Annotated in this window: 215 protein-coding genes, 1 tRNA gene, 1 other RNA gene and 1 riboswitch (1 of these 218 running past the window's edge); of the genes, 114 read left to right on the plus strand and 103 right to left on the minus strand. The window is 59.4% G+C overall.

All coding sequences use genetic code 11. The features are described from left to right. Nucleotides 1-127 carry the 5' end (the start) of a flagellar basal body rod protein FlgB gene (gene flgB / locus Q666_RS50410; protein WP_023000722.1) on the minus strand. Its footprint begins 278 nt before the window's first position, so 127 of the gene's 405 nt are visible here — the first part of the coding sequence; its start codon is at nt 125-127; its stop codon lies beyond the left edge, outside the window. A 423-nt stretch (nt 128-550) separates the two neighbouring features. Between flgB and Q666_RS64930 the strand changes: the two genes are divergently transcribed. From Q666_RS64930 to Q666_RS50425, 3 genes are all read left to right on the plus strand, one after another. After that, nucleotides 551-2,410 (plus strand): flagellar biosynthetic protein FliO, encoded by a 1,860-nt coding sequence (locus Q666_RS64930; RefSeq protein ID WP_023000720.1) that lies wholly within the window; start codon nt 551-553, stop codon nt 2,408-2,410. Between the two features lie 44 nt (nt 2,411-2,454). After that, the gene (gene fliP, locus Q666_RS50420) at nt 2,455-3,177 is read left to right on the plus strand and encodes a flagellar type III secretion system pore protein FliP (protein WP_031269188.1); all 723 of its coding nucleotides are present in this window, start codon (nt 2,455-2,457) and stop codon (nt 3,175-3,177) included. A gap of 105 nt (nt 3,178-3,282) precedes the next feature. Then, nucleotides 3,283-4,359, plus strand: coding sequence for a DUF2336 domain-containing protein (locus Q666_RS50425; RefSeq protein ID WP_031269187.1), 1,077 nt, complete (start codon nt 3,283-3,285; stop codon nt 4,357-4,359). A gap of 36 nt (nt 4,360-4,395) precedes the next feature. Here the strand turns inward: Q666_RS50425 and Q666_RS50430 are convergent, their stop codons facing one another. The 6 genes from Q666_RS50430 to Q666_RS50455 form a co-directional block, all read right to left on the minus strand. Continuing rightward, nucleotides 4,396-5,160, minus strand: a complete 765-nt coding sequence (locus tag Q666_RS50430; RefSeq protein WP_023000717.1) for an alpha/beta hydrolase — start codon at nt 5,158-5,160, stop codon at nt 4,396-4,398. A gap of 219 nt (nt 5,161-5,379) precedes the next feature. Continuing rightward, a complete protein-coding gene (locus Q666_RS50435) occupies nt 5,380-9,669 on the minus strand; it encodes a tetratricopeptide repeat protein (protein ID WP_208993900.1) in 4,290 nt (1,429 codons plus the stop codon). 93 nt (nt 9,670-9,762) lie between these two features. After that, nucleotides 9,763-10,494 (minus strand): hypothetical protein, encoded by a 732-nt coding sequence (locus Q666_RS50440; RefSeq protein ID WP_023000714.1) that lies wholly within the window; start codon nt 10,492-10,494, stop codon nt 9,763-9,765. Then, on the minus strand, nt 10,491-11,048 hold the full coding sequence (locus Q666_RS50445) for a DUF6468 domain-containing protein (protein ID WP_031269186.1): 558 nt from the start codon (nt 11,046-11,048) through the stop codon (nt 10,491-10,493). Before Q666_RS50445 ends, Q666_RS50440 begins: the two co-directional genes overlap by 4 nt. Continuing rightward, nucleotides 11,045-12,241, minus strand: a complete 1,197-nt coding sequence (fliM, locus tag Q666_RS50450; RefSeq protein ID WP_228872743.1) for a flagellar motor switch protein FliM — start codon at nt 12,239-12,241, stop codon at nt 11,045-11,047. The genes Q666_RS50445 and fliM overlap by 4 nt, the downstream gene beginning before the upstream one ends. A gap of 50 nt (nt 12,242-12,291) precedes the next feature. Continuing rightward, entirely contained in the window at nt 12,292-12,804 is a 513-nt protein-coding gene (locus Q666_RS50455) for a flagellar basal body-associated FliL family protein (protein ID WP_023000711.1), read from the minus strand. Between the two features lie 282 nt (nt 12,805-13,086). Between Q666_RS50455 and flgF the strand changes: the two genes are divergently transcribed. The 7 genes from flgF to Q666_RS50490 all read left to right on the plus strand — a co-directional run bounded on the left by flgF (nt 13,087) and on the right by Q666_RS50490 (nt 20,459). Beyond that, entirely contained in the window at nt 13,087-13,827 is a 741-nt protein-coding gene (flgF, locus tag Q666_RS50460; protein ID WP_031269185.1) for a flagellar basal-body rod protein FlgF, read from the plus strand. Nucleotides 13,828-13,849: 22 nt separating this feature from the next. Next, the gene (gene flgG, locus Q666_RS50465) at nt 13,850-14,632 is read left to right on the plus strand and encodes a flagellar basal-body rod protein FlgG (protein ID WP_023000709.1); all 783 of its coding nucleotides are present in this window, start codon (nt 13,850-13,852) and stop codon (nt 14,630-14,632) included. A 17-nt stretch (nt 14,633-14,649) separates the two neighbouring features. Continuing rightward, nucleotides 14,650-15,627, plus strand: coding sequence for a flagellar basal body P-ring formation chaperone FlgA (flgA, locus tag Q666_RS50470; protein ID WP_023000708.1), 978 nt, complete (start codon nt 14,650-14,652; stop codon nt 15,625-15,627). After that, nucleotides 15,628-16,377 (plus strand): flagellar basal body L-ring protein FlgH, encoded by a 750-nt coding sequence (flgH, locus tag Q666_RS50475; protein WP_023000707.1) that lies wholly within the window; start codon nt 15,628-15,630, stop codon nt 16,375-16,377. It abuts the gene before it with no gap. A gap of 189 nt (nt 16,378-16,566) precedes the next feature. Continuing rightward, nucleotides 16,567-17,331, plus strand: a complete 765-nt coding sequence (locus Q666_RS50480; RefSeq protein WP_023000706.1) for an NAD(P)H-dependent oxidoreductase — start codon at nt 16,567-16,569, stop codon at nt 17,329-17,331. Nucleotides 17,332-17,463: 132 nt separating this feature from the next. Next, complete coding sequence (locus tag Q666_RS50485; protein ID WP_023000705.1) at nt 17,464-18,270, plus strand: lytic murein transglycosylase; 807 nt, start codon at nt 17,464-17,466, stop codon at nt 18,268-18,270. Nucleotides 18,271-18,476: 206 nt separating this feature from the next. Then, complete coding sequence (locus Q666_RS50490; protein WP_023000704.1) at nt 18,477-20,459, plus strand: bifunctional 2',3'-cyclic-nucleotide 2'-phosphodiesterase/3'-nucleotidase; 1,983 nt, start codon at nt 18,477-18,479, stop codon at nt 20,457-20,459. 277 nt (nt 20,460-20,736) lie between these two features. On the opposite strand, the gene dksA is transcribed toward Q666_RS50490, so the two are convergent. From dksA to Q666_RS66225, 3 genes are all read right to left on the minus strand, one after another. After that, a complete protein-coding gene (dksA, locus tag Q666_RS50495) occupies nt 20,737-21,153 on the minus strand; it encodes an RNA polymerase-binding protein DksA (RefSeq protein ID WP_006932683.1) in 417 nt (138 codons plus the stop codon). Nucleotides 21,154-21,318: 165 nt separating this feature from the next. Next, nucleotides 21,319-21,738 (minus strand): flagellar assembly protein FliX, encoded by a 420-nt coding sequence (locus Q666_RS50500; RefSeq protein WP_023000703.1) that lies wholly within the window; start codon nt 21,736-21,738, stop codon nt 21,319-21,321. A 56-nt stretch (nt 21,739-21,794) separates the two neighbouring features. After that, nucleotides 21,795-22,091, minus strand: coding sequence for a hypothetical protein (locus Q666_RS66225; protein ID WP_161633296.1), 297 nt, complete (start codon nt 22,089-22,091; stop codon nt 21,795-21,797). Here Q666_RS66225 and Q666_RS50510 point away from each other — a divergent pair. The 9 genes from Q666_RS50510 (at nt 22,072) to flaF (ending at nt 31,585) form a co-directional block, all read left to right on the plus strand. Continuing rightward, entirely contained in the window at nt 22,072-23,196 is a 1,125-nt protein-coding gene (locus Q666_RS50510; RefSeq protein ID WP_023000701.1) for a flagellar basal body P-ring protein FlgI, read from the plus strand. The genes Q666_RS66225 and Q666_RS50510 overlap by 20 nt on opposite strands. Beyond that, nucleotides 23,196-23,507 (plus strand): rod-binding protein, encoded by a 312-nt coding sequence (locus Q666_RS50515; RefSeq protein WP_023000700.1) that lies wholly within the window; start codon nt 23,196-23,198, stop codon nt 23,505-23,507. Before Q666_RS50510 ends, Q666_RS50515 begins: the two co-directional genes overlap by 1 nt. Next, nucleotides 23,504-23,998, plus strand: coding sequence for a hypothetical protein (locus Q666_RS50520; RefSeq protein WP_023000699.1), 495 nt, complete (start codon nt 23,504-23,506; stop codon nt 23,996-23,998). Before Q666_RS50515 ends, Q666_RS50520 begins: the two co-directional genes overlap by 4 nt. A 274-nt stretch (nt 23,999-24,272) precedes the next feature. After that, on the plus strand, nt 24,273-24,668 hold the full coding sequence (locus tag Q666_RS50525; protein ID WP_023000698.1) for a hypothetical protein: 396 nt from the start codon (nt 24,273-24,275) through the stop codon (nt 24,666-24,668). A 630-nt stretch (nt 24,669-25,298) separates the two neighbouring features. Further along, nucleotides 25,299-26,795, plus strand: a complete 1,497-nt coding sequence (locus Q666_RS50535; RefSeq protein WP_023000696.1) for a flagellin — start codon at nt 25,299-25,301, stop codon at nt 26,793-26,795. A gap of 676 nt (nt 26,796-27,471) precedes the next feature. Continuing rightward, nucleotides 27,472-28,968 carry a flagellin gene (locus Q666_RS50540; protein ID WP_023000695.1) on the plus strand — a complete coding sequence of 499 codons (1,497 nt, stop codon included), beginning with the start codon at nt 27,472-27,474 and terminating at the stop codon, nt 28,966-28,968. 289 nt (nt 28,969-29,257) lie between these two features. Beyond that, complete coding sequence (locus Q666_RS50545; RefSeq protein ID WP_023000694.1) at nt 29,258-30,751, plus strand: flagellin; 1,494 nt, start codon at nt 29,258-29,260, stop codon at nt 30,749-30,751. A 92-nt stretch (nt 30,752-30,843) separates the two neighbouring features. Further along, the gene (gene flbT / locus Q666_RS50550) at nt 30,844-31,338 is read left to right on the plus strand and encodes a flagellar biosynthesis repressor FlbT (RefSeq protein ID WP_006932693.1); all 495 of its coding nucleotides are present in this window, start codon (nt 30,844-30,846) and stop codon (nt 31,336-31,338) included. Next, nucleotides 31,268-31,585 carry a flagellar biosynthesis regulator FlaF gene (gene flaF / locus Q666_RS65545; protein ID WP_077292437.1) on the plus strand — a complete coding sequence of 106 codons (318 nt, stop codon included), beginning with the start codon at nt 31,268-31,270 and terminating at the stop codon, nt 31,583-31,585. The genes flbT and flaF overlap by 71 nt, the downstream gene beginning before the upstream one ends. Nucleotides 31,586-31,874: 289 nt before the next feature. Here flaF and Q666_RS50560 read toward each other — a convergent pair whose 3' ends face one another. The 7 genes from Q666_RS50560 to Q666_RS50590 form a co-directional block, all read right to left on the minus strand. Further along, a complete protein-coding gene (locus Q666_RS50560; RefSeq protein WP_023000692.1) occupies nt 31,875-33,446 on the minus strand; it encodes a GMC family oxidoreductase in 1,572 nt (523 codons plus the stop codon). Between the two features lie 17 nt (nt 33,447-33,463). Further along, the gene (locus Q666_RS50565; protein WP_023000691.1) at nt 33,464-33,988 is read right to left on the minus strand and encodes a twin-arginine translocation pathway signal; all 525 of its coding nucleotides are present in this window, start codon (nt 33,986-33,988) and stop codon (nt 33,464-33,466) included. A 23-nt stretch (nt 33,989-34,011) separates the two neighbouring features. After that, nucleotides 34,012-34,407 (minus strand): VOC family protein, encoded by a 396-nt coding sequence (locus Q666_RS50570; protein ID WP_031269183.1) that lies wholly within the window; start codon nt 34,405-34,407, stop codon nt 34,012-34,014. Nucleotides 34,408-34,520: 113 nt separating this feature from the next. Continuing rightward, nucleotides 34,521-34,814: a ribbon-helix-helix domain-containing protein gene (locus Q666_RS50575; protein ID WP_006932702.1), complete on the minus strand. Its 294-nt coding sequence runs from the start codon at nt 34,812-34,814 to the stop codon at nt 34,521-34,523. Nucleotides 34,815-35,084: 270 nt separating this feature from the next. Further along, on the minus strand, nt 35,085-36,620 hold the full coding sequence (locus tag Q666_RS50580) for a hypothetical protein (protein WP_023000689.1): 1,536 nt from the start codon (nt 36,618-36,620) through the stop codon (nt 35,085-35,087). A gap of 13 nt (nt 36,621-36,633) precedes the next feature. Next, nucleotides 36,634-38,487 carry a flagellar hook-associated protein FlgK gene (flgK, locus tag Q666_RS50585; RefSeq protein WP_023000688.1) on the minus strand — a complete coding sequence of 618 codons (1,854 nt, stop codon included), beginning with the start codon at nt 38,485-38,487 and terminating at the stop codon, nt 36,634-36,636. Between the two features lie 73 nt (nt 38,488-38,560). Then, a complete protein-coding gene (locus Q666_RS50590) occupies nt 38,561-39,952 on the minus strand; it encodes a flagellar hook-basal body complex protein (RefSeq protein ID WP_023000687.1) in 1,392 nt (463 codons plus the stop codon). A 310-nt stretch (nt 39,953-40,262) separates the two neighbouring features. On the opposite strand from Q666_RS50590, the gene Q666_RS50595 reads away from it, so the two are divergent. The 11 genes from Q666_RS50595 (at nt 40,263) to Q666_RS50635 (ending at nt 52,279) form a co-directional block, all read left to right on the plus strand. Next, on the plus strand, nt 40,263-41,108 hold the full coding sequence (locus Q666_RS50595) for a MoxR family ATPase (protein WP_031269182.1): 846 nt from the start codon (nt 40,263-40,265) through the stop codon (nt 41,106-41,108). Nucleotides 41,109-41,213: 105 nt separating this feature from the next. After that, complete coding sequence (locus Q666_RS50600; protein ID WP_208993897.1) at nt 41,214-41,750, plus strand: hypothetical protein; 537 nt, start codon at nt 41,214-41,216, stop codon at nt 41,748-41,750. A 61-nt stretch (nt 41,751-41,811) separates the two neighbouring features. Next, on the plus strand, nt 41,812-42,336 hold the full coding sequence (locus Q666_RS50605; protein WP_023000684.1) for a histidine phosphatase family protein: 525 nt from the start codon (nt 41,812-41,814) through the stop codon (nt 42,334-42,336). A gap of 46 nt (nt 42,337-42,382) precedes the next feature. Then, nucleotides 42,383-43,897 (plus strand): YcjX family protein, encoded by a 1,515-nt coding sequence (locus tag Q666_RS50610; RefSeq protein WP_023000683.1) that lies wholly within the window; start codon nt 42,383-42,385, stop codon nt 43,895-43,897. Next, on the plus strand, nt 43,894-44,940 hold the full coding sequence (locus Q666_RS50615; protein WP_023000682.1) for a TIGR01620 family protein: 1,047 nt from the start codon (nt 43,894-43,896) through the stop codon (nt 44,938-44,940). The genes Q666_RS50610 and Q666_RS50615 overlap by 4 nt, the downstream gene beginning before the upstream one ends. Nucleotides 44,941-45,105: 165 nt before the next feature. Continuing rightward, the gene (locus Q666_RS50620; protein WP_152533353.1) at nt 45,106-47,304 is read left to right on the plus strand and encodes an autotransporter outer membrane beta-barrel domain-containing protein; all 2,199 of its coding nucleotides are present in this window, start codon (nt 45,106-45,108) and stop codon (nt 47,302-47,304) included. Nucleotides 47,305-47,445: 141 nt separating this feature from the next. Further along, nucleotides 47,446-47,982 carry a dTDP-4-dehydrorhamnose 3,5-epimerase family protein gene (locus Q666_RS64935; RefSeq protein ID WP_023000680.1) on the plus strand — a complete coding sequence of 179 codons (537 nt, stop codon included), beginning with the start codon at nt 47,446-47,448 and terminating at the stop codon, nt 47,980-47,982. A gap of 47 nt (nt 47,983-48,029) precedes the next feature. Next, complete coding sequence (locus tag Q666_RS50625) at nt 48,030-48,935, plus strand: Gfo/Idh/MocA family oxidoreductase (protein ID WP_023000679.1); 906 nt, start codon at nt 48,030-48,032, stop codon at nt 48,933-48,935. Continuing rightward, complete coding sequence (locus tag Q666_RS64940; protein WP_023000678.1) at nt 48,932-49,903, plus strand: glycosyltransferase family 2 protein; 972 nt, start codon at nt 48,932-48,934, stop codon at nt 49,901-49,903. The genes Q666_RS50625 and Q666_RS64940 overlap by 4 nt, the downstream gene beginning before the upstream one ends. Nucleotides 49,904-49,942: 39 nt before the next feature. Further along, the gene (locus Q666_RS50630; RefSeq protein ID WP_023000677.1) at nt 49,943-51,118 is read left to right on the plus strand and encodes a VWA domain-containing protein; all 1,176 of its coding nucleotides are present in this window, start codon (nt 49,943-49,945) and stop codon (nt 51,116-51,118) included. A 33-nt stretch (nt 51,119-51,151) separates the two neighbouring features. Next, a complete protein-coding gene (locus Q666_RS50635) occupies nt 51,152-52,279 on the plus strand; it encodes a hypothetical protein (RefSeq protein ID WP_023000676.1) in 1,128 nt (375 codons plus the stop codon). Between the two features lie 70 nt (nt 52,280-52,349). Here Q666_RS50635 and Q666_RS50640 read toward each other — a convergent pair whose 3' ends face one another. Next, complete coding sequence (locus tag Q666_RS50640) at nt 52,350-52,775, minus strand: universal stress protein (protein ID WP_023000675.1); 426 nt, start codon at nt 52,773-52,775, stop codon at nt 52,350-52,352. A 69-nt stretch (nt 52,776-52,844) separates the two neighbouring features. Next, nucleotides 52,845-53,633, minus strand: coding sequence for a helix-turn-helix transcriptional regulator (locus tag Q666_RS50645; protein WP_023000674.1), 789 nt, complete (start codon nt 53,631-53,633; stop codon nt 52,845-52,847). Nucleotides 53,634-53,939: 306 nt separating this feature from the next. Here Q666_RS50645 and Q666_RS50650 point away from each other — a divergent pair, with 306 nt between their 5' ends. Beyond that, nucleotides 53,940-55,166 carry an MFS transporter gene (locus Q666_RS50650; RefSeq protein WP_023000673.1) on the plus strand — a complete coding sequence of 409 codons (1,227 nt, stop codon included), beginning with the start codon at nt 53,940-53,942 and terminating at the stop codon, nt 55,164-55,166. Between the two features lie 82 nt (nt 55,167-55,248). Here the strand turns inward: Q666_RS50650 and Q666_RS50655 are convergent, their stop codons facing one another. The 3 genes from Q666_RS50655 to Q666_RS50665 form a co-directional block, all read right to left on the minus strand. Continuing rightward, on the minus strand, nt 55,249-55,569 hold the full coding sequence (locus Q666_RS50655) for a 2Fe-2S iron-sulfur cluster-binding protein (RefSeq protein ID WP_023000672.1): 321 nt from the start codon (nt 55,567-55,569) through the stop codon (nt 55,249-55,251). Between the two features lie 127 nt (nt 55,570-55,696). Further along, on the minus strand, nt 55,697-56,059 hold the full coding sequence (locus Q666_RS50660) for an Hpt domain-containing protein (RefSeq protein WP_208984210.1): 363 nt from the start codon (nt 56,057-56,059) through the stop codon (nt 55,697-55,699). Nucleotides 56,060-56,309: 250 nt separating this feature from the next. Beyond that, on the minus strand, nt 56,310-56,624 hold the full coding sequence (locus Q666_RS50665) for a hypothetical protein (RefSeq protein ID WP_023000670.1): 315 nt from the start codon (nt 56,622-56,624) through the stop codon (nt 56,310-56,312). 282 nt (nt 56,625-56,906) lie between these two features. On the opposite strand from Q666_RS50665, the gene Q666_RS50670 reads away from it, so the two are divergent. Both Q666_RS50670 and Q666_RS50675 read left to right on the plus strand, forming a co-directional pair. Next, nucleotides 56,907-62,681: an antitoxin gene (locus Q666_RS50670; protein WP_023000669.1), complete on the plus strand. Its 5,775-nt coding sequence runs from the start codon at nt 56,907-56,909 to the stop codon at nt 62,679-62,681. Nucleotides 62,682-63,074: 393 nt separating this feature from the next. Then, complete coding sequence (locus Q666_RS50675; protein ID WP_023000668.1) at nt 63,075-63,416, plus strand: GIY-YIG nuclease family protein; 342 nt, start codon at nt 63,075-63,077, stop codon at nt 63,414-63,416. Nucleotides 63,417-63,520: 104 nt separating this feature from the next. Here Q666_RS50675 and Q666_RS50680 read toward each other — a convergent pair whose 3' ends face one another. Then, nucleotides 63,521-64,054: a MarR family transcriptional regulator gene (locus tag Q666_RS50680; protein WP_023000667.1), complete on the minus strand. Its 534-nt coding sequence runs from the start codon at nt 64,052-64,054 to the stop codon at nt 63,521-63,523. Nucleotides 64,055-64,218: 164 nt separating this feature from the next. On the opposite strand from Q666_RS50680, the gene Q666_RS50685 reads away from it, so the two are divergent. From Q666_RS50685 to Q666_RS50695, 3 genes are read left to right on the plus strand one after another with little or no spacing between them, the layout of a single operon-like run. Beyond that, a complete protein-coding gene (locus Q666_RS50685) occupies nt 64,219-65,247 on the plus strand; it encodes a TRAP transporter substrate-binding protein (protein ID WP_286133789.1) in 1,029 nt (342 codons plus the stop codon). A 2-nt stretch (nt 65,248-65,249) separates the two neighbouring features. Beyond that, nucleotides 65,250-65,759 carry a TRAP transporter small permease gene (locus tag Q666_RS50690; protein ID WP_023000665.1) on the plus strand — a complete coding sequence of 170 codons (510 nt, stop codon included), beginning with the start codon at nt 65,250-65,252 and terminating at the stop codon, nt 65,757-65,759. Nucleotides 65,760-65,777: 18 nt separating this feature from the next. After that, on the plus strand, nt 65,778-67,085 hold the full coding sequence (locus Q666_RS50695; RefSeq protein ID WP_023000664.1) for a TRAP transporter large permease: 1,308 nt from the start codon (nt 65,778-65,780) through the stop codon (nt 67,083-67,085). Between the two features lie 84 nt (nt 67,086-67,169). Here the strand turns inward: Q666_RS50695 and Q666_RS50700 are convergent, their stop codons facing one another. Then, complete coding sequence (locus Q666_RS50700) at nt 67,170-67,919, minus strand: SDR family oxidoreductase (RefSeq protein WP_023000663.1); 750 nt, start codon at nt 67,917-67,919, stop codon at nt 67,170-67,172. Between the two features lie 95 nt (nt 67,920-68,014). Between Q666_RS50700 and Q666_RS50705 the strand changes: the two genes are divergently transcribed. Next, nucleotides 68,015-68,929, plus strand: coding sequence for an AraC family transcriptional regulator (locus Q666_RS50705; protein WP_031269175.1), 915 nt, complete (start codon nt 68,015-68,017; stop codon nt 68,927-68,929). A gap of 7 nt (nt 68,930-68,936) precedes the next feature. Here the strand turns inward: Q666_RS50705 and Q666_RS50710 are convergent, their stop codons facing one another. The 5 genes from Q666_RS50710 to Q666_RS50730 form a co-directional block, all read right to left on the minus strand. Continuing rightward, nucleotides 68,937-70,460, minus strand: coding sequence for an SH3 domain-containing protein (locus tag Q666_RS50710; protein ID WP_023000661.1), 1,524 nt, complete (start codon nt 70,458-70,460; stop codon nt 68,937-68,939). A 226-nt stretch (nt 70,461-70,686) separates the two neighbouring features. Next, entirely contained in the window at nt 70,687-71,292 is a 606-nt protein-coding gene (locus Q666_RS50715; protein WP_023014540.1) for an ABC-type transport auxiliary lipoprotein family protein, read from the minus strand. A gap of 26 nt (nt 71,293-71,318) precedes the next feature. Further along, on the minus strand, nt 71,319-73,325 hold the full coding sequence (locus Q666_RS50720) for an MlaD family protein (RefSeq protein WP_023000658.1): 2,007 nt from the start codon (nt 73,323-73,325) through the stop codon (nt 71,319-71,321). A 10-nt stretch (nt 73,326-73,335) separates the two neighbouring features. After that, entirely contained in the window at nt 73,336-74,145 is an 810-nt protein-coding gene (locus tag Q666_RS50725) for an ABC transporter ATP-binding protein (protein ID WP_023000657.1), read from the minus strand. Nucleotides 74,146-74,152: 7 nt separating this feature from the next. Further along, entirely contained in the window at nt 74,153-75,301 is a 1,149-nt protein-coding gene (locus Q666_RS50730; protein ID WP_023000656.1) for an ABC transporter permease, read from the minus strand. 125 nt (nt 75,302-75,426) lie between these two features. On the opposite strand from Q666_RS50730, the gene dgcN reads away from it, so the two are divergent. Together dgcN and dgcA are read left to right on the plus strand one after the other, a co-directional pair. After that, nucleotides 75,427-76,440 (plus strand): N-acetyltransferase DgcN, encoded by a 1,014-nt coding sequence (gene dgcN, locus Q666_RS50735; protein WP_023000655.1) that lies wholly within the window; start codon nt 75,427-75,429, stop codon nt 76,438-76,440. Further along, on the plus strand, nt 76,437-77,420 hold the full coding sequence (gene dgcA, locus Q666_RS50740; protein WP_023000654.1) for an N-acetyl-D-Glu racemase DgcA: 984 nt from the start codon (nt 76,437-76,439) through the stop codon (nt 77,418-77,420). The genes dgcN and dgcA overlap by 4 nt, the downstream gene beginning before the upstream one ends. 134 nt (nt 77,421-77,554) lie before the next feature. Here dgcA and Q666_RS50745 read toward each other — a convergent pair whose 3' ends face one another. After that, nucleotides 77,555-78,733: an MFS transporter gene (locus tag Q666_RS50745; protein ID WP_023000653.1), complete on the minus strand. Its 1,179-nt coding sequence runs from the start codon at nt 78,731-78,733 to the stop codon at nt 77,555-77,557. A 120-nt stretch (nt 78,734-78,853) separates the two neighbouring features. Between Q666_RS50745 and Q666_RS64945 the strand changes: the two genes are divergently transcribed. Beyond that, entirely contained in the window at nt 78,854-79,993 is a 1,140-nt protein-coding gene (locus Q666_RS64945) for a protein phosphatase CheZ (protein ID WP_023000652.1), read from the plus strand. Nucleotides 79,994-80,173: 180 nt separating this feature from the next. Here the strand turns inward: Q666_RS64945 and Q666_RS50755 are convergent, their stop codons facing one another. The 4 genes from Q666_RS50755 to Q666_RS50770 all read right to left on the minus strand — a co-directional run bounded on the left by Q666_RS50755 (nt 80,174) and on the right by Q666_RS50770 (nt 84,987). Continuing rightward, nucleotides 80,174-81,508 (minus strand): globin-coupled sensor protein, encoded by a 1,335-nt coding sequence (locus tag Q666_RS50755; protein WP_023000651.1) that lies wholly within the window; start codon nt 81,506-81,508, stop codon nt 80,174-80,176. Nucleotides 81,509-81,913: 405 nt separating this feature from the next. Next, nucleotides 81,914-82,939, minus strand: a complete 1,026-nt coding sequence (locus Q666_RS50760; RefSeq protein WP_023000650.1) for a threonine/serine dehydratase — start codon at nt 82,937-82,939, stop codon at nt 81,914-81,916. Between the two features lie 198 nt (nt 82,940-83,137). Next, nucleotides 83,138-84,187, minus strand: coding sequence for a glycosyltransferase family 1 protein (locus Q666_RS50765; RefSeq protein ID WP_023000649.1), 1,050 nt, complete (start codon nt 84,185-84,187; stop codon nt 83,138-83,140). Then, nucleotides 84,184-84,987: a UDP-2,3-diacylglucosamine diphosphatase gene (locus Q666_RS50770; protein ID WP_023000648.1), complete on the minus strand. Its 804-nt coding sequence runs from the start codon at nt 84,985-84,987 to the stop codon at nt 84,184-84,186. The genes Q666_RS50765 and Q666_RS50770 overlap by 4 nt, the downstream gene beginning before the upstream one ends. Before the next feature lie 269 nt (nt 84,988-85,256). Here Q666_RS50770 and Q666_RS50775 point away from each other — a divergent pair, with 269 nt between their 5' ends. Then, on the plus strand, nt 85,257-86,036 hold the full coding sequence (locus Q666_RS50775) for an SDR family oxidoreductase (RefSeq protein ID WP_023000647.1): 780 nt from the start codon (nt 85,257-85,259) through the stop codon (nt 86,034-86,036). Nucleotides 86,037-86,106: 70 nt separating this feature from the next. Here Q666_RS50775 and Q666_RS50780 read toward each other — a convergent pair whose 3' ends face one another. The 5 genes from Q666_RS50780 to Q666_RS50795 all read right to left on the minus strand — a co-directional run bounded on the left by Q666_RS50780 (nt 86,107) and on the right by Q666_RS50795 (nt 90,774). Next, nucleotides 86,107-87,453, minus strand: coding sequence for an OmpP1/FadL family transporter (locus Q666_RS50780; protein WP_353608255.1), 1,347 nt, complete (start codon nt 87,451-87,453; stop codon nt 86,107-86,109). A 224-nt stretch (nt 87,454-87,677) separates the two neighbouring features. Beyond that, nucleotides 87,678-88,016: a hypothetical protein gene (locus Q666_RS65940; RefSeq protein WP_152533354.1), complete on the minus strand. Its 339-nt coding sequence runs from the start codon at nt 88,014-88,016 to the stop codon at nt 87,678-87,680. A 33-nt stretch (nt 88,017-88,049) separates the two neighbouring features. Then, the gene (locus Q666_RS50785) at nt 88,050-89,156 is read right to left on the minus strand and encodes a TRAP transporter substrate-binding protein (protein WP_023000645.1); all 1,107 of its coding nucleotides are present in this window, start codon (nt 89,154-89,156) and stop codon (nt 88,050-88,052) included. A 1-nt stretch (nt 89,157) separates the two neighbouring features. Next, the gene (gene thiD / locus Q666_RS50790; protein ID WP_023000644.1) at nt 89,158-89,964 is read right to left on the minus strand and encodes a bifunctional hydroxymethylpyrimidine kinase/phosphomethylpyrimidine kinase; all 807 of its coding nucleotides are present in this window, start codon (nt 89,962-89,964) and stop codon (nt 89,158-89,160) included. Nucleotides 89,965-90,000: 36 nt separating this feature from the next. Further along, the gene (locus Q666_RS50795) at nt 90,001-90,774 is read right to left on the minus strand and encodes a hydroxyethylthiazole kinase (RefSeq protein WP_023000643.1); all 774 of its coding nucleotides are present in this window, start codon (nt 90,772-90,774) and stop codon (nt 90,001-90,003) included. A 68-nt stretch (nt 90,775-90,842) separates the two neighbouring features. Beyond that, a riboswitch (TPP riboswitch) is annotated at nt 90,843-90,953 on the minus strand. Between the two features lie 207 nt (nt 90,954-91,160). Between Q666_RS50795 and Q666_RS50800 the strand changes: the two genes are divergently transcribed. Continuing rightward, a complete protein-coding gene (locus tag Q666_RS50800; protein WP_023000641.1) occupies nt 91,161-91,397 on the plus strand; it encodes an Lrp/AsnC ligand binding domain-containing protein in 237 nt (78 codons plus the stop codon). Between the two features lie 20 nt (nt 91,398-91,417). After that, nucleotides 91,418-91,825 carry a hypothetical protein gene (locus Q666_RS50805; RefSeq protein WP_023000640.1) on the plus strand — a complete coding sequence of 136 codons (408 nt, stop codon included), beginning with the start codon at nt 91,418-91,420 and terminating at the stop codon, nt 91,823-91,825. Nucleotides 91,826-92,056: 231 nt separating this feature from the next. Here the strand turns inward: Q666_RS50805 and Q666_RS50810 are convergent, their stop codons facing one another. From Q666_RS50810 to Q666_RS50840, 7 genes are all read right to left on the minus strand, one after another. Beyond that, entirely contained in the window at nt 92,057-93,058 is a 1,002-nt protein-coding gene (locus Q666_RS50810) for a DMT family transporter (RefSeq protein ID WP_051990128.1), read from the minus strand. 105 nt (nt 93,059-93,163) lie between these two features. Continuing rightward, entirely contained in the window at nt 93,164-94,420 is a 1,257-nt protein-coding gene (gene sbmA / locus Q666_RS50815; protein WP_023000637.1) for a peptide antibiotic transporter SbmA, read from the minus strand. Nucleotides 94,421-94,618: 198 nt separating this feature from the next. Then, nucleotides 94,619-96,916 (minus strand): xanthine dehydrogenase family protein molybdopterin-binding subunit, encoded by a 2,298-nt coding sequence (locus Q666_RS50820; RefSeq protein WP_023000636.1) that lies wholly within the window; start codon nt 96,914-96,916, stop codon nt 94,619-94,621. 282 nt (nt 96,917-97,198) lie between these two features. Beyond that, the gene (locus tag Q666_RS50825) at nt 97,199-98,260 is read right to left on the minus strand and encodes a succinylglutamate desuccinylase/aspartoacylase family protein (protein WP_023000635.1); all 1,062 of its coding nucleotides are present in this window, start codon (nt 98,258-98,260) and stop codon (nt 97,199-97,201) included. Further along, on the minus strand, nt 98,257-99,162 hold the full coding sequence (rimK, locus tag Q666_RS50830; protein ID WP_006932769.1) for a 30S ribosomal protein S6--L-glutamate ligase: 906 nt from the start codon (nt 99,160-99,162) through the stop codon (nt 98,257-98,259). Before rimK ends, Q666_RS50825 begins: the two co-directional genes overlap by 4 nt. Nucleotides 99,163-99,517: 355 nt before the next feature. Then, entirely contained in the window at nt 99,518-99,991 is a 474-nt protein-coding gene (locus tag Q666_RS50835; protein WP_208984212.1) for a RimK/LysX family protein, read from the minus strand. Nucleotides 99,992-100,206: 215 nt separating this feature from the next. Continuing rightward, nucleotides 100,207-100,794, minus strand: coding sequence for a VOC family protein (locus Q666_RS50840; RefSeq protein ID WP_023000632.1), 588 nt, complete (start codon nt 100,792-100,794; stop codon nt 100,207-100,209). Between the two features lie 192 nt (nt 100,795-100,986). On the opposite strand from Q666_RS50840, the gene Q666_RS50845 reads away from it, so the two are divergent. Further along, the gene (locus Q666_RS50845; protein ID WP_208993892.1) at nt 100,987-101,961 is read left to right on the plus strand and encodes a DMT family transporter; all 975 of its coding nucleotides are present in this window, start codon (nt 100,987-100,989) and stop codon (nt 101,959-101,961) included. A gap of 54 nt (nt 101,962-102,015) precedes the next feature. Here Q666_RS50845 and Q666_RS50850 read toward each other — a convergent pair whose 3' ends face one another. Continuing rightward, nucleotides 102,016-102,654: a hypothetical protein gene (locus Q666_RS50850; protein ID WP_023000630.1), complete on the minus strand. Its 639-nt coding sequence runs from the start codon at nt 102,652-102,654 to the stop codon at nt 102,016-102,018. A gap of 137 nt (nt 102,655-102,791) precedes the next feature. On the opposite strand from Q666_RS50850, the gene Q666_RS50855 reads away from it, so the two are divergent. Next, complete coding sequence (locus Q666_RS50855) at nt 102,792-103,457, plus strand: YafY family protein (protein ID WP_023000629.1); 666 nt, start codon at nt 102,792-102,794, stop codon at nt 103,455-103,457. Nucleotides 103,458-103,623: 166 nt separating this feature from the next. On the opposite strand, the gene Q666_RS50860 is transcribed toward Q666_RS50855, so the two are convergent. The 3 genes from Q666_RS50860 to Q666_RS66765 all read right to left on the minus strand — a co-directional run bounded on the left by Q666_RS50860 (nt 103,624) and on the right by Q666_RS66765 (nt 106,905). After that, the gene (locus Q666_RS50860; RefSeq protein ID WP_031269170.1) at nt 103,624-105,294 is read right to left on the minus strand and encodes a long-chain fatty acid--CoA ligase; all 1,671 of its coding nucleotides are present in this window, start codon (nt 105,292-105,294) and stop codon (nt 103,624-103,626) included. Between the two features lie 305 nt (nt 105,295-105,599). Beyond that, nucleotides 105,600-106,757: an AAA family ATPase gene (locus Q666_RS50865; RefSeq protein ID WP_023000627.1), complete on the minus strand. Its 1,158-nt coding sequence runs from the start codon at nt 106,755-106,757 to the stop codon at nt 105,600-105,602. A 13-nt stretch (nt 106,758-106,770) separates the two neighbouring features. Next, nucleotides 106,771-106,905 (minus strand): hypothetical protein, encoded by a 135-nt coding sequence (locus tag Q666_RS66765; protein ID WP_023000626.1) that lies wholly within the window; start codon nt 106,903-106,905, stop codon nt 106,771-106,773. Between the two features lie 81 nt (nt 106,906-106,986). Here Q666_RS66765 and Q666_RS50870 point away from each other — a divergent pair, with 81 nt between their 5' ends. Further along, complete coding sequence (locus Q666_RS50870; protein WP_023000625.1) at nt 106,987-107,529, plus strand: hypothetical protein; 543 nt, start codon at nt 106,987-106,989, stop codon at nt 107,527-107,529. Nucleotides 107,530-107,538: 9 nt separating this feature from the next. Here the strand turns inward: Q666_RS50870 and ade are convergent, their stop codons facing one another. Continuing rightward, nucleotides 107,539-109,260: an adenine deaminase gene (gene ade / locus Q666_RS50875; RefSeq protein ID WP_023000624.1), complete on the minus strand. Its 1,722-nt coding sequence runs from the start codon at nt 109,258-109,260 to the stop codon at nt 107,539-107,541. 363 nt (nt 109,261-109,623) lie between these two features. On the opposite strand from ade, the gene Q666_RS50880 reads away from it, so the two are divergent. The 8 genes from Q666_RS50880 (at nt 109,624) to eda (ending at nt 119,602) form a co-directional block, all read left to right on the plus strand. Further along, nucleotides 109,624-110,946 carry an ROK family transcriptional regulator gene (locus Q666_RS50880; protein WP_023000623.1) on the plus strand — a complete coding sequence of 441 codons (1,323 nt, stop codon included), beginning with the start codon at nt 109,624-109,626 and terminating at the stop codon, nt 110,944-110,946. A 24-nt stretch (nt 110,947-110,970) separates the two neighbouring features. Beyond that, entirely contained in the window at nt 110,971-111,987 is a 1,017-nt protein-coding gene (locus Q666_RS50885; RefSeq protein WP_023000622.1) for a sugar ABC transporter substrate-binding protein, read from the plus strand. 81 nt (nt 111,988-112,068) lie between these two features. Further along, the gene (locus Q666_RS50890; RefSeq protein ID WP_023000621.1) at nt 112,069-113,151 is read left to right on the plus strand and encodes an ABC transporter permease; all 1,083 of its coding nucleotides are present in this window, start codon (nt 112,069-112,071) and stop codon (nt 113,149-113,151) included. Next, nucleotides 113,127-113,924 (plus strand): ATP-binding cassette domain-containing protein, encoded by a 798-nt coding sequence (locus Q666_RS50895; RefSeq protein WP_208984213.1) that lies wholly within the window; start codon nt 113,127-113,129, stop codon nt 113,922-113,924. The genes Q666_RS50890 and Q666_RS50895 overlap by 25 nt, the downstream gene beginning before the upstream one ends. Nucleotides 113,925-114,379: 455 nt before the next feature. After that, complete coding sequence (locus tag Q666_RS50900) at nt 114,380-115,327, plus strand: carbohydrate kinase (protein ID WP_023000619.1); 948 nt, start codon at nt 114,380-114,382, stop codon at nt 115,325-115,327. A gap of 97 nt (nt 115,328-115,424) precedes the next feature. Continuing rightward, nucleotides 115,425-116,900: a glucose-6-phosphate dehydrogenase gene (gene zwf / locus Q666_RS50905; protein ID WP_023000618.1), complete on the plus strand. Its 1,476-nt coding sequence runs from the start codon at nt 115,425-115,427 to the stop codon at nt 116,898-116,900. 138 nt (nt 116,901-117,038) lie between these two features. Continuing rightward, on the plus strand, nt 117,039-118,859 hold the full coding sequence (edd, locus tag Q666_RS50910; protein ID WP_023000617.1) for a phosphogluconate dehydratase: 1,821 nt from the start codon (nt 117,039-117,041) through the stop codon (nt 118,857-118,859). 104 nt (nt 118,860-118,963) lie between these two features. Beyond that, a complete protein-coding gene (gene eda / locus Q666_RS50915) occupies nt 118,964-119,602 on the plus strand; it encodes a bifunctional 4-hydroxy-2-oxoglutarate aldolase/2-dehydro-3-deoxy-phosphogluconate aldolase (protein ID WP_023000616.1) in 639 nt (212 codons plus the stop codon). Between the two features lie 80 nt (nt 119,603-119,682). Here the strand turns inward: eda and Q666_RS50920 are convergent, their stop codons facing one another. The 3 genes from Q666_RS50920 to Q666_RS50930 all read right to left on the minus strand — a co-directional run bounded on the left by Q666_RS50920 (nt 119,683) and on the right by Q666_RS50930 (nt 121,962). After that, entirely contained in the window at nt 119,683-119,880 is a 198-nt protein-coding gene (locus Q666_RS50920; RefSeq protein WP_031269168.1) for a CsbD family protein, read from the minus strand. 207 nt (nt 119,881-120,087) lie between these two features. Then, nucleotides 120,088-121,047 carry a PRC-barrel domain-containing protein gene (locus Q666_RS50925; RefSeq protein WP_023014544.1) on the minus strand — a complete coding sequence of 320 codons (960 nt, stop codon included), beginning with the start codon at nt 121,045-121,047 and terminating at the stop codon, nt 120,088-120,090. 291 nt (nt 121,048-121,338) lie between these two features. Then, nucleotides 121,339-121,962, minus strand: coding sequence for a PilZ domain-containing protein (locus Q666_RS50930; RefSeq protein ID WP_023000613.1), 624 nt, complete (start codon nt 121,960-121,962; stop codon nt 121,339-121,341). Nucleotides 121,963-122,199: 237 nt separating this feature from the next. On the opposite strand from Q666_RS50930, the gene Q666_RS50935 reads away from it, so the two are divergent. The 6 genes from Q666_RS50935 (at nt 122,200) to Q666_RS50960 (ending at nt 126,364) form a co-directional block, all read left to right on the plus strand. Then, on the plus strand, nt 122,200-122,991 hold the full coding sequence (locus tag Q666_RS50935; RefSeq protein WP_023000612.1) for a delta-class carbonic anhydrase: 792 nt from the start codon (nt 122,200-122,202) through the stop codon (nt 122,989-122,991). Nucleotides 122,992-123,140: 149 nt separating this feature from the next. Further along, nucleotides 123,141-124,763: a glucose-6-phosphate isomerase gene (gene pgi, locus Q666_RS50940; protein ID WP_023000611.1), complete on the plus strand. Its 1,623-nt coding sequence runs from the start codon at nt 123,141-123,143 to the stop codon at nt 124,761-124,763. 232 nt (nt 124,764-124,995) lie between these two features. Next, entirely contained in the window at nt 124,996-125,265 is a 270-nt protein-coding gene (locus Q666_RS50945; RefSeq protein ID WP_023000610.1) for a glycine zipper domain-containing protein, read from the plus strand. A 50-nt stretch (nt 125,266-125,315) separates the two neighbouring features. Further along, nucleotides 125,316-125,585 carry a glycine zipper domain-containing protein gene (locus tag Q666_RS50950; protein ID WP_023000609.1) on the plus strand — a complete coding sequence of 90 codons (270 nt, stop codon included), beginning with the start codon at nt 125,316-125,318 and terminating at the stop codon, nt 125,583-125,585. 43 nt (nt 125,586-125,628) lie between these two features. Then, on the plus strand, nt 125,629-125,898 hold the full coding sequence (locus Q666_RS50955) for a lipoprotein (RefSeq protein ID WP_023000608.1): 270 nt from the start codon (nt 125,629-125,631) through the stop codon (nt 125,896-125,898). A 193-nt stretch (nt 125,899-126,091) separates the two neighbouring features. Next, a complete protein-coding gene (locus Q666_RS50960) occupies nt 126,092-126,364 on the plus strand; it encodes a hypothetical protein (protein WP_006932815.1) in 273 nt (90 codons plus the stop codon). Between the two features lie 208 nt (nt 126,365-126,572). On the opposite strand, the gene ald is transcribed toward Q666_RS50960, so the two are convergent. Further along, entirely contained in the window at nt 126,573-127,712 is a 1,140-nt protein-coding gene (ald, locus tag Q666_RS50965) for an alanine dehydrogenase (protein WP_023000606.1), read from the minus strand. Between the two features lie 182 nt (nt 127,713-127,894). Here ald and Q666_RS50970 point away from each other — a divergent pair, with 182 nt between their 5' ends. Both Q666_RS50970 and Q666_RS50975 read left to right on the plus strand, forming a co-directional pair. Continuing rightward, nucleotides 127,895-128,365, plus strand: a complete 471-nt coding sequence (locus tag Q666_RS50970; RefSeq protein ID WP_023000605.1) for an Lrp/AsnC family transcriptional regulator — start codon at nt 127,895-127,897, stop codon at nt 128,363-128,365. 133 nt (nt 128,366-128,498) lie between these two features. After that, a complete protein-coding gene (locus Q666_RS50975) occupies nt 128,499-129,389 on the plus strand; it encodes an SMP-30/gluconolactonase/LRE family protein (protein ID WP_023000604.1) in 891 nt (296 codons plus the stop codon). Nucleotides 129,390-129,705: 316 nt separating this feature from the next. Here the strand turns inward: Q666_RS50975 and Q666_RS50980 are convergent, their stop codons facing one another. The 3 genes from Q666_RS50980 to Q666_RS50990 form a co-directional block, all read right to left on the minus strand. Further along, the gene (locus tag Q666_RS50980; RefSeq protein ID WP_023000603.1) at nt 129,706-129,936 is read right to left on the minus strand and encodes a hypothetical protein; all 231 of its coding nucleotides are present in this window, start codon (nt 129,934-129,936) and stop codon (nt 129,706-129,708) included. Nucleotides 129,937-130,018: 82 nt separating this feature from the next. Beyond that, nucleotides 130,019-130,606, minus strand: coding sequence for a hypothetical protein (locus Q666_RS50985; protein ID WP_023000602.1), 588 nt, complete (start codon nt 130,604-130,606; stop codon nt 130,019-130,021). A gap of 91 nt (nt 130,607-130,697) precedes the next feature. Continuing rightward, nucleotides 130,698-131,540 carry a rhodanese-related sulfurtransferase gene (locus Q666_RS50990; protein WP_023000601.1) on the minus strand — a complete coding sequence of 281 codons (843 nt, stop codon included), beginning with the start codon at nt 131,538-131,540 and terminating at the stop codon, nt 130,698-130,700. A gap of 451 nt (nt 131,541-131,991) precedes the next feature. Here Q666_RS50990 and Q666_RS50995 point away from each other — a divergent pair, with 451 nt between their 5' ends. The 4 genes from Q666_RS50995 (at nt 131,992) to Q666_RS51010 (ending at nt 136,055) form a co-directional block, all read left to right on the plus strand. Beyond that, nucleotides 131,992-132,519 (plus strand): PAS domain-containing protein, encoded by a 528-nt coding sequence (locus tag Q666_RS50995; RefSeq protein WP_023000600.1) that lies wholly within the window; start codon nt 131,992-131,994, stop codon nt 132,517-132,519. Beyond that, nucleotides 132,494-133,825 (plus strand): methyl-accepting chemotaxis protein, encoded by a 1,332-nt coding sequence (locus Q666_RS51000; RefSeq protein WP_208993891.1) that lies wholly within the window; start codon nt 132,494-132,496, stop codon nt 133,823-133,825. The genes Q666_RS50995 and Q666_RS51000 overlap by 26 nt, the downstream gene beginning before the upstream one ends. Nucleotides 133,826-133,958: 133 nt before the next feature. Further along, the gene (locus Q666_RS51005) at nt 133,959-135,233 is read left to right on the plus strand and encodes a malonyl-CoA decarboxylase (protein WP_023000598.1); all 1,275 of its coding nucleotides are present in this window, start codon (nt 133,959-133,961) and stop codon (nt 135,231-135,233) included. Between the two features lie 558 nt (nt 135,234-135,791). Continuing rightward, nucleotides 135,792-136,055 carry a hypothetical protein gene (locus Q666_RS51010; protein WP_023000596.1) on the plus strand — a complete coding sequence of 88 codons (264 nt, stop codon included), beginning with the start codon at nt 135,792-135,794 and terminating at the stop codon, nt 136,053-136,055. 265 nt (nt 136,056-136,320) lie between these two features. On the opposite strand, the gene Q666_RS51015 is transcribed toward Q666_RS51010, so the two are convergent. Together Q666_RS51015 and Q666_RS51020 are read right to left on the minus strand one after the other, a co-directional pair. Further along, complete coding sequence (locus Q666_RS51015) at nt 136,321-136,515, minus strand: hypothetical protein (RefSeq protein ID WP_023000595.1); 195 nt, start codon at nt 136,513-136,515, stop codon at nt 136,321-136,323. Then, nucleotides 136,493-137,209, minus strand: coding sequence for a hypothetical protein (locus Q666_RS51020; RefSeq protein WP_023000594.1), 717 nt, complete (start codon nt 137,207-137,209; stop codon nt 136,493-136,495). The genes Q666_RS51015 and Q666_RS51020 overlap by 23 nt, the downstream gene beginning before the upstream one ends. A gap of 432 nt (nt 137,210-137,641) precedes the next feature. On the opposite strand from Q666_RS51020, the gene Q666_RS51025 reads away from it, so the two are divergent. Beyond that, a complete protein-coding gene (locus Q666_RS51025; RefSeq protein ID WP_023000593.1) occupies nt 137,642-138,049 on the plus strand; it encodes a hypothetical protein in 408 nt (135 codons plus the stop codon). A 129-nt stretch (nt 138,050-138,178) separates the two neighbouring features. Here Q666_RS51025 and Q666_RS51030 read toward each other — a convergent pair. Then, a tRNA-Lys gene (locus Q666_RS51030) sits at nt 138,179-138,254 on the minus strand. Between the two features lie 80 nt (nt 138,255-138,334). Then, nucleotides 138,335-138,691: a hypothetical protein gene (locus Q666_RS51035; protein ID WP_023000592.1), complete on the minus strand. Its 357-nt coding sequence runs from the start codon at nt 138,689-138,691 to the stop codon at nt 138,335-138,337. Nucleotides 138,692-138,961: 270 nt separating this feature from the next. On the opposite strand from Q666_RS51035, the gene Q666_RS51040 reads away from it, so the two are divergent. The 3 genes from Q666_RS51040 (at nt 138,962) to Q666_RS51050 (ending at nt 142,333) form a co-directional block, all read left to right on the plus strand. Continuing rightward, nucleotides 138,962-140,737, plus strand: a complete 1,776-nt coding sequence (locus Q666_RS51040) for an acetolactate synthase 3 large subunit (protein ID WP_023000591.1) — start codon at nt 138,962-138,964, stop codon at nt 140,735-140,737. A 29-nt stretch (nt 140,738-140,766) separates the two neighbouring features. Further along, nucleotides 140,767-141,339 (plus strand): acetolactate synthase small subunit, encoded by a 573-nt coding sequence (gene ilvN, locus Q666_RS51045; RefSeq protein WP_023000590.1) that lies wholly within the window; start codon nt 140,767-140,769, stop codon nt 141,337-141,339. Nucleotides 141,340-141,520: 181 nt separating this feature from the next. Further along, entirely contained in the window at nt 141,521-142,333 is an 813-nt protein-coding gene (locus tag Q666_RS51050) for an arylamine N-acetyltransferase (protein ID WP_031269163.1), read from the plus strand. 62 nt (nt 142,334-142,395) lie between these two features. On the opposite strand, the gene Q666_RS51055 is transcribed toward Q666_RS51050, so the two are convergent. Then, nucleotides 142,396-143,139: a hypothetical protein gene (locus tag Q666_RS51055; RefSeq protein WP_152533356.1), complete on the minus strand. Its 744-nt coding sequence runs from the start codon at nt 143,137-143,139 to the stop codon at nt 142,396-142,398. A gap of 273 nt (nt 143,140-143,412) precedes the next feature. Here Q666_RS51055 and serA point away from each other — a divergent pair, with 273 nt between their 5' ends. After that, the gene (gene serA / locus Q666_RS51060; protein WP_023000587.1) at nt 143,413-144,657 is read left to right on the plus strand and encodes a phosphoglycerate dehydrogenase; all 1,245 of its coding nucleotides are present in this window, start codon (nt 143,413-143,415) and stop codon (nt 144,655-144,657) included. Between the two features lie 85 nt (nt 144,658-144,742). Here the strand turns inward: serA and Q666_RS51065 are convergent, their stop codons facing one another. After that, nucleotides 144,743-146,002 (minus strand): GGDEF domain-containing protein, encoded by a 1,260-nt coding sequence (locus tag Q666_RS51065; protein ID WP_023000586.1) that lies wholly within the window; start codon nt 146,000-146,002, stop codon nt 144,743-144,745. Nucleotides 146,003-146,257: 255 nt separating this feature from the next. Here Q666_RS51065 and Q666_RS51070 point away from each other — a divergent pair, with 255 nt between their 5' ends. The 6 genes from Q666_RS51070 (at nt 146,258) to Q666_RS0133390 (ending at nt 151,129) form a co-directional block, all read left to right on the plus strand. After that, entirely contained in the window at nt 146,258-146,698 is a 441-nt protein-coding gene (locus Q666_RS51070; RefSeq protein WP_023000585.1) for a DCC1-like thiol-disulfide oxidoreductase family protein, read from the plus strand. Beyond that, complete coding sequence (locus Q666_RS51075; RefSeq protein ID WP_023000584.1) at nt 146,691-148,376, plus strand: SDR family oxidoreductase; 1,686 nt, start codon at nt 146,691-146,693, stop codon at nt 148,374-148,376. The genes Q666_RS51070 and Q666_RS51075 overlap by 8 nt, the downstream gene beginning before the upstream one ends. 118 nt (nt 148,377-148,494) lie before the next feature. After that, the gene (locus Q666_RS51080; protein ID WP_023000583.1) at nt 148,495-149,244 is read left to right on the plus strand and encodes a pyridoxine 5'-phosphate synthase; all 750 of its coding nucleotides are present in this window, start codon (nt 148,495-148,497) and stop codon (nt 149,242-149,244) included. After that, nucleotides 149,244-149,828 carry an HD domain-containing protein gene (locus Q666_RS51085; protein ID WP_023000582.1) on the plus strand — a complete coding sequence of 195 codons (585 nt, stop codon included), beginning with the start codon at nt 149,244-149,246 and terminating at the stop codon, nt 149,826-149,828. The genes Q666_RS51080 and Q666_RS51085 overlap by 1 nt, the downstream gene beginning before the upstream one ends. Nucleotides 149,829-149,873: 45 nt before the next feature. After that, a complete protein-coding gene (locus Q666_RS51090; protein ID WP_023000581.1) occupies nt 149,874-150,497 on the plus strand; it encodes a LysE family translocator in 624 nt (207 codons plus the stop codon). An 89-nt stretch (nt 150,498-150,586) separates the two neighbouring features. Continuing rightward, nucleotides 150,587-151,129, plus strand: a complete 543-nt coding sequence (locus Q666_RS0133390; protein WP_023000580.1) for an NADPH-dependent FMN reductase — start codon at nt 150,587-150,589, stop codon at nt 151,127-151,129. A 24-nt stretch (nt 151,130-151,153) separates the two neighbouring features. Here Q666_RS0133390 and Q666_RS51095 read toward each other — a convergent pair whose 3' ends face one another. The 3 genes from Q666_RS51095 to Q666_RS51105 form a co-directional block, all read right to left on the minus strand. After that, nucleotides 151,154-151,786, minus strand: coding sequence for a DUF1826 domain-containing protein (locus Q666_RS51095; protein WP_023000579.1), 633 nt, complete (start codon nt 151,784-151,786; stop codon nt 151,154-151,156). Continuing rightward, nucleotides 151,783-152,997 (minus strand): GTP-binding protein, encoded by a 1,215-nt coding sequence (locus Q666_RS51100; RefSeq protein WP_023000578.1) that lies wholly within the window; start codon nt 152,995-152,997, stop codon nt 151,783-151,785. Before Q666_RS51100 ends, Q666_RS51095 begins: the two co-directional genes overlap by 4 nt. Nucleotides 152,998-153,209: 212 nt before the next feature. Further along, complete coding sequence (locus Q666_RS51105) at nt 153,210-153,674, minus strand: Lrp/AsnC family transcriptional regulator (RefSeq protein WP_023000577.1); 465 nt, start codon at nt 153,672-153,674, stop codon at nt 153,210-153,212. Between the two features lie 157 nt (nt 153,675-153,831). Here Q666_RS51105 and Q666_RS51110 point away from each other — a divergent pair, with 157 nt between their 5' ends. Continuing rightward, nucleotides 153,832-154,848 (plus strand): 1-aminocyclopropane-1-carboxylate deaminase, encoded by a 1,017-nt coding sequence (locus tag Q666_RS51110; RefSeq protein ID WP_023000576.1) that lies wholly within the window; start codon nt 153,832-153,834, stop codon nt 154,846-154,848. A gap of 75 nt (nt 154,849-154,923) precedes the next feature. Here Q666_RS51110 and Q666_RS51115 read toward each other — a convergent pair whose 3' ends face one another. The 5 genes from Q666_RS51115 to Q666_RS51130 all read right to left on the minus strand — a co-directional run bounded on the left by Q666_RS51115 (nt 154,924) and on the right by Q666_RS51130 (nt 158,368). Then, nucleotides 154,924-155,538, minus strand: coding sequence for an MliC family protein (locus tag Q666_RS51115; RefSeq protein ID WP_023000575.1), 615 nt, complete (start codon nt 155,536-155,538; stop codon nt 154,924-154,926). 168 nt (nt 155,539-155,706) lie between these two features. Beyond that, nucleotides 155,707-156,504 (minus strand): siderophore-interacting protein, encoded by a 798-nt coding sequence (locus Q666_RS51120; RefSeq protein ID WP_035908823.1) that lies wholly within the window; start codon nt 156,502-156,504, stop codon nt 155,707-155,709. 233 nt (nt 156,505-156,737) lie between these two features. Continuing rightward, complete coding sequence (locus Q666_RS51125) at nt 156,738-157,232, minus strand: YHS domain-containing (seleno)protein (protein WP_031269160.1); 495 nt, start codon at nt 157,230-157,232, stop codon at nt 156,738-156,740. Nucleotides 157,233-157,383: 151 nt separating this feature from the next. Next, complete coding sequence (locus tag Q666_RS64950) at nt 157,384-157,992, minus strand: TetR/AcrR family transcriptional regulator (RefSeq protein ID WP_023000572.1); 609 nt, start codon at nt 157,990-157,992, stop codon at nt 157,384-157,386. Beyond that, a complete protein-coding gene (locus Q666_RS51130) occupies nt 157,985-158,368 on the minus strand; it encodes a darcynin family protein (RefSeq protein ID WP_062488192.1) in 384 nt (127 codons plus the stop codon). Before Q666_RS51130 ends, Q666_RS64950 begins: the two co-directional genes overlap by 8 nt. Before the next feature lie 156 nt (nt 158,369-158,524). On the opposite strand from Q666_RS51130, the gene gatC reads away from it, so the two are divergent. The 7 genes from gatC (at nt 158,525) to mdoH (ending at nt 166,264) form a co-directional block, all read left to right on the plus strand. Further along, on the plus strand, nt 158,525-158,812 hold the full coding sequence (gatC, locus tag Q666_RS51135; RefSeq protein ID WP_023000570.1) for an Asp-tRNA(Asn)/Glu-tRNA(Gln) amidotransferase subunit GatC: 288 nt from the start codon (nt 158,525-158,527) through the stop codon (nt 158,810-158,812). A gap of 14 nt (nt 158,813-158,826) precedes the next feature. Further along, complete coding sequence (locus Q666_RS51140) at nt 158,827-159,300, plus strand: GNAT family N-acetyltransferase (protein ID WP_023000569.1); 474 nt, start codon at nt 158,827-158,829, stop codon at nt 159,298-159,300. Between the two features lie 12 nt (nt 159,301-159,312). Continuing rightward, a complete protein-coding gene (gene gatA, locus Q666_RS51145) occupies nt 159,313-160,797 on the plus strand; it encodes an Asp-tRNA(Asn)/Glu-tRNA(Gln) amidotransferase subunit GatA (protein ID WP_023000568.1) in 1,485 nt (494 codons plus the stop codon). A 444-nt stretch (nt 160,798-161,241) separates the two neighbouring features. Continuing rightward, a complete protein-coding gene (locus tag Q666_RS51150) occupies nt 161,242-162,351 on the plus strand; it encodes an NAD(P)/FAD-dependent oxidoreductase (RefSeq protein WP_023000567.1) in 1,110 nt (369 codons plus the stop codon). Between the two features lie 199 nt (nt 162,352-162,550). Further along, nucleotides 162,551-164,143: a glucan biosynthesis protein gene (locus tag Q666_RS51155; RefSeq protein ID WP_023000566.1), complete on the plus strand. Its 1,593-nt coding sequence runs from the start codon at nt 162,551-162,553 to the stop codon at nt 164,141-164,143. After that, nucleotides 164,140-164,508, plus strand: coding sequence for a hypothetical protein (locus tag Q666_RS51160; protein WP_023000565.1), 369 nt, complete (start codon nt 164,140-164,142; stop codon nt 164,506-164,508). Before Q666_RS51155 ends, Q666_RS51160 begins: the two co-directional genes overlap by 4 nt. Nucleotide 164,509: 1 nt before the next feature. Next, nucleotides 164,510-166,264, plus strand: coding sequence for a glucans biosynthesis glucosyltransferase MdoH (mdoH, locus tag Q666_RS51165; RefSeq protein WP_023000564.1), 1,755 nt, complete (start codon nt 164,510-164,512; stop codon nt 166,262-166,264). Nucleotides 166,265-166,375: 111 nt separating this feature from the next. On the opposite strand, the gene Q666_RS51170 is transcribed toward mdoH, so the two are convergent. From Q666_RS51170 to Q666_RS51185, 4 genes are all read right to left on the minus strand, one after another. Next, complete coding sequence (locus tag Q666_RS51170; protein ID WP_023000563.1) at nt 166,376-166,726, minus strand: ribbon-helix-helix domain-containing protein; 351 nt, start codon at nt 166,724-166,726, stop codon at nt 166,376-166,378. Nucleotides 166,727-166,964: 238 nt separating this feature from the next. Then, on the minus strand, nt 166,965-167,558 hold the full coding sequence (locus Q666_RS51175) for a DJ-1/PfpI family protein (RefSeq protein WP_023000562.1): 594 nt from the start codon (nt 167,556-167,558) through the stop codon (nt 166,965-166,967). A 425-nt stretch (nt 167,559-167,983) separates the two neighbouring features. Further along, nucleotides 167,984-168,754, minus strand: a complete 771-nt coding sequence (locus Q666_RS51180; protein WP_023000561.1) for a class II aldolase/adducin family protein — start codon at nt 168,752-168,754, stop codon at nt 167,984-167,986. Continuing rightward, entirely contained in the window at nt 168,751-169,881 is a 1,131-nt protein-coding gene (locus Q666_RS51185; RefSeq protein ID WP_023000560.1) for a TauD/TfdA family dioxygenase, read from the minus strand. The genes Q666_RS51180 and Q666_RS51185 overlap by 4 nt, the downstream gene beginning before the upstream one ends. A 167-nt stretch (nt 169,882-170,048) precedes the next feature. Between Q666_RS51185 and Q666_RS51190 the strand changes: the two genes are divergently transcribed. Further along, nucleotides 170,049-170,948, plus strand: coding sequence for a LysR substrate-binding domain-containing protein (locus Q666_RS51190; protein WP_023000559.1), 900 nt, complete (start codon nt 170,049-170,051; stop codon nt 170,946-170,948). A gap of 10 nt (nt 170,949-170,958) precedes the next feature. On the opposite strand, the gene Q666_RS51195 is transcribed toward Q666_RS51190, so the two are convergent. Further along, nucleotides 170,959-172,086, minus strand: coding sequence for a transporter substrate-binding domain-containing protein (locus Q666_RS51195; protein ID WP_208993890.1), 1,128 nt, complete (start codon nt 172,084-172,086; stop codon nt 170,959-170,961). Nucleotides 172,087-172,228: 142 nt separating this feature from the next. Continuing rightward, nucleotides 172,229-172,669 carry a L,D-transpeptidase gene (locus Q666_RS51200; RefSeq protein ID WP_031269153.1) on the minus strand — a complete coding sequence of 147 codons (441 nt, stop codon included), beginning with the start codon at nt 172,667-172,669 and terminating at the stop codon, nt 172,229-172,231. A 270-nt stretch (nt 172,670-172,939) separates the two neighbouring features. Here Q666_RS51200 and Q666_RS51205 point away from each other — a divergent pair, with 270 nt between their 5' ends. From Q666_RS51205 to Q666_RS51215, 3 genes are all read left to right on the plus strand, one after another. Further along, complete coding sequence (locus tag Q666_RS51205; protein WP_023000556.1) at nt 172,940-173,590, plus strand: TetR/AcrR family transcriptional regulator; 651 nt, start codon at nt 172,940-172,942, stop codon at nt 173,588-173,590. A 98-nt stretch (nt 173,591-173,688) separates the two neighbouring features. Beyond that, the gene (gene ilvC / locus Q666_RS51210; RefSeq protein WP_006935853.1) at nt 173,689-174,708 is read left to right on the plus strand and encodes a ketol-acid reductoisomerase; all 1,020 of its coding nucleotides are present in this window, start codon (nt 173,689-173,691) and stop codon (nt 174,706-174,708) included. A 319-nt stretch (nt 174,709-175,027) separates the two neighbouring features. Beyond that, nucleotides 175,028-176,215 (plus strand): GGDEF domain-containing protein, encoded by a 1,188-nt coding sequence (locus Q666_RS51215; protein ID WP_023000555.1) that lies wholly within the window; start codon nt 175,028-175,030, stop codon nt 176,213-176,215. On the opposite strand, the gene Q666_RS51220 is transcribed toward Q666_RS51215, so the two are convergent. From Q666_RS51220 to Q666_RS51235, 4 genes are read right to left on the minus strand one after another with little or no spacing between them, the layout of a single operon-like run. After that, nucleotides 176,206-177,093, minus strand: coding sequence for a D-alanyl-D-alanine carboxypeptidase family protein (locus tag Q666_RS51220; RefSeq protein ID WP_023000554.1), 888 nt, complete (start codon nt 177,091-177,093; stop codon nt 176,206-176,208). The two genes, Q666_RS51215 and Q666_RS51220, sit on opposite strands and share 10 nt — an antisense overlap. Before the next feature lie 36 nt (nt 177,094-177,129). After that, on the minus strand, nt 177,130-177,891 hold the full coding sequence (locus Q666_RS51225) for an ABC transporter permease (RefSeq protein ID WP_023000553.1): 762 nt from the start codon (nt 177,889-177,891) through the stop codon (nt 177,130-177,132). Then, the gene (locus Q666_RS51230; protein ID WP_023000552.1) at nt 177,888-178,379 is read right to left on the minus strand and encodes a GNAT family N-acetyltransferase; all 492 of its coding nucleotides are present in this window, start codon (nt 178,377-178,379) and stop codon (nt 177,888-177,890) included. Before Q666_RS51230 ends, Q666_RS51225 begins: the two co-directional genes overlap by 4 nt. Before the next feature lie 7 nt (nt 178,380-178,386). After that, nucleotides 178,387-179,310, minus strand: coding sequence for an ABC transporter ATP-binding protein (locus Q666_RS51235; protein ID WP_023000551.1), 924 nt, complete (start codon nt 179,308-179,310; stop codon nt 178,387-178,389). Between the two features lie 245 nt (nt 179,311-179,555). Between Q666_RS51235 and Q666_RS51240 the strand changes: the two genes are divergently transcribed. The 3 genes from Q666_RS51240 to Q666_RS51250 all read left to right on the plus strand — a co-directional run bounded on the left by Q666_RS51240 (nt 179,556) and on the right by Q666_RS51250 (nt 182,829). Further along, nucleotides 179,556-180,458, plus strand: a complete 903-nt coding sequence (locus Q666_RS51240) for a pirin family protein (RefSeq protein ID WP_023000550.1) — start codon at nt 179,556-179,558, stop codon at nt 180,456-180,458. Between the two features lie 80 nt (nt 180,459-180,538). Then, nucleotides 180,539-181,690, plus strand: coding sequence for a GNAT family N-acetyltransferase (locus Q666_RS51245; RefSeq protein ID WP_023000549.1), 1,152 nt, complete (start codon nt 180,539-180,541; stop codon nt 181,688-181,690). Nucleotides 181,691-181,917: 227 nt separating this feature from the next. Beyond that, complete coding sequence (locus Q666_RS51250; RefSeq protein WP_023000548.1) at nt 181,918-182,829, plus strand: PhzF family phenazine biosynthesis protein; 912 nt, start codon at nt 181,918-181,920, stop codon at nt 182,827-182,829. A 24-nt stretch (nt 182,830-182,853) separates the two neighbouring features. Here the strand turns inward: Q666_RS51250 and Q666_RS51255 are convergent, their stop codons facing one another. Beyond that, on the minus strand, nt 182,854-183,750 hold the full coding sequence (locus Q666_RS51255; protein ID WP_023000547.1) for an AraC family transcriptional regulator: 897 nt from the start codon (nt 183,748-183,750) through the stop codon (nt 182,854-182,856). Between the two features lie 175 nt (nt 183,751-183,925). Between Q666_RS51255 and Q666_RS51260 the strand changes: the two genes are divergently transcribed. Beyond that, a complete protein-coding gene (locus tag Q666_RS51260) occupies nt 183,926-184,690 on the plus strand; it encodes an SDR family oxidoreductase (protein ID WP_031269150.1) in 765 nt (254 codons plus the stop codon). A 57-nt stretch (nt 184,691-184,747) separates the two neighbouring features. Here the strand turns inward: Q666_RS51260 and Q666_RS51265 are convergent, their stop codons facing one another. Further along, entirely contained in the window at nt 184,748-185,398 is a 651-nt protein-coding gene (locus tag Q666_RS51265; protein ID WP_023000545.1) for a glutathione S-transferase family protein, read from the minus strand. A 167-nt stretch (nt 185,399-185,565) separates the two neighbouring features. Between Q666_RS51265 and Q666_RS51270 the strand changes: the two genes are divergently transcribed. The 7 genes from Q666_RS51270 (at nt 185,566) to Q666_RS51295 (ending at nt 193,593) form a co-directional block, all read left to right on the plus strand. After that, nucleotides 185,566-185,901 (plus strand): metalloregulator ArsR/SmtB family transcription factor, encoded by a 336-nt coding sequence (locus tag Q666_RS51270; protein ID WP_023000544.1) that lies wholly within the window; start codon nt 185,566-185,568, stop codon nt 185,899-185,901. Next, a complete protein-coding gene (locus Q666_RS64955) occupies nt 185,898-186,398 on the plus strand; it encodes an SRPBCC domain-containing protein (protein ID WP_023000543.1) in 501 nt (166 codons plus the stop codon). Before Q666_RS51270 ends, Q666_RS64955 begins: the two co-directional genes overlap by 4 nt. A 483-nt stretch (nt 186,399-186,881) precedes the next feature. Beyond that, on the plus strand, nt 186,882-187,385 hold the full coding sequence (locus Q666_RS51275) for a molybdopterin-dependent oxidoreductase (protein ID WP_023000542.1): 504 nt from the start codon (nt 186,882-186,884) through the stop codon (nt 187,383-187,385). After that, nucleotides 187,382-189,703: an ATP-binding protein gene (locus tag Q666_RS51280; protein ID WP_023000541.1), complete on the plus strand. Its 2,322-nt coding sequence runs from the start codon at nt 187,382-187,384 to the stop codon at nt 189,701-189,703. The genes Q666_RS51275 and Q666_RS51280 overlap by 4 nt, the downstream gene beginning before the upstream one ends. After that, complete coding sequence (locus Q666_RS51285) at nt 189,700-190,788, plus strand: HD domain-containing phosphohydrolase (protein WP_023000540.1); 1,089 nt, start codon at nt 189,700-189,702, stop codon at nt 190,786-190,788. Before Q666_RS51280 ends, Q666_RS51285 begins: the two co-directional genes overlap by 4 nt. Before the next feature lie 566 nt (nt 190,789-191,354). Then, nucleotides 191,355-192,911 carry a 2-isopropylmalate synthase gene (locus tag Q666_RS51290; RefSeq protein ID WP_023000539.1) on the plus strand — a complete coding sequence of 519 codons (1,557 nt, stop codon included), beginning with the start codon at nt 191,355-191,357 and terminating at the stop codon, nt 192,909-192,911. A 136-nt stretch (nt 192,912-193,047) separates the two neighbouring features. Next, complete coding sequence (locus Q666_RS51295; RefSeq protein WP_023000538.1) at nt 193,048-193,593, plus strand: hypothetical protein; 546 nt, start codon at nt 193,048-193,050, stop codon at nt 193,591-193,593. An 85-nt stretch (nt 193,594-193,678) separates the two neighbouring features. On the opposite strand, the gene Q666_RS51300 is transcribed toward Q666_RS51295, so the two are convergent. After that, on the minus strand, nt 193,679-194,095 hold the full coding sequence (locus Q666_RS51300) for a hypothetical protein (protein ID WP_023000537.1): 417 nt from the start codon (nt 194,093-194,095) through the stop codon (nt 193,679-193,681). 119 nt (nt 194,096-194,214) lie between these two features. Between Q666_RS51300 and Q666_RS51305 the strand changes: the two genes are divergently transcribed. After that, complete coding sequence (locus Q666_RS51305) at nt 194,215-194,793, plus strand: TetR/AcrR family transcriptional regulator (RefSeq protein WP_023000536.1); 579 nt, start codon at nt 194,215-194,217, stop codon at nt 194,791-194,793. A gap of 22 nt (nt 194,794-194,815) precedes the next feature. Here Q666_RS51305 and Q666_RS51310 read toward each other — a convergent pair whose 3' ends face one another. The 3 genes from Q666_RS51310 to miaA form a co-directional block, all read right to left on the minus strand. Then, nucleotides 194,816-195,361, minus strand: a complete 546-nt coding sequence (locus tag Q666_RS51310; protein WP_023000535.1) for a GNAT family N-acetyltransferase — start codon at nt 195,359-195,361, stop codon at nt 194,816-194,818. Nucleotides 195,362-195,441: 80 nt separating this feature from the next. After that, nucleotides 195,442-195,981: a GNAT family N-acetyltransferase gene (locus tag Q666_RS51315; RefSeq protein WP_023000534.1), complete on the minus strand. Its 540-nt coding sequence runs from the start codon at nt 195,979-195,981 to the stop codon at nt 195,442-195,444. A gap of 210 nt (nt 195,982-196,191) precedes the next feature. After that, nucleotides 196,192-197,145 (minus strand): tRNA (adenosine(37)-N6)-dimethylallyltransferase MiaA, encoded by a 954-nt coding sequence (miaA, locus tag Q666_RS51320; protein ID WP_023000533.1) that lies wholly within the window; start codon nt 197,143-197,145, stop codon nt 196,192-196,194. Here miaA and serB point away from each other — a divergent pair. Then, entirely contained in the window at nt 197,144-198,034 is an 891-nt protein-coding gene (gene serB, locus Q666_RS51325) for a phosphoserine phosphatase SerB (RefSeq protein ID WP_023000532.1), read from the plus strand. The two genes, miaA and serB, sit on opposite strands and share 2 nt — an antisense overlap. Before the next feature lie 463 nt (nt 198,035-198,497). Here serB and Q666_RS51330 read toward each other — a convergent pair whose 3' ends face one another. The 6 genes from Q666_RS51330 to Q666_RS51355 form a co-directional block, all read right to left on the minus strand. Beyond that, entirely contained in the window at nt 198,498-199,985 is a 1,488-nt protein-coding gene (locus tag Q666_RS51330; protein ID WP_031269138.1) for a DegQ family serine endoprotease, read from the minus strand. Nucleotides 199,986-200,116: 131 nt separating this feature from the next. Then, nucleotides 200,117-200,302 carry a DUF2065 domain-containing protein gene (locus tag Q666_RS51335; protein ID WP_023000530.1) on the minus strand — a complete coding sequence of 62 codons (186 nt, stop codon included), beginning with the start codon at nt 200,300-200,302 and terminating at the stop codon, nt 200,117-200,119. Then, a complete protein-coding gene (locus Q666_RS51340) occupies nt 200,299-201,234 on the minus strand; it encodes a protease modulator HflC (RefSeq protein ID WP_023000529.1) in 936 nt (311 codons plus the stop codon). The genes Q666_RS51335 and Q666_RS51340 overlap by 4 nt, the downstream gene beginning before the upstream one ends. 2 nt (nt 201,235-201,236) lie before the next feature. Then, nucleotides 201,237-202,430, minus strand: coding sequence for an FtsH protease activity modulator HflK (gene hflK, locus Q666_RS51345; protein ID WP_023000528.1), 1,194 nt, complete (start codon nt 202,428-202,430; stop codon nt 201,237-201,239). Nucleotides 202,431-202,662: 232 nt separating this feature from the next. Beyond that, nucleotides 202,663-203,136, minus strand: coding sequence for a GNAT family N-acetyltransferase (locus tag Q666_RS51350; RefSeq protein WP_023000527.1), 474 nt, complete (start codon nt 203,134-203,136; stop codon nt 202,663-202,665). 21 nt (nt 203,137-203,157) lie between these two features. Next, nucleotides 203,158-203,676 carry a dihydrofolate reductase gene (locus Q666_RS51355; protein WP_023000526.1) on the minus strand — a complete coding sequence of 173 codons (519 nt, stop codon included), beginning with the start codon at nt 203,674-203,676 and terminating at the stop codon, nt 203,158-203,160. 150 nt (nt 203,677-203,826) lie between these two features. Between Q666_RS51355 and Q666_RS51360 the strand changes: the two genes are divergently transcribed. From Q666_RS51360 to Q666_RS51370, 3 genes are all read left to right on the plus strand, one after another. Beyond that, nucleotides 203,827-204,201, plus strand: a complete 375-nt coding sequence (locus tag Q666_RS51360) for a TfoX/Sxy family protein (protein WP_023014550.1) — start codon at nt 203,827-203,829, stop codon at nt 204,199-204,201. Beyond that, nucleotides 204,198-204,881, plus strand: coding sequence for a DUF2461 domain-containing protein (locus Q666_RS64960; protein ID WP_023000524.1), 684 nt, complete (start codon nt 204,198-204,200; stop codon nt 204,879-204,881). The genes Q666_RS51360 and Q666_RS64960 overlap by 4 nt, the downstream gene beginning before the upstream one ends. Nucleotides 204,882-204,988: 107 nt before the next feature. Then, nucleotides 204,989-206,347 carry a GH1 family beta-glucosidase gene (locus Q666_RS51370; RefSeq protein ID WP_023000523.1) on the plus strand — a complete coding sequence of 453 codons (1,359 nt, stop codon included), beginning with the start codon at nt 204,989-204,991 and terminating at the stop codon, nt 206,345-206,347. Nucleotides 206,348-206,568: 221 nt separating this feature from the next. Here the strand turns inward: Q666_RS51370 and Q666_RS51375 are convergent, their stop codons facing one another. Then, entirely contained in the window at nt 206,569-207,639 is a 1,071-nt protein-coding gene (locus tag Q666_RS51375; RefSeq protein WP_023000522.1) for a serine hydrolase, read from the minus strand. Between the two features lie 162 nt (nt 207,640-207,801). Between Q666_RS51375 and Q666_RS51380 the strand changes: the two genes are divergently transcribed. Then, the gene (locus tag Q666_RS51380; protein WP_023000521.1) at nt 207,802-209,187 is read left to right on the plus strand and encodes a multicopper oxidase family protein; all 1,386 of its coding nucleotides are present in this window, start codon (nt 207,802-207,804) and stop codon (nt 209,185-209,187) included. Between the two features lie 12 nt (nt 209,188-209,199). Here the strand turns inward: Q666_RS51380 and Q666_RS51385 are convergent, their stop codons facing one another. Next, nucleotides 209,200-209,994: a thymidylate synthase gene (locus Q666_RS51385; protein ID WP_023000520.1), complete on the minus strand. Its 795-nt coding sequence runs from the start codon at nt 209,992-209,994 to the stop codon at nt 209,200-209,202. Nucleotides 209,995-210,150: 156 nt separating this feature from the next. Between Q666_RS51385 and ssrA the strand changes: the two genes are divergently transcribed. From ssrA to Q666_RS51395, 4 genes are all read left to right on the plus strand, one after another. Continuing rightward, nucleotides 210,151-210,520, plus strand: a transfer-messenger RNA (tmRNA) gene (ssrA, locus tag Q666_RS65550). 174 nt (nt 210,521-210,694) lie between these two features. Then, nucleotides 210,695-211,270, plus strand: a complete 576-nt coding sequence (locus Q666_RS51390) for an SspB family protein (RefSeq protein ID WP_023000519.1) — start codon at nt 210,695-210,697, stop codon at nt 211,268-211,270. A 17-nt stretch (nt 211,271-211,287) separates the two neighbouring features. Next, nucleotides 211,288-211,566: a DUF4169 family protein gene (locus Q666_RS0133405; protein WP_023000518.1), complete on the plus strand. Its 279-nt coding sequence runs from the start codon at nt 211,288-211,290 to the stop codon at nt 211,564-211,566. A 6-nt stretch (nt 211,567-211,572) separates the two neighbouring features. Beyond that, complete coding sequence (locus Q666_RS51395) at nt 211,573-211,806, plus strand: ribbon-helix-helix domain-containing protein (protein WP_023000517.1); 234 nt, start codon at nt 211,573-211,575, stop codon at nt 211,804-211,806. 340 nt (nt 211,807-212,146) lie between these two features. Here the strand turns inward: Q666_RS51395 and Q666_RS51400 are convergent, their stop codons facing one another. Both Q666_RS51400 and Q666_RS51405 read right to left on the minus strand, forming a co-directional pair. Continuing rightward, entirely contained in the window at nt 212,147-215,995 is a 3,849-nt protein-coding gene (locus Q666_RS51400; protein WP_023014551.1) for an AsmA-like C-terminal region-containing protein, read from the minus strand. A gap of 181 nt (nt 215,996-216,176) precedes the next feature. Next, nucleotides 216,177-217,601, minus strand: a complete 1,425-nt coding sequence (locus tag Q666_RS51405) for an FAD-linked oxidase C-terminal domain-containing protein (protein WP_023000515.1) — start codon at nt 217,599-217,601, stop codon at nt 216,177-216,179. A gap of 169 nt (nt 217,602-217,770) precedes the next feature. Between Q666_RS51405 and Q666_RS51410 the strand changes: the two genes are divergently transcribed. Then, nucleotides 217,771-218,223, plus strand: coding sequence for a thioesterase family protein (locus Q666_RS51410; RefSeq protein ID WP_197923246.1), 453 nt, complete (start codon nt 217,771-217,773; stop codon nt 218,221-218,223). Nucleotides 218,224-218,298: 75 nt separating this feature from the next. On the opposite strand, the gene Q666_RS51415 is transcribed toward Q666_RS51410, so the two are convergent. Further along, the gene (locus tag Q666_RS51415; protein ID WP_023014552.1) at nt 218,299-220,113 is read right to left on the minus strand and encodes a chloride channel protein; all 1,815 of its coding nucleotides are present in this window, start codon (nt 220,111-220,113) and stop codon (nt 218,299-218,301) included. Nucleotides 220,114-220,363: 250 nt separating this feature from the next. On the opposite strand from Q666_RS51415, the gene Q666_RS51420 reads away from it, so the two are divergent. Further along, on the plus strand, nt 220,364-222,028 hold the full coding sequence (locus Q666_RS51420; RefSeq protein ID WP_023000512.1) for a chloride channel protein: 1,665 nt from the start codon (nt 220,364-220,366) through the stop codon (nt 222,026-222,028). A 42-nt stretch (nt 222,029-222,070) separates the two neighbouring features. Here the strand turns inward: Q666_RS51420 and Q666_RS51425 are convergent, their stop codons facing one another. Further along, nucleotides 222,071-223,105 carry a phytanoyl-CoA dioxygenase family protein gene (locus tag Q666_RS51425; protein ID WP_023000511.1) on the minus strand — a complete coding sequence of 345 codons (1,035 nt, stop codon included), beginning with the start codon at nt 223,103-223,105 and terminating at the stop codon, nt 222,071-222,073. A 69-nt stretch (nt 223,106-223,174) separates the two neighbouring features. Further along, nucleotides 223,175-224,989: an aminopeptidase P family protein gene (locus Q666_RS51430; RefSeq protein ID WP_031269127.1), complete on the minus strand. Its 1,815-nt coding sequence runs from the start codon at nt 224,987-224,989 to the stop codon at nt 223,175-223,177. A gap of 246 nt (nt 224,990-225,235) precedes the next feature. Here Q666_RS51430 and Q666_RS51435 point away from each other — a divergent pair, with 246 nt between their 5' ends. Beyond that, entirely contained in the window at nt 225,236-225,439 is a 204-nt protein-coding gene (locus Q666_RS51435) for a hypothetical protein (RefSeq protein ID WP_051990144.1), read from the plus strand. A 214-nt stretch (nt 225,440-225,653) separates the two neighbouring features. On the opposite strand, the gene Q666_RS51440 is transcribed toward Q666_RS51435, so the two are convergent. Next, nucleotides 225,654-226,544, minus strand: coding sequence for a 50S ribosomal protein L11 methyltransferase (locus Q666_RS51440; RefSeq protein ID WP_023000508.1), 891 nt, complete (start codon nt 226,542-226,544; stop codon nt 225,654-225,656). Nucleotides 226,545-226,683: 139 nt separating this feature from the next. Here Q666_RS51440 and Q666_RS51445 point away from each other — a divergent pair, with 139 nt between their 5' ends. Then, nucleotides 226,684-227,250, plus strand: a complete 567-nt coding sequence (locus tag Q666_RS51445; RefSeq protein ID WP_081713283.1) for a tetratricopeptide repeat protein — start codon at nt 226,684-226,686, stop codon at nt 227,248-227,250. A 135-nt stretch (nt 227,251-227,385) separates the two neighbouring features. Here Q666_RS51445 and Q666_RS51450 read toward each other — a convergent pair whose 3' ends face one another. Further along, nucleotides 227,386-229,824 carry a UvrD-helicase domain-containing protein gene (locus Q666_RS51450; protein ID WP_023000506.1) on the minus strand — a complete coding sequence of 813 codons (2,439 nt, stop codon included), beginning with the start codon at nt 229,822-229,824 and terminating at the stop codon, nt 227,386-227,388. Nucleotides 229,825-229,968 lie beyond the last annotated feature (144 nt).

Genomic DNA, 229,968 nt, shown 5'->3' on the forward strand with positions numbered 1-229,968 from the left:
CGTCCCGCGCCATGTATCCGGGCGTATCCGCGTTGGCGATGTTCTGCGCCAGCACGCTCTGTCTCGTCTGGTGCCACTGCATCTTGGATTTCAATGCCTGGAAAAGCGGCAGATCCGTTATGGCCATTCCGATTCACCATTCGTTAACCAACCCGGCAATGATTGCCGCTCAAATGGTTAATGAAAAGTTAACAGCCATTTACCTCTTCCGGCCCAAACCCTTCAAAAACCAGTGGAGGAGGCAACTTTCCTTTGCATTTCGCAAAAAGAGAGGCGCCGCCAACAGGCAAAATTTGCCTGCCTCTGTTAACTTTAAGTCCTAGAGAGATTCGAAGCAGATCAGCAAGCGGCTGAACCGGTACCGACGGGGCAAAACATTCCCGCCGCTACGGGGAAAAACAAAAAAGCCGAGAGGTTTGCGAGACAGGAGCCTGCACAGGCTCAACCGCCGGAATTACTGGGGATAAAGGCAAACCTCCCCAATTGAGGCAAAAAACCGGAGTAACCGGCACACGCGATCAAACCGCAAGCGGGGCGGCACGAGGGTAAGATGTATAACTGGATTGAGACCACATTCAACGTGAGCGGGGGCATCACGCAGGCTATTGCAGTCATCCTGGCTTTGGCCGTCGTGCTGCTGCTGTTCGGACTGTTTATTTTCATTCTGAAGCGCCTGATGGGGGCAAGTGCTCCACAAAGCCGCAACCGGCAGCCCCGGATTGCCATCATGGACAGCGCTTCTGTCGACGCTCGCCGCCGGCTGCTGCTCATTCGCCGGGACAATATCGAGCATCTCATACTGGTCGGTGGCCCGAGCGACGTTGTGGTGGAACAGAATATCGTTCGCAACACCCCGCTGGCCCAGGCCCGGCCTGGACAACCGTCTCCCTCGAACCTGCCGATGCCGGTCAAGGCCGCGGTCGCCCCCGGACCGGAGATCCCGGCCCGGCCCGACGACTTCCTTGAAGAACAGGAAGTTGCAGCACCCGCAGTCCAGGCACGTACGCCAGTTCCGTCTGCCGCGCCGTTAGCGCAGCCGTCTTCACCGGCACCACAACAGGCCGCCCCGGCACCGCAACCTGCCGCTCCGGCGGCCCAGCCATCCGCACCGGCCGCGCCTTCGTATCAGGCACCAGCTGCCCCGGCTGCCACGCCGGCAGCCCCCAGTGTGAGTTCGGCTGCACCGCAACGCAATTATTCGGAACCCGCTCCCTCCCGACTTACCGCCACGCGTGCGGCCGAGAGTGCTCCGGCAACTGTACAAGCCCCGACGCCCCCGGCCCAACAGGCAACGCCACCCAAGACCACCCCTGACAAGCCGGAAAGCGGTGGAGGACTGGGCCGCGCGAGCGATCTGCTACGTGCCGCCACTCAGAACGGATTCAACCGGGCCGCTTCGAAACCAGCCGCTCCCGCGCCTGCTTCGCCGGAAGTTTCGCCTCCGCGTAGCACCGACGAAGGCAAGGTCGACATTGCTGCTGCCCTGGAAGCTGAGATACAGGCGAGTGAACCTGCAACAGCATCCGTAAAAGCGCCGGAAGTGCGCCCTGCCGTTCCGGCTCCCTCTGCCCCGCAGGAAAGCAAGACGGCTTCCACATTGAAGTCCCTGGCACGCCCCTTCACGGCACGTGACCGGCCTTCCTATGGCGGAACGATCTCCCCGCCCGCTTCCGGACCGGCGGCACGTGCCAAAACCGCTCTCTTGAAGCCGGTTGAGCAGGTTCTGCCGGAGCACAAGGTGGAGCCGGTGCTCGCTGCCGCAACCTTGACCGCAGCATCCACACCTCAACAGGCCCCGGCGCAGGAAGTACCGGCGGAAGAAAGCATGCCGAAACCGGACCAGCCCGCCGACCTCGGCCAGGCGATGGCGGACACGGCGGACGAAAGCGTCCAGATGGCCGATGCACAACACTCTTCAAGCGATGTTTCAGAGCCCGAAGCGACGGAAGCAATCGAACCTGCCGACGTCACGGCGGATGATGAAGCCCGGACAGCGGCTTCCTTGGAAGAAGAAGGCTCCACAGCCGAAACGCAGTCGGTCGCAGAAGCCGCTCCTTCCAGGGAGCTCTCGCTGGATATCGGCGATCTCCTGGAAGACGTGCCGGAAGCGTCCACCCCGGCTCAGGACAAACCCGAAGCGTCTTCCGCTGCGGAAATGCCAACTGACGAGGCATCTGCCGACGAGGCTGAAGAGACGCAGGAAGAAACCACAAGCGCTACCGCGACGGTCGCGCCGTCTGCCGCGGCATCGGTAGCAGCTCCTGCCCCTGCAACCGGCGGTCCCGTGACGAGCTCTGCGCCACCGGTCAAGGCGCCTGTCAGGCCTTCCGCCGGTTTGGGCGACAGAAATCCCATCGAGGAAGAAATGGCGAAGATCCTGGACGAACTGGGTGGACAGTCAAACGGATGATGCGCTTGCAATCGCTCCTGCGGCCTGGCGGTCTGATCCGCCTGATGCTTTTGCTGACCGCACTGCTCGCGGTTCTGGCCGGACCGGCTGCGGCGCAGGAAATCTCGGTCGGTTTTGGCGATGACACCACCTTGACGGAACGCGCCGTCCAGATGGTTGTCCTTCTGACCATCCTGTCGCTGGCGCCTTCCATTCTCGTCATGGTGACAAGCTTCACCCGTATTGTGGTGGTACTGTCGCTCTTGCGGTCTGCTATTGGCCTGCAGACGGCCCCGCCCAACATGGTGATGGTCAGCCTTGCACTGTTCCTGTCGGCCTTCATCATGATGCCTACCTTGCAGGCTTCCTATGATGCAGGCGTTCAACCGCTCATCGACGGGGACATAGAATTCGAGCAGGCCTACGAGCGCGCCTCCGATCCGTTCCGGACGTTCATGCTGTCCCAGGTCCGTGAAAAGGACCTCGCCCTGTTCGAGGAACTCTCCGGCAGAGAAGAAGCACCGGAAGGCCCGGAAGACCTTTCCATGGCCACGCTCATTCCCGCTTTCATGATCTCCGAACTGCGACGTGCTTTCGAGATCGGCTTCCTGCTCTACCTGCCGTTTCTCATCATCGATCTCGTGATCGCATCCGTCTTGATGTCCATGGGTATGATGATGCTGCCGCCGGTGGTAATCTCTCTTCCGTTCAAGCTGATCTTCTTCGTGCTTGTCGATGGCTGGAACCTGGTGGCCGGCTCCCTGGTCAAGAGCTTCGGTGGCGGCTGAAGCACCCGGCCAAGTCGTTAAAAGTAGAAGAAAATTAAGATAGGACTGTAATAGTTACAGCCGTGCGGGCCCGAATTGTGCCCCTTCGTTAATAGCGGCAGGACAGTGTTAAGAGAACAATTAGAACAGCTCGCCCGGATCAAAGAACCAGAGGCGAGATCAAAACTCATCCGCACGCTCGTCGGCGAATATGCGCGGTCGGAAGACCACGAGCCGACGGAGATGGAGCGGGAACTGTTTTCGCGAATTGTTCTCTCGGTTTTTGACCAGCTGGACCGCGCTGCACGCTACGAACTTGTCGTACGCCTTGCAAAAACCGACCGCATCATCCCCGACCTTGCGGACCGGCTCGCCCAGGAAGATTACGAACTGTCGGAACCGGTGATCGAATGCTCGCCGATGATCAGCCAGAACGGTCTCATGCAGATCGCCAAAAACGGCGGCAACGACAAGCGCAAGTCAACGGCAAAGAGACCTGATCTTTCCGAAGAGATGACCGACACGATGATTGCGCGGGCCAGTCGGGATGTGGTCCACGAGCTCCTCCATAATATGGCAGCGCCCTTTTCCGTCCGAGGCACACTCGCCCTGCTGATCTTTGCAAACACGGAAGCAGACGTGCTCGCCGGCATTGCAAGGCGTGCACTGGAAGACGAAGAATTTCTCCAAACCCAGATGGACATTCTGGAGACCAACTGTCCGCTGATCCCGCCTCCCCTCAAGAAGGCACTGGAAACCGGCGAACTGCAGCGCCTTGCGAAGACCATCGAAGAGCGACACGACGGCAGCATCGACCTCGATGGCATCACCTATTCGCGCCACGAAGCCAGCATCCAGATTGCCAACGGCGAGTTGTCCTTCGATGCAATTCTGCGAACTCTGTTCGAAGAAGGCCGCCTTGATGCGGCCATCTGGCTGATCAGCCGCAAGATCAACCTCGCCGACGAGGTTGTTTCCGACACGCTGAAATCCGATGCGGATGGTGCGATCATGCGCCTGATGCTGCAGACCGGCATCCATGAAAAGACCTATCGCGACTTCCTGAAAGCACGCTGCGAGTGGCTGGACCGAAGCACTCGGTCCATTCCCGAACTCGTCATGCGCTACAAGTCCGAACTCAAGAAACCGCATCAGAACCCTGGTCAGCCGCCGTCACAGTCGCTTCTGAAGGCAGTCACCTGACACGAGTGCATGGTCAGCCCGCCGCCCTCGGCAAAGTCATGATGCCAGAAGATTTCTGTCCAGAAATGTCAGCAGGTTCTCGTGATGCAGGTTTTCTGCGGCACTGGTCGGGATATGGTCCTGGCCTTCGTAGATATGAACCTCCGGCTTCCGGCCATGGGCAAGAAGCCGCCCTTCCAGACGCTTTGTCATGTCCACTGACCAGACCCGGTCGGCCGACCCGTGGCTCAGGAAAACCGGTCCGTCATAGCGTTCTATTTCGATCTGTTTCGTAGGAAGAAGGTTCTCGGAAGACCCGCGCCAGGACCATGCCCGCTCACCGGGGTCCCATGGCTGCCAGCCTGGATCTCCAGCGTCGCGGTAAGCCTTGCTGTCGAACGCCCCGCACACAACGTCTGGCGGACTGTGCACAGCCACCGCGTCAGGCAGGCCGTCAAGACCCTCCTCCGCCATCAGGGCTGTCAGCAAAAGGGCATGTTCAGCCCCCCGCGACACGCCGTAGAATGCCGCCTTTTCACCAACGGCCTCAAATGCACGCAGCGCCCGGAAGGCTTCCAGACTTCTGTCCAGTGACACGTTTTCAATGCTGCCGGCATTCCAGGCATTGCCCCCCTTCGAATAGCCGAAAGGAAAGGCAAGATAACCATGTGCTGCCAGGAGAACCGCATTTCGATGGCTCCAGCCTGACCATGCCCCCTCTGAGCCATGAAACACCATGACGGCAGGAAAGGGTCCCTCGCCTGCAGGACCATAGGTCGTGCCCCATTCCGGGATAAGACGCCGGACGATTTTCAAGGACATGAAGGAGTTCCTTTTTCCGGTGTTCCAAAGCCAACGAACCGACACATCCACCGCTGCAAAGCGGAAAGGTGGGGCCATGAGGCCGGATAATCAGGTTCTTTGTGAGAACGTGCTGCGGATCGCGACACGTGTGGAAGGGTGAACGACCGCAACTGAACAGGAGTTGGCACCGGTGCGCAAGTCCCCCTGCAACCGGACAACTTTCAAACAGCGTCAGCTTCAGCCGGCGTTTTCTTCCGTGACGGGCGCCGCGGCAGACTGATCCGGGCTGCGATCGGGAGACATGTACTGACGCCGGTATTCTTTCAGGAAGGTTTCCAGTGAATCGACATCGGCAAGCCTGTTGGCGACTTCAAGGAACTCGACGCCCTGCGCCTCGATCGGCCGGGTCACGACCTCAAAGGACATTGCCTCGGGGCTGTCGGACATCTTGGACATGTACTTTGTCTGCAGGCGCTCCAGGCTCAGCTGGTCGCCCGCCAGTGAATAGGCGATGGCCGCCCGCAGGATGTCGCGGCGTTCAAGATCATCTAGCGGAATATTGTCGGACCAGCGTGAGCCATGCATCGCTTCCAGCTGCTCACCCGCATCCCGCCAGCTTTCGGCTGCCCAGAATGTATCTGCCCGCAACCGATCGACATCCGAACCGCGCATGTTGCGAACCAGTTCCAGCGCAAGATCCGGGCGCCCGCTTTCGGTCAGGGCACGGGCTTCAACGATGTTGCGCTGACGCTCCAGGGTCGACGGAAGGCTCGCCTGCCGTGTCCGGTTAAGCACCCGCAGTGCTTCTTCAGCCTTGCGATCCATCAGGTAGATCGCCGCAAGATCCGCTGCTATCTGTGCCCGCGCTGCACCTTTCAAGCGGTTGTCAACCTGATGGCGCAGCAACTCGGTTGCCTGGTCCAGCAAGTCGACTTCCACCAGTCTCTTGGCCAGAAGGCGGACCATCTCGTCTCCCTGACGACCGATCGGCACAAGTTCGCGGAAATCATAAAAGAGTGCCAGCGCCTTCACCGGCTGCATCTCGTCCGCCTTGCCGTCCAGGAACAACGCGTTGAAGAGGCCGTTCATCTCTTCCTGCAGCAGCCGCGTGGTATCCGCATCGGGTTCAGCCTGAACGGCCGATTTCATGGCTTCGAACGCTTCGCGGTACTGACCCTGCTCTGCATAGAGCTGTGCCAGGAACCTCAATGTCTTCAATTCGATTTCATCACCACGCCAGGACGTTGCCAGCCCGGCAAGCTGATCGATGGCCTGCTCCATGTTGAGTTCGCCATCCCGGTAACGGATCCGGAGCGCGCGGTATTCCGCTTCGGCCGCCCGCGGCCGGTCGTCGGACCTGGTCACGAGATCGAACACGGTCAAGGCTTCCTGCGACCGGCCGGAGGCATCGGCAACGCGGCCACGCAGGATATCGTAACGGGCAGCCTGCGTCCGCGTCACTTCGGCGGGCTCGATCTCGGCCAGCACGCTGTTGGCAACACCGAAATCATTGACCTCGACCATGGCCTGTGCGGCGGCGAGCTTGAATTCTGTCTGGATGGCTTCCGGGTAGTTGCCGACCACGGCACGTCCGCGCGGCATGGCAATACGGGCGGACGTCCAGTTACCCAGCTTCACATCAACAATCGTCTGCCAGACAGCAGCATCGGGGCTGTTCTTCAGGTCTGGTCGGTTCAGATGCGCATAGGCCGCGTCGGGCCGGTTGGCCAGGGTTTGGGCCGCCCCCATCATCAGATTAAAGGAACTGTCTTCGGCAAGTGCCGGCTCTTCTTCCAGCGCAAGCTTCATCAGCCCCAGCGCTTCCTGCGCAAACTGATGCGCCAGATAGAACCGCGACAAAGCCATCAAGGGCTTGCGACGCTTGCCTGTCGGCGACTTAGCCAGCTTGTCCTGCAGCTCCAGCAGGCGGGTGCGGTAAGCCCCCGGACCTTCGGTGCTCAGGGATACGAACTCGATGAAGTTGCTGTCTTCCGGATCGACGATTGTCTGGCTCGATCCGGATCCGCCTCGCAGATGCTGGCTGGAAAGCGCAAGACCGCCTTCCTTTTCGATGATCACGTCATCTCCAAGGATCTTCATCTTCAAGCCGTCAGACTTCGGCACGACGGCAATGCCCTGCGCGGAACTCAGGGCGTCCAGGTCGACAAACGTCTGAGGCTTCAACAGACCGCGTGGCGGACCGAAGCCGGTGACAAGAGATATCGTGTCGCCAACGAACGGGTCGGTAATCTGACGAATGTTCTGCGGATCCTGATAGAGCACACGCAGCACGGAGCCGCCATCGCCTCGCACAGTCCGTTCCAGCTGCAGCGGAATGGAGGGTTCCAGGATCAGGTCGCCGATAACGAGCGACCAGGCATTGCCGTCAACACCCACCGTCGCCAGTACAGGATCGGTCATGTCCATCCGCAGGATCTGGTAATCGTCGAACTGCTGAACCTCGATAGTTTCCGCCGTTTCAGCCAGTGCCGAGACCATCCCCCTGGTGTCGATCGTGGCATCGGTATCGAAGATCAGCCAGATGCTGTCATTGCGCCGGAACACCGCGCTGGAAACCGGTTCGGAGAACGGAAACACAACGCGGACCGTGTTCCCGATGCGCCGGGCTTCAGCAGAAACGAAATTGCGCACTTCCTCAGCGAAGTTTTCCGGCGGCTGCTCCGGTGAGGGACGCCCCTGGTTCAAATCCTGACCGCCGTTCGCGCGCCAGGTCTCCGGTGCTGATTGCTGCGTGCCGGGAAGCTGGATCCCGGCTGGAACGTCGCCGCTACCAAGCGTCGGCGTGTTCAGGATCTGCACTGGCGTTGCGCCATACGGCGCATTCGGCTGGCTACCTCGGTTGATTGTGTCGACCTGCTGCAGTGTCGGAATGCCGTTGTTTTCGGGCGCGGCTTCCTGCTGCTGGTCGCCGATCTGCTGCGTGGACAAGTCCAGCATCGGCGCTTCCCGGACGATTTCCTCATCCTCCGGCAGCACTTCGTTCAACGGCAAAGCACCGGGCTCAGCCTGGGCAACGGTTACCAGACCAGCGTTGGACGGAGCAACGGCGTCGTTCCCGCTGGTTACTTCGGCCGCGGGAATGGCCGCTGTCGTCAGCAATTCAGCTGCGCCATCAACCGAAATCGGCAGGACAGCGGCAGCAAGCTCTGGTGCAGGAAGCGTTTCGACCGCCAAGGCGGTCGGAGTGACGTCAACACCAGCGGCAGCGATCTCGGTTCCGCTACCTGGCCCTGGCAGCGCTTCTTCCCCGACCAACGGTTTGATGCGCGGGACCATGGCAAGCTGAGTTTCGGCCGGAGCGTTCGCACGTCCGGCTTCCGGATCGGGCTCGGCCGACAGTGCGGCGGACTGATCAGAGTTTTCAACGGCTGACGGCTGGGGCACTTGCGGTGCCTCGGCCCCTTCATCCGTCTTGCCGCCTCCCAGCGGAACAATCGTATAGGCCGGCGATTCATCGGCCTTGGATTCCTTCAGGACCCCGCCTCCGCTCGCAGTGCTGCCGCCGGACGTCGGATTCCCGCGCGGGTTCTTGACCTCACGCGTGTCGCGCAGGCCCGGCGCGGTAATCATGTCCTTGCGGTTTTCGTTGTCCTCGACGGACAGTTCCTTGTTGATCAGCGCATTTGCCGGATCATTCACTTCCATGTTTTCCGGCGTCACGTCGATAACGTAGGTCTGTTCCTCCCGGAACGCCCGAATGTCGACCGACGGCTCGACGCGCATAAGGAATTTCAGCTTGCCCTGATCCAGGAAGGAGGTCGCATCGATCACCCCTTGGGGCAGATGCGCGCGCAAGTGGGCAATGTCCAGCTGTGCCGGATGGTTGAACGTCACCTTGATGATGTCGTTTTCGCGCACGAAAGCGGTGTCGAACTTGATCGACCAGTCGAACACCAGACGGGTGAATGTCGGATGTTCACCTACATGCAGCGTCACCTCCGGCCCTTCCTGAGCCTTGAGTCGCGCCTGTTCGAGGGCACGAACCTTGCGCATCGCCTCTTCGGCACGCTTTGCAAGATCACGCACGACATCGTCGGGAAGTCCTGGTGGCAAGCCCTGCCAGTCCATCGGCAGGATATCGACAAACAGCTTTTCGCCGGCTTCCAGAGTATTGATCTGGAACTGGTTCTTCAGTGCAAAGCGGATGGCACTTCCGTCCGGATCTCGCCGGGCGATGGTCACGTAGTCGCCCAGGTCCAGCGGAACATCGTCAACGTTGATGTCGATCGGATCTTCAAATGAAATCCGCAGGACCCCGCCTGTGATGACCGCATCATAGATCGGAAGCAGCGTGCGGTCCTTGAACGTCAGGACAATACGGCCATAACCCTCCCCCGGAGAAACGGTCAGATCAACCGGTTCCAGATTGTCGGATTGAGCCAGGGCGGCACCCGTGACGCAGGCCAGAACAAGCCAGAACGAAAACAGCAGGCGCGCGAAAACTCGCACCCTGTCCGAAAACGCGGGAGTTCCGCCGGTCTGGGATGTCAGGAACGGTCCTGGCAAGATGTTCTGTCCTCGGATGACGCCAACACACTATTGTTAGTCAGGTCTTGTTAACGTGCCCTTACGCGATACGCCGAAATCCGGTCTTCTCGGTCAGTTTGACGGAATTTTCGGCAAGGCCTCCGGCGCTTGCGCCTGTGCCTGCACCGGTTTTGTGTCCGCTGAGGGCAACGGAGAGGCGTTCGCGATTGCCACTGTCATGCGCTCGGCCGCTTCGGGATCCATTTTCCCGAGGATATCTGCCATCTTTCGAGGTTTCATCTGGCGCACCACCTTCAAAAGGACCGGCAGGCTCAAGCGATCGAAGATCCGGGCGGCATCTTTCGGCTTCATGCTTTCGTACATGGTCACGAGGCCGGCAATTTCGTTTTCTTCCTGCTCCTGCTTCTGTCCGACAGCTGCCTCGATGCGCTCTTCGAGCTTCTTCAGTTCATCAACGCGCTTTTGAATGCGCTCTTCGGTGGCCTGCAGAAGCTTTTCACGCAGGTCCAGCTGGCCTTCATGCTCCTGCAGCGACTCGCGCCGTCTGCCAAGACTTTCCAGAACGGCGCGCTCGGCGGCCGAACCACCGATTTCAAGACTGTCCGGCAGGGCCGGTTGATCGGGCAGCCCGCCCCCCGGCGGCGGTGGCGGCGGCGGACCATCCGCGGCCATTTCAGCCGTTGGATCAGCCATGTCACCGCCGTCAGCCCCCGGCGTTTCCTGTGCGACTGCGCCATTGATGGGCAGGTTGCCGCTTTGCGGGCCCAGCGCGAAGCCAAGCAGCTTCAGGGCCAGCAGAGCGCTTGCCGAAACACCCAACAAAGGCAGCAGTCTCAAGTTCATGCAGCAGCACCGTTCCGTTTACGGAATTGTTCCAGCCGCGCAGTTGCTTCCGCCGCAGCACTGCGAATGTCGGAAGCCCGGCTGCTCCTGCGGCGCTCCGGCTCCACGGCCGGAGCTGCCTGGCCATAGCCTGCAGCCTGTTGCGCGTATTGTTGCGGTTCCGGTTGCGGCTGAGCCGCATAAGGATCGCTCCTCGTCACCGCCTCGCGCTGCGGCGCAGCCGAACGGGCCGCCTCCGCAATCTGCGAAATCCGCGTGAATACTATCTCACCTTCGCCGACTTGTTCGGCAAGAGTGTGAGACATGGTTTCCGCTTGCTTAAGACGGCTGCCAAGTGTCTTGTCAGCCTCCGCTGCGGTCGTCTTCAGACCGAGGATGGCACGCTCGGCAATTTCCGTGGCCGTCATGAGCTCCGAAATGGTCGCACGCAGCACTTCTTCGTCGGCCCGCAAGCGCTGCAGACGGCGGTTCAGCGTGAAGCAGTAGCCGATGGTAATCACCAGAAGAACCGCGACCAGTCCTTCAATGATCATTCCGAGTGGCAAAGTGCTCATTGGTCCCCCATTTCGCTTTGCATGGCGCGCTCGAAGGCGGCCAACGTCATTTTTGGCTTGCGCAAATTCTTTGCGACACGGATGGCAATGGAATCCTCCACCTTGCCGAGCGTTCCCTCGGTCAGTGGAATGTTGCCGCATTTGATCGTCACCGGGTCGGTCGGTTCCTTGTCGAAGACAAGCGTCTGGCCGACATCGAGACTGAGCACCCGTCCGAGCGGCAGATAGGTCTCGTAAAGAACCGCATCGACCTCGACTTCCGCGGCATGAATTTCGGTCGCCAAATGGCCTTCCCAGATCGGATCCCGGCCGAATTTTTCCCCCATGAACATCTGCAGAAGCAGATCGCGGATCGGCTCCAGCGTTGCATAGGGCATCATGATTTCGACGGACCCGCCCCGGTCTTCCATGTCGATTCTGAGCTCGACGAGAATGGCGGCGTTTGCGGGCCGGGAAATCGCGGCAAAGCGCGGGTTCGTCTCAAGACGTTCCAGGTTGAAATGGACCGGAGAAAGCGGCGCGAAGGCGTGCTCGGCATCCTGAAGGATCAGCGCCACCATCTGCTGGACCAGACCGGTCTCGATCGTGGTGTAGGGCCGGCCCTCGACGCGCACGGCCGATGTCCCCCGACCTCCACCAAGAAGCACGTCGATAATCGAATAGATCAGGCTGGATTCAACGGTGATCAGACCAAACCCGTCCCATTCCTCGGCCTTGAAGACACCGAGAATGGCCGGCAGCGGGATGGAATTCAGGTAGTCGCCGAAACGAACCGAGCTGATGGAATCGAGCGACACTTCCACGTTGTCGGACGTGAAGTTGCGCAAGGACGTGGTCGTCAGACGCACAAGACGGTCGAACACGATTTCGAGCATCGGCAGACGCTCGTAGGATACCATTGCCGAGTTGATCAGCGCGCGGATGCCGCTCTGGTCGCCAGCAATCGTGTCCTCGATGTTGAAGCCGAGGAGGTTGTCGATTTCTTCCTGGTTCAGGACACGGTCAGCACCGCGCGTGGCATTTTCAAGGTCCGGTTCGCTGTCGTCGATCATGGCTGCCCATTGGGCCGCCATGTCGTCGGAACTGCCGGCGCCCTGCTCCTCTAGAGCAGCACCCCACGCCGCGGCGAGATCTTCGTCGTCGTCGCTGCCGGCACCCTGCTCTGCAAGAGCGGCGCCCCAGGCATCGGCCATGTCCTCTTCGGACAGGTCGTCATCGTCGTCGATATCAGCCATTCACAAAGTCACTGGACAAGGATTTCCTTGAACAGCACCCCTTCAACTTTCGCCGGATAAACCGACAGATTGATCCGTCTGAGCAATTCTTCCTTCAGGCGGAACAAACCGGCAGACCCTTCCAGGTCCGCAGGGCGAAGCTCGCGCAGATAGATCTGAAACGCATCCAGGATGCGCGGCAGATACGGCTGGATCTGGTCGATCATCGCACGGTTCTCGACTTCCAGGGCAATCCTGACCTTCAGATAGGTCGTGCGCCCTTCCGTCGCCAAATTCACCGTCATTTCCGGAAGGTCATAGAAGACCACCGGTTTTTGCACTTCCTGCGGCGCTTCCGTCTCTCCGGGAACCGGTGCCGGTGCACTCGATCCCATCAGGAAATAATAGGCCGCCCCACCTGCGGCGAGCAGAACCACCAGACCGATGCCGCCAAACAGGATAAGCTTCTTCTTGCGGCCACCGCCACCAGCTTCAGCTCCATCCTCGCCGTCTTCTCCGGCTGCGGCGTTTTCGTCTGTCATTCCGCACTCCGATCTGCAGGCGCTCGCGCGCGCTTATTTATTACTAAAGAGTTAATGGTTAACGAATGGTTACCGAGCCATTAACGCGAGTCACCGGGCAAAAATTGCCAAGTGGTTAACTTCTGCCGGAATCTCTTGCCGCGCGCACCCGCCCCTTTTGATTTTTACCCAGATTTCCCAAGGATTTAAAAACTGGCACGCCTCGTGCATTAACCTTAACGAGCCAGCGGATCTGGGGAGATCGGCCGGCTTACTCGGGGAGCACGAAGGGAACCGTTCACTATGGAGAACGCTCAACTAGTTGCCTTATCAAGGCAATCGATCCTGCGGAACCATCTGGATGTGATCGCCAACAACATGGCGAACATCAATACGTCCGGGTTCAAGTCGCAGAATCTGCATTTTTCGGAATACGTCATGCCGGTGGCAGACGGCTCGGCTTTTGAGCCGCAGGACCGCGCCATTTCCTATGTCGACATGTTCACGACACGGACCGACTTCACGCACGGGCCGATCAAGCTGACGGACAACGAGTTCGATCTTGCGCTGAACAGCGACGGCTTTTTCGCCGTGCAGATGCCCGATGGAACAGAAGCCTATACGCGCAGCGGCGCGTTCCGGCTCGATTCCACCGGCCAGATGATCTCGGCAGACGGCAGCCCTGTCATGACCGACCAGGGTCCGATCTCCTTCAACGAACAAGATGGTCGCGTCGAGATTGCCCAGGACGGCACGATCTCCACCCGACTTGGCATTCGCGGCCGCATCAAGGTCGTCGACTTCGAAGACGTTCGGACGATGGAGAAGATCGGCAACACGATGTTCAAGGCTGATAACCCGATACCGGCCCAGGAAGTCCGCATGGTGCAGGGCGCCGTCGAAGGCTCCAACGTCTACGGCATCACGGAAGTCACGCGCCTCATCGAAGTGACGCGCGCTTACGACTCCACTTCCAAGATCGTGAAAGACCTGGATGAGTTGCGCCGGCAGGCGATCTCCACTCTCGGCAAGATTCAGGCCTAAGCGCCTTTAAGGGATCACTACCATGAAAGCACTTCATATCGCCGCAACTGGCATGAAGGCCCAGGAACTGAACGTCGAAGTCATTTCGAACAACGTCGCCAACATGCGCACGACAGGCTTCAAGAAGCAGCGGGCCGACTTTCAGGACCTGCTCTACCAGAACCTGCGTCGCATGGGCACGGAAACATCGGATTCCGGCACCATCGTCCCGACCGGTATCCAGATCGGTTCCGGCGTAAAGATCGCAGCCACCGGCCGCATCATGTCCCAGGGCTCTCTTGAGCAAACCGGCAAGGAACTGGATCTGGCCATCCGCGGCGAAGGCTTCTTCCAGATCGACATGCCGGACGGAACGACGGCCTATACCCGTGACGGTTCCTTCGAGCGCGATGCCAACGGGCAGCTGGTGACCATCGACGGCTATTCCGTCAATCCGGGCATCACCATTCCGCAAACGGTCAAGGACGTCACCATTTCCAACACCGGTGTCGTTCAGGGTGTCGACCAGGGCGGCAATACTGTTCAGCTCGGCCAGATCCAGCTTGCCCGTTTCGTCAACAAGGCTGGTCTCGAAGCCATTGGCGACAACCTCTACCTGGAAACAGACGCCAGCGGCGCACCCGATACCAGCAATCCGGGCGACGAGAGCTACGGCACGGTGCAGCAGTATTTTCTTGAAATGGCCAACGTGGATGCAGTCACGGAAATCGCCGACCTGATTTCCGCACAGCGCGCCTATGAGATGAACTCACAGATCATCCAGGCAGCCGACGAGATGTATTCCACCACCACGAACCTCCGCTAAGACCGAGGCTTGAGACGATGATGAGACATCTGCTGAAAGTCGGGTTGCTGCTGGCGGGCTTGCTGTCCCTGCCTGCCCTGGCGGACGAAAAACCCGTGCTCCGGTCGCAGGTCATGACCCTGTCGGACATCGTGACGGTTGGCGACTTCTATTCCAATGCCGGGCTGCTGGCGTCCAAGCCGCTGTTCCGTTCACCGGATATGGGAACCTCCGGCAATGTGCCCGCGGATGTCGTCGCCGAACGCGCTCGCGCGGCCGGCCTCGAGACGGCCGGCACCGATGGCCTGCGAACCGTCGTCGTCTTTCGCGGGGCAACAAGGCTGAACCGGGACCAGCTTGCCGGCCTTGCCCGCAAGGCTCTGGCAGACCGCAACGCCGGCATCGATGCCGAGCGCCTGGATATCCGCTTGCTGCAGGCGCCGGATCAGGTTCTCGCCGATCCCAAGGTACACGATCCGATCCGCATCGACCGGGTTGAATGGTCCCAGTCGAACGGCCGCTTCACCATCCACGCAGCTGTCGCAGTCGAGTTCGGAACCGAGCCTCTGACCCTGACCGGCGTTGCGACGGAGATGGTCGATGTGCTGGTTCTGGTGCAGCCCGTGCGCCGGGGCGACATTGTTCGTGAAGAAGACCTGAACATCATTCGCGAAGCCCGCACCAAGGTACCGGCAGGTGCCCTCACCGAAATGGAAGACATTGTCGGCAAGCAGGCCCGCACCACCTTGCGTGCGAATTCGCCCCTGTCCCGCAATGACGTCCAGCGCCCGATCCTGATCGAACGCGGTGAGAAGATCACTGTCACCTATGTCATGCCGGGCATGAAGCTGACTTCACGGGCCCAGGCCATGGATACCGGCGCCAAGGGCGACGTGATCGACGTCATGAACCTGCAGTCGCGGCGCATCGTGCCGGCGACGATTACCTCCCGCGGCCAAGTACGCGTTCACGCCGCCAATCCGATTGTTGCAAGCTTGAACAGCGAGAAAAATTAAATGCTGAGCACCTTTCCCAGACACCTGCTGGCAAGCATCGCCCTTTCCGCCCTCGCCGCGGGGTGCGGCACTGCCGACAAACTCGCAAATGTTGGCCAGCAGCCAGCCCTGAACGCCATTCAGGATCCGACCACCACTCCGGGTTACCGGCCCGTGCAGATGCCCATGCCGGAACCGCAGCAGGCCCATTACAATCCGAATTCGCTGTGGCAGTCCGGCAGCCGCGCCTTCTTCAAGGACCAGCGCGCCAGCCAGGTTGGCGACATCCTGACGGTCGTCGTCACCATCGACGACCAGGCCGAGATCGACAACAAGACCGAGCGGAGCCGGTCTGAGTCCAGCGGTGCCGATGTTGGTGGCGCACTCGGAACGGCAATCGACACCATCTTCCTGCCGGCAAGTTCTGCCGCCAGCGACCTTGCCAACGTCAACAGCAACTCCAGCTTCTCGGGCGACGGCAGCGTTGACCGCAACGAAGTCCTGCAGACCACCGTCGCCGCCGTGGTGACCCAGGTTCTGCCGAACGGCAACATGGTGATCGAAGGCCGTCAGGAAGTTCGTGTGAACTTCGAAGTCCGCGAGCTGATCGTCGCCGGCATCGTCAGACCTGAAGACATTACGTCGGATAACCGCATCGCCAGCGAGCAGATCGCCGAAGCGCGGATCGGATATGGTGGCCGCGGCCAGATTACCGACGTCCAGCAGCCACGGGTCGGCAACCAGGTGCTGGATATCCTGCTCCCCTTCTGATCCCAAACCTTTCACAGTCCCCCGGCCGAATCCGGCGACGCGTTCTAGAAGCGCCGCCGGCCCGGCTGATGACGGGCACGATGTCTCGCTCCCCGAGCATCGTGCCCGTTCTCATTTCCAGGCCGGAAAAGACCGTTTAGGGTGTGGCCCGTTACCTGATTTGTCGCTCATTCCGGAAGACCCTACCGCGTGACCACCACCCTCATCGTTCTCGCCCACCCTGCTCAGACTTCCTTCAACGCTGCCTGGGCGCGCGCAACCGAAGCCGCGTGCCGAGCTGAAGGCGATGAGGTGCTTTGGTCAGACCTCTACCAGCTTGGCTTTGATCCGGCGGAGCGCGCAGCGCACTACGCAGAGGAGATCGTCACCGAACCTTACGACGTTCTGAAAACACAGGAAGCGGCCTCGAAAACCGGAAACCTTCCGTCGGTCATTACGGAAGAAGTCGAGAAGCTGCGCCAGGCGGACCGGATCGTGTTTCATTTTCCGGTGTGGTGGTTCGCCCCACCTGCCATCCTGAAGGGCTGGTGCGAGCGCGTGCTGGCCAACGGCGGCCTGCACGACACTTCCAACCGTTTCGATACCGGCCATTTCAGGAACAAGCCCGTTCTCTTCTGTGTCACGACCGGATCCAAGGCGAGCGAAAGTGCCCACAACGGCAAGGAAGGCGACATTCAGATGCTGCTTTGGCCGCTCGCCTACACACTGCGCTATCTGGGTTTCGATGTTCTGGTTCCCAGGATCGTCCACGGTGTTCACGGTTATCACAAGGGGGCGGCACGGGACGACCTGGAAACGCGACTTCAAAACGAGATCGAAGGCCACCGGGAGACGATCGCAAGGTTCGCAACGCTGCCGAAGATCAGCTTCAATGCCGACAGCGAATTCGACCGCGCCGGCACCCTTAGCCCGGGCGCGCCATCTCACAGCCACTTCATCCGGCACGACCCCTGATTTTGCGGCAACCGGAAAAGACGAGACCGGATTTGTCCGCCTCCACTCCTCTTTTTCCTCTATCTGCCGGATGACGCTACCGCTTTTTCGGATAGAATGCCGGTAATCTTACATTGGCCCAGCGGGGATTCGATGCGCCTCCTTTCTGCATTCGTCTTTGGTTTTGTTCTTCTGTCCGCACCTTCTGCCTGGAGTGCAAGCTGCGGCAATGGCCCGGGTGGTTTTGAAGCCTGGAAACAGTCGTTCATTGCAAATTCCCAAAGCTACGGCCTTAAGAAAAGGGTCGTTGAATCGTCCCTCAAGAACGTGAAATACAACAAGAAGGTGGTCTCGCTCGACCGGAACCAGAAATCCTTCAAGCTCAGCTTCAACCAGTTCTATGCCAAGCGGGTCAACAACGCGATGATCCGGCGGGGCAAGCAGCTCGGCAAGACCTACGCCCGCATCTTCCGTGGCATCGAAAAGAAATACGGGGTCCCGGCGCCTGTACTGCTGGCGATCTGGGGGCTTGAAACCAACTACGGCAGCTTCTCCGGCAACATGCCGGTCCTGCAATCCCTTGCCACGCTGGCCTATGATTGCCGCCGGTCCGATTTCTTCACCGCCGAACTGGTCGCCGCGCTCAAGATCGTGCAGGGCCGTGACATGCAGCCGGCCGAAATGAAAGGGGCCTGGGCCGGCGAACTCGGCCAGACCCAGTTTCTCGCCACCAGCTATGTCCGTTATGCGGTCGATTATGACCGCGACGGCCGCAAGGACCTGATCCGCTCCATTCCCGATGTGCTGGCTTCCACCGCAAATTATCTTGCCCAGAAAGGCTGGCGCCGCGGCCAGGGCTGGGGCCCGGGCACTGCCAATTACAACGTTCTCAAGCAATGGAACAAGGCCAGTGTCTACGTGGAAACGATCTCGGTCATGGCAGGCCAGATCAGCGAGTAGACCCCGCTCGACGACCCATAAACCTGCTTGACAAAACTGACGATCCGGGCAGCAATTTGCGTCATACGGTTGTAATCCTCGCGGACCAAAACCGTGTGCCGCGGAAACATGCCGCCCGGCGGGCACCGGCAGCTGTCGGTCCGGCTCGCGCTGTTCCGCAAGGCTAAACAACACCAATCGCCGAGCGACCGAACAGGAGCCATTCCATGTCCAGTATCAAAGACTTTTCGATTTCACGGCGCACCCTTTTGATGGGCGCGGCGGCAACTGGCTTCACGGCAGCTCTGCACCCCTATTCGGTTCTGGCCAAGGAAGGTACGGCTCACCTTCGCCTGATGGAGACCACTGACCTCCATGTCCATGTTTTCCCTTACGACTATTACAGCGACAAACCTGTCGACACCGCCGGCCTCGCCCGAACAGCCACACTGATCCGCGATATCCGGAACGAGGCGACAAACTCGGTTCTGGTCGACAATGGCGACTTTCTGCAAGGCAACCCGATGGGGGACTATGTCGCCTATGAACGCGGCATGAGCGAAGGCGACCTGCACCCAGTCATCAAGGGCATGAACGTCCTTGAATTCGACGCGGCAACACTCGGCAACCACGAATTCAACTACGGCCTGGACTTCCTGATGAAGGTGCTGGCCGGTGCCAATTTCCCCGTCGTCTGCGCCAATCTTGTCAAGGGCAGCGCGCTGGCCGGCAACCCGCGAGACGACGCCCTTTTCCTGAAGCCCTATGTGATCGTTGAAAAACAAGTCACCGACGGTGCCGGCAAGTCCTATCCGATCAAGATCGGCTTCATCGGCTTCGTGCCACCGCAGATCATGAACTGGGACCGCCGCCACCTGGAAGGCAACGCCAATGCGCGTGACATTATCGAAACCGCCAAGGCCTTCGTCCCGGAAATGCGCGAACAGGGCTGCGACCTTGTAATCGCCCTCTCCCACTCGGGGATTGATGCCAACGATTATTCCGAAGGCATGGAAAACGCCTCCCTGCACCTTGCCGGCGTGGACGGGATCGACGCCGTCTTTACCGGTCACCAGCATCTGGTCTTCCCCGGTCCCCAGTATGAGGGACTGCCAGGTATCGACAGCGAGAAAGGCACGTTGTTCGGCAAGCCTGCCGCGATGGGCGGTTTCTGGGGATCGCATCTGGGCGTCATCGACCTGATGATCGAGCGCGACGGCAACGGCTGGCGTGTCGCCAATTTCATGACCGAAGCACGCCCGATCTACGAAAAAGAAGGTCGAACGGTGACACCTCTGGTTGAAAGCCAGCAAGATGTACTCGATGCGGTGAAGGAAGATCACGAGGCAACCCTTGCCTATGTCCGCCGCCCCGTCGGCAAGACGTCGGCTCCCTTGCATTCCTATTTCGCCCTCGTGGCCGACGACCCGAGCGTCCAGATCGTTTCAAAGGCGCAGATCTGGTACATCGAACAGATGCTGAAGGGTACGGAATGGGAAGGCCTGCCGGTACTTTCCGCAGCAGCGCCTTTCAAGGCCGGCGGTCGTGGCGGCCCGGACTACTACACCGACGTTCCGGTCGGCGATGTCGCCATCAAGAACGTGGCCGATCTCTACCTGTATCCGAACACCATTCGCGCGGTCGCCATCAAGGGCAGCACGGTGAAGGAATGGCTGGAACGTTCAGCCGGAATTTTCCAGGAAATCGAGCCCGGCAAGGCCGACCAGACACTGATCAACCCGGAGTTTCCAAGCTATAATTTCGATGTGATCGACGGTGTCACCTACCAGATAGACCTGAGCCAGCCATCGAAATACGACGCGAAAGGCGAAGTCCTCAATCCGGACGCCAGCCGCATCGTGAACCTGGAATTCAACGGCGCACCGCTTGATCCTGAAGCAACCTTCGTGGTCGCGACCAACAATTACCGTGCAGGTGGCGGTGGCAATTTCCCCGGCATCAGCGACGACGTTGTCGTTTTCATCGGCCCGGACACCAATCGCGACGTCCTGGTGCGCTACATTGTCGAACAGGGCACGATCAACCCTTCGGCAGATGCCAACTGGTCGTTCAAACCGATGCCGGATACCAGCGTCCTGTTCGAAACCGGCCCGGGTGGCACGGAACACGCCGCCTCCGTGGAAGGTGTCCGGATCGAACCGGCAGGCGACGGTGCAGATGGTTTTGCCCGTTACCGGATCACGCTTTGAACGGTCACGACTTTCGTAAGCCTGCTTGAACGAGCAGGTCCCCCAAAAACTTATCCTGAGGAAGCGCATAGCGCTGTCTCGAAGGATGGGCCGCATGCTTGTGAGTGTGCTGCCAATCCTCCGAGGCGGACCTGACGGTCCTCCTCAGGGTGAGGCGTGCGGGCGGTCGGCATGGGAATGCTGGCCACAGACATAAAAAAACCTTCCCACGAGGGGAAGGTCTTGAAAGTCGTTACGGATCTGCCGTCTGTGCGGCAAACCGGCCGTTTTCTGGAAATCAGTCGTCGCGATACACTTTTTCCCGACGCTCGTGGGCCTCCTGAGCCTCGATCGACAAAGTCGCGATCGGGCGCGCCTCGAGGCGCCGAAGAGAGATCGGCTCGCCGGTCTCTTCGCAATAGCCATAGCTTCCGTCTGTAATGCGTTCCAAGGCATCATCGATCTTCGAGATCAGTTTCCGCTGACGGTCCCTGGCGCGAAGTTCAATGGACCGATCCGTTTCGGACGACGCACGGTCGGCAAAGTCAGGATGGTTCTGGCTTTCCTCCTGAAGATTGGCGAGGGTTTCCTTGCTTTCCTTCAGGATCTCTTCTTTCCACACAAGCAGCTTGTTCCGAAAGTACTCGCGCTGCCTGTCATTCATGAACGGCTCGTCTTCCGAGGGTCGATATTCAGACTCAATTTCAACCGTCATCGATAGCTCCGGATTACCGTTATGCCGGGCGCAATATATAGGCGGTTCCGCCAGCGGACAACGGTTCATTTGCTAAAAATGGCGTCAAGGAAAGTTTATACCTTTCAAGACGTTGCGTAAATTTTGAACACTAAGCCGACAAATTTTATCGATTTGTGTGCACGCTCAATCCTGGAATCGGCCGAGCTTTGCAAGCTCGACTTTGACCCGCAATTCGATCTCCTCGAGCACCGAATCAACCTCAGGATCACCACTCGACTGGCGTTTGGAAACCTGCCTGGCGAGCAGCTCCAGCCGGTCCTCCGACACGTGTCCGGCAAGCAGATCCGCCCGCACCGACTCCAGTGTGTCCAGCAGATTGTGCCCGTGCTTGGTGGCGCGGGATCGGCGCTCGGCGCGGTCGTCAACCTCCTGCAGGGCCAGCAAGGCATCCATGCCCTGAATGGACGCACCGCCCGCGGTCTGGGAAGACTGTGAAACCTCACCCCCAAGGTCCGGTGCGAACTGGTCGCCGTTTGAAGAAACGCTCTTCTTGGCGCCTCGTCCCTGAACGCCGGAAATGGGTTTATTGCCTGTAATACGCATGATCGATCTTCCAGTCGGACTGACGGCAATTCTGGCGCATGGAGTGGCTCTGCCCGTCAGATTCTGCCGAGAAGGGTAAATGAGTCCTTGGGGGTGAGGCAATATTTGCCGACCAACAGGTACATTTCTTTAACCTCAAGCGACAGTTTTGCGTGGATATGCTCGTGATTATACCAGCAAAGAGCCCGGATTTCCGCCACTTTTATGGAAAGAACCAACGCCTTTGTAAAAAGTGGCACGGCTCTCGCATTGCGCATTTCGAATATATGTATCCCGGCAGCAAAGCCGGAAACACGATGGCGGGCCAGATCGGTAATGCGAAAAATTGGTGAAATGATCTGCGGAGGGTTCAAGCGGCTGGCACTTCTGGGTGCTGCCGCCGCCGTTGCTGCAACAACCTTGCTGGCACCGGTACACGCCGCCTCCCGTATCAAGGATATTGCCGATTTCGAAGGCATTCGCGAAAACCAGCTCATCGGCTACGGCCTCGTGGTCGGCCTGAATGGCACCGGCGACTCGCTCAACAATTCGCCTTTCACGCAGCAGAGCCTGCAGGCCATGCTCGAACGTCTCGGCGTCAACACCCGCAACATCGACCTGAACACCAACACCGTCGCGGCCGTCATGGTGACTGCCAACCTGCCGCCCTTCTCCACACAAGGTACCCGGATCGACGTCAACGTCAGCGCCCTCGGCGATTCAGAATCGCTTCAGGGCGGCACGCTTCTGGTCACACCGCTGGTCGGTGCCGATGGTGAAGTCTACGCAATCGCCCAAGGTTCGATCGCGATCGGCGGCTTTTCCGCACAAGCGGATGCCGCGTCGGTTGTTCGCGGTGTTCCCACCGCCGGACGGATCGCCAATGGCGGCCTTGTTGAACGCGAACTGGAATTCAAGCTGGCTTCGCTGACCACGCTTCGTCTCGCCCTGCGCAATCCGGATCTGACCACCGCGCGGCGCATCGCGCTCTCCGTCAACGAATTGATCGGCATGCCGACTGCCGAGCCCCTTGATCCGGCAACCGTACGCATCGATCTGCCGCAGCAATATGATGGCAACATCGTCGATCTTCTGACGGACATCGAGCAGTTGATCGTCGAACCCGATCTGGCAGCCCGCATCGTCATCGACGAGAACTCCGGCATCATCGTCATGGGACAGGACGTGAAGGTTTCCATGGTCGCCGTTGCCCAGGGCAACCTGACCGTGACGATTGCCGAATCTCCGCAGGTCTCGCAGCCGCTGCCTTTCGCAAACGGCCAGACCGCCGTGGTGCCGCGTTCTGACGTCACCGTGGATGAGGAAGGCTCCAAACTCGCCATCGTTCCGCAAACCGTCACGCTGAAGCAGCTTGTTGATGGTCTGAACGCTCTCGGGATCGGTCCACGCGACATGATCTCGATCCTGCAGGCCATCAAGGCCGCAGGTGCCCTCCAGGCCGATATCGAGGTGCTGTGATGGCCGAGCTTGTTTCACCGACATCCTTTCAACAAAGCCCGCTGGACACGCTGCGCGGCGTCGACCGGACCAACAAGACGCGCGTTCGCGAGGCCGCCGAAGAGTTTGAGGCGGTTTTCCTGAACACCATGCTCCAGAACATGTTCACCGGCCTTGAAAACGGTGGCACCTGGGGCAAAGGCCACGGGGCGGATGCCTGGCAGAGCCTTCTGGTCGACGAATATGCACGCAACATCGCCCAAACAGGCGGCATCGGCCTTGCCGACAGCGTGGAACGTGAACTGCTCGCATTGCAGGAGGGGTCAAGATGACCGCACAACCCAACGCATCCACCTTTCCGTTTTCCCTTGAGCGGCCGACCAGCCAGCAGGAAGCCGAGCAGTTCTGCTCTGCCTTGTCCGGCACCATGGAAGCCCTCCTGTCCGTGATCGAAATGGAAACCGATCTGGTCAGGGCCGGTAAACTCCGGGAAGCCGGCGAACTGCAGCCCGACAAGGCCCGGCTGATCCACGAATACACCCGCGGCATGATGACAGCGAAGGAACACGCGGTCGCCCTGGGCAATCTTTCCCCGGCATCCACCCAGTCGCTGCGTCGCCAGCACAGCGAATTCCAGCCGGTTCTGCGCATCAACCTGGCGGTGCTTTCAACGGCAAGAGACGTTGCCAATAACATCGTTGCAACCGTCGCGAAGGTCGCCGGTGCCAAGAATGCCAATGCACCGACCACCTACGGACGAAACGGTTCTGCGCCAACCGGACCGCAATCCGCTCGGGGCATCGCTGTTAATCAGTCGCTCTGAGGATTGCTGACAGCTAGCAAGAACCACGCCGGGTATCCTGTAACGATGAAAAGCTCCCCGCCGGGAGCTTTTCGTGTATTTATCCCCCTCGCGAAACCTGCCCAGAGGTTTCCCCAAACGGCAGGACGGGACTGCGAGAGCGAATCAGAAACAGCCGCAACCGGATAGATCGCAATCCTTAAAAGTCTAATCATTCCGTTAACAGACGATTCATTCCCTTACGTTATCTTTCCAGATTGATCGGGTAAAAGTTGTTAGTCACCCGGAGGAAAAGATGTTGGACACGGGATTGGCCCGGCCGCCATCGCCGACATATACGGCGATTACGCCGGTAGCGCGGGCTCCGGAGCGCAATGCTCCTTCAGTTGAGACGGACCTTCCGGTCGAAGAGACCGTAAGACCATCCACCGAGACGCAAAACGCACAGCGCAGTGCGAACAACGAGCGCGACCAGCGTTCGTTTGGCGAACGGTTTTCTTCCACGGTCGAACGTCAGAACATCATCGACCCGGAATACGACGCCCTGGTCTATGTCGCGACCAACACCGAAACCGGTCAGGTCGTCCGGCAGATACCTGCAGAGACATTGCTTCGTCTGCGGGCGTACAACGAGTCGATAGAAACCCGGCAGACCCAGCCCCAGGCAGAATCGGTTCAGCGCGTTATCTGATCAGGCGCAGCCATCCATATATCCTGCCCGTTTCCTAACGGCGCCCGGCTTTGCTGTGACCTTGGCAATCCCCTGTCTGCTCGACTTTCCCCAATCGTCTCCCGCAGGGTTGCTGCCCTCCTCAAGCGACGGCTTCAGCCTCAAACCCACACGGCCTTTCAACTGATCGCTTGCAGCCTCCTCACGCGCGTTCCCTGACGCTTGCTCTATAAAGCTTGCTGGCAAACCCCACGTGCAATCGGCCTGGCGCGCCTTGCCGGCGCATCTGTCTATCGTCCTCGATTTCGGCACCTTCACCGGTCTCGTTCCGCACACGAGTTAACAAATCCGTCAGGTTACAGACAAGTCGACCGCCTTTAGGGGAAATTTGCGCTAACCGAGCACTTGGCGATAGGCATCCCCTAAGCATTCGCTGCGCCTTGTTAAGATCTTTACTCAGCTAAAATTTGTCTTTCAAAACAATATACTCAACTTTTTCTGGCAATGATTTTATGTGCTCGGCTTAGGGGGCTGTTAAGGTTAATTTACGCTAACCATCTTTGTTTAGAACTTCTTACAAGAAAGCGCCGATAGATGTCCCTCGGACCCAGGAAGGGTCCTCGTATCTTGTACTCCTAGAAAGGACACAAAATGGCCGACATTACTCTGTCGAGCGCGGTTCGCGCGAACCTCAACACCCTTCAGTCCACCGCACAGTTCATGTCGGACGTCCAGAACAAACTGGCGACCGGTAAAAAGGTGAACTCCGCTCTGGACAATCCGAACAGCTTCTTCACGGCTTCCGGCCTGACCTCCCGTGCAAACGACCTGTCCACTCTTCTGGACGACATGGGCCAGTCCACGCAGACCCTGAAGGCAGCCGACCAGGGTATTTCGAGCATCACCAAGCTCGTTGAATCTGCAAAAGCAAAGGCCAACCAGGCCCTGCAGACCCAGAGCCAGTACGAGCGCAAGCAGTTTGCTGCTCAGTACAACGACCTGCTGACGCAGATCGAAGATCTGGCGAAGGACTCCGGTTATAAAGGCAAGAACCTGCTCGCAGGTGAAGGCAACGACCTGAGAACCATCTTCAACGAAGACTCCACTTCGAAGCTCGACATTGAAGCTGTTGACTACACCGACACCGCACTGTCCACCGGTCTGAACCTTTCCGACCTCGCAGAAGGCGAAGGCGCTTCCGCATCCCTGCAGCTGCAGGGCGGCAAGACCGTCATCACCCTGCAGGATTCTGGCGGTTCTGCCCTGAACACTTCCTCCACCCTGTCGGACTCCACTCTGATCTCCACGACCCAGAGCCTGTCCTTCGTCAACGACACTGCCACCAACCCGGCAGTGCTCTCCGGTGGTGTTTCCTCGACGGCTTCCGTTCAGGATCTGGTTGATGGCCTCAACGCCATTGCCGGTGTTCGTGCAGAATTCGACAACGGCACGGGCGAACTGACCATCTACTCCGATGAAGACTTTTACATCGGTGGTAACGGTTCTGCGACCACGAGCTTTGCAGGCACCCTCGTCGACGCGACTGCGTTCTCTTCGACCACGGATGCTCTGATCAACTCCGGTTCCTTCTCTGTTGGCGACACTCTGACGCTGACGGACGGCAACGGCTACGAGCTCGGCTCCTTCGAAGTTGAAGAAGACAGCACGGTTGATGATCTGGAAAACTTCATCAACGACTTCAACGGCGTCTCCGCTGACTTCGACACTGGCTCTGGCCGCATCACCATCACTTCGGAAACCGACTTGTCGCTGACCAGTGACAACGACGACTTTGCAAGCTCCGGCTTCACCGCAAACTCCACCGGTATCGGCATCTCGGCGATCTCCGACAGTGGCTTTGCGACGGATACGGACATCAACCGTACTGTTGACCGGTTGAATACTGCACTGTCGAACCTGAGAACGCAGGCTTCCTCCTTCGGTACCAACCTCTCCATCGTTGAAAACCGTCAGGACTTCACCAAGAACCTGATCAACACGCTGGAAGAAGGTGCAGGCAAGCTGACGCTGGCCGATACCAACGAAGAAGGTGCAAACCTGCTGGCCCTGCAGACTCGCCAGAGCCTGGCGTCTACCTCGCTGTCCTTCGCAGCACAGGCAGACCAGAACGTTCTGCGTCTCTTCTAAGCCAGACATTTCGGTTAGAACGACATTGGAAAGCGGGCCACGGCCCGCTTTTCTTGTTTCCGGATCCTCAAGCGCGTTTCCCGATCCAGCCGTTCGCCCCGCGGAAACCTTTAAGCGCATCTATATTTTGCCCCACTCCCCAAGCTCACTCCCAAGACACGCCCCCAACCCGAAACCTCCCCTCTTCCCGAACATCGGTTTCAAAGCCTTGCCTGATCCCAATCGTTAAGATTCTGGTTCCGGTGGATATAAACGCGGCTCGCAGCCCACGCCCATTCCTTCAAATTGCCATGGCTGCTCGGGCCTCCTCCGGATGCCAGCGCGAACATGCAAGGCCGGCGCCGCCGCCCGTGACACCTCGCATTGATTTTTTTGAGATCGCTTGTCCCGCCAGAACCCGACGAGGACAAAACCCGCTGAACTCCGGGCTTTGCATGCCTGTCGCGGTAACCTGGCACCCTGCCCTCGCAGTAAAGACACTGGCACTTTTTGGAACTCTGCCTCGGCACTAGAAGGCAATCCCCCTGACAGTTCAGACAGGTCGCAAAACGGCGTTAACCTCCTGATAACCCTATTTTTCAAGCGCTTAACCATTGATTAAGGTTAACGCTCGATGATCGGTCCCAACCTGCTCAGGAAGAGCAGTTGAAATTTGACCCAGGAAAGGGATAACCCGATGCGTGACATTACGCTGTCAGCCGCCGTGCGGCAAAACCTCCTCACACTTCAATCCACTGCAGACCTGATGTCGGGCGTCCAGAACAAGCTGGCAACCGGCATGAAGGTGAACTCCGCGCTGGACAATCCGAACAGCTTCTTCACGGCATCCGGACTGAACTCCCGCGCAGGCGATCTCAGCACCCTGCTGGACGATATGGGCCAGTCCCTGCAGACCATCAAAGCCGCGGACAAAGGCATTCAGACCATCACGGATCTGGTTGAAACCGCGAAGGCAAAAGCCAACCAGGCCCTGCAGACCCAGAGCCAGTACGAGCGTAAAACCTACGCAGCACAGTACAACGCCCTGCTGGAACAGATCGAAGACGTCGCCAAGGACAGCTCGTACAAAGGCAAGAACCTGCTTGCAGGTGACGGCAACGACCTGACCACCATCTTCAACGAAGATGCGACCTCAAAGCTGACAATTGAAGCGGTCGACTACACCGACACCGCACTGTCCACCGGTCTGAACCTTTCCGACCTCGCAGAAGGCGAAGGTGCAACCTCTTCCCTGCAGCTGCAGGGCGGCAAGACCGTCATCACCCTGCAGGATGCAGGCGGTTCTGCCCTGAACACTTCCTCCACCCTGTCGGACTCCACTCTGATCTCCACGACCCAGAGCCTGTCCTTCGTCAACGACACTGCCACCAACCCGGCCGTGCTCTCCGGTGGTGTTTCCTCGACGGCTTCCGTTCAGGATCTGGTTGATGGCCTCAACGCCATTGCCGGTGTTCGTGCAGAATTCGACAACGGCACGGGCGAACTGACCATCTACTCCGATGAAGACTTCTACATCGGTGGTAACGGTTCTGCGACCACGAGCTTTGCAGGCACCCTCGTCGACGCAACCGCGTTCTCCTCGACCACGGATGCCCTGATCGACTCCGGTTCCTTCGCTGTTGGCGATACTCTGACGCTGACGGACGGTAACGGCTACGAGCTCGGCACCTTCGAAGTTGAAGCAGACAGCACCGTTGATGACCTGGAAAACTTCATCAACGACTTCAACGGCGTCTCGGCCAAGTTCGATGACGGCTCCGGTCGTATCACCATCACGTCGGAAACCGACCTGTCGCTGACCAGTGACAACACGGACTTCAACAGCTCCGGCTTTACCGCGGACACGGATGGCATCGTGATCGAAGCGATCTCAGACAGTGGGTTCGCAACGGATACGAACATCAACCGCGTCATAGACCGGTTGAACACCAGTCTGTCAAACCTGCGGTCCCAGGCTTCCGAATTCGGTACCAACCTCTCGACTGTTGAGATCCGGCAAGACTTCACGAAGACCTTGATCAATACTCTGCAGGAAGGTGCAGGTCTTTTGACCCTGGCCGACACCAACGAGGAAGGTGCAAACCTGCTGGCCCTTCAGACCCGTCAGCAGCTTGCTTCCACCTCTCTGTCCTTCGCCTCCCAGGCGGACCAGACCGTGCTATCCCTCTTCTAATTCAAAGAGAATCAGTCGGACGCACGACTCACAGACAAGCATCAGAAACGGCGGGCCACTGGTCCGCCGTTTTCGTTTACGCCGTGAATTACTGTCTGAACCCGAAATTTTTTATCATTGAGAATCAACATCTTAAAAGAAACCTTTTGGTAACTTTTATTTACGGGACGTTAATACGTGCATCAGTGATTAACTTTCCATTTAGATTTACGGCAAAGGTGCATGCTCGACTTGGATTACCCGCATGTTGCCTTTGGCGAGACCTGAATAGGGAAAGCGGTGAAGTCTGATGCCTGATATTGTTCTCTCCAGTGCTGTCCGGGACAATCTCCTGTCGCTGAAACAGACGGCGGATTTGCAGTCGATCACGCAAACGCGCCTGGCAACGGGCCTGAAGGTCAACACGGCGCTCGACAATCCAAACTCCTATTTCACGGCACAATCCCTGAACGACCGCGCGAGTGATCTGTCCAACCTCTTGGACAACATGGGCCAGGCGGTTCAGACGATCAGGGCAGCGGACAAGGGCATCACGTCGATCACCAAACTGGTGGAGTCGGCCAAGGCAATCGCGAACCAGGCCTTGCAGACCTCCAGTGAATACGAACGCAAGCTGTTCACCAGCCAGTACAACGATCTGCTCGAGCAGATCGAGGATATGGCACGGGACTCCAGCTACAAGGGCAAGAACCTTCTTGCCGGTGCCGGCAACGAACTGGAAGTTATCTTCAACGAGGACAGCACCTCGAATCTGACCGTTAATCCGGTAGATTTTACAGACACTTCACTCGATGACGGTCTCAATCTGGATGACCTGGATGCCGGAGGCACCGGCACCTCGTCCTTCAACCTCTTCAGCGGCACCACCTCCATTTCCCTGTCAGGCCTGCAGGCGTCCTCGAATCTGACGGACCTCGCCGACTGGGCAACCGGCAACGTTGTCAGCATCACGGATTCCTCCGGCACCACCAACCTGACGGTCGGTACCGACATCACCACGGTGCAGGACTACGTGGACGCATTGAACGATCTGAACGGCGTGCACGCCACTTTTGACGAAGCCACGGACTCCATCACCATCACGTCCGGTCTCGACAACCCTCTCTATATTTCCAAGGACAACACCGGTGGTGGCGCAGCGACGGACGGTGGCGACACCGGCGGCACAACGACCACGATGACGGTGTCTCCTCTCAGTTCCACGGCAACGCTGGTCTCCTCCGGCGGCTTCCAGGCCGGCGACACGATCACGATCACCGACGGCAACGGCTTCGAACCGGCCTCTCTTGAGATAGACGAAGAAACCACGGTCAGCGATCTCGTGACCTTCATCAACAACGTAAAGGGCCTGGATGCCACCTTCTCGGGCGGCAGCATCAGCCTTATCGGCGAAGTCTCTTTCGACATTTCCAGCAGCAACAGCGACTTCAACCGAACGACGCTCGGATCGACGACAGGAATCGTGTCACTGACGGCAGCGCCGTCCGAATTCAAGTCGGATACGGATATCGATCGAACGCTTCAGGCCATCAACGCGGCGCTCGACGAGCTTCGCAATGCGGCCCGTTCGATGGGTACGGCTCTTTCGACTGTGGAAATCCGGACCGATTTCACCCAAAATCTGATCAACACGCTGGAGGTTGGCGCTGGCCACCTAACTATTGCGGACATGAACGAAGAAGGTGCTAACATGCTGGCGCTGCAAACCCGTCAGCAGCTTTCTTCGACTGCTCTGTCTCTGGCCAACCAGGCAGATCAGAGCGTCTTGAGCCTGTTCGGTTAACACCGGCGGCAGTTATCATTAAGGTATCGGGGGCAAATCGTTAACGATTTCGTTAACGTTTCACAGCGATACTTCTGCGTGGAGGTCACGGAATGGCGCTCAAGGTCGAGCTGAAACCGGGCGAGCGAATTATCATTGGGGAAAGCGTTATCACCAATGACAATCAACGCACTCGCCTCTTTATCGAAGGCCAGGCTCCCATTCTGCGAGAAAAGGATATTCTCACGCCGGCCACTGCGGATACACCAGCCAAACGGGTCTACCTAGCCGTTCAGCTGATGTATCTGTCAACTGACTTGGAGAAGATACAGGAGAGTTACTTCAGCCTCGTCAATGACATAGTGAAAGCCGCGCCGAGTACGATCCCTTTTGTCACCAGGATTAGTAACGCCATACTAACCGGCGCCTTCTATAAAGCACTGAAAGAAGCACGTAAGCTCATCGAGTACGAAGGGACGCTGATCAGTCATGTACAAACAGGCAGCGCAGGCTTACCAGAAAACAAGCCAGGTGGCGATGTCACCGAGGGAGCTGGAAGCGAATCTGCTGATGAAGGCCGCAGCCCGGCTTCAGTTGATCAAGGATGAATGGGCAAATTCCTCGCTTGCGGAAAAAGATGACGCCCTGGTGTACAACCGCAAGCTCTGGACAATTCTCGTGACGTCCGCGACCAGTCCTGAAAGCGAACTGCCTCAGGACATCAAGAACAACATCGCCTCGCTGGGCGTGTTCGTGTTCAAGCAGACCATGACAGTCATGACGACTGACGACGAAAACAAGCTCGATACCCTCATCAGCATCAATCGTTCGATTGCCGAGGGTCTGAGGTCCTGATCCCGGCGCGGCCGGTTCAAGAACAGCCTCGGAAAACACGATAGAAGATCAAGAAAGGCCGCCAGGGTAACCTCGGCGGCCTTTCTCTTGACTGCAACGTTCACCTGCCCTCCTCCGGCAGAAACGGAGGAAGCCTCCACCGGAGATCAGCGGGTCCTCAAGCTGCGGGCAGGATTTGCAGCCATGAGATATTCAGCACCGGCCCCGTGCGCTCCCGGCAATCCAATCAGAACCTCCGCGTTGGCCGGGCTTTGAAAGCCCAGCCTTCCGGAAGCCGGCCCTCACGGGACTACAGATTGCCGGCACTCATTTCCCGGGCGATATGATCGGCCTGACGGATGGCTAGTGCCACGATCGTCAGGGTCGGGTTTTCGGCAGCGCCCGTGGTGAACTGGGACCCGTCCGACACGAACAGATTGGCAATGTCGTGGGTTTGCCCCCAGCGGTTGACCACCCCGTCCCGCGGATTTTCCGACATCCGGTTGGTGCCCAGATTGTGGGTAGACGGGTAAGGCGGCGTCGGGAAGGTCCGGGTCGCCCCGACGGCATCGTAGATGGCCATCCCCTGCTTGTAGGCATGATTGCGCATTGCGACGTCGTTGGGATGATCATCGAAATGGACGTTCGCCACCGGCAGGCCAAAGCTGTCCTTCACATCATGATTGAGCGTGACGCGGTTGGTTTCCTGGGGCATGTCCTCACCGACGATCCACATGCCCGCCATGTTCTCGTAACCGTCGAGCGCACTTGTGAATTCCCGGCCCCACGCCCCCGGATCAAGAAACGCCGCCATGAACGGCAGTCCAAGAGCCAGGGTTTCAAGTTCATATCCGCCGACAAAGCCGCGGGACGGGTCGTGACGGGCTTCGTCCTGAATGATCCCCGCCATCGTTGTTCCACGCCACATCTTCACCGGCTGGTCGAAAATGGCATAGACCGAGCCTGTGGTATGGCGCATGTAATTGCGACCGACCTGGCCGGAGCTGTTGGCAAGACCGTCCGGGAACATGGAAGACGCTGAATTCAGCAACAGCCTCGGGCTTTCGAAGGAATTGCCGGCAACGCAGACGACACGGGCTTTCTGAAGCTGCAGATTGCCGTCCTTGTCGAAATATTCGACCCCGGTCACCTTGCCTGCATCGTCGTGCAGGATTCGTGCGACATGGGCCTGGTCGCGAACTTCCAGATTTCCGGTTGCCTCGCCCCGCGGAATATCCGTGTAGGCGGCGGACCACTTCGCTCCCCATTTGCAGCCCTGAAAACAGAAACCGGTCTGCTGGCAGGCAATACGCTCGTCATAGTCGGCCGAGTTGATGGCCATCCGGCCTGTATGGACTTCCTTGTAGCCGAGCGCCTTGGCGCCCTTCTCGAACACCAGGTAGTTGTTGTTGCCCGGCAGTCCTGCCCGCCCCCCTGTGCGCGTCACGCCCAGTTTTGTTTCGGCAAGCGTGTACCAGGGGTCCATTTCCTCCGCATCCAGCGGCCAATCGAGCAGATTGGCTCCCTGGACATTGCCGTAGGACGTTTTCGCCTTCCACTCATGTGGCTGAAAGCGGATCGACGCCCCGGCCCAGTGAACGGTGGTCCCCCCGACGGCCTTGACGATCCAGGCCGGCAGGCCGGAAAAGTCCTTTGCAACCCGCCAGTCGCCAGACGTGGTTCTGGGGTCGACCCAGGCAAGCTGCCCGAAGCTTTCCCACTCGTCGTTGACATAATCATCCGGAAGATAGCGTCCGCCCGCCTCCAGAGCCACGACACTTACGCCCTTCTGCGCCAGCTCGTTGGCAAGCACACCGCCACCGGCGCCCGTTCCGATCACGACGACAACCGTGTCGTCATTCAGGTCAAATGGTGCAGCCATGGTTTCCTCCCTAAGGCTCAAAGCCAGTTGATGTCGTTGAAGCCCCGGTCGATGTAGCCGCCCAGTTCGTAGGAAGCTCCCTCGTAGCCAAACAGCGGCCAGACTGCTTTCTGATTGTAGAGACCCGTTACCAGTCCGCCCCTGACCCTTTGAAAGAACGGGCTGTCCTCCATGGACCGCAGCAGGTCCGCCCTGTCACGTTCCCAGCCGATCGCAAGATAGGAAGCATGCCCTCTCCCCTGGGCTGCTCCGTTCAGGGCCTCGATACCGGCCTCGATATCCTCGGCGTGGTCGGGCGTGTCATATCCCTTGACGGCAATGACATAGTATTCGTCGCCGACATGGTCGTGCGGGTAGATGTCCCGCGCCATCTGCACCAGCGTCGCGAAACTGTCCGGCTTGAGTGCCGTCAGCTCCGTCGCCCAGGCGCCGTCCCTTGCTGCCAGAAATCCGGTCCCGGTGACGAAGGCAGCGCCTGCCGCCGTCGCCCGGGCCAGAAGCTGTCGTCTGGTCAGACCTCTCGGACTGTTTTCGGTTTTCATGCTCTCCTCCCGTTCAATTCAATTCATTCGTATCGACCGCCGCGCTGAAGCACCTCGATCTGATAGCCATCGGGATCCGCAACGAAGAAGAAGCGCGCTATGACGTCTCCCGCCGGTGCGAAATCGACCAGTTTTCTTGGATTGAGACCTGCTGCTTCGAAGCGTGCGTGTTCGCTGTCGAGGTCATCGACACTGAACGCAAGATGCCCATAGCCGTCGCCCAGGTCATAGGGCTCTGTCCGCCCCTTGTTGACGGTCAGCTCCAGCTCGAAGCCGGAGTCGCTGTTGCGCAGGTAGATCAGGGTAAAATCGGGAAAATCCAGACGATCCGCTACGGTCAGCCCGAATGCTTTTTCATAAAAGGAAAGAGACCTGTGCTCTTCCAGAACACGGATCATAGAATGTATTGCTTTCGCCACGCGTTACTCCGCTCTGCTTGTATTTGCATGACGGAAGCGTAGCGCGTGGCAACTATCGCCCGGGTAGTATGCTTATACTGCGAGCGGTAAAACTTGCGCTGCAGCGCAAAATGTCATTCAGCGGCAATCGAAGCCGCGTGCTGGTTCGACGAAATCTCGAGGAACTTCAGACAGGCGCAACGCAACAGCGATGTGAAATTCTTCGGTTCACCGCGCAGTTCGATCACTTCTGAATGCAGCGTCGAGATGAAATGCGGTGTCGTCACCCCTTCCGATGCAGCAATCTGATCCAGAATTGCCCAGAAGGAATTTTCCAGTCGGATGCTCGTGCTCTGTCCGTTGAGCCGCAACCGCCGGGTCTGGCTGGCATAGCGTTCCGGATCCTGTCCGGCAAATACGTGACACATCGGCTCTCCCTCCCATGGTGTCGATCTTTACGCGGTATGCCGCGATCTGTTTTTTGAAAAGGGATAATGAAAAGAACGCGCCGTTGCCAAAGGCCCCGGCGGCAAACCGGTTGGAACTGGACACCAGAAGATATCCGTCGGGAAGAAAGGCAACCAGAAGAGTGTTTCCCCAAAGGGGGAATATTTCAAGGCCTTTCCCGGCCCTGACCGGCAGTCCAGGCAGCCGTGAGCGAAGACCGCCCGGGGAAAAGCCGGAAGTTCCGGGCGATCCTAGAGGTAATCGGACAGGGTCAGATTGAACACGATCGACGAGGCCCTGTAGGAAACCTCGATATTGGTCTGCAATTGCAGGATCTCGGCGGCGACCTGATCCTGGTCGATTCCCTCGATATCCGCGATCGTGCCTTCGTAGCTGCTCTTCATTTGCACGTGCCGGTCATCGGTCAGCGACACTGTCCGATGCGTGATGGCAATGTCCGTGGCAATATCGGTGATCCCGGACTGATCGACACCTGGCGGCTGCAAGGTCGTGCGCAGGTTGGTCGACAGGGTATTGTAATACTCTTCGTCGATCGTCGAGCCGCCCGAAAAATCCGCGGCAATGAAAGCCGCAAGCGACTGGACCAGTTCCTGCAGCGGTGTTTCATTGGCCCGAACGCCGTAGCTGACCGTGAGATTGCTGTCGATCACCGCGTTCTTGTCCGTGCGAGGATCGTCAGTGGCCGTGTTGCGGCCCGTATACCAGGCGACAGTCGTCGAGCCGCCACCGATCAGCGCGGTTGCGCTGTCGAAGGGAGGTCCGTCGACCCGCTGCGGCTCTTCCCCGCCGAACGTCCTGAAGAACTCTTCTGCAGCCCATTCGTCCGACACGGCGCGAAGGGTTGTCTGAGCCTGGTGCTCGATCTCCGCTTCCAGGGCATCGCGCAGGTTCTGCGCCGTTTCCTCAAGATCGGCGCCGATCGCGAAGGTTCCGTCTTCAGCCGTGCTGTTTGCTGCCGTCAGCTCGATGGAAATCGTCTCGCTGTGATCTGGCGGCAGGGAGAATTCCACAGTGATGGTCTCGCCAAGTTCCGGCTGACCGGTGAACTGAACGTCGAAGCTGTCCGGATCAGTGCCCGAAGGCCCGGTGATCGCGACGTTGGTCAGGGTCGAGGCAACCGATGCGATGTCGAAACCGAAATCATGTGCACCATCTTCGGCAATGGTGAAGGTGGAATCCGTTGGCACGGGGCCGGCGTAGTTGGTTGTCAGCGCGGAGGTCGATGTGCGGCCATTGTTGCCGGCACCCAGATTTGCCTGGGAATACTCGCTCATGACGGTTTTCAGCCCGTCCCGGCCGTTCGCCCCCTCCAGAATGGCATCGATCTTGGCAACCGGGTCCTGAACGGCATCCGTGCCGCCAAAGACGTAAAATCCGGCGACTTCCGTGTTCAGGATGTTGAGCGCTTCGTTCAACAGCAGTTTGGCGCGGGACTGGGTCTGCGTCTGCCCATCGTCCTGCAGCACGAAATCGTTGGTATCGAGCGCGGATTTCGCGTCCTGCCGGATATCCTCCAGACGCTCCAGCGACATGGTCGACGTCTGCAGGTGCAAATTGGCGATGGTGATGGTGTCCTGGTAGCTCTCGATCATGCTGACTTTCTGGGTCAGCTGAATGTCCAGAAGCCGGCGGTCGCCTACTTCGCCGTATGTGGTACCGACCTTGCCTCTGGCGAGCTGGGTTGTCTTGCTTGCCAGCAGATCGTTGAGCTCGCCGAGCTGGCGGGTCAGGTAAGTCCGGGAGGTAGTGATATTCGAAACTGCCATAACGCACCCAACCTTAAACGATGTTCAGGAGCTCTTCGAAGAGTTCCTTGATGGTCTGCATGACGCGGGCATTGGCCGCATAGGCGTTTTCCAGCTGAACCATGAAGGCCAGTTCGGCGTCGAGATCGACCGAGTAGCTCTGCTCGTAACGAATGGCGAGGTTCATGGTCAGCGCTTCCTTGGAATCCGCATATGTGGCTGCGTCTTCCGCCTGGTTGCCCTGAAACGCGACGGTCTGGTTGACAAAACCCAGCAGCGTTCCCTGGAACGGTGTCGACGCGCTGCCGATACCCGAGCCCGGGTCATAGTGTTTCGTGCCGACGCTGAGAGCATCCGACAGGAACTGCGCACGCGCAGGATCGTTGGTCGTATTCGGTGTCGGCGTGGTCTGATAGTTCACCAGAAGCGCGCTATCGGCCAGAAGATCCGGATTAACGCTGATTCCGGAGGCATAGCCGAGCCGCTGGCCACTGCCTTCAAGCGCATCGGTGAAGAGGTCCGTCCCAGCCCGCTGGTCAACGAAGATCGCAAGTCCCAACCCCTGATCGGAATTCGCCGTCACGGTGACATTCGCACTCAGGCTTTCAACGCTGGTCGGCGCCGTGTTGTCGCCGAGAACCCGAAGGTTGTCCGACCCGTCATTGCTGACCAGAAGACCTGTACCGGCAAGCGCTGCGGTGATGTTGGTGATATAGGTTGCCGGAACACCGCTGGAAATGTCGATACCGAAGACCGTGTCGCCCGGATTTGCCGTAGCGGAGTTGTCCAGCGGCAGCAGTGCGGGATCGTCCACGGCCACGAGAGTGACTGTCTGCGGATTGCCGCTGCTGTCGGTGTAATCCAGCGTGATCGTGTTGCCCGGTTGAAGCGCGGACACATCGAGATCGAAACCGCTGTCCAGACCGACGGTCGCAGCTGTGCTTTCAACATTCACATTGGAAAAGGCAAGTGACAGTTCGGCAGCAATCGTGTCGAGCTGCGTCTGCGCCTCGACCAGGATATCATCGCGCAGTTCAGCAGTTGCCTGCATCGAACCAGATTTCGACGACGCGATGAGATCGAACTGGGTGCCGCCTGGCGTTCTCACCATCACCGAGTTGCCTGCCTGGCCCGGCTGCAGCAGATGCGTGGCATCGAAGGTCAGCGTCGATGCCTGGCCGTCTGCGTAAAGCTGGTCCCCGCTTGCGGTACGGATGGAAATGGAATTGTTGTCGTTCTTGGTGACGTCGATGTCGATATAACCGGACAACTGCTCAATCAGCCGGTCGCGCTCGTCTTCCATGTCGGCGGTCGAAACACCGGACTGGGTCGCGTTCTGGATCGCCTCGTCAATGTCTTCGATGCTTGAGAGCAGGCCATTCACGCTATCTGTCTGGGAAGCAAGTGCGTTGTCCGCTTCCTGGCGCAGGTCCGCGATCTGCTCATAGGACGAGTTGATTTCGCGCGCAAAAGCTTCGGCGGCCGATACCACATCCTTCTGAACGGCATAGTTGCCCGGATCGTTTACCAGGCCGGCAAGTGCAGCTGAAAGATTGCCTGCAAGGGACGACAACGAACTCTTGTCGTCGATCGTGCCGAAGATATCGTCCAGACGGTCGGTAAAATCCGCAATCTGCCGGGAGTAGCTGGTGTCGGCGAGAGAGTTGAAATAGTCGGACTGGATCTGCTCGTTGACAATCCGGCGCACTTCCGTCGCATTCATTCCGGCGACGTTGCCGTTGCCGTCGAAGTAGACATTCGCCGAAATTATTTTTTTCGAATAGCCGGCCGTATCCGCGTTCGCAATGTTGGACGCGGTGACGTCCAGCTGACGCTGATTGTAGGTGATTCCGAAAACCGCGGTATTCAGGGCACTTGTAAGACCCATGGCGGCTTCTCCTTCCTTATACGCGACCAGGCCAGGTGGCCGGCGGGTCAGTGCCCCGCCGGCCTAGGCGGTGTTACCGGACCATATTCAGGGCATCGTCGAGCATTTCGTCTGCTGAGGTGACGATCCTCGAGTTTGCCGAATAGGCCTGCTGGGTGATGATCAGTTTGGAAAACTCGTCCGCGATATCGGCGTTGGAGAGTTCCAGCTTCTTGGCCAGGATCTGCCCGCCTCCGGAAAGATCCGCGTCTCCCGATCCGGCCGTTGCCGCAAACGCGGCACCGTCAACGCGCTGCAGGTCCTGCTCGGCCTCGAACGTCGCAAGCGGGATCTGGTAAACCGGACGCTGCTGATTGTTGGAATAGCTGGCAATGACTCGGCCGGAAGCGTCTACAGCCACCCCGATCAGCTCACCTGCAGGATAGCCATCCGGATCCAGCGACACGGAGCTGGCCCTGCCGTCCTTGTCGGAATACTGGGTCAGGGAGCCGTCGGCAAAGGAGAACTCGACGTCTGTTGCCGTCGTGCCGCCGATGGTCAGCGAGGAGATTGTAAAGCCGTCGCCCGTACCGTTCACTGCGGAACCGGCCATGGCACCGGCGGTCAGGGTCGTCATCTCGCCGGTATCGTCGAACTGGACGGTACCAACATCATACCAGGCATCGGTCGCATCGCCGCCAGTACCGATATACATCGACCAGGCGTCCTCAACGATGGGCGGGCCAGCATCGTAGTTCGCGGTCTTGGCATAACGGATTTCGACGTTCATCGCCGTACCGTTCTGATTATAGATCGTTGTGGATCCGCCGGAAATGGAGCTGTTCAGGAAGTCGGTTTCGTCTGCAACGGCAACGTTGCCGGCACCAACCGAAGCGTTCAGGAGGGCAGTGGTTTCATCCGTGCCATCATAGTCGGCAGTCGCGGGAACCCGTGGCAGGTTGGCCTGGTAGTCCACAGTCGTGGTGGCGGATGCTGCCAGTGGCTGGTTCTCGATCTGGATTACGGCCGGGTTGTCGCCGATCGCATTTCCGGTATTCGGGTCCAGCGGGAAGCCCTGCAGGTAATAGCCGGAACTGTTGATCAGATAACCTTCCTTGTCGCGCTCGAAGTCACCGGCGCGGGTGTAGTAGGTCTCATCTGCGAAGGTGGTCGAGCCGTCGACCACGTCGGACGCTTTGGTCACGACGAAATAGCCAGCGCCGTTGATGGCCATGTAGGTATCGACGTCGACCGACGTGATATCACCCTGCACGGTGTTGGTGGCGCGGGATGTGGCGAAGGTGGTTCCGGAAACCTGCTGGGCCTGCTTGGACCCACCCCCGGAAACCAGATCCGAAAAGGTCGTGTCGAGCCGTTTGTAACCGGTCGTCTGCGAGTTTGCGACGTTACCGGAAATATTCTCCAGAGCCGTAGCCTGCGCAGCCAGTCCGGAGACAGCCGAGTTGATAGCCCCATAAATACCCATTTGCGGTCCTCTTTATAGATCGGGCACTGCGACGCGGGCTTACGCCCATAATCGGCCTTCCTCCGCAAAGGCCGTGCCAGTTTGACGAGAACATAATTTATCGTTTTATTTCATAATCTTAGGAAATTTTCCTTTTCCAGATGCGGAAAAAAGAACCCGGCAGGTCACGACCCGACAGGCAAAAACTTCCGCTCTGGCCAGTGGCAGATGTTCAAAATTGCCGTGCGCCGGCACTCCTGCCTTTTACGGGCTTGCACAGCTGCGCGCGGCCTGCCACCTTGCGGCCAACCTAGGAAAAACGGACGGCCAAATGCGCTTTGAAGGAACTGAAAGCTATATTGCCACGGAAGACCTGAGGGTCGCGGTCAACGCCGCAGTCGCCCTGGAGAGGCCGTTGCTGATCAAGGGTGAACCCGGCACCGGCAAGACCGTGCTCGCCGAACAGGTTGCGGTCGCCCTGAAAGCCCCGCTGATCGAATGGCATGTCAAATCCACCACCAAGGCTCAGCAGGGCCTTTATGAATATGACGCCGTATCGCGCTTGCGCGACAGCCAGCTCGGTGACGAGCGCGTCAAGGACATCAACAACTACATCCGGAAGGGCAAGCTCTGGGAAGCATTCGACGCTGAAGAGCGGCCGGTTCTGCTGATTGACGAAGTCGACAAGGCCGATATCGAGTTTCCGAACGATCTTCTCCTGGAACTCGACCGCATGGAGTTTCACGTCTACGAGACCGGTGAAACCGTCCGTGCAAAGCAGCGCCCGGTGGTCATCATCACATCAAACAACGAGAAGGACCTGCCCGACGCCTTCCTGCGCCGGTGCTTCTTCCATTTCATCAAGTTCCCCGATGCCGATACCATGTCGGAAATCGTTGAAGTGCATTTTCCCGGCATCAAGCAACGGCTCCTGTCGGAGGCACTGCGCCTCTTCTATGACGTACGCGACGTCCCCGGACTGAAGAAGAAGCCCTCGACCTCGGAGCTGATCGACTGGATCAAACTGCTGCTGAACGAAGACATCGATCCTGAAACCCTTCGTCAACAAGATAGCTCCAAACTGATACCGCCGCTGCATGGCGCGCTGTTGAAGAACGAACAGGACGTGCACCTGTTCGAACGCCTGGCATTCATGGCGCGGCGGGAACGGTCCTGAAGATCCGGACCTGCCTCAACGTGAAAGCTGGTCGAGGCTGAGCGCCCGGGCGGCGGACCGGGCAAAACGCGATCTTCGGGTCGGGGTGACAAGGAGACTGACTTGGTGAAACAGGCCACCGCTCTTCTGGTGCTGGCGATGCTCACGCTGCCGATAGCGGCGAGCGGGCCTGTTCTTGCACAAGTGCCTCCCGAAAAGGACGCAGGCTGGCAAAGCGATGTCGGCGGATTGCGCCATTTCACCGGCCTGCGCTGCCCCGACATGATCGGCGATTACTACCGCATCAAGGTGATGGAGGGTGATGCCGTCAGCCAGGCGGGATGCATCTACACCGGCCGCGACGGCATTACCGCTGTCCTGCGCAAGCACCTGCAGGGCACCGGCCGCCGCGAAGCGCTGACATTTTCCCGCAATTACAAGGCAGCCGGATTCGAACCGATCAAGCTGACGGGCGCAGCCGCCTCCGGCATCTCCTTCCGGACCCGCAACTGGACGCCGACAAGCCTGTGCGAAACGATGTGGTACTTTTCCGGTACCACATCGGACTATACATTGTGGCTGTCCTACACGCTGCCGACTCAGGAAGTGGAGATCGGACCGGCAGTAACCGCCTTCACCATGGCGCTTGCCAACCAGAACTGACCGGCAGTCCGGCTTTTGACCCGCCGGCACACTTTCCACTTTCAAGGAACCAGGAAAGACAATGCGGCTCCTTTTGTTCAGACACGCTAAATCAGACTGGGGCGACGCGAACCTGGCCGACATCGACCGGCCTCTGAACAGCCGCGGCAAGACCGCCTCCGTCAAGATGGCCCGTTACATGAAGGAACAGGGCCTGCAGCCCAACCAGATCCTGTGCTCTACTGCACAGAGGACCCGGGAAACCTTGGCCCGCCTTCTGCCGACCCTCACACAGGAAACACAGATCCACCTGGTGTCCGACCTCTACCAGCAAAGCGAAGACGACTATGTCGGGCTGATCCGCCGCTATGGTGGCCGGGCCCAGAACCTCATGGTCATTGGCCATAACCCGGCAACCGAGGATACGGCGTTGAGCCTCAGCGGCACGGCATCCAGCGACGCGATTGCCGATATTCAGGAAAAGTTTCCGACTGGCGCTCTTGCCGTGATCGATTTCGACATTGCCGACTGGTCGGAGCTGCAGCCGAAGACCGGCCATCTGGAACGTTTCGTCAAACCACGGGACCTGAAGGAAGACCTCGACTAGAGCATCAGCCGAGTCCCGGATTGTACTTGTTCCCGCCTGCGCCTACATGAACGCGCTGGAGGCCCTTGTGAACCCATTGACGACACTTGCAGAAGAAACCCGGCTGACACTGGCCAATCTTGCCGATGCGGCAACCGACCTGGCAGTGCCGAGCGTCCGGCTGGGCGTGACCGGACTTGCGCGCGCAGGCAAGACCGTCTTTCTGACCGCGCTGGTGCACAACCTCGTTCATGGTGGCCGCCTGCCGCTCTTCAGCGCCGCTTCCGGGCACAGAATGACCGGCGCAAGGCTTCAGCCGCAACCTGACGACGCCGTGCCGCGCTTCGACTATGAAGCGCACGTGCGTGCCCTGGTGAGTGAGCGTATCTGGCCGGAATCGACCCGTCAGGTCTCCGAGCTGCGCCTGACCATCGACTATGAGAGCGCCTCCTACTTCCACCGCAAGCTTGGTCCCGGCCGCCTTCATCTCGACCTGATCGATTATCCCGGCGAGTGGTTGCTGGATCTGCCGCTTCTCGGCAAGGACTATGCCACCTTTTCCGCCGAGGCAATGCGGCGCGCCCGGGCGGAAAACCGGGCGGAGATCGCCGCGCCGTTTCTGAAAATCCTGGTCGCCACGGATGCGAACGCGGAGGAAAGCGAACCGGCGGCACAAGAGCTGGCGGCAAATTTCAAAACTTATCTGGCTGCCTGCAGAGCCGACGCCCACGCCCTGTCCATGCTTCCCCCGGGACGCTTCCTGATGCCCGGGGATCTCGACGGCTCCCCGGCCCTGACCTTCGCACCGCTGGACATTCCGGCAGACGCCGCCCCGGCAAGGACAGGCACATTGCGGGCGATGATGGAGCGGCGATACGAGGCCTACAAGACACACGTTGTACGTCCGTTCTTCCGTAATCACTTCGCGCGCCTCGACCGCCAGATCGTGCTGGTCGATGTCCTTCATGCCCTGAACGCAGGGCCGCATGCGATTGCCGATCTGGAGACCGCCCTCACCGAAGTTCTCGGAGCTTTCCGTCCGGGCAAACGCAGCTGGCTGTCCTCCATCCTTTCGCGACGGATCGACCGCATCCTGTTCGCGGCGACCAAGGCAGACCACCTGCACAGATCGGATCACGACCGACTGGAGCTGATCCTGAAGAGACTGGTTGCCCGAGCAGAAGAGAAGGCAACATTCAAGGGTGCGGAGGTCGAAGTGCTGGCCATGGCTGCGGTCCGTGCGACGCGTGAGGCAACGGTCAAACATCGCGGCGAAGCTCTGCCTGCGATCCTTGGAACACCGTTGCCGGGCGAACGGCTGAACGGTGACACCTACGACGGAAAAACCGAAATCGCCATGTTTCCCGGTGACTTGCCGGACGACCCTGAATCACTTTTTGGACAAGCTGACTCAGTTTCTGAAGCACTTCGAGCAAGCTTTCAAACCGCTCAGGCAGACCTTCAGTTCCTGAGGTTCCGGCCGCCGGAACTCGACAAGACCGCAGAAGGCCTGACTTTGTCTCTGCCGCATATCCGGCTTGACCGCGCCCTCGAATTCCTGATCGGAGATCGCCTGGCATGACCGGTTCCCAGCCCCCGTCCAATCGCAAACCGACCGCCTTCCGTCTCGATGATTCCAAGGTGCGGATGACCGATGACGAAACAAGGATGCCCTCGGCCGGCGAAGCCCTGGTCACCCAGGCCTTCATTGACGACGAGGAACCTCGCCTTCCCCGCGCCGCCAGCACTCCCAGATCCGGATTTCGGTTCGGCAAGTGGCTGATGATCGGCCTGTCCGGCCTCGTCTCGCTGGCTGTCGGCCTTGCGGTCGACAGCCTGATACGGGATCTCTTTGCCCGGACCGACTGGCTGGGATGGCTGGGTGTGGCTCTTGCCGTTCTGGCGGCACTTGGCCTGCTCGGCCTGGTCATTCGCGAGATCGCGGGCCTCATGCGCCTCGGCCGAATAGACCACCTGCGAGACCGGCTGCAGAGCGCGGCCGAAGCAGATGACGCGAAGGCGGCATCAGTCGGCCTGAAGGAACTGCTCACACTCTACAAGGACCGTCCCGAAACGGCCCAGGGCCGCAAGGCGCTGGCAGGGCATATGCGGGAAGTCATCGACGGCCGGGATCTGGTGAAACTGGCCGAACGCGATCTGCTCAGCCCGCTCGACCTGGAAGCCCGGCGTATCGTGATGAACAGTGCAAAGCGCGTTTCCATCGTCACGGCCGTCAGCCCACGGGCACTGGTCGATCTGCTGGCGGTCCTTTTCGAGAACCTGCGCACGATCCGGCGCCTGTCCGCCCTTTACGGCGGGAGACCCGGCACACTTGGCTTCCTGCGCCTCGCAAAACACGTCATGGCACACCTGGCAGTGACCGGCGGCATGGCAGCAGGCGACAGCCTTGCCTCGCAGGTGCTGGGTCACGGTCTGGCGGCTCGACTTTCCGCCCGCCTGGGCGAAGGCGTGGTCAATGGACTGCTCACGGCCCGCATCGGCATTGCAGCAATTGCAGTCTGCAGGCCGGCACCGTTCGTGACCGGCACAGGACCGACCATCTCGGACTTCATGGGTGAGCTTGTCTCGTTTGCCAAAAAAGAAGATCCGGCCGACAAGTCTTAAAGTTTAGATTTCAATTAATACACGGCATGGTTACACGCACAACGTAACCAAATCGATTGCTATTTCTACCGATGACACATAAACGTTTCATTCGTTAAGGTTTCTGCGGACGAGCAGTGGCGTCTTTCTCGGAATACAACAATAATAGCCAGGTGAGACGTTAACTTGTGTAGCGACAGGCCGTTGCCAATCCAGACGAAATCCGCCCTTCAGCATCGCCGCCAACTCAAGGCTTTTCTGCTTTGCAGTTGCGCCCTGGTTTTGCTTGGTCCGGAAAAAGGCCTTGCCGGTGATATTACCATCGGCTCAGGCACCACGGTCACCACAACACAGACACTGACGGACGTTGGCGACACCGGAACAGTCGAGAACGGCGGCACCATCGAGGTTACCGATCAGGATGGCCTCGTTCTGGACAACGACAATCAGACAGCAACCAACAACGGCACCATTACAGTCACCAAGACAACCATTGGCACACCTAATTTTGCCGGTATTGGGTCGAACGAAGACGAAGCCACCGTTCACAACAACGGGTCCATAACCACTACCGGCAGCCGTGCCTTCGGCATTGCCGGTGACGGGGACGACTTCACGGTCACCAACGCGGGTACCATCACCACAACGGGCAAGGAATCCGATGCAATCTTGTCGCTTGGTGCGGACACGGACATCACCAACTCCGGCACGATTTCCACCACTGGTGAAGCTGCCTATGGCATCAATGCCGAGGGCGACCGTCCGACCGTCTTGAACTCAGGCACGATCACCACGACAGGTGACGACGCCTATGCGATCGACACCGATGAAGACGACGCGAAGATAACCAACACCGGAACGATTACAACGACTGGCGAGGACGCGGACGGCTTTGACAGCGACGGCGACGATGTCATCCTGATCAATACCGGTGTGATAACCATGTCCGGTACGCTGGCAGACGGCATCGACAATGATGGTGACCGCGCCGCTATCACCAACTCGGGCACGATTAATGTTTCTGGGGAAGACGCCAACCCGATCGAATCCAATGGCGATGACGTCACCATCTCCAACAGCGGCACGCTACGTAACACTGGCACGATTTCCGGAGATCATGACGATGTCGGACATGGCATTGCCGTTGACGGTGACAATGTCACGATCACCAACTCCGGCGAGATCTACAGCAGCAACGGGTCCTCGATCTATGTCGATGGTTCTGTTGCAACCGTTACCCTGAACAATGGCACCATACTTCAGGGTGTTCTGACCTTTACCGATCCGACCACAGCAACCCTGAACTACGCGGCCGGGCGAACGGCGATCCTGACCTTCAGCAGCATCCCGGGAACGCTAACGACGGCAGGCCTCACTTCAGCGACCAACGGCAACACGATCACCATCCTTAATCCGGACGACTTCCGGCTGGACACGGTTGCCCAGACCTTCAACACCATGACGCGCGCTGTCACCGGCAGCCTTGAACAGCAGATGGACCTCAATCGACTGGGCGGCACGTCCTTCGTCGCAACCAACGGTCCGGCTCCGGAAGAGCAAAACGCCACCGCGCTTTGGGTCACGCCTCTTGGCGGTGTTCTTTCCAGGCAAGGCAGCGACGGGTTCGACCATACATTCGGCGGCATCACTGCCGGGGCTGAGAAGACATTCGCCGAAGGGCTTGCCGCCGGTGTTGCCGGTGGTTTCACCATCGGCAGGACGACCAGCGACGGCGACATTCACTCGGCCTTCAGCTACAGCATCCACGCCGGTGGCTATCTCAGCCGCTCCTGGCAGGCGACCTTTGCTCAATTCAGCCTTCTCGGCGGCTACCTGAAGAGCGATGAAGAGGTCACCGTCCTCAACAACATGGTTGTCGGTGGCCTGCAGGACCTTTCCATCGACTACGACTATGTCTACGTCACGCCCTCTGCGCGCCTCGGCCATGCCTTCGCCCTGAGTGAGGGTACGCTGACACCCAGCGCTCGTGTGCGCTACTCGGGTCTCTGGCAAACGGGCGACGCCGATGAAAGCGCAACCGGCCTTTCGGTTTCCGGCCGGTCGCTGCACGTTCTGGAACTGCGCGCGCAGGCGACCTACGATCATGCCCCCATCGTCCAGAATGGCGGCACGCTCTATCTCAGTGCGAATGCGGGTATCGACGGCATCTTCACGCTAAACGACAGTGTCGACGGCACCCTGCAGGGAGCTGCCTTGAACCTGTCCGTCGACGACGACGATGCGGTGCTCCGCGGTTTTGCGGCAGCCGATGCCGTGTGGCAGGTCAATGAGGGCACGAAATTTCTCGCCGGAATAGAAGGCGGTTACGACAGCGCCGATACACTATCCGCATCGGTTCGCCTGGGCGCCAAGATCAGTTTCTGAGGACTTGGGAAAGCCCCCTTCCCTCAAACGCTGTTCCGATGCTGGCCTCCACATCGTCGTGAAACCTGTTAGTCTGTCCCTGGGTCCGGATGGGCCGCGAAGCTTGCGCGAGAAAAACGATCGTTGGGGTCTGGCAATTCGATGAAAACCGAAGAAACGTCAATTGAAGGCGTGATTGTCCATGACCTGGTTTCGCACATCGATGACCGCGGCAGTTTCACCGAAATCTACCGGGAGACTTGGCTCACCGGTTTCAAGTCGATCCAGTGGAACATCGTCACCTCGAAAGAAGACACATTGCGCGGTGTTCACGTGCACAAGGATCACTACGATTATCTGATGGTCCTGTCCGGAAAGATGCTGCTTGGTCTGCATGACATACGCCGCGACAGCCCGACCATTGGAACATCGCAGTTTCTCGATCTTTCAGCGGAAAACAGACGAGCTGTTTCAATTCCGCCGGGTGTTTGCCACGGATTTTATTTTCCGCAAGCCGCGACGCATCTTTATTCCGTTTCCACCTACTTTGACCCGACGGACGAATTGGGCTGCAAGTTCGATTGTCCGGAACTGAACCTGTCTTGGCCAACGAAGGACCCTGTCCTTTCCGATAGAGACAGAACAGCCGACAACTATTCGCAGATGCTTGATAAATTCTATGCGGACGCCAATGCCTGATTACGCAGTCACCTGCAATTTCACATCGCCGGCTGTTGGACACAGCCATGACTGATATCGGTCTGGTTGGCTTTGGCCGGTGGGGAAAGCTCATCTTTCGCGATCTGCGCAGCTTGGGTGTAAACGTGCACGTGGCGGTGCCCGGTTCGGACAGCCAGCACGCCGCCCGGGAGGCCGGAGCCGCTTCGGTGTGCGATAGCGCTGCCAAGCTTCCTGACTGCGCGGGATATGTCGTTGCGCCACCAACAGTGCTTCACGCGGCCTGCATCGACGCACTTGCACCGCGGAACCGGCCGATCTTCTGCGAGAAACCGGTCACCAACGACGCACAGGCGGCGCAAAGACTTGCCGATACGCTGCAGGAACGTCTCTTCGTCATGGACAAGTGGCGCTATCATCCCGGCATTTTGAAACTTGCGGAACTGGCAAAATCCGGCGCTCTGGGCCAGATCGAAGCGGTGCGCACCTATCGGCTCGGCTGGGGCAATCCTCACAAGGATGTCGACAGCCTCTGGATCCTGATGCCGCATGATCTTTCGATCGCACTCGAAATCCTGGGAACATTGCCCAAGGCTCATTCGGCGATCGCCCAGATCCCGGGCCTGGGTGGTGAGGACCTGATTGCCCGTCTCCAAAACGATGGGGAACCGCTCACCGTCACCATGGAGATCTCTTCCCTCCATCCGGCCCCAAAACGCTCCGCCGTCGTAATCGGCAGCAAGGCGGTGGCCCAACTGGCCTCATCCTATGACGATCGCATTCTCCTTGCTCCGAGAGATCACGGCCAGAAGCCTCAGCAAATCGAGGTTGGCACGAAAATGCCTCTTCTGGCCGAACTGGAAGCATTCGTCGCGCATCTGGAAGGGGGAGCTGCTCCAAAGTCCTCGGCTGCAGAAGGCGCATTGATCGTCAGGCGCATTGCCGAACTCAGAGCGCTCGCAGGATTGCCGTGACCCATCCGCGCTTCACCGTCCTGCTGCCGGTCAACAGACCTCCCGCGCTTCTGCCATTCGCCGTCGAGAGTGTTCTGGGCCAGTCCCTGCAAGATTTCGAACTGTTCATCGTATGTGACGGCGCCCCCCAAGAGACCGTGCAGGAAGCGGAGAAGCTGGCAGGGCGTGACGAGAGGATCCGTGTTTTTTCCTTCCCCAAGGGAGAACGGCACGGCGAAGCTCATCGGGACACGGCTCTCAATCAGGCAAACGGCAAATTTGTTGCCCAGATCGGTGATGACGACATCTGGTTTCCCGAACATCTGTCGGAACTGGGCCGCCTGCTCCAAACCTGCGACTTCGGTAATCTGCTTCAGGCTGAAATTCTGCCTGACGGGGCGTTCAAGGTTCATATCGGAGATCTGTCGGACGCGGACACGCGCCGCAAGATGCTGGAGACGCGTTGGAACTTCTTCGGCCCGTCGACGGTTGGCTATTCCCTTGAGGCCTATCAGTCTCTGGATGTTGGCTGGAGCCCGGCACCACCTGACTTCTGGACCGACCTCTTCATGTGGCGGAAGTTTCTGGCACGCCCGGACTTCACCTTTGCAACACGGCCCACGGTTCAATGCATCAAGCCTTCCGCCGTGCACCGTCAGGACATGTCGCTTGCCGAGAGGCAGGGTGAAATGATGGCGCTGATGCAAAGGTTTGCCGATCCGGCGGAAAGGCAGGATTTCCAGACCAGCTGCAATGAAATGCTGATCAGCCACCTCAGGTCCGAAAGCCGGCAGCATGCGGACAACGCGGCCCGGCAGACGCAAACGGTTTCCGCCCAGCAGGGGAAGATCCGAGAATTGCAGGCCGAACTCGACCTGCAGAAACGCCGTTACGACGCAATCCTCGCCTCGTCTTCCTGGAAGATGACGGCGCCCTTTCGCAAAAGTGGCAAGCTGCTTCGTAAACTCCTGTCGAAGCGACCTTTTTGACCCCTCGACAGGCAACTGCCGGGAACTTACCTTTCGCACATGTTCATTACCTTCTTCACCGAACTGAAATCGGCCGGCATCCCGGTCTCGCTCCGCGAATATCTGACGCTGATGGAAGCGTTGGATAAGGATCTGGCGGAAAAGAGCGTCGAGGATTTCTACTATCTCGCCCGGCTCACGCTGGTGAAGGACGAGAGCAACCTGGACAAGTTCGACCGCGTCTTCGGCCACGTCTTCAAGGGGCTCGACCTCATGAGCGAGGTTGCCACCACCGAAATACCGGAGGAATGGCTGCGCCGCCTGGCGGAAAAGCACCTCAGTGAAGAGGAAAAGGCCCAGATCGAGGCACTCGGCGGCTTTGAAAAGCTGATGGAGACCCTGCGCGAACGCCTCAAGGAGCAGCAAAAGCGCCACCAGGGCGGCAACAAATGGATCGGGACAGCCGGCACGTCGCCGTTCGGTGCCTATGGCTACAATCCGGAAGGTGTACGCATCGGCCAGCACGAAAGCCGGCACCGTCGTGCGGTCAAGGTCTGGGACAAGCGCGAATTCAAGGATCTCGACGACACCCAGTTGCTAGGCACCCGCAACATCCAGGTTGCCCTGAAGCGACTGCGCAACTTCGCACGAACGGGTGCTGCTGAAGAACTGGACCTCGACGACACCATCCGCGCAACAGCCCACAAGGGCCTTCTGGACATCAAGATGCGGCCGGAACGCCACAACGCGGTCAAGGTGTTGTTGTTTTTCGATATCGGCGGGTCGATGGACGATCATATCCGGGTCTGTGAGGAGCTGTTTTCAGCCGCACGTTCCGAATTCAAGGTGATGGAACACTTCTACTTCCACAACTGCCTTTACGAGTATGTCTGGAAGGAAAACCGCCGCCGCCACACAGAGCGCATGCCGACGATGGACGTGCTGCACAAGTACCCAGCCGACTACAAGATCATCTTTGTCGGCGATGCGTCCATGAGCCCCTACGAGATTGCCTATCCCGGTGGCTCGGTTGAGCACTGGAACGAGGAAGCCGGAGCCGACTGGATGCAGCGGATCACCGGGCTTTACAAGAGCGCGGTCTGGCTGAACCCGGTTCGGCAGGAACACTGGCACTACACGCATTCCATCCAGATGTTGAACGAACTCATGGAAGGCCGCATGTTTCCCATGACCGTCGAAGGTCTGACGGACGCCATGAAGGAACTGGCCAGGTAGATTTTCCGCACAAAAGGCGCAGAAAGGGAACACATGGAACCGACCCCAAAACCCGTTCACCCTTTCGCGCAACCTGTTTCCCACGCAACCACGACCGGCATGTCCGGCGGAGGATTTTACAACGCCAACTCGGCTGCCCAATGGTCTGCCATCGAAAAGATATTGCCACTGCTTGAAGAGGCGATTGCGAGCCTGCCGGTTGAGGGTAGCGGTCCCGTTGGCATTGCCGACTACGGCTGCTCGGAAGGCCGCAATTCTGTTGCCGTCATGAAACACGCCCTCCCGGCATTGCTTGCACGCACCGAACGGCCGATCCAGACCATCCATTCAGACCTTCCCACAAACGACTTTTCTGAACTTTTCCGCAGCCTCAGACCGGATGGCGGCTCGGTCTTCGGGTCTGAGAGGGTTTACTCGGCCGCGATCGGTGGCTCGATGTACGATCAGCTCTGCCCGTCGCAGAGCTTGCACCTTGCCACCACCTTCAACGCCATCGGCTTTCTCTCCTGCCGCCCTGTCGACACGTTGCCCGGCTATATCCTGCCCAACGGCCCAAGTGTGGCACGGGCAAATGGTTATGTTTCCGAAGAAGACCGGCATGCCTTTGCCGAACAGGCGAAGAACGATATCGCCCGTTTCCTCACCGTCCGCGCAAAGGAACTGGTTCCAGGTGGCAAGCTGCTGGTTCAGGTGTTTGGCTCCAAGGGCCCGGCTCGAACCTGTGATGGCCTTTATGATCTTCTGAACGACGCGGTTCTGGACTTCGTCGAGGCCGGAGACATCAGCAGGGAGGTCTACGACCGCTATTACCAGCCGGTGTACATGCGGGACCTGCAAGAACTTGCAGACCCGGTCACCAACGATACGTATGGAGCTGCCGGCCTCTATTCACTCGACCGGTCAATGGAGTACGAAATTGCGGTCCCGTTCGTCGACCGCTTCAAGCAGGACGGCGATCTTGACCGCTATGCCCGCGACTATGTCAATTTCTTCCGCGCCTTCACCGAAGCGGTGTTGCGCGCCGCCCTGCCTGAAAGCCCATCACGGAAGGATCTGATCAACCGGATCTTTGCAAGGGCCGAAGACCGCCTGAAGGCTGACACCAGCCTCTACCCCTTCCGTTATGCAGCCGTCGCCATGCTGCTGACGCGCAATGGCTGACGGCTGGGGTTCACGAGCCGATCGACCTTTCAAGGCCCGGCATCGAACGGCCTGATCGCTGCTTGTCGCTCTAGCTGCGCAGCACCATGACCGAGCACGGTGCATGGCGGACAATGTGGGCGGCATTCGAGCCGATGAAGTAGGTCGACAGGCCTGGCTTGTGCGATGTCATCAGCACCAGGTCACAATTCGCCTTTTCGGCTTCCTCGATCACTTCATGATACACCGACCCCATACGCACGGTCACATCGACAGTGCCTTCGGGAACGTCCAGATCAGATGCGATCTTGTCGAGGATTTTCGCGGTTTCCTCGAATTCCCGCTTTTGCCAGCCTTCCGGAAGCTGACTCGCCACGAAGCTTTGAACTTCCGGGCAAACCGCCATCAGGTGGATCTTGGAGCCATAGTCGCGGGCAAACTGCGAGGCTTTGGCAAGCGCCTCCGTGGCAAAGCCGCTTTCGGCCGGGTCAACGGGAACGAGGATTTTCTTGAACATGTGTTGTCTCCCCAAAAAATCAGGTCGACTTTTTGTGCGCCCGGAAAACATGCACCGCCATGACAAGGATCAATCGGCTTCGACACCGTCAAAGTATCGGCCGGGTGTCACGCCGAAGGCCTTCTTGAAGGTTGAGACGAAGGCACTCGGCCCCTCGTAACCGAGCTTGTGGGAGACGTCGGAAACGCTTCGCCCGGACGCCAGCAACTCCAGAGCCCGGAACAGTTTCACCTGGCGGCACCAGGTACGGTAGCTGAGCCCCGTCTCCGCTTTTATGCGCCGCTCGAAAGAACGCACGGAAGTCGCACACCGGTCAGCGGCCTCGCTGAGCGAGGGAATATGTGCCGGACAGCGGACGACGCCTTCGCACAGGTCGCGCAGCCGGGCATCCTGCGGCATCGGCAGCTGCAGGGGGGCAACCGGCAGCATCTTCAACTGATCCAGGATAACCGCAGCGATCCGTGCCGCCGGCCCCTTGTCCGTCTCGGAGCGCGGATAGGACATGAACTCGAGAATGAGTGCCCTGAGCAGGGTCGTCACCTGCATCACCTGCGGTGTTTGCGGCAGATCCCTTGTGTAATCATACTGGACATAGATGTAACGCAGCTCCGTGTCGGTCAGATACCGGGTCTGGTGACTGACCCTGGGCGGTAGCCAGACCGCCCGCTCGGGTGGCACGAAATAGGTGCCCATCTCCGTGTCGATGGCAATCGATCCCCTGATCACATGGAAGAGCTGCGCTGCATCATGCGAATGCCAGCCATTGTTCCGGCCCTGCAACTGGGTCCGCGCGTATCCGATAATCGGTGCGGCGACAGCCTCTTTCGGAAACTCGGCAAGTTCGGGATGAATGCTCATGCGCCGGATCGTATACCTTCACCCCGATATTGCACAGAGGGCCAATAGCACCGGAGGACTCGGCAACGCAGCATAATCGCGGCAACTATGCCCAGGTCCTGCCGGCAAGGTGAAATGCTTTCCTTGCGCCAAGCCATGATTAACAAGGATCAATTCGCGTTTTTGCCGGATGCCTAGCGCTGCACCAGCCAGAATTTGGCGTGTCGGAAACATCTCATGACAAAACAGCGCTAACACGCAAACCGCAATTGGCGTTAGAAACGGCTCGCAACACTGCCGAACGTTTTCTTTTTCCACGGCCACACAATGTCTTACTTCACCCAGAATGCGCACCCGAACGAGGCGACCGGCTGGCGGTCTCCTGTGGTTCTCCTGATGATCATGGCAGGTGCCATGCAGCTCTCCTTTGCTGCCTGGTGGAACCTGATGAACAACTTTGCTGTCCAGGAGCTGGATTTCACCGGCCGGGAGATCGGCATTCAGCAATCGATCCGGGAAATCCCGGGCTTCCTGAGCTTCCTTGCGGTCTATCTCTTGTTGATGATGCGCGAGCAGACGCTCGCCTATGTGTCGCTGCTGCTCCTGGGCGTCGGCGTTGCCGTCACAGGCTATTTTCCGACCGCGATCGGCTTTTATGTAACGACGCTGATCATGTCGATCGGCTTCCATTACTACGAGACGATGGCGCAGTCGCTGTCGCTGCAATGGCTGCCCAAGGCAACGGCCGCTGCAAGCATGGGCAAGATCCTGGCCGTTGGCGCCTTCGCCCAGTTGATCGCCTATGGTGTCATCTTCCTGGCGTGGAAGATGTTCGAGCTGTCCTTCACGGTGGTTTTCGCCATTGCCGGTGGCCTGACGCTGGTTGTTCTTGTTTTCCTGATCTTCGCCTATCCGCATTTCCGTGAAGGCGTGCCGCAGCACAAGAAGCTGATCCTGAGAAAACGCTACTGGCTCTATTATGCCCTTACCTTCATGGCTGGTGCGCGGCGGCAGATCTTTACGGTTTTCGCCGGCTTCCTGATGGTCGAACGCTTCGGCTATGACGTTCACGAAGTCGCAGGTCTGTTCCTCCTGAACGGCGCCTTCAACATGGTGCTGGCACCCAAGATCGGAAAACTGATTGTTCGCTTCGGCGAGCGCAAGGCGCTGGTTCTGGAGTATGTCGGCCTGGTTCTGGTGTTCATCTGCTATGCCTTCGTCACCAACGCGACACTGGCAGCCAGCCTTTATGTGATCGATCACGCTTTCTTCGCGATCGCCATCGCCATCAAGACCTACTTCCAGAAGATCGCCGACCCTGCCGACATCGCCCCCACCGCCGGCGTCGCCTTTACGATCAACCACATCGCTGCGGTGTTCATTCCGGTGGTATTCGGCTTCATCTGGCTGGTGTCCCCGGCTGCGGTCTTCCTGGCTGGCGCTGCCATGGCCCTGGTCAGCCTTGTGCTGGCAACCCTGATCCCGAGCAATCCGGAAGAAGGCCACGAAGTCGACTTCTGGTACCGCAAGCCTTCTGCCCAACCTGCAGAGTAAACTCTGTACCTGGACAAACCAAAACGCCCGCCGGAGTGATCCGGCGGGCGTTTTGTTTGAAATCTTGTCTGAACTGACCTGATCAGGCCTGCCGCTCAGGCACATGCACCACAAGGCCGTCGAGATCGGACGTCACCTTGATCTGGCAGGATAGGCGCGAGGTCGGCTTCACGTCGTAGGCAAAGTCGAGCATGTCCTCTTCCATCGGCTCCGGAGATCCGGTCTTGCCGCTCCAGGCATCATCTACGTAAACGTGGCAGGTAGCGCAGGCGCAAGCACCGCCGCATTCCGCTTCGATACCCTGGACCATGTTCTTGATGGCGTTTTCCATCACCGTAGAGCCTTCAGCGGCGTCAACGTCGGTCCGGGTTCCATCGGCGGTTACAAATGTGATTTTCGGCATATGTCGCGTCCAAGCCTGAATTTGCGGGTCTTCGAAGCACGACATAAAGATTTACGGCAAAAGGTCAAGGACCGTGCCATTTCTACGCGGCAATCTGCCTCTCCCCGTTCTGGGCGGGGTCTGACCTTCAACCTTCCAGAAGGTCCCGGATGTATCGGTTCGCCTCATCGACCGCCGCAATCAGGCCTTCGGTGGCCGTATCGGTGCTCGAGCGCATCTTGCCTTCCAGATTTTCGCAAACGATCGCGACCCGCTCCGCGCCGATGGCCCGGGCAGACCCTTTCAGGGTATGCACGAGGTCGAGGCGAACGGAATTGTCGGTTTCCTGCTTCAACCGCTCAAGCGTCGAGATGGACTGTGACTTGAACAGATGCAGGACCTGCACTTCTAGATCCCGGTTACCCAGCGTATTGGTTGCCAGTTGCACCAGATCGATCGGTGCCTCCGGACCGGCGCGTCCGGCGACGCGGGCCATGGAAGAAGGGGCCATAAGGGTGCTCCACATTACTCGATACCTGCCTGACGGCACCCCGCCGCAAGCTGTAGAGCCACAACAATGCGCCCCAAGCCCAAACACCCGGTTAAACCGGTTGCTCAAACCGTCCCTTTCGGCCCATGTCCCCAAAAAATTGATTTCATGGTTAATGCGTTTTAACGCAGGTTACGAAACAGGATTAAAAAAGTCCTTGCGTTTCTGCCGATTTCCTGAATCGCTAAAATTTTAATGATCTGATTCGCCGTTAACTTTTTTTGACTTTTTGACTTGCAGAAAGTGCTTCGATGGCGGCGGGCGTGAGCTTGCAGACCAGCCAGTCGGGCTTGATTGGGTTGGAAAACCAAGGCTCTGCCCAACCTGCATCGATACAGGCGCGGATTGTGCGCGCCGGAATTTCCCGGCCGTTGTCATCGAACAGAGGCAGCTTGCCCCCCGCCTGCCCGAGCCCTTTTTGCAACCACCGCTTTTGCGCAGCCGTCAACTTTCCCGCTTTGAGAGTAACTTCCAGAACCGTATTTTCAGCATCTGCCGATGCGTCAACCTGCTTTGAATCCGGCATCCAATCCGCCCCCTAAGTGACTCACGCTATTGCCGTTTCTTGTTCGTTAGGAGAGATTGTGCCATTACAGTTACTGATGCGGCAAGGTGGGGAGTGTACCGTCGAACGGAAAGTTCACGGTCGGTCAGCGGCGGCCCTCTCGCACGAACAGGTTTTGCGGCGTTGCCACAGCTGGGCAACGCTCGCAACGAGGACGCATCCGGTAGATAACTGTAAGGAGCTGCGCCAGCGGCTCTGCACGATTACCGGTGTGTAATGAGTACGGATGTGAGGCGACCCTAAATGGCAAATCCGACAAAGGCGAAAGATCCGGCAGAAGCGGCTCTCTCAGCAGTTGAAGAAGCCCTGAAACTTGATTTCGGCGGCCCGGATACCACAGAAACAACCTCCGCGGCAGAGGCTAGCCCTGCCCAGGCGGAACCGGCACGCCGGTCCCAGGGGGAAACGCGAGGCCAGTCCCAGCGCGAAGAGCAGCGTCAGTCAAGACGCCGTGGCCGCGGCGGACGCCCGCCGGCAGCCAACGACGATCGCCGGAACATCGGCAACCTGATCTACTCCTTGCAGCGCCGTCCGTCTTCAGCGCCGTTCTGGGGCGCCCTCGCCCTCAGCGCCCTTTGGGCCGCGCTTGGCAGCAGCCTCTTCATGACAGCGTTCCCCGACAAGGTCGGATCGCTGACCGATCCCCAGACGCTGCTCAGCTCTCCTGAAATGATCCTGGCCGTCGTCGGCATCGTCGTTCCGATCATCTTCTTCTTCGTCATGGCCATGATGATCTGGCGCGCGCAGGAAATGCGCATTGTCGCCCGTGGCATGACCGAAGTGGCCCTGCGTCTTGCCGAACCGGAAGACATGGCCAAGGAAAGCATCCTCAGCGTTGGCCAGGCCATCCGCCGCGAAGTCGCCGCCATGGGCGACGGCATCGAACGCGCGATCGCGCGCGCCAGCGAGCTGGAAGTCCTTGTCCATAATGAAGTGTCTTCGCTGGAACGCTCCTATAACGACAACGAACTGAAGATCCGCGCCCTGATCGACGAACTGATCAGCCAGCGCGAGTCCATCGTCATGAACGCCGAGCGCGTGCGCGAAACCATCGCCGGTGCCCATGAGAGCTTCGCCTCACAGCTCTCCAGCACCTCCGGTGAACTCGGCAGCACCGTGGACCATGCAACCCAGCGCATGATCGATGCGGTCAACAGCCGTGTTGAAGAACTCACATCCACCGTCGACAGCCGCATCGAGTCTCTCGGCGCAACGCTGAACGCCTCCGGCAATGAACTGGTCGACAGCCTCACGGTCCGCGCGGAAGACTATGTCGCCCGCCTCTCGTCTACCGGCAACGACCTGGTCGACAGCCTGGCGGAGACCGGTTCCACCATGTGGGAAACGCTCACGGCACGTGGCAACGAGGTCAACGAACGCTTCGCGGACACCGCGAACACGTTCGTGGAAACCCTGTCCGCCCGCAGCACGACGATCAACGAGACCCTGGCAACCTCCAGCAACTCGGTGATCAACACCTTGAGCGAAAAGGCGGACGAGTTCCGGCTCACCCTGGAAACGACCGGCAACAACGTTGGCGAAGTGATCACGGCGCGCGGCGAGGAAATCAACGCCAACCTGTCGCTCACCTCCGGCCGTCTCATCGACACCATCACCTCGCGCACCGAGGAACTGGTGGCAACCGTCGACAACCGCGTCACCACGCTGGACGAGTCCCTTGCCGAAACCGGCAACCGTGTGGTCGAGAGCATTTCCGAAAAAGGCCAGGCAGTTACCGACACCATCTCGATCCGGGGTGCGGAAATCGTCGAGACCCTGTCCAGCCGGTCTACGGAAGTTGCGGAAATCCTGCGCGGCACCGGCGAGAGCATCGTGGTCGATCTGTCGCTGCGCGGCGGTGAAATCGCCTCCAAGCTCGACGAAACCGCAGGGTCCCTCACCCAGACCATCTCCGTTCGCGGTGGTGAGCTGGCCGAGAAACTCGACAACATCTCCGAACGTATCTACACCGCCATCTCCATCAACGGCAGCGAACTGGACGAACGTCTGGCTGCCCGTAGCAACGAGATGGCCACCATCCTGGAACAGCAGACCATTGGCTTCCGGGAGACCCTGGAAAGCGTCTCCGGCGAATTCTCCGCGAGCCTCGGCGACCAGACCGGTGCACTTACCCAGAAACTGGCGGAAACCGGAACCCAACTTGCCGAACTCATCGGCAGCCGCGGCGACCGTGTCGCCGGCGACATCAACCAGATCAGCGGCAAGATCGCCGAAACTCTGGAAGTACGCGGCCAGGCGCTGCAGGACGGCCTGTCGAGCCGCCTCACCGAGCTGGAAACCATCGTCACCGATCGCGGCGGCCAGCTGATCGACGCTTTCGACACCAAGACCCTGCTGTTGTCCGAAGCGCTGGATTCACGCCTGTCCACGCTGGACACGACGTTCGCCACCCGTATCGACTCCATGGACGCCTCTCTGGGCGATCGCATCGCGACAATGGATGCATCGCTCGACCAGCGCTATTCGGCAATCGATGCAACCCTGACCGACCGTATCGCGGCCATGGATGCGACCCTCGAGCAGCGTTACACCGCCATCGACACGACCCTGACCGATCGTATCGCCACCATGGATGCGACCCTCGAACAGCGTTACACCGCCATCGACACGACCTTGACCGACCGTATCGCCACCATGGACAGCTCTCTGGAGCACCGCTTCACCACCATGGATGCGGGCCTTGGCGAGCGGATCGGCACCATGGACGCTTCGCTGGAACAGCGCTACGCCCTGATGGACGCCACCCTCACCGATCGCATCAGCACGCTGGACAATTCGCTTGAGCATCGCCTCTCGTCGATGGACAGCTCGCTCAGCGAGCGGATCTCCACGATGGACTCCTCTCTCGGCAGTCACATCAACACCCTGGACCTGACGCTCGATCAGCGGACCGCGGCCTTCGAGGCAACCCTGGAAGCCCGTACGCAGATCCTGTCCGATGCCATCGAGAACCGCACCACCGGTATCAGCGATGCGCTGGAGGAAAAGACCCGCAACATCACCGATGTACTTGCGGACCGTTCCGACGCCATCACGCTGCAGCTTGGTCAGCGCATCGAAGCGGCCGGCAATACCCTTGCGGAACGCGCCGAGGAAATCGGCCAGTCCCTGTCGCAGCGCGTTGATACAGCAACGTCTGCAATGGCTGACAAGGCCGAGCTGATCTCCGCCTCCATGACCAGCGGTACCGACCGGATCGACGAGACCCTCGATGCGCGTGCCCGCCAGATCTCCGAAACCCTGATTTCCCGCACAAAGGAAATCGCCAAGGCCTTTGTCGACGGTCAGGACGAGATGACCTCTGCCCTCGACAACCGTCTGGCGGAAGCCGGCAGCGTGCTGGGCAAGCAGAGCGAGCAGCTGACGGAATCCCTGTCCGAGCGGATCGCCGAGATCAACGTCTCCCTGGGTGCCAAGGTGTTCGAGGTTGCCGAAACCCTCGACAGCCGCGCCACCCAGCTGGAAACACTGCTGAATGAGCGTCTGGAAAGCATTTCCGGCACCCTCACCGGCGAGAGCGAGCGTGCCCGTGACATTCTCACGGCCGTTATCTCCGAAGCCGGAGCAACGCTCTCCACCGAAAGCACGCGTCTGCGTGATGTGGTTCAGGAAGCGGTCACCGCCGCTGTCCAGACCCTCTCCGACGAACGCAATCGTACGGTCGAAATCGTCGACAGTGCTCTCAGCCAGGCGACGGAGAAGCTCTCCGGTGAAGGCGATCGCATGCGCCAGATCGTCCTGGGCTCCGTCGGCGAAGCTCGCGGCGTCCTGGTTGGCGAAAGCCAGAAGGCAGCCGATGCGGTTACCTCTGCAATGAGCCAGGCTACCGGCGCAATGTCCGGTGAAAGCGGCAAGATCCGCGAGCTGGTGCTCAGCGCGGTTGGCGATGCCGCCCGCGCCATGGCAGCCGAAAGCGAAAAGGCCCGTACACTCTACGCTGGCACCCTGGCCGAGTTCTCCGGGTCTCTGACCGGCGAAAGCGACAAGGTCCGCAACGAACTGTCCGGCCTGATTGCCGAAATCTCCGGCAACCTGTCCGCCGAAAGCGAGCAGGCCCGCATGACACTGGCGAAAACGCTGGAGGAAATCCGCGGCCAGATGTCGAGCGAAGCCGGCATGGTTCGTGCCCGCGTCAACAGCGCCGTTACCGAAGCAGCAGATCTTCTGGTCGGCCGCGGCAACGAGGTCGCCAACGAACTGCTGGACAAGGCAACCGCGCTCAACGAAGCCTTCGGCGCCCGTTCCGGCGAGCTGGCGAAGATCGTCGGCACCGACGGCAACGAACTCATCAGCGCCATCGAACTGCGTGCCAACGACCTTACCGGACGCCTGTCCGAGGTCCACACGGCGATCCTGGAAGCCATCACGGTCAAGGGCCGCGATGTCACCGATACATTCGCCCATACCGGCCTCGACGCGACCCGCTCGCTGGTGGAAGCCGGCGACCGTATCGTCGCCAGCATCAACGAGCGCAGCGAACAGGCAACCACCCTGCTCACCGACACCAAGCGTCGGCTGGAAGCGGACGTTACCGAGATCCTCAACAAGATCGAGACGTCCAACAGCAACCTGCAGGGTATCGTCGCGACTGCGGGCGAGAACCTCAACGAGGTGGAGGGCAACCTGGCCCGCCGCGCCGGCGAGTTCCGCTCTGCCGTCGACCGGGCGGTTTCGGAAACCAACTCCACCACGGCCCTCATCACCGAACAGGTTGCAAACCTGCGCGATGTGACGGACACCACGCTGGCGGACATCAAGAACCTCACCGGCCGCTTCGGCGACCAGTCGGAGGAACTGACCAAGGCAGCCCGTCACCTGGAAGACACCAACCGCTCCGTCGAGAGCCGTGTCTCCGAGCGCCGGACCGCAATCGAGGACGTTGCGGACACGCTTCTGGCGAAGACCGAAGCCGTCGACACGCTCATGCGCTCCTTCACCAAGACCCTGTCCGAAACGCTGGAAACGGCAGACGACAAGGCACGCGATGCAGCCAACATGCTGTCCGCGGCGGCTGAAGCAGCGTCCAAGCAGGTGTCCGAGCAGTTCGAATCCATGCGCCTCACGGCAGGCATGGAGGGCCAGAAGGCCCGCGAAGCTATCCGCTCCGCACAGGACGACATCATCGCCGAGATGACCCGCACCGTTACCGAAGCGTCCGATCGCTTCAACGATGCGGCCGCCCGGATGCGCGATGTTGCCCGCGACGTTCACCGCGAGCTGGAAGCAACCCGCAGCGAACTGAAACAGGGTGTCCTGAACCTGCCGGAAGAAGCGGAAGAATCTTCCGCAGCGCTGCGCAAGGTGGTCAACGAGCAGATCCGCGCTCTGACGGAACTCTCCGAGATTGTCGCCAAGCAGTCCAACGCGCTCGACATCTCCCGGCCGCAGGCTCAGGCAGCAGTGGCAAGCGCCGCTCCTGCTCCTGCCCCGCAGCAGCAGGCTCCGGTGAACTATGCTCCGGCAGCCCCTGCCCGTCAGCAGAGCGCTCCGGCAAGCGAACCGCGTCCGGCACCGGTCACCACTCGTCGGCAGCAGCCGGCCCCTGCCGAAACCACCAGTTCCGGTGGCAAGGGTTGGGTTGCCGACTTGCTGCGCCGCGCCTCGCGCGACGACGATGCCGGGTCGGACACGGACATGAGCCGCACGCCGCTGCACACGGTTGAAAGCCTCAACTCGCTGTCGGTCGACATTGCCCGCGCCATCGATCACGAAACCTTCGTCGATCTGTGGAACCGCTACCGCAATGGCGAACGCCACGTGTTCACCCGCCGCCTCTACACACTGCAGGGTCAGCAGACCTTCGACGAAATCCGTCAGAAGTACTCTCGCGATCCGGAATTCCGCACTGCCGTCGAACGGTATGTGGCAGACTTCGAGCAGCTCCTGGCCCAGGTATCGCGCAACGACCGCGACAACATGCTCGGCCAGACGTACCTGACGTCGGACACCGGGAAGGTCTACACCATGCTGGCCCACGCCAGCGGCCGGCTCGACTAAGAGACGGACAGTCAGACACGAAAAAGGCGGCCACTGGCCGCCTTTTTTGTTTGCAGGGGCAAAAAACGGCCGCCGACTTCATCGCTGGACGCAAGCAACCCGTTCAAGGCCAATTACCTGCATGAGCTCAAAACGGTATCAAAATCCTCCCAAGCGAAGCAGAGCGTCGGGGGACACCCGCATTTCCGCTTGGATGGGACTGCGGGCATTCCAAAGTAACGCCCGCACCGACCCACCAACGCTCTGCAAACGAGTAGGCCCCGGGTCTCACTTCGTTCGCCCGGGGTGACGCCCTGCCTGGATTGATCCAGGGACGCAAAGCGACCGACGCCGCTTGACTTGAAGATGCAAAACGGTTGTACCGTCAAATGCAATTCACTTCAGAGGTGAAGCTTGACCTATTACGTTTACATCCTGGCAAGCCGGATCAACGGCACGCTCTACATCGGGGTGACAAACGATCTTGCCCGGCGCGTTGAGGAGCATCGCGGTGAGGCAGGCGGCGATTTCACCCGCAAGCACGGCATCGGCAATTTGGTATTTGCAGAAGCGTTCGACGATGTGAGCGAAGCCATCGCCATGGAGAAACGCCTTAAGAAATGGCGCAGATCCTGGAAAGTTCAACTAATCGAGAAGTCCAATCCCGAGTGGCATGATTTAATGGCACCCGAACCCCGGTGTCACCCCGGGCGAGCAGCGCGAGACCCGGGGCCTACTCGTTTGCAGAGCGTATGAGAGTTGGATGAGGCGATGCCTCTTTCAAGTCGGACGCAAGATCCGGCACGCAATGCCGTCTTAGGGCATCGCCCGGCCGCGGGAAGTCGAATGACCACCGCCTCTCAATCACTCACCCCGTCCAACTCGTCCGAGAGGTTCTCCCGGATCCGCCGGGTAACCGCGAGAAACCCATCGATTTCCGCAGGTGAGAGGCCGCTGAGCATTTTCTGTTCGACGGCTTTCAGCTTGGGAGCAAGATCCTCGAAAGCCGCGCGTCCTTCCTCTGAAAGCTGCAATAGAAAACTGCGGCCGTCGGCCTCGTTGCTTTCGCGGGTCAGAAAGCCACGCTCCTCCATACGTTTCACGGCCCGGCTCACGACCACCTTGTCCATGCTGGAGCGGGCAACGATCTCGCTTGCCTGCAGTCCGCCAGAGGCCGAGCCGAGAATGGCCATGGTGCGCCATTCGGCAGGCATCATGCCGTAATCACGCTGGTAAACCGCTGAAAGAGCCCGTGTGACGTCGGAATAAAAGACACGCACCCGGTAGGGAAAAAATGTTTCCAGCTCGAAGTCGGGCAATCGCGTCTCTGGCGTTTCGCTCGCAATCCCAATGGCTTCTTGGGTCTCGGTCTCCGGATTGGTCAGCTTGGTCATCGGCGCTCAACAGTATTGGTTAGGTCGTCTGCACGATTTTACGATTGACTTGGTTTCATGTGTAACTATTTTGTTGCATATGTAACTATGTTTGGCATCACGTTTCAAGTCCGGGATCATACCGGCAAGAACGGCCTTCATGAAATGAAGGGGAGGAGAAAATCGTGAAACAGTTGAAGTGTTTTTCCATTCTCGCAGGTGTGGCAGCGTCCGCATTGACCGGTTTCATCGCCAGCGCATCCGCCGACGAACTGGTTCTGTCGTCCTGGCTGCCACCGAAACACCCGCTTGTTACCGACGTGATGGAGCCCTGGGCAGCAGAAGTTGCCAAGGCTACCGATGGCCGCGTAACCGTGCGCATTCTGCCCAAGCCGGTCGGTTCGCCGCCCGAGCATTTCGACCTTGCCGCCGAAGGCATCGTCGACATCACCTACGGCCTGCACTCCTTCACGCGCGACGACCGTTTCCTGCGTTCGCGCATTGGCCAGTTCTCCTTCATCGCAAACACTGCAACCGAAGGCTCCAAGGCCTATTGGGACGTCTATGGCGGCACCCTCGACGCGCAAGGCGAACACAAGGGCACCAAGCTGCTCGGCCTTTGGGTGCACGGCCCCGGCATGTTCCACAACAACCAGCGCAAGATCGAAAAGTCTGAAGATTTTGCCGGTCTGAAGATCCGCACTCCGGGCGGCTATGTTGCGGACCTGTCTCAGGAACTTGACATCATCACCCAGTTCATGGGCCCGGGCGAAGTTTACGAGAAGCTGTCCCGCGGTGTCATCGATGGTGTCACCTTCCCCATGGAAGCGTTGCAGGCCTTCAATCTGACCGACTACACCAAATACTCCATGAGCCTGCCGGGTGGCTTCTACAACACCTCCTGGTTCATGGTCATGAATGAAGATGTGTGGGACGGCCTGTCGGAAGAAGACCAGGCGGCCATCGACAAGATTTCCGGTGAAGCCCTTGCCGAAATGGCCGGCGGCGTCTGGGATGGCGCGGATGCCCGTGCGGCTTCCTACATTGCCGACAAGGACATTGAGATCTACGACGCACCGGCCCCGGTTCTGGAGGCGGTCAAGGAACTTGCAGCCAAGCATGAAGCTACCTGGGCCGCTGCCGTTGCCGAAACCGGCTTTGACGGCACCGCCGCTCTGGCCGAGTTCCGCGACAAGACCGGCATCAAGCACTAAGCATGTCTGCCGAATCCAACGGCCAGGCCCCTCGCCGGATCGATACGATCCGGCGAGGGGCCGGTTTCCTGCTCGGGCTGGCCTGTTTATGTGTGCTGGCCGCCCTGATCGGGCTAACCTGTGTCGACGTCGTCGCACGCTATGCCTTCAACAGCCCCGTGAACGGTGCCTATGAGCTGACGGAGCTGCTGCTGGCCACGCTGATCTTCCTGGCCCTGCCACTGACGACCGCTGCCGGCGAACATATCGAGGTGGAGCTGCTCGACGGGCTCAAGAGCGCCCTTATCAAACGGCTCGGCACCTTGGTTGCCGCTGTTTGCACGGTCGGTGTCCTGGCCCTGATCGCGTTCAAGCTGTTCGAGCATGCCGAGAAGATGGACCGTCGCGGACAGGTGACGGATTCCCTTCAGATCCCGCTTTCGCTGATCGGTTGGCTGGGAGCTGCCTCCTTCGCGCTCTCCGCCGTCGCCGCCATAGTCTTCGCGGCCAGGCGGTTCCGCGAAAAAGCTTGATACCAGTGAGTATTGAATATGCTTGAAGCTCTGATCGGTTTCGTTGCGCTCTTCGCGCTCGTGCTTCTGCGCGTGCCCATTGCAATTGCAATGATCATCGTCGGCACTGCCGGGTTCGCGGCCCTGCGCAACTGGAATGCCGCGCTGAACCTGCTCGGAAATGCGGCCTTCGAAACCGGCCTTTCGTTCACCCTTTCGGTGATCCCGTTGTTCATTCTGATGGGCAACCTCCTGACCATTTCCGGTGTCAGCCAGTCACTGTTCTCGACCGCCCACCACATGCTTCACCGCATGCGTGGTGGCCTTGCCATGGCGGCCATTGTCGCCTGTGGCGGCTTTTCGGCAGTTTGCGGCTCGTCTCTGGCAACGGCTGCCACCATGTCCAAGGTGGCCATGCCTTCCATGCGCAAGGCAGGCTATGCCGACAGTCTGGCAACCGGCTCCATCGCTGCCGGTGGCACGCTTGGCATCCTGATCCCGCCATCCGTCATCCTGATCATCTACGGCCTGCTGACCGAGGCCGACATCGGCAAGTTGTTCATTGCCGGCATCATCCCGGGCCTGCTGGGCGTATTGTTCTATCTCGGCGCCATTTACGTCACGGTTCTGCAGAAACCCGAGCTTGCGCCAACCGCGTCCGAAGACATGAAGCTCGAAAAGCGTGACGTCTGGGGTGTTCTGGCAGTTGTCGGGCTATTTGCCGTGATCATGATCGGCATCTACGGCGGCTTCTTCACGCCGACAGAAGCAGCCGGCATCGGTGCTGCCGCCGCCTTCGTGATCGCGCTCGTGTCCGGTGGTCTGACGTTTGAAAAGCTCTACACCGCAGCGCTCAACTGCGCGCGCACCACGGCGATGATCTTCGCGATCATCATTGGTGCGGAAGTCTTTTCCAACTTCATCAGCTATGCCGGTGTGCCTGACGCACTGTTGACCTTCGTTCAGTCGCTCGACGTCAACGCCTATGTCGTCATTCTGGTTCTGGTACTGATCTACGTGGTGCTGGGGGCAGTGCTGGAAAGCCTGTCGATGATCCTGCTGACGGTCCCGGTCTTCTTCCCGCTGGTCAGTTCGCTCGATTTCGGTGGCGGTTTGCTGGCAGATCCGGAGATGGTGCTGATCTGGTTCGGCATCATCGTGGTGGTGGTCACCGAAATCAGCCTCATCTCGCCGCCGATAGGCCTCAACGTCTTCGTGCTTCGCTCTGTGCTGACGGACGTGCCGTTGAGGACGATGTTTGCCGGAATTCTGCCGTTCTGGCTGGCCGACATCCTGCGACTGGCGCTGTTGATTGCTGTTCCGCTGCTGTCACTGGCGCTCATCTGAGGCTTTACCGGCCGGTGCATGGCCAGGAAAACCGAACTCCAAAAAATTGCCGGGCGGTGGCCACACCGCCCGGCATACCTTTCATCAGGCCGCCAGCGCCTCTGCGTCGCTGCCGGCAGGAAGGTGGGCGGGACACGACGGATCGGTTACCGCCTGCCAGATGGCTTTGACCACATCTTCCGACCGGGTCGGTTCCTTGTCGGCATCTGCCATGAAGGCCCCCATCACTTCCTCGACAAAGGGCTTGTAGGCCGCAGGCGCCTCCATCGCGCCCGCCATCAACGCTCGTGCATTCGTGCCAAAGCTGGTCGAAGGTGCGCGGCCCGGCAAAACCAGCTGGACGCGGATGCCAAGCGGCGCAAGCTCCAGAGCCAGGCAATCGGTATAGGCATTCACGGCCGCCTTGCTGGCGGTATAGACCGGTAGCAGCGGCAAGGACTTCAGCGTGACACTGGACGACACGTTGACGATAACGCCCTCGCCCTTCTCCCGCATCTGCGGCAGCACCGCGCGGATCATCTCGAACGTCCCGAAGGTGTTGGTGTCGAATATCCTGCGCACCACGTCTTCCGACGTTGCCTCGAAGGGCGACAACCAGCCAACACCAGCATTGTTGACCAGCACGTCAACCGGACCGGCGGCAGCCACGGCCTCGGCAATGCTGGTGTGATCTGTCACGTCCAGCGGCAGTATGCGCAAATGTTCGGAGGCCGGCAGCAAGGTGGCGTCGGGTTTGCGCATGGTCGCAACCACCCGCCAGCCCTCGTTCAGAAAATGCCGCGCCGTTTCCAGCCCGAAGCCGGAGGAACATCCAGTAATCATGATGGTCTTCATGACAAAGTCTCCTGTTGTTGGATGCTCCCCATATCGACACGACGGACAAAACTTTCTATCATGAGAAGTCTCAGTCTTTTTATCGAAAGTCCGAAATGGCAGATCCCCTGTCCGAAGTGATCACACTTCTGCGGCCCAGAGCCCCCTTCTCGAAAATCGGGGAAGCCTCCGGCCCCTTCCGGGTGCGACGGGACGATGTCAACGAAGCGTTCTATTGCCTGGTGCTGATGGGGCGGCTCAACCTGGAAGTGGACGGAAGAACACCGGTGATATTGTCAGCGGGCGATTTTGCGCTGCTGCCCGCCGTTGGCGGGCTGACTGTCACCAGTCTCGATCCGCCACCACCTCCAGGCTATTTCAGCCAGCCTGTTTACGGGGAAGATGGTGTTGTGCGCGTCGGCATGCTGGACCCACGTGAAACCCCGCCCCAGGTTCAGCAGTTGGTTGGCCATTGCAGCTTCGGAAGCCCGGATGCCGAACTGCTGGTCTCTCTTCTGCCGGAGATGGTGGTTGTGCGCGGCGAAGATCGTCTGGCGTCGCTGGCAGCCCTGGTACGCGACGAGGCACGGGCCGATCGCCCTGCAAGGGATGTGGTGCTGGAAAACCTTCTGCAGGTCCTCCTGATCGAGGCTTTCCGTTCAAGCGTCCAATCCACCGCTTCTACCGGGCTTCTCAGCGGCCTTGCGGATGCTCGGGTGGCCCCTGCCCTGCGTGCCATGCACGGCGCACCGCAACAGGCCTGGTCGATCCGGGCGCTGGCCGGCGAGGCTGGCCTCTCCCGCTCCGCGTTCTTTACCCGTTTCAACCGCATTGTCGGCCTGCCGCCAATGAGTTACCTGCTCAACTGGCGCATGACGCTAGCCAAGCACATGCTGCGCTCAGGTCTCCACAGCATCGGCGAGATTTCCAGCCGGACCGGCTATGGCTCCACCAGCGCCTTCAGCACAGCCTTTACCCGGCACGTTGGCTGCCCGCCCGTCAGATACGGCAAGGCAAGTGCAACGACCTGAACACCGTCTATTGTTCCGAGGACCCCTCCCAGGATGGCTTCACCCGGCGCGTAATCGGCAGAAACTGACCGGCTTCGTAGTAAAGGTTCGGCGATATGTATCGGGCGCTGACCCAACCTGTCTGCCCTTCGAACTGACCCTGGTACCAGATGCCGACCTTGTCTCCGCGGATCATGCAACCGGTCAAGGAGAGCGTGGCGCCGGCAGGCAACATACCCAGTACCTGCCCCCCCACATCAGGGCTGGAGCGGAAATTCACATTGCTTTTCACCCGGCCGGACGGGCCACCGTTTTCGCCAGCCCAGCTGTTTTTGGAAACAAGCCTGTTGTCCGAGCACCCAAGGACGTTCCCCATCAGTCCCAGCGTTACAGGGGCTGAAAAGACTTTCCTGGAAGCACACCAGCCCTGCAAGCCACCGTTGACCTCCTCGTTTCCGGGGCCCTGTTGCAGACAAAGAGGTTTGCCGCGCCAGAGTGCAACGGATAGAGCCCCTTCTGGCGTCATCGACAGCTGGCAGGAAAACGTATCGGTATAGAGGGTTGCCGTTCTGCCTTTCAAAGCTTTCAAGTCCGAAAGCGAGAACTCCGAGTTCATGAACTGAAACAGGTCGGCGACCTCGTAGTAGGCCTTGAAGGATCGCCCTGCCACGTTGACGGTGTTGCAGATTTCGTTGGCATCGTATTCGACACCATCTCCCACATGGACAAGGTTTGCTTCAGCTTCGTTGGAAACGGGAGAAAAGCCGAGGTTCCAGGTGTTAATTCCGCCGCGCAGATAGAAGAAGCTGTCTGCCGTCGAATGCTTCAGGGCTTCCATCATCAGTTCAGGCGGATTGATGTTGAAGCCAATCAGCTTGCTGTATTGTTCGGTCACCTGGTAGCCAAAGGCCAGGATCTTGTCGATACGCTCGACCTGCGCGCCCTGATTTCCGGCTAGATATGCCATGTGAAAGCCAAGCTCCGCACCTTTTTCAACGTAGCGGGCATCGCTGGCAAAGGGGTGCACCATGTCCACGGACAGGGAGAATGCCAGAGCACAGGCAGACACACAGCTGGTGTTCTTCAGCACGAAGACGCCACCGATGTCCGGGTCCTGACTTTCAAGATTGTACCGGATGCTGTCAGCGATCTTGAACCCTTCGAGGAAATCGCCACCAGGACTGTTGAAAACGAGGTAGCGCATCGACGGGCCACTTATGCTGTCCAGAAAGGCAGACAACTTGCCGGCATCGCCCTTCACGATCGGGCCTGAAAGCTCGATCACATGCGTTCCCATTTCCGGTTCCGCAGGATAAAGCGCAAACTGATCGATCTGCCCAACCTCCCCGTCTTCCAAGTTCGGAAGCTGTGCCAGAACGCTGTGCGGTCCTTCAGGGGGATAGATAAGCTTGAGGCTTCTCAGGTGCGGCTCGAGATCCGGCCGCAGCCTGAAGTCGGCTGCATTTGCAAAGGGCATGGAAAACGCCCCCAGCAGAATAATGAAAAGCACGGCACCAGCCTTGCACCAGAGATCACCCGCAACTCTCGTCATGTCTCGTCTCACGTTGAACATTGGCCACCTGACTAGCAGGCAGCCGCCTTGTTCACTGCCCCCAGATAGGGAAGACGGCAACGATTATTTTTTCAGGACGCTGGATTTCAGACTGCATCAAGCAGACAAGCGCACACCGGAGAACGAGGATCATTCTCCGCCGCATGAGAGCCGGAGGCAACATGCGGATAAGGTTTCCCAATTGCGGCTGTTAAGGGTACCCGCCTCAGACGTTCTGCAGCGTCCAGGCAGCCATTTCTGCAAACACCCGGTCCGCTGAAGCGTTCATGGCCTCGACCGCCTTGTCGACGGTCGTGCTGCCGGAAGACGTTTCCGCCCGGAAGACCTTGTTGGCAACTGTGCGACCGTTGCGGTCGTTGACGATGCGGGCCGAAATTTCGACGACACCTCGATTGGCACCCGCCACCTGCAGTTCGAAGGCACGGATTTCCGTCTGGAGCTGATAATCGATCAGCAGGCCGTCGCCCGGCAGGCCAACCCCGCGCAGGCGGTTGGTGTTTTGCAGGGTTTCGACCAGTTTCAGCTGCACCACGTTGGGCAGCGTGTCGGCCCAGGCAGAATCCGGGAAGTAGCTGTAGACCGGCCCCTTGTCGACAACCGCGATGTAACTGGTGTCGAGCGCTTTCAGCGCCCGGGGTGCGGAAACGAGAACCTGAACGCGGCTGGACCGGCCCTGTAGGCCACCGACGTCGGCCGCACCGATGCTGTAGTAGGCCGACGGCGCGGAACTGGCGCATCCGGACACAAGCACGCCGAGCCCGAGAGCGGTCAGGACGCCCCGGCGGGTCATGTCAGTGGTTGCCTTCGTCATACGCCCCTGCCTCTGCACATTCAGTCTCACCGGCGCCGCCCGCCGGAATATGTCGGCACATCTTCACCGCCGAAGATCACCCGGTTCGGACTGCGTTCAAAGCTTTCCGCCGCCCGCTGGATCGAGATCAGTGTCCGGTTAACCTGCGCCAGCGCCGCAGCGAAATCCGCAGAGCCCTGGGTCGCAAACTTGGAGAGCCCGCCGGCAATCGAATCTGCCCGGCTTTCAAACGCAACCGCAACCTTGCGGATTGCCTGCGCGGCCAAAGTCGCTTCCTTGATCAAGCCTTCACCATCGCCGTCCACCATGGTGGAAACCTTCTCGACCAGGCTTTCGACGCGCACCGAGGTGGAATTCAGCGTCGCGGTCATCTGCTTGGCATCGGTGATGATCTGGTCGACGTCAGGTGTCCGCTTCGAAAGATCGTCCGTCATCTGCTGAACGTTGTCCGCAGCCTTGCGGGCACTTTCCAGGATGGCCGGAATGCCGTCTTCCGGATTTGCAAGACCTGCTGTCGCCGTTTCGACGGAACCGACGATATTCGCAACCTTTTCCGGATCCACGGCCTTCATCAGGTCATTCGCGGTCTGAAGCGTCGTCGCAAAACGTTCGGCCGCCGCCTGAACATCCGTTATCAGCGCCGCAATCCGGTCATCCTGGCCACGAACCGTCGCTGAAACCGCCTCGAAGTTCTGAACGGTGGACTTGGTCGAAGCGATGATCTCGTTGATCTGTGTCTGCTGATTGTTGAAGTTGTCGATGATGCTGGAAACATTGTCGACGGCCTTGCTGACCTTCTCCGGATCGACACTCGCCACAAGCTCGTCGACCTTACCCAGCGATGCATTGAGGCTGTCGGTGAAGGTGCTGACATTGGCAACCACTTCCTCGACCTTGAGCGGATCAATGGCAGCGGCAATTTCCACGCCGCGCGTCATGATGGCATCCACCTTGACCACGACATCACGCCCGCCTTGCACGATATCCTTGATCGCGCCTTCCTGGTTCCGGATGTTTTCCACCACCGCATTGACGTTCTGCATGGTTTCGCTGGTGGAACTGATCAGCTTGTCGATGTCCCCGGTGCGCTTCTGCAGCACCTCGCCAAGGGCTGCGGCCCCTTGCACCACCTTCTGCACATCTTCAGGATCAACCGCGCCAACAATCTTGTGAACGCGATCCAGCCCTTCATTCAGGTTCACCGTGAAGGTCTGCAGTTCCTTGGCCGCGCTCTGGGCATCGGCCATCAGGAGATCGATGTCGCTGCTGGCCTTGCCGAGACTTGCGGAAAACTTGGAAAGGTCATCGACAATGGCGGTGACCTTGTCGGAAGGCACGGCAGCCAGCAGGCGTTCACCTTCCTGCACCAGCGTCTCAAGCCGGCCGGACAGGCTGGAAAACGCATCGGAAGCCTTGCCGATGCTGGCCATGAAATCCTTCACGCCATCGGAATTGGCGGCCAGCGCGGCGGAAAAGGTCTCGGCGTTGTTGACGATCTCGGTTATTGCGGGGCCGTTGTCCTTCAGCAGGTCGTCGACCGTCTTCATGGTCGAATCCGCACGCTTGAGAACATCGCGGGCACCATCCACGATGTCATCGAAGAAGGACCGTTCGGCGTAGATGACCGGAACTTTGTCCTCGTCCTGGTCGTCGGCCATGCTCAGCAGAAGCGGCGATTCAGATGATCCGCCACTGAGGTCGACATAGGCGACGCCTGTCAGGCCGGTGAAATTCAGTGTTGCCTTGGTATCTTCGCGCAAGGGCGTCGAGGGCTTGATGCCAACGGTGGCCACAACCTTGGTCGGATCCCCCGGTGCAAAGTCCAGCGATTTCACATCGCCGACCTTGATGCCGTTGAAAAGCACCTGCCCCCCGACCGGAAGCCCCGTCACAGGTCCGGGATAGACGATTTTCAGTTCAACATTCTGCCTGGATTCCGCGGTGACGGCGAGCCAATACACAAAGCCGAACGCACCGATCAGGATTGCGACCATGAAGGCGCCGATCAGAATATAGTTCGCGCGGGTTTCCATTCAGTCCAACCTATACTCGGCGCAGGGCCCGTTCACCCCTGAAGTAAGATTTAATCCAGGGATCATCATTTTTCATCATATCGTCCATCGTGCCGATGGCCAGAACCCGCTTTTTCCCAAGAACAGCAATCCGATCACAGATAGAATGCAAACTATCAAGATCATGGGTGACCATATAAACCGTCAGTCCGAGGGTCGAACTGAGATTTGCAATAAGCGAATCAAAGGCCGCCGCCCCGATCGGATCGAGTCCGGACGTCGGTTCGTCCAGAAACACCAAATCCGGGTCGAGTGCAAGGGCGCGAGCCAGGCTGGCCCTTTTGATCATTCCCCCTGAAAGTTCAGACGGCAGCTTGTCGGCGGCATCTTGCGGCAGCCCGACCAGTTCCAGTTTCAGGGTCGCCAGTTCGTCCATCAATTGCGGCGAAAGTTTCAGGTGCTCCCGCATCGGCACCTGAATGTTCTGCTTGACCGAAAGCGAGGAAAACAGCGCGCCCTGCTGAAAAAGCACCCCCCAGCGGCGTTCGATTGCCGTGCGTTCCTTCGGGCTCGCGGTCGACAGGTCGTGTCCGAAAACCGAAATCTGCCCGGTTCGCTTGGGAGTCAGGCCCAGGATGGTGCGCATAAGCACCGACTTGCCGGTTCCCGATCCACCGACGAAACCAAGCACCTCGCCCCGGCGCACATCCAGGTCGAGATCCTGCAGAATGATCTTGGAACCGAATCCAACGGTGATGTCGCGCACGGACAGGACATTGTCCGACTTTTCGCCCGTCGCGGCGGTCTCTTTTGCAGGCGTCACGCTTTGGCTTGGCGTCATCGGTCGGTCAAACTCCAATCGCGGCAAAGAATATGGCGAAGAAACCATCCACCACGATGACTAGAAAAATCGCTTTCACCACCGACATGGTGGTGTGACGGCCAAGAGATTCGGAGGAGCCTTCGACTTTCAGCCCTTCCACACAGGCAATCAGGCCGACGATCAGTGCCATGAAAGGCGCCTTCACCAGACCCACGACCAGCGTATTGATCGTGATTGCCGCCTGCAACTGGGTCAAGAAGGCGGCCGGTGGTATATCCAGATAGGCCCATGTCACGATGCCGGACCCCAGCAGCGCCGCGAGATCCGAAATGAACGTCAGGATCGGCAGAGCAATCATTAGCGCCAGAATTCGTGGCAAAACAAGGACTTCAGTCACGCTAAGGCCAATCACATGCAGTGCGTCGACTTCCTCCTGCATCCGCATCGCCCCAAGTTCCGCCGTGAAGGCGGATCCCGAGCGCCCTGCCACCATGATGGCGGTCAGGATCACGCCGATTTCCCTGAGGACCAGGATGCCTGCAAGGTCGACCACGAAGATATCTGCACCGAATTGCCTGAGGTAGAAGCCGCCCTGCTGCGAGATGATGGCGCCTATGAGAAAACTCATCAGCGCGACGATCGGCACGGCTCCAATGCAGCTCCGGTCGAACTGAACCGCGATCGATATGCTGCGCAGGCGTTTGGGCTGCAGCAGAACTGTCGACAGAACCAGGCCGAGTGAGCCGAGAATATGCAGCATCGCCAGGGCGTCGTGATAGACGTCCACCATCTGGCGGCCCGTGGCTTCCAGGAAGCCGGCAATCGAAAATCCGTTCCTGTCAGGCTTGTATCTCGGAGGATGATGGCTCTCGATTTCCTCGAACAGGGTCTGGCGGACAGGAGAGACACCGGTCAGGCCAACCTTGCGTCCCTCGAATTCCAGTCGGCCGCGCGTGCGGTGGATCAGCCAGGCGCCGCTCGTATCCAGATGCTCGATCTGGGACACATCGATGCAGGTCAGGCTTTTTTTGTCGATCGTGAGGCTGTTCAGCTCTTTTTCTGCGTCGGCGATTGTGCTGACAGTCCAGTCGCCGGAAAGGGCAAGGTATTGATGATCCGGCCCGTCTGCTTCCAGAACCATCTCCGGTGCGATGTTTTTTTCCAAGAATGCCATTCCGGCTGGCTGCCCTCTTGCCGCTGGTTCACCATCCCTCGTATACCTGATGGAGAAGTTCAATACCAACCGTCATTCACCATGAAGTTGGTAAACCCTCCAGCAGCCACTTGAAAGCTTAATCCATGGAAATTGCACGTCCTTACCTGTTGTTTCTCGGTGATGTTCCCGATGCCCTCGCCGCCAAGACCGCGATCGGCATCGTCGATTGGCGCAAGGACTGGTGCCTGGGCCAGGTCCGCATGCCCGGATGCGCCGCCGACACAGGCCTTGCCGACATGTCGATTGCAGAGGGGGCGGAAGCTGGCGCCAAGACGTTCATCATCGGAGCTGTGAATGCCGGTGGTCGCCTGCCGGAGCACTGGGTCGAATCTGTCGTCGAAGCACTCGATGCCGGCATGGACGTCGCTTCCGGCCTCCATGTGCGCCTTGCCAGCGTGCCGGCAATCAAGGAAGCCGCAGAACGGAACGGTCGACTGCTCCATGACGTGCGCCACAGCAGCATGGCTTTTGCCACCGGCAAGGGCACCAAACGCGCCGGCAAACGAATCCTGGCCGTGGGTACCGATTGTTCCGTCGGCAAGAAATACACCGCCCTTGCCATGGACAAGGCAATGAACGACCGGGGCTATTCCAGCACCTTCTGCGCCACCGGCCAGACCGGCGTGTTCATTTCCGGCCGCGGTGTCGCACTCGACGCGGTAATTGCCGACTTCATTTCCGGAGCTGCCGAGTGGATCTCTCCGGAGACCGATCCCGATAACTGGCAGATCATCGAAGGCCAGGGTTCGCTGTTCCATCCGTCCTTCGCCGGCGTCACCCTTGGTCTTCTGCACGGCTCCCAGCCGGACGGTTTCATCGTCTGCCATGAACCGACACGCACCAAGATGCGCGGCGTTGAGGCGGCACTGCCGACGATCCAGCAGGTCATCGACATGACCATTGCCTGCGGCAAACTCACCAATCCGGACATCCGCTGCGTCGGTATTGCGGTGAACACCACCGCACTCGATGACGATGAGGCCCTCGCTTACCTGGCAAAGGTCGGCGAAAAGCACGGCCTGCCGGCAACCGATCCGGTCCGCTACGGCATGGAAGCCATCGTTGACAAGGTTTCGGCGGAATTCGGTGCGCCATGAGCCTTGAGGTCAGCATCGAAGCGCAACGCTTCGAAATCGCGGGAGGTTTCAGGATCTCCCGCGAGACCCGAACCCATGCCCAGGTCGTGGTCGTCACCCTGAGTGACGGCAAGGCAACCGGCCATGGCGAAAGCGTGCCCTATCCGCGTTACGGCGAATCGCTCGAAACCGTTCAGACGCAGATCGAGGAAATCGCGCCCCTTTTGAAAAACGGCCTCAGCCGGGAACAGCTTCTGGAGGCGATGCCCGCCGGAGCAGCCCGCAATGCCGTCGACTGCGCTCTTTGGGACCTGGAAGCAAAACGATCCGGAACACCGGCAACGGACATTGCCGGTGTCGGTCCGCTAAAGCCGGTCACGACAGCCTTCACCATCAGCGTCGACACGCCGGAAAAGATGGCTGAAAAGACCCGCGCAGCAGCTCACCGCCCGCTTTTGAAGATCAAGCTTGCCGGCCCCGGTGATGACGAGCGGATTGCCGCCGTACGCCTTGCCGCGCCTGACAGCACCCTGATCGTCGATGCCAACGAAGCCTGGGACGAAAGCTGCTTTGAGATCAACATGGCCGCCTGCGAAGCTGCGGGCGTTGCCCTGATCGAACAACCATTGCCGTCAAAGAACGATGGCTTGTTGGCTGGGCTCGAGCGGCGTGTGGTGATCTGCGCGGACGAAAGCCTTCATCCAGGCAAGAGCATCGATGGGCTGCGCGCAAAATATGACGCGGTCAACATCAAGCTCGACAAGGCAGGTGGTCTGACGGCTGCGCTGAAGCTCTGCGATGAAGCGCGCGCCCAGGATCTCAAGGTCATGGTCGGATGCATGCTCGGCACGTCTCTCGCGATGGCGCCTGCCGTCCTGATCGCCCAGAAGGCGGATTTTGTCGACCTCGACGGACCTCTGCTCCTGGCCGAAGACCGCTCACCGGGACTGAAGTTCGAAGGCAGCACGCTCTATCCGCCTCAGCCGGAGCTGTGGGGGTAAGAACTTCAGCCCTGAACAAAAGAAAAGCGCCGGTTCCTTGTCATTGGGCCGGCGTTTTTGTGGGCATGCGTATCTGGACTATCGAAGGGCGCTGAAATCCCTCTTCAGCAGGAGAATACGGACATTCCCCAACCTCACTCCGCCGCCATGCGATTTCGCAGCATTGGCGTCATCGCCAGTGTCAACAGCGTGCCGATTGCCGCAACCACGGACATCACGAAAAAGGGCCAGTCCGGATTGATCTCGTAAATGGCGCCGGAAATGCTGAGGCCGATCGCCATCTGGATGCCCACGGAAGTCGCTAGCAGCCCCTGCCCCGTTCCCGCCCAACGGCTCGGCACGACCCGTGCAAGGATCGCGACGGCCCCCAGATGGGCCGCGCCAAAAGATAGGCCGTGCAAAGTCTGCAAGGCAGCCATGGCGGGGAGCGTGTCGGCGAAGGGGAACATCAGCCAACGCAAGGTTGCCGCCACCCCGGCAGCCAGCAGAAAGATTGGCGGATCAAACCGTTGCGCCAGTTTTCCGGCAACCGTGAACAGGGCGATTTCAGCCGCAACACCCGTCGCCCACAAGAGACCGATCGCAAAGTCAGGCACATCCATCGCCTGCCAGTAGAGCGTCCCGAAGCCGTAAAAGGCTGAATGGCTCGCCTGGTACAATCCAAGCACCATCAACAACGGCCAGAACCAGACGCTTTTGAACGGCGTGTCCTTGTGGTCGTCCGAAGTCCCGTCAGCCGCTTCGGAAGGCGTTTCACCACGTTTTTGCCGGGGAAGCGACATGGCAACAGCACCCGTTGCCAGGGACGCAAGGCCGACGGCAACCACGATGAGCCAGGACGTACCTTCCGCAGCCAACGAACCTCCGAAGATGCTGGCAAACACGAAACCGGCTGAACCCCATAGCCGCATGCGGGCGTAATCCGCTCCCGTATTGCGCTGGACATCCAGCGCATAGGCATCGCTGAGCGGCACCACCGGCGCATTCATGACCATGTAGCCGATCACCGCGACGGACAGGAACACCAGCCCTAACGGCAGAAAGTAGAGCCCGATGAAAAACGCGGCGGCCAGCGAATAGATCAGGATCGACAGACGGCGCTGCCCGGTGCGGTCGGAGAGATTCGACAGAAGCGGACTTGCCGCGATCCGGGCAATCGTGCCTATCCCCAGAACAAATCCGATTTCAGCCGCTGTCAGCCCGCGAAACCCGAGCACGACCGGAATAAACGGCAGAAACAGGCCAACGCCGAAGAAATGGCTGGCGAACAGGGCCGAGACACGGCTGCTGATACTGGAACGGTCGAGCGACATGGGATACCGGGCGAAGTAGCGCCCTAAAAGGATGTTAACGTTTTCCGCCTTACCTTGGGGGCGAAGTTGTCCGTGTTACGGCAATAAACGACCCTTAGGCAAGTTGAGATTCGCGTCCACATGAAAGCGGAAGCAGCACAGGAACAGCCGGAGCTGATCGGCGAAGCCGAATACCAGACTCTCGAACAGACCCTGATGGAGTCCGATCGCGGGCGCAGGTTTCTGAAAGAGTTTCTCAATCGCAACAAGACCCCGGAAACCACCGAGATCCTGACCGCGATTGGCCGGCTAGAGAAAATGATGACCCGGCAGCGCAAGGTGCCGGATCTCGACAAGATCCGTCTCGACATTGCCGACATGCACGAGGCTATCGAGCGTACCAAGGCCGAGATTGCCAACATCAAGGCGGAAGGCGAGGAAAGCAACCGCTTTGTCGACGCCTCTCACGAACTCGATGCCATCGTCACCCAGACCGAAGGCGCGACCCAATCCATTCTGGAAGCTGCAGAGCAGATTCAGGAGAAGGCCTGGGTCCTGCGCGAGAATGGTGCGGACGATGCCGTGTGCGACGACATCGATGCCAAGGCGACCGAAATCTTCATGGCCTGTTCCTTCCAGGATCTGACCGGCCAGCGGACCAACAAGGTTGTTCAGGTACTGCGCTATCTTGAAAGCCGCATCAACCTGATGATCAACATCTGGGGCATCCAGGAGCTGGAAGCCGAAGCAACGGCTGGCCCGGTCGACACTCGTCCGGATGCACATCTCCTGAACGGCCCGCAGCTTGCGGGCGGCGTTTCCCAGAACAACGTCGATGAGCTGATGTCCGTCAGCGACGACGTGTTTGACGCCGCACTGAAGGAAACCGGCGCAGAAGCAGCCCCGGCAGAAGCTCCGAAGCATGCCAGCGAAGCTGATGTTGATGCCATCATGGCAAGCGAAGCCGACGTCGATGCCATCATGGCCGGCGGTGACGAGCCGATGGACGCAGCCGCTATCGACGACATGTTCGCCTCCGCTCCTGCTGCCGACGACGAGGAAGAAGACGACGAATTCGCCGGTGCCGACCCGGACGCCACTCTGGATGAAGCTGCCATCGAACGCCTGTTCGACAGCGAAGTGGGTGGTGGCACTCATGAAGCGGCAGACGAAGCCGAGGCCGACGCCGAATGGGAGCTGACCGAGGAAGTCAGTGAAGAAGATGGCGAAGATCCGCTGAAGCAGCTGTCCGAAGCCGAGCGCCAGGCACTCTTCAACTAAGTCTGCATCCGGCAGGATTTTCGAAAAAGGCGCCCGTTACGGCGCCTTTTTTGTTGCCTCTCCTATCGATTCTTGCGGATGGAACGCTACGGATTTCCGGGTTCGCAGAGCCGGGGCGCGCGAGCGGAAGACCCTTTGCCTCCGAGGTCCCGGCGCAAGGCCGGGACAGCAAGGTGGCGGTCAGCGGCCGAAATTGATCTTGGCGAAGAACTGTTCCGCCTGAAGGCCAAGCTGGCCGGCCTGGTCTTTCAGCGCCGTCGACATGTCCTGAATGGTGCCGACAGCCCCCTCGACATTCTCGACCGACCCACGCACAGCGGTAATCTCGTCGGTAAAGGCTTGGGTGCCCTGTGCAGCGATCTGGACGTTGGCCGAGATTTCTGCCGTTGCCGACGCCTGTTGCTCCACCGCGGAGGCAATGCCGGTCGCGATTTCGGACAGGGCACCGATTATCGAGGTGATGCCTTCGATATCCTGCACAGACTGTCTGGTCGCCTGCTGAATGCTGGCGACCTGTTCGGTGATTTCTTCCGTCGCCTTGGTCGTCTGGCTGGCGAGTTCCTTCACTTCGGCTGCGACAACCGCAAACCCGCGGCCCATGTCCCCGGCACGCGCCGCTTCGATGGTGGCGTTCAGTGCCAGCAGGTTGGTCTGTTCGGCAATTTCAGAGATCAGCCCGATCACTGATCCGACCTGATCCGCGAAGCCGGCAAGTTTCGTTACGGAAGCGTTTGTGCTGCGTGCACCTTCCACGGCCTTCAGCGCCATCTCGCGGGACTGGCCTGCCTGGCGACCGATCTCGGTGATGGAAGCGGACATTTCCTCCGTTGCCGTCGCGCTTGACTGGACACCGCTTGCGGTTTCGGCAGACGTATTGTCCATCTTGACCATCCGCTCTCCGATGGAGCCCGTCTCGCGGCGCAGACTGCCCGAAGACACTTCAAGTTGTTCGGATGCCGCGCCAAGCGTGCCGACCGTACCGCCCAGAACGCCCTGGAATTCCTGGATAGCAGCCTTCAGTTCGGTCTCGCGTCCGACGGCGTCTGCCACCATTTTCTCGTGATAGGTGGAGATCGCGACATCCATGTCCAGCATGACCAGCTTCGTCATCACCTGCATGGCCCGAATGCGCTTGCCCGTCGACATGAAGCGCTTCTTCAGGACCGTCTCCGTCAGTTGCGTGAGGGCGAAGGAATAACCACCGATGTACCAGCTGGGATCGAGGCCGATCCGCACATGTGTGAGGCCGATCTGCACAGCGCGCTCGTGGTAGGCTTCATCCGGGCCCGTTGCAAACAGCCCTTCCCAGTGGCTCATCTGTGCCTTCACCAGGCGCGACTGCTGGTTGCCGACCAGTGCCGCCAGATGCGGCACGGTTTTAACGTGTGCGTAGAACCAGTCCAGAACGCTCGGCAAGGCTTCCTTGATTGCCGGCCACATGGACTGGGCCACAGCCCGATCCTCGTCCGTGAAACGGAAAAACTTCAGCCGATCTTTCAAGGTGTTTGTCTGCATGAATGCCTCTTGGATCAGCCGATGGAGGTCCGGTTTGACGGGCCCGTGAGCTGATCGCTCTTCAGTTGCCGGACCTCCGAGCCTCACAGTGAAGAGGCAGGAGATCCTGATTCAATAAAGCACGTGTCACCTGTTCCCTCGCGAACCCAAGTGGGCTGTTGAAAGGCACAACAAGGCGTTCCGCGCCATGCTCGATGCATCGGTACGCTGGCAATGTTCAGGTGATGAAAGGAGAAGACGCGGCGCCGTTGCCTGGCAATCCACGCTGGAATTCAATTTTCAGCAGCCCTGTTCGCGCCGTCCCGACGAAAAGGCAAACAGGACTGCCTGGTCCGGTCTCCTCCACCCGACTTCGGCAAGTCATGCTTGTGGAACCGCTCTAGCGGGTAGCCCCCTAAAGGCGCGTTAACGGGAAAGCGCAGTCTTTAGCATTTGTGGATCGATGTTTCCGCCCGTCAAAACGATACCGACGGTTTTGCCCTTGAAAGGCAGCTTTCCGGCCAAAAGTGCTGCAAGTGCAACGGCTCCGCCGGGCTCAACGACGAGCTTCAGTTCGGTGAACGCAAAGGCGACGGCAGCCAGAGCTTCCTCGTCCGTGACAGTCACGCCTTCGCCCGCTACGCGGCTTAGAATTGAAAAGCCGATATCACCCGGCGAATCGGACAGGAGCGCATCGCAGACAGAGCCGGTCTTTACGGCATTGGAAAGCCGCTCACCGGCGTCAAGCGAGCGCTTGTAGTCGTCGAACAGCTCCGGTTCAGCAGTATGGAAGACCGTACCGGGCGACTTGGCTTCCAGCGCCAGGGCAATGCCGCTGGACAATCCGCCACCGCCGGTGCAGGCGAGCACATCGTCCAGATGCAGGCCCAGCGCAGCTGCCTGGGCTGCCATCTCCAGTCCGACTGTACCCTGCCCTGCGATGACACCGACATCGTTGTAGGGGTGGACAAACGTCGCTCCTGACTTGGAACACAGGTCTCCTGCAATCGCGTCCCGGTCTTCGGTCTCACGATCGTAAGTGATGACGGTCGCCCCGTAGCCGCGTGTGCGCTCCAGCTTGATCCTTGGAGCGTCGGACGGCATGACGATGGTTGCGGGCATGCCGAGCAGCTGCGCGCTTGCAGCAACGCCCTGCGCGTGGTTTCCGGACGAACAGGCCACAACGCCTCTGGGTCGGTCTGCCGGCGGGATGAGGCTGAGGCGGTTGAAGGCCCCGCGAAACTTGAACGAGCCGCTGCGTTGCAGGTTTTCCGGTTTCACGACGACGGTTGCCCCGGTTACCTCATCCAGCAACGGATGCCTCAGAAGCGGTGTCACCAGCGCCTCGCTTCGGATCCTCTCCGCTGCGGCTTCAACATCCTCTATGGAAACGGTTTTACCAGCCAACTTCGAACCTGCTTCAGACACAGGCAGCGATTGCATATTCGTCATCGGAACTCGCTCTAAACGTCAAACAACTGCTCGGAGGCCTGCCGCAGAAGCGTACAAGGCAATGCCTCGGCCCCTTTCAGGGCCGGGTCTCGATGCAAGTGTTTTCACAGGAAAGCGGGCAGTTCCAGCGGGAACTTGTCTTGGTGTCAATTTCGTTTGCCGCACTGCGCGACGTCATCGCACATCAGGGCAGCCGCCTTATTCGGCAGCTTTTCCCTGCGTCGAACGGGCGTTGTGTATGTCCTGGGCTTCAATGCAATTGTCCAGGAACTGACGTGCACTGGCCGCCCAGGTGTAGTTCATCGCAATCGTCCGGCAATGTTCGCGTGGGATATCCAGCGCGGCTTCAGCCGCTTCGCGCAGATCTTCCGACAAGACACCCGCCCCCGTATCGCTGATGACGTCGAGCGGGCCCATTACCGGGAAAGCGGCAACCGGCACGCCGCAGGCCAGGGCCTCAAGCATAACGTTGCCGAAGGTGTCGGTGAGTGAGGGAAACACGAAGACATCCGCGTCGGAATAATGCCTTGCGAGATCTTCGCCCACCTTGGAACCGGTAAAATGCACCCCCGGGTACTCCCGGCGCAGACTGTCGAGCTGCGGGCCACCACCGACCACCACTTTCGATCCCGGCAGGTCGAGATCCAGAAACGCCTTGATGTTCTTTTCGATTGCAACCCGGCCGACATACATGAACACCGGGCGAGGCAGGTCGGCTGGCAGAACGGAACCCTCGTAAGGCTTGAACTGCTGCTCATCCACGCCGCGCGACCAGCGCATCAGATTGGTAAAACCACGGTCACGCAGATCCTGCTCCAGTGACCGTGTTGCGACCATGCAGCCGCAGCCGGAATTGTGAAACCGGCGCAGCCAGCTGTAGGACCAGGTCAGCGGAACCGGCAGCCGGGCTGAAACATATTCGGGAAACCGGGTGTGGTAACTCGTGGTGAACGGACGCCCAGCCTTCTTGGCGACGCTTGCCGCCAGAAGCCCGAGCGGGCCTTCCGTTGCAATGTGCAGATGCTCGCAGCCGTAATCCTCGATCTTCCGGCGCACGATGCCGCGATGGGTCAACGACAGGCGAATTTCCGGATAGGTCGGACACGGCAGTGTCGTGAATTCCTGAGGGGTCAGGAATTCCACCCGCACACCGATCTTCTCCAGTTCTTCGGCCGTGCGCTCCAGCGAGCGAACCACACCGTTTATCTGGGGATGCCAGGCATCCGTCACAATCAGAATGGAACTCATGCGGCGACCGGTGCTTCCTTGGCTTTCGCCGGCACGGCCTCCTCCTGGGTACGGTCCACCCATCGGATCACCTCAAATGTTCCATCGTGGTGCTCGGCAACCGCAGTGCAGCTTTCCACCCAGTCACCCGTGTTGATGTAGTGAATGCCGTTCATATCACGGTCCGCGGCGTGGTGAATATGACCACAAATGACGCCATCGACGCCCTGCCGGCGCGCCTCGTCGGACAGGGCTTCTTCGAAACGTCCGATAAAGCTGACCGCGTTCTTGACCTTCAACTTGGCCCAGGCGGACAGTGACCAGTAGGTCAGGCCGAGTCGGCGCCGGACCACATTGAGCCAGGTGTTGACGCCGAGCGCGGTCACATAGGCCTTGTCGCCAAAGAAGGCCAGCCACTTGGCATGGCGGATCACCACGTCGAACTGGTCACCATGAATGACCAGGTAGCGTTTGCCGTTGGCAGCTTCGTGAATAATGCTGTCGGTCACTTCCACACCGCCGAAATGCGTACCGAGGAAGCTGCGCAGAAACTCGTCGTGATTTCCCGGAATATAGATGACCCGGGCTCCCTTGCGCCCCTTGCGCAGGATCTTCTGCACCACGTCGTTGTGAAGCTGTGGCCAGTACCAGGACCGCCGCAGACGCCAGCCATCGGCAATGTCGCCGACCAGATAGATGGTCTCGGCTTCATTGTCCTTCAGAAAGTCCAGCAGCATCTCCGCCTGACAACCGCGCGTGCCAAGATGGACGTCGGAAATAAACAAGGCCCGGTAATGCCGCGATGCCTCAGCGGTAGACATAGCACTTCTCCAAATTCCCTTTGGAGCGCTATAGACGCGATTCAAGTATCACTATTATGACAAACGGCGTGACTTCCCCGGGCCTGTTTGTTTTCCAGCTTAATGATTAACACCGGCACGGATCGGGTATTGGCCTCCCTCACTTCATTCCGTTGCTTCACGAACATCTTGCCGGATGCTGACCGGCTCCATATGTCCCTGACGGCATTTGACAGCATCGGGTTTTGCCAGCCACAAAGCATGTCCAACCTGCATCAAGGAGAACGTTCATGGACCTCGGCCTCAAGGGCAAAAAGGCAATCATCTGTGCGTCAAGCCGCGGCCTCGGCAAGGGCTGCGCCGAAGCACTGGCGGAAGCAGGCTGCGACATAGTCCTGAACGGACGTAACGAAACGGTTCTGGAAGAAACCCGCACCCTGCTGCAGAACCGCTTCGGCGTGAGCGTTGCCGCCATCGCAGCGGATGTTTCCACACGGGAGGGACAAGAAGCGCTTCTGGCGGCCTGCCCGGATCCGGACATCCTGGTCAACAACAATGGTGGCCCGCCCCGGCGCGACTATTCCGAGCTGGACCGTGCGGCGCTGATGGAAGGTGTGGTGCAGAATTTCGTCACCCCCATCGAGCTGATCCAGGCGGTTGTTCCCGGCATGAAGGAGCGCGGTTTCGGCCGCATCGTCAACATCACTTCGCTTTCGGTAAAGATGCCGATCGAAGGTCTCGATCTGTCCAGCGGTGCTCGGGCGGGGCTCACGGCATTCCTGGCCGGCGTCTGCCGCCAGCTTGCCCCCCACGGCGTGACGGTCAACAACTTGCTGCCCGGCAAGATGGACACCGACCGTCTGAGAGGCGGCTTCGAGCGCACCGCGCAGCAGTCAGGCAAAAGCATCGAGGATGTCCGGGCGGCACAGGCAGCGGAAATCCCGGCAAGACGTTTTGGTTCAGCCGAGGAGTTCGGCCAGACCTGCGCTTTCCTGTGCTCTCGCCACGCCGGTTACATCACCGGCCAGAACATCCTGATGGATGGCGGGCTCTATCCGGCGGCGTTCTAAGGGCCTGCCGAAACAAATAAGGCCGGAGTGATTCCCCCGGCCTTGTTTGTTTTTATCAGCGGATTTCCGCTCAGTAGGTGTATCTGAGCGCGGCCGAGATGATGTTCACCTGGCTGTCGACCTTGCCTGTGTATGTACCGATATTGGAATTGTAGTCCTGGTGGTTACCCGAGATATCGATCTTGGTGTCGGCTGGTATCAGGTGTGAGTAGCCGATGTCGAAAGCGAGATTGTCCGACGGAGACCATGTCATACCGGCCGACAACCACAGCCGGTCGTTGTCCGGCAAACGCGTGGAACGAATGGCCTCGTCGATCGGCGAAAGCTCGTAGCCGACACCTGCACGCAGGGTAACCTGCTGGTTCCAGTTGTACTCGCCACCCACCGAGAAGAACCAACCGTCGTCGTAGTTGAATTCCAGGTTTGGCAAACCCGTCGGATTGGTGGTTGCCGTGCCGCCATCACTGCTCGGATGAACTGTCTTCAGGCGGGACCAATTGGTCCATTCAACCGTACCGGCGATCTTGAAGGTATCGTTGATGCGGTGACTTGCCGACAGAGTAACGGTTTCCGGCGTGACGACTGTCGCCTCGATGCCTGCACGATTGCCCGCGAAGGAAACCGGGGTCATGCCGGCAAAAAAGCGCCCGCCCGGGTTGATGTAGGACCCGTCGAGATTGTTGGCGACCGCGGACCGGTAGCCAAGACCGATCTCGGTCCCCTCCCAAGGCCGCACAGTCAGGCCCGCGGTGACGCCAATGCCGTAGCCTTCCCCCTTGAACTCGGTCGTCGCCGCAGAGGTGGAGAACGGATAGGCCGATTTCAGCCGGACTTGCAGATATTGCGCCTGGACCCCGACACCGACAGCGAACATGTCGTTGATCTGATAGGCGATGGCCGGATTAACGTTGACCGAGAACACTTCGGATGACCGGGAATAATACTGGCCTGCCCAGTTCTGCTCCGGTTTGGTGCTAAGCCCGAACGGCGCATTGACGGCAAGGCCGAACACCACTTGATCATTGAAGCGGTAAGCTGTGTAGGTGGACGGTACCCAGGCATCCGATGCAATGTCGCCGCTGCCCGCTGTGCTGCTGGTCGCACCATTGACGGTTGTCAGTGCTCCGGGCGTAAAGGTTCCGTCGATATCGGACTCAGGCATGATGAAAGAACTGTGCGATTCAATCGTAAGCCCTTTGCCCGCACCAATCAGCGTTGCCGGGTTCCAGAACATCGAGGAGATGGACTCACCCGTCGTTCCGTTCCCCGCGAAAGACATTCCTTGATAATAGGCACTCTGCTCTCTAAGTGCGAACCCACCTGCGAACGCAGAACCTGCAACCATTGATAGAGCTACAGCTGTAGAAGCAAGTAGAACTGATTTCTTGTTTACCCACGGCATTGAGTTTCCTCCCATCCCCTAGCCACCGGATGCTTGATGACAACCTGAGACAGGGTTTTAGGAGAATGCCGTCCGTTTCAACTGAATATTTACGTCAGTTATGCGGTCGTTTTTTCATGCTGCAATGCGAAATGCGCGGCTTTTCTGGTAGGTATTGCTGCGTAGACATTCAAAACACTTCAAAAACGACAGGTTCAGAGTCTCTTCGTCATCGCACCGACACACTTTCAGACATTTGCCTAAAAAACAGGCACCCGAAATGTCAGTTTCCGATAACGTAATTTAACGGTGAATCGTTGCGGCTTTGCCACAGGTTTCGTGACGGAATGTGGATCTTTTGTAGGACAAGTTCCTTGATATTCCTTGGTAAAAACGCCAATCACCTTTCCTAACGGAAATCGCGTCGGCACACCGTTGCGCGGTAGCCTTTCCTTTCGAAATTGAATTTTTGTCAGGAAGTTTGTCAGCAGGCGACGCGCCACTGTCCGGCCAATTACAGCTTTTCCGGCAAGGCAGGTTGCAAGCTGCGAACCGGTCGGTTGCACCGGCTCGCAGAAAGAGATGGTCCAGGACCGCACTCCATTCCTTGTTTGCAGCCTCAAGCGGCAAGCCTAGCTGTCGCGAGCTTCGAGGAAGCGGCGCATGGCAACGTCACTCCAGGGGGCAAGGCGTGCCCGCGCAGCCATATGACTGTCGTAGATCCTCTGGCTAAGCGCATCCTTGCTCGCGAACTCGGACAGCACGACTGCCGAAGTCTCCCGCAAAGCATCCAGAACGTCGTCCGGATAAGGACGGACGGTAACGCCGTCCTCTTCCTGCAGGAGCTTCAGTGCGCCTGCATTCTCCCAATCGCTTTCTGCAAGCGAGCGGCCGTTTTCTGCCTTGCAGGCCTCCAGAACGATGGCGCCAAGGTCTTCCGGCAGACCTTCCAGCGCCACCTTGTTGAACAGCGCTTCACCGGTGCCGTTGGGTTCATGGAACCCCGGCGTGTAGTAGGACTTGGCTGCTTTCTGGAACCCCATTGCCCTGTCCGACCAGGGACCCAGGAATTCCGTCGCATCCAGCACGCCGCTGTCCAACGCCTGGAACAACTCTGCAGGTGGCAGGCTGACAGGCGTCGCCCCAAGCCGATGCATCACTTCGCCGCCAAGGCCCGGCATGCGGATCTTCAGTCCCTTGAGATCGTCAAGAGTGTTGATTTCGCGCTTGAACCAGCCCCCCATCTGGACGCCGGTGTTGCCGGCCATTACGGGCCTTAGTCCGAACGGGGCATAAAGTTCGTCCCAAAGCGCCTGGCCGCCCCCCTGCTCAATCCAGGTGATATGCTCATGCGGCAGCAAACCGAAAGGGATCGCGGTGAAATAGACCGAAGCCGGGATCTTGCCCTGCCAGAAAAACGAGGCCGTGTGCGCCATCTGCGCCGTCCCCGCCGAGACCGCCTCGAACACGCCCAGAGCCGGCACCAGTTCCCCTGCAGCATAAAGCCGAACGCGCAGGCGACCACCGGACATCAGCTCGATCCTGTCGGCAATGCGCTGCGCCGTGACCCCGGGCCCCGGCAGGTTCTTTGGCCAGGACGTGACCATCTTCCATTCCAGCGTCGCCTGCTCCTGCGCCACCGCCGGGGCGGCCAACGCGCTTGCACCGGCGGCGGCGGAAGCCCCCAGAAGTCCGCGACGGCTGATCCGTCCGGTTTCTGTCTTTGGCTGATCGGTCATCTCACTTGCTCCAGAACGCGTGGAAATGATGGACTGGCCCGTGACCACTGCCAATGTGAAGCGTGTCGGCAGCGGCGATGGCGGCCTGAATATAGGACTTGGCGGACCTGACGGCCGCTTCCATCTCCTGCCCCTTGGCAAGACCCGAGGCAATCGCGGATGACAGGGTGCAACCGGTGCCATGCGTGTTGTCGGTGTTGATCCGCTCTGACCTGAGCCAGACCGCATTGCCGTTGCGATCCAGAAGCAGATCAGCGCTATTCGCGCCAGACCCGTGCCCGCCCTTGAGCAGAACCGCATTGGCTCCAAGACCGAGCAGACGTTCTGCCTGCGCCTGCATTTGCGTTTCGTCCGCGGCAACGTCGCCCTGCAACATGCGGGCAGCTTCATGCAGGTTCGGGGTAACAATATCGGCCAGCGGCAGCAGCAAGGCAATCAGCGTGTCGACCGCACTGTCGGCAAGCAACGGGTCACCGGAGGCAGCCACCATCACCGGGTCAAGCACAACCGGGCCTGTCTCATGTGTCCGAAGCCCTTCAGCTACCACCTCGATCGTATCGACACGCGACAGCATGCCGATCTTTGTCGCCTTGACGGCAAGGTCCGAAAAGACGGCCGTCATCTGGGCCCGCACGAACTCCGGCGGCACATCATGGATGGCGCTGACACCAAGCGTATTCTGCGCCGTCAGGGCTGCAATAACACTGGCACCAAAGACGCCGTTTGCGGAAAAGGTCTTGAGATCAGCCTGAATGCCGGCTCCGCCGCCGGAATCCGATCCTGCAATGGTTACCGCAATTGCGGTCATGGGAACCTCCTGGGAGTAGATGCCGAAAAGCCTGCGTCAGCCGGTCTTGAGACGGGCTTCAATGTCGCGGTCAGTCAGGCAATAGAGTGCGTCGAGCAACTCCGGCACCAAACTGCCTGGCCCGCCTGACCGGCTGGCCGCGATTTCGCCGGCAATGTTGAAGACGGACAGTCCGCAAGCAGCTGCAAGCGCCCTGTCCTTTTCGATGCTCAGGAACGCCGCCAGAACAGCACCGCCGGCACAGCCGGTGGCCGTCACGCGTGACATCAGTGGATCGCCGTTGCGCAGCAGGAAATCCTCGCCACGGCTCTCGACCCTGTCTTCCGGGCCAGTGACCGCAAAAACCGTTCCGGCCTCGATCAATGCATCGGCATCTGCCCGCTCCGGCAGGAGAGCGTTGAGTTCTTCCGGATTGAGCCGCACCAGATCCGGCTTGAGGCCCAGCAGATCGCGCGCATAGGCGCAGCGCACGGGAGACCGGTTCACGAAAACCGGATCGACACAAACCGGACGTCCGGCAGTCCTGGCAGCTTCGATTGCTAGCGGAATGGCCGCACGGCGTTCCTCGTCAAGGGTGCCGAGGTTCACCAGCAGTGCATCAGCCCCGCCGGCAAAGGCCGCAACTTCCTCCCGCGCGATGGTCATGGAAGGAACCGCGCCGAGCGCAAGCAACACATTGGCGGTGAAACTCTGGGCGACCGCGTTTGTGATGGCGTGAACGCGCGGCGTTTTCTGCCGCACCCTTTCCAGAAGGGTGAAGACCTGTTCGGCGCTCAGGGCCTGCGTGGAAGCAGCAACGGAAAGGCTCATGACGGCTCTCCTGCGACAGAAAGCCCGTTGCCGGTATTCCGGAAAGGACGTGTTGAAGGGAGTGGTGTGTGCATCATGATCTCAAATCCCTCCGCCGGTATCAGCCGGATCAGGTTCAAGGAGTTGGCAGGCCGCCTCTCAGCCCGGTCCAGGATGGCCGGGCACCCCCATGAGATGATTGCACTGCTAACAAGCCGGCCGTGCGATTGCAAGACCCGGCTTGTGCAGAGCGGCTACTCGGCAATTGACTGGCGGGAGGAGATAGGCGATGTCCTAGTCTGCTTTCGTGAATCTGTTGCCCGGCATGTTTGGCTGACCGAACAGCCCGGCTGATGGTTCAGGTGACACGTTCACCCCCTTCAAACACCAACTGCCCGGAGCGCCCCATGGTACCGTTTTTCGTGATGATCAAATGCCAGTTGGGCAAGACCTACCAGGTCGCCAATGCGATCGCCGATGCGGAAATTGCGTCCGAAGTCTACTCCACCTCCGGCGACTACGATCTTCTGGTGAAATTCTATGTCGACGACGGTTCGGACATTGGCCACTTCGTGAACGAGAAGGTCCACCCGATCGACGGCATTCAGGACACCAAAACCATCATTACCTTCAAGGCCTTCTGAACTCAGACCCGGAAATTTCCATGAAACTCATTAAAATCGCCGCCCTTTGCCTGCCCCTCGCTCTTGCTCCGATCGGCTCGACCGCGTCCGCGCAAGGCATGCCGCCGGAGCAGATCAAGCAGATCCTGGACCTGACCAAGGCCAACTGGGTGTCATTCCGCGACTGGCAGGGCCAGGAGCTGATCTATTTCACGCACCTGGAATCCTGGAAGTGCGGCATCGACTATGTCTTCTACGGATTAAACGACGACCCGATTGAGCAGGAATGGCAACTGGAAGCCTGTGACCCGGACAACCAGAATGTCGTTCTGAAGGACAAGCCCTATCTGGAGCTGCCCCTGGGGTCGGCCCAGTCGATCAGCGTGCAGCTGATCTTCAAGGACGGCACCAAGAGCGCTGTTGAGCGGTTCGAATACAAGTCGCAGTAGGGCCGATTTCGGAAGCCACCCGCATTCGCCGTCATTCCGGACAAGCGCAGTAAAGCTGCGCGCCGATCCGGGATCCAGCGCATCAGCGTGAGCAAAGCGAACTCTTCTCTCTTTGTCTAATGCCGCGCCTAAGGCGCGAAATAAGTGCTGGATTCCGGATCTGCGCACAGCACTGCAGTGCTAGTCCGGAATGACGGGGGAAGACAGCGGGACCTGCCCTCTTGTCTCCCCCTACGAACGCGAGGGCGATGACGCCCGGCGTGCCTTTGTCCGGTCCAGCCCGAGCTTGTGCTCGCGGTAGATGACGAAAATACCGGCGGCAATCACGATCAGCGCCCCCAGCACCACTGCTGGCAATGGCGTTTCGCTGAACACCACCCAACCGACAATGATCGCCCACAGCATGTTGACATAGTCGAACGGGGCAATGGTGGAGGCATCCGCGAACCGGTAGCTCTGCGTCAACAGGATCTGGCCGACACCACCCGCAAGGCCGATCAGCAGAAGCAGACCTGCCGTGGGCAGGTCCGGAATGATCCAGGCCTGACCCGGCAGCAGAAAGCCCAGCGGCAGCGTGAGCAGCGACAATACGGACGACATGCCCGCAAACCAGGTAACGATCGTGGACGTGCGCTCCGTCTCGCACAATTTGCGCACGGTGATCATGGCGAGCGCGGCAAAGCCGGCTCCTGTCAGGCCGATCAAGGCCCCGATCATCGAGTTGCTATCCAACTCCGCGTCACCCAGATGCGGTGACAGCACAACCAGAATGCCGACAAAGCCGACACCGACTGCGCTCCAGCGATAGACCCGCACCTTTTCGCCAAGGAGCAGAAACGCCAGCACCACCACGAAGAGCGGCGATGCAAATCCGATCGCCGTCGCATCCGGCAAGGGCAGCAGAGACAACGCGGTAAAGCCGCAAACCATCGCCGTCAGGCCGACGGACGCCCGGGTAAGATGTCCCAGCGGGTTGGCCGTTCTAAAGGCGAGCCCCAGCTCCCGGCGCATCGCCACCATGATCAGCACCGGAAACAGCCCGAAGAAATTCCGTGCGAACACAAGCTCACCGATCGGCACCGTCTCGGCGGCGATCTTGAGGGCCGTTGCCATGACGAAGAACACCATGGTGGAGGCCACTTTCAGCGATATTCCGATAAGAGGTGCCTGCCGGGTCATCCCGGTGGGCGCCGGAGGTCCGGAGAAACGGGACTTCTGGCTCAAGAACGCCATGACAACTTCCAGGCCCGGCGCTCTTCATGAAGCCACGGGCGGTGCGTCGGACCGCGGAACCGCCGGGACAGAAAACTGGCTTGAACGTCTTGCGCAGACCTGACCTTAAGCTTGCGCCCCCGGTTCAGGAGTGGTGCCGCCGGCAACCGCGAGCTCCCGCTCGGCAATGGAGACCTCAAAGCCTTTCAGACGTTTGTAGATGGACAGGAGCTCGATGATCGTCGTCCAGGAATTCACCAGGAACTGGAAGGACGAGGACACCTGGCTGAAGGCCGTCAGGATTTGCTGCACGATACCAAAGGTGATCTTGCCCACCACAATCGTCGGAATGAGGATGAAATAGGAGAAGATGTTGTCCGACTGAAGGTAAATGCCGCGGGCCAGGTTAAAATAGAGATAGTGGAAGTAGAGCCGGAAATAGTTTTGACGGACAAAACCGAACAGCTCGCGCAAGGTCGCCGGATTGGCGCGATCTTCATGATCTTCCCCGTACACAAGTTCCTTACGGTAGGCTGCCTCAACGCGCTGGTTGTGGAACTCCAGTCCGGGCAGCTTGATTCCGACAAGGCCGAGCAAAACCGTCCCAAACAGCGACCAGATGATTGCCGCGGTGAACAATGGCGCCGGAATTTCGCCTACGATCGGCAGGGACGAGACATGACTTGAAAGCGCAAACAGCACCGGCAAGAAGGCAATCAGTGTCATGATCGAGTCGATGAATGCAACGCCAAGCCCTTCCATGATGGAAGCAAAGCGCATCGTGTCTTCCTGAATACGCTGCGAGGCACCTTCGATGTGGCGCACATTCGACCACTTTTCGACGTAGTAGTCGTTCATCGCCGTGCGCCAGCGGAAGACGTAGTGGCTGACGAAGAAGCGCGTGAAGATATAGAGAATGACCCAGACCGATGTAATCTGCGCGAAGATCAGCATCAGGTTGTAGAAGTCTGCTGCGGTGACACCGCTTTCCTCTCCATTGAGCGCGTTTTGCAGCGTATCGAAGAACGGTCTGCGCCAGTTGTTGATCGCGACTGACACCTGAACGCTGTAGTAGGTCATGAAAATGATCAGGGACGAGCCCCAGATCGACCAGATCTGCCAGCGGTGGTCGCGAGAGAACATCCACCAGAAACCGCCGAAGAGCAGCGTGCAGATGCCGTAATAGATATAGAACCAAAGAAAATCAGGTGTGACGAAATAGGGCAGCCCGATGGGTGGTTGCTCACCCTGTGGCGGCGTGCCGAAGCCCAGTGTTTCTGTCAGTCCTTCAGCAAACCCGTACCAGGCAAGGATTGCGGCGAGTGACCAGAGGAAGGCAGACAGGAAGAAAAGTTTGGGCTTGGGAAAGAAGGACTGAAACAACGGGAGGATCCTATTTCTTGAAGCGGAAGGATTCGCGCCACGCACCGATGAACCGCAAGATTGCGGCAAGAACCGGATAATTCATACGTTTATTTAAAAGAAACCACAGACACAATCTTGAGAACCGGGCTTTACCGGTGTCAACTTGCTGCCTGAAAGATAAAAGGCGCCTCGAAAGGGCGCCTTTTTCAGTTTCCGTTATTTTGCTGCCTGGATGGCTTCCCACACGCGAAGCGGGGTTGCCGGCATGTCGATCAGCTCGCTGACCCCTGCTCCGTCCTTCAGCGCTTTCTGCACTGCATTCATGACTGATGCACAGCCGCCGATGGTTCCGGCTTCACCCGCGCCCTTGATGCCCATGGCATTGGTGGTCGATGGAACGTTGCGGGTCTCGAAGTGAATGTCCGGCAGGTCTGCTGCACGGATCATGCGGTAGTCGAGCAGCGAAGCCGTCAGAAGCTGGCCGTCTTCGTCGTAGATCGTCTGTTCGCACAGGGCCTGGCTGAGTGCGGAGGCCGCACCGCCATGCACCTGACCGGCCAGAAGAAGCGGGTTCACCGTGACACCGAAATCATCGACGATCACGTAGTTGACGATGGCAACGTCACCGGTATCCGGATCGATTTCCACCTCGCAAACATGGGTGCCGTTCGGATAGGTCGCCTCGGTCTGATTGACCTCTTCGCGGGCGGTCAGGGTTTCCCCGGCGCCTGCTGCAATCTCGGCTAGTGTCACCTGCTGGTCGGTTCCGACCACACGAACCATGCCACCGTCGAGTTCAAGATCCTCGATCCCGGCCTCAAGCCGATCAGCGGCAAGTTCCTTCACCTTCTTGACCAGCGCAATGCCCGCATCGCGGACAGACGGCAGGCCGATGGGGATGGAGCGCGACCCACCCGTGCCGCCCCCCTTGCGCACCCGGTCGGTGTCGCCCTGGATAACGTCGATGTCCTCGATGGAGATGCCGAACTGTTCCGCAATCACCTGGCTGTAGGCCGTTGCATGGCCCTGGCCGTTGGTCTGCGTACCGATCAGCAACGTCAACGTACCCTTGTCGTTGAGCTCAAGGGTGGCTTCCTCGCTGCCAGGGAAGGCACAGGCCTCGATATAGGAACAGATGCCGATGCCGCGGTACTTGCCGTGCTTCGCGCTGTCGTCCTGCCGGGCCTTGAAGCCGTCCCAGTCGGCAACATCCAGCGCCTTTTGCAGATGGCCGGAAAAATCGCCGGTGTCGTACATTCGCCCGGTCTGGGTCGTGTAAGGCAGTTGCTCCGGCTTGATGAAATTGCGCTTGCGGATCTCTACCGATCCGACACCGGTTTCCTCTCCCGCCTTCTCGATCAGGCGCTCGATCAGATAGGCAGCTTCCGGACGGCCTGCGCCGCGGAAGGCATCCGTCGGCACCGTGTGCATGTAGACGCCCTCGACCTTCGCAAAGACGGCCGGAATGTCGTAGAGACCGGAGGTCATCGATGTGCCGACGAAGGGAATGAACGGGCCGAACTGGTGCAGATAAGCACCCATGGCAGCCTTGACGTGTACCTTGAGCCCCAGGATCCGGCAGTCGGCGTCCAGCGCCAGTTCCGCGTGGGTGACGTTGTCCCGACCATGCGCATCCGTCACGAAGTGGTCCATGCGCTCACCCGTCCAGCGCACTGGCCGTCCAAGTTCGCGAGCCGCGACCATGCTCAGTGGGTATTCGCGGTAGCAGAACATCTTGGTACCGAAGCCACCACCGACTTCCGGCGTGATCACCTGCAGTTTATCAGCTTCCAGATCCAGAATGCTGCAGATGATGTCACGCAGACCGTGACCGCCCTGGGTGCCGACCGTCAGCTTGAACCGATCACTCGCAGCGTCGAATTCGGCAACACAGCCGCGCAGCTCCATGTAGTTGGCGACGATCCGGTTGTTGACGACGTCGATGGAAACGACCTTGTCAGCCTTTTCGAAGGCAGCGTCGGTCTTGGACTGATCACCCTGACCGTATGTGAAGGCGACGTTGGTCCCGAACTCCGGCCAGACCTTCACGGCGTCCGGTGCAAGGGCCTGCTCGATCCCGACGACAACGTCCAGCGGTTCGTAGTCGATTTCCAGCATCTCGGCGGCATTCCGGGCTGCGTTGACATCGTCCGCGACGATGAAGGCAATCGCATCGCCCACATAGCGCACTTCACCGGAGCAAAGGACAGGCTGATCGGGCGCTGCGAAATTGGAGCCGTCGATCTGCTTCGGACGCGCCCGGCAAGGCATCGTCCGGCCTTCCAGCTCGGCTCCGGTGAGCACCAGCCGGACACCGTCCATCTCACGGATCTCGTCTACATTTCCAAGGCTGATGCGCGCATGTGCCATGGCGGACCGAACGACGACCCCGTGCAGGCAGCCTTCCGGCGTGTAATCGCCCGTATAGATGCCCTTGCCCGTTATGAGCGGCTCATCTTCCTTGCGGCGCAATGGGGCGCCAACACCGAACTTCGGAGTGACCATCTGGTTCATGAATCTGGACCTGCTTTTTTTGGGAAGACTTTCCCTTGGGAAATATCCACGCGCCGGGAGCGCCGGTTTTGTTCAACATAGTGCCCGAAAGCCGACGTGGCCAGAGGTTTGGACAATTCTGCTTCGCACATTTGTTTTTCCGGGCAAGCTGTGGGGGCTGAGACGGCTTGCTCATTCGGTGCCAGAGGCCCATCCATCAACACGAGCCAGCCCCTCCCCTGAAGCAGGCGATAGGTGGGTGAGCTGCTGTACAATTGGAGAAACGCTGAAACCAAGCCGCCTCTAGATGATTTCGTCTTCATCGAACAGCGGATCGGCCTCAAGCTGGGAAGCCAAGCTGTCGAGGGTCGTTTCAGCGTCGTATCGTTCGTTGAACTCGGCGATATGAAACAGCCCGTCCCCTTCGTTGACCACCGGAAGGTTCGTTCTGCCCACAATGAGCCCGCCCAGTTCGGCCAGCACGTTCCGTTCCTTCTCGCCGAACGGATCAGAGGTGATGCCAAGCAGCATACCGGGTTCGACAACATCGCCGACCGATTTGAACGGTCGCAACAATCCACCGGCCGGCGAGCGGACCCAGTAGCTCGTCTTGCTGAGGATCGAGCGGGCCTTTGGCCGCGTGATGCCCTTGGCCCCCAACATCTTCAAGGACCGCATCACGCGCAAGACGCCGGAAACGCCGGCCCTGATCGCCATTTCGTCAAACCGCAGGCCTTCGCCCGCCTCGAACACCAGAACGTCGGTTCCCTTCAGCTGTGCGGCCTGTCGCAAAGACCCATCACGCACCTTGGAAGTCAGGATGACCGGAGCACCGAAAGCTTTCGCGAGCGACAGCGTGTCTGCCCGTGAAGGCGAAACGCGGATCTGCGGCAGGTTGGTCCGGTGAATGGCCGCCGAATGCAGGTCGATGCCATAATCGGACCGGTTGACGATCTCGCTCATGAAAAGATGCGCCAGCCGCCCGGCCAGCGAGCCGCGCAGGCTACCGGGGAACGAGCGGTTCAGGTCACGTCGGTCGGGCAGATAGCGCGAATGGTTCAGAAAACCGAACGCGTTGACGATCGGGATGACCATCAGCGTACCCTTCAGCTTGTCCAGTTCCTGGATTTCGAGCTGTGGCGCTTTCAGGACACGGCGTGCGATCTCCACACCGATGACCTCGTCACCATGCACGGCCGCACTGACGAACATGACCGGCCCGGGTTTGCTTCCATGCAGGACATGCACGGACATCGTCACGGGCGTGTGGTCCGATAGCACGCTGACCGGCAGATCGATCGTACGCCGGGTTCCCGGTGCGATCTTGTGGTCGCCGATCTCGAAGGCTTTCACTTTTGTGGTCAACCGCGTCCCTTGGTCTTGGTTTTGCCAACCTGGGCATTCTTGGCAATAAAGTCGATGATCTTGCCGGCAACATCAATACCCGTTGCCTTTTCAACGCCCTCCAGCCCGGGCGAGGAGTTGACCTCCATCACCACCGGGCCATGGTTGGACCGCAGCATATCGACACCGCACACGTTCAGCCCCATGGTCTTTGCCGCGCGAATGGCGGTCGAACGTTCCTCGGGAGAAATCTTGATGGCGGCCGCGCTGCCGCCGCGGTGCAGGTTGGAACGGAATTCGCCCTCCGCACCCGTCCGCTTCATGGCCGCAATCACCTTGCCGCCAACCACCAGCGCGCGGATGTCGGTGCCGCCGGCTTCCTTGATGAATTCCTGCACCAGGATGTTCACATTGGCACCGCGAAACGCCTCGATCACCGACTTGGCAGACCGCTCCGTATCGGCAAGAACCACACCGATGCCCTGCGTGCCCTCCAGCAGCTTGATCACAACCGGCGCACCGCCAGCGGTCGCCAGCACTTCCTCGGTCATCTTCGGATCGTGGGCGAAGGTCGTTACCGGCAGGCCGATCCCGTCGCGGGCAAGCAGCTGCATCGACCGAAGCTTGTCGCGCGACCGTCCGATGGCAACGGATTCGTTCAGCGGGTAGACGCCCATCATCTCGAACTGGCGCAACACGGCCAGACCGTAAAAAGTGACCGATGCGCCGATCCTCGGAATAACCGCGTCGAAGCCGGTCAGCTTGCTGCCGTTGTAATAGATTTCCGGCCGCCGCGAGGCGATGTTCATGTAGCAGCGCAGGGTGTTGATGATTTCCAGTTCGTGACCGCGCTCCTCGGCAGCGTCCTTCAGGCGCTTGTGCGAATAGAGCTCGGGATTCCGTGCCATCATAGCAATTTTCATTGGTTCAAGTCCCTCGGTCTCAGCCTCGTTCCGACCGGTGTTGCGACACCGAATTTTCAGTGATTGTTTCCTGCCGCTTAAACGCGCAGCTTAGGGTGTGGACCCATAAATGAAGACGAAATGGCATGAAAAATGGCAAAATCGCGTTAGGAAGTGTGCGCGGAGCGGGCTTTCTGCCCGGTCAAGCACGCTGACGACGCGCGGTGAAGCCATTTTCATGTCCTTCGGATTTGACTGGATTGGTCCTCCTCAGCGTTGCGAAAGCTTGAAAATGAGCCACATTTCCTGCGCTTCCGCGCCTTGAGGAAGACCAATCCACCTCAAACCATTTCTTCTTCATTTATGGGTCCACACCCTAGTGTTTTGTTGCCAGCGCGGGCTTTCCCGCCAGGAAAGACCGGCCGGCATGCACCAGCACGTTGTGCCGCCTGATCGCCGTCCGGCCGAGGATCATGTCGAACCCCATGTTCGACCTGTCCGCCAGCGACACATCCACATGCCAGTGATGTTTTCCAAGATGAAGTAACGTCCGGATGACAATGCGCCGCTCGGGAACACCGCTGGTGTTCTTGATGTTGCGCTCGTCCAGAACCGGAACCTCCGCCCGGAAATCGCTGTGATGACGCGAGGCAGGCACCCGGAAACGTACCCAGGTCCGGCCGTCGCGTTCGAACACTTCCTGTTCTTCGGCATGGAGCGCCGAGGTGCGTGCGCCTGTGTCGATCTTGGCACGCATATCGAAAACGCCCAGTTCGGGAAGGCTCACGATTTCACGCCAGCCGATGATATCGGCAGCGGCCAAGGGACGCCCCTTCTTAGCCATTGTCATTCAAAAAAACCCTGGAGCCCCCTTGCTGGGGCCTTTCCCAAACGACCTTGTTAACCGAGCATTGCATGGCCCGCCGGAGAGCGCAACACAGGTTGCGGTCCGGTCTGAAAACAAGATTTCGGACGCAGCTCATCATCATGATTCACATCGGCGCGCAAGCGAATTTGCGAGCGAGTGCAAAGAACGTCCGGCAGGTGCAACACCCGGATGACGCCCTACCGCTTGTACGGGTTCTTCGGGCTCCGGTCGTCAGACAGGCTGCGTCTCGTCTCGCGCGTCAACTGCTCGATGGCATCGGCAAGATGGACTTCCTGAATGTTGTAGTCACCCCGCGCCACCCGGATCTTGTGTGCTTCCAGCATGACCTCGCCCATGGCCACGCCTTCCGGTGGCACGAAGCGATAGCTGGCCAGTTCGATCAGCAGCCCGAGCGGGTCACGGAAATAGATGGAATCCATGAAGCCGCGATCCTTCGGACCGCTGTGCGATATGCCGCGTGCATCAAGCCGCTCGGCAATCTGCCGAAAGGTTGCCTGCGATACGGCAAGTGCCAGGTGGTGAACGCAGCCGATTGTCTGGGGAGCCGGCTCCGGGTCCGGTTTGCGGTCTTCGTTGGTGAAAATCGTGATGAGACGGCCGTCGCCCGGATCGAAATAGAGATGGCTCTGGTTTTCATCGTCCAGATTGGGCTGCTCGAACACGAAAGGCATTCCCAGCAGCCCTTCCCAGAAATCGATGGAAGTCTGCCTGTCGGCCCCGACAAGAGTGATGTGATGCACGCCCTGCGTCTGGATTTTTTCCATGGATGTCCTCCCCGTTCGGCGCAGTTTAAATTGCATCTGCTGGCGATGGCAAACAGCCGCCCTCTTTCCTTCTCAGCGAAAAGCGCTAAGCTTGTTTCAACTGCAACAAACAGCCTTATCCGAGTCTTGCCTGTGCTCCGGCCCCTTGCGCCGCCGCATCCGCATACCCTCCGGCAAGGATTCACGATGGACATGCCCACCCAACAGCCGGAGCCTTCCGAGGCAACCGGCAACCGTCTTCGGCGCAAGGTGACCAGCCTGACGGAGAACCTGCCGTCTAACACCATCGGCGCGCTCTGGATCCTTCTGGCCGCCTTTCTGTTCTCGATCATGGTCACCCTGATCAAGCTGCTCGGCAAGGACCTGACGGTGTTCCAGATCCTGGTGATCCGCCAGGGCATCATGCTTGCCATCGTTGCCCCGAAGATCCTCAGCGGATTGCCGACCTCCCTGGCAACAAAACGTCCCGGACTTCAGCTGACCCGTATCGTGGTTGCCGCGACCGCCATGCTCTGCGGCTTCACGGCCGTCATCGAACTGCCGTTGGCCGATGCCACGGCAATCAGCTTCTCCAAGACGTTCTTCCTTACGATCTTCGCCATCTGGTTGCTGGGAGAAACGGTCGGCGTGCACCGCTGGGGTGCCACCATCGTCGGCTTTCTGGGGGTTGTTCTGATGCTCCGCCCGCAAGGCGACGGGCTGATCGATCCCTTTGCGCTACTCGCCATTGCCGGAGCGGCCTGCGCCGGCCTGGTGATGATTGTCGTCCGCCTGCTGACGCGCACCGATCCCCCGGTCACCATCCTGACCTACCAGGCTTTTGGCGTCGGGCTGATCATGATCATCCCCGCCATCTTGACCTGGCAGACACCGACCCTGGCACAATGGGGAATTCTTCTTGGGATAGGCATCGTGTCCTGGGCAGCCCAGATGGCCAATATCCAGGCATTCCGCGCCGGCGAAGCCACCGCAATTGCCTCGCTGGACTACACCAGGCTGCTCTATGCCACCGTTTTCGGTGCGCTGGTGTTCCACCAGTGGCCGCGCGTGGAAACACTGGTGGGCGCTGCCGTCATCATCGCCGCGTCGATCTACACGGTCCGCCGCGAGGCCAAACGCGGCCAGAAACTGGCAAGGGCCTCGGACGGACGCGGGTACAATAGCTAGAGCAGCAGGCGATAAGGTTGCCTGCCGGCTCAGGCAAAAAGGTCGCCTGCCGGCTCAGGCAAGCACATGCCAGAAATCCAGATCGACGCTGGCGGGATCAAAAAGGTTCAATAGCGGCGCACAGGCCGCGTTCGACACATAGCCTCCGCAGATCTCCCTGGCAGCACCTTCCGTTTCCACAAAGCAGATCTCCGAATAGGTATCCTCCCCTGCCCGCGCCATCAGATGCGCCCTGGTTTCCGGCAAGGGGGCAAGATACTCCCTCTCGATCCGTCCGGACGCAGCCATCAGCGCCTCTTCTGAAAAGCTGCCGTCGTTCCTGGGACGAAAGGTACCGAATTCGATGGCGGAAAATCCGTCCGGCACCGCCTCGAGGTCTTTCATCAGACGGTTGAGACACAGGCGAATGCTGCCGGGCTCCAGCAGTTCCATGAATGCCCTTGAGCACGCAGCCTGCATATGCGCCTCGGACATGGCTGCGAAACTGGCCTCGTCCCTTGCCAGAATTGCATCGGCATAACCGCCTGTTGCATTGCCTAAGAAGCAGTGAAAGGCGATGCCCGGCTGGTTGCTCAGGAACTCCTTCTGCCACAGGTGGGCGGCCGTTATCAGTTCCGGCGCACCAACGCCTGCTTTCGCCTCGTAGCGAGCAAACCCCATCACTTTCATCGGTCCCAGTTCTTTTCGCAGCATGAGATGTCCTTCCGTGTTTCTGCTGCCAGCTCTATAGAAGAGGTCAGAGACAGTTTCTGTCAGGGGGATGCGTTTATGGTCGCCGGAAACTGGACCGCAGCGAGCACCTTGCAGAAACCTGCTGGAGACCGAACCCCATGCGAACCATCAGGCTGTTTTCCATCCTGGATACCCTGCGCAGCCGCAGAGGCGCCGTTCCGGCCGCCATGCTTGCGGAGCTGCTGGGCGTGACGGAATGCACCATTTATCGGGACATGGCCACGCTTAAGGCGATGGGCGCGCCCATTCGCGGTGAAGGCGGTGTCGGCTACGTTCTTGAACGCGGCTATTTTCTGCCGCCAATGCAGTTCGATCCGGACGAGCTGGATGTCATCCTTCTCGGCATTCGCATGGTCAAGGCACGTGGCGACAAAACCATGAGCGAAACGGCCGAGCGGGTGCTCGGCAAGCTTGGAGCTGTTCTGTCCGAAGGCGAACGCTCGCTGAACCGTCCGTTGCTCGCGGTCGGCAAGGCCTCCTCGGCACAAGGACTTGACGTCCTGTCTCCGCTGCGCGATGCCATCCGCAAACGGCGCAAGGTGCAACTCGGCTACAGCGACCTGCAGGACCGCGTCAGTGAACGCCTCACCCGCCCGCTGGGACTGACTGCCTTCGAAAGTGTCTGGGTGCTGACTGCGTGGTGCGAAGTACGGAATGGCTTCCGGAATTTTCGGCTCGACCGCATCAGGTCATTTGCGATCACCGACACACGGTTTCCGAAGGAGCCCGGCAAGGAATTTCAGGACTATTTAAAGACACTGTGAGGCAATCACGCCGCTCCGTTGCAACGGGTATATGCGACAGCAGTGTGACTGCTTGTCAGGTGGAAACCCGCTCTGCGTGACATGAAAATTGTGTCGGTTTAGACAGAAAGCATTGCGCGGAAGCGCTCGATTGAGAGCGCTCCCAGTGTTTTCAGGAACGGAGCGCTCAGGCGCTCCGGGCTTCCGCCGCTGCCCGCTTCTGGGCTTCTTCCTCGACCAGTTCCTTCTTCGACAATTTGCCGACCATGGTTTTCGGCAACTCGTCACGGAACTCATAGTCTCTTGGCAGTTCGATCGTCGACAAATGGTCCTTCAGGAAGGCCTTCATGTCATCGGCGGTGAGCGAATGGCCTTCCTTCAGCTTGATGAAGGCCTTCGGGCTCTGGCCGCGATAGGCATCCGGCACGGCAATGACGATGGTCTCGTCCACGGCCTCGTGCTGGTAGATCGCTTCCTCGATGACACGCGGATAGACGTTGTATCCAGAGCACAGGATCAGGTCCTTGATCCTGTCGACCAGATAGATGAAGCCGCCATCATCCTGATAACCGACATCACCCGTATGCAGATAGCCGTCATGGGTGATGGTCTCGGCGGTCGCGTCCTCGCGCTTCCAGTAGCCCTTCATCACCTGGGGCCCATGCAGCAGCAACTCGCCCTTCTCGCCTGCCGGAACCACGGTTTCACGGTCCTCGATGCTCACGAAGCGGGCACTGGTCCCCGGCACCAGCCTTCCGATGGAACCCGCCCGGCGGCTGTCGTCCAGCGGGTTGACCGCGGCAACTGGCGACGTTTCGGTGAGGCCGTACCCTTCCACCAGAATGCAGCCCGTGATCTTTTCAAAGCTTTCCTTGACCTCCACCGGCAACGGCGCGCCGCCCGACAAGCAGATCCTGATGCTGGTGAGATCGTAATTCGCCGTCATGGGCGAGTTGTTGATGGCCGTGTAGATCGTCGGCACCCCCGGAAAGAGGGTCACTTTCTTGCGCTTGACCGCTTCGAGCAGTGACTTCAGCTCAAAGCGCGGCTGCAGCACCATTTCAGCGCCCAGAATGATTGACAGGTTCTGCCCCACCGTCATTGCGAAGACGTGGAAGAACGGCAGAACGCACAGCATCTTTTCTTGGCCCGGCCGCGCCTTTTCGAAGACGCAGCGCATCTGCTCGATATTGGCCGACAGGTTTCTGTGCGTCAGCATCGCGCCCTTGGGAACGCCGGTGGTACCCCCGGTATACTGCAGCACCGCGATATCGTTTGCCGGATCGATTGCGACCGGCTTGGGCTTGTCGCCCCTCGTCTGCAGGTCTTCGAAACGAATGTGGGCGTCATCACGGGGAATGTCCGCCAGTTCCTTTCGCTTGAACAGACTGAACAGCACCTTCTTGATCGTCGGCAGGCACCAGGCCATCGGGCAGACGATGATCTTGTCGAGCGCCCGTTCCCTGCGAACCTCCTCGACCTTGTCGTAGATCACCTTCAGATCCATGGTCACCATGATGCGCACATCGGCATCTCGCGCCTGGAACGACAGTTCGCGCTCGACGTAGAGCGGATTGAAGTTGGCGACCGTGGCGCCGATCTTCAGAACCGCGAAATAGAAGATCGTGTAGAAAGGCGTGTTTGGCAGGCACAGGCCGACGTGAACACCCGGGCCGACGCCCATCGCCTGCAGTCCGGCAGCCGTCCTGTCGACCAGCGCGCCGAACTCGGCATAGGTCCACACCTTGCCCATGAAATCACAGGCAGGACGGGTCCCGTATTGGGCAACGGTCGTCTCGAGATACTCGTGTACTGGACGGGGCTTGAACGCCGCGCTCCACTCCTCCGCAGTCGTCATTACGTTCTCCAACGCGTTTTATCGCTTCACTGCGCGGACGGGCCATTATCCTGAAATTTCGTGATCCGGACAAAATCCGTACCGCGAAATGGTCCTCCTCAAGGGCCCGGCCACCAATGAGGCGTCACCTCTTTGGGTCTCTTCTGACATGACGCAACCTTCCGTTCACGTCAACTCGCGACGTAACGACACCTCGTCGTTTTTTTGCGCGTGAAGAACCATCCGCTTAAGATAAGCCGGCTGAGCCGGTTGGCAATAGAGACGTCAAATCAAAAACTTATAGACAACTCCGCAAAACAGGCGGTTTATCTCTTTGGCCAGTTCCAGCGAGGTGTGTCAGCGCTATCCACAACCGTCTCGCCAAGTTCCTTGCGCAGATCGTAGCGCATGCAGCCTCTTTCCGACGACAGCACGGACACCAGTTCTTCCGCATGGGAAACGACGATCACCTGCGTCTTTTCCGCGGCCCGTGCAATCAGACGGGCGAGAGGCTCCAGCAATGCCGGGTGGAGGCTCGTCTCGGGCTCGTTCAGCACCACCAAGGGTGCCGGGCGCGGTGATAAAAGCGCCGCCGTCAACAGGAGATACCGAAGCGTTCCGTCAGACAGTTCACTGGCCCGTAGCTCGCGCAGCAGCCCCTTCTGCTGCATCAGCAGTTCAAAATAGCCGTCGTTGACTGAAATCCTGACGGATGCTCCGGGGAATGCGTCATCTACAGCCTCTTCCAGAGCCCGCTCGTCACCAATTTCCTGGATGGTCTGAAGAGCGGCTGCCAGATCCCCGCCATCTCCGCTCAGCACAGGTGTCCGTGTTCCTATCTTGGGAAACCGCGCGGGAGCGTCCCTGTCGGTGCGCAGGTGATCATAAAAACGCCAGGCGCGCATGCGTTCGCGCATGACCAGAAGTTCCAGACCGTCTTTCGGATCGGCGGCGTGGGTCATCATGCTGTCGAAGCGTGCAAGGTTCTGGAAAACCGGTATGCGCTGCCCGTGGGCATTGAGAACCCTTACCGTCGGGCCGTTTCTGGCCGCGATCTCGTTCGAACGGGACAAGGCTTCGCCAGCCCAAAGGGCCTCGGCCTTGATTTCCGGATCCATGGAAAACAGCGAACGCCCGGCGTCCGCCGGCAAACCGAGATCTATCGCATAGCCGTAGTCCTCATCGGCAAAGCCAAGCTTCAGACTGACCACACCCTTGCGCACGGTTCCCTGAACCGGCACTTCGCCCTGTTTCATTGCCCTGGAAAAAGCTTCAGGCCCCGCCCAGAGCGTTGAATTGAGGCCACCTTCCGCAGCCAGCGAGGCAATCGCCTGGCCTTGCGAGACTTCCGCCAGCAAACGGATCGACCGGTAAAGGCTCGACTTGCCGCTGCCGTTCGCACCCGTCACCAGGGTGATGCGGTCGAGCGGTAGGACGATGTCGCGTAGCGAGCGGTATCCGGAAACGGCAAGAGTGAGGATCATCGAAAGACCTGTTTCAGCTCCCCTGATCCACCAGTTCGAGCTTGTTGACATCGAAGAAACCGAATTCGGTGATCTTCAGATGCGAAATGCCCGGCAAAGGCAGGAAGGTGTCGCGCGCATTCCGAACGCTGGAGCGAACCAGACCCATAGATTTTTGTCTTGAGGAATTGCGTCACTGCTACTTTTAGGTGCATATCTTGGTGCAATACTCGAACGAAAGGTGTTGCCTTTGTATAACCCGAAAGAAGCGGCAGAAGACAGCCACGCGCTTCACCTGGCCATCCTGTTTTTTGTAGCTAGCGCTGTCGCGATCTCAATTTATTTCCACCACGACAGCGGTTTGAAGTACTGGCTTCTGAAGGGCTTTGGCGAAACCACCCCCGGCAAGGTTCTGGTCATTATCAACGACACGCCCGATGGGGACAAGGCTTGGGCGCATTATCGTTCCAATTACCGGAACACTTTCAAGAACTTCAAAAGCTGGCACGACGAAAGGATCGTCGTTGAAATCAACCCAACGAACGCACCGGCCCAAACTCTGGATTTCAGGATAAAGCCTGGGGAGATCATCCGAGAGACAGACGGCGCTCTGAACGTCACTTATTTGCCACTCAATCCGAAGATTGCCTATCCCACCCGCAGTTTGGACAGGTTTTCTCTCGACAGCCAGATCCTGTTCTGGTCCCTTGTTGCCGGAGCTGTCCTCCTGTTTCTGGCGTTGCGATCCGCGCGGAAATGGGCACGTTTTCGAGCACGATTGCGCCAGTACTGAAGGCGCGCATCAACTCCCCTGATCGATCAGTTCGAATTTGTTGACATCGAAGACGCCAAAATCGGTGATCTTCAGATGCGGAATGACCGGCAAAGGCAGGAAGGCGACCTGCAGAAACGGTTCGGCCAGCGTACAGCCGAGATCCTTGGCGGCGGCGCGCAGGTGCTCCAGTTCCTCCTTCACCGTTTCGAACGGCTCCAGGCTCATCAGTCCCGCCAGCGGCAGGGCAAGTTCGGCTTTCACACCATCCTTGTCGGCAACCGCAAATCCACCCTTCATGGCGATCACCCGGTTGACCGCGTGGGCCATGGCTTCCTCATCCGCGCCGACCACGCAGATGTTGTGGCTGTCATGGCCGACGGACGAAGCAATTGCGCCCTGTTTCATGCCGAAACCATTGACGAAACCGAGGCCGATGTTGCCAGTGCCCTTGTGCCGCTCCACGACGGCGACCTTCAGCACATCCTGATCAAGATCGGCCAGCGTCTTGCCGCCGGTCACCGGCAAGGTGCGCTTCAGGTGTTCGGTGATGATCCTGCCCGGCACCACACCGATAACGTCGGCCTCGCTGTTGCGCGCCGGTATATCGAACTTTGACGCGGTGACCTGGCCGACATGCACGCTGTCAAGGCCAACCGGCGGGACGATGGTTCTTTTTGCAAATGCTTCGTCCGTCGCCTGAACACCGCCGCAGATCACTTGCGCCACACGGCAATCGGCAAGGTCGCTCAACAGCGCAATGTCTGCGCGCTTGCCCGGTGCAATCACGCCCCTGTCTTTCAGGCCAAAGGCATTGGCCGCCGACCAGCTTGCGGCCCGATAGGCGTCCAGCGGGCGGATGCCCTTGGCGATCAGGCGGCGGATCATGCTGTCGAGGTGGCCTTCCTCGGCAATATCGAGCGGATTGCGGTCGTCCGTGCACAGCGCGACGAAAGCCGAAACATCCGGTGTCAGGATCGGAGCCAGCGCTTCCAGGTCCTTGGAAACGGAGCCTTCCCGCATCAGGATCGTCATGCCTTTGGCGAGCTTTTCCAGCGCCTCCTCGGCGGAGGTTGCCTCGTGGTCGGTGCGGATGCCTGCGGCCAGATAACCGTTGAGGCCGATACCCTGAAGCAGAGGCGCATGGCCGTCGATATGACCGTCCTGAAAGGCGGCAAGCTTCGCCAGCACCTTGGGATCGCGCGCAAGCACACCTGGAAAATTCATGAATTCGGCAAGGCCGATCACGCTTGGATGATCGCGGAACGGCAGCAGGTCCTCGATCTCCAGGCAGGCCCCGGCTGTTTCAAAAGCCGTTGCAGGAACGCAGGACGAGAGATTGACCTTGAGGTCCATCACTGTTTCCAGAGAACTGTCGAGGAAATAACGGATCCCTTCGGCACCCAGAACGTTGGCAATCTCATGCGGATCGCAAATGGCTGTGGTCACTCCGTGCGGCAGCACGCAGCGGTCAAATTCGAACGGCGTGACCAGAGACGATTCCACATGAAGATGCGTGTCGATGAATCCGGGTACGGCTGTCAGTCCCGAACCGTCGATCGTTTCGGCTGCTTCATACTGCCCGTGTGTGCCGACGATCCTGTCACCGACGATCGCAATATCCGTTTCGATCGTGGATCCATCGACAACGCTGAACAGGCTGACGTTCCTGATCACCAGATCGGCAGGACGCTCCCCTGCCCCGGCAGCAATCGCCCGCTCCAGAAACGCTTCATCATGTGTGGCCGGCATTTTTTGTCTCCGATTCTCGTCCCTCCCCGACAATACGGATGTTGAAAGCTCCGGCAACGATTTCGCGAAGGTGTGTTAGGGTGTCCTGCACGAAAGAGCTGAAACACGGATCGCCCGTCAATCCCGCGCGCACCCAGGCTGCGCGGATGTGCCAGACCGGCCCCTGCCGGAAAAATGTTACCGAGGCAGGCGAGAATTTTTCGTGTTGTTGCGCAGAGACTTACCGCGCCACAATATCGAAAACGTGCGTTGCAAAACAGATTGCGATTGACAGCCGGGCCACTTGGGCGAATAATTTTATCAAACTTATTTATTCTGATGCCGCCGACGAGAGCAGGCAGTTCCTGGGGAGGAGCAAGACCGGTGGAGGACACGCCAAAAAGCGGCCGTGGTTCGAATTCCGCGCAATTGCGCCGGTACAACGAACGCATCGTACTTCAGATCCTTCGGCGTGCCGGTGAGGCCTCCAAGGCGGAACTCGCCCGGGCGGTACAGCTGACCAACGCGGCCATCGGTGCCATCATCCAGAACCTCATCGAGGAAGGGCTGATCGTGGAAGCCGGCAAGCGTCACGACGGCAGTCGCGGGCAACCGGCAACCATTCTCCGGCTTGCCCCGCGCGGCGCCTATTCCTTCGGGGTGCGGCTGGACCGGACCAACATGGAAACCGTGTTGATGGATTTTTCCGGCCAGCTGATTGCCCGCCGGCTTCATGACATGATCCTGCCCGCGCCCGAAGAGGCCATGGAAATCCTCAAGGACGATCTGGAATTCCTGCGCCAGCATCTGAGCAAGGAAGATCAGTCCCGCATCACCGGCATTGGCCTGGCGCAACCGTTCAACCTCGGTGCCTGGCTGCATGAACTGGGCCTGCCCCAGGCCGATTTCATGAAGTGGGAAGACTTCGACCTGACCGACGCCCTGGAAAAGGCTACCGGCCTGCCGGTGTTCAGCGAGAACGACGGCACGGCCGCCGCTGTGGCCGAACTCTTCTACGGGCTGGGCCGGCAGAACGACAATTTCGTCTATCTTTTCCTTGGACCTGCCATCGGCGGCGGCCTGATCCTGAAGGGCGATGTCGTGCGCGGCGTATCCGGGAACGCCGGCGACGTTGCCATGATCCCCGTCCCGCCAAGCACGCTGACCACCGCACCAAAGGCCCGTAATTCCTGGGACCTGCTGCTGACCCGCGCCTCACTGGTGGCACTCGCCCGGCACATGTCGCCGGAAGATTTTCCAAAGCTCAACCGTTCCGATTTGCAGCACGCGGTTGAAACCGGCGATCCGAAATACACCGAATGGCTGGAAGACTGCGCCGAAGCGCTCGCACTTGCCCTGCGCTCGGCCTATGCGCTTCTCGATGTTCCGCTGGTTGTCCTCGACGGCGACCTTGGCGGCCCGTTCCCGGAAACCTTCCGGGCCGCCCTGAAAAAGGCCGTGGAAAAGGCCGCGCCTGAGAAACGCCAATCACCCGACATCGAAATCGGCAGCTTTGGCCACGACGCAGGCGCCATCGGCGCAGCCAGCCTGCCGCAATTCTTCAATTTCTCGCCCAGGGCAGCAATCCTGACGGGCGGGAAAGACACCGGACCCGCCGGGGCTGGCAGCTCGGAGGATAGAGCCAGCTTTCCGGCACGGGCAGCACGGTTGGGGTCACATCTGGCCACACCCAACCGTTCAACCTGAATTGGCCAGGGAGGAAAAACGCAAATGATCCGCAAACTACTCGCGACCGGTTCCGTTCTCGCCGCCATGGCTGCCACTCCGGCAGTCGCAGCAGACATCTCCGCCTGCCTGATCACCAAGACGGACACCAACCCGTTCTTCGTGAAAATGAAGGAAGGCGCCACCGCAAAGGCTGAAGAACTCGGCATCGAACTGAAATCCTTCGCAGGCAAGATCGACGGCGACCATGAAACCCAGGTGGCAGCGATCGAAACCTGCATTGCTGACGGTGCCAAGGGCATCCTGCTGACCGCATCCGACACGTCGTCCATCGTGCCGGCTGTCCAGCAGGCGCGCGACGCCGGCCTTCTGGTGATTGCACTCGACACGCCGCTCGATCCCATTGATGCAGCCGACGCAACCTTCGCCACCGACAATTTCAAGGCGGGTGAGCTGATCGGCCAGTGGGCCGCGGCCAGCCTGGGCGACGAGGCAGCCAATGCCAAGATCGCCATGCTTGATCTCGGCATCAGCCAGCCAACCGTCGGCGTGCTGCGTGACCAGGGCTTCCTGCAGGGCTTCGGCATCGAGCTTGGCGACCCGAACAAGTGGGGTGACGAAACCGATCCGCGCATCGTCGGCAACGACGTGACCGCAGGTAACGAGGAAGGTGGCCGCAAGGCGATGGAAAACCTGCTTGCCAAGGATCCGATGGTCAACGTGGTCTACACGATCAACGAACCCGCTGCTGCCGGCGCCTATGAAGCACTGAAGGCCATCGGCCGCGAAAACGACGTGCTGATCGTTTCTGTCGACGGCGGTTGCCCGGGTGTTCAGAACGTCAAGGACGGTGTTATCGGCGCCACCTCGCAGCAGTATCCGCTGCTGATGGCATCGCTCGGCATCGAGGCCATCAAGGCCTGGGCCGACAATGGCACCAAGCCGGAGCCGACCGAAGGCAAGGACTTCTTCGATACCGGTGTTGCCCTTGTGACCGACAAGCCGGTTGAAGGCGTCGAATCCATCGACACCGCCAAGGGAACGGATCTCTGCTGGGGCTAAGACACCCCTGAACGAGATCAAAAGGGGCATGGGCGACCTTGCCCCTTTTTTCAAAACCGGCGCAAAGAAGGTTAAACGGGCATGACCTTAGAAAGCAAAACGGCCAAGGGGCCGGCGGACTACGAATCCGCTGCCACCTCCGGACCGCAAGCTGTCGCCTCATTCGATGACGAACGTCATGGGATCGGGCATAAAATCCAGCACACGCTGCACCAGACCCCATCACTGGTTCCGCTGATCGTCCTGGTACTCTCCCTTGTCGTTTTCGGGCTGCTGCTCGGATCGAAACTGTTCTCCCCCTTCGCACTGACGCTGATCCTGCAGCAGGTCCAGATCGTCGGCATCGTGGCGGCAGCACAGAGCATCGTCATCCTGACCGCTGGCATCGATCTGTCGGTCGGCGCGATCATGGTGCTGTCCTCCGTCGTCATGGGGCAGTTCACCTTCCGCTATGGTTTGCCGGTGGAGGTCTCCATCGTCTGCGGCCTTATTTGCGGTACCTTTTGCGGGTATCTCAACGGCTTCCTTGTCGCCATCGTCAAACTGCCCCCCTTCATCGTGACGCTCGGCATGTGGCAGATCGTGCTTGCCACCAACTTCCTTTATTCGGCCAATGAGACCATTCGGTCGCAGGAAATCGCCGAAGTGGCACCGCTGCTTCAGTTCTTCGGCAACAAGGTCAATGTCGGCGGCGCAGTCTTCACCTATGGCGTCATCTTCATGGTGCTTCTGGTGCTGGTGCTGGCCTACGCCCTGCGTCAGACAGCCTGGGGCAGGCATGTCTACGCCGTTGGCGACGATCCGGAAGCCGCGCAGCTTTCGGGCGTGCAGGTGAAGAAGGTTCTGATATCGGTCTACATGCTGTCCGGGCTTATCTGCGCCTTCGCCGGCTGGGCGATGATCGGCCGCATCGGCTCGGTCTCCCCGACCACGGGTCAGCTTGCCAACATCGAATCCATCACGGCCGTGGTGATCGGCGGCATCTCGCTCTTCGGCGGACGTGGATCCGTGCTCGGCACCCTGTTCGGCGCACTCATCGTCGGTGTGTTCACGCTCAGCCTGCGCCTGCTCGGCGCCGATGCGCAGTGGACCTACCTGCTGATCGGCATCCTCATCATCGGCGCGGTTGCGATCGACCAATGGATCAGAAAGGTATCTGTGTGATGGAACCTGTCCTGCAAGCGCGTAAACTGGTCAAGCGCTACGGCCGTGTCGTGGCCATGGACCGAGCCGACTTCGAACTCTATCCCGGCGAGATCCTCGCCGTGATCGGCGACAACGGGGCCGGCAAATCCACCTTGATCAAGGCTCTCAGCGGAGCCGTGCAGCCTGATGGCGGAGAGATCCTGCTCGATGGCAAGCCCGTCCACTTCACCTCGCCCATCGATGCCCGCGAAGCCGGGATCGAGACGGTGTACCAGACCCTGGCCATGTCCCCTGCCCTGTCGATCACCGACAACATGTTCATGGGCCGTGAGTTGAAGAAACCTGGCTTCCGCGGCACCTGGCTGCGCCAGCTGGACCGAAAGAAGATGGAAGAGATCGCCCGCGAAAAGCTGAACGAACTTGGGCTGCTCACCATTCAGAACATCAACCAGGCCGTTGAAACGCTTTCCGGCGGTCAGCGCCAGGGTGTGGCGGTGGCACGGGCGGCCGCTTTCGGCTCCAAGGTCGTGATCATGGACGAGCCGACCGCCGCTCTCGGCGTCAAGGAAAGCCGGCGCGTGCTGGAGCTGATCAAGGATGTCAGGGCCAGGGGCTTGCCCATCGTACTGATCAGTCACAACATGCCCCATGTCTTCGAGGTTGCCGACCGTATCCACATTCATCGGCTGGGCAGTCGGGCTTGTGTCATCAAACCGTCGGACTTTTCCATGTCCGATGCGGTGGCGATCATGACCGGAGCCATGGATCCGCCGGACAGCATGGCGGCCTAGGCCAGGGAAGAAAAACGGGAGGTGCCTTTCATCCGGCGCCTCCTACCCGGGACCTCATCCCGAAGAGAACCGAAAGGCTCGTCCCGAAAGATGGGCAGCAAATTCAGTGCTTGTCGCCCATCCTTCGAGACGGGCCTATGGCCCTCCTCAGGATGAGGTGGTGGATTGATGAGCCGCTGTAGGGTCAGAGAAGACACATGCAACGAGCGCCATTGGCGCGCCTCGTTGAAACCAATAAGGTGGCAGGAGACACCGGGTTCAGCCCACTCCTCCCCACACCCTCATCCTGAGGAGAACCGAAAGGTTCGTCTCGAAGGATGGGCGGCGAGTTCGGCACCTTGCGGGCCTCCTTCGGATGAGGCGGTGGTCTGAAAGGCCGCTGCCGCGAAATGACACAAAGCCATGAATCCGCCGTCGATGCGGTTCCTGACAAACGACGAAAGACCAGAACGTATATGTTTTTGATTTGCGGCGAAGCACTGTTCGATCTCTTTGGAGAAGCCGGTTCCGGCGACAGTGTTTCTTTCGACGCCCGTATCGGCGGATCCCCCTTCAACGTGGCCATGGGGCTGGCGCGCCTTGAAGAGGACGCCGGGTTTTTCGGCGGCATTTCACGCGATGCCCTTGGCGAACGTCTGGCCCAGAAGTTCCGCAGTGAAGGCGTTTCGGAACGCTATATCCTGAGGACTGATTACCTGACGACGCTCAGCCTCGTCCAGAAGGATGAGCACGGCTCACCTGCCTATACGTTCTACGGCGAGAACGCGGCTGACCGCATGGTGACCGTCGATGACCTGCCGCAGTTCGACGAACCGCCATTGTTTCTGCACATCGGGTCCTACACGGCACTGGTCGAGCCGGTTTCGGCCGCCTTCAGGGCTCTGATCGAACGCGAGCGAGACCATACGCTGGTCTCCTTCGACCCGAACATACGCCCGACCGTGGTGCCGGACATGGCGCTCTGGCGCCGCAATACGGAAAGCCTTGTTCCGTTGACGGATGTCGTCAAAGTGTCGGACGAAGACCTTGCCCTGATCGCTCCCGGTGAACCCGTCGAAACCATTGCCCGCGCCTGGCTCGGCACGGGGGCTTCGCTGGTCATCGTCACACGGGGCGGCGACGGTGCAACCGCATTTGCCGAAGGCATCGAAGTCAGCCGCCCGGGCATCAAGGTAACCGTTGAAGACACCGTTGGCGCGGGCGACACCTTCCAGGCAGCCCTGCTTGCAGGGCTGAAACATCTAGGTGCAACCGACCGTGATGCGCTTGCAGCCCTTGACGCCGGTCAGCTAAATCGTCTTCTTGACTTCGCTGTCGGGGCAGCTGCCATCACTTGCTCCCGGCGGGGAGCGGATCTGCCGCGCAGGAGCGAACTGGAAAAAGAGTGGTCGGCCCTGAAATGAGGGGCTGACAAGAGAATTAAATCGATTTAAAAGGCAGTCGAAAACGGTCCAGGCCGGAGCGGCCCATCGGACTGGCAGCTGTGAGAAGGGATGTTTTATGGCGGTACGCGTCATTGAAGTTGAAGAATTCGACCTCGTCGTTTTCGGAGCCTCCGGAGACCTCGCCCACCGCAAGCTTCTGCCTGCCCTTTACCACCGCGACGCGGACGGCCAGATGCCGGAAAACGCCCGCATCATCTGCAGTGCCCGCCGGGACTATTCCGACGACGACTATCGCGATTATGCCAAGGCCGCGCTTGAAGAACACGTCAAGGATCTGGACGACGAGCATCTTCAGCAGTTCCTGAAGCGCCTGCGCTACGTCAAGATCGACATCGCCACAGGCGACGGCTTTGAAGATCTGAGAACCATCCTGGACGAACGTCCTGACGTCATCCGCGCCTTCTATCTTGCGGTCGGCCCGGATCTCTTCGGCACGATCTGCGAGAACCTCGGCCGGATCGGCGTCGTCAACGACCATTCCCGCGTTGTCATGGAAAAACCCATCGGCAAGGACGGCAAGTCCGCCAGGGCGCTCAACGACACGGTCGGCGCTGTGTTCAACGAACACCAGATCTTCCGTATCGACCACTATCTCGGCAAGGAAACGGTGCAGAACCTGATGGCCCTGCGCTTTGCCAATGCCCTGTTCGAGCCGTTGTGGAACGCGGCCCATATCGACCACGTCCAGATCACCGTGGCCGAGTCGCTCGGCACCGGTGGCCGTGCCGGCTACTACGACACTGCGGGTGCTCTGCGCGACATGGTGCAGAACCACATCCTGCAGCTGCTCTGCCTTGTTGCGATGGAGCCGCCGGAAAGCATGAACGCCGACAGCGTGCGCGACGAGAAGCTGAAGGTTCTGAAAGCTCTTGCCCCGATCGACGAGCAGAGCATCGACAAGCTGACCGTGCGCGGCCAGTACCGCGCAGGGGCTTCGGCCGGAGGTGCGGTTCCCGGTTACCTGGAAGAGCTCGGCAACAACGAAAGCCGGACGGAAACCTTCGTCGCCCTGAAGGCGGAAATCGCAAACTGGCGTTGGGCCGGCGTGCCCTTCTACCTGCGCACCGGCAAGCGTCTGGCGCAGCGCGTATCGGAAATCGTCGTCCAGTTCCGCCCGATCCCGCATTCGATCTTCGACGCGGAAGCCGGGGCGATCACCGCCAACCGCCTCATCATCCGTCTGCAGCCGGATGAAGGCGTCCAGATGCAGATCATGATCAAGGACCCCGGCCCCGGCGGCATGCGCCTGCGTCAGGTTCCGCTCGACATGAGTTTTGCCGAAGCCTTCAAGGTGCGTAACCCGGATGCCTACGAACGCCTGATCATGGACGTGATCCGCGGCAACCAGACCCTGTTCATGCGCCGTGACGAAGTTGACGCCGCCTGGGCGTGGATCGACCCGATCCAGGCTGCATGGGCAGCCTCCAAGGAAACGCCGAAAGGCTACACCGCCGGCACCTGGGGTCCGTCCGCCTCCATCGCTCTGGTCGAGCGTGACGGCCGCACCTGGGCCGAAGACGACAGCAACTGATATCACTCGCGCAAGGCCCGGCCTTGCGCGTTTCCGGCCTCTTAAATCGATTAGAGAGCGGCAAGCTCGCCGCAACGCCCTATGTGCCGGACATAGGACCAGCCAGGCCGCGGCGCGGCTAGCAAAGGATTTGAAGCAATGACCATCCAGGATCGCATTGGCGACGTCACCGAACGGATCGTCAAACGCAGTCACGACAGCCGCTCAAGATATCTGGACCGCATCGGCAAGGCCGCCGACAAGGGCCCGCAGCGTTCGCGCCTGTCCTGTGGCAACCTCGCACACGGGTTCGCCGCCTGTGGCCTCTCCGACAAGCAGGCCCTTTCCGGCGACGTGGTACCGAACCTCGGCATCATCACCTCCTATAACGACATGCTGTCGGCCCACCAGCCCTACGAGACCTATCCGGCCCTGATCCGCGAAGCCGCACACGAAATCGGCGCGGTTGCCCAGGTTGCCGGCGGCGTTCCGGCCATGTGCGACGGTGTCACCCAGGGGCAGGACGGCATGGAACTGTCGCTGTTTTCCCGCGATGTGATCGCCATGGCTGCTGCCGTCGGCCTGTCGCATCAGATGTTCGATGCAGCGGTCTTTCTCGGCATCTGCGACAAGATCGTGCCCGGTCTTGCCATCGCGGCCCTCTCCTTCGGCCATCTGCCGGCCGTGTTCGTTCCCGCTGGTCCGATGCCGACAGGCATTTCCAACGACGAAAAGGCCAAGATCCGCCAGCTCTATGCCGAAGGCAAAGTCGGCCGTGACGCCCTGCTGGAAAGCGAGTCCCGCGCCTATCATTCGCCGGGCACCTGCACCTTCTACGGCACGGCCAACTCCAACCAGATGCTGATGGAGATCATGGGCCTGCATATGCCGGGTGCCTCCTTCGTCAATCCGGGCACGCCCCTGCGCGACGCCCTGACCAGGGAAGCGGCCAAGCGCGCCATCGCGATTTCCGCTCTCGGCAACGAGTTCACCCCCGCCGGTGAAGTCATCAGCGAAAAGGCGATCGTCAACGGCGTTGTCGGCCTGCACGCCACGGGTGGGTCGACCAACCACACCATGCATCTGGTGGCAATTGCTGCTGCTGCAGGCATCAGGCTGACCTGGGACGACATCTCCGATCTCTCCGATGTCGTGCCGCTTCTGGCCCGCGTCTATCCGAACGGCAAGGCTGATGTGAACCACTTCCAGGCCGCCGGTGGCCTTGCCTTCCTGATCCGCGAACTGCTGGGTGACGGTTACCTGCACCAGGACGTGAAGACCGTCTACGGCACCGACCTTTCCGGTTACACCGTGGAAGCGAAACTCGACGCTGACGGCAACGTGCAACGCGAAGAGGTTCCTGAGACCTCCGGTGACGAAACGGTGCTGGCTCCCGTTGCCAAGGCCTTCCAGCCGACGGGCGGCCTGAAAATGCTCACCGGCAACATGGGCAAGGCCGTCATCAAGATCTCGGCCGTTGCCAGGGAACGCCACATCATCGAGGCACCTGCCCGCGTCTTCCACGACCAGAACGATTTCCTGACCGCCTTCAACAACAAGGAACTGACCGGCGACGTTGCCGCCGTGGTCCGGTTCCAGGGCCCGAAGGCAATCGGCATGCCCGAACTGCACAAGCTGACGCCCTGCCTCGGCATCCTTCAGGACCGCGGCCACAAGGTCGCCCTGATTACCGACGGCCGCATGTCGGGCGCTTCCGGCAAGGTTCCGGCCGCAATCCATGTGACCCCGGAAGCAGCCGCTGGCGGCCCGATCGCCAAAATCCGTGACGGTGACATGATCCGCGTCGATGCGGTGACTGGTAAATTGGAAGTGCTGGTCGACGAAGCCGAATTCAACGCCCGCCCGCTGGCGGAAGCTGACCTGAGCCAGAGCCAGTTCGGCACCGGCCGGGACCTTTTCGCCGCCTTCCGCGGTGCAGTTGGTTCGGCCGATACTGGCGCGCATGTGTTTGGTGAGTAAGGATCAGGTCCCGAACGGCCAGGTGAATTCGGACGATAGTGTCTGCGATCTGCTCCGGCCGCGGTCGGCGCAGGGACGACAAAAAAAGAGATTTTGGAGGCGATATGGCCCAGGACATTGAAAAGATCGAGAAGGTAATGTGCGCGGCACCGGTGATCCCGGTGCTGATCGTGGAAGATCCCAGGAAGGCCGTCCCCATGGCAGAAGCGCTTGTGCGCGGCGGCCTGCCTGCAATCGAGATCACCTTGCGCACCGCCCATGCCCTGGAAGCGATCAACGCGGTCAACGAACACGTGGAAGGTGCGATTGTGGGTGCCGGCACGGTGCTGGACGGCAAGCAATATGATGCCGCCGTTTCTGCAGGTGCCCGTTTCATCGTCTCCCCTGGCGCAACCGCCAACCTGCTGGACGCAGCCGACCAGCACAGCGTGCCACTGCTTCCCGGTGCAGCCACTGCATCGGAAGTCATGTTCCTGCTGGAGCGTGGCTATGAGCGGCTGAAGTTCTTTCCCGCCGAGCAGGCAGGCGGAGCGTCCTACCTCAAGTCTCTCTCCTCCCCGCTAGCGGCGGCCAAATTCTGCCCCACAGGCGGCGTCAGCCTCGACAAGGCTCCGGACTATCTGAAACTGCCGAACGTCCTGTGCGTTGGCGGTTCCTGGATTGCAGACGCAAAGGCGATTGCGGAGGACGACTGGTCCGGCATTGAAACCCGCGCAAAAGCGGCAGCCGCCCTTAAAATCTGATCAGAAAATAGCAGATCAGCAATTTCGAACGAAAAGAGCCGGGCGACGGATCGCCCGGCTCTTTTTCATCTATTCGACGATCAGTGGCGGCTTGCCCACTCATCGACCTCGCGCTCTGCTTCGTCGCGCGACTTGCCGTAGAGCTCCTGGATCTTGCCGGCAAGCTGGTCGCGATTGCCTTCGATCCGGTCCAGATCGTCATTGGTCAGCTTGCCCCACTGTTCCTGGGCCTTGCCTTTAACCTGTTTCCAATTTCCTTCGATAATGTCCCAGTTCATTTTCATCACTCCAGTCAGGGTGCAGTCAGCTTCTCGACCGGAGGCTTCCGGTCAACTGCTGCAGGTGTTGAGGTTTGAGAAAGTGACAGATGCCTGTTGAAGCCATCTGTCTCGGGATAGGCGTCCGGATATCGGGAAGGATCTCGATGGAACCGGACGCTGTGTCAGGCTGCCCCGGGTGATAACACCCGGAGCAGTCCACTACTCTTACTCAGCGACGTAGTCCGGCTGAGCTTCCAGTTCTTCCTTGGTGGCGCCAACATAGACACGCAGGTCGGAACCGTCTTCGTTGCGAATGATCTGCAGCTCGTCAAAGGTGACGGCAACTTCACGCTCGCCAATACCCAGGAAGCCGCCAACATCAAGGATCACCTTTTCGATGGTACCGTCCTGGCTCACGATGAGTGAATCGATTTCACCGATATCTTCATCGTTGGCGTCGTAGATGTTGGCACCTTCAAGATCGTCGGCCGTCAGTTCGGCAACAACCGCGTCGGTATAGCCTTCACGCTCGACTTCGGCACGCGGCAGAAGCGGACGACCGTCGGCATCGGTCTGGGGCGCCATCGCAGTTTCCGGAGCAGCCGTCACGCCGGCGTCGCTATCCTGGCTCATCGCGGTTTCGGTCGACGTATCGGTTTCCGTCGTCATTGCCGTTTCGGCAGGCTTCTCCATGCCTTCAGAAGTCTGTGTGGCAGCCGTTTCCGCTTCGTCAGCGTACGGGTTTTCATACGCCGCTGCATTGGTCAGCACGTCCTTGTTGGCGTTGACCACCAGGAAGTAGCTATCGGCGTCATCCTGTTCGCGGACGACCTTCAGCTGTTCCATCGGAAGGGCGATGTCTTTTTCGCCGACACCAAGGAAGCCGCCGACACCCAGGATAACGGCCTTGACCGAGCCGTCGAAGCCAAGGATCACATCGTTGACTTCACCGATGTCGTCCCAGTCTTTTTCTTCGTCAGCCTGAGCCTGATAGTCTTCGTTGAACCGGTCATAGTTTTCTTCGACCGAGTAGATCCGCATGCCAATCAGATCAGACGCAAGAACATCACTCATGTTTGCAGACTCATTGAATTCATAAGTCTGGAGCGGTTTTACTTCATTTGCCGCGTAAAGTGATGTTGTCAGCATCAAGGACATCGCGGTAGCGGTGATAATCCGTTTCATAATATTATATCCTCTCACAGTGATTTCCCAAGCCGGCAACATCAGTATTGCTATTGATGAGGCGGTTACTGTGAGAACAACCGAGAGAGAAAGAAGTTCCGGATTAAAAACTAATTTTTTGAAAAAGTGACAATCACCTATTCGAAGACAGGCGGAAAACTCGCCCAGTCCCCAGGGTACGGATGGAGCGTCAAACCACCGCTCGCCGCGTTTTCACGTCCGCGCGAGAAGTTCAGTCAATTGCGGGGAGTTGATTGGGACACACGCCGACCGCAGCATGAGCAGGCCATCTCAGACGCTCTGGGCTTCTTCACTATCCGCTTCGGAAGTGCCGTCGCTCTCTTGTTCTTCGTCGTCTCCGTGATCGTCGTCCTGCTCAAGCGTACGATCCCACAAGAGACGCATACCGGCGGAGGTGTCATTTCGCCAGGCGAATTCGGCAACGACCGGCCTTTCGAATTTTTTCATCGTCAGCAGAACTTCCTCTGGAAGCGCTGTCAGACCTTTGGCAGTTATGCGGCAACCGTTCTTGCCGGCATCAACGATCGTGCCACTGATTTCCGTAATTCCGTCCAGGTCTGCGATCTTTACCGGAATGCTGACGTTGTTCCGTTTTTCGCGACGCTTGTCCGAAACGGATTTCTCGCTCTTGGCGAAGACCACCGCGGCATCGTTGCCCTTCACGGAAGTGACGTGAGCCTTCACCAGTTTGCTTGCATCCCTGGGCCGAACCCCGATGTTCTTGTAAAGCTCGCCGATATCCGGAGAGGTCAACCGGAAGCCCCACTCGCTGACGTTGGATGCAACCGCGTTGATGACCGAGAGATTGTCGAAATCAACCACGAGGACTTCTTCCTCGGCATCAGGTTGATCGAGCAGATGGGTCAGGCCGTGTGATTTGTTTTCGGAATTCATAGATTTAGTTTACCTTGAGCAAACTTTCATTTCACTTAAAATACAGTCTGACAATTCAATTTATCGTTGTTTTCCGCCAACTTCGGAGCTTTTTGCCCTGAACGGTCATTTACCCTGAGCAATTTTTGCAATTGGCGTTCCTTTCAAATGCGCGTTCAAATCATCCTCGCCTCTTCGGCTATCTTTTCTTGAAATGCGCCCAACAGCCTGCCTCAACCACATCTGCAGGAGATTCCCATGGCGAAATACATCGGACTTACATTTGCAGCCCTCGCAGGCCTCGGTTTTCTCTCCCAGGCTCAGGCGGAAGAGCTCTGTCAGGGTTTCGGCCCGCAAACTCCACGCGATATCTCGCAGACTGCAGGATTGAACATGTCTTCTGTCTCGATAGCGCCGTCTGCCGACAAGCTGAACCTGTGCAACATCCACACGCACACCAACGCGGAACACAAGGGGCCAGGCTTCACCGTCTTTGCCGGCGATGGAGATCATGGCGGTTACAAGTGCAACGAGACCGCCGACCTGACCGAGGCTGAACTGGCAGAACCCGCCGGGGCAGCTTTTCATGGCGTCAAGCCCGGCGACACGATCGAAGTCCACTGGGTGCATACATCCTGCAACATTACCCCCGGTGAAGGACTTGGCTCTTGCCTGAGCGATGCCTGCGCCAATCCGCAACTTCGTGTCGAGGCCCAGGTTTTCCTTGTCGTGAATGATCCCAAGGCACTGAGCTTTCTCGACTTCGATTATGACGGCAACATCGTGAATGGCCTGCATCAGGCCAAGTCATTGCCGGAAGGCACGGGTACACCGGTCACCTTCATCGGGTCGACAACAGGGCCCAGCTTCACCCAGTCGACATGCTCCCCGCTTCAGGTGACCTGGAGCGTGCATCCGCAATGCGCCAAGCTGGACATAAACTCGCTCAACGCCTGGGCGGAAAAAGGCAACGTCTTCAAGGAAGATCATTCCCACGGCATTCGCCAACTTGTGACAGCCCCTGAATTGCTGGCCCCGATTTCCAACTGATCGGCCTTCAGCCGCCGGAATCCACCTGCCTGTTTCCGGCGGCATTCTCCTTGAATTTCCTCTCCCCCTCGCCGGGCGGGTATGCTAATGGATGCCCCGCGCGCGTCGGCGCGAAAACAAGCTGTTAAATCGATTTAAGAGGATTGTTCATGGCGCTAGAAGCAGCATTTGAGGCTCTCAACCGGCAGGCGGAACAATTGAAGGGCACCTCCCTGCGGCAACTGTTTGCGGCCGCCCCCGACCGGTTCGACACATTCTCCGCCAGCACAGACGACCTGTTGCTCGATTATTCCAAATCCCGGATCGACGACAAGGCGTTCAACCTGCTGCTCGACCTTGCCCGCGCTGCGGACGTGGAAGGCAAACGTGCGGCCATGTTTGCCGGCGAGAAGATCAACGGCACCGAAAAGCGCGCCGTCCTGCACACAGCACTTCGCAACCAGTCGGACCAGCCGGTTCTGGTCGACGGTGCGGATGTGATGCCCGATGTACGTGCGGTCCTGGATGCGATGGCGGATTTTGCCGAAGCCGTTCGCTCCGGCGAACTGACATCTTCCACCGGCGACGCCTTTACCGACGTGGTCAACATCGGCATCGGCGGCTCGGACCTCGGGCCGGTCATGACGACAATCGCGCTCAGCCCCTATCATGATGGTCCGGAGCTGCACTATGTTTCGAACGTGGATGGCGCTCACATTGCCGATACGCTGGAAAAACTCGACCCTGCCACGACGCTGATCATCGTCGCTTCGAAAACATTCACCACCATCGAGACCATGACCAACGCGCAGACCGCGCGCAAATGGATTGCCGGCACTCTTGGCGAAGAGGCTGTCGGCGACCACTTCGCAGCCGTTTCCACCGCCCTCGACAAGGTAGCCGCCTTCGGCATCGACGAAAGCCGCGTCTTCGGTTTCTGGGACTGGGTCGGCGGCCGGTATTCCGTCTGGTCGGCCATCGGCCTGCCCCTCATGATCGCCATCGGACCGGACGCCTTCAGTGACTTTCTGTCCGGCGCCCATGCGATGGACACCCATTTCGCTGAAGCACCGCTTGAAAAAAACCTGCCGGTTCTGATGGCTCTGATCGGCGTCTGGAACCGGGACGCGCTTGGCCTTTCCGCCCGCGCCGTCCTGCCCTACGACCAGCGCCTGTCTCGCCTGCCCGCGTACCTGCAGCAGCTCGACATGGAATCAAATGGCAAGCGCGTGAAGCTGGACGGCAGTCCCGTGACCGAGGAAACCGGTCCACTGGTCTGGGGCGAACCAGGCACGAATGGACAGCACGCGTTCTATCAGCTCCTGCACCAGGGCACGACTGTCATCCCGTGTGAATTCCTGATTGCCGCCAACGGCCATGAAGAAGACCTGAAACATCATCACGACCTTCTGGTCGCGAACTGCCTGGCCCAGTCCGAAGCCCTGATGCTCGGCCGGACGCTTGACGAGGCAAAGGCACTCCTCAGCGCTTCCGGAATGGCTGCAGACGAAGTCGATCGTCTGGCACCCCACAAGGTGTTCCCGGGTGACAGGCCCTCCATGACCCTTGTCTATGACCAGCTGACACCTTTCGCACTCGGCCGCCTGATCGCCCTTTACGAGCACCGGGTTTTCGTTGAAGGCGTGATCTGGGGAATCAACTCCTTCGACCAGTGGGGCGTGGAACTGGGCAAGGAACTGGCCACTGCCCTGCTGCCTATGGTCAAGGGCGAAGTCTCTGCAGATTCCAAGGACGCCTCGACCAAAGGCTTGCTTGCCGCCCTGAAAAGTTGACGCGGGAACCACACCTTTGTTTACGCGTTAATACGTGAGGCGATCTCGTCATAATTTTGCCCAACCGGCCCTATCTGGTTCACATCGTTGAAGAACTCTTATTGGTATTCACGATGAACACGGGCCGGCTGCGGCAAACAGAGATTGCCCCAACGTGCAAAGCAGCTTAGGCTTGGAATGATTTTATACATTCGACCCGCCGAGGTTGCGGTCCGACAGGGAGACTGATTTCATGAAAAAACTAGTTCTGCTCGCAGCAGTAGGCCTTGCCCTGGCGGGCTGCCAGTCCGATAGCCAGCGCGACCGCGCCCTCGTAGGCGGTGGTCTTGGCGCGGCAACCGGTGCAGCAATCGGCGCTGCGGCAACCGGCGATGTCGGCGGCGCCCTGGTTGGTGGTGCAATCGGTGCGGCCGGTGGTGCAATTGTCGGCAGCGCAACGACTCCGAAGAACTGCGTCGCCTATGACCGCTACGGCAATCCTTACCGGGTCGCTTGCCCGTAATCGGGGGCAATCCTTTTTCGTTTCGGTAATAGACCGTTGGGAAGAAAACTATGAAGAAACTCCTTCTGATTGCCGCTTCGGCCGCATTTCTGGCAGGCTGCCAGTCTGACAGTCAAAGAGACCGCGCGCTTGTTGGCGGCGGTCTTGGTGCGGCAACCGGTGCCGTGATCGGTGCCGCCGCCGGTAACGGCGTTGGCCCGGCACTCGCCGGCGCGGCAATCGGTGCTGCAGGCGGTGCCATCATCGGCTCTGCAACGACACCCAAGAACTGTGTCGCCTACGACCGGTATGGCAACCCGTACCGCGTCGCCTGCCCCTGATCTCAACTGACCTGAGCCAATCGGGTCTTCACAGGTTTACGAAATGAAAAAGATCCTGCTGGTGGCCCTTGCGGCCATCGCCCTCGCCGGCTGTCAGTCAAGCAGCCAGAGAGACCGCGCGCTTGTCGGTGGTGGCCTTGGTGCCGCGACCGGCGCCATTGTCGGTGCCGCTGCCGGTGCCGGTGCAGCTCCGGTTCTCGCCGGTGCCGCTATCGGTGCTGCGGGTGGTGCTGTCATCGGTGCAGCGACCACGCCGAAAAACTGCGTGGCGCATGACCGGTATGGCAACCCTTACCGAGTCGCCTGCCCGTAAGGCCAGGCTCTCTGTCGTCCTGACCATCGTCAGAGCGGACGAATTTAACGACAATACCGGGCATGGCCATGGATTCATGGGCATGCCCGTTTTGCTTTCAGGATCTGCCTTGGATAAATCCGCCTTGGTAAGAAACTGTTAACCATAGATCTCCACCCTTGGCTCACACATGTTTTTCGCCAAGGGGTTCTGGATGAGATCCGTCCTTGCAGCCGCAAGTCTCGCCATTGTGCTGACAGGCTGCGCCAACACCGAAAGTCAAAGGGACAGGATGCTGATCGGGGCAGGTCTCGGTGCGGCAACCGGTGCCACGATCGGCGCCGTTGCCGGTTCCACGGTGAACGCGACCCTTGCAGGCGCCGCTCTCGGCGCCGTCGGTGGTGGCCTGATCGGTGTCGTCACCACCCCGCGCAACTGCATTGCCACGGATGAACAGGGCACACCTTACAAGGTCCGCTGCCCGTAACCCCTTTCGCACGACAATAAGGTTTGTTTGCCCCCTGCGAAATCAGAAGTGCAACAACCTGCGAAACAGACCGACATTTTCAACGCGAGTTGCGCCGAACAGCAGGTCACGGGCTCACCGCTGTCACGTCAGTCCAAAATCCCGTTGAGAAAGCAAAAAGCCGGCCCAACGGACCGGCTTTTCTCATCTTTGAAGCGAAGTCCCCTTATCAGGCAGCAGCGCTTTCCTTGGCCTGCTCAAGAGCAACCTTCGGATCGACGTAGGCATAGCCGAGAGCGGTTGCGACCGCCTCACAGGTCACCTGACCGCCGATCACGTTAAGGCCCGGCAGGAAGTGCGGATCATCGAGCAGCGCCTTCTTGGCACCCTTGTCCGCCAGTGCGAGAGCAAACGGCAGGGTGGCGTTGTTCAGCGCGTAGGTGGAGGTCTTCGGCACGGCGCCCGGCATGTTGGCGACGCAGTAGTGAACGACTTCATCGATGATGTAGGTCGGCTCGGAATGCGTCGTTGCCTTGGAGGTTTCGAAGCAGCCGCCCTGGTCGATGGCGACATCAACGAGAACCGAGCCCGGCTTCATGCGGCTGACCAGCTCGCGCGAGACCAGCTTCGGAGCCGCCGCACCGGCAACCAGCACCGCACCGACGACCATGTCGGCTTCCAGCACATGTTTCTCCAGGGCAGCCTTGGTCGAGTAGACGGTTTTCAGTGCCGGACCGAACGTCTGTGAGAGATTGCCCAGAACGGCGGTAGACCGGTCGAGAACGGTGACATCGGCTCCGAGGCCCAGCGCCATGGTAATGGCATGCGAGCCGACCACGCCGCCGCCGATGACAACGACCTTGGCCGGTTCGACGCCGGGAACACCGCCCACGAGCGTGCCGGAGCCACCCTGGGCCTTTTCCAGCGCCTTGGCGCCGGCAATCACCGACAGGCGGCCGGCAACCTGGGACATCGGCACCAGAAGCGGCAGACCGCCACGAGCATCGACAACGGTTTCATAGGCAATGCAGGTCGCACCGGACTTTACCAGGTCCGCGGTCTGCTCCGCGTCTGGCGCCAGGTGCAGATAGGTGAAGAGAATGTGGTCGGGGCGCAGCATGGCGCGTTCGACGGCCTGCGGTTCCTTGACCTTCACGATCATGTTCGCGGCATCGAAGACTTCCTTGGCTGTTGCCAGGATCTTCGCGCCTGCTGCTTCGTAGTCGGCATCGCTGGCGCCGATGCCGACACCGGCGTTGGTTTCAACGACAACTTCGTGGCCATGAGCCACCATTTCAAGAACACTGTTCGGGGTCAGACCAACCCGGTACTCGTGGTTTTTGATTTCTTTCGGCACACCAATGCGCATAACTCGACTCCTCTGGAAGCATTATTGATTGCCGACGATTTTACGCCTGTTTTCGTCGAATGTGCTTGCGTTCCCGGGGGCCCCCATTCAAATACGCGCAATTTTATTGTGTCGAATTGATATTTCTTCAAATTATCTGCTATGTATTATCTTGAACTCGGCATTATGTGCGGTGCAGCAAAATGAAACTCGATCGCCTCGACCAGAAGATCCTGAACGTTCTGCAAAGCGACGGCCGCATCGCCAACGCGGACCTGGCGGAGAAGGTGGGGCTTTCCCCTTCCGCCTGTTTGCGGCGCATGCGTGCGCTGGAGGAGGCCGGCATCATCGAAAAATACGTCGCGCTTCTGGACCAGAAGAAACTCGGCCGGCACATGGACGTTTTCGTGGAAATCTCGCTGACCGGCCAGTCCAAGGAAACGCTTGAGAATTTCGAACGCGCCGTGGCCCGGTCCGGCGAAATCATGGAGTGTTTCCTGATGGCGGGTGATGCCGATTACATCCTGCGCCTCTCGGCCCGGGACCCGATCGACTTCGAACGCATCCACCGCGACCACCTTGCCCAGCTTCCTGGCGTTCTCAGAATGAAATCGTCCTTCGCCATCCGGCCGATCGTCAGACGCACAGCGATTCCCCTGAACGGCGAAACATGAGTTCCTTTCAGGACCGGTCCACAACCAAACCGCCTGCAATTCCGCCACTAAATCCAGCGTCTCGACGCAGCCAGCACTGGCAGGTATAGTCCGCATCCATTCAACTGCCCGGCTTTTCAAGGAACCCGCTCCGGTGACCCATACGATCACCCGTTTCATCGATACGACTTACCAGCTTGCAGAATGTCCGACCTGGGACGACAGATTGAACCGCTTGCTCTGGGCCGACATCCAGGGCCGCTCCATCCAGTCCATGGATTGGGCCAGCCGCAAGATCACCACATGGCAATTCGACAATGAGGTCGGTTCCTTTGGCCTGACGGATGACGATCGCCTGATTGTCAGCGTGTGGGACAAGATCGTTCTGTTCGATCCCGAAAGCGGCGCCAGCGAGGTTCTGGCGGAAGTTCAGGCTGATGAGCCGCGCACACGGCTGAACGACGGCAAGGTCGGTCCGGATGGGGCCTTCTGGGTCGGCACCATGGACACCAGCTCACCGCGTGAACCGATTGCCGGTCTTTACCGGGTTGACGGCAGCGGCGACGTTGCCGAGATCCGTGACGAACTGCAATGCTCCAACGGGCTCGCGTGGACGCCGGACGGCACCTACATGTACCACTCCGACACCTCCCCCGGCTGGATCGAATATTACGGCTTCGACCCGGAGACCGGTGCACTTGGCTCCAAGATGCTGTACGCCCAGCAGACCAACGACACCGGACGGCCGGATGGCGCAGCGGTCGACACCGAAGGCAACTATTGGAGCGCAGGGGTATCCGCCGGCGTTCTCAACTGCTTTGCCCCGGACGGCAACCTGCTTGCCGCCATAAAACTTCCGGTCGACAAGCCCACCATGCCCTGCTTCTGCGGCCCGGATCTGGACCATTTGATCGTCACCAGCATCAAGCAGCCCGCTGACCCGACCGCGGTCGAACCCGACACATTGTCCGGCGGCCTGTTCCTGGTGGAAGGTCACGGCAAGACCGGCTTGAAGACCTACCGGTTCAAGACAGCAAAAAGCTGATCAAAAGCAGCGCCTTGGGCAAGTCGGTTTCTGCTGTAACCGGCTTCTGCCGCACATTTGGCCTGCCATCCGTTCCGCCGACCCGGGCACAACATCAGGGTGAAGACAAACATCCCTCTTCCTCATCCTGAGGAAGCGCTTCAGCGCTGTCTCGAAGGATGGGCTGCTCGCTCCGAGAGTGCCGCCCATCCTTCGAGACGGACCTTTGGGTCCTCCTCAGGATGAGGGAGAGCCTTTGGCTCAGAGGCCATGCCGGGACGAATTTTTGAGCGGCCCGCCTGACGACTGTCTGTCGACGTCAGTTGTTTAGGGTCGGTTATTCAGCATCTTTCGGAGGCTGGCAGTCCCTGAGAGCCTCGATGATCTGCTCCGCTTTCACACCTGGCACCTGGATTTTCGTTTCCCCGTAAAGGTGAACGACGGCCCCCTCCCCCTTCACCGATTGCTCGTTGAAAATGCGGACCGACTGGTTTTCGGGAATGAGCACGGCCATGGAACCGTCCTCCATGCTGAGCAGGATGGAAGACGCAATCAATGTGCAAATCATGTTTCAGCCCCACAACTGGTCAGGTAACCGGCTTTCAGCCTGCTCCGGAAAACGGACAGACAACCGATCTTGACCCAGTCACCTAGTAGCGGCAACCCCGCACCTTTACGGGCTTCCAGACTGTCTGGGCGGGTTGAACCAGCACCTGGCGGCTGACCGTCTGGTAAACCGCGGGCTTTTGCACCCGGTAGCTCGTGGCAGGCTGAACCAGCACCTTTTCCTTCACGGAGCTGTAAATGGCAGGCTGGCGCACTGCGACACGGGACGCCGACTGCACGAGAACCTTCTGGCTGACGGTTCGATAGACGGCGGGGTTCTGCACCTTGCACAGGATGTTGCGACCGTTGATGACCCGGTATTCCCAGCCGACGCTGGCGGGTTGAACCAGGACCCGGCTCTGCCGTGTCTGGTAGACGGCAGGCGATGTGCGATAGCTGACCCGCTCCGGCTGCACCAGAACACGCCGGGCCTGATAACTGTAGACGGCCGGCTTCTGCACCACGTAGCTGGATGCCGGCTGGACGAGCACTCGCTCGTTCACAGTTTTGTAGACGGCCGGCACGGTGGCCTGTTCATAGCAGGACAGTGCCTTGCCCCCGGCCAGCACGGACGTGCTGACCAACGGACTTACGATCAGCGCGGCAAGCGCGCTCCAGAAGCTGTGACGCATGTACTTTCCCCCAGTCTGGCGCAGGAAATCTCCCGCAACCCTGACTTTAGGGAAGTTCCACAAGGCATTAAAGCGAAAAAGTTAATATCCGTTAAGAAACGGCCCTGACGATCTGCTGTTCACCCTCTTCGTCATCAGCTTCAGCGCGAGCACTCTTCTCGTAGTCGGTGTCCTCGTTGATGATGTGACGGGCCTCTTCGGGAATCCATTCTCCCCAGCGTGGCTGCAGCTGATGGTCGACGGACACCCGGTCGTCGAAGACGAAACATTCGCCCTTCCAGAGGCTGTCGGCTTCCGGCACCTTCTCCAGATAGTTCAGGATGCCGCCTTCCAGGTGATAGACTTCCTCGAAGCCGTTTTTCAGCATCCAGGCCGTCGCCTTTTCACAACGGATGCCACCGGTGCAGAACATGGCGACCTTCGGCTTTTTCTGAAGCTCGTCTTCGCCGTCCACCCAGGCCGGGAATTCCCGGAACGACTGGGTTTTCGGATTGAGCGCCCGCTCGAAGGTGCCGAAGGCGAATTCGTAGTCGTTGCGCGTGTCGATGACGACGACATCCGGATCGGAGATCAGCGCATTCCAGTCTTCCGGCTTGACGTATTCGCCGACGATCTCGTTCGGGTCGATCCCGTCAACCGCAAGCCGCACGATCTCCTGCTTCAGCCTCACCTTCATGCGCTTGAAGACATGTCGGTGGGTCCAGGCTTCCTTGTGGTTCAGCCCGGCAAGCCGCGGGTCCGATCGCAGATGCGCAAGGACCTCTCGCACACCGGCTTCCGGCCCGCAAATCGTGCCGTTGATACCCTCTCCTGCAAGCAGCAGGCTCCCGCGCACATCCCGTTCCTCGCAATAGGCCTTCAGCGGACTGCGCATGGCCTCGAAGTCGTCGAGCGGCGTAAACATATAAAGGGCGGCAACGAGAAATTCGTTCATGGGGCTTGTTCTGTTTCTTGAAAGACGCCGGGCCCAAGGGGCAAAAGCACCACCCGGCTATTGGCGCCCTCTATACAGCCTAAGCCCCCCTTCTGAAAAGTCCGCAGTTTCTCGGACCCGGTTCTCTGCAGTCGAGCCCGCCCTGCAGGTTATGCTTGAGCACAACCGAACATGCGCCAGGGGCCATGCAACGCGGAACTTGCCGATTGAAGTTCCTCGAAAGGAACATCGCCCAAACCCTTCGGAAGAATCGAAGAATAGCGTCAGAGTAACAAAAATATCGGCAACAATTCGCCTCAACAAAACTCTCTACAGCGAAAGATGACATCGTCAGAAATACGAATGAATTCATATAGTTAAAAATCAAACCTCATCCGCTTTCATTTAAGGATCATTAAGCACGCAACCGTACCCTAACCCTGAATTGCCAACATGAGCGGGCGCACCAAGGATGACCCAGTACAAGGTCACCCCGACGGGGGTGGAACGGTTCTTTTCCGAACGGGACCTGATCGTCTCGAAAACAGACACGCGCGGGCGCATCACTTACGCCAACAACATCTTTCGGGATATTGCGGGTTTCGATGGCAAGGCTCTGGAGAATGCGCCGCACAGCCTCATCCGTCACCCGGACATGCCACGCTGTGTCTTCAAGCTGCTGTGGGACACGATAGAGGCCGGCGGAGAGATCTTCGCCTATGTGGTCAACATGTCCGCGAACGGCGATCACTACTGGGTGCTGGCCCATGTCACGCCGTCCTATGGCGAGAGCGGCAAGATCATCGGCTATCATTCCAATCGCCGGGTGCCCAACCGCCGTATCGTCGACGACATCATCACCCCGCTTTACGCCCAGTTGCGACAGACAGAACAGCAGGCGGACAACCGCAAGACCGGCATGCAGGCCGGTCACGATCAGCTGGTATCGATCCTTCAATCGAAAGGCGTGAGCTATGATGAGCTCATTCACACTCTTTAACGCCACGATCGCTTCAGGCGTCGCACTGGTGGGCGGCGCGGCGACGGTGGTCTGCGCCCTGCTGGGCCTGACCATGGCTACAGTCTTCTGTGGCGCCATCGTCATGCTGGCCATGCTGTTCGCGCTTACCGCGGTGCATCGGACCCGGCGGGGACTTGGTGCTGCGACGGAAGTCTGCAGCCAGATCGGGTGGGGCAACTTCGAGGTGAGAGCCAAGGATTACACCGAAGCCGGTGAAGTCCGTGAGCTGATGACCTCCATGAACCACATGATCGACCGGACGGACGCCTTCCTGCGTGAAGCTGCCGCCTCGATGACCGCGATCGAGAACAACCGCTACTACCGCCGCATCCAGCCCGGTGGCCTCAATGGCAGCTATCTGCAGAACGCGGAAATCATGAACATGGCCATCGAGACCATCAAGGGCCGTGTCGGCGCTTTCCGCCAGTCGACGGATTCCTTTGAAAGCCAGATCAGCCAGATTGCACAGAGCCTGATGGCTTCCGCCGAGCAGATGACCGGCACGGCCGAGGAAATGGAAACCTCTGCCGTTTCCAATTCGGAAGTCGTGACCGCCATTGCCGACGCGGCCGACCTGACAGCCGAAAATGTGAATGCGGCAGCATCTGCCGCCGATCATCTGTCCTCGACGGCCAGCGAAATCAGCGGCCAGATCGAACGCTCCATCGAAATCGCCCGTGCTGCCGTTTCCCAGGTCACGCAAGGCCAGGACAAGGCAAACAGCCTTCGGACTTCCGCCGAAGCGATCGGCGAGATCATCGACCTGATTTCCTCCATTGCCGACCAGACAAACCTGCTGGCACTCAATGCCACCATCGAGGCGGCCCGCGCCGGTGAAATGGGCAAGGGCTTTGCGGTGGTTGCTGCCGAGGTCAAGGAACTGGCAACGCAGACAGCCAAGGCGACACAGGAGATCACCCAGTCTTTGGAGGAAGTCGACGCGGCCAGCCGCGATACGGCTCAGTCCTTCGACACGATTTCCAAAACCATTACGGAAATCGAATCCATTACCACGATGATTTCCAACGCCTCGGTAAAGCAGGCGGAAGCGACACAGGCCATACAGGAGAACGTGACCAACACCGTGGCCTGCACCAACAAGGTGACCGGAATTGTAGACGGTGTCGCCCAGAATGCGGCAACCACTCACGCGGCCTCCAAGACCGTGCTGAGCTCCGCGGAAAGCATGTCCTCCAATGCCGGGCAGCTCACCGAAGCAGTGGCGGCCTTCTTCAAATCGCTGAAGAAAGGCCCGCTCGAGCAGCAGAACAGCGAAGCCGCCTAGGCACACTGGCTGTTGGGCAATCCAACCCGGGCGTTCGTGCCCGGATTGCCTCTTTTGGGGAATTGGGTCAAAGCCTCACACCTCTTATCTTCAGGACAGAGCCCACCCCTCACTGGACGTTCTGGAGGCCCACATGACCATTCTCGGCGACCTGCTGTCGACCATCTTCGAGCGCCGCTATCGCACAGCGGCGCCGGACCGGCGCGACAATCGGCCGATGGAGGATCTGGTCAGCGCACTTGTCGGCACAGCTGGCGACGTGACGGGCCTTGCCGCGGCCAGCACGCTCCTGCAACGGTTTCAGGAAATGGAGGACAGCGACAAGCTGCAGTTCTTCCGCCACCTTGCCCACGACATGAACATCGATCCGGCCGGCGTGCGCACTGCCCTTGATGCCTATGAGGCGAGCCCGAACCGGAAGACATACACGGCCTTCATGGCGGCTGTGGAGCCCAAGCGCCAGGAATTGATCCGGCGGCTGAACCAGATTCCCGGTGCCACCGAGCAACTGGTGCGCATGCGCGCCGACCTCCTGCGCCTCGGAGGCGCTGATCCGGAATTGCAGGCGCTCGACCAGGATTTCCGACACCTGTTCATTTCCTGGTTTAACCGGGGCTTTCTGGTGCTGCGGCCGATCAGCTGGGAAAGTCCGGCACATATCCTTGAAAAGATCATCGCCTATGAGGCCGTGCACGAAATCACCAGCTGGGAAGACCTGCGCAGCCGCCTGGCCCCAGGCGACCGCAGATGCTTCGCCTTTTTCCACCCGTCCATGCCCGACGAACCGCTGATCTTCGTGGAAGTCGCGCTCACCGCAGACATCCCGGGTTCCATCCAGGACCTTCTGGCAGGTGACAGGGAACCCATCACAGCGGCCACGGCCCGTACCGCCGTGTTTTATTCGATTTCCAATTGCCAGGAAGGCCTGGCCCGCATTTCCTTCGGCAACTCCCTGATCAAGCAGGTGGCGGCCGATCTTTCGGCAGAATTGCCGGGATTGAAAACATTCGTCACCCTGTCGCCGATCCCTGGCCTGACGAAATGGCTGTCGGCGGAAGGCATTGCTTTCCAGGACGCGGACCCGAAACTGCTGCGCACTCTCGCCGCGCATTATCTTCTGTCAGCCCGCCGCGAGGACGGACAGCCGGTTGACCCGGTGGCCCGCTTCCATCTGGGCAACGGCGCACTGGTGCATGCAGTTCACGCTGAAGCCGACACCTCCGCAAAGGGCCGGGCCCAATCTGCCGGCGTGATGGTGAATTACCTCTACGATCTCGGCAAGGTGGCCCAAAACCACGACCGATATGCAGCGGCAGGGGAAATCGCCGCCTCTTCGGACATCAGGTCTCTGGACGCGGCCGCAAAGAAACTGGATTTGCGCGAAGCGGAATCTGCACAACAGGCTTGATGGCGCACGGGTCGGGAACCAATCGCAGCTCATGCTGCCGGTGCCCTGCCCGCCGAGCCGGCGCCATTCGTCCACCCTGGCGCGCTAACTGTCCTGTTCAGAACGGTCTCTGAAACCGGGCTCGGCGCATCACGGGTCAACGCGATTCCCGCCGCCCCTCCCCAACCGATAGCTATCGGTCCCGGCGTTATCCTGACGCTGCCGGAAAGACGGATTCCGGCTGTCTTGGCCTTGTCTTCGGCTTCAAAACCGTCAACTTGCAGGTGACGTCACAGTGCCCGGGCGACTACTTCTTCGCTTCTTGGGTAACACCTAAGGAAAGTTGAAGAAGAAATCTCGCGTGCAGCAAAATTCTTTGCTAATCTGCGATTGGCGAAACGGGATCCATACCAATCTCGGATTGAAGCGGCCTCTGCACATCAGGGGACGTCTGGAAGATGTACCGGCGCGAAAAGCCGGCCGCTTTCCAGGCGAGCAGACCGTTCAATGGGTTTCTCGACGCCGGAAATTGTCTGAAAGGCAAAACAAAAAATGACATGTAAAGACAAGGCGGCAGGGATGAGCGAAGATCAATACACCAAAGAGCAGCTCGAATTCCTGGAAATATTTGAAATTGCAGCAAGATATGACTGTCTGTTCCTGCTCGATTTCCATTGCTTCGATCTGTTCGACCACGACCAGACCAGCCTGCTGAGCGACGGCGAACGTGCCCAGTTGGCGGCAGCGGCAAGATATGACATCTATGCCGAAGCCATGCAGAAGGGGTTTCTTCCGAAATCCAGTCCCTTTGGAGGCGTCCATGAGCATCAACACTTTTGTTGAGCCGCTACCCTTCTCGCTGATCGAAAACGGATTGGCGGGAGACAAGACGCAGTTTCTGTTCAAGACCTGGCGCGAAAACGAAGGCATCATCGTGCAGGACAGCCGCATGACGCAGCTGAGCCCGTATCTGCTGATGACCTTGCCGACCGCCGAGCCGGGCGACGTGCCTCCGCTGACCTTTGTGGGCAAGCACAGCACCTTCCGCCGGTTCTTTCCACAGGCTCTTGACCCGGAAACACCACGTCCGCCGACCAGCTTCCTGCCCTCAGTCTACCGCCAGGGCGTTGCTGATGCCTACCAGATTGCCATGGAGGGCGAGCCCTGGTTCGACATCCAGCGCACAGGCAACAAGCTGGGCGAAGGTGTGCCGGACATGACGCTGCAGCGTCTCCTCGTGAAATTCCGCACCAGTGCCGGGTTCACGCGGATTTTCTGCCTCATGACTTTGCTTGAAGTCCATTCGCGATCCTATCAATCAGATCGCACACATCGTCAGCTGTGTTCGCAACAAAAATCAGATTGGCATCCAGCGTACCAGGCAGCGGCTCAACCCAGTTCAGTGCATGAAAGTGTGCACGGGTAAAGCCGCAGTCGCGCCAGAAGCCGTCCATGAAGTTGAAACCCTGCACCCAGCCGTAATAGAAGCCGGCGCCCCACTCGTCCAATGCCTCGATCTGGGCCATCTGGTTGAGCAGGCCGCCGAGCTTCGAACCGCGCCACTCCTTGGCAACTTCCGTTCCGCCCAGATAAACAACGTCGCCGGTAATGCGCCGGCCAACGCGCGGCTGCTTGTCACTCAGCACAACCTTGCCGCCCTCCGCATCCGGGTAGCAGCGGTGAAAATACTTGCGCCAGAAATCGGTCAGCGTCATCGGATAGGCCATTCTGTCGAAACGGGCACACACCCGCCCGACCATCCGGTCTTCCTCGTCCACCAACGCCAGCCAGAACGCCTGTGAAGGCGTATAGGTGTTGAGACTGGGGGTGAAATGCCCCTCCAGTCGCTTCAGGCCGCTGGCCGCCGCCATGGCCTCGACAACATCGAAATCCGACCCGCGGCGCAGCATCAGCCCCAGGCGTTGAAACTCCCTGTCTATAACGCCCCAGGCACGTTTCAGCTGTGCCTTGTCCAACTCGAAATCCAGTTTATGCATGGATGTCCCGTCTGATGTTGCCCTTCATCCGCATCCTGCAAAGAGCGGCCGCGTCAAACGCGGCGATCGCCTTGTTTGCCAATAGATTAAATAGGCACCGATTTTCCCTGCTTGGCAGCACGTTAAGTTGTCTGCCAAGGCGGTCAAACAAGAAAAAATATCAAGGTTAAAACTTGCGGGTACCGGTTTGAAAGAACGGGAGTTTTCAACCGGAGATTCACCGCCCGCAAGGCAAGCCGGTTATCCACCGCTGTGCGAATGAACCCCCACGTGGTCGGATTTCCCCTTCACGAAGGGGCCATCGTCCCTCTTGGATTCGCACCGCCAAACACATCCTTTGATCAAGTTGTCACCGTCACCGGGCACAACTACAGTTCAGACGTTACTGTGCAAGGACTTGTTGATTGATATTGAACTTGATTGGAGAACACGATGATGAAGCAACTTTTCTTGCTTGCTGCAATGTGTGCAATTTCAACTGGCTCAATCGCCAAGGATCTTCCGGCATCAGCCAAGCCGATAACAGAAGCCGAACGGATCGAGATCTTGTCCGGCAACAAGATCGAAGGAATTTTCTACGGAAAAAACGGCAAGAAAGCCGGTGACTGGATTGTCGAATGGAACGACAACGGCAACAAGATCGCCGTGGTGACCGTGACGGGTAAAAAGCCCGCGAAGAAAACACTGAAATGGGAAGTGAAGGACGGCCAGTTTTGTGAACAGGGCTTCCGGGACGAGACAATGGTCTGCGGCCACGAGAACACCTACTTCAAGGACGGCAGCACCTGTTTCACCACCTTGAAGGATTCGAAATTCATCACGAACGAGTTCCCCTGCTGATCGCAGCAACCACGCACTGAATCTCGTGGCCGTCGACCGGCGGCCACGGATCTCGACAAAATGCACAATAAGAAGCACGGCGCGAACTCGCGGCGCCTTGGCATTTGCATAATTTCCAGGAGAAGAAAATGGTGGGTGAGTGGGGGCTCGAACCCCAGACCCGCTGATTAAGAGTCAGCTGCTCTACCAACTGAGCTACACACCCAAAGCGACAGGGCCGCGAGAACCGCGCGGCACGTCGGATGGCGGGTGTATATAGTGCGATCCGATTTGGCGCAACGGTTTTTATGACAATTTTTTATCATGGCCGGTCTGCGAGGAACGCAATCCGGAGAAAATCCGCAGCTGCCGGAAGGAAATCTCATTAACGCCGCCTGAAAGGCAACTTTCAGAAACATCTTCGATCTTTTGCGCAATTTTCGAAATTAAGGCTTGACCGGTTTTATCCGCCTGACTAGGGTGCGGCGCATCAAGACCGGGGCAGACGTGACGGGCTTGGGCCAGCTTGTTGAAGTCGCTGTCATATCGGCTTGCCTCAGGTTGGCGGGACAAACCCGGTTTCGGGAGTTCCACAACGACGTCGAACCGGGCCAGACGGCCTGCAGCATCAAAGGACCGGGACGACATGGCAATGTCGCTCATTCTAGTAGTAGTAGGAAAGCGCGCCTCCGCGGCGGGATAACCCCGTACGGACAGGATGGCGCGCGACCAAGGCTCCCAAAGGGGCCTTTTTTTGTACCCGCCTCCTGACCACGCATTTTCCACCACTGCCCGGATCTTTGACGCCGCATGCGTCAGGCCAGACAGACAGTGTTGTATCAGTCCGCGCCCTATCGGGCAGGATTGACAGAAGAACAAACAGTTATGTGAGCCAAAGCCTGATCCACAGGCGAGAATGCAAGGACGAAACGAATGACACGGGAAATGACCGGCGCCGAAATGGTCATCCAGGCGCTGAAAGACCAGGGAGTTGACACGATCTTCGGCTACCCGGGCGGTGCTGTGCTTCCCATTTACGACGAGATCATTCAGCAGGAAGGTCTGGAGCATATTCTCGTACGGCACGAACAGGGCGCAGGCCATGCCGCCGAAGGCTATGCCCGCTCCACCGGCAAACCGGGTGTTGCCCTGGTCACCTCCGGTCCAGGCGCCACCAACATGGTGACTGCCCTGACCGACGCCATGCTGGATTCCATTCCGCTTGTCTGCATTTCCGGCCAGGTACCGACCCATCTGATCGGCAACGATGCCTTCCAGGAGTGCGACACGGTCGGCATCACCCGCCCCTGCACAAAGCACAACTGGCTGGTTCGCGATGTGGACGACCTGCCGCGCATCCTGCATGAAGCCTTCTATGTCGCCACTTCCGGCCGTCCGGGCCCGGTTGTCGTCGACATTCCGAAGGACGTTCAGTTCGCGACCGGCACATACCAGGGCCCGACGCCAAACCCGGCTGCCGCGCACAAGAGCTACCGTCCGCAGCTGAAGGGCGATGCCTCCAGCATCCGCATGGCCGCCGAATTGATGGCGAACGCCAAGAAGCCGGTTCTCTATACCGGCGGCGGTGTGATCAACTCCGGCCCGCAGGCCTGCCAGTTGCTGCGCGAACTGGTGTCGCTGACCGGCTTCCCGATCACCTCCACGCTGATGGGCCTCGGCGCCTATCCGGCGTCCGGCGACAACTGGCTCGGCATGCTGGGCATGCATGGCACCTACGAAGCCAACATGACCATGCACGACTGCGATGTGATGATCTGCATCGGGGCTCGCTTCGACGACCGCATCACCGGCCGGACCGATGCCTTCTCGCCGAACTCGAAGAAGATTCATATCGACATCGATCCGTCCTCCATCAACAAGACGATCAATGTCGACCTGCCGATCATCGGCGATGTCGCCCACGTGCTGGAAGACCTTGTGCGGATCTGGCGGTCCTCTTCGCTGAAATCCGACGCCAAGGCCATGAAGGACTGGTGGACGCAGATCGATCAGTGGCGCGCGCGCAACTCGCTGGCCTACAAGCCGAACAGCGACGTCATCATGCCGCAGTACGCGATCCAGCGTCTCTATGAACTGACCAAGCACCGCAAGACCTTCATTTCCACCGAAGTCGGCCAGCACCAGATGTGGGCAGCCCAGTTCTACGGCTTCGAGGAGCCGAACCACTGGCTCACCTCTGGCGGCCTCGGCACCATGGGCTACGGCCTGCCGGCTGCCATCGGCGCGCAGGTGGCCCACCGCGACGCACTGTGCGTGGACATTGCCGGCGATGCATCGATCCTGATGAACATCCAGGAAATGTCGACTGCCGTTCAGTTCGGCCTGCCGGTCAAGGTGTTCATCCTCAACAACCAGTACATGGGCATGGTGCGCCAGTGGCAGCAGCTGCTGCACGGCAACCGTCTGTCCCATTCCTACACCGACAGCCTGCCGGACTTCGTCAAGCTGGCCGAGGCCTATGGCGGGGTTGGGTTCCGGGTCGAAAAGCCGGGTGATCTTGACGGGGCAATCGAGGAAATGATTGCCGCCGACAAGCCTGTCCTGTTCGACTGCCGCGTTGCCAATCTGACCAACTGTTTCCCGATGATCCCCTCGGGCAAGGCTCACAACGAAATGCTGCTGCCGGACGAAGCCAACGACGAAGCGGTTGCCAACGCCATCAGCGCCGAAGGCAAGTCGCTCGTTTAAGGTGAAATAGGCAAAAGGACTTTAAGAAAATGAACGCACAGAATGTTGATGCGCCTTCCGCCTATTTCCTGGCAGAAGTCAGCAACGAAATCGAAACCCACACCCTATCGCTGCTCGTGGACAACGAGCCGGGTGTCCTCGCCCGCGTGATCGGCCTGTTCTCCGGCCGTGGTTACAACATCGACAGCCTGACCGTGTCGGAAACCGAACACGAGAAACACCTGTCCCGCATCACCATCGTGACCACCGGTACGCCGATGATCATCGAGCAGATCCGCCATCAGCTCGACCGGCTGGTGCCGGTGCACCGGGTGACCGACCTGACCGTTCGCGCCAAACGCACCAACCAGGACAAGCCGCTGGAACGTGAGCTTGCCCTGGTGAAGGTGGCAGGCACCGGTGAAAAGCGCCTGGAGGCCCTGCGCCTTGCGGATGCCTTTCGCACCACCGTGATCGACGCGACGACGGAACATTTCGTCTTCGAGATCACCGGCCGGACCTCCAAGATCGAGCAGTTCATCTCCATCATGAAACCGCTCGGTCTGGTCGAAGTCTCCCGCACCGGCGTTGCTGCCGTTCAGCGTGGACCAGAAGGCCTTTAAGGGGTCGCTTTCTGATCTCAAGGCCCGTCGCACCCGGTGCGGCGGGCCTTTTTTGTTTTCCTGCGCATATTGAGGCACGGCACACAGCAGATCGGGCGAACTCCCGCCGTCGTGTTCCTTGGCAACAGCCGAAGACTTGCCTACATGCATCGGACACCTCGAAACCGGACAGAACCTGCCCATGCCCTTCGATCTTAATATTTATCTTGAGCGGATTGGCCTGGAGACGTGCCCGGCCACCCTGGACGGCTTGAGGGCCCTGCAGGCCGCCCAGATCAGCGCCATCCCGTTCGAAAACGTTTTGCCTTTTCTTGGCAAGGTTCCAGAGCTTGGCCGGGACAGCCTCTGGCAAAAGCTCGTTCAACACCGTTGCGGCGGTTACTGCTTCGAGCTGAACTCTCTGCTGGGTGACGCACTGGCAGCCATCGGCTTTTCCTCCCGGCAGGTGCTTGCCCGGGTGCGTATGGGGGCGGCGGAGGGCGGAGCACGCTCACACCTTGCCCATGTCGTGACATGTGATGGAACCGAATGGCTGGTCGATGCCGGGTTCGGCGGCCAGGCTCCAGCCGAGCCCGTGCGCATTTCAGAAGAACGCCAGCAGGTCCGCGACCAAGTCTACAGGATACGCCTTGAAGCTGCGTCAGGAGAGCACGTACTGGAACGACAGACTGAGGAGGGTTGGTTCGCGCTCTACGGATTTGACCGGGTAGACGTCCGCCCTGTCGACATTGAAGCCGCCAATTTCCTGTGCGCCGCTTCGCCCAGGCAGTCCTTTGCGGGCAGCATGAAATTCTACCGGCTGACGGATCGGGGTTTCATCAGTTTTCTGGACGGCCGGGCCCGGTTTGTCGGTGGTGGCAACAAGCGGGAGTGGCTGATTGAAGAAGCGGAAGACCTTGGCCGTTTCATGCGCAACGACCTTGGCCTCGGATATGACGACGACACGGTGCGAGCCATTGCCTTGCGATTACAGGATCTGCGCCGCCTCGACTGACCACGGTCCAACAGCAGCGCAATACCGAGAGGCCTGTGGCATTTCCACAGGCCCCGCCTTTCCTAAAGCTTGCTCTCGATGTTGATCGTCAGCGTCTTGCGCAAGGGGGCATCGTCCGGTCCGCTCATCGGCGCGACATGGTGCCAGGAATTGTAGGTCTTCACGAACAGGACACACTGGTTTTCCTCAAACGGGAACGTCTTCAGCGTTTCAACATCCTCGAGGGGCATCGCCTTGTTGATGTGGTTGAAGACCTTCGTCCGGTCCTTGGGAAGGCACACCGCCGTGCCACCACCCCATGCGTGATTCCAGGCTCCCGGCTCCATCATGGACAGAACCAGCGTGATCAATTTATGCGGAGCGTCGGTGTGCGGCAGGATCTGACCGCCGTTTGCCGGCATCATCGAGAACTCGAACCGGGCACTGATCTCGGTCTGGCGACGGAGGCGACTCAGCAGGCTGGCCTTCCGCTGCCCGTCCTTCGCAATCACCTTGAGCCTGCGCAGGCCCAGGTCGATATTGTTGGCGACCAACATATCCAGCACGTTGTTTATGAAGTTATCGGATTTCACATGATCGTAAAACGCTTTCCAATCAGGTGTATCTGACAGGAACTTGTAGTAGTTATCCGGATTATTGATGTCGGACAGAGAATATTTGTGTCCGAGGTTTGGCATGTATTTGAACAGATCCTTGTCAGGATAGCTCTCGACGAGTGACCGGTACATTTCCGGTGGCAATACATCTGTTACATAGCAAACGGGATATGGCTCGTAATCGAATTGAGGCCCGCTCAAATTCAACATGGATCGGGGTCCCTGCTCTCGCTTGGTGTTGGATAATATTCAAGCAGCCGGTTGGAGATCCGGCCGTAACGCGCCCCCGCCGCTTATTGGCACAGGCTGTCGTCCGTCAGCAACCGCTTTCACAAACACCGGGGTGACAAAACGCGCGGTGTCGGCTTGCGTTCCATCAAAATGGCGCCCTAGACGCGACGTGAACGAGCGCGTATACGACACGCGCGCTGTTAGCGCCGATCCGGCGCGATTCAAACCAATCAGACCAAAAGGCATTTCGCCATGATTCACGGTCTCTCCCGGCCGAAAAACCAGATCCGCTGGCTGCTGCTGGAAGGCATTTCGCCGACCGCGCGCGCGGTTCTTGAAAAACACGGTTATACAAACGTTGAAGTCCTGTCCGGAGCCCTGGAAAAGGACGCGTTGATCGACAAGCTGCAGGGCGTCCAGATGCTCGGCATCCGCTCCCGCACCCAGGTCACCGAAGAGGTTCTGGAAGCGGCCAAGAGCCTGGTTGCCGTCGGCTGCTTCTCCGTCGGCACCAACCAGGTCGACCTCAAGGGCGCGCTTACGCGCGGTATCCCGGTGTTCAATGCCCCCTTCTCCAACACGAGATCCGTGGCTGAACTGACCGTTGCCGAAATCGTCATGCTGATGCGCGGCGTCTTTCCGAAGTCCACCGCTGCCCACGAAGGCCGCTGGATGAAAAGCGCTGCCGGTTCCCACGAAGTTCGCGGCAAGACACTTGGTATCGTCGGCTACGGCAATATCGGCACGCAGTTGTCGAACCTGGCCGAGGCCATGGGCTTGCGGGTGATCTACTTCGATCTCGTCGACAAGCTGCAGCACGGCAATGTGATGCCGTCCGAAAGCCTCGACGGCCTGCTGGCTGAATCCGATGTCGTGTCCCTGCATGTTCCCGATACGCCGGAAACGCGCGACATGTTCGGTGCTGACCAGATTTCGAAGATGAAGAAGGGCGCGTTCCTGATCAACAACGCCCGCGGCAAGGTTGTCGATATCGACGCTCTGGCCGCCGCGCTGAAGTCCGGTCACCTGGCAGGCGCTGCCATCGACGTCTTCCCGGTCGAGCCGAAGTCCAACAAGGACGAATTCCTGTCGCCTCTGCGCGGCCTCGACAACGTCATCCTGACCCCGCACGTGGGTGGTTCGACGGAAGAGGCCCAGGACCGGATCGGTGAGGAAGTCTCCAAGCGACTGGTGGAATACTCCGATGTCGGGTCCACCATCGGCGCCGTCTCGTTCCCGCAGGTTCAACTGCCCAAGGGCACGTCGGCCACGCGTTTCATCCAGGTGCACCACAATGCGCCCGGTGCCATGCGCACGCTGAACGACCTCTTCACCCGGCACAACCTCAACATCTGTGCCCAGTACATGCAGTCCCATCTGGACATCGGCTACGTCGTTCTGGATGTCGACAGCCCGGTGGAAGATCCGGTCAGCATTCTGGAAGAGATCCGCACCCTGCCCAACACCATCCGGGCAAGGCTGCTTAACCGGGTCTGATCGTCCTGGCCTTCAGAAACGACAAAAGCCCTGGAGCATTTCCAGGGCTTTTTCTTTTTCAAATGCTTTGGCTTACCAGATTGCTCTAATCCACCGTGACCGGACTGAAGACCCGGTTGCGCCCCTGTTTCTTGGCTTCATAAAGCCGAAGGTCCGCCTGCCGGAACAGGGCCTCCATTGTGTCGCCGTCCTGCGGCGCACTGGCCAGACCGATGCTGACCGTTACCTTTTCCGGAAGATAGATCTTGCTGAAGCGCTCGATCGCCTTGCGCAGCCGCTCGGCCATGGAGGTCGCGCCTTCGACCGACAGTTTCTCGCACAGAAGCACGAACTCTTCGCCGCCCACCCTGTAGAGGTGATCGTCGGAACGCAGGTTGTCGGCCAGAAGCCGGGCAACCATCTTCAGGATCTCGTCACCGGCCTGGTGGCCATGCCGGTCGTTCACCTGCTTGAAGTGATCGATGTCGATCACGAGCAGTGACAGGGGTCGGTTTTCCTGCAGGTTCTTGGCCAGGATCTTGGGCGCATTCTGGTCGTACTGGCTGCGGTGAAGCGTGCCGGTCAGGTGATCGCGAATGGAAGCTTCCAGAAGCTTGTGGTAGCGCTCCCGGTAGGTCAGCACCTGAAACACGTCCTTGAAGGACCTGTTGGTGAGCCAGCTGCTCTCGTTGTCGAAATACTTCAGGTAGAGGATGAACAGCGCCGTATAGACCAGCGTAGCCACCATCTTGGCTGCCCAGCCGCCGACAAACACATGCCAGGGTGCACCGGAAACATAATGCAGCGCCAGGAAGAACCCGGCCTGGTCGAAAGTCAGCACTGCCGCGCCGCAGATCAGGAAACGCAGGCCAAGGTGCCGCCCGACCCAATTGCCGATCCGCTCATAAAGCACGATGATCGCGATCGCGTCGACAAACAGCAAGATGGTGCCCCAGACCATCAGCAGTCCCATTTCATCGATAAAGGCGAAATCCGGATTTCGGCCGTCCGTCACCGAGATGGTATCGTGGTTCCGCAGAATCATCACCAGCGCGACGATCAGGAAGTTGCCGATCAACAGGCCGTAGATCGGCTGGCGGACGATCAGCGCATCCTCACGGATGTAAAGCAGCAGGATCATCAGAAGCTTGCCGGAAAAAAGCACTGTCGACCCGGGGGAGACGATGCCGAACGGCAACTCGATGTAAAAGACGCTGGCGAGATATGTTTCCAGGAAATGCATCACACCAAGCGCGCACATGAAGACGCCGATACCGATCACCTGACGAGCCCGCAGAAGGCTCATCATGACGATGAAATAAACGGCTGCCTGGGCCAAGAGGAGGAGCGCGTTGGAGATGGCCATGGATTACCTGGTAGTTTTCTCGATCCGAGACCTCGATGTATGCATTGATTCTCGTTCGGATCGACACCGAAATCGGTTTCAGTCCGGAACAAGCTTAAGAATCGGGCCCCTTGCGGCCAGTCTTAGAGGAAACGGCGGAACCTGAAAACCTAGTCGTAATACTGTACTGCGACCTTGTGCGGGCTCGCCGAACCCTGCGTTGCAGCCCTACATGAGAGGCGGAAACCTGTCATTGCCCGCGAAAGCCCCAAGACGATGGAAACCAGACGCAACGTCAAACCGGCCCCGCCTGCCCTTGCACATCTTCCCGACAACCTGATCGTCTTTGATGGCATTTGCGTTCTGTGCTCCGGCTTTGCCCGGTTCGTCGCCAGGCACGACCGGACAGCAGGCTTTCGCTTTGTCGACGCCCACTCGGAAATCGGTCAGACACTCTACCGGCACCACGGGCTCGACCCGCAGAAGATGGAAACCAACATCGTTATCTGCCGCGGCCGGGCCTACACCAAAATGGCGTCCTTCACCGCAGCCATGAAAAGTCTCGGCTGGCCCTGGAAGGCGCTCACGGTGCTGGATCTTCTGCCGCGCAGGCTCGCGGACTGGACTTATGACAGGATTGCCCAAAACCGCTATCTGCTCGGCAGACGAACCTGTCCCCTGCCGTCGGCGGCGCTGAAGGAACGGCTTCTTGACTGAACTTTCCCGAAGGAAGCGGATTGTCGTACTCGGTGGCTATGGCGTTTTCGGCGGAAAACTGGCCGAGGCGCTGCTGAGGAACGAGCATCTGGAGGTCATCGTTGCAGGCCGCAGCCAACAAAAGGCTGAAGACTTCTGTCGCCGGCATGGTGGCACTGCCGCCGTTCTGGATCGGACGGCACCTGATTTCGCTGCTGCCCTTCTCGCCCTTCGCCCTTTCGTCACCGTCGACGCCGCCGGACCGTTTCAGGCCTACCGGCAATCCCCCTACGCTGTTGCGGAAGCAGCGCTTGCCACCGGTAGCCATTACCTGGATCTTTCCGACGATGCCGGGTACACGAGCGGCATTACTTTGCTCGATGAGCAGGCACGCTTGAGCGGACTGACCGTGCTGTCAGGCGTTTCCAGCGTACCGGCTCTCTCTTCCGTTGCGGTCGAAGCTCTTCGGCATGAGTTCTCACAGGTCGACCTGATCGAAAGCACCATCCTGCCGGGCAATCGTGCACCTCGTGGCCTCTCCGTCATCGAAGCGATCCTGACCCAGTCCGGCAAGCCCGTTTCCGTCTACCGCGATGGCGGATGGACAAAGGTCATCGGCTGGTCCGGTCTCTCCCGGCGCCGGATCGGCCCTGAAGGCAGCAGCGGCCTTTCAAAGCGCTGGTCGAGTTTCATCGGCGCGCCGGATCTGACACTCTTTCCCAAGGTCTACAACGCCCGAACGGTGCTGTTCCGGGCGGGACTTGAACTCTCCCTCCTTCATCTGGGCCTCTGGGCTCTCTCCTGGCTGGTGCGTCTTCGCCTTGTCAGGTCACTGCAAGCTGCCGCTCCACTCCTTCGTACTGTCGCGGGCTGGTTCGAACGGTTCGGGTCCGACCGCGGCGGCATGGAAGTCCGGCTTGCCGGGCTTGGCAAGGACGGCCAGCCCTTGGCCGCCAGCTGGACACTGATTGCGGAAGCTGGCGACGGGCCGCATATCCCGGCAGTCCCGGGCGCTATCTTGTGCAAGCACCTTGTCGAAGGTGTTGTTCCAGCCGGAGCGCGGCCGAGCCTTGGTGAATTCAGACTGGCAGACGTCGAGGAGGCCACCGCTCATCTGAACGTTCGCACCTTCTCTGCAAAGCACGCGGCACCGGTCTTGTTCCAGCAGGCACTCGGCAGCAGCACCTTCAAAGCTTTGCCGGAAGAGATCCGCTCCCTTCACACAGTGTTTGACCTCCGGCAATGGATCGGTGAGGCAAAGGTCACGCGCGGCACCTCATGGCTCGGCCAGTTGCTGTGCCGTATCGTCGGCTTTCCGCCCGAAGCAGATGCAATTCCGGTGAAAGTGACCATCAAGCGGCAGGGCGACAAGGAAATCTGGCAGCGCAATTTCGGCGGCAAGACTTTCCGGTCCGTGCTCAGCCTGTCAGGTGCACCGGGGTCCGGCGTGGTTCAGGAGCGCTTCGGACCAACAACGTTCAACATTCACCTGAACCTGAACCTGAAGGGCGATGCACTCGCCTACCCCGTTCGCAGTGGCAAGCTGTTTGGCATTCCCTTGCCGCGCTGGTTGTTGCCGATCAGCGAAACAGCCGAGACGGCACCGGATGGCATCTTCCGCTTCGACGTCGAGATCTCCCTGCCCGGTCTCGGGCGGCTCGTGCGATATCAAGGGTGGCTGAAGCCCCACCAACAGTGAAAAACATTGTCTCTAGTGACAATTCCTCGTTTGACTTCAACGGCTTTTGACACAATCTTGCGAACCTGACCCAGTCTCTTAAAGCCAGATCAGAACCGTTTTCACCGGACTATCAATCATGCCTGCCGTTTCGCGCCTTTCCGTCAATGTCAACGCCATCGCCATGTTGCGAAATCGCCGGGATCTGCCCTGGCCGAGCGTGACTGGCCTTGCGGCCATCGCGATGGATGCCGGCGCCAAGGGCATCACCGTGCATCCTCGTCCGGACGAACGCCATATCCGCAAGACGGACGTGTTCGAGCTGTCCGAGCTGATCGAGGACCGGTTCCCGAACAAGGAACTGTGCCTGGAAGGCTATCCGGCCCCCGATTTCATGAAGCTGGTGGAGGAAGCTCGCCCCGAACAGGTCCTGTTCGTGCCGGACGACCCGCAGCAGTCCACCTCGGACCATGGCTGGGACTTTTCGAAAGACACCGGCGCGCTGGAAACGGCGATTGCCGCCGCCAAGGAGTGGGCGGTCACGGTCTCGCTCTTCTGCGATCCGGACCCGGCGGCTCCCGAACACGCTGCCAGGCTCGGGGCGGAACGTATCGAGATCTACACCGGCCCTTATGGTGCCTGCTACGACGATCCGGCACGCGCCGAAAAGGAACTCGACATGATTGTCGCCACGGCGGAAGCCGCCCAGGCCTGCGGGCTCGGCGTCAATGCCGGGCATGATCTGACCGTCGAAAACATTCCTGCCCTGATGGCACGCGCGCCCTTCATTCGGGAAATGTCGATCGGCCACGGCTTTACCGCCGATGCGCTGATCCATGGCTTTGCCGAAAGCGTTGCCCGCTTCCGCCGGGCCATGGGCGAGATCTGATGAACGACACTTTGGAGAAGCAGGTCGCGTTTCTTCTGGAAACCGACAAGCTGAAGGAAGTCGTCCGGCTGAACCAGCTCACGGGCGGCGCCCGGCGCGAGACCACGGCCGAGCACTGCTGGCACGTGATCCTGCAGACGCTGACGCTTGCCGAGCACGCCCCTGCCGGCACCGACATCAACCACGTCGTCAAGCTGCTCGCCGTTCACGACCTGGTCGAGATCGACGCAGGCGACCACTGGGTCACAGACGACAATCGGGCCGGCATCAAGGATCTGGAACAGGCAGCCGCAAGCCGACTGTTCGCCCTGCTTCCCTCATCGCAAGGCCTGGATTTCAAGTCTCTTTGGCTGGAGTTCGAAGCCAACGAAACACCGGAGGCGAAATTCGCCAACGCGATGGACGCGCTGCATCCGATGGTGCTGGTCTTTGCATCCGGCCTGGACGATCCGACCCATGAACCCATTTCCGCCGAAGCGTTGAAGCTGACGAAGGAATCCCGCCTGTCTCCCTTCCCGGGTCTTTGGGATTTTGCCCAGGACCTGCTGAACAAGGCCGTACGCGACGGCCGGCTGCTGCCCTGAAACATCCTTCCGGCTGCACCCCGCAGCCTTTTCTCGAGAACCGAAATGCCGATAGATCTTTGGCTCGTCTTTATTGCCGTCTCGCTCCTGCCTGCCGTCAGTCCCGGCCCGGCAGTCATGCTGGCCATTTCCAACACGCTCCGGTTCGGCCGTAACGCGACCCTCGCTTCCGCGGCAGGCAATGCCACGGGACTGGTAATCCTGGGATACGCGGTCGCCCTCGGCTTCGGCGCCCTGATGGCAGCCTCCGCCGTGGCCTTCACGGTGCTGAAGGTCATTGGTGCCGCCTATCTCATATTCATCGGCCTCAAGATCTGGCGCGACAAGTCTGCCTTTCACGTGGAAGATGGTGTCCTGATTGCCCGCAAAAGCCCCAGAAAGCTGTTTCTGGAGGCGCTGCTCGTTTCCGTCACCAATCCAAAGGCCATTCTGGTCATCACCGCGCTGTTCCCGCAATTCATGCGCGCCGACGGCATCGATCTCACGGAGATCTCGGTGCTGTCCTTCACCTACGCCGCATTGTGTTTCGCCAACCATGCCGCAATTGCCTACGCAGGCGGTCACATGCGCCGCTTCCTGACGTCTGCAAAGCGCATGCTGTGGGTACGCCGGATCACAGGCACGCTCTTTGTCGGCTTTGGTGCAGCACTGGCCGCTGCCAGCCGGTAAAAGGCGCAAACTGGTCGGTCGTTGGGGGATCACGATACGGGGCGAATCCGATAGGCTCGCCCCTAGCCTCCTTCAACCGGACCAGTCCCTTGCCCTTCAGGATCCTTTCATTTTGCGGCAGTCTTCGTGCCGCATCGTCCAATCTGGCCCTGCTGAGCGCAGCAGAACGACTGGCGCCCGACGGGCTCGTTCTCAACCGCTATGACCGCATCGGCGATCTGCCGCATTTCGTGCCGGATCTGGATATTACCGACCACCTGCCGGAGATCGTCATCGACCTGCGCGAACAGGTTGCGCGCGCCGACGGGCTGCTGTTCGCCGTGCCGGAATACATGCATGCACTGCCCGGCAGTTTCAAAAACACTCTCGACTGGATGGTTGGTTGTCAGAAGTTTCCGGGCAAGCCAGTCGCGCTTGCCCACGTCACCTCCCGCCACGCCTTTGCCCCGGTTCAGCTGGGAGAGATCCTCCGGACCATGTCCGCCGAAATCGTCAGCGAAGCCGGATTTTCGCTTGGCCTCACCAGCAATGCCATCACCCCTGAGATGATCTGTACGGATGCCTCCCTTGCCGCGATCGTCACGCGACACCTCGACCGATATCAAACCTGGCTAAGCCGAGAGCGTGGCTGAACCCCCTTCGGAAATCCAGCCCGCCTAGTCTGCCGGATCGATTACCAGAAGAAGCCGCGGGCCACCTGCCGGAGTTGCGGCCGGAGACCGGTGCAAGAGAGCGGTTCTTTCGTCGCAGGACCATTGCCGGCCGCGAAAAACGGCAACGCCCCCAGGCGGCACCTGACGGATGCGACCAGGCTCCTCGGCCACATTTTCCGGCACATATTCCGTTCCCGCCCCGCGATACGTGCACAACAACCGGGCGCGAACATTGTCCAGGTGGAACTTCGGACACATGACGTCTTCCGAAACATCCAGCCGCAATCGCAGCAGACGCACTGTCAGCGTCTTTGCCAGCATCAGGGCAAGTGCCCCGACATCACTTGCCAGCATGTCCCTCTCCCGACACGCAGGAAGTCCATGACTCTCGCAAGCCGCCCGGACAGCCGCCTCTGCCAGATGCACAGGCACCACCGTGCGCAGGTCCGGCAGGTTGTCTTTCGGCAAGGCATTCACCCACCTCTGAAATTCGGGATCCGGCGTTCGCCGCCAGATAGCGGCGGCGATGCCCGGATCGCGAATGTCGGCGAGAATGTTCGGATCCCGGCCGATAATCACATCCCGTGCGGCAGGCCCGTTCGAAAAGGCGTCCACTTTCGGTTCCAGCGCTGTCATGCTGCGCGGTCCGCATGGCGGAAGGCTGGAAAGGGATCCGGCAGTTGCGCAAAGGCCGAAAGTTCGTTCCCCGCGTTTTCGCCGATCAGGCACGCGTCGAGCCGGCTTTTCAGAAGCGGCCAGTCGATGCCCGCACCAATAAAGACAATTTCCTGCCTCCGGTCGCCAAACGGCTCGACCCAGAGCGACTTCGCATAGGCCCGGGCGCGGTCGTCATCCGGCCAACGCTCCTTCGGCACCGACGCCCACCAGGTGCCAAGCGGACTGATGCTGGAGAGCGCCCCGGCCAACGAGAACTCGATCACCCACTGCGGCCGGCTGCCGATCCAGAAATGGCCCTTGGCGCGGATCACACCCGGTAACTGCCCGTTGAGCAGCTCATGGATCTTTTCCGGATCGAACGGCCGCCGTGCCCGGTAGACATAGGAGGCAACACCATATTCCTCGGTTTCAGGAATGTGGTCGGCAAAGCCGTAAAGCTCCTTGGCCCACATCGGGTGTTCATGAGCCTTTTCAAAATTGAAGAGCCCCGTGTTCAGGATGTCGGAAGGCGAGACTTCCGAGTAGTCGGTCTCGATAATCTTCGCATCCGCGTTGAGACTGCGGATGATCTTGCGGGCAGCATCCACCTGTCCGGCCGACGCGGCACCCACCTTGTTGAGAACCACCACATCGGCAAACTCTATCTGGTCCGTCAGGAGATGCACCAGCGTGCGTTCGTCCTCCTCGCCCAGCACCTCGCCCCGATCGCTCAGGAAATCATGGCTGGAGTAATCCTTCAGCAGATTGACCGCATCGACCACCGTCACCATCGTGTCGAGCCTTGCCACATCGGCAAGGCTGTCGCCGGCTTCGTCTCGGAATTCGAAAGTCGCTGCCACCGGCAACGGTTCGGATATCCCCGTTGATTCAATAAGCAGGTAGTCGAACCGCCCTTCGCCAGCCAGGCGGCGAACCTCGTTCAGCAGATCGTCGCGCAAGGTGCAGCAGATGCAGCCATTGGACATCTCGACAAGGGTTTCCTCGGTCTTGCTCAGCTCCGCGCCGCCTGCCCGCACCAGGTCTGCGTCGATATTCACTTCCGACATGTCGTTGACGATTACAGCCACCTTCAACCCGGAACGGTTGTTGAGGATGCGATTGAGCAAGGTGGTTTTTCCCGCTCCAAGGAACCCGGACAGAACGGTTACAGGCAGGCGTCGATCGGACATAAGGCCTCCAGCAAGTTTGATATGTTATGTTATTACATATCAAATCTGTACTTTATTGCCGGTGACCAAGGCAACCGTTTTTTGAACCAGGGCGATCGAGGCTCACTGACGGCAGAACAATGGAAGGGAATTTCAGGCAGCAGATCCGGGGCGCTCATCAGTCTTCCGGTCTGCGAGGCCGGCGACCGGCCGGCCAAGGAAGCCGAACTATTTCAGAAAGGCAGCGGAGCGTTGTCCGTCACTTCCTTCATGACAAAAAACGTTCGGGTCTGGCGCACACCCGGCAGCGCAATCAGCTTTTCGCCGTGCAGTTTGTTGAAGTCCGTCATGTCCCGTGTGCGGATCTTCAGGAAATAATCGAAGTCGCCCGCCACCAGGTGGCAGTCGAGAACAAAGTCCGCCTTGCGAACCACCTCTTCAAACTCCGCAAAACTTTGTGGCGTCGACCGGTCCAGCACCACACCCACGATCACAAGGGCAGATCTGTCGACCTTTTGCGGATCGATATGCGCGCGCACGCCCTGAATGAAACCCTCGTCGAACAGCCGCTGCGTCCGCCTGTGACAGGTCGCCGGGCTGACATTTACCAGACCGGCAAGTTCGGCGTTGCTGAGGCGGCCATCTTCCTGCAGCAGCTTGAGAATTTTGCGGTCGACCCGGTCGAGCTCACCAGCCATGGAAGAATCTTTCAGTTTTTCGACATAAATTCGATGATTGAGGAATCAATATCCGCCTCAAGTTCTAATTAACAGAAAAAATACATCAAACTTTGAAAGCACCTTTCTGAAATTTTCTGCAAGGCTCAAAGGGTCAACAATCAATCCGGTGTGCTCCATGAACCTCAGCAAGTTTGAACGCTATCCCCTCACCTTCGGCCCAACGCCCATCGAACCTCTACCCCGGCTTTCCGAAGCGCTTGGCGGCAAGGTGGACATTTATGCAAAGCGGGACGACTGCAACTCCGGCCTTGCCTTTGGCGGCAACAAGCTGCGGAAACTGGAATATATCGTGCCCGACGCGATCGCTTCCGGCGCAGACACGCTGGTTTCCATCGGCGGTGTCCAGTCCAACCACACCCGCATGGTTGCAGCCACCGCCGCAAAGATCGGCATGAAATGCGTCGTGGTGCAGGAAAAATGGGTACCGCACTACGATGCGGTCTACGACCGGGTCGGCAACATTCTGCTGACGCGTCTGATGGGGGCGGATTCCCGTCTGGTCGACGACGGCTTCGACATCGGCATTCGCCAGAGCTGGGAAGACGCAATGCAGTCCGTTCGCGATGCGGGTGGCACGCCTTACGGCATTCCTGCCGGGGCATCCGTCCACAAATACGGCGGCCTTGGTTACGTGCGCTTTGCCGAGGAAGTGAAGCAGCAGGAAGAAGAGCTTGGTTTCACGTTCGACTATATCATCGTCTGCGTGGTTACCGGCTCCACCCAGGCCGGAATGATCGTGGGCTTCGCCGACCAGAACCGGGCGGACCGCGTAATCGGCATCGACGCCTCCGGCACCCTTGACCAGACCCGTGCGCAGGTTCGCCAGATCGTCGACAACACGGCCTCCCTTGTGGAACTTGGCCGCGCGGTCCGTGACGACGAGATCGTGATCAATCCCGATTACGCCTACCCCGCGTATGGTGTTCCCTCTGAAGAGACAAACGACGCCATCCGGCTTGCCGCCAAGACCGAGGCAATGATCACCGACCCGGTCTACGAGGGCAAATCCATGCAAGGCATGATCGACCTGGTCAAGCTTGGCAAGATTCCCGCCGGATCGAAGGTACTCTATGCGCACCTCGGCGGCGCCCCCGCCCTCAATGGCTATAGCTACTATTACAAGGACGGCTGATTATGAGCAGGCGGCCGCTGCCTTATCGCAACGGCCGACTTTTTTTCTGCGGTCTGACAGGCGGTCAAAGGCCTGTCAGCTTCGCACCTTGCAATCGAAAGACGTGCCCTGAGGCCAGTCCACCATGGCCTCGTCTCCCTTGATCCAGAAAAGAATGCCGAAATCGCCTTCGTAGCGCGCGCCGGATCCGCTCGGACCCTGCACCACGATCTCGGTCGTGTCACCGCGCTCCAACCGTGCAGACGGTGGCTCGGTATCGAAGAAGGTCGCCACGATCTCGTCTGCCGGGTTTTCGTTGCAGGTGTAAAAGACCGGGGCCTGTCCCTTGATCAGTTGATAGCGCGCTGTCAGTTCCGCGATCCGGCGTTCATAGGCCGAGCGGACGCAGGAGAGTTCGTCGTCACTCTTCCAGCATTCGTCGCGCCCTTTCACCCAGCCGCGTTGATAGGCCTTCAGCGTGTTGAGTTCCTCTTCGGCGCCAGCATCAAGCGACTTCACGACGCCAACCGCGCCTTCATAGATATCGGCCAGTTTCTGGTCCAGTGTTCCAAGATCATCATTCGAACAGACCAGCTTTTCGGCCGAACTTTCCGCCTTCGCACAATCGAAGGCCGGGCCGGCGGCCCAAGCCGCCGGCACAAAGGCGAACCCGGCAACAACGAGCCCAAGACCAACTGCAAAACCACGCATGAGAATGCCTCCCGAAAGACCTGTAACAACAGATCTAACGGATCTCAGGTTGATGGCAAGATTTGGGTCTCCGGCAGATATTCGACCGCAAGGTCAGACCGGCCTTCTGCATCCCCCCGGCTGGAGCGAGCCCAACCGGCGAGAAGTGCGATGTTCCAGCAAGAGGCCTCAGGCAGCTTCCGCCCGTTTGAGCTGCTGATGCTCGTCCTCGACAAGTCCGATTTTCCAGTAGCCGGAAATGTAGGTGTCCGCCTTCGGCACTTTCCGCTCGTTGTGAAGATGATCTCGAAGGGCCCGAATGACGGAGCTTTCACCTGCAATGCAGGTCTGGATCGTTCCCGCAGGCCATTCCAGAGATTTCACGAGGTCAACCTGCGCCGTTGAAGGCAGATGCGGGTTTTCCTGAACCAGCCATCTGATTTCCACGCCTTCTGGTGCTGCAATCTCGCGCTTGTCGTCTTCTGACGGAACTTCGAACAGCACGAGACCCCTTGCCGCGCGCGGCATAGCCTCCAGCGTCGCTTCGACCACCGGCATTGCCGAAAGGTCTGCGGCCAGCAAATACCAGTCGGCATGAAACTCGGTGATTTTCGGCTGGCTTGGGCCGAGAAAGCCCAGGAAATCTCCCTCTGCCGCCCGCTGCGCCCAGCGCGTTGCAGGCCCTTCGTCGCCGTGAGCAACAAAGTCGATATCGAGTTCCAGCGTATCCCGGCGGAAAGAACGGACGGTATAGGTGCGAACCGGATGGACGCGTTCGGAAGGCCCGTCCGGCGCATAATGCGCTTCAAAGGCCTCGCGGCTTTCGCCGTCGCGCGGCAACAGCAACTTGCAGTTCGCGCCCTCGTGCCCTTCGGGAAAACCCTGCAACTCCGGGCCGGCAAAGGTGACACGGATAAGATTTGGACTGAGGTAGTGCGTCGACTTGACGGTTAGAAATCTGGGCTGGCGTTTCGCAGGAGTGGCCAAGGAGGACCTCATAAATCTTGAGTTATAATCTCAAGATTTAACATCGACGATAGCCGATTTAAAGATCTGCCTTTCGGAAAAGTGTAACGGCACCTTGCAGAAGAGACCTGCGCGGTCCCGAGCCAGGTTCGCGCTGCGCCTGACCTGGATGGCGCGTGCGCGGTTCATGTTATTCCGGAAAAAAGCCTGAGCCCGCAGAATGACGGGCTCAGGACAGGAAAACACTCGGCAGATCAGTCGCGGATGATCGGCTCTTTCAGATCGCCCGGGTTCTTCTCCTTGATGATGTCCCAATTGAGGGTCGCCTTGCGGATATATCCCGGCACATCTTCCTCGAACCGCTCCTGCACCTTCAGGGAGTTGTTCAGGTAAAGCTTGCCGTCGACGATCGACCAGGCTTCCGGCACCACCGGAACCTTGAAACCCATGGCGGCACCGAAGGCACAAAAGCCGCCGTATTGAGGGGCATATTTCGCCGGGTCGGCAACGAACTTGTCACGGTTTTCCGCGGACGAGAACTTCCAGGTCACATCGTCATATTCTGCGGTAAATTCATCGGAGCCGGCAACAGGCTTGCCGTCCGTGAAATAGGCAACCGGATCGGTGCCGCCGATTGCAGCCCCGCCTTTGGTGAAAGTGGTGATCTCATCAGCGGAAGCGGTAAAGGCAGCAGCGGAGAAGAGCGCGGTCAGTCCCAGCAGAACGGATTTGGACGTATAGAGCGGCATGTGCGTCTCCATTGGTGTGAGAATGGCGTGATCAGGTGAAGCCTAACGCTCCACGCGGAAAAAAACATGTCTTCTGCCGCAGAATTTGGCCAATCACCCTTGATCACAGAGCCGCTAACGGCGAGCGAGAAAATCGTGATGGCGGCTGTCTTCACAATCCGGGGAGGCCCGGCAGATCCGGGCGTGGTACGGGTTGGCGCGGTGCCACCAGCCCCAGCACCAGATAGATGGCCGTTTCTATGTCCCTCGTCTCGATCCTGATATTGCGGATCAGCAGGCGGAAATAGATGAGGCCGAGAAGCAAGTCGATCCGTGCTTCCATGTCAGCTTCGAACGGGGTCGCGATGAAGATCTGCCGCAAGACCAGACGTCTGGCAGCCTCCGCCTCATCGAGGACGCCAGCAAGGTCCGGTCTGCTTCGATAGGGAACCAGTGCCCGAACCGCCGCGCCCAACGCAGTATCCTGCAAGGCCGCAACGGTGTTCGACAGACATTGCCGCAGATCCTCCGCAACACTGCCCCGCTGAGGCGGTGCCGGGTTCACACTGGCAAGAGCTGCTTCGACAGACGCCGCAATCAGCGCCCCCTTGTCCGCATAGCGCCGGTAGACCGCCTGCTTGCTGGTGCGCGCTCGCGCCGCAACGGCGGCAATCGTCGTCTTTTTGTAGCCGTTTTCGGCAAGCTCAATCAGCGTGGCCTCCAGAAGCGCCTTGCTGACCCGGCCCTCCCGCGGCCGGCCGGCAGCGCCTTCCTCAGGCATCTCCAGCCTCCGCAACCGCAGCACTTTGAAGATTTGCCTCGTAGTCCTGAAAGCCATTCTCGATGCCGGTCGTCACGTTGACGATCCGCGCATAGGGTTTTGAGAAGATCACCGTGTCGCGCAGTTCCTCCCACAAGTGATGATAGGCGCGCATGTCGGAAAACCGGCAGATCGCAAAATCCGAAAACCCGCCTGCCAGGGCATCGGCGTCGAACCACTCGAAAGCAACCTCTGGATGACGCGCCAGGATTGTGCCGATCTGGCCGGCAATCTCGCCTCTTTCCTGGCGGCTGAGCGCCAGCCAGGCTGGTTCGAAAGCCAGATAGACGATGGCCGCCATCGGCAATGGCCGGATCGTTTCGCAAGACTGGATCACGTGCAAATTCCTATTTCGGTTCCCATTGGTACCGATTTATTCTTATTTCTCCCGCAAGGCAAGCCTGCGCTCTTGCCTTCCCCGCGCGGCCGCCGCAAGAAGAGCGCAAGCCATAAGCGGATTTCCGCTTCAGGCACCAGTAACGACGAGGAACACATGTCTGTTGATACCGATACGGTGAAACGCGTTGCCCGGCTGGCGCGCATCAAGGTGAGCGAAGAAGACGCGACCCGCATGACTGGCGAGTTGAACGCCATTCTCGGCTTTGTCGAGCAACTGGACGAAGTCGATATTTCCGGCGTCGAACCGCTGACGTCCGTGGTTGAACAGACCATGAAAAAGCGCGCTGACGGCGTGACCGACGGCAACAAGGCTGCCGACATCACCCTGAACGCACCGGCCTCCGAAGATCATTTCTTCATGGTGCCGAAAGTCGTCGAATAAGCGGACTAACCCGGATGATCGCACCCGTTCCAGCCATTGCCGTCGAAACGTCCCTGTCTGCCGACATGGGTGAGATGATTGCCGAGCTGAACGACCTGCTGCTGACACTTAGCCCGCCCGAGGCCTGCTACCACATGACGGCTGAAGAGATGTCCGGCGAGGCAACGACTGTCTTCGTTGCACGGATTGACGGCAAGGCAGCTGCCTGCGGTGCCCTGCACCGGCACGCCGACGGCATTGCCGAGGTCAAGCGCATGTACACCAGACCGGCCTATCAGGGCCTCGGCCTGGGAAGCCGCATTCTGAACCGGATCATTGAGCTGGCAACCCGGGAGGGCATTTCCATGCTCGTTCTGGAAACCGGCGACAAACACCCGGCAGCCTGGCGCATCTATGAACGAGCCGGCTTCAGCCGCTGCGGACCGGTGCTCGATTATCCCGACAGTCCCTATTCCATCTTCTATTCCCGGCCGCTTGTGGCCGCCTGAGAGTTCAAATCCATGACCGATCTGACCAAACTGACCATTGCCGAGGCCCGCGAAGGCCTGAAAAACAAGGACTACACGTCCCTGGAACTGACCGATGCCTTCATCAAGAACATCGAAGCCGCCAATGAAAAGCTGAATGCCTATGTCACCGTGACCACCGACAAGGCGCGCGACATGGCAAAGGCATCCGACGCCAAGCTTGCCAAGGGCGAAGGCGGTGCGCTGGAAGGCATCCCGCTTGGCATCAAGGACCTTTTCGCCACCCAGGGCGTACACACCCAGGCCTGCAGCCACATTCTGGACGGCTTCAAACCCGCTTATGAATCCACCGTTACGTCCAACCTGTGGGCCGACGGCGCGGTCATGCTCGGCAAGCTGAACATGGACGAGTTCGCCATGGGCTCCTCCAACGAGACCTCTTATTACGGTCCGGTGATCAACCCGTGGCGGAAGAAGAACTCGAACCAGGATCTCGTCCCAGGCGGGTCTTCCGGTGGTTCTGCCGCTGCCGTTGCCGCCCGCATGTGCATGGGTGCCACGGCAACCGACACCGGCGGCTCCATCCGTCAGCCGGCCGCGTTCACCGGCACTGTCGGCATCAAGCCGACCTATGGCCGTTGTTCCCGCTGGGGCGTTGTTGCCTTTGCTTCCTCGCTCGACCAGGCCGGCCCGATTGCTCACACCGTTCGTGACAGCGCGATCATGCTGAAATCCATGGCCTCCGTCGACGCCAAGGACACCACCTCGGTCGATCTGCCTGTGCCGGACTATGAAGCGGCCATCGGCAAATCCGTGAAGGGCCTCAAGATCGGCATTCCGGCAGAATATCGTCTGGACGGCATGCCTGCCGACATCGAAGCGCTCTGGCAGAAGGGTATCGACTGGCTGAAGGACGCCGGTGCGGAAATCGTCGACATTGCGATGCCGCACACCAAATACGCCCTGCCGGCCTACTACATTGTGGCACCGGCGGAAGCTTCCTCGAACCTCGCCCGTTACGACGGTGTGCGCTACGGCCTGCGCGTTCCGGGCAAGGACATCGTAGAGATGTACGAGAACACCCGTGCAGCAGGCTTCGGGGAAGAGGTCAAGCGCCGTATCCTGATCGGCACCTATGTGCTGTCCGCCGGTTACTACGATGCCTACTACCTGAAGGCCCAGAAGGTTCGCACTCTCATCAAGCGCGACTTCGACCTGGCCTGGGAAAACGGCGTCGACGCAATCCTGACCCCGGCAACCCCTTCGGCAGCCTTCGGCGTTGCCGACCAGGACCTTCATTCCGACCCGGTGAAAATGTACCTCAACGACATCTTTACCGTGACCGTGAACATGGCCGGTCTTCCGGGCATTTCCGTTCCGGCCGGCCTCGACAACAATGGCCTGCCGCTCGGTCTTCAGCTGATCGGCAAACCCTTTGAGGAAAGCACCCTGTTCCAGGTCGGTCAGGTCATCGAAGATGCCGCCGGCTCGTTCTCACCGGAAGCCTGGTGGAGCTGATCCCGTTTGTTGATATGCGCCCCGGACCTTTCATCGGCCCGGGGCTGCACACCCGATTTTCTCCGGTCCGTCCAGCCTGACCATAACATTGCCGTCGCTTTGAGCCGGCAGTCCCCTCAAGAGCATGTTCCTGGCGTGAACTGGGTTGGAGCAAACATCCCTCCACCGTCATGCCATGGCTCAGACGTGGCATTGAAGCCGCGCCCTTTCATCGTTATTCGCTTATGCTTGCGGCTCCTCATACGAACCGGATGGATTGCCGGGTCGAGCCCGGCAATAACGGAGCGTGGATTATGGGTTTCAATCCAAGGCAGAGCGAAGTTCGTTGATTTGACTTCCAGGCCTGTGTTTCCATCCGCAATTCCAGCATCGACGTCTGGAGCAAGCCGTGGCATGACGGGCTGACAAGGAAAAGAACGCGCGACCAGGATTGCCGGCAACACCATGCATGACATTGAAACCCTCGTTATCGGTGCCGGTGCCGTTGGACTTGCGATTGCACGTGAGCTGGCGCTGACTGGCCGCGAGGTAATGGTGCTGGAACAGCATGGCCTGATCGGATCAGAAACCAGCGCCCGCAATTCGGAAGTCATCCACGCGGGCATCTACTATCCCACGGGCAGCCTGAAGGCTCGTTTTTGTGTGGAAGGCAAAGAACGGCTTTACCGGTTTTGTGCCGAGAATGGCGTCGGTTTCGAGCAGATTGGCAAACTGATCGTTGCGTCCAATAACGATCAGTTGGAGCAACTGCAGTCAATCCGTCGCAAAGCGGCGGAAAACGGCGTTACAGATCTCGTATTCCTGGACCAGGACAGCCTGAACGAAGCCGAACCGGAGCTTGCCTGCACCGGCGCACTGCATTCCCCTTCCACAGGCATCGTCGACAGTCACGGTTTCATGCTGGCTCTCCAGGGAGAGCTCGAGGCTAACGGCGGTCAGGTTGTGCTGAACACGAGAGTTGCGCGCCTCGGGCGCCTGGCTGATGGCGGTTACCGGGTGCATGCGGAAACGGAGGGAACGGAAACCTATGCCCTCACCTGCAAGGAGTTGATCCTGTCCGCAGGCCACGGCACACCTGCCCTGGCTGCCGGGCTTGAGGGTGCCAATCCACCGGCCGCCTACCTCGCAAAAGGCAGTTATTTCAAGCTTCAAGGAAAGGCTCCTTTTTCCAAGCTCATCTACCCCGTGCCGGAACCCGGCGGGCTCGGTGTTCACCTGACACTCGACCTGCAGCACCAGGCACGCTTCGGTCCGGATGTCGAATGGGTGGAGGTTGCCGACTACAGGGTGGATCCCGCCCGGGGCGACAGGTTCTATGCCGCCATCCGCAGCTACTGGCCCGGCCTGCTGGACGATGCACTCCTGCCCGACTACTCCGGCATCCGGCCCAAGATCGCCGGTCCGGGTGACCCCGCGGCCGATTTCCGAATTGACGGGCCGTCAGATCATGGCCTTGCGGGTCTGGTCACGCTCTACGGAATCGAATCCCCCGGCCTCACATCGGCAATGGCAATCGGAAGTTACGTCGCCCAGCTGGTTACAATCGGTATCTGAGCGGAACTTTTTTCAAAAAAATATGAAACCAACCGGCTGTTTGGACGTTTGAAAGTCGAACGAACAAGCGTACGATGCTGCATTGCACAGGAATGCCATTTTTTGGACCGGTTTTCTCCATAAAATTGCTGCAGTGCGCGTGCTCATTCAAAAGTGAACCAAAAAGAACACTTTAATTTCAACAAGGTGGCCAATCGTCGTGATCAATCGGCGCACGTTTTTATCGGCAACGGCCCTGGCGGCCGGTGCCCTGGCAGGCGCGGATCTCCGCACTGCACTCGCAGCAGAGAATACCGCACCTGCACAAACAGGCGGAGCCTTTGCGGCAGGCGAAGAGTTTAACTTTTCCGCGCTTGTCGAGCGCATGAAAGAAAAGGCCGGGAACGCATTTGCGCCCGATGTACCGGCTCTTCCTGAAATCCTCGCCAATCTCGATTATGACCAGCATCGTGCAATCCGGTTCAATCCCGAAAAGTCCGTCTGGAAGGACACCGGCAGCAACTATCAACTGCAGGCGTTCCACCCGGGCTGGCTCTACAAGGAGCCGGTGGAACTTTATGAGATCGTCGACGGCAATATCAGCGAACTGCACTTCACCGGCGCGGACTTTGAATATCGCGAGCCGCTGGATCCGGAAAAATTCAAGGATGTGGATCTGCCGGGTATCGCCGGCTTCCGCCTGCACCATCCGCTGAACACTCCGGAGTATTTCGACGAGTTGGTGGTGTTCCTGGGGGCAAGCTATTTCCGCGCGCTCGGCAAGGGCAACGTCTATGGCCTGTCCGCACGCGGACTTGCGATCGATACGGCCATCGCCGGACCGGAAGAGTTTCCACGTTTCACGAAGTTCTATCTGGAGCGGCCGACGGACGGCGCTGCCGAAATGCGGCTCTATGCCGAACTGGAGAGCGAGCGCGTTGCCGGTGCCTACCAGTTCACGATCAAGCCGGGCATCAACACGGTTGTGGAAGTGGATGCACACATTTTCCTGCGCGACGATGTCGAACGCCTCGGAATTGCGCCACTGACTTCGATGTATCTGTTTGGCGAGAACGACCGCACCAACTTCGACGACTATCGCCCGGAAGTTCATGACAATGACGGTCTCTTGATCCTGCGCCAGAATGGCCAGCGTCTGTGGCGGCCGGCCCGCAATCCGGAAAAGCTTGCCCTGTCCTTCTTCAACGAGGAGAACCCGGCAGGCTTTGGCCTGTTGCAGCGCGACCGGAATTTCGATCATTACCAGGACACGGAAGCCAAGTATCAGCGCCGCCCGTCTCTATGGATCGAGCCGATCAACGACTGGGGCAACGGCCAGGTCATGCTGGCGGAAATCCCGGCCGAAAAAGAGATCTACGACAACCTCGTTGCTTGCTGGGTGCCGGAAAACGGCACCAAGGCAGGTTCCGAACATCGCTTTGCCTATCGGATGATCTGGGGCCGGGAACCGGAACCGGGAACCGAGCTGGCACAGGTAATCGCGACCAGCACAGGGCATGGTGGCGCGGCTGCCTCGGATCCGGACCCGAAACTGCGCAAGTTCGTCGTGGAATTTGCCGGCGGAAATCTGGGTGACATGGGTGCGGAAGCTCCTCTGACACCGAGACTGACCCTGCAGAACGGCAAGGTGGAGCATCAGTTCGTCCAGCGGCTGGAAAGCGGCAGCTGGCGTGCCGTGCTCGATATCGCACGGGACGACGAGGAAATACCGGTCGAGTTCATTCTCGCCCTGCAGCTCGACGGCACCGATGTAACGGAAACCTGGATGTATCAGTGGAGTGGGAACAGATGACATCGCATGTGAGTATCGATCAGACGACCAGTCCGACCCTTTTTGCCGACAGTAAGCTGCTTGAAGAAATCAGGACTGTCCTGAAGCGGCCCGACCTTGGCGACGACGTCCTCTTGTCCGTTCTGTCCGGTTCCGCCGCCACTCGCCGTGGTATCGACCATTTTAGCGGCACGCCGCAAGACCGGGCAGCCTTCATCAGGACCTTGCCGGTGCCTGCACCCCGTCACGGGCTGGAAATGCCCCATCACGACCTCAACCCGCCACTGGCCGTGCGCTTTGCCCCGCTTGTCGCCCTGTGGCAACGGGCTGTGCAGCCGCTTGCTCCGCAGTTGAAGCGCGTTCCGGTTCCAGCCAAGGACCGCTGACATGAAGAAGGCCAGCTCCGAAGCCTGGTCGACGGCCTTCCGGCGGCTGGCCATGGCAGTGATCGCCCTGTGCCTGACCACGGGCGCTTCGTACATGTTTGCCATCGTTGTCCAGTCGGACGGTTTCGACTGGCTGGACATCGTCCGCATCGCGCTGATGGCGGTAGCAAGCTTCTGGCTGGCCTGGGGCGGGTGTATCGCTCTCTTCGGCATCCTGTTTCCGCCTGAGGAAAGGGCAACGGCAGAAGCTCTGCCCGAAGGTCGCACCGCTGTTCTGCTGCCGATCTACAACGAAGCAACCGGTCCGGTGTTCGCCCGCCTGGAAGCCATCATGAAATCGGTTGCCGCCCTGCCCGCGGCGGACCGGTTCGATTTCTTCGTCCTGTCTGACACCACCAAGGCGGATGTCGGCGAGGAAGAACAGCGTGCCTATGAGCGACTGCTTGTTCGCCAGAACGCCGGTGGACGCCTGTTCTATCGGCGGCGCGAACAGAACATTGGCCGCAAGGCAGGCAACATTGCCGACTTCCTGACGACATCGGGCGGTGCCTACGACTACATGCTGGTGCTTGATGCCGACAGCCTGATGGATGGCAAGACCATCCTGGAAATGGTCCGGCGCATGGAAGCCGATCCGCGCCTGGGGCTGCTGCAGTCGCTGCCGCAGATCATCGGACTTTCCACCCTGTTCGGACGCCTCCTGCAGTTCGCGACCGGTCTCTACGGGCCTTACTTCGCGCGCGGCCTTGCCGCCGTTCAGGGCGAGGAAGGCACCTTCTGGGGACACAATGCGCTGATCCGCACCCGCGCATTTGCAGCTGCCTGCGGCATGGCTCCGCTTACCGGCAAACCGCCCTTTGGTGGCCATATCCTCAGCCATGATACCGTTGAAGCTGCGCTCCTGGCGCGCGACGGCTGGAAGGTACGTCTCGACCCGGACCTGACAGGCTCCTACGAGGAAGCCCCCGCCAACATGGTCGACTACGCCAAGCGTGACCGGCGCTGGTGCCAGGGCAACCTGCAGCACAGCCGCATTCTGGCGGCCCCACGCTTCCGCTTCTGGAGCCGGATTTCGATCCTGCAAGGCGTCTTTGCCTACCTGGCCTCGCCGATCTGGTGCATCTTCCTGCTGGCAAGCCTTGCGGCTCCGCTGGTTGCTCCGCCCCCGGTCTACTTCGACGGTCATTCGCCATTCCCGGTCTTTCCGCATCCGGAAACGACCACGGCGCTCGCCCTGCTGTTCGGTCTGGTGGCTTTGTTGATCCTGCCCAAGCTGCTGCTCGTTGCCCGGGCACTCTTTGGCGGCAACTCGGCGGACTTCGGCGGTCCGGTGCGGCTTCTGATCAGCTTTCTCCTTGAAATCCTGCTGACCTCGATCCTTGCGCCGATCCACATGATGTTTCACTGCCGCTCGGTGTTTCAGGTGCTGACGGGTGCTGACAGCGGCTGGCCGACAGCCGATCGGGACGACGGTTCGCTGCCGATCACCGCGGCGTTTTCCGCCACCTGGTGGATGAGCATTGCAGGCGCCGGCGCAATCGCCTTCTCGCACACCTATGCGCCGGAGATGTTCTACTGGCTGCTGCCTGTTGCCCTGCCACTGGTTGTCGCTCCGCTCCTGGTCTGGATGACGGCATCGGTGCTGCTGGGCAAGGTCACGAAGAAACTGGGGCTCTTCCAGGTCCCGACCGAGGCAGGCCCGGTCGCGGTCGCCGAAGACATGCGTCTGGCGCTTTCACAAGAAGCGGCTGCCTGACAAGGCGCCGTGTCACCAGCACGTATGATAAGCCATCCCTCGTCATACTGGCAGCGTGGTGCTCGGCCGGGATGACCAGGGAAAGCTCCTGCACTCATTTCAGCGCATGTCTCAATGAATACGGCCGGTTTCGGCTTCCAGAATGCCGTCCGCATCCAGGCCCGCGATAGGCAGGCGCTTGTCGGTCGGCACATCGCCAGACAGCTGCAAGGCCAGGTACCGGCCGCAGCAAACGCGCAGGAAGCTTGTGAAATTTCCGAGATCATGACCCGCGTCGATGCTCTCGTGGTGAAGCTTGGTGATCAGTTGCACCACATTCATGCCGTCCCGTCCGGCGATCTCGTCCAGAACCTTCCAGAAGAAGGTTTCCAGCCGCACCGATGTCACCATGCCGTCAATGCGCAGCGACTTTGTCGTGCTTTCCCAAAGCGTGGAATCTGCCTCGATGAAGAGCTTGCACATGATGTTTCCTTCGTGACGGACTGGCGAGCTGAAATCGCGGAGCTGTCTCGGTATATCAACGCCCGTTGTTTGAACTCAGCCTAGTCCGCTTCCCGCGTGCGGGAAAGAGGTCAGGTAGCGTGTAAGTGTCGGACCCGGGACTTGTCGCACCCCCTTCGGGGCACCACTCTTGCGTTTTCTCGGACAAGGCAAACGGAGCTGATGGTGCGGGCAATTTGTTGGCCCGCACCGTTTTGCCTCAGGCAGCCAGGGAACCCTCGGCCGCACCGCTCAGAACCGCATGGAACTGCGACAGCCATGCCGGATGCGCCGGCCATGCAGGGGCGGTAACAAGGTTGCCGTCGGTCACGGCGCCGTCGATTGCGATCTCGGCATAGGTGGCGCCTGCAAGTTCCACTTCCGGACGGCAGGCCGGATAAGCCGAAACGGTGCGGCCCTCGATCACCTTGGCAGCAGTCAGGATCTGAGCGCCGTGACAGATTGCGGCAACGGGCTTGGCCGCGTCCATGAAATGCTTCACGGCATCGATGACAGCCGCATCAAGGCGCAGATATTCCGGAGCCCGTCCACCCGGTATTACCAGGGCATCGTAACCGGCAACGTCGACATCGGCGAAGGTCGCGTTCAGCGTAAAGTTATGGCCGCGCTTTTCCGAATAGGTCTGGTCGCCTTCGAAATCGTGGATACAGGTGGCGACCGTTTCGCCGGCCTTCTTGCCGGGGCATACCGCATCGACCGTGTAACCCATGGCAAGCAACGTCTGAAACGGCACCATGGTCTCATAATCTTCGGTGAAATCACCCGTGATCATCAGGATCTTCTTCGCGCTCATGCTCTGTCCTCCAGCTTGGCAAATTGCGATGGAGAAAGGCTAGCAGTCCGCGGGTTTGAACGGGTATTAGGTCGCTACTACAGGTGAGATTTCTGCAGTTTTGGCGGTTTATTGCGGGAACATTTGCCCGCCCGTCATTTAAGACAAGTGAGGCGGAAGCCGAACGCTGATCCGAACGCAGACATGTTTTTCGGCAAAGCCGCTCCTGCTCAAGATTGAATGATGATCAATGATCAGAAGCTCGCTGAAGCGCGCACTGACATCTGATTTCCAGCTCACGCGATGCCGCTATGAGCTTTGCGAAAAGGCCACGGATCTGCGCTGCGTTTGTCCGGGGCGACACCAAGAAGGATTGCCATGCTTTGCCCAAATGCATTTCGCCTCCCCGCATTAGAGAGGCGAAGGCAAGTCGGCATCGACGGATCTCAGTCGCGGTAATCCGGCTCGTTCCGGTCAAGATCACGCTTCCAATAGTCGAAATGGGCATAGCCCATGCCGACATAGGGCTCCCATTCGGCAGCCGTCTTGGCGGCCAGGTTGTCCGACATGATGGCCAGCGGCTGACCGGTCCCATAGGCTTTCAATAGCGTTTCAGCAGCCCGTTCGAAGAAATAGAGATGCTCGAAGGCTTCAGCGACAGTGACGGCGGAAATCGACACCCCGTGATTGCCCATCACAAGAACCGGTTTGTCGCCGAGTGTTTCGGCAATCCGCCTGCCCTCCTCCGCCTCGTCAGCCATGCCGCCGAAGCCGAGATCAACCGCAACCTTGCCGAAGAAACGGGCGGTGTTCAGGTCGATCGGTTTCATCGACGGATCCTGCAGCGTCGCCAGCGCGGTCGCATTGGGCGGGTGACAGTGGAACAGCACCCGCGCCTTGGGATTTTCCCGGTGAACCGTGCCGTGGATGCACCAGGCGGATGGGTCCGGGGCATTTTCGCCCGCCATCACCGTTTCATCATTGGCATCGAGCAGCAACAGGTCGCTGGCCCTGATTTCCCCGAAATGTCGCCATTTGGGGTTCATCAGGAATTTCGAACCATCTTCGGAAACCGCGGCGCTGAAATGATTGCCGACGGATTCGCTCCAGCCGAATTTTACCGCCAGACGAAAGGCAGCTGCGAGGTCTTCCCGCAGGGCCTGTTCGCTTTGCCGGTCCGGGTCAGCCCCGAAGCGTACATCCGTAACGACACTCATTTGAAACGTCCTTCCCCGGACAGGATCCGGTAGGTGGAGCGCAGCTCGCCCCTGTCGGTATAGCAGCCACGCAGGTGCCGATTGCCGCTGGTTGCCGAATAGGCAGCCCGACCGTGCACGATGCGGTGATTATCGAAGACAATACATTCGCCCGCATTCAGACGGAACCGCATCAGGTATTTGTCGTCCCGCATCATCCGTCCGAAGCGGCAGAAGGCCGGGTAGTAACGGTCGAGTTCATGTTGCGGCATATCGAAGATATCGGCATGGTGCTGGCTGATCGTGACACCCGAAATATTGCCGTGCTCATCCAGCTCGATCACCCGCTGGCGGGACCGCATGTCGAACGTGTCATGCTCGCAGAAATAAGGCACATCCACGGTGATCAGAAGTTCGAAGTCTTCCGGATAGGCCTTGCGGAAGTCTTCGGCGACAGCCAGTCCGTCCACAAAGATGCTGTTGCCGCCCTCGACCGAATTGGCCCGGCAATGCAGGAACTGCACGCCCGGCGCAAGATCTTCGTCCGGCAAGTCTGTGTGAAGCGGCAGGGCCTTGGCAGTGAAGGCAAGGTTAGTCGGCTTGATGTGGGTTTTTACTTCAAACGTCAGACCGAAGTAGCTCGGACGCACATAGCCGATCAGGCCGGCCGTGTCGGTGAGCGCTTCATCCGTATCCGGCAAGCCGGTCAAAAGCGCGACACCATCCGTCAGCATCGCCTTGGCCCAGTCGCGCCGACGCGCGGTGTCGTTGGTAACCTCGTCATAGGAAAAACGGGCCATCTTCGGATAGTGGTCAGCGTACCAGGGCACTCTTTGAAGGTTGGCGATATCGGGGCGCTTTTCGCCATTGGAATAGGCATTGAGCAAGGACAGCGGCAGTCGGGAGACGTCGTTTGTGCCGGCCCAGGCGATTTCCAGATCGCCTCCCACGATGGCGGCGGAGGCTGCTTTTGGCGCTTCGTCCAGGGCAAAGATGTCGTTGACGCGTTCGCGGGTTTCCGGGTCGAAGGAACTCGGGCAATTGTCGCGCAGCCAGTAGTAATTGAAATAGGCGGTTTGCCCGTTGCTCAGCGGCACATCGAGTCCTTTTTCCTGCAGCAACACACCCGCATCACCAGTTCCAAGCATCAGATCCGTCCTTAAGTTTAGCTCATCAGCCTTGCAGACACTTCACACAAGTTACTGCAAAGCGCTGCGTTCCAGTTACTTTCTTTGAAGTTGCTCTTGCACTGGCGATTTGGAAAGGTGATAAAATCGAAACTTAACTTAAGCATTCACTTAACTTGGACAGACAAATGCTCCGCTTCCCCCCGCTCAGGCTGCTCACCGTCTTCGAGACGGTTCAACGCGCGGGAGGCACCAAGGCGGCGGCGGGCGAATTGAATGTATCCATGTCGGCGATCAGCCAGTCCTTGCGACAGTTGGAAGAACACGTCGGCACCGCCCTGATCGATCGCAGCACAAGGCCGGCCGGCCTCACTGCCGCTGGCGAGATCCTGCTGAAAGCGGTGATCGAAAACCGCGAACGGCTGAGCGAAGCCCTGAACGACATCCAGGCTCTTGCCGATCCGACCAGCGCCTCTGTCACTGTTGCCTGCACCGTCGGCTTCGCCACCTACTGGCTCATGCCCCGGCTTGAGGCGTTTTATCTGGACCATCCGGAAATCCCGGTGAACGTTCACACCACGCAGCAGGAGGTCCCCCGGCTTGGCCAGGGGACCGATATCGCCATGCGCTATGGCGACGGCCGCTGGGACGACGGCACGGTCGAACAAATGTTCCGCGAGCTGGTTGAGCCCGTGTGCGCCCCTTCCCTTGCCGAGCGTATCCGCGCCGATGGCGGCAGCCTGGGCTCAGCCTTTCTGATCCATGTGGACACCAGCGATCGCCGCTGGATTTCCTGGCAGGAGTATCTTGCCCGCACGGGGCAGAAGGCTGCCGGTTCGGCCAAAGGCCTCCGGTTTTCCAACTATGTCCAGGCCACCCAGGCGGCCTTGTCTGGCCACGGGGTCATGCTCGGCTGGCGCTCGATCACCGGTGACCACGTGCAAAACGGCCTGCTGGTCCCTGCTGGTCTGCCGCCGCTGCAGCCAAACAACGCCTATCATGCCGTGCTGTCGCACCGCAGCCGGAACCGGGAAACAGCTGCCATTGTCGTTGACTGGTTGAGGGCTGCCGCGCAGCCACAGCTCTAGGGAATGGCTCCTAGCGCTCGTCGCCGAAGTAGCGCACGCGCAGTTGCTCGATCATGTCCGTCTCATGCGCCGTCAGCAATTCCAGCGTCAACGGCCGTGTCCACGGACTGCCGTGCGCAAGGGCAAAGCCGTATTTGTCCGGTTCGAAGATCGGGCCGATCACCTCGACATTCGCCCGCGGGTGACTGTGAGCGTAATACTCAAGGACAGGCGCATCGCCCACAACGGCGTCAATCTCATCATTGCGCAGAGCAGCGACTGCACCTTCGATGTCGTCAAATGACCGGTGCGACCAACCGGATGCTTCTGCAAACTCCTCGGCCACGCTGCCGGCGAAGACGCCGATACTCTTGCCCGGCAGATCGGCAACACTGTTGATCTGGTTCGTGAGTGAAAGGGTTGTCATGACGCTGGTCACCGACGAGGTCACATAGGCCATCACCGCAATGCCGCAGACCAGCCAGAGCGCCTGCCAGATGCGGCCTGGCCAACCAAACAGGTTCTTGCGCGAAGGCGCCTTGCCGGATGTCACCACGGACATGACCGCATAAAAGCTCTCCGACACCCCTTCCGGCCAGCCCCGGGGAAAGTTCTTGTCGAAACGCCGGTCGAACAGCGTCATCAGAGCCGTTGCAAACACGATCACAAGCGCCAGCCAGCCATAGGCTCTCAGGTAACCGGATTCCTGCAGGCCCGTTATCACCTCGCTGAAACTCGCTCCCTGACTGTCAGGCACGAGAATGCGCAGGCCCGCATCGAACCAGGGCTGGGTAAAGTCGATCCTGTCGGCGCGCTTGCGGGTGATCGTCAGGTTGGTGACGGCAATACCGATGGATTTGTCCGCCGCTGCATCCACCAGCTCCCGGATAGTCGGGAAGATCCGATATTCGTAGAGAATTCCGTTTTTCTGCGCCAGTGCTTCCCAAAGGTCCACCGCCATGCCGGAATAGACACCCGGCTCTTCCTCCATGACAAAAGGGGGGCTGATGTAGAGGCCGACGCTGACCGGCGAGCCCGGCAGCGGTGGATTGTCGTCCCCCTCCGCCGTCTGCCCCAATGCCGGCAGCGCGAGAAAAATCGACAGGCAGAGCACAAGGGCAGCTGACAGGCATCGACAGAAATTCGAGCAGGCGGTCACGACGGCCTCCGCTTGGCAGAAGGGGAATCACCCAGAAGGTTCGTGAAGGGTAAGCCGCCACGCCAAAACCATGCAACCTGTGCCCACACAGGCTGCTTCTGAAAGCGGCCGGTGGTAGCAACGGATGAGTTGCCCCCTCAACTCACCGCGTGATCACGATCCTCGTGTCGGCACGGCCAACCTTTCGCACAAGATTGAAAAGCTGAGCGGCATTCTTGGGATGGAGCCGGATGCATCCGTGCGAGGCAGGACGGCCCAGCCGTTTGAGATCGTTGGTGCCGTGTATGGCGTATCCGCCGAGAAAGAAGACCGAATAGGGCATGGGAGCCCAGTTGTACTTGCGCGAGTGCCAGTCGCGTTCCAGCCGGGTCGGGCGCCAGCTTCCCGTTGGTGTGCGATATCCCTTGCGTGCCGTTGAAACCGGCCATTTGTTTCGCAAACGCCCGTCGACGTACAAATAAAGCCGCTGTTCGGAAAGATCGATCTTTGCGGTTACTCGAGGTGCAGCGCTTGCGCTGGTGGCAGCCAAGACAAGAAAGGCCAGCAACAACGGCCCGGCAATGAGTTTTTTGATGGTCAACATCTCAAAGGCACCCAAGAAAAAACAAGACAACAAAATTGAATACGAAAATCTAATCCGCACTTTCTTCGAGACGCAAGCCAAACTTGAAGTAAGCGTAAACGTCTACTCCAATCACGCTTTGAAGCGCACGTTCCAGAGTGCTTGCCCAGATGCGCACGTTCGCCGAATAGGTGCAAAATTACCCTTGACCTGTCCAGCTGCCGGTGCCATAACCACACCCGAACCGTACCGTACGGTTCCCTACTGACAATCAACGATCCGACCTGAGACATGACAGCGACCGCTTACGATATTGCCACCTCCCGCCCGGATGCAGCGCCCGAATTTTCGCCGCGCCAGCAGGTGGTGTTGCAACATGCGCTGACGCTGCTGGTCGAAGGTGGAGAGAAGGCGCTGACGACGGCAGGCTTAGCCCGCACGGCAAGCTGCTCGAAGGAAAGCCTCTACAAGTGGTTCGGCGACCGTGACGGCCTGCTGGCTGCGGTTGTCGCCTTCCAGGCCAGCCAGGTTCAGTTTCCTTCCGAGGCTGGCGCCACCGCCGATGCGGCGACGTTCCGGGCACATGTGACGGCCTTTGTCGAAGCCCTGCTGGGTGTCCTGTTTTCCGAAACCTCGCTGGCGTTGAACCGGCTGTCGATCGGCCAGTCCAACACCAATTCCAACCGCCTCGGCCAGCTTCTGCTTGTGCGCGGCAAACACATGATTTCCGCCCGCGCGCGCGCCATGCTGGACAGCGGCCGCCGCCACGGCCTTCTGAAATTCGACGAATCCGAAGACGCCTACCAGGTGCTTTACGGCCTTGCCATTCGGGACGTCCATATCCGCCTCCTTCTGGGTGAGACCGCTGGTCCTGCCGAGAAGGATCTGAAATCGCAGGCCGAAGCGGCCGTCGATCGCTTTTACCGTCTGTTCGGGGCCTGATCGCCGCGAACCTTCGGAACCACTGGGAAACACCAGAACCAATCAAGACCGGAAAACCGGCCTTCAAACGACAGAATGCAGACGGGAGAAAGGAACCCATGCGCGTTTATTACGATCGTGATGCTGATCTTAACCTGATCAAGTCCAAAAAAGTCGCCATCATCGGCTACGGCTCGCAGGGCCGCGCCCATGCCATGAACCTCAAGGACAGCGGCTGCACGGAGATCGCCGTTGCCCTGCGCGAGGGCTCCACGACCGCTCTGAAGGCAGAAGCTGACGGCTTCAAGGTCATGAACGTGGCTGACGCCGCTGCCTGGGCCGACCTGATGATGATGGCAACCCCGGACGAACTGCAGGCTGACATCTACAAGGACCACATCGCAGCCAACATCCGTGACGGCGCTGCAATCGCCTTCGCACATGGCCTCAACGTTCACTTCGGCCTGATCGAAGCAAAGTCGACCGTTGACGTTCTGATGGTTGCTCCGAAGGGCCCGGGCCACACCGTGCGCGGCGAATACATGAAGGGTGGCGGCGTGCCGTGCCTGATCGCTGTTCACCAGGACGCTTCCGGCAATGCCCATGATCTCGGCCTGTCCTACGCCTGTGGCGTTGGCGGCGGCCGTTCGGGCATCATCGAAACCACCTTCAAGGAAGAGTGCGAAACCGACCTCTTCGGCGAACAGGCTGTTCTGTGCGGCGGTCTCGTCGAACTGATCCGCGCCGGTTTCGAAACCCTGGTTGAAGCCGGTTACGCTCCGGAAATGGCCTACTTCGAGTGCCTGCACGAAGTGAAGCTGATCGTCGACCTGATCTACGAAGGCGGCATCGCCAACATGAACTACTCCATCTCCAACACTGCAGAGTGGGGTGAGTACGTGACTGGTCCGCGCATCGTGACGCCGGAAACCAAGGCGGAAATGAAGCGCGTCCTGACAGACATCCAGACCGGCAAGTTCACGTCCGATTGGATGCAGGAATACCGTGCAGGCGCTGCCAAGTTCAAGGCAACCCGCCGCCTGAACGACGCACACCAGATCGAGGAAGTTGGCGAAAAGCTCCGCGGCATGATGCCGTGGATCAAGTCCAACGCGCTCGTCGACAAGACCAAGAACTAACAAGGTTCGCCCCATCGACCCGAAACGAGACCCCGCTGGCAACAGCGGGGTTTCTTTTTGCCGGTTCCTGCTGGTCGTCAAATAGATATCCGGATGCGGGCGTTATAAATAAGCGGCCCTCGACCACCCCCGCCCTGCCGCCCCAAAGATGCCGCATTGCCTCCGCAAATTTCACAGGTATCGTAAACGGGACCAAAGCGTTGAATTCCCTATTTGATAAAAGTTTTTTTATCGCGGCTAACCGGATTGCAAGACCCTATCCCGTAACGTAATCACTATCCTTTGTGAGATTGAGGGACCGGTTCCGGAGACTGCCTTGATGGATCTATCGACACTCTTTTCGGCAAATGTGCTTCTGCTGTCGATTTTTGCCATCTGCTTCCTAGCCATTTCCCTGCAGACCAGTCCGCGTGCTCACTGGTTGAGCTGGGCCGCTGCAAATACCCTGTTGGCGTCGTCTCTGGTCTGCTTTGCGCTCAGCAGCATGCTGCCGCCCCTGGTCGCCTATCTGCTCCCCAACACCCTGTTGCTGCTCGGTTTTGGCTGTCACTGGCACGCGGCACGCCTTCTGGCGGATATGCCGAGCAAGCTCAGCAATGTTGTCGCGCCCGCCTTTGCCTACGGCATCGTCGCAGGCTGCGCGTATCTGCTTTCCAACTACGCCCTTGCGTACATGGCCTCCAACGTGGTGTTCACGCTGCTGTCCGTGGCAACCATTACCGTCTACGCTTCAAGGCCCTTCCGGGGTCTGATTTCCAATATCGGCCTCATCCTGGCGTTCTTCTTTCTGGCTGCCGAAGGTGTGCTGCGCACAGTGCACGGACTTGTTTCCGGCGGCCCGCAAGGGCCCGGCATGATCGACGACCTGATTGTCGACATTCACCTGATGTGCGCACTCGTCTTCGTCAGTCTGACCGGCGCTTTCTCCCTTGCGCTGTCGTTCGAGCTCGTGGCGAACCGGAACCGGGAAGCGGCACGGCGCGATCCCCTGACTGGCGCCTTCAACCGCAGGGAGTTTCAGACACGCCTGGAGAGCCTCCTGCAGGAAACGCAGAAGGACGACTTCGGCCTGGTCCACTTCGACCTCGATCACTTCAAGCAGGTGAACGACAGGTTCGGACATGTTGCAGGCGACGAAGCGCTTGTGAAGGTCTGTTCGGAAGTGAAGGCGCATCTGCGCCAGAACGACTGCTTTGCCCGCCTCGGCGGCGAGGAATTCGCGGTGCTTCTGCCGTCCATCTCGCGCGAGAACGCCTTCCGGGTTGCCGATCGCCTGCGCGAGCGCATTTCCGACCTGCGGTTCGAATTCGCACCGCAGGACTTCAACCTGACGGCGTCGGCAGGTGTCTATCACGGCGACGGCAGCCAGCTACCGTCAGCCGAATTGCTCAAGACAGTCGATGAGAGTCTCTACCTGTCCAAACGGACCGGACGCAATCGGGTGTCAGTTGTCGAGAAGGTTTCCGGTGCAATACCAGCCGAACCTTTGCGGACCGCTCAGGAATAGGCTTCGATCAGCCGCGTCACTTCCTTGTCCCGCGCAGCCTCGCTCGCCCCGCCCATGACGACGACAATCAGTCGCTTGCCGCCCCGGTTGGCGGTCGCGACCAGATTGTAGCCGGACATGCGGATATAGCCCGTCTTCAGACCATCCACACCGGCAACCTTGCCGACCAGGTTGTTGGTGGCCCGGAAGGTGCGGCCGTTGTAGTCGAACGACTTGGCCCGGTAATAGCTGCCGTATTGCGGGAACCGCCGCTTCAGGGCGAGACCAAGCACTGCCATGTCACGCGCCGACGACACCTGCGCGGGATCAGGCAGGCCCGTGGCATTGACGAAACGGGTACGCGACAGGCCAAGAGCCCGCGCTTGGGACGTCATCTGCCGGGCGAAGGCCGCTTCGCTTCCGGCCAGATTTTCGGCAACGGCGATGGCGACGTCATTGGCCGACTTGACCGCAAGCGCCCTTGCCGCCTGCTCGACCGTGATGGTCGACCCTGCCTTGATGCCGATCTTTGCCGGCGGCTGCGATGCTGCCTTGGCCGAAACGCTCAAGGGGGTGGAAAGCGTGTAACGCCCTTGCGAAACCGCATCAAAGAGCAGGTAGAGCGTCATCATCTTGCTCAGCGAAGCGGGATACCGCGGTGCATCCGCATCGACCGCATAAAGCTCTTCGCCGGTCGACGCATTCAGCACCAGCGCGGAGAACCCGCGCTCAACTGCCGTTTCCGGCGCATAGGCAACGGCAGGAAGAGGCGCCGTCTGAACGGCAGGCGCTGCACTTGTAACGGGCGTCGGGGCTGGCCCCTGCCCCGTCTGACAGGCGGCCAGAAACCCGGCCAGAACGAAGATCGAAGCCTTCTTCAAAAGGACAGACGCACGCATTCCCGCTCTCTTAAACTCGCGTTTCGGCCGGATACCTCAAGCCTTCAGGCGGTATCCGGTCTTGAAAATCCAATGTATGACGGCCAGTGAACCGCCGAGGAAGATCATCGTTGCCAGCAGCGACAGCCAAAGGCTGACGTCCGCCTGACCATAGAAGCTCCAGCGGAACCCGGAAATCAGGTAGACTACCGGGTTGATCAGCGTGATCTTCTGCCAGATATCCGGCAACATGTTGATGGAATAGAAGCTGCCGCCCAGAAAAGCCAGAGGCGTGACAATCAACAGCGGTACAAACTGCAGTTTTTCGAAATTGTCGGCCCAGATGCCTATGATGAAGCCGAGCAGGGCGAATGTAACGGCCGTCAAAAGGAAAAACGCGGCCATCCAGACCGGGTGCTGGATTTCCAGCGGAACGAAGAAACTCGCCGTGATCAGGATGATCAACCCGACCAGGATCGACTTCGTAGCCGCCGCCCCGACATAGGCAACGGTGATTTCCAGGAACGACACGGGCGCCGACAGCACCTCGAAGATCGTGCCCGTAAACCGCGGGAAATAGATGCCGAAGGAGGCGTTGGAGAGGCTCTGTGTCATCAGGGACAGCATGATCAGCCCGGGCACGATGAAGGCGCCGTAGCTGACACCGTCAACCTCGGAGATCCGAGAGCCGATGGCTGCCCCGAAGACAACGAAATAAAGCACCGTGGAAATCACCGGCGAGATGATGCTCTGCATGATCGTGCGGCGGGTGCGGGCCATTTCGGCCAGGTAGATGACTTTGATCGCTTCGAAATTCATGTGCCCTGCTGCCCCGAAATCAGAATGAGTTCCATTCGGGGCAACGTGCGCCCCGGGATCGAGCCGGATGGAGACCGGCCAATGGTCTTGAAGCCCATGCGGGCATAGAAAGGTTCTGCAAAAGGATCCGCATCGAGACCGATCCTCACCAGACCAAGGCTCCGCGCTCTTTCATAAAGCGCATCGAACAGCGCCCGGCCGACGCGGCGTCCCTGCCAGGCAGGGTCGACAAAACAGGTCTCCAGTTCCCCTGTTTCGCCGTCGTCTTCCATGGACAGCCGGATACAGCCGACCGGCTCACCGCCTGCGTCCTGCGCCAGCCAGAAATCGTGCTCTTCGATCCAGCTGTCGCGAACCTTGAGTTCTTCGGCGCACATGGCCATGAAAGCATCGTCATAGCCGTTCGACTGCTTGGAGCGCATGCACAGGTCCGTCAGTGCCGTGCAGTCGTCCAGTGTCGCCTTGCGAATGGTGAAACCGGTGTCCATCGCCGCCTCATCCCTGACTGACCAGACCGACGAAGATATCCTCGAGCGACGACTGATCCGTCTGCAGATCGTGAAAACGCACGCCGGCCTGGGAGAGATCGGTCAGAAGCGATGTGATGCCAGTCCGGTCAGCCTGGGTATCGTAGGTATAGACCAGGCTGCGTCCGTCATCCTCGAGCTTCAGATCGTAGCGGGCAAGACTGCCCGGGATCTCGACGAGCGGCTCCGTCAAGCTGAGCGACAGCAACTTGCGCCCGAGCTTGCGCATGAGCTCTGCCTTCTCTTCCACGAGAATGATCTCACCCTTGTTGATCACCCCGACACGATCGGCCATTTCCTCGGCCTCCTCGATATAGTGGGTGGTCAGGATGATGGTGACGCCCTTCTGCTTCAGCTCCCCAACGATGCGCCACATGTCGTGCCTGAGTTCCACATCCACGCCGGCTGTCGGCTCGTCCAGGAACAGGATCTTCGGCTCGTGCGCCAGCGCCTTGGCGACCAGCAGGCGGCGCTTCATGCCCCCGGACAGGGCCATGATGGGGTTGTTGCGCTTTTCCCAGAGCGTCAGGTCCTTGAGGATGCTCTCGATCCGTGCCGGATCGGGTTTCATGCCGAACAGGCCGCGGCTGAAGGCGACCGTATCACCGACCATTTCGAAGGGAGCCGTGGGCATCTCCTGAGGCACCAGACCGATCATCTGCCGGGCAGCGCGGTACTCGCTCAAGGCGTCATGGCCGCACACGTGAATACTGCCGGAGGTCGGCCGCACCAGGCCGCAAATCGTGCTGATCAATGTCGTCTTGCCGGCGCCATTCGGCCCGAGCAACGCAAACACCTCTCCTTGCTGGATATCCAGAGACACGGATTTGAGAGCCTGGAAGCCACCGTCATAGGTTTTTTCCAGGTCGCGTACGGAAAGTATCGGGGCCATCGTTTCAACCGGTTCGGAATTGGGGATTTGACCAGACGGCCAAACTGGCGTGCACACTTGCATGTGGGCGGACCGTCCGCAAGATGCAACCCTTTGGCCGTAAGCCACCGTCCGTTCGGAGCCTATCCGGATGACGGGATCACTGTTTCGTCTTTCGAAACACTGCGTCTGCAGAGCCAAGACTAGGTTTTGCCCTGCGAGCCGCTATCTTTCCCTCAAAGTCAATCCGCATCAGGAACCAAGTCATGTCCATCCGCCCCGTAACCCACATCGGCAGCACACAATCAACCATGGAAGGCGCCGGCGTCCGGCTGGAGCGAGCTTTCGGATTTCAGGATCCGGAAATGCTGGATCCTTTCCTGCTGCTGGACGATTTCCGCAACGAGCGACCCGAGGACTATCTGAAGGGCTTTCCCTGGCATCCCCATCGCGGCATCGAAACCATTACCTACGTGCTGGCCGGCACCGTTGAACACGGCGACAGCCTGGGCAACAGCGGCAACCTGGGGGCGGGCGACGTCCAGTGGATGACAGCCGGGCGCGGGATCATGCATCAGGAGATGCCCAAGGGCGACGCCAATGGCCGCATGCACGGTTTCCAGCTCTGGGCGAACCTGCCGTCCTCGCTGAAGATGACCGCTCCGCGCTACCAGGATGTCGCGTCGAAAGAGATCCCGGTTGTGACCGATGACGACGGCACTTCCGCACGGATCATCTGTGGCGAGTTCTGGGGCAAGCGCGGCCCGGTCGATGGCATCGCCGCCGATCCGCAATATCTCGACATCCATGTGCCGGCAGGTCACAAGAAACGCTTCAAGGTCGACACCTACAAGCAGACCTTTGCCTACATTTTCGAAGGCTCCGGCACGTTCGAAGGAGCATCCGACCCGTTCGGGGTTCTGACGGAAAAGGAATTCGGCGGCGAGGAACTGAAGATCCGTGACGAGACCGGCAACCGTTCTCTGGTGATCTTCGGCTCCGGCGACGAGATCGTCGTTCACGCAGGCGAGGAAGGCATCCGTTTCCTCTTGGTCTCCGGCGCACCGATCAAGGAACCCGTGGCCTGGCACGGCCCCATCGTGATGAACACCCGTCAGGAACTGATCCAGGCGGTAACCGAACTGCAGAACGGCACATTTATCCGGTAGGGCTGAAAAGAACCTGCTGCCTTGTAACTTTCACAAAGTCTGGCTAGGGCTGTCCGGGATACAATCGATCTGGACAGCCCATGCCATTGAAACTCCGCCCGGCCACAGAGGCCGACGCCCCTGCCCTCACCGATATCCTCCATCGCGCCAAGGCCTCCTGGGGCTATCCGGAGGGAAAAATGGCAGAGTTTCGCGACTACTGGCGAATATCCGAGGCAACCATCCAGTCCCTGACGCTCACCGTTGCAGAGCGGGACGGTCAGCCCATAGCCTTTTCCGGGCTCTCTCCCCAAAGCGAAGATACGCTGCTTGTCGATTTCCTGTTTGTTGCCCCTGAAGCCCAGCGTCAGGGCATTGGCGACCTTCTGCTGAAGCGCGCGGAGGATCATGCCCACCGACAGGGATTGAGCCGGCTTTATCTGGAAAGCGACGCCAACGCGGGCTCCTTTTACGAAAAGCGCGGGTTTCGGACGATGGCGACGCGACCAAGCGAGATGTCGCCCGGCGGGGAAATCCCCCTGATGGAAAAACCGCTGGCACCTGCGGTCTACCGGGTGGAAGCGCTGAACATCGAGGTTTCGGACAAACCCTGGGCTTTTGAAACGAAGCATGCAGACGCCATCGATGCGTATTTCGAGGAAGCCAGGAAGCGCATTCCCATGCTTTGGAATGGCCGAACCATGAAGTTGACCGGTTTCGAGTTCAAGGATGGCACCTTTAACGGCACCTGCGCGGAATGTTCCTTTGCCGCTTTCCTGGCGTGGCGCGACTGGGGTGCGCCCGATGCAAGCTCGTTCAATCTCTTCGGCTCCGCCATCCTGAGGTCCGCCGAGGGCGCATTGCTCTATGGTGTCATGTCCCGAAAGACCGCCACAGCGGGCATGATCTACCCTCCCGGTGGCAATCTCGACCCGACCGACCTGACCGAAGATGGCAAGGTCGACGTTGTCGGGGCGATCTACCGGGAACTTGAAGAGGAAACAGGTCTCAAACGAGACGACGTCCAGCCTGCCGAGCTGCTGGTGACATTCGACGGCTGGCGAATTTCCATCGGCCAGGTGATGGATGTCCCACGCCTCGCGGAAGAGTTGCGCACGGAGATCCTGCGTTTTTCAGAGGCGTCGGAAGAACAGGAGCTTGCCGATATGCGCATCATTCGCACGCGCGCGGACCTTGAGGACAGCGCCATCGTGCCTTACGCCCGTTCGCTCGGCAAATATCTGCTGCCATGAAGAGCACTCGGCGAAACGGCCGGGAACGGCAATATTTTGTTCACCAAGAATGCGCACTAAGCACTGGCAGGACTTGCCTGAAAATGCAAAAGTCCGCTCACCTTTGAAGCCGGCACCGTGGTTTGCACGGGCCGTCCGATGCGGACAGGTTGGTTGTTTTACAACGTTTGAGCCCCTCGCCTGACTTCGTTTGAAGGTCGGCAGGCGGCGAAAGGGAGAAGAGAAGTATGAGCCGCCGCTACGCGATCCTGGATGTCTTCACGAACACGAGCCTTGCCGGGAACCCCCTGGCGGTGGTTCTGGACTCCGAGGGGCTGAGCGACGAGCAGATGCAGAAGATCGCCGGTGAGTTCAATCTTTCCGAAACGGTCTTCGTCTTCCCGCCGGAAAAGCCCGGGCATTCCGCCACCATGCGGATCTTCACTCCCAAGATGGAATTGCCGTTCGCCGGGCACCCGACGGTCGGTACGGCCATCCTTCTGGCAACGGAACGCTTCGGCGATATTTCGGGCGAGCAGGATGCCGTTGTTGTTCTGAAGCAGCAGATCGGCACCGTGCGCTGCGCGGTTATCCTGCGCGAGCACGCAGCCGCCTTTGCCGAGTTCGACGTTCCCAGCCTGCCGGAGCCCGCCGGACCGACCCACAACGTCGAACTGATCGCAGCCGCGCTCAACCTGGAGCCGAGTGACATCGGGTTCGAGAACCACGGCCCCTCCCGCTTCCGCGTAGGCCCTCCCTTCACCTTCGTGCCGGTGCGCGATCTGGATGCCTTGGCGCGCGCCAAACCGGTGCCGGCCATGTGGAACGCGGGCTTCGGCAAGAACGGCAATACGGACGCTTATGTCTATTGCCGCGAAACCCGCTCCCACGACAGCGCTTTCCACGCCCGCCTGTTTGCGCCCGACATGGGTATTCCAGAAGATCCCGCGACAGGTTCTGCCGCGGCGGCATTCGCAGGTGTGGTCGACTATTACGACGACCTTCCCAACGGCACCCACCATATCCGCATCGAACAGGGTTTCGAGATGGGACGCCCGTCCCTGATCGACCTGGAAATCGACATCGAGGGCGGCAAGATGCATGCGGTCAGGATCGGCGGTCAGGCGACGCTTGTCGCTCGGGGCGAACTGTTCCTCTAATCAAATCAGACGCTGCCCGGACGGTCAGAAGGCCGCCTGGGCAGGTTCGTTCGCCTTGTCGGCGCGCGGCGGCAGACCGAAATGCCGGGCGTACTCTCGGCTGAACTGGGTCGCGCTTTCGTAACCCACCTGGAACGCCGCGCGCGAGACGGACAGTTTTTCCGCCTGCAGCAGCCGGCGCGCCTCCATCAGCCGCAACTGCTTTTGAAACTGCAGCGGACTGGTGCCGGTAATATCCTTGAAGTGCGCATGGAAGGCTGACACGCTCATGCCTGCCTCACCGGCAAGATCGTCCACCCGCAAGGACGCCGAAATGTCCCGGCGAATACCGGCAATGACCTTGGCGATGCGGGCCGCGTGACTGTCCTGCTCTGAAATCTGACGCAGGATCGCGCCATGTTCGGCGGCCAACAGCCAGTAGTGGATCTCTCGCTGGATCAACGGCAGCAACACCTTGCCGGCCTCCGGCATCTCCGCAAGCTCGAACAGGCGCCGCATCGCATCGACGATTGCCGCATCTGCCCTGCCGCTTGCAACGGCGCGTGCAGCCATAGATGTTTTACCCGGCCGATCCAGCTCCGGAGCAAGTTCGCGGATCAGTGCCATGTCCAGTGGAATGGCGAGCGCGACATAGGGCTCGGCCTGGCTCGCACGCACGACCCGTGCCTGCGCGGGCAGATCCAGCCCGACAATCAGTGACTGCATGGCACCGAACCGGACGGTGTTCGATCCGAGATATGTCTGCTTCTCCCCTTGGAGAACCAGGCAAAAAATCGGTTGGTAGACGATCGGATAGATCAGGGTTGGCCGGCGTTGACGCACCAGCGTCATGCCACCAGCACCAACAGGAAAAGGATCGCCACCTGCGCCATGATCATCAGCAAATGCAACAACTTTCCGGATAAGCTCGTCTGCCTGCATGGTTCCCTCCGTCAAGAACCCAGCGATACGCCCGCCGGTTGGTGATGGCAAGCATGCAGCTTGCCTGATTTGTAGGATCAGGCAAGTCTTCTGGAGAAACCGGCACACAATACGTCTCGCTACGGACTATCTCATGGTCATCGACATCACGCCCCACAACACTGGAGCCAATAACATGACCACCTCCCCCAAGATCGCCCTTATCACCGGCGGCAGTCGCGGCCTTGGCCGCAACACTGTTCTTCATCTTGCCAAGAACGGTGTCGACACGGTCCTGACATACAGGACCAGCAAGGAAGAAACCGCACAGGTCGTTGCCGAAGTGGGAGCGCTGGGTGCCAGGGCTGTTGCCCTGCAGCTTGATACTGCCGACACGTCCGGCTTCCCCGCATTCACGGACGCATTGAAAACCGTGCTACAGCAGACCTGGCAGCGTGACAGTTTCGATTTCCTGGTCAACAACGCCGGCACGGGCATTCACAAGCCCTTCGCCGAGACGACTGAGACCGATTTCGACCAGTTGATGAATGTTCACGTGAAGGGAGTCTTTTTCCTGACGCAGCAACTGCTGCCGCTGATCGCAGATGGCGGCCGCATTCTGAACGTATCGTCCGGCCTTGCCCGGTTCTCCCTGCCCGGCTACGCGGCATACGCGACCATGAAAGGCGCGATTGAAGTTCTGACCCGCTATCTGGCCAAGGAACTGGGATCTCGACACATCGCCGTCAACACGCTGGCGCCTGGTGCCATCGAAACGGATTTCGGTGGCGGTGCCGTGCGTGACAATCCGGAAATCAACAAGGTGGTCGCCTCCATGACAGCCATGGGCCGTGCCGGCCTTCCGGATGACATCGGCGGAGCCATCACCGCGCTTTTGAGCGGCAATACCGGCTGGATGACCGGCCAGCGCATTGAAGTCTCGGGCGGTCAGAACCTCTGACACCCCAAGTCAGCAGTGTGCCGCGGCGGCCGGATCCCGGCCGCCGCTTGCATTGGCCTATTCGGCAGCTTCCATCAGGCGTGCAGGTGCCGTCATGGCCCAGCTCGGCACTGCTTCCAGCCGCTGATACCAGGCAATGATGTTGGCATGGCCTTCCAGCGGCATACGCGACTGCGGGTTCAACGCCAACGCCGACAAGGCACCGACCGCAAAATCGGTTACAGTCACCCTGTCCCCAAGCATGTAGTCCCGCCCTTCCAGGTGGGCGTCGAGAACTGCAGCGAAGCGATGGAAGTTCTCGCTTGCCGCTTCAATCCTGGCTTCGTCCGGTTCACCCAGACCGAAAAGCGGCTTGACCATCGTTTCCCAGGCAATGTCCCTTGCAGCCTGGTTGTAATGCTGCACCTCCCAGGACATCCAGCGCAGGATCTCAAAGCGCGACTTGGCGTCCGTCGGGCAAAACGCTTCGGCTCCTGCCCGGTCACTCAGGTAGATCATGGTCGGGTTGGCTTCCCACAGGTTCATGTCACCCACCACGAGCGTCGGAACCTTCAAGTTGGGATTGGCGGCCTTCAGGTCGTCCCGGTGATGCTCACCCGCCATCATGTTCAACCTGTGAACCTCGACCTCATCGAACAGTCCAAGATGATGCAGCACCGCCTCGACACGGCGGCAGTTGGGCGAAATATCTGCTGTGAACAGTTTCATGTCCGTCTCTCCACTTTCTTAAGTCCGGTCATCAGCTCCAGGTTCGGCCGGAAACCTGTGCTGCACGACCATGGGAAAATTGAGCCGGTGTCGCGCGCCACCCATTTACTCAACCATTTAGTTGACTATAATGAAGTCAGATGATAGTCAACCAAAAGGTTCACTTTATGAATGCAGCTGAAATGCCTCAACTCGATGCCACCTTCGCCGCCCTTAGCGACGGCACACGCCGTGCGATCGTAGCCAGGCTTGCCGACGGCGAGACATCGCTTTCGGACCTCGCCGAACCGTTCGACATGTCGTTGACAGCGGTTTCCAAACACCTGCGGGTGCTCTCGGATGCCGGGCTGGTGGATATCGAAAAACGCGGACGTACCCGCCATTGCCGGCTGCGCGGTGCACCAATCAAGGAAGCCGTGGACTGGCTGAGCAAATATGAAGCGTTCTGGATCGACCGTTTCGATGCTCTTGCCCGTCACCTCGCCAAGGATAGCGAAAAATGACCGTACAACAGCAGCCCCAAGCGTTCCTGAAATCCAATCCCGGCCAGGAGCCGGTGCTCGTGGAAGGCCTGTTTCGGGCCGACCCGGGGCGGGTCTTCCGCGCCTTTACCGAACCCAATGAGGTTCGATGCTGGTTCGTACCCAAGTCCGGTGCGCTGGTTTCGGCGGAGATCGATCTTCAGGTTGGTGGGCGCTGGTGTTTCGTCATTGAGAAAACCGCAGAAAAGCAGATCCACTTTGAAGGCGAATATCTGGCCATCGAAGTGCCGAACCGTCTTGAGTTTTCCTGGCGCCATGTTCAGGAATATGCCGACGGCACACGGGAAGCGACAGACACTTCAAGGGTATCCGTTACCTTTACCGAAGTCGGCAAGGCGACGGAGGTCAAGTTACGTCACGAGGCCATCAAGACCGAAGATGCCCGCCGCGGTGTCGGCGGCGGCTGGAACGGCTGCTTTGGCCGACTGGCTGATCTCGTCGTCCCCAGGAACGGATAAGAAGCAGGACACCAACGCTGGCTCCGGCGCCGGCCGTTGCCGGTTGCCGGCCTCTCCGGCACCCATGGGCGACTATTTGCCCAACGGCAGCGTTTCGGCGCAATCCTGCTGAAGCACCGCCCGGATCGTCGCTTCTGGAGCGCCATTTCCTCGCATCCGAATGAGGCCTAGCCGCTTAAACGCGCATTGCCATTGGATAGTAAAAAATCGCAATACTTTACCTGCTTGCAGCGAGCCATCACTGCGTCATTTACTCGTGCTCGAATTAAATAAATTCATCACATCGCAACCTTTTAAAACATTGATTTAAAACACATAAATGACAAAATTATTTACTTTACCTGATGAAGTTAACCAGATGTTTGCCCATTTAATTTGCATTTGATTAAAGGCTCTTGGTGTATCCAAGTTCCGCAGAGGAACCAATGAAAACAAGTTTACTGTCAAAAATTACAGTAACGCACAAGTAAACAGGGAAACGCCATGAAAACCTTACTGAGCCTCCTCGCTGGGGCGCTGATGATCAGCTCTGCCGTTCAGGCTGCCAACCTTCCGGCACCAACAGGTGATGTCGTCCTCGTTGTGACCGGAAACATCAAGAACACCAATAAAGGTGACAGCGCCGAATTTGACATGGAGATGCTGGAAGGCCTTACAGAAATCTCCAAGACGCTCGAGACACCCTGGACTGAAGGCACCACTGCCTTTTCCGGCCCTCAGCTGCGCGCAGTGCTGGAGGAAGTTGGCGCACGCGGTTCCAAACTGATCGTCAAGGCTCTCAACGACTACAGTGCAGTAGTGCCGGTAGAAGATGCCGAGGACTTCGACACGATGCTGGCGACCAAAATGAACGGCGACTACATGTCCGTTCGCGACAAGGGACCCCTGTTCCTGGTCTACCCTTTCGACACGAACCCGGAACTCTTCAACGAGAAATACTTTTCCCGTTCGGTCTGGCAAATCCGTGAAGTTGAAGTGGTAGAGTGAAAAACCAGCTCGAAATAGGCGGCAAGGCCGTTGAACAGGCTGCAAGGGCGACGAAATCCGTTCTCGTCGTCCAGATCTTTCTTGTCTGTACGGTCCTTGCCATCTTTTCAATGCTGGTCAAACGTGAAGGCCAGTTGCATGACGCTATCCGCGAAGACGCAATCTGGGCTGTCTATCAGCTCGACCGCGAAACACGTGCCGTCTACGAGCTGGTGCAACACGTCAAATATCGTATCGGCGAGGCAGGTGTCGAAGCGGCGCAGGAAGCCGTAGCACCGCGAGATCTCGTAACGCGTTACGACATCCTCTATTCGCGTCTCTCGGTCCTCGCCAACTCCAAATACAACGTCTTCTTCGAGCAAAGTCCGAACTTCAGATCCAGGATCACGACCATTCAGACCAAGATCCTGGCCATCGAACCTGTCTTCAACGAAATCGCAGCGAAAAAGAATTACACCGACATCGACTTTGCGCCTGTCGAAGAAACGCTCGAAAAAATTCGTAGCGCCACGAACGAATTTCTTGTCCGCACGAACGCGACAATTTCAGAAGCGCGCGCCGAAGCCCGCAACGACGTCTTCCATGTACAGATGCTGGCCTTCCTCTTCATGTTTGCGATCGTCGTCGCCGCGCTCTTTCTCGCCCTTCACATGCTTCTGCAGGTCCGCATCGTGAAACAGACGCGAGAAGGCATGAACAAGGCGGCAGCGGAATTCGAGAAAGCATATGAAGCAGCAGAAGCCGGCAACAAGGCCAAGTCGGAGTTTCTGGCCACGATCGGACATGAAATCCGCACCCCGCTGAACGGCATTCTCGGCATGGCCGAACTTCTGGCACAAAAGCAGCTTCCGGAAGAAGAAACCGGCTACGTCCGCACCATCACAAGTTCCGGCAATACACTGCTGGAGATGATCAACGAGATCCTCGACTTTGCGAAGATCGAATACGGATCCCTTGAGACCGAACAGATTGTCTTCCGGCTCGACGAACTGGTGCGAGAGGCGGCAGCTGTCGTGGAAGGCAAGGCGCTCGAGCAGAATGACGAGCTCAAACTTCATATCGACCCGACGCTTGAAAAAGCTTTCATCAAGAGCGATCCCACCCGGCTGAAGCGCGTCCTGCTCAACCTGCTATCCAATGCTGTGAAATTCACCGAAAACGGCTCAATCCACGTCGATGTGGTTGCCGGAAAAGTTGTCGCCGAGACCCTGGAACTGAAGATCAGCGTCAAGGATTCCGGTATCGGCATTGCCGAAGAGGCACAAAAGCAGCTCTTTACCGCATTCCACCAGGTCGATTCCTCGATCAGCCGGCGCTTTGGCGGCACGGGCCTCGGCCTTGCCATCTGCAAACAGATCGTCGAGGCGATGGGTGGATCGATAAGTGTGTTCAGTATTCCTGGCGAAGGCGCAACCTTCAGCTTCACCTTGCCGGTTCAACTGGCACATGCCCCTGCTGCGAATCTCACCGGTTTGGATAGCGGTTCGACCCCAACAGCATTGATCCCCCGTCTGCGTATCCTGCTCGTGGAAGACAACGTCATAAACCAGCGTGTCGCAACGAAGTTGCTGGAGAGACTGGGTCAGGAAGTCATCGTTGCCAGCGACGGCAGAGAGGCGATCAAACATGTGCAGGACGCCACTTTCGATCTCGTGCTGATGGACGTGCAGATGCCTGATCTCGACGGGATCGCGGCAACACGGCTGATACGGAACATCGGCGCTCCATTCGACAAGCTGCCCATCATCGCAATGACGGCAAATGCTTCCGACCGGCACCGCCAGGACTGCCTGGACGCTGGCATGAATGCCTTCGAGTCCAAGCCCGTCACCTTCCAGAGGCTTGCGACCATCCTGCGTGAATATGGTCCTTCGGACACTTCAGCAGAAGGCACCACCGACCTGCCGACATCCCCCGGCTCTCCGGAACCGACGGAACCAATGCATGCGGCTCAATCCGACGCCGCGACACCAAACGCCAATGTGGTTCGCCTTGCCGGAGAAGAGAAAGGGGATGCCAGACGAGCTGAACTGCGGGAGGAACTTGGCGAGGAGGTCTTCCATTCTCTGGTGAACGACTTCTTTGAAAATGCCGACACTCTCGTTGTGCAAGTCACCGAGGCAGCAAGCTCGGGTGATGCGGAAAGCTACGACCGGCTGCTGCACACACTGAAAGGTGCGGCGGACAATCTCGGATTTACGACCCTCTCAAAAACTGCGGACGCACTTCGCACCAGCATCGAAACCTCCAACCAGGTGACACTCCTGACGGTGGAGCTGGAAAAAGCAAAAAACAAATACCGGAAGATTGCGATATGACCGACACACAGCTTGCCGACACCGATTTCCGCATCCTGCTGGTCGAAGACGATCCCACCAACCGCATGATCATGGAACGGCTTGTGGAGCGCATCCCCGGATGCCACGCAGTCAGCTTTTCCCATCCCATCGACCTGATCGCGGCGCTCGACATGGTCGAATTCGATGTGGCGATCGTCGACTATCAATTGCCGGGCCTCAACGGCATCGAGCTCATCAAGGAAATTCATCAGCACCCCGCCCATACTGACAAGCCGATGGTGATCGTCACGGCAGACAAGGACCGGGACACGCGCATCGAGGCCCTGACCTCCGGTGCTGTCGATTTTCTGAACAAGCCGCTCGAGGTGGTGGAATTCAAGGCCCGTGTCCGGAACCTGACCAAGCTGGCCGAAGCGCAGCGCAAACTCGCCACCCGGGCGGAATGGCTGAAAGAGGAAGTCGACAGGGCAACGACCGAACTCAGGAAGCGCGGCGAGGAAATCGTTCACCGGCTGATCCTTGCTTCCGAATACAAGGACCTCGACACGGCCATGCATACCCTTCGCATGGCGAACTTCTGCGAGTTGATTGCCGAAGAACTCGGCATGAGCATGGAGTTCCGGCGAGACCTCAAGATGGCCGCACCGATGCACGACATCGGCAAGGTTGGCATTCCGGACCGTATCATGCTGAAACGCGGCCCCCTCACCCCGGAAGAACGCGAAGAAATCAACCGGCACACGGAAATCGGAGCCGGCATCCTCAAGGGCTCCAGCTGCCGGCTGCTGCAGGTCGCGACCCAGATTGCCGCGACACACCACGAACGCTGGGACGGCAGCGGTTACCCCAATGGTCTGCGTGGAGAAGAAATACCTCTTGTCGGCCGGATAGCGGCCGTTGCCGACGTCTTCGACGCGCTGACGACGGAACGCCCCTACAAGTCCGCGTGGACCAACGAACGGGCCTTCAGCTTTCTGGAAGAAAAATCAGGCAGCGACTTCGACCCGGAGTGCATTGCCGCCTTCCTGAGCAAGAAGAAGGAAGTGGAGGAGATCCAGGCCAGATTTGCCGACGAGCCCATTCCCCTGGCCAAAAACGGCTGAGGCGGTCAGTCCGCAAGATGTCCACCGGATACGCCGGCAATCGCCCAGGCTTCGGTGCGATCAACGCGGCTGGAGAGGAACCGCTTTGGGCACAATGCCTTTGCCTCCCGTCTTTGCAGCGGCTCAGATCTTGTTTGCGCAAGCTATCGCCGATCCCTGAAACGCCAGGCCAAGGGGGCTCCAAATGTGCAAGCTTCGGAAAAGCTGGTTGCATCATGGTTCATCCTGACTTATGAACAGTCCCCATTAACCGTCAGGTCACGCTTTTGCGCCACGCTTGGCGGACCAGTTGAAAAGACGACCAAAGGCCAAGACAGACCCATGATCGCGGTTCGCGACATTTCTGGATCTTCTCGCAACGCGCTGGCTCAGCGCGGCGGCCTCATTCTACTTGGCGATCTCCTCCTTCTTAGATGCCCCTGAGCGTCGGCTGCTTCGCTTGTCTTTAGGCGGAACGGGCACTTAGGGGAGAGTTTTCAAAAAACCGCATCACGACCATCGGATCGCGCCACGCCTTTCCTTACCCGAGCGACCTAAGGCCCGATCCAAGCCAGGGACGAAACGACATGACTGCCACTTCCGAGAAGGACCAGGTCCGGATCTTCGACACCACATTGCGCGACGGCGAACAATCGCCCGGCGCCTCCATGACGTTGGAAGAAAAGCTGCAGATCGCGGAAATTCTCGACGACATGGGTGTCGACATCATCGAAGCCGGTTTCCCGATTGCCTCGAACGGCGATTTTGAAGCCGTCAGCGAAATTGCCAAGCGCTCGAAAAACTCCGTCATTGCCGGTCTGGCCCGCGCCATCCACGCTGATATCGACCGCTGCGGCGAAGCCGTGAAACACGCCGGCAAGGGCCGCATCCACACCTTCGTTTCCACTTCGCCGATCCATCTGAAATTCCAGATGAACAAGACCGAAGAACAGGTGCTGGAAATCATCACCGACACGGTGACACGGTCGCGCAACCTGATCGACGATGTCGAATGGTCCGCAATGGATGCAACGCGCACGCCGATCGAATACCTGTGCCGCTGCGTGGAAGCCGCAATCAAGTGCGGTGCCACCACCATCAACCTGCCGGATACGGTCGGCTACGCCACCCCGGACGAATACAAGTCCATGTTCGAGCAGATCCGTGAGCGCGTACCGAATGCCGACCAGGCAATCTTCTCGGTCCACTGCCACAACGACCTGGGCCTGGCTGTTGCCAACTCGCTGGCCGGTGTCGCCGGTGGTGCCCGCCAGATCGAATGCACCATCAACGGCCTGGGCGAACGCGCCGGCAATGCTGCCCTGGAAGAGATCGTCATGGCGATCCGCACCCGCAGCGACGTCCTGCCCTACATGACCCAGATCGACCCGAAATTCATGGTTCGCGCTTCCAAGATGGTGGCGGGCGCATCCGGGTTCGCGGTTCAGTACAACAAGGCCATCGTCGGCAAGAACGCCTTTGCCCACGAGAGCGGCATCCACCAGGACGGCATGCTGAAAAACGCCGAAACCTATGAAATCATGCGCCCGGAAGACGTTGGCGTGAAAGCCACCTCGCTGGTCATGGGCAAGCATTCCGGCCGCCACGCCTTCCGCGACAAATTGAAAGAACTGGGCTTCGAACTGGGCGACAATGCCCTGCAGGATGCCTTCCGCCGTTTCAAGGACCTCGCCGACCGCAAGAAACACGTCTACGACGAGGACATCGAAGCCCTGGTCGAGGACGAAATCAGCATCCTGGGCGAAAGCACCAAGGTGATTGCGCTGACGGTAATTGCCGGTACGGGTGGCCCGCAGAAGGCGATCCTGACCATGGACGTCAACGGCCAGCACGTCACCAAGGAAGCCACGGGCGACGGTCCTGTCGACGCCACGTTCAACGCCATCAAGGCAATCGTGCCGCATGAAGCCAAGCTGTCCCTGTACCAGGTGCATGCGGTGACCGAAGGCACCGACGCACAGGCCGAAGTGTCCGTGCGCCTGGAGGCCGGCGGCCGCATTGCCACGGGCAAGGGAGCGGATACCGACACACTGGTCGCTTCCGCCCGTGCCTATGTTTCGGCCATGAACAAACTGGCCCTGCGCCAGCAGACCGGCAACCCGGGCGCGCTTGCTGCCGTCTAACGCCGGAACCACCAAAAGCTCCGGATCAAGGTGACTGTATTATCGCCCGATTTCGGACCTGACACGAAAAGCCTCCTGCACCACCGATTTTCCGGTAAGGTTCAGGAGGCTTTGTTTTGTCGGGGAGGACAAACGGGTGGAAAGCCTTGGCACAGACGGAGAGATGAAGCGCGTGGTGATCGCCGGATGCCCGGGGGCCGGCAAATCCCGTGCGGCCCGAACCTTGAGCGATCTGACCGGCCTGCCCGTCATTCATCTGGACAGTCATTACTGGCAACCGGGTTGGCAGCGCCCTTCCCCCGAAGTCTGGCGCGCCACCATGAAAGAGCTGATCGCTCGCCCGCGCTGGATCATGGACGGCAACTACGGCAGCACCCTGGACCTTCGCCTGAAAGCAGCTGATACGCTCATCTATCTCGATTTTAAGACGTTTCTCTGTGCGACGAGAGTGCTTAAGCGCTCCGTTCTCGGCCGCGGTGGCACCCGCAGCGGCGAATTGCCGGATGGCTGCCTGGAGCGCTTCGACTGGCCGTTTTTCAAGTTCGTTCTGAACTACAGGCGGACGCGGCGGGAACGTGATCTGGAAAGCATCAGGGTGTTCTCCGGAGTGAGCCATGTCTTCATCCGTCCACGCCAGTTGAAGCGTTTTCTCGGCTCACTCGAGAGCGGACCGGTTTCCTGAATTCTCCCGTTACCTGCCGGCAAAAAGCCCCTGGATCCGCCAAAAGGGCCGCAGAAGCGGCCCCTTTTCAGTCCGTGTTGTGACGTCAACCCTGCGAAATCCGTTCGGAAAGCTGGCTGTTGGTCATGGCTTCGCCGTCCAGGTTCCAGGTCCCGTCCACAGTGTGCACCACGTTTGAATAGATGCGGTCGCGTGGCAAACGCCCTTCCGCCGCCGCGGCGATGATGTCTGTTGCTTCCTTGAAGAACCCGACCTGAACGTCCCGCGCAGCCAGGGCAAAACTTGGCGTCTTGCATTCCAGCCACGCCCCTTCCACCGGCTCTCCGCCGGACAGCGCCCCGTTCTTCGGCAGTGCCTGTATCTGCATGGTCACGTTGGGGGTCATGACCTTGTTGCCGCCAAGCCCGTGCCATTTCAGGAAGGCTTCGGTGATTTTCCTGCCTGCTTTCAAACCGGCATCTTCGCTCATCACGCCCTGGGTGTAATTGAGTGCAAGTGGCATTTCCGTTCCTCTCGATTAAATATAACGTTCGTTATATTTTGTGACGCACTCTATTTATGTAACGATCGTTATGAAGTCAACATAATATATAACGATCGTTCTTTAATTGAGAGAACCGCATGGCAAAACAACAACTTCGCAAGGCAGAAACCCAAAAAGCCTTGCTCAGCGCATCAAGCAGGGCCTTCCGGAGCGAAGGATATTCCGGGGTTGGTGTCGACGCGATCGCAAAGGCGGCGGGTGCTACTTCGGGTGCATTCTACGCGCACCTGGGATCAAAGGACGGGGCCTTTCACGCCGCGCTGGAACAGGGACTGGACGAAGTAATCACCACCATTCCTGACTACCGGGAACGTTTCGGCGACAAATGGGTCGAGGCATTTGCACAGTATTATCTCGGCACGGCGCATCGGCAGGACCGCGCCTGCGGCTGTGCGATGACCGCTCTATCGCCCGATGTCGCACGGGCCAAGCCTGAGACCCGCAAACTCTATGATGACAAGATGCAGGAAATAGCGTCACTCGTTGCCGAGGGGCTCAAGGAAGGCACCCCGTCTGAACGGCGGAACCGCGCCTGGGTTTTTCTCAGTCTCCTGATTGGAGGACTGACCACGGCACGGGCCATGTCGGATGAGGCCCTTGCCGAAGCCGTGACAGCGGCCGCCCTGCCCGCCGCCTTGCAGGCTGCCGGCGTTTGATGGCGACCAATCGCTCAGGCGATCAACCGCCCGTGCCAGGCTCCAGAGACTGAAGATATTGCCGGCGCGTGATCCGGTAGAACCGGCAATGCAATCCGTGCTTTCGTATTTCCCGCCAGAAACGCAGTCCTGCCTTCTGCATCACCCGCTGCGAAGCCTTATGTTCCGCAACTGCATAGGCAAGCATGTGATCGTTCTGTGTCGTGTCGAAGAACCAACCGACAAGAGCCCGCGCGATCTCGCTCGCATAGCCCTGCCCCCAGGCTGACCGTTTCAGGCTGTAGCCAAGTTCATAACCTTCCGGGTTCCTTTCGAACGAGAACCCCGCCCGGCCGATAAAGGCTCCCTCAACCGTCTCCAGTTTCCATTTGGACATCCCGGTGCCCCGGTGATCGCCGACGTAATTCGCCAGCCGCCGGCGCACTTCCTCCGGATCCATGATCGCCGGTCCCGGAGACAGATAGCGATTGACCTCCGGGTCTGAATGAAGGTCCTGCAACAATGGGAAGTCATCTTCGGAAAAAGGCAACAGGCGCAGCCTGCCTGTAGTCAGAATGGGTGTGTTCAAATGGGTCACTCTCAAAAAAAGGGACCGTGGCAGACACGGTCCCGACGCATTTCCCGAGGTCCCGTAAGCCCCGAAAATGCCTAAGCACTCATGAGATAGGATTGCATGGACGGGCTCAGGAGCTGAAACACGTCCGCCTGCATGCCTTCGATCACTTTGCTCTCGCGGTGATAGAAACCGTTGCCCTTGACCACTTCTCGCATGGTCCGGTTGTCGGTGCGCACCACAGCGACCAGATGGGAAAAATAGGTGTTTTCGAAGAACCAGTCTGACAAGGCGGCGCAAAGGCGTTTGGGCAGATCCGGGTCCTGATCCAGCACGTCGAGACGCAGGCAATAGTTCAGACTGATCTCGGAAGTTTCGCTGACAGGCGTAAACCCGGCCCAGCCGAGAAATGCCCCGTCGGAAGACACCGCCTTCCACTTGGCAAACCCGAGGTCGTCCTGGTTCTGCTGAGCAGACCGCACCAGTTCTTCCGCATCAACGACGGTGCAATTGGTGGAATATTCTGTACATCGGTTGCCGTAAGGATCGGAGTGAAGATCTTTGACGAGATGAATATCGGTTGGCTTGAAAGGGACGAGCCGCACTGAACCGCATTCGAGTATGATCGTCTGCACCGTGACCTCCCAGTCTAGGATTTCTTCAGGCCTTACAAGCGGCGGCGAATCCCGCCACCGAACGCATGTTAGCCATGTAACCCTGAATTGTGCCATTGCCATGGCAGACAAAAGTATAAGATCAATTTTGACAAAAATATATTCGCAATACCAAAGAGTTACGCTCACACCACTGCTGCACCGCACACATCAGAAGTTGACGCTGAGCCGTCAAACCGTTCGGAGAATGGCCTCCATCTCAATTAGGTTTGAAGGATCAACCCGTTGCCAATCCGACATCTGGTTGCGAAACCAGGTTTCCTGACGCTTTGCGTATTGACGCGTTGCAACAGTCAGCCTGTGGATGGTTTCTGCATAATCGGCTTTTCCGGCAAGATAGGCGCCAAGTTCCGGCACGCCGATTGCCCTCATCGCTGGCAACTTATCCGATAGGCCTTGTTCAAGCAGGGCCCGCACTTCATTGAAGCCTTCTTCGCAGACCATCAACCTGGCCCGTTGCTCGATACGTTCATGCAGCCAGGGCCGCGGCGGTGCCAGAACGATCCGGTGACACGCCTGCGGCTTGAGAAGAGGCGAAGATTGGGCGTGCTGTTGCCACGCCTTCAGAGGACGGCCGGTAGCCAGCAGAACCTCCAGTGCACGGGCAAGACGTTGCGGATCAACCAGCGCCTCGGCAGACTCAGGATCCCCCTCGGCAATCAGGTGCTGCCTCAAACCTTCCACACCTTGCGTGTCGGCGATGGATCTCGCCTTGGCGCGGATCTCTTCCGGAATGCCAGGCATTTCCGCAAAGCCTTCCGTCAGCCCCTTGAAGTAGAGGCCGGTGCCACCGACGAGGATAGGCATCTGGCCGTTTCCCCAGGCATCTTGCAGGTCCCGTTCCGCCAGGCGCAGCCAGTCGCCGGTCGAAAAGGCAGTCGATGCAGGCAACACGCCGTATAGCCTGTGAGGTGCTTCAGCCTCCTCCGCCACGCTGGGGCGTGCGCTCACCAGTCGCAAGTCTTCGTAAAGCTGCATGGAATCTGCATTCACGATGACACCATTCAGCCTTTTGGCCAGCGTCAACGCCAAAGCGGACTTGCCGCTGGCTGTCGGCCCGGCTATCAGAATGGCGCGCCTGGCAGTTGCGGGCGTGCCGTCATCGTCGTCCAGGGAACCGTCCATGTCTTTTGTTGCCACTTTGGTGTCCACTCCTGCTGCGCCTGCAGTCGACGAGGATCTGGTTCGGCAGGCATCCGACGCACTCGGCGTTACCGGAACCTCGACACGTCTTTCTGCAGGTGTCGCAGCGGATATCCGCTTTGAGGGTCTGGATGCAAGTGCCGCGGACGGTATCTTGCGCGAAGTGATTGGCCGTGCCCCCGTCGACGTCTTTGTGCAGAAGGAAGCCGGCCGCCGCAAGCACCTGCTGATCGCCGACATGGATTCCACCATGATCCGCCAGGAATGCATCGACGAACTGGCGGCTGAACTTGGCCTCAAGGATCGCATATCGGAAATTACCGAGCGGGCGATGCGCGGCGAGATCGATTTTGAACCGGCCCTGCGCGAACGTGTTGGCCTTCTCGCCGGATTGCCGGTGTCTGCCATTGAAACGGTGCTCAGCAAGCGGATCCAGCTGATGCCGGGCGGCCGTACGCTGGTACAGACGATGAAAGCGAACGGCGCTTACTGCGCCCTTGTTTCCGGTGGCTTCACCCATTTCACATCTGCAGTCGCGACGCTGATCGGTTTTGACGAGAACCAGGCCAACACCCTGCTGGAAGTGGACGGAAAACTGTCAGGCAAGGTCGGAGAACCGATTCTCGGACGCGAAGCCAAGCGCACCCGCCTGGAATATCTCGTCGCGGAGCGCGGCCTGGAATTCGCAGATACGCTTGCGGTCGGAGATGGCGCAAACGACCTTGCCATGATCGAACGTGCCGGAGCCGGTGTCGCTTACAGGGCCAAACCGGCAGTCGCCGCCGCCGCCGACTTCCGCATCGACCACGGCGACCTCACAGCCCTGCTCTACCTGCAAGGCTACGCGGAGAGCGATTTCGTTCTGAGTTAAGGCGCGGGTCTGCGGCAATCCTGATTTGAGCGGTTTCGAATCCTCGCCTCGCGCGGGCGGTCCTTCTTGTCTTTCAAGGAATGAACCTTTCGACGGAGTATGCAGCCCATCCTTCGAGACAGGCCTCCGGCCTTCCTCAGGATGAGGGAGAGTGTGTGGGGATACCGAATACAAAACTCTTCGAAATGGTTAGGCCACACACTGTCAATTCGCCCCACGGCACATCCAACTCGCCAAGGCCACCAGCATCCTCCAAGCCCCCAACTCCGCCCCACTACCAACCTCATCCTGAGGAAGCGTGGGGGCCTGTCTCGAAGGATGGGCCCCCTGCTCCAAAGCATCCCCCCTTCCCGTTCCAGACAGACCTTCAGCCGTCTTCAGGAAGAGCGTGCAGGAGATTGAAAGCAGAAAAAAGGGCGCCTCACGGCGCCCTTCTGCATTCAGCTTCCGAAGTCCGGAAGGACTACTCGTCTTCGATCCGCACCGGAACGAAGCGGACATCACCCGTCGGATTGGCCAGCAGAAGCAGGGCCGAGCGGCGGTTGTCCTTTTTCAGCTTGTCGATCTCGGCCATGACGTCTTCCGGCGTCTCGACCGTTTCCTGAGCGACTTCCTTGATGACATCGCCAGCCATCACGCGCTTTTCCTCGGCAGAGGTGCCTGGCTTCACTTCCGTGACCACAACACCGCTGACGTCTTCATCGATGGAAAACTGCTTGCGCAAGGCGTCGTCCAGAACGGCAAGCGACATTCCGAGCACTTCGCTCTTTTCGACCGGCTTTTCCGCAGGCTCTTCTTCCTCGGTTGCGCTGGCTTCGGTCACCTCGGTTTCAACAAGCTGCTCGAGGATCACGCTGATGGCGACTTCCTCGCCCTTGCGCAGAACCGTAACTTCAACTTCCTTGCCGATTTCGGTTTCCGCCACCATGCGCGGAAGTTCGCGCATCGTGTCGACATCCTTGCCGTCGAACTTGATGATCACGTCACCCGGTTCGATTTTCGCCTTGGCCGCCGGACCATCGTCGGTCACACCGGCAACCAGCGCGCCCATGGCCTTGTCCATTGCCAGGCTGTCGGCAATCTCGTCCGTGACTTCCTGAATGCGAACACCCAGCCAGCCGCGGCGGGTTTCGCCGAACTTGCGCAGCTGATCGATCACGTTCATGGCGGTGTTGGCCGGGATCGCAAAGCCGATGCCGATGGAGCCGCCGGACGGCGAGATGATGGCCGTGTTGATGCCGATCACGTTGCCTTCCATGTCGAACAGCGGTCCGCCCGAGTTCCCCCGGTTGATGGAGGCATCCGTCTGGATGAAGTTGTCGTAGGGACCGGAGTTGATGTCGCGGTTTCGTGCGGACACGATACCGACGGTCACGGTGCCGCCCAGACCAAACGGGTTGCCGATCGCCATCACCCAGTCGCCGACGCGAATGGCGTCGCTATCGCCGAAACTGACGGCCTTCAGAGGCGTGGTCGGCTCCACCTGCAGCACTGCGAGATCGGTTTTCTCGTCGGTGCCGAGGAGCGTCGCCTTCAGCTTGGTGCCGTCGTTGAAGTTGGCGGTGATTTCGTCCGCGCCTTCGATAACGTGATTGTTGGTGATAATGATGCCGGCTTCCCCGTCAATAACGAAGCCCGAACCCAGCGACTGAACCCGCCGCGGCTGGTCGTCGTCCCGGTTCTGCCGGTTGAAGAATTCTTCAAAAAACTCCTGGAAGGGCGAACCTTCCGGAACCTGCGGCATCGGCACCGAACGGCGGCCCTGCACGGTTTGAGCGGTGGAAATATTCACCACTGCATCCGCGAGACCTTCCGCCAGATCCGCGACGGACACAGGTCCTTGTGCGTATGCTGCCTGGATAGGCTGAAAAGCTGCCATTCCACCGATTACGATGCCCGCCGCGACTGCGGCGATCCTGGTCATCCGACGGCGAATACTTAGTGGAGCCATAGGGCTTTCTCCTCATCCCAGCCGGTTGGACTGCAGTCAGAATGCTGACAGTCGATGGGTTTGTTCCGGTCCTTGGTTCAGAATATAGAACGGGCGGGAAGATTTTGCGCCTCCCGCCCGAAAACTTTTCGTTATCCGCGAATGATCCACACAAGAAATACGCCGATAACCGCCACGATCAGGCCAGTTGCCCGCAAGGTCTGGTCCGGTGTCTCCAGCGCGCTGCGCATGATGGACTTCATGCCACCGGGCACAAGCGCGTAGAGAACACCTTCAAGCACCAGGACCAGGCCGAGCGCCGTTACCAGTTCGCTCATTGTGCAGCGAGCGACGGATTCCGGTCGGATACGCCCTGGCTACCGTTTCCATCGGCACCCGGAGCCGGCAAGATACCGGTCGGGTCCTTGAAGAAGCGGAAGAAGCTTGAATCAGGCGACAGCACCAGGCTGGTATCGCCGGACCGCAATCCTGCCTCATAGGCCTGCATGGACCGGTAGAAGGCGAAGAATTCCGGATCGGCACCGAATGCCTCGGCAAAGATCCTGTTTCTTTCAGCGTCACCGGTACCACGCATGATTTCCGAGTCACGGCGTGCTTCAGCAACAAGAACGGTCGCGTCGCGATCCGCACGGGACCGGATCCTGCGGGCTGCTTCTTCACCCTGTGCACGGATTTCCGTGGCTTCCTGCTGACGCTCGGTCTGCATACGGGCGTAGATTGCCTGCGAGTTGGCGTCCGGCAGATCCGCACGGCGGATCTTCACGTCGATCACCTCGATGCCGAGCTGTTCGGCATTGGCATCGATATCGCGGCGAATGTTTTCCATCACGCCGGTACGGTCGTCGCGAACAAGTGCCACGAAGCTGGTGCGGCCAACTTCCGAACGCAGCGAGGACTGCAGGAACGTCGACAGGCGCCGGTTGGCGGTCTGGATGTTCTGGACACGCTGATAGAACAGCACCGGATTGGAGATCTGGTACCGCGCGAAAGCATCGACGATCAGACGCTTCTTGTCCGAGGTGATCGGCTCAAGCGGCGGCATGTTCAGGTTCAGGATGCGCTTGTCGAAGTAGACAACGTTCTGAACGAACGGGATCTTGAAATAGAGACCCGGCTCCTTCTTCGGCTGTTCGACGATCTTACCGAACTGCAGGACAAGCGCCTGCTGGGTCGGATTGACGATGAAGACCGAAAGGTAAGCGACGACCGCTGCGATCAGCAGGACGATTGCAAGAATACCACTACGCATGATCAGTTGCCTCCCGCGCGCTGTGCAGGGGCGGTCTGACGCCCGTTCAGGTCATTCAGCGGCAGGTACGGCAACACGCCGGAGCCTGTCGAGTCGCTGTCGATGATGATCTTGTTGTTCGAGCCCAAAACTTTTTCCAGGGTTTCGAGATACAGACGCTCACGGGTCACGTCCGGTGCTTTCCTGTATTCTTCGTAGATCTTGGTGAAACGCTGGGACTGACCGGTTGCCTCGGCAATGGTCTGGTCCTTGTAGGCGTTTGCCGCTTCCAGAACGCGTGCAGCTTCACCGCGCGCTTCCGGAACCACCCGGTTGGCGTAGGCCTTGGCCTCGTTGCTGATGCGCTCTTCGTCGGCGCGTGCGGCCTGCACGTCGCGGAAGGCGTCGATAACCTGCGCAGGCGGGTCAACGCGCTGCATCTGGACTTCGCCGATCTCGATACCCGACTGATAGCTGTCGAGTGTCTTCTGCATCAGGCTGGCAACGTCGTTCTGGATGGAAACACGATTTTCCGTCAGGATGGAGTCGATCTTCGATCCGCCGACAACCTCACGCATCGCGCTTTCGGCCACGGCTTTCACGGTCGCTTCCGGATCCTGGATATTGAACAGGAAGTCGGCAATACCCTCGTTGGTATTCCGGATACGCCACAGGACCTTGAAACCGACGTCGACGATGTTTTCGTCGCCGGTCAGCATCAGGCTTTCTTCCTGAACGTCGCGTGCGCGCACAACGCCGGAGCTGCTAACGTTTTCTTCGGTGCCAACAGTGGTTTCGCGCTGCAGTTCGACTTTCGGAGTGTAAACTTCACCGATCGGATAAGGCCAGTTGTAGTTCAGGCCAGGAGGGGTCTGATCCTCGACCTTGCCGAGTACCAATTCGACACCGACCTCGCCTTCATCGACAACATAGAAGCCGAAGGCCAGCCAGACGATAAGCGCCACGCCGACCACGATCCCGCCGCCGATGAAACCCAGGCCGCCACCGCCACCGCCCGGAAGGACGTTGCGCATGCGGTCTTGGGTACGTTTCAGGAGCTCTTCAAGATCGGGTGGGTTTCCGCCTCCACGGTTGGAGCCTCCACCCCACGGGCCGTTGCCGTTACCGCCGCCGCCACCGCCGCTGCCCCAAGGGCCGCCGTTGTTTCCGCCACCTTTCCAGGGGCCACCGCCACCTGACTGATTGCTCCAAGGCATCAAAACTTCCTTCTTTGTCGTCCGGCACGTTATCCCGGACAGGGATTTTCACCCGTTCTGACTCACCGTTGGTTATAGGGAGGTTACCGTATGCTTTCAACGGAAAGCCCCACGTAAAAACCTCCCAAAACCCGCGTGTTCCCGTGCCGCAGGTGGTGGTAAACGGAGAGACTGTCAAGACCGACGGAACATTTGGCCGCACCCCGCCGGAATTTGCCCCGAAAAGACGGGCTCAGTTCACGTTGGCGGAACGGATCATGTCGACATGCAGAATACCATCCTCGATGTATTCTTCAGACACCGTCGCAAAGCCCAGGGAGCCGTAGAAAGCCTCCAGGTAAGCCTGTGCGGAAACGTGGATCTCACACCCGGGAACCAGGGCCTCCGCCTTGTCGATGCCGGCCTGCATCATGAGACGCCCGAGCCCGCTCCCCCTGCCTGCCTTGGCAATGACCACCCTGCCGATGCGGGCACGGCCCTGCTGAGGCTCTGTGAACAGGCGGATTGCGCCCAGAAGCGCTCCGGCCTCCTCGTCTTTGATGAGGTAATGCAGCGCCGTCTGGTCCTTGCCGTCGATGTCGGCGTAAAAAGACGCCTGCTCCAGAATGAATATATCCTGGCGCAGTTTGAGAACTCCATAGAGGTCGTTGAGGCTTAGCTCATCGAAAGTGGCCCATCTGGCCGTCAGATTGGCGGGTAAACTCATGACAACGGATCCGATAGGTATTCAAGCCTTGCGGCGGTAGGAGACGAAGGTGAAATCTGCGCTGTCGCGTTCGGTGCGCTGGCCCGGCTCCCGACCGACTTCCTGCCACACCGCCGGATCGATGTCCGGAAAGCGGGTGTCTCCCGCCGGCTGCGCGTCCACTTCGGTGATCTCGAGACGGTCGGCTTTGCCGATCGCCTGGGCGTAAAGCTGCCCCCCGCCGATGCACATGACCTGGTCGACGCCAAGATCCGCTGCCAGTTCCACTCCCCGTCGCAGCGCCTCTTCAAGGGACGTCGCAGCTTCCGCACCTTCCGGCGCATATTCCGGATCCCTGGAAACAATCACATGCGGACGTCCCGGCAAGGGCTTGCCGCCGAACGACAGAAACGTCTTGCGCCCCATGATGACCGGCTTTCCAAGCGTCAGCCGCTTGAAATACTTCAGATCCGACGGCAAATGCCAGGGCATGTCGTTATCGGACCCGATAATCCCGTTTCGTGCTACCGCGGCAATCAAGACAAGTTCCGGCAAAGCCATCTCCGAATCCGGTTTTCAATTCCTCAAACGCCTCCTAGCATGGAAACGTGAGCCAGGAAAAATCGCAGACATTTTTCTTGCCAGGCTGTCGGATAAGCGCCCCTTGGCACGTCCTTGAAACTGGACCGCCACGACAAGGAGACTTTCGGAATGTCCGACCTGATGGAAACCGTCTTGATCGAACGCACCCGCGCGTTGATCCCGGATGAAAAAGTCGAGCAAAAGCGCATGTTCGGCTCCACCTGTTTCATGATCGACGGCAACATGCTGGTCTGCGCTTCCAAACGCGGGCTGATGGCACGTGTGGGAACCGAACAGCAGGAAAAGGCGATGACAAGGCCCTTCGCCTCGGTCTGCAAGATGGGGGGCCGGCCCATGCCCGGCTTTATCCGGGTCGAGCCGGAAGGGATCGCAAGCGACGAAGACCTGAAGAGCTGGATCGATATGGCCAGATCCTATGTCGGCGCACTGCCGCCCAAGACTGCCAGGCCCAAGAAGCCGAAAACCGGAAAGACGGCAAAATGAACGGCTCCGGTTTTCAGCCAGAAACCTTCCGTTTTCTGGAAGAGCTTGCCGCCAACAACACCAGGGACTGGTTTGAAGCGCACAAGGCCGATTACCAGCGCTTCGTCAGGGATCCGGCCGACGCGGTTCGCGGCAGGCTTGCCGAAACGCTCTCGCGGCTTTGCGGACACGACCTCACCTCGAAGCAATTTCGCATCAACAGGGACCTACGCTTTACCAGGGACAAGACACCCTACAACACCCACGTCCGCATGGCCTTCTGGCCGCAGGACACCGCTTTCCAGGGCAAGGACGCGCAACCGCCCAGCTTCTTCCTGTCCGTGGAAGCCGATCATGTGCGCACCGGCGCAGGGTGCATGCGTTTTTCAAAACCGGTGCTCGGATCGTTTCTCCAGACACTCGAGACGGACAACGGCGAGGACATCGGAGATCTGATCGCCCATATGACGGCTGCCGGGTTTGAAATGTCCGCCCCAGATCTTGCCAAGGTTCCTCGCGGCTTTCCCGCGGACCACCCGCGCAGTGGTCTCGCACGGCATAAGGGCCTCGCCGTTTGGCGAGACGTCAGCGATATCGGGTCGCTTCAGGGGGCAAACGGCCCCGAAGCGATTGCAAGGGTTATTGAACCTGCACTCCCCTTCTGGCGCTGGCTGATGACACTTCACGCGCACCGGACCTGACACATTGGCTGCGGAGAATACCCAGAACGCAAGACGAAATCACTTGATCCAAAGCGCTTTGGAAACTATGACCTTCGCATTCGCGTTTCCACTCCAGATGAGTTCCCATGGCACTTCCCAAAGACCTTGCGCTCCGATTTCCCGGCGATTTTCTGTTCGGTGTTGCAACCGCGGCCTATCAGATCGAGGGCGCAACCAGCGAAGATGGCCGCAAACCCAGCATCTGGGATGCCTTTTCGAAGATGCCCGGCCGTGTTTACCAGAGGCATTCCGGAGATATGGCCTGCGACCACTATCATCTTTGGGAAAGCGATCTGGATCTGATCAAGTCACTCGGCGTCGACGCCTACCGATTTTCCATCGCCTGGCCGCGCATTCTTCCCGATGGCCGAGGCCCAGTGAACGAGAAGGGTCTCGACTTCTACGACCGGCTGATCGATGGCATGGTTGCCCGTGGTCTGAAGGTCTATCCGACGCTGTACCACTGGGATCTTCCGCTGACCCTGGCGGGCGACGGCGGCTGGACCGCCCGCAGCACGGCAGAAGCGTTTGCGGACTATGCGGAGATTGTCGTCAAACGGCTCGGCGACCGGATGGACGTACTTGCGACCATCAACGAGCCCTGGTGCATCTGTCATCTCAGCCATCTCTACGGCATCCACGCTCCCGGTGAAAAAAGCATCGAAGCCTTCGCAGCCAGTGTGCACACGCTGAACCTGGCACATGGCCTGGGCGTTCAGGCTGCCCGGTCCGTAAAGCCGAACCTGCCGATGGGCATCGTCATCAACGCCCATTCCGTCTATCCGGTCAGCGACACGCCACTGGACAGGCAAGCGGCAGACCGGGCCTTCCAGTTCAACAACGGCATTTTCTTCGAACCGATGTTCGAGGGCAGTTATCCGGCGGATGTGCTCAGCGCCTTCGGCGACCACATGGACATTCGCGACGGTGACCTTGAAACCATTCACCAGCCTCTCGACTGGTGGGGGCTGAACTACTACACGCCGCTACGCGTGAAAGCAGACACCAATGCCAGCGCGGTCTATCCGATGGCCGAGACGGTTCCCCCAACTCCGGGGCCGGAGCTGACCGATATCCGCTGGGAGGTCTATGAAAAGGGCCTGTCGGATCTCCTGAAGGATCTCGACACCCGTTACCCGCTTCCGGACTGCTACATCACTGAAAACGGTGCCTGTTACAACGACGAACCGCAGGACGGTGTCGTCAACGACCAGCGCCGGATCGACTATCTGGAAAAACATTTCGGTGCCATTGCCGATGCACGCGAGGCAGGTGTTCCGGTGAAGGGCTATTTCCTCTGGAGCCTGATGGACAATTTCGAGTGGGCCGAAGGCTACAAGATGCGCTTCGGTATCGTTCACGTGGATTATGGCACCCAGGTCCGTACGCTGAAGAACAGTGCCCTGTGGTACCGGGACTTCCTGGAAGCGCATCGGCAGGGGTGAAAGCGCTTCGAGCTTTCACCCTGCATTGCGGATCAGTGGAACCAGCACGCACGCTTAACTTAACCTAGCCTCCTCTCCCCTCCTCCTGAGGAGCGAGCCTGCTCGCGTCTCGAAGGATGGGCGGCATATTCAGCGTGTGGGGCCCATCCTTCGAGACAGCGCTGCGCGCTTCCTCAGGATGAGGATGTATTGGTGTCAGGATCAGGCGTTCAAAGGCAAGGCTACGCTTCCCGTAAATTCGCCAGAATGATCTCGCTCCAGACCCGGGTCGGAGGGATCCAGGCGGACCAGTCGTTGTAATTGCCGGAATAGATGACGGCGGCAACATCGGCCTTGGGGCACAGCCAGAGCCGCTGGCCACCATTACCGAAGCCGGCAAACCAGGGTGTCGGGCCGCCAAGAGCCGGAACAGGAACCTGGCCGCAAAACCAGAAATAGCCGTATCCCGGTCCTTCGCTGGTTTCGATGATTGGCTGCAGTGAAGCCCGGATCCAGGCTTCGGGAACGATCTCCCGGCCCTGCCAGATACCGTTGTCAAGAACGAGACGTCCGATCTTGAGCAGATCCGGCGCAGCCAACCTCAGCCCGGACGCCGGCGAATAGGCCCCATCCCGGCCGATAGACCAATCGAACTGATTTATGCCAAGTGGCGAAAACAGGCGTTCCCTTGCATAATCGGCCAGCTTCTGCCCCGTTCCCCGTTGCAGGATCTCGCCCACCAGCGCGGTGGCTCCGCCGCTGTAGATCCATCGGGTGCCGGGATCTCCCACCAGCGGCCGCTCCAGAATGTAACGGTACCTGTCCGGGGCCATTTCCATGGCGATTTCGCTGTTTTCCGGATCGGTATAGGGACGGGTCTCGTCCCACTCCATGCCGAGCGACATGGTCAAGGCGTGCTCCACGGTCCGCTCCATGCGTTTCGGATCAACAGCAAGGTCGGCATATTCGGGAAAAAGCTCCAGAACCGGCGTATCGAGCGTCGGCACCTCGCCCCGCTCCAGTGCAATGCCATAGAGCAAGCTGACGATGGATTTGGTGATAGAACGCAGGTCGTGCAGGGTCTCGGGGCCGAAGGTTACCTCACCGATCGGACGGCCCCAGTTTTCGTCCTCTCCCTTGCCATAACTTTCCAGAACCGTCTCACCGCCGCGTTCTGCAATCACGACATGAAGATGCGGCAACAGACCTGCCTCGGCACCGGCGCAGAGCTTGCGGCCAAGGGACGTATCGAACCCGCGACGCTCGGCAGCCGCCGCGTGGGGTGAGAGCGAAAGACCGTCGGTTGACTTCATGGAGAGCTCCCTTGCGTGAAACCTGAAGGAAGTGTCGGCAGTTTCATCGCCAAATGCGAGCGTTATTTGAAAGGTTTATTGCCGTGCGAGGAGCTTGACCTTCCACCAACTGGAACCACCATAGTGAAGGGGAGAAGCAACTTGCGTCAGGAAGGTGGGAGAGTGGATCGGCGTTCGTTCTTGAAAGCATCGGTGGCAGGAGGTCTTGCTGCCTTGTCACCAGCCTTTGCTCTGGCAAAAACGGAAGAAGGTTTCTTCGACCTTGCGGCGGTCAAGGGACAGGCCCGACTTTATGGCAAGGACGGCGGCCTCTCGGATCTCTGGCTCTACAACGACCGGCTGCCCGGTCCGCAGATACGGGTCAAGCGCGGCGAACGCGTCAGAGTGCGCTTCACCAACAACCTCGACGAACCCACCTCGGTCCATTGGCACGGCATCCGCATCGACAATGCCATGGATGGTGTTGCCGGCCTCACCCAGCCCCCCGTCGCCCCCGGTGAAAGCTTCGACTACGACTTTGTCGTGCCGGACGCAGGCACCTTCTGGTACCACGCCCACAACATGAGCTGGAACCAGGTGCCGCGCGGCCTCGCGGGCGCACTGATTGTCGAGGACGACGAACAGTCCTTCGACCCCGATTGCGACATTACGCTGATCCTCAACGATTGGCGTCTTGACGAAAACGGTATCCTGGAAACCGCAAGCTTCGGCGCCATGCACGACTTTGCCCATGCCGGACGTCTGGGCAACTGGCTCACCATCAACGGTGCTTCGATGCCGGACATTGCGTTGAAGAAGGACCGCTGGCACCGGCTGCGCCTTATCAACGCCTCCACGGCGCGTATCCTTGACCTGGCTCCGGCGCGGTTTGGTGCGAAGATAATCGGGCTCGATGGGCAGGCCTTTGACACCGCGCGGGAGGTCGAGGGCACTGTGCAACTGGCGCCGGCACAGCGCATGGATCTGGTGCTGCGACCTCAGGAAACCGGCAAGTTGCCGTTCGAGATGATGACCGGCAAGCCATTCACCTTCGCCAACTTCGTCGTCTCGGAAACCGAAAGCGAAGATCTGCCACTGATGTTGCCGCCGCCGAACCGGTTGCCGGAACCCGATCTGAGCTCTCCCTGGGAACTGCCATTAGTGATGGCGGGTGGAGCCATGGGCGGCATGCAGTCAATGATGAGACACGGCGTCGAGATGGACATGCGCCAGATGATGTCCGAGGGACTCTTCTGGGCTTTCAACGGTGTGGCCGGTATGGAAGATGATCCGATGTTTTCCGCCAAGCGCGGCGACACGATCGTTCTGGAAAGCCGGAACGACACGGCTTTCCCGCATGCGATCCACCTGCATGGCCATCATTTCCGCGTCATCGAGCGCGATGGCACGAAACTGGAGAACCCCGACTGGCGCGACACCTTCACAAGCCAGCCGCGCGAGACGGTCAAGATCGCCTTTGTTGCGGACAATCCCGGGAAATGGCTGATCCATTGCCACATGCTCGGTCATGCGGCATCGGGCATGATGACCTGGTTCGAAGTGAGCTGAAACAGCCGGTGGCTAGACCGCGATCGGTGCGGCAATGTGCGGGAGCGGATCGTAGCCGGTCAGTTCGAAGTCTTCGAACTTGAACGCAAAGAGATCCGTGACATCCGGATTGATCTTCATTTCCGGCAAGGGCCGCGGCGAACGTGTGAGCTGCTCACGGGCCTGATCGAAGTGGTTGGCATAAAGATGCGCATCACCGAACGTGTGCACAAAGTCGCCGGGCTTCAGGCCGGTCACCTGGGCTACCATCATGGTCAGCAGCGCATAGGAGGCGATGTTGAAGGGCACGCCCAGGAACACATCCGCCGACCTCTGGTAAAGCTGGCAGGAAAGCTTGCCGTCAGCCACGTAGAACTGGAACAGCGAATGGCACGGCGGCAGCGCCATCTCGTCGACCAGAGCCGGGTTCCACGCCGAGACGATCAGCCGCCGGCTTTCCGGGTTGGTCCGGATCATCTTCAGCAGATTGGCGATCTGGTCGATGGATCTGCCGTCCGGTGCAGGCCATGACCGCCACTGGTAGCCATAGACCGGCCCGAGATTGCCGTTCTCGTCCGCCCAGTCGTCCCAGATCTTCACCCCGTTTTCTTTCAGATACCGAATGTTGGTATCGCCAGCGAGGAACCACAGGAGCTCGTGAATGATCGACTTCAGGTGCAGCTTCTTTGTCGTGACACAGGGAAAGCCTTGCGAGAGATCGAAGCGCATCTGGTGGCCGAAGATCGAGCGCGTGCCCGTTCCGGTCCTGTCGCCCCGATCAACGCCTTCGTCCAGGATTTTCGACAAGAGATCGAGATATTGCTGCACGGCGGAAGCCTTCGCGGTCAGGAGATCTGGAGTTTGTGGTTAACTTGGCAGATTTTTCCGAAAAGACAGCCCCTCCCCCGCACTTTCCCCAACTTGGCACATGCTGTGGAAGAATGGCCATGAGCCAAGCCGGCAAACGACATGCTTTGCCAGAAGCCTCTTTCATTTCAGGGCCGAAGACCTTATATCAAGGCTGCTGGTTCGCCAGCTATGGCAATAAATGGTCAGTGCAATAAACCTATCGGACCCGGGGGCGGTACCCGGCGCCTCCACCCAAGCCCATGGGGCTAAGCTACGGAAACTCCATGGGTTTCGGCGGGGGCGAAATAGGATCGACGAGGGCGTAAAGACTGTGCTTTTGCTCGGCATTGTACCACCGTTATCGGGCTTTCTTAATAGTTGCAAATGACAACTATGCTATGGACAACGCTGTCGCAGCGTAACGCTGCGCCGGTAGTCCACTAAGTCCTTTGAGGTAGCACTCACGGGCGGGGTTCGGAGGCACCTGGCAACAGAAGCCTCCACTTGATCTTCCCATGTATTTGCAGCGTCCTACATAGGTTGCATGACCAATGAGCGATGATTGCCGGGTTGCACACATTAATCTGGGTTCACTTGGAAAAGAGCCTTTTCTTTTTGATCTCCGCCCGTCAATGTGCTCCTGATAGTGGACTTTTCCAGCGAGATTCGACGAAAACCGATGTCTGAAGACCTTCTGCGATACGATATTCTGATCCAGGACGCGCTGCGTGGAGCGGTGAAGAAAATACTTGCCGAAGTCGGTCGTACCGGGCTGCCCGGAGACCATCACTTCTACATCGCGTTCGACACCAATGCCCCTGGCGTGCGCATTTCCCAGCGGCTCAAGGAGCGCTATCCGCAGGAAATGACCATCGTGCTGCAGCACCAGTTCTGGGATCTTGCCATCGGCGAACATGCGTTCGAGGTTGGCCTGTCCTTTGGCGGCGTGCCGGAAAAGCTGTTGGTGCCTTTTTCTGCCATCAAGGGTTTCTTCGATCCGTCCGTACAGTTTGCGCTGGAGTTCGATCCCGGCAAGACGGCGGAAGAACTGCCGGAAGAGCTGCTGGAAGCCGTGGAAGAACTTGCCAGGGCCGAGCAGGAACATGCCGATAACGAAGCCAGGCAGGACGACGGCGCAGGCGACAAGGAAGCTGCAACTGCAGACACCAAGGCGAAACCTGCCGTGCAAGCTGCCGAAAGCAGTGACGGTGGCGGCGAAGTCGTTTCCCTGGATGCATTCCGCAAGAAGACCTGAGATCGGGAGCCTTTCCCATGAGCGCGGAGATCATCAATCTGCGCATGGTGCGCAAGCAGAAGAACCGTCAGGACAAGGAAAAGACGGCCGAGGACAACCGGCGCAAGTATGGCCGGTCCAAAGCCGAACGTGAGGCGGCCCGCCAACGCCGGGAAACGCTGGAAACCCACGTCGACGGGCATCTTCTGGAAAAGCCTGACGGCCCGGATGCCGAACAATCCGATAAAGCAACAACAGACGCGGACAAAACCGAAGCCGAACCTTCTGACCCGGGCTCTTCCGGCGATCGCGGCTGACCGCCAATGGCTCTGTTAAAGCGCTCCCTCTCCCTTCATGGCCACCGCACCAGCCTCGCGCTGGAACCGGAATTCTGGGACGTCGTCGACGCCTACGCCGACGCCGCGAACAAGTCCCTCGCCGGACTGATTGCCGAAATCGACGACAACCGCGACCCGGAAGACCCGCTCTCTTCGGCAGTCAGGGTCTGGGCCTTGAAACGGGTCCAAATGGAAGCTGGTCTGATTTCGGAGGGATAAATGGCTGACAATCTGATTTCCGGTCCCCTGCTTTTCGCCTGCCCACAGCGCAGCTAGAAGTGCCCGGACTGCCTCTGAGCTTCAGCCCTCTTGCCGCCTCTGCAACATACATCTCCCTCATCCTGAGGAGCGCGCTTGCGCGCGTCTCGAAGGATGGGCCACTTGCTCAAGAGTGTGCCGCCCATCCTTCGAGACAGCGCTGCGCGCTTCCTCAGGATGAGGAGAGATTGCTGAAACTTTGAGTGAAAAGGACTGGCGGCTTCTTTTCCTATCGCCGTTCAATGGGCTTCAGGCAACGCCTGCCCAACATCGACGAGCGAAGGCCCGTCGTACCAGCCTGTCACTGTGCCCCGGGCAGGACCAGCGGCGAGCCGACGTCGCGTGTCAGAAGGTCTTCGATGGAGACCGGCGGGTCCAGGGGTGGCAGACTGTTCGAAGGATTGGTGACCGGGGCAGTATCTGGCGCTGCGGTCAGGTCTTCCAGATCCGGCGTCTCCAACACGGCCCGAATGCGCTCGGCAAAGGGAGCAGCGGCAACAGCCGGGGCCGGTGCCGGGGCTGGCGCAGGCACTGGCGGCGGCGCGGCGCGAGTTTCCCTGAGCGGCGCATCGTTGGTCTTTTGCGGAAGGGCTGAATTTTCCTGCTTGTCCGGATCAGGCTGAGGCTGAATGTCTTCGCCGGACTGCTCTTGCTCAAGACGAAGCTGCTCCTCTTCGGCCGCCCGGGCTGCCTGACGTTCCCGGCGGGCTTCGCCTTCCCGCTGGTTTTTCAGTTCCCGCACAAGCCGGTCACGTTCCAGAATTTCTGCCTGTAGCTTCTCGACGCGTTCAACCTCCCGCTCAAAGGCACGCAGGGTGAGATAGGCGGTAAACGGCGCGATGTCGATGCGGCGTTCCGGAGCCTCGACCGCCCCCTCGAACAACAGCCCGACCTGCGGTTCAGCACCGGTGACCGCGTCCTCGCCCGGATCGACTTTCAACGAGAAATCCGCATCGAGATCGTAACTGGCGAGATTTACCTCGGCACTGCCGAAGATCTCCGCCTTTTCAGCATCGACAACAACGTTACGAGCGCTCAGTCGTCCGCCCACCATTGTCAGCGTGCCGTCAACGCGCTTGAACGGAAGACTTCCCGCCGCCATGTGGCTGACGAAAACGTCACGGATCTTGTTCTCCTGAAGGTCCAGTCCCGCATCCACCGCGCGTGTCACCAGCGGGAAGGCCTGCGGATTGAGACCACGGAAGTCGCCGTTTTCCATCGAGAACGTGCCGCCGCCGTTGAGGCCTGACACGATTGCCGAGATCGAGCGTCCCGCCCCTTCGAATTCCAGATAAAGGTCGAGCGTGCCGGAAGCGACCGCCCTGTTGTCCGGCCGCCAGGACACCTGCCTCAGATCGGCATTGTCCAGCTTCACCCGTCCGGAAGCCGCGGCCTCCGCCTCGGTCCGGCGAACCGAGAGGCTGCCGTCAAGCTGACCACCGGCAAAGGCCCCCTGCAGACCGTCGAGGCGGAACAGGCTGGGAGACAGACGAATTTCGGCACTCGGACCGGTAATGGCGGTGTCCTCGTCCAGCAGCATTCTGTCTGCCTTGAACTGCATGGTCAGGTCGAGGCCATCCAGAAGCGGCGATCCGAACGGGGTTGTCGGCCAGATGCTTGAACCGTCCCCCGCCGAGAACCACTGATCGGGACCAAGGACCAGTTCCGTCATTGTGCGCAGATCGGCCTCGGACACCGTTATCTCACCGGAAAAACGTCTGTTACGTTCGCCCGGTGCCGGTTCAAGGTCGCCTTCCAGACGACCTTCGAACGTCGTCGTTCCGAGCGAGCCTTCAGCCCTGCTGACAGCCATAGAGCTGCCAATCCCTTCGACATCGACCGAAAGCTCTGCAGGGATCGTGCCGCTCATGACCGGCAGGACCCGACCGGCCATCAACGCCACCGGGCCAAGGTCCGCTGTCTCTGCGGTCACCGAAACAAGGTATTCCGGCGCCTCATCCTTTTTCAGGGTCAAGGTTCCGTTGGCTTCAACCCTGGATCCGCCGATCTCCGTGGAAAGGTCGGTGGCCAGCCCCATTGCCGGGATGCCGGAAACATTCAGCGCCAGATGGCCTGTTCCGGCAGCTTCCAGAGGAATGACATCAAACCCGAGCTGCTGCAGAAGTCGGCCGCCATCCGGGCCCTTCAGTTCCACACCGACAGCAACTTCGGCATCGTGCCACTGGTCGACACGGCCCTTGAGCTCGGCATTGATCGCAGCATCGGCGCCGCCCGCGCTCCCATCCAGGCGCAGTGTCATGTCCGTTGCTTCGCCAACCGCAGCCGCCTTCAACTCGGCATCGAACTTGGCAGGCACCAGACTTGCGGCTGCGCGCTCCAACCGTTCAACAAAGACGGTTTCGGGAAACAAACCGCCTGCCAGCGCAACAAGACCGGACAGGTCCCGGGCGTCGAGCGTTCCGGACACAGCTCCCTCAGGTGCTGAAAAGAGATTGCGGATATCGCCGGAGACATCGAGCCGGGCGCCTGCAAGGTCATTTGCAAACAGCCTGTCGATCCTGACGCCGCCGTCCGAATACTCTGCCTCCAGCGCCAGACCTTCGCCCTCCACACCGCGTGCCACCACCTGTTTGGCACGAAGGCGCAAGGAAACATCGAGGCCTTTGGGATCTGCCGGTTCTCCCGCTTCGATGGCCTGAGGGTGAAGCAGGGCAGCCAGGTTTTCGATCTGATCCAGATCGAGCCGGTCAGCTTCCAGAGAGAGCGAGAATTCCGAATTGCCGCTGCGTGGAATGCGGTAAGCCAGGCCGCCGCGGGCTTCGGAACCGGCAATGGTCAGACGCAGATTGTCCAGCGCCGCTCCTTCGGGCACCAGGTTCAAGCGTCCTTCCAGGGAAACTGGTTCGATAGTACCGACGCCGGCTTCCTTCTGCCGCCACCAGCTGAGAAGTGACCCCGGCTGGTCCGAGCTGATAGACACCGCACCGCGATAGGTCAAAGACGGCTCGAGGCCGAGGTCGCCCTGGGTGGCAACCGTCGTGCGGCCCGGCAGGCGTCCAGCAAGGCGCGCGACGCGCCAGCCGCCCAGCATGGTTTCAAGATCCAGGCGAACATTCTGGATGACGCCGCCACCGGCCACCAGCGCCGGAACATCCATGGATACAGCACCGTCGATGGACGGCAGCGGCACGACACGCAGGGCAGCAATCAGCCGTGTCGCCGCCTCGTTGATGTCGACAGGCGATTGCGGACCGCCACCCAGCAACCTGTCCAGATCGACCTGTTTCGACTTCGCACGGATTTCAAAACGCTTTTCGCCGGCATAGATCAGATCCGCATTGCCGGTCATGCTCAGGCGCCGGTCTTCGGGACCATAGCGGAACTCGAATTCGGGAACCGCCACCTCGGCGATATCGGCAGTGAACTGCCCTTCCGCCTGCCAGATGTTCGGATCGTTTTCTTCCAGCGCAACAGAGGCGATGGTGAAGCGGCCGTCGAATTCGGGCGCGGCGTCGGCCACCTGAAGCTGACCGTCGAAAGCAAAGTTCACCGGCCTGTTGGTGGGCGTGACTTCGCCTTTGACGCGCAGTCCCGCGTTTTCCTGTGCGCGGCCTGTCGCAAGACTGACCGTATAGGGCGCACCATTCAGCGTGAGACTGCCGGCGCCCCGGAACGGGCCTTCCAGCGAGCGTGCGGACACGACCAGATTTCCGTCATCGATCCGGTTGATTTCGCCAGACCGCGCATCGACGATCGTCAATGCGCCGTCACGGATCGTCACCTTTTCGAAGGACAGGTCATCCGGTGCCAGTTTGGCTATCGCGCCGCTCGACGTCATGGCCGTCAGCCAGTCCAGTCGTCCAGCCTCATCAAGTGAAAGTGACAGGTGCGGACGATCGAGCTCCATGTCGAGAACCCGAATCTCGCCCTTCAGCAGCGACGGAAGCTCGATGCGCATGTCGAAGCGCGAGACCACCAGCAGCGGATCTTCGGCACCACCGACACGCACGTCGGAAAAACTGATGGAGGGCGCAGGCAGAAGCCGCAGGTCCGCCTCCCCCAGCACAGTCACCCTGTGCCCGAGTGCGCGCTCCGCATAGCTTTCGAAAGTCGACCGATAGACGGTCCAGTCGATAAAGAACGGCCCGACCAGCGCTGCCACCAGCACCAGAATGACTGTTACACCCAACGTGATGTAGACGGAGTTCAGGCCTTGTCTCCTTGTTCTCCAAAGTCACCGGATATCGTACCGGATAGATGTAGCCGATCCCTGCTGCAGTGCAAACACAGGATTTCCGGCGCCGGCCGGATCGCCGCCCTGCGGCGTCCGGCGGAGCAAAACGAGCTTATTGAACTGATTCGATACAATATCATGACTGCGGCAGGATCTTGCCGGGATTCATCAAATTGTGAGGATCGAGCGCCAGTTTGACAGCGCGCATCACGTCAAGCGCCTCGCCATGTTCCTTGGCCATGTATTTCTGCTTGCCCTGGCCGACACCGTGTTCGCCGGTGCAGGTGCCCCCCATGGCGATCGCCCTGAGCGCAAGCCGTCCGACAAAGTCTTCCGTCCGCTGCTTTTCTTCCGGATCGTCCAGGTTGACCAGGATCTGAACGTGGAAATTTCCGTCACCCACGTGCCCAACGATCGGCGCCAGGAAACCTTCGTTGCGGATATCCTCGGCCGTGGCGGCAACGCAGTCCGCAAGCCGCGAGATCGGCACGCACACGTCCGTCACCATGATGCTGGCTTCAGGCTTCAGCGACTTGCCCGCCCAATAGGCGTCATGCCGGGCTGCCCAAAGTTTCGTCCGGTCTTCGGCCGCTGTCGCCCATTTGAATGGCCCGCCGCCAAACTCCTCGGCAATCGCCGAAAAAGTTTCCGACTGCTCTTGCACCCCGGCTTCAGATCCGTGGAACTCAAGGAAAAGCGTCGGAGTTTCAGGCAGATCCAGCTTGGAATAGATGTTGCAGCCGCGCACCTGAACTTCATCCAGAAGCTCGATACGCGCTACAGGCAGACCCATCTGGATGGTGGTGATGACAGCATTACAGGCGGACGCAACATCCGGGAACGGGCAGACGCCACCGGAAATGGCTTCCGGTTGGCCGTTCAGGCGCAAGGTCAACTCGGTGATGATGCCGAGAGTGCCTTCAGAGCCGACAAAAAGCCGCGTCAGATCATAACCCGCCGAGGACTTCTTCGCCCGGCCACCCGTCTTGATGATCCGTCCGTCCGCGGTCACCACGGTGAGGCCGAGGACTGCATCTTTCATCGTGCCGTATCGAACGGCGTTGGTGCCCGATGCACGGGTCGCCGCCATGCCGCCGATGCTGGCATCCGCCCCCGGGTCGATCGGAAAGAACAGGCCGGTGTCGCGAATAAAGCTGTTGAGCTGCTTGCGCGTTACCCCGGCCTCGACCCGGCAATCCAGATCCTGCGCATTGACCTCCAGAATGTTGTTCATGCGGGACAGGTCTATGGAAACGCCGCCGAACGGTGCATTCACATGCCCTTCAAGCGAGGACCCCGTGCCGAACGCGATCACGGGAACCTTGTGAGCTGCGCAAATCTTGACGGCTTCGGCAACTTCCTCGGTCGTCTCCGCAAAGACAACTGCATCGGGCGGCTGATTCTTCAACCAGGTGGTGGTGTGGCCATGCTGTTCCCGCAGAGCCATGGACGTGGAGCAACGGTCCTTGAACAGGCCCGTCAGCTTTTCGATGGCAGCGCCGATCGCGCCATTCTTTTCAAGGACTTGCGCTCCGTCGGACGCGGTTGCCAATTCCGGCATTCTCTTTCCTCCTGGGGCCGCGACTTTGTCTGCGCGGTAAAAAACCGAATATGTTAGCCCCGGCCCGAAAGGTCAAAGCCTAATGGGCATTTCCCGCAAGGTTGGACACAATGGCGCAAGGAGGATTGTGAAGGTGACTTGGGACGCAAAGCCGGTGGAAAGCGAAATCATGACGGTCAGGGACGACTGGATCGATTACAACGGCCATCTGAACATGGCCTATTACAACGTCCTGTTCGATACGGCTGTCGATGAGGTCTTTCACCGTCTCGGCATGGGTCCCGACTATGTGAAGACCCGTGGCGGCTCGTTCTTCACCGCAGAGGTACATGTGTGCTACCTGCGCGAACTCAGCGCCGGCATGAAGGTGATCGCGACGCTTCAGCTTGTCGATTTCGACGCCAAGCGTGCGCATTTCTATCAGGAACTGCGCCACGCCGAGGAAGGCTGGCTGTCGGCGACATCAGAACAACTGAGCCTTCATGTCGACATGAACGCCCGCAAGGTCGCTCCCTGGCCGGAGGACATTGCGGCCAACCTGACGGCCCTGTCGCAAGCTCATGCCAGTCTGCCGCGCCCGGAACGGGCTGGACGCCATATCGAGATCCGCAAGAAGCCCTGAGCAACTGATCGACGCGAAAACAAAAGCCCGTGGAGCGGCAAACCACTCCACGGGCTGACATCCGAACCGATGGCCTCAGCCGTAGTGGTTGGAGACGACGACGCCGGCGATTTCCTTGGAATCGACCACTCCGACCACATCATCCGGACGCGGAATACGGCCGTCCCCCGACACGATGATCGCGCAACTGCGGTTGCGGTTGTTCATGCGGGTGATCACCGAATTCATGATGTTGGTTGCCGGTGCAATCACGAAATCGCTTGAGAGGATCGCGCGCAGCGTTTGCCCGGCAAAGCGGTCGGCCTGGTAAGGAATGGTGCCGAGGCGCACAAAGCCGGCAATCCGGGGCCCGTCGGACGCGATGATGTGGGATCCGCCATCGGCACTCACGGCGGAAATCGCTTCCTGGACAGGTGTATCAAGCGGCAGGATCACGAAGTTCTTTGCCATCACTTCCTTGATCGGCTGCACCAGATACATGTTGGTGTGCCGGTTGAGCGGGATTGGTTTGCCGCGATGGCGCAGCTTGACCGTGTAGATGTTGTCCTTGATCAGCCAGCGCCGGACACCGACCGCAATCGCGACCGCCAGAACCAGCGGCACGATGACGTTATAGTCCCGGGTCATCTCGAAGATCATCACGATGGCAGTCATCGATGCGCCGGTTGCACCGCCCACGAGCGCTCCCATGCCGACAAGGGCGAATTCCACCGCCGTAAATCCGCTGTCCGGGAACAGGTAGGAACACAGGACACCGACCATTCCGCCAAGCGTCGCACCGATAAACAGCGACGGCGAGAAGACACCGCCGGATGCCCCCGCACCAAGGCTGATCGATGTCGCGATGATTTTCGCAATGAAGAGAACGGCCAGCAGTATGAATGTGTAAGGGGTCGAATTCAGGATATCCTGGATCGTGGCATAGCCGACGCCTGCGGTGTGGTAATGCCCCGTGGTGAGCATCAGGACATAACTAAGCGTGCCGATGATCAGCATGCCGATGATGTTCTGGGTGTAATCATTGCCCGGGAGCTTGGGGAACAGGTCCTCGCACCAGGCGAGCGTGCGAATGAAAGCCCAGGAGGCAATGCCGGCCAGGACGCCGAGCAGTGCATAGGCGCCCAGCTGGATCGGCGCGATGGCTTCGATAGCCTCTTCCGCGGAGATCGGCACGATAAAGGCCGGGTCGAGACCAAAGGCAATCCGGCCAACGTATGTGGCTGTCGCCGTGGCAACGACCACGGGCAGGAATGTCCGGTTGCTGACCTCGGGCAACAGCATCTCGACAGCAAAGAGCACCCCGCCAAGCGGCGTATTGAAGGTGGCGGCAATCCCCGCCCCTGCCCCTGCAGAAAGCAGCGTGATCTTTTGCCAGCGCGGCAAATGCAGCGCCCGGGCGATCGTCGAACCGAAGGAAGCTCCGATCTGGATGATCGGCCCCTCACGGCCGACGGATGCACCGGTTCCGATGGAGATCGCCGAGGCAAAGGATTTCACCAGCGCCACCACGCCGCGAACGTCGCCTTTCTTGTGGTAGACTGCGAACATCACCTCCGGCACGCCGTGCCCCTTGGCTTCCGGAGCGAAGGTCTTCACCAGGAACACCACGATCAAACCGCCAACGACGGGTACGAGAATGACCAGAGCGCCAAGCGGACTGGCATCGGCAAACTGGTTGGCGTCATAAACGGTCGAAAATTTTCCGTAGTAGAAAAGATTATGAACGACCGAGATCAGATATCGGAAGAAAACCGCGCCAATGGCTGCGACGATCCCGATAAAGAACGCCACAAGACACAACATGGGCACAGAAAATACGCGTTCTTCGCGCGCGTCTGGGGGGCCGTCACCGGACAGTGACGGTGTATCGGACGGTTCAACAACGGACATGGCAGGCCAACACTTCTTGGCTGAGAGGGCTACTTCTGGCGATTTGCCGGAGCCCAAAACAGCCGGTCTAGGCGACCGGGATGGCGACATGGCCTGAAGGCTTCGACCCCCTCTCCTTAAACCTGAACACATGAAAATCAAGGGACAAGCCGGATTTTTTCAATTTTGACGGTGAAGTGACGCGGTTCCTCCGTAAAATGGGGCCGTAATTCAGATTGGCTTTTAATCTCAGTTGAGTCACGCCGACCAAATGCCAGACCGATTGAACTTTCTTTACAGGCTCGCCCCTTCCATTCGTTCCGGCATCGCCGGGCTTCTCGCTGGCATCGGGTTCAACTTCAGGGAATTTCTGCGCCAGAAAAGCCATATCGTCTGGCTGCTTGCCCTTCTGATCGGATCTTTCGTCTCCTGGGCGGCCATTATCTTCCGTGAGATCATCAGCCTGGTGCAGCTGCCCTGGCTTGGCACGGCGACGGAACGTGTCGTCAGCGCCGCCGCGACACTGCCGTGGTACATGATCGTTGCCGGGCCCACCATTGGCGGATTGTTGGTTGGCCTGCTGCTTCAGTACATGCAACCGATGCAGAGAACGTTCAGCGTGGCGGACGTGATCGAGGCTCGTGTCAAAGGCGGACGCGGGCTGCCGTTCTGGCCGGGCATATCATCAGCCCTTATCACGGCGTTATCGCTCGGCTCCGGTGCCAGTGCCGGGCGTGAAGGCCCCGTCGTGCACCTGGGAGCAACCATCGGTGCATCCGTCGGGCGCCTGTTTCAGCTGCCGGATTCCGCGCATCGCATTCTGCTGGCCTGCGGCGTTGCCAGTGCGGTATCCGCCTCTTTCAACGCGCCTATCGCAGGCGTTCTGTTCGCACACGAGGTCATTCTCGGGCACTATGCGATGTCGGCCATTTCGCCCATCGCGATTGCCGCCGTTACGGGAACCGTATTCTCCCGGCTCTGGTTCGGCGACGTTGCCGCCTTCGTGATCCCGGGACACCAGATCACCTCCTATTGGGAATTTCCCGCCTTTGCGCTTCTGGGCCTGGTTTCCGCCCTCGTGGCAATCCTGTTCCAGTTTGCATTGATCGGAACGGATTGGGTGGCCCGGAACATTTCGATGCCGGTCTGGCTGCGGCCTGTTGTCGGCGGTTTCGCGGTCGGGCTCATTGCTCTGGTCTTTCCCGACGTGCTTGGCGTCGGCTACGAGACCACGGACGCCGCCCTCAAGGACCAGTTGCCCCTTGCGATGCTGTTCGCTCTGCTGTTTGCGAAAACGGCCGCGACCGCGATCACGCTGGCGTCCCGTTTTGGTGGCGGCATCTTCTCGCCATCGCTCTATCTGGGGGCAATGACCGGAGGCGCTTTCGGGCTGATTGCCGCCTCCGTCTTTCCCGAACTGGCTTCAAGCGAGGGGCTATACGCGATCCTGGGAATGGGGGCCGTTGCAGCAGCAGTTCTCGGCGCGCCCTTTTCAACAACCATGATCGTTTTCGAATTGACCGGCGGCTACACGCTCTCGATCGCCCTGCTGCTGACCGTGTCGATCGCAACGGGCCTGACGCAGGCCGTTCATGGCAAATCCTATTTCCACTGGCTACTTGGCTTGCGCGGCTATTTCGTGAATGACGGCATCCACCGCTTTCTGGGAGAAACGGTCAAGGTGAAGGATTTCATGGACCCTCCCCCGGCCAATGAGGAGGATTGCATTTTCCGGCCCGGTCAGGACGGCAGCTACCTTCATGATACAGACTCGCTTGAAAGCGCACTGAAAAGCTTCGATTCCTGCGGAGAAGCATTGCTTCCGGTCGTCAGCACCAAAGATGCAACCAGGATCGTCGGACAGGCGCGCCACGTAAAGGCGCTCAATCACTTCAACTCGGAGCTGATCAAGGCCAACGAGGAAGAGCACCACTAACGGACACCTGCAGGAATTCCGCCTAGAGGATAGTCCGCAAGGTCAGAATTTCGAAGGTTCCGTTACCAGGATCTTGCCCGCATAGCGATGCGATGCCTTGCCTTTCAGGCGGAATTGCAGATCCTTCTGGGCCATGTAGAACCGGGCCTGGCGTCCCCTGATGCCTGGCAGATCGAACGGGTCAAGCCCCGCCCACGGCAGGAATGGATTTCGACGCAGCGAGCCATAAATGCCCACGCGAACCGACGGTCGCTTGCTGGCGGCACGGGCGTGGAAGCCGTGGGTATCGGCAACGACCAGCGTATTACCGGGAACCGCAAACCTCACCGGCTCGGGATATTTCAGCCGACCCAGTTCTTCCGGAGCAAGGCGGAAAGAACCACGAGCATGCAGCGTGTTCTTGTCGCCACAGGCCGACAGGCTCTGTTCACGTTCCCATTCCAGCCGTTCCGGCGTCAGCCGGTGCGATCCGGGAATATACGTGAAAGGTCCCTCGGCATCATCGATGTCATAGAGGAAGAACCAAGATTTCGCGGTCTGGTGGAAGGTGTCGGAATGGAACGCCGTTTGCGGGTCGGCCTTCCGCTTGGTGTCCGGATTGGTCATGACGATATGCAGGTAGACCAGTGGATCACCATTGGTCGAACCGACATAACGCAGACCGTTCTGGAACGGCTTGCTCCAGACAAAGGCCTTCAGATGAGGCAAATCTGCAAGCACACTGGGCGGCAGGGGAACGAACCGCGTGACGGCATTGCCCTGGCGCATGTCCCAGGCATCGAAGCGCGTTGTTTCGACTTCCTTGCGCAGCGCCGCCAGTTCATCTTCCGGCAGAAGGTTGCGGGTGGCGATAAATCCGTCTCTTGCATAAGCAGCACGATCAGCTTCCGGAAGCAGGTGCTCCAACCTGCGGCGGCGCGAATCCGCCATGGATTCCGCCAGCTTGATGCGCTTGGCGTGCAACCCGGCCTCGTTCAGCCGGCGGCTGCCAATCAGCGGGTTGTCCCGAAACGACTTGGCTCCGGTTGCCAGCTCGGCAGCGTAGAGCGGCATCTTGAGAACATCCGCGGCGCGCATTGAAAACCTCAGCTCGATAAACAAGAATTCAAAATAGGAAGGCCGGTCGAAACCGGCCTTCAGGATCTTTTAGATCGCTTTTGTCGCCTGTTCCAGCCAGATCCGCTCTTTCGCGCCCACAAGGGGGCCGATCTCGGCACGGACCCTCTCATGATACCGGTTCAACCAGTCGCGCTCGGCCACCGTCAGCAGAGCAGGCTCAATCAACCGAAGATCCATGGGCACAAGGGTGATCGTTTCGAAGCCGAGCATCGGGCGTTCCCCACCCGGCAAATCACGTGCAGGCGTGACGACTTCCAGGTTTTCGATCCGGATGCCGTATTCGCCCGCCGGATAGTAGCCTGGCTCATTCGACAGGATCATGCCCGGTTTCAGCGGCACCGTGCCGGTTTTGGCAATGCGTTGCGGTCCTTCGTGAACACTGAGGTAGGCACCGACGCCGTGTCCGGTGCCATGGTCGAAATCAAGACCGGCCTTCCACAGATCGATCCGGGCAAGCGTATCGAGCTGCGCACCCGTGGTGCCTTCCGGGAACTTTGCCGTCGAGATCGCAATATGTCCCTTCAGCACCAGCGTGTAGTGCTTCTTCATCTCCGTGCCGACCTCGCCGACCGCAAGTGTGCGGGTGATGTCGGTGGTACCGTCTTCGTACTGGGCACCCGAATCGATCAGGAACGGTTTGCCGACCGGGATCTTGAGATTGCTGGACCGGCTGACCCTGTAATGGCAAATCGCCCCGTTCGGGCCCGCACCGGAAATCGTATCGAAGGAAATATCCTTCAGAACGCCGGTTTCCTGGCGGAACTGTTCAAGCTTTTCCGCAGCGGCGATCTCATCGAGATCGCCCTTTGGGGCAACTTCGTCAAACCAGCACAGAAAATTGACGAAAGCAGCTGCATCGCGGACATGCGCGGTGCGCGCGCCTTTCAGTTCCGTCTCGTTCTTGATCGCCTTCGGCAGCAGGATCGGGTCTTGCGCTTCCAGCAAGGTTCCACCTGCGTTGGTAATGGCGTCGGCGATGCCGATCCCCGCCAGGCCCGGATCAATCATCACCCTGGCACCAGCCTTGCCGATACCCTCCAGCCCCGGCTTGAAATCAGCCGGTTCACTGAGGTCCGTCAGATCGGCGAGTGCATCGCGAACGGAATTGGACAACTTGCGGCCATCAATGAACAGGGACGGCTTGCCTTCTGCCGGAACCGTGGCGAAGGAGAGCGGCAACGGCGTATGGGTAACGTCAGACCCACGGATGTTGAACAGCCAGGCAATCGAATCGGGCTGCGTCAGCACGCAGGCATCCGCCTTCTTGTTTGCGAGGGCCGACTGGATTTCGGCAATCTTGTCCTTCGCACCGCGTCCGGCAAGCTCAACCGGATAGAGAAAAACCTGACCAAGCGGCGGCGCCGGACGGTCCTTCCAGACACTGTCAACCGGGTTGTCGTTCAGCTTGACCAAAGTGGCGCCGGCCGACGCACAAATCTCCTCGAGACGGCGAACCTCTCTCACCGTGTGCAGCATGGCATCGATGCCCAGCTTCTGCCCCTGCTGCAGTCGTTCGGCCAGCCAGTCGGTCACGGGCTCATTGACAAGATGGCGCGCCGGAAAGACCGCCATGTCGACCTGGTCACGCACCTGAATGGTGTACCGGCCGTCGACGAAAATCGCGGCTTCTTCCCCCAGAACCCCAGCCATGCCGGCAGATCCCGTAAAGCCTGTCAGCCACTGGAGGCGGCAATCATGCGGCGGAACATATTCGCCCTGATGCGCATCGGCACGCGGCACGAGAAAGCCGTCGAGACCACGGCGGGAGAGTTCGGCTCTGAGAAGCGCCGCATGCGGCGCACCACAGGAAGGATCACTGAGATCGTCAAAGGTCTGGAACATGGCCGCAAGATAATTTCGCGACCCCATCCGATCAAGCTGGATAATTATTCCGCTTGAATTGGTTCAGCAGCATAATCTTCCCCGCATTTCGCACCGCAGCAAAATCTTTCGCATATGCGAAGAGCGCAAGGCTGGCATGCGTTTCGAGGCCTACCTGAGGTCCCGGCAAAAGCGCATATAGAGGTCACACAAGAAAAAGACGTTCTCCCTAGGGAAGCTCTTAACCTTCAAATGGGATTGATCACGATGACCATGAAAACGACCACTTCGACCCGCGCCGGCGGCAGCTTCATGCGCCGCGCATTCGACCGCATGATTGAAGCCCGCTCCATCCAGGCACGCCGTTATGTCAACGGCTACCTGCTGTCACTGGACGACGCGACCCTGGCCTCCCACGGCTATGACCGCGCCCAGCTCGAGCGCGAAGGCACCTCTACCAGCGCGTTCTAAGGGGCTCAGGACGGTTTAAGTAAAGACCACTGTGCACAAGAAAAGACCCGCCGAAAATTTCGGCGGGTCTTTTTGTATCTGCAGTCAAAATTTTCCGGCACCTGAACAAAAGAAACGGCTCTCCCCTTCCCTCATCCTGCGGAGCTTGGCGCCGACAAGCGTCTTGCGGGCGAGGACATGGTCATTGCTGCTTCCTGGCAGATGGCGGTCGCAGTCAGGCCTGTTTACGTCCCCGCACAAGAGTAAGCGTCAACCAGCCGTCCTTTTCGCCGCGCCTGTCCAGAATGAACCCCTGACAGCCGTAGGCGAACAGGATCCGGGGGCCGTCTTCCACCCTGAGGCCGGACAGCACGAGGGTTGCGGTCGGCGTCATGCGTTCACCGATGGACTTCGCCATCTTCATCAGCGGCCGCGCCAGGATGTTGGCGATCACCAGATCGAACGGACCAAAGAGACGAAAGCGGCGGTCTTCAATTCCGTTGGCGGTAAAGCCACGAACAAGATGCCCCGCACCGTTGAGCCGGGCGTTTTCCAGCGCGGTTTTCGTCGCAACAGGGTCGATATCGGTTGCAAGAACCAACTGGCGGGATTGAAGCGCAGCGGCGATTGCCAGCACGCCTGTTCCCGTTCCAAGATCGAGAATGCTGTCATACGCGCGCATGGACAAAAGCCTGTCGATTTCCTCCAGGCACCCCGCGGTCGTGCCATGGTGACCGGTTCCGAAGGCAAGCGCTGCTTCGATCTCGATGCCGATGGCCCCACCTGGAACCTTGTCCCTATCGTGGCTGCCGTGAACAACGAAACGACCGGCCTTTACCGGCTTCAGCCCTTCAAGGCTCTTCTCGACCCAATTGATATCCGGCAGTTCTTCTGCTTCCAGCGGCGCGGCAAATGCATCGGCGCCGACACGGTCGCGCACCGTCGCAGCCGCCTCTTCCGGCTCCATGTCGAACAGAAGAATTTCAGCCGCCCACAGGCGTCCGTCCGGCGTTGCTTCGTAGATGGTCACCGGATTGCCGTCGTCCTCAAACGCCCGTTCAAGGATCTCGGAGATCCGCTTGGCTTCCAGTTCTTCAGCCGTGATCCGCACCCGGATGGTTTTCATCGCCGCTCGCGCCTGTGGTTATTGGGGTCAAGGCGTGCGGTATAGCGGGAAGCGGCCAGCGATGCCAGCTTGAAACGGTCCCGGGACTGGGCAAACCGGGTCTGTGCCCCATTTCATTGGGAAATGCGAGGAAACACCCATGACTTGCCCCCGTTCGCACCTAAACTGGCTGCAAGTGACCGGATGTCTGGTTGCTGCCCTTCTTTGCCTCCAGCTTCTCATCCTCCCCGCTTGGGCAACGTCCGAGCAGGATCAACTGTTTGAAGCCTTGAAGAACGCTCCGAATGAAGAGGCGGCCAGCAAGATCGAGGATAGCATCTGGCACACCTGGCTGGATGCCGCCCCCACGCCGGAGATCCGGCAGAAGGTGGACGAAGCCATGCGTAAACGAGGATCCTATGACTTTCAGGGTGCGAAGGATCTGCTCGACACGGTCGTGGAAGAAGCACCGGATTACTCGGAAGGCTGGAACCAGCGTGCCTTCATCCTCTTCCTGCAGGGTAATTACGAAGCCAGCCTCGAAGATATCGAACGCGCCCTTGCTCTGGAACCACGGCACTTTGGCGCCTTGTCCGGCAAGGCAATCATCTTCATGACGCTCGGCAGGGTGCAATTGGGCCAGGAAGTGCTGCGTGAGGCCGTCGGTATACATCCCTACCTGAAGGAGCGCGACATGCTGATCAAACCGCAAGGTGTCGATCTCTAGAACGGCCCCAGGCGCAAAGTGTCTCAGGCCTTGCGGCCAACCCAAGGATACATCAGGTGCGAGACCAAATTCCCGGTTCTATTGGAGCGTAGCCGTCAGAAGCAGTTCACCGGACTGGTTTTTGCAACCAGCCGGTCAGTGCCGTTCGACGAAACTGTCGATGACCTTCTTCACCCCTGCCTTTTCAAAGTCGATGGTCAGCTTGTTTCCCTCGATCGACTTGATGGCGCCATAGCCGAACTTGATGTGGAACACGCGCTCGCCCAGAGAGAATTGCGATGGCGTGTCACTGACGGATTTCGCCACCAGCTCTCCTTCGATGGTCAACGGCCCCTGACGCTTTTGCCGCGCGGACTGATACCCACGGCCACCGCCATCGGAAAATCCGCTGGAGGACTGCTTGGCACGCTGCGCACGTTGCCAGCCCGGCGTGGAGTAGCTGCCCTTGTCGAAGGGATCATGACTGTCGAACCGGGACGGTCCGTAACCGCCACCGCCATAGCCGCCATAGCTGGACGAAGCTTCGGCAATCTCGACATGGTCCGGCGGCAGTTCATCCAGAAACCGTGAGGGAACAGTGGACTGCCAGAGGCCGTGAATGCGCCGGTTGGACGCGAAATAGAGCTTTGCGCGTTTCTTCGCCCGGGTGATGCCGACATAGGCCAGCCGGCGCTCTTCCTCCAGACCGGCGCGACCGGATTCATCCAGCGCGCGCTGGTGGGGAAACAGCCCCTCTTCCCAGCCGGGCAGGAAAACCGTGTCGAATTCCAGCCCCTTGGCCGAGTGCAGCGTCATGATGGATACGGCGTCGGTCGCATCCGCGCTGTCCCGGTCCATGACGAGGGAAATGTGCTCCAGGAAACCGGCCATGGATTCAAATTCGTCCATCGACCGGATCAGTTCCTTCAGGTTGTCGAGCCGTCCGGGTGCTTCCGCCGACCGGTCCTGCCGCCACATCTCGGTGTAACCGCTCTCATCGAGGATGATTTCCGCCAGTTCGGTGTGTTTCATCTGGTCGAGCTGACGCCGCCAGCGCTCGAAGTTGTCGAGCACGGACTTCAGCGCGTTGCGTGGCTTTGGCTTCAGTTCCTCGGTATCGATAAGCTGGCTTGCCGCCTGCATCAGTGGAATACGCTCTGCCCGGGCAACGCCATGGACCAGTTTCAGCGTCGCATCGCCAAGACCGCGCTTCGGCGTGTTGACAATGCGCTCAAACGCCAGATCGTCCGCGGGCTGCGCGACACAGCGGAAATAGGCCATGGCATCGCGGATTTCCATGCGCTCATAAAAGCGCGGACCGCCGATGACCCTGTAATTAAGCCCCAGCGTGACAAACCGGTCTTCGAACTCGCGCATCTGGAAGGATGCCCGCACCAGAACCGCCATTTCATTGAGCGAATGACCTCGCGACTGGAGCGTCTCGATCTCGTCGCCAATGGTGCGCGCTTCTTCTTCGCTGTCCCAGACCGAGGCCACCGATACCAGGTCGTGGTCGGGTTCCTCGAAATCCGTGAACAGCGTCTTGCCGAGACGGCCTTCGTTGAAGGCAATCAGGTGGGATGCGGCAGCCAGGATATGGCTGGTTGAGCGGTAATTGCGCTCCAGGCGAATGACGACGGCGCCCTTGAAGTCATGTTCGAAGCGCAGGATGTTATCGACTTCCGCGCCGCGCCAGCCGTAGATCGACTGGTCATCATCACCGACACAGCAGACATTCGGGTTGCCCTGGGCCAGCAGCCGCAGCCACAGGTACTGCGCGATGTTGGTGTCCTGATATTCGTCCACCAGCATGTAGCGGAAGCGGCGCTGATATTCCTTGAGGACATCCGGCTGGGTCTTGAACAGCGTGATGACATGTAAAAGCAGGTCACCGAAATCGGCCGCGTTCAGGATCGACAGGCGCTCCTGATATTCCTCGTAGAGCTTTCGGCCCTTGCCGTTGGCAAACGCCCGCGCCTCGCCTTCCGGGATATCCTTTGGCCCAAGAGCCCGGTTTTTCCAACCATCCAGCATCCCGGCAAAGGCCTTGGCCGTCCAGCGCTTGTCGTCCAGCCCTTCGGCCTGGATGATCTGCTTGATAAGGCGGATCTGGTCGTCGGTATCGAGGATCGAGAAGGACGATTTCAAGCCGACAAGTTCGGCATGCTTGCGCAGGATCTTCACACAGATGGAGTGGAACGTGCCGAGCCACGCCATGCCTTCCACATTGCCGCCGACAAAACCGGCAATGCGTTCCTTCATCTCGCGCGATGCCTTGTTGGTGAACGTGACAGCCAGAATTTCGGACGGCCGCGCCAAGCCGGTTGCCAGAATATGGGCGATGCGTGTTGTCAGCACGCGGGTCTTGCCCGTACCGGCACCAGCCAGCACCAGAACCGGCCCTTCGGTCGTTTCCACCGCCAGCCGCTGCTCCGGGTTCAGCCCCGTCAGATAGTCCGGTGCCCGCCGTGCCGCCATCGCCCTGGCCGCGATCCCTCCTTGCGGCCGCACGGGAGCAGGCGCGGACTCCGCCCGCGTGCCGATAGGCTGGAATGGATCGTCAAAGGAATCGTCGTACCCGTCCGGGTCGGTCATGGTTTACTGGTCCGGTTTCAAGCGCTTGTTTTGAGAACAATATAGCAACATACCGGCGCTGGCGAGGCAGGAATGACCGATTTGGTGGGGACAAGAAGCGGGCTTTTCTTATTTGAACCGGCAACCGCGTGTGGCCGCTCCCTT

Source organism: Labrenzia sp. C1B70, assembly GCF_000475395.1.
GTDB classification, from domain to species: Bacteria; Pseudomonadota; Alphaproteobacteria; order Rhizobiales; family Stappiaceae; genus Roseibium; species Roseibium algicola.

Coding starts and splice junctions, on each gene's coding strand:
- Q666_RS64930 (WP_023000720.1), top strand. CDS start 551: ATGTATAACTGGATTGAGACCACATTCAACGTGAGCGGGGGCATCACG.
- fliP (WP_031269188.1), top strand. CDS start 2,455: ATGCTTTTGCTGACCGCACTGCTCGCGGTTCTGGCCGGACCGGCTGCG.
- Q666_RS50430 (WP_023000717.1), bottom strand. CDS start 5,160: ATGTCCTTGAAAATCGTCCGGCGTCTTATCCCGGAATGGGGCACGACC.
- Q666_RS50440 (WP_023000714.1), bottom strand. CDS start 10,494: ATGAACTTGAGACTGCTGCCTTTGTTGGGTGTTTCGGCAAGCGCTCTG.
- Q666_RS50445 (WP_031269186.1), bottom strand. CDS start 11,048: ATGAGCACTTTGCCACTCGGAATGATCATTGAAGGACTGGTCGCGGTT.
- fliM (WP_228872743.1), bottom strand. CDS start 12,241: ATGGCCGATGCCTGGGGCGCCGCTCTTGCAGAGCAGGGTGCCGGCAGC.
- Q666_RS50455 (WP_023000711.1), bottom strand. CDS start 12,804: ATGACAGACGAAAACGCCGCAGCCGGAGAAGACGGCGAGGATGGAGCT.
- flgF (WP_031269185.1), top strand. CDS start 13,087: ATGGAGAACGCTCAACTAGTTGCCTTATCAAGGCAATCGATCCTGCGG.
- flgG (WP_023000709.1), top strand. CDS start 13,850: ATGAAAGCACTTCATATCGCCGCAACTGGCATGAAGGCCCAGGAACTG.
- flgA (WP_023000708.1), top strand. CDS start 14,650: ATGATGAGACATCTGCTGAAAGTCGGGTTGCTGCTGGCGGGCTTGCTG.
- flgH (WP_023000707.1), top strand. CDS start 15,628: ATGCTGAGCACCTTTCCCAGACACCTGCTGGCAAGCATCGCCCTTTCC.
- Q666_RS50485 (WP_023000705.1), top strand. CDS start 17,464: ATGCGCCTCCTTTCTGCATTCGTCTTTGGTTTTGTTCTTCTGTCCGCA.
- Q666_RS50490 (WP_023000704.1), top strand. CDS start 18,477: ATGTCCAGTATCAAAGACTTTTCGATTTCACGGCGCACCCTTTTGATG.
- dksA (WP_006932683.1), bottom strand. CDS start 21,153: ATGACGGTTGAAATTGAGTCTGAATATCGACCCTCGGAAGACGAGCCG.
- Q666_RS50500 (WP_023000703.1), bottom strand. CDS start 21,738: ATGCGTATTACAGGCAATAAACCCATTTCCGGCGTTCAGGGACGAGGC.
- Q666_RS50510 (WP_023000701.1), top strand. CDS start 22,072: ATGATCTGCGGAGGGTTCAAGCGGCTGGCACTTCTGGGTGCTGCCGCC.
- Q666_RS50515 (WP_023000700.1), top strand. CDS start 23,196: ATGGCCGAGCTTGTTTCACCGACATCCTTTCAACAAAGCCCGCTGGAC.
- Q666_RS50520 (WP_023000699.1), top strand. CDS start 23,504: ATGACCGCACAACCCAACGCATCCACCTTTCCGTTTTCCCTTGAGCGG.
- Q666_RS50525 (WP_023000698.1), top strand. CDS start 24,273: ATGTTGGACACGGGATTGGCCCGGCCGCCATCGCCGACATATACGGCG.
- Q666_RS50535 (WP_023000696.1), top strand. CDS start 25,299: ATGGCCGACATTACTCTGTCGAGCGCGGTTCGCGCGAACCTCAACACC.
- Q666_RS50540 (WP_023000695.1), top strand. CDS start 27,472: ATGCGTGACATTACGCTGTCAGCCGCCGTGCGGCAAAACCTCCTCACA.
- Q666_RS50545 (WP_023000694.1), top strand. CDS start 29,258: ATGCCTGATATTGTTCTCTCCAGTGCTGTCCGGGACAATCTCCTGTCG.
- flbT (WP_006932693.1), top strand. CDS start 30,844: ATGGCGCTCAAGGTCGAGCTGAAACCGGGCGAGCGAATTATCATTGGG.
- flaF (WP_077292437.1), top strand. CDS start 31,268: ATGTCACCGAGGGAGCTGGAAGCGAATCTGCTGATGAAGGCCGCAGCC.
- Q666_RS50560 (WP_023000692.1), bottom strand. CDS start 33,446: ATGGCTGCACCATTTGACCTGAATGACGACACGGTTGTCGTCGTGATC.
- Q666_RS50565 (WP_023000691.1), bottom strand. CDS start 33,988: ATGAAAACCGAAAACAGTCCGAGAGGTCTGACCAGACGACAGCTTCTG.
- Q666_RS50575 (WP_006932702.1), bottom strand. CDS start 34,814: ATGTGTCACGTATTTGCCGGACAGGATCCGGAACGCTATGCCAGCCAG.
- Q666_RS50580 (WP_023000689.1), bottom strand. CDS start 36,620: ATGGCAGTTTCGAATATCACTACCTCCCGGACTTACCTGACCCGCCAG.
- flgK (WP_023000688.1), bottom strand. CDS start 38,487: ATGGGTCTTACAAGTGCCCTGAATACCGCGGTTTTCGGAATCACCTAC.
- Q666_RS50590 (WP_023000687.1), bottom strand. CDS start 39,952: ATGGGTATTTATGGGGCTATCAACTCGGCTGTCTCCGGACTGGCTGCG.
- Q666_RS50595 (WP_031269182.1), top strand. CDS start 40,263: ATGCGCTTTGAAGGAACTGAAAGCTATATTGCCACGGAAGACCTGAGG.
- Q666_RS50605 (WP_023000684.1), top strand. CDS start 41,812: ATGCGGCTCCTTTTGTTCAGACACGCTAAATCAGACTGGGGCGACGCG.
- Q666_RS50610 (WP_023000683.1), top strand. CDS start 42,383: ATGAACGCGCTGGAGGCCCTTGTGAACCCATTGACGACACTTGCAGAA.
- Q666_RS50615 (WP_023000682.1), top strand. CDS start 43,894: ATGACCGGTTCCCAGCCCCCGTCCAATCGCAAACCGACCGCCTTCCGT.
- Q666_RS64935 (WP_023000680.1), top strand. CDS start 47,446: ATGAAAACCGAAGAAACGTCAATTGAAGGCGTGATTGTCCATGACCTG.
- Q666_RS50625 (WP_023000679.1), top strand. CDS start 48,030: ATGACTGATATCGGTCTGGTTGGCTTTGGCCGGTGGGGAAAGCTCATC.
- Q666_RS50630 (WP_023000677.1), top strand. CDS start 49,943: ATGTTCATTACCTTCTTCACCGAACTGAAATCGGCCGGCATCCCGGTC.
- Q666_RS50635 (WP_023000676.1), top strand. CDS start 51,152: ATGGAACCGACCCCAAAACCCGTTCACCCTTTCGCGCAACCTGTTTCC.
- Q666_RS50640 (WP_023000675.1), bottom strand. CDS start 52,775: ATGTTCAAGAAAATCCTCGTTCCCGTTGACCCGGCCGAAAGCGGCTTT.
- Q666_RS50645 (WP_023000674.1), bottom strand. CDS start 53,633: ATGAGCATTCATCCCGAACTTGCCGAGTTTCCGAAAGAGGCTGTCGCC.
- Q666_RS50650 (WP_023000673.1), top strand. CDS start 53,940: ATGTCTTACTTCACCCAGAATGCGCACCCGAACGAGGCGACCGGCTGG.
- Q666_RS50655 (WP_023000672.1), bottom strand. CDS start 55,569: ATGCCGAAAATCACATTTGTAACCGCCGATGGAACCCGGACCGACGTT.
- Q666_RS50660 (WP_208984210.1), bottom strand. CDS start 56,059: ATGGCCCCTTCTTCCATGGCCCGCGTCGCCGGACGCGCCGGTCCGGAG.
- Q666_RS50665 (WP_023000670.1), bottom strand. CDS start 56,624: ATGCCGGATTCAAAGCAGGTTGACGCATCGGCAGATGCTGAAAATACG.
- Q666_RS50670 (WP_023000669.1), top strand. CDS start 56,907: ATGGCAAATCCGACAAAGGCGAAAGATCCGGCAGAAGCGGCTCTCTCA.
- Q666_RS50680 (WP_023000667.1), bottom strand. CDS start 64,054: ATGACCAAGCTGACCAATCCGGAGACCGAGACCCAAGAAGCCATTGGG.
- Q666_RS50690 (WP_023000665.1), top strand. CDS start 65,250: ATGTCTGCCGAATCCAACGGCCAGGCCCCTCGCCGGATCGATACGATC.
- Q666_RS50695 (WP_023000664.1), top strand. CDS start 65,778: ATGCTTGAAGCTCTGATCGGTTTCGTTGCGCTCTTCGCGCTCGTGCTT.
- Q666_RS50700 (WP_023000663.1), bottom strand. CDS start 67,919: ATGAAGACCATCATGATTACTGGATGTTCCTCCGGCTTCGGGCTGGAA.
- Q666_RS50705 (WP_031269175.1), top strand. CDS start 68,015: ATGGCAGATCCCCTGTCCGAAGTGATCACACTTCTGCGGCCCAGAGCC.
- Q666_RS50710 (WP_023000661.1), bottom strand. CDS start 70,460: ATGACGAGAGTTGCGGGTGATCTCTGGTGCAAGGCTGGTGCCGTGCTT.
- Q666_RS50715 (WP_023014540.1), bottom strand. CDS start 71,292: ATGACGAAGGCAACCACTGACATGACCCGCCGGGGCGTCCTGACCGCT.
- Q666_RS50720 (WP_023000658.1), bottom strand. CDS start 73,325: ATGGAAACCCGCGCGAACTATATTCTGATCGGCGCCTTCATGGTCGCA.
- Q666_RS50725 (WP_023000657.1), bottom strand. CDS start 74,145: ATGACGCCAAGCCAAAGCGTGACGCCTGCAAAAGAGACCGCCGCGACG.
- Q666_RS50730 (WP_023000656.1), bottom strand. CDS start 75,301: ATGGCATTCTTGGAAAAAAACATCGCACCGGAGATGGTTCTGGAAGCA.
- dgcN (WP_023000655.1), top strand. CDS start 75,427: ATGGAAATTGCACGTCCTTACCTGTTGTTTCTCGGTGATGTTCCCGAT.
- dgcA (WP_023000654.1), top strand. CDS start 76,437: ATGAGCCTTGAGGTCAGCATCGAAGCGCAACGCTTCGAAATCGCGGGA.
- Q666_RS50745 (WP_023000653.1), bottom strand. CDS start 78,733: ATGTCGCTCGACCGTTCCAGTATCAGCAGCCGTGTCTCGGCCCTGTTC.
- Q666_RS64945 (WP_023000652.1), top strand. CDS start 78,854: ATGAAAGCGGAAGCAGCACAGGAACAGCCGGAGCTGATCGGCGAAGCC.
- Q666_RS50755 (WP_023000651.1), bottom strand. CDS start 81,508: ATGCAGACAAACACCTTGAAAGATCGGCTGAAGTTTTTCCGTTTCACG.
- Q666_RS50760 (WP_023000650.1), bottom strand. CDS start 82,939: ATGACGAATATGCAATCGCTGCCTGTGTCTGAAGCAGGTTCGAAGTTG.
- Q666_RS50765 (WP_023000649.1), bottom strand. CDS start 84,187: ATGAGTTCCATTCTGATTGTGACGGATGCCTGGCATCCCCAGATAAAC.
- Q666_RS50770 (WP_023000648.1), bottom strand. CDS start 84,987: ATGTCTACCGCTGAGGCATCGCGGCATTACCGGGCCTTGTTTATTTCC.
- Q666_RS50775 (WP_023000647.1), top strand. CDS start 85,257: ATGGACCTCGGCCTCAAGGGCAAAAAGGCAATCATCTGTGCGTCAAGC.
- Q666_RS50780 (WP_353608255.1), bottom strand. CDS start 87,453: ATGGGAGGAAACTCAATGCCGTGGGTAAACAAGAAATCAGTTCTACTT.
- Q666_RS50785 (WP_023000645.1), bottom strand. CDS start 89,156: ATGACCGATCAGCCAAAGACAGAAACCGGACGGATCAGCCGTCGCGGA.
- thiD (WP_023000644.1), bottom strand. CDS start 89,964: ATGACCGCAATTGCGGTAACCATTGCAGGATCGGATTCCGGCGGCGGA.
- Q666_RS50795 (WP_023000643.1), bottom strand. CDS start 90,774: ATGAGCCTTTCCGTTGCTGCTTCCACGCAGGCCCTGAGCGCCGAACAG.
- Q666_RS50800 (WP_023000641.1), top strand. CDS start 91,161: ATGGTACCGTTTTTCGTGATGATCAAATGCCAGTTGGGCAAGACCTAC.
- Q666_RS50805 (WP_023000640.1), top strand. CDS start 91,418: ATGAAACTCATTAAAATCGCCGCCCTTTGCCTGCCCCTCGCTCTTGCT.
- Q666_RS50810 (WP_051990128.1), bottom strand. CDS start 93,058: ATGGCGTTCTTGAGCCAGAAGTCCCGTTTCTCCGGACCTCCGGCGCCC.
- Q666_RS50820 (WP_023000636.1), bottom strand. CDS start 96,916: ATGAACCAGATGGTCACTCCGAAGTTCGGTGTTGGCGCCCCATTGCGC.
- rimK (WP_006932769.1), bottom strand. CDS start 99,162: ATGAAAATTGCTATGATGGCACGGAATCCCGAGCTCTATTCGCACAAG.
- Q666_RS50835 (WP_208984212.1), bottom strand. CDS start 99,991: ATGACAATGGCTAAGAAGGGGCGTCCCTTGGCCGCTGCCGATATCATC.
- Q666_RS50840 (WP_023000632.1), bottom strand. CDS start 100,794: ATGGAAAAAATCCAGACGCAGGGCGTGCATCACATCACTCTTGTCGGG.
- Q666_RS50845 (WP_208993892.1), top strand. CDS start 100,987: ATGCCCACCCAACAGCCGGAGCCTTCCGAGGCAACCGGCAACCGTCTT.
- Q666_RS50850 (WP_023000630.1), bottom strand. CDS start 102,654: ATGCTGCGAAAAGAACTGGGACCGATGAAAGTGATGGGGTTTGCTCGC.
- Q666_RS50855 (WP_023000629.1), top strand. CDS start 102,792: ATGCGAACCATCAGGCTGTTTTCCATCCTGGATACCCTGCGCAGCCGC.
- Q666_RS50860 (WP_031269170.1), bottom strand. CDS start 105,294: ATGACGACTGCGGAGGAGTGGAGCGCGGCGTTCAAGCCCCGTCCAGTA.
- Q666_RS50865 (WP_023000627.1), bottom strand. CDS start 106,757: ATGATCCTCACTCTTGCCGTTTCCGGATACCGCTCGCTACGCGACATC.
- Q666_RS66765 (WP_023000626.1), bottom strand. CDS start 106,905: ATGGGTCTGGTTCGCTCCAGCGTTCGGAATGCGCGCGACACCTTCCTG.
- ade (WP_023000624.1), bottom strand. CDS start 109,260: ATGCCGGCCACACATGATGAAGCGTTTCTGGAGCGGGCGATTGCTGCC.
- Q666_RS50885 (WP_023000622.1), top strand. CDS start 110,971: ATGATCCGCAAACTACTCGCGACCGGTTCCGTTCTCGCCGCCATGGCT.
- Q666_RS50890 (WP_023000621.1), top strand. CDS start 112,069: ATGACCTTAGAAAGCAAAACGGCCAAGGGGCCGGCGGACTACGAATCC.
- Q666_RS50895 (WP_208984213.1), top strand. CDS start 113,127: ATGGATCAGAAAGGTATCTGTGTGATGGAACCTGTCCTGCAAGCGCGT.
- Q666_RS50900 (WP_023000619.1), top strand. CDS start 114,380: ATGTTTTTGATTTGCGGCGAAGCACTGTTCGATCTCTTTGGAGAAGCC.
- zwf (WP_023000618.1), top strand. CDS start 115,425: ATGGCGGTACGCGTCATTGAAGTTGAAGAATTCGACCTCGTCGTTTTC.
- edd (WP_023000617.1), top strand. CDS start 117,039: ATGACCATCCAGGATCGCATTGGCGACGTCACCGAACGGATCGTCAAA.
- eda (WP_023000616.1), top strand. CDS start 118,964: ATGGCCCAGGACATTGAAAAGATCGAGAAGGTAATGTGCGCGGCACCG.
- Q666_RS50920 (WP_031269168.1), bottom strand. CDS start 119,880: ATGAACTGGGACATTATCGAAGGAAATTGGAAACAGGTTAAAGGCAAG.
- Q666_RS50925 (WP_023014544.1), bottom strand. CDS start 121,047: ATGAAACGGATTATCACCGCTACCGCGATGTCCTTGATGCTGACAACA.
- Q666_RS50930 (WP_023000613.1), bottom strand. CDS start 121,962: ATGAATTCCGAAAACAAATCACACGGCCTGACCCATCTGCTCGATCAA.
- Q666_RS50935 (WP_023000612.1), top strand. CDS start 122,200: ATGGCGAAATACATCGGACTTACATTTGCAGCCCTCGCAGGCCTCGGT.
- pgi (WP_023000611.1), top strand. CDS start 123,141: ATGGCGCTAGAAGCAGCATTTGAGGCTCTCAACCGGCAGGCGGAACAA.
- Q666_RS50945 (WP_023000610.1), top strand. CDS start 124,996: ATGAAAAAACTAGTTCTGCTCGCAGCAGTAGGCCTTGCCCTGGCGGGC.
- Q666_RS50950 (WP_023000609.1), top strand. CDS start 125,316: ATGAAGAAACTCCTTCTGATTGCCGCTTCGGCCGCATTTCTGGCAGGC.
- Q666_RS50955 (WP_023000608.1), top strand. CDS start 125,629: ATGAAAAAGATCCTGCTGGTGGCCCTTGCGGCCATCGCCCTCGCCGGC.
- Q666_RS50960 (WP_006932815.1), top strand. CDS start 126,092: ATGAGATCCGTCCTTGCAGCCGCAAGTCTCGCCATTGTGCTGACAGGC.
- ald (WP_023000606.1), bottom strand. CDS start 127,712: ATGCGCATTGGTGTGCCGAAAGAAATCAAAAACCACGAGTACCGGGTT.
- Q666_RS50970 (WP_023000605.1), top strand. CDS start 127,895: ATGAAACTCGATCGCCTCGACCAGAAGATCCTGAACGTTCTGCAAAGC.
- Q666_RS50980 (WP_023000603.1), bottom strand. CDS start 129,936: ATGATTTGCACATTGATTGCGTCTTCCATCCTGCTCAGCATGGAGGAC.
- Q666_RS50985 (WP_023000602.1), bottom strand. CDS start 130,606: ATGCGTCACAGCTTCTGGAGCGCGCTTGCCGCGCTGATCGTAAGTCCG.
- Q666_RS50990 (WP_023000601.1), bottom strand. CDS start 131,540: ATGAACGAATTTCTCGTTGCCGCCCTTTATATGTTTACGCCGCTCGAC.
- Q666_RS50995 (WP_023000600.1), top strand. CDS start 131,992: ATGACCCAGTACAAGGTCACCCCGACGGGGGTGGAACGGTTCTTTTCC.
- Q666_RS51000 (WP_208993891.1), top strand. CDS start 132,494: ATGATGAGCTCATTCACACTCTTTAACGCCACGATCGCTTCAGGCGTC.
- Q666_RS51005 (WP_023000598.1), top strand. CDS start 133,959: ATGACCATTCTCGGCGACCTGCTGTCGACCATCTTCGAGCGCCGCTAT.
- Q666_RS51010 (WP_023000596.1), top strand. CDS start 135,792: ATGAGCGAAGATCAATACACCAAAGAGCAGCTCGAATTCCTGGAAATA.
- Q666_RS51015 (WP_023000595.1), bottom strand. CDS start 136,515: ATGGACTTCAAGCAAAGTCATGAGGCAGAAAATCCGCGTGAACCCGGC.
- Q666_RS51020 (WP_023000594.1), bottom strand. CDS start 137,209: ATGCATAAACTGGATTTCGAGTTGGACAAGGCACAGCTGAAACGTGCC.
- Q666_RS51025 (WP_023000593.1), top strand. CDS start 137,642: ATGATGAAGCAACTTTTCTTGCTTGCTGCAATGTGTGCAATTTCAACT.
- Q666_RS51035 (WP_023000592.1), bottom strand. CDS start 138,691: ATGAGCGACATTGCCATGTCGTCCCGGTCCTTTGATGCTGCAGGCCGT.
- Q666_RS51040 (WP_023000591.1), top strand. CDS start 138,962: ATGACACGGGAAATGACCGGCGCCGAAATGGTCATCCAGGCGCTGAAA.
- ilvN (WP_023000590.1), top strand. CDS start 140,767: ATGAACGCACAGAATGTTGATGCGCCTTCCGCCTATTTCCTGGCAGAA.
- Q666_RS51050 (WP_031269163.1), top strand. CDS start 141,521: ATGCCCTTCGATCTTAATATTTATCTTGAGCGGATTGGCCTGGAGACG.
- Q666_RS51055 (WP_152533356.1), bottom strand. CDS start 143,139: ATGTTGAATTTGAGCGGGCCTCAATTCGATTACGAGCCATATCCCGTT.
- serA (WP_023000587.1), top strand. CDS start 143,413: ATGATTCACGGTCTCTCCCGGCCGAAAAACCAGATCCGCTGGCTGCTG.
- Q666_RS51065 (WP_023000586.1), bottom strand. CDS start 146,002: ATGGCCATCTCCAACGCGCTCCTCCTCTTGGCCCAGGCAGCCGTTTAT.
- Q666_RS51070 (WP_023000585.1), top strand. CDS start 146,258: ATGGAAACCAGACGCAACGTCAAACCGGCCCCGCCTGCCCTTGCACAT.
- Q666_RS51080 (WP_023000583.1), top strand. CDS start 148,495: ATGCCTGCCGTTTCGCGCCTTTCCGTCAATGTCAACGCCATCGCCATG.
- Q666_RS51085 (WP_023000582.1), top strand. CDS start 149,244: ATGAACGACACTTTGGAGAAGCAGGTCGCGTTTCTTCTGGAAACCGAC.
- Q666_RS51090 (WP_023000581.1), top strand. CDS start 149,874: ATGCCGATAGATCTTTGGCTCGTCTTTATTGCCGTCTCGCTCCTGCCT.
- Q666_RS51095 (WP_023000579.1), bottom strand. CDS start 151,786: ATGACAGCGCTGGAACCGAAAGTGGACGCCTTTTCGAACGGGCCTGCC.
- Q666_RS51100 (WP_023000578.1), bottom strand. CDS start 152,997: ATGTCCGATCGACGCCTGCCTGTAACCGTTCTGTCCGGGTTCCTTGGA.
- Q666_RS51105 (WP_023000577.1), bottom strand. CDS start 153,674: ATGGCTGGTGAGCTCGACCGGGTCGACCGCAAAATTCTCAAGCTGCTG.
- Q666_RS51110 (WP_023000576.1), top strand. CDS start 153,832: ATGAACCTCAGCAAGTTTGAACGCTATCCCCTCACCTTCGGCCCAACG.
- Q666_RS51115 (WP_023000575.1), bottom strand. CDS start 155,538: ATGCGTGGTTTTGCAGTTGGTCTTGGGCTCGTTGTTGCCGGGTTCGCC.
- Q666_RS51125 (WP_031269160.1), bottom strand. CDS start 157,232: ATGCCGCTCTATACGTCCAAATCCGTTCTGCTGGGACTGACCGCGCTC.
- Q666_RS64950 (WP_023000572.1), bottom strand. CDS start 157,992: ATGCCTGAGGAAGGCGCTGCCGGCCGGCCGCGGGAGGGCCGGGTCAGC.
- gatC (WP_023000570.1), top strand. CDS start 158,525: ATGTCTGTTGATACCGATACGGTGAAACGCGTTGCCCGGCTGGCGCGC.
- Q666_RS51140 (WP_023000569.1), top strand. CDS start 158,827: ATGATCGCACCCGTTCCAGCCATTGCCGTCGAAACGTCCCTGTCTGCC.
- gatA (WP_023000568.1), top strand. CDS start 159,313: ATGACCGATCTGACCAAACTGACCATTGCCGAGGCCCGCGAAGGCCTG.
- Q666_RS51150 (WP_023000567.1), top strand. CDS start 161,242: ATGCATGACATTGAAACCCTCGTTATCGGTGCCGGTGCCGTTGGACTT.
- Q666_RS51160 (WP_023000565.1), top strand. CDS start 164,140: ATGACATCGCATGTGAGTATCGATCAGACGACCAGTCCGACCCTTTTT.
- mdoH (WP_023000564.1), top strand. CDS start 164,510: ATGAAGAAGGCCAGCTCCGAAGCCTGGTCGACGGCCTTCCGGCGGCTG.
- Q666_RS51170 (WP_023000563.1), bottom strand. CDS start 166,726: ATGTGCAAGCTCTTCATCGAGGCAGATTCCACGCTTTGGGAAAGCACG.
- Q666_RS51175 (WP_023000562.1), bottom strand. CDS start 167,558: ATGAGCGCGAAGAAGATCCTGATGATCACGGGTGATTTCACCGAAGAT.
- Q666_RS51180 (WP_023000561.1), bottom strand. CDS start 168,754: ATGAGTGTCGTTACGGATGTACGCTTCGGGGCTGACCCGGACCGGCAA.
- Q666_RS51185 (WP_023000560.1), bottom strand. CDS start 169,881: ATGCTTGGAACTGGTGATGCGGGTGTGTTGCTGCAGGAAAAAGGACTC.
- Q666_RS51190 (WP_023000559.1), top strand. CDS start 170,049: ATGCTCCGCTTCCCCCCGCTCAGGCTGCTCACCGTCTTCGAGACGGTT.
- Q666_RS51200 (WP_031269153.1), bottom strand. CDS start 172,669: ATGTTGACCATCAAAAAACTCATTGCCGGGCCGTTGTTGCTGGCCTTT.
- Q666_RS51205 (WP_023000556.1), top strand. CDS start 172,940: ATGACAGCGACCGCTTACGATATTGCCACCTCCCGCCCGGATGCAGCG.
- ilvC (WP_006935853.1), top strand. CDS start 173,689: ATGCGCGTTTATTACGATCGTGATGCTGATCTTAACCTGATCAAGTCC.
- Q666_RS51215 (WP_023000555.1), top strand. CDS start 175,028: ATGGATCTATCGACACTCTTTTCGGCAAATGTGCTTCTGCTGTCGATT.
- Q666_RS51220 (WP_023000554.1), bottom strand. CDS start 177,093: ATGCGTGCGTCTGTCCTTTTGAAGAAGGCTTCGATCTTCGTTCTGGCC.
- Q666_RS51225 (WP_023000553.1), bottom strand. CDS start 177,891: ATGAATTTCGAAGCGATCAAAGTCATCTACCTGGCCGAAATGGCCCGC.
- Q666_RS51230 (WP_023000552.1), bottom strand. CDS start 178,379: ATGGACACCGGTTTCACCATTCGCAAGGCGACACTGGACGACTGCACG.
- Q666_RS51235 (WP_023000551.1), bottom strand. CDS start 179,310: ATGGCCCCGATACTTTCCGTACGCGACCTGGAAAAAACCTATGACGGT.
- Q666_RS51240 (WP_023000550.1), top strand. CDS start 179,556: ATGTCCATCCGCCCCGTAACCCACATCGGCAGCACACAATCAACCATG.
- Q666_RS51245 (WP_023000549.1), top strand. CDS start 180,539: ATGCCATTGAAACTCCGCCCGGCCACAGAGGCCGACGCCCCTGCCCTC.
- Q666_RS51250 (WP_023000548.1), top strand. CDS start 181,918: ATGAGCCGCCGCTACGCGATCCTGGATGTCTTCACGAACACGAGCCTT.
- Q666_RS51255 (WP_023000547.1), bottom strand. CDS start 183,750: ATGCAGGCAGACGAGCTTATCCGGAAAGTTGTTGCATTTGCTGATGAT.
- Q666_RS51260 (WP_031269150.1), top strand. CDS start 183,926: ATGACCACCTCCCCCAAGATCGCCCTTATCACCGGCGGCAGTCGCGGC.
- Q666_RS51265 (WP_023000545.1), bottom strand. CDS start 185,398: ATGAAACTGTTCACAGCAGATATTTCGCCCAACTGCCGCCGTGTCGAG.
- Q666_RS51270 (WP_023000544.1), top strand. CDS start 185,566: ATGAATGCAGCTGAAATGCCTCAACTCGATGCCACCTTCGCCGCCCTT.
- Q666_RS64955 (WP_023000543.1), top strand. CDS start 185,898: ATGACCGTACAACAGCAGCCCCAAGCGTTCCTGAAATCCAATCCCGGC.
- Q666_RS51275 (WP_023000542.1), top strand. CDS start 186,882: ATGAAAACCTTACTGAGCCTCCTCGCTGGGGCGCTGATGATCAGCTCT.
- Q666_RS51285 (WP_023000540.1), top strand. CDS start 189,700: ATGACCGACACACAGCTTGCCGACACCGATTTCCGCATCCTGCTGGTC.
- Q666_RS51290 (WP_023000539.1), top strand. CDS start 191,355: ATGACTGCCACTTCCGAGAAGGACCAGGTCCGGATCTTCGACACCACA.
- Q666_RS51300 (WP_023000537.1), bottom strand. CDS start 194,095: ATGCCACTTGCACTCAATTACACCCAGGGCGTGATGAGCGAAGATGCC.
- Q666_RS51305 (WP_023000536.1), top strand. CDS start 194,215: ATGGCAAAACAACAACTTCGCAAGGCAGAAACCCAAAAAGCCTTGCTC.
- serB (WP_023000532.1), top strand. CDS start 197,144: ATGTCTTTTGTTGCCACTTTGGTGTCCACTCCTGCTGCGCCTGCAGTC.
- miaA (WP_023000533.1), bottom strand. CDS start 197,145: ATGGACGGTTCCCTGGACGACGATGACGGCACGCCCGCAACTGCCAGG.
- Q666_RS51330 (WP_031269138.1), bottom strand. CDS start 199,985: ATGGCTCCACTAAGTATTCGCCGTCGGATGACCAGGATCGCCGCAGTC.
- Q666_RS51335 (WP_023000530.1), bottom strand. CDS start 200,302: ATGAGCGAACTGGTAACGGCGCTCGGCCTGGTCCTGGTGCTTGAAGGT.
- Q666_RS51340 (WP_023000529.1), bottom strand. CDS start 201,234: ATGCGTAGTGGTATTCTTGCAATCGTCCTGCTGATCGCAGCGGTCGTC.
- hflK (WP_023000528.1), bottom strand. CDS start 202,430: ATGCCTTGGAGCAATCAGTCAGGTGGCGGTGGCCCCTGGAAAGGTGGC.
- Q666_RS51350 (WP_023000527.1), bottom strand. CDS start 203,136: ATGAGTTTACCCGCCAATCTGACGGCCAGATGGGCCACTTTCGATGAG.
- Q666_RS51355 (WP_023000526.1), bottom strand. CDS start 203,676: ATGGCTTTGCCGGAACTTGTCTTGATTGCCGCGGTAGCACGAAACGGG.
- Q666_RS51360 (WP_023014550.1), top strand. CDS start 203,827: ATGTCCGACCTGATGGAAACCGTCTTGATCGAACGCACCCGCGCGTTG.
- Q666_RS64960 (WP_023000524.1), top strand. CDS start 204,198: ATGAACGGCTCCGGTTTTCAGCCAGAAACCTTCCGTTTTCTGGAAGAG.
- Q666_RS51370 (WP_023000523.1), top strand. CDS start 204,989: ATGGCACTTCCCAAAGACCTTGCGCTCCGATTTCCCGGCGATTTTCTG.
- Q666_RS51375 (WP_023000522.1), bottom strand. CDS start 207,639: ATGAAGTCAACCGACGGTCTTTCGCTCTCACCCCACGCGGCGGCTGCC.
- Q666_RS51390 (WP_023000519.1), top strand. CDS start 210,695: ATGTCTGAAGACCTTCTGCGATACGATATTCTGATCCAGGACGCGCTG.
- Q666_RS0133405 (WP_023000518.1), top strand. CDS start 211,288: ATGAGCGCGGAGATCATCAATCTGCGCATGGTGCGCAAGCAGAAGAAC.
- Q666_RS51395 (WP_023000517.1), top strand. CDS start 211,573: ATGGCTCTGTTAAAGCGCTCCCTCTCCCTTCATGGCCACCGCACCAGC.
- Q666_RS51405 (WP_023000515.1), bottom strand. CDS start 217,601: ATGCCGGAATTGGCAACCGCGTCCGACGGAGCGCAAGTCCTTGAAAAG.
- Q666_RS51410 (WP_197923246.1), top strand. CDS start 217,771: ATGACGGTCAGGGACGACTGGATCGATTACAACGGCCATCTGAACATG.
- Q666_RS51415 (WP_023014552.1), bottom strand. CDS start 220,113: ATGTCCGTTGTTGAACCGTCCGATACACCGTCACTGTCCGGTGACGGC.
- Q666_RS51420 (WP_023000512.1), top strand. CDS start 220,364: ATGCCAGACCGATTGAACTTTCTTTACAGGCTCGCCCCTTCCATTCGT.
- Q666_RS51425 (WP_023000511.1), bottom strand. CDS start 223,105: ATGCGCGCCGCGGATGTTCTCAAGATGCCGCTCTACGCTGCCGAGCTG.
- Q666_RS51430 (WP_031269127.1), bottom strand. CDS start 224,989: ATGTTCCAGACCTTTGACGATCTCAGTGATCCTTCCTGTGGTGCGCCG.
- Q666_RS51435 (WP_051990144.1), top strand. CDS start 225,236: ATGACCATGAAAACGACCACTTCGACCCGCGCCGGCGGCAGCTTCATG.
- Q666_RS51440 (WP_023000508.1), bottom strand. CDS start 226,544: ATGAAAACCATCCGGGTGCGGATCACGGCTGAAGAACTGGAAGCCAAG.
- Q666_RS51445 (WP_081713283.1), top strand. CDS start 226,684: ATGACTTGCCCCCGTTCGCACCTAAACTGGCTGCAAGTGACCGGATGT.
- Q666_RS51450 (WP_023000506.1), bottom strand. CDS start 229,824: ATGACCGACCCGGACGGGTACGACGATTCCTTTGACGATCCATTCCAG.